Raw genomic sequence first — 230,686 nt, 5'->3', positions numbered from 1 at the left:
GGTGAGTTGGAAAAACTGACTTTTCAAATAAGTTAAGTTATTGATTATATTGTTGTTTTTATCATTGATGGCAATGACTTTCATCATTTTAATGATTTGCAAATAATAAGGTTTATTATTTAATTTTATTAACTTGAAAATGAATATTGATTGATAATTTTAATTCAGATACGACGATGTCAAAGCACTGATATCCAGAAATGTTATAGAAATAAATTTACCAAATATTTACAAAATACCAACCACGCATTCATCACATTGCCATGGCATCCACCGCCACATATTTGGCATGATGTTCATGAACCAAGTCCTGCACCATTGGCAAGCAACAGCCACAACAAGTACCAACTAACAGCTCATTTTGTAGAGCCTCTACGTCATCTATGCCTTGTAGCATGGCAGTTTTGATTTGGGTGTCTTTGATGTCATGGCAAATACAAACATACATGGCAAATTCCTTAGCGAATGCTGTTGCGATTGGTTATTTTGAGTTGATTGCATTTTAAGATAAATAAGAACGGTTATTCTTATTAATACATGATGTTATATTAGCAATAATTATTATTATTTTCAAGCGATAATTACCATTTTTAATCAAAAAGTTTGAAAATTTTGATGATGATGAAAAACCCCCAAATCTTAATATTTAGGGGTCAGTTCAATCATGTTTGGGTGTATTGGGGATTTGATGGCAGATTCATTCATCCACAAAAGACAGCCAGTGTTTATATTTGTCATTACGCCCTTGCACAACGTCAAAATACAAAGTCTGCAATTTTTCGGTCAATTCACCACGCCCCCCTTTGCCAATCACACGGTCGTCATATTCACAGATTGGCGTTACCTCAGCTGCCGTGCCTGTCATGAAAACCTCATCGGCAAGATAAAATTCATCACGAGTGATGCGACGCTCCACCACCTTAATACCCAAATCATGAGCAAAATCAATGATGGTACGGCGTGTGATGCCATCCAACGCCCCACCTGCCAAATCTGGGGTGTGCAATTCGCCATTTTTCACCAAGAATAGATTCTCACCTGAACCTTGGCACACATAGCCCAATGGGTCCATCAAAATGGCTTCATCATAACCTGCTTTGGTTGCCTCTTGGTTGGCAAGGATAGAAACAGGATAATTGGCAGCAGCTTTTGCCTTGCACATGGTAACATTGGGGTGATGATGTGTGTAACTTGATGTCTTGGCACGAATGCCATTTTTGATGCCATCTTCGCCTAAGTATGCTCCCCAATGCCATGCAGCAACGGCGGCATGAATGGTGTTGTCCTTGGCAGCGATGCCAAGTTTTTCTGAACCTACCCAAATAAGTGGACGGATATAGGCACTGGTAAGGTTATTTTCACGCACCACCTTTTTTTGGGCGTCCATCAGTTCATCATGACCATAACGCACATCAAGCTGAAAAATTTTAGCAGAATTTAACAGACGTTCGGTGTGTTCATGCAGGCGAAAAATGGCAGTACGTCCATCAGGGGTCTGATAGGCACGCACGCCCTCAAACACTGCCAAACCATAATGCAAGCTGTGAGTGAGTACATGAACTTTGGCATCGGGCTGGTTGATGAGTTCGCCATCTAGCCACATTTTACCATCTTGGGTTGCTAAATTCATAAGTTTTTCCTTAATAAAGCATGAATTTTAAATAATATTTTATAAATACGGTATTTTTAAAAAATAAAAGTAATCGTATGATTATAACACTGTTTGGGTATTTTGCAATCATTTTTTAGGATGTGGCACAAGCGATTGCTGTCTCTACCAGTGCAAATTGGCGGACGTCATTGAGCATGGTTGTGTCAAAGTTATGAATAAAGGCAAAGGACAGATGTTTACTAGGGTCGCAAAACGCCACCGAACCATTATAACCCATATGCCCATAAGCATGTGGTGTATCTTGTAAGCTAAATAAGCGATGAAAACCTGAACGCCACCGCATGTTGGCAGGCATGACCGCATCAAAACCATCCACACGCACCGCACGCATGTCGGCAAGCACGGCAGGCGTGATGAGTGTTTGTCCCTGCCACACACCATCATTGGCGTGCATGGCGTATATCACGGCTAAGGCATGGGCACTAGAAACCCCATTGGCGGCAGGAATGGACGCTTGCATGACTTTATCATGATGATAGTCTATACCATCACGCCCATTAGGCATGAGTGCATTTTTATAATTGCTAAGGTTCATTTTGGTGGTGTCAAAATAAAGCCTATTAATGTTGGCTGTGCTAAGCGTGGTTACATTCTCCGCCCATAAAGGGGCAATGTCAAGCCCTGCATATACTAAGAGCATCTCTTTGCTGTCAGGTTTTAAAGTTGGCTTGCGTTTGGTGATGGGTGTGCCATCAAAATAACGCACAGGTCTTGCAACTTGCCCCAGTTTATCAGCAGGTAATTTATAATACAGCTCTTTGTATAAACCTAGGGGTTTGGCAAGGTATTCATCTAAGGCATCTTGTAAGGACAATCCTGTTACACGCTCCACCAATCCACCCAAAATCCATCCTAGAACCAATGCAGCATAGGCACTGCCATAATCATGTTCGCCCTGCCCTTTGGGGGTGTCTGGTGACATTTGGGCAACTTTGGTGGTCATCGCCTGCCAATCGGTCAATTCATCTGTGTCATTGGTGAGTGTGGTAATATTAAACAGCCCTGAGGTGTGGGTTAGTACATGGCGTGGCGTGATATGTTCTTTGCCTCCTACCCCAAATTCTGTCCAATACGACTTAATAGGTGTGTCATAGTCTAGTAGCCCCTTTGAGACCAGCACCGCCATCAGCGTTGCCAACACTCCTTTGCCGATAGAGAAATTTACCGACAGCGTGTGAGCATGCCAATTTTGATGCGGTAGAGCTTGCCCTATGGCAGTGTTTACTACTGTTTTGCCTTTATGGATGATGACAAGTGAGCCGCCAGCAGGCTTGTCATCAAATTGTAATTTAGACAGCAGTTCGGGAAAATCTTGCCACATGATGTGTACCTTATGATAAAAATTGTAGAGTAATTTTGCAAGGGTGTTAGGAAAAGTTTAAAATGCGTGGATGGTTTGTCGTCATTGGGCATCCCACAAAATGTATTTTCATAAAATTGAAAACAAAAACAGAGCAAATGTTATCGCCCTGTTTTTGGTTGTTTATCATAAAAACGTAATTTTACCAAGCAAGTGCGGCTTTTCACTGCCAGCTGCATACAAAGCAAAAACTCGCCCATCACCGTCTTGACGTGCCACAAAGTCAATCTTAGATGGCAAGAAAATGGGGGCTTTAAATGATACATCTACTCGGTATGCTTTTGGTAAATCATAAAACTGAGCAATGCTTGCCGCCTTTGACCACATGCCATGAGCGATTGCCTTAGGAAAGCCAAATGCCCGAGCCGATAAGGGATGCAAATGGATTAGGTTAAAATCCCCCGACACAAATGCGTAACGTCGTCCGATGTCCTCTGGGATGTTAATGAGTTCTGCCCAATCGTTCTCATCAGGCTCTAAGCGTGGCACACTTTTAGGGGTAGATTTTACCTTAGGTTCATCGACGGGCTTTTTTTGACGAGACAAATAGGTTGATGTCCCCTGCCACACCAGTTCATCACCAACATGCACTTTGGTAATAAAATCAAAAGTTTGCCCCTTGTCATGAGCGGTCAGATTGTCAAGTTGCACACTCATCTTGACCGTTTCGGTATCAAAAATTGGACGATGCTGCGTAACGCTGTTTTCTAAATGCACAAGTCCAAGCATGGCAAAGGGGAAATCAGGCTTTGCCATCATGTTCATCTGTAATGTTTGCGAGAGTACCGCAAAATACGTTGGCGGTACACGCCCATCATCAATAAATCCACAGATTCGCCGATAATCTTGCAAGTTATTTTGGTCAATGGCAAGTGTATCCACAGCATATACCAAATCAGGCAGAGCCCCAGCTCGGTTATCGCCGTGTGGAATCAGACTTTTGATGACATTGGCGTAAGTGGTGTGCATTTTTGGCAATGCTTTAAAATGTTGTTCTGCCATATCATACCTTTATATAAAATAATTTACTAAATTTTAGATGGTTTCATAAATAGTTGTCATGAATAAAAATCATGCCCCAATCACGCTTTGACCACACACACGCACCACATTGCCATTTAGCCCTGATGCTTTTGGTGATAATAGCCATGAGATGGTCTCTGCCACGTCCACAGGTTCACCACCTTGGCTCATTGAGTTCATACGACGCCCAGCTTCACGAATGGCAAAGGGCATGGCGTGGGTCATTTTGGTCTCTATAAATCCAGGAGCGACAGCATTAATGCGACGTGCTGAACCCTCCAAATTTTTAGCAGTTGCTTCAACAAGACCGATAACCCCCGCTTTACTCATGGCGTAGTTGGTTTGTCCTAAATTACCAGCAATCCCTGAGATGCTAGACACACAGACAATACGAGCCGACTCTGATAAACCATCATTGGCAAACAGGTAAGCATTAATGGCACTTATGGCATTTAGATTGACGTTTAACACCAAATCCCATTTATCAGCACTCATGTTGGCTAAGGTTTTATCACGAGTAACGCCAGCGTTATGCACTACACCGTCCAACACGCCACACGCTTTTAAAATTTGTTCGCCAGCGTCCGTTTGGGTGATGTCAAGTGGCAAGGCATGACCACCCAAATTACCAGCAACTTTTTGTAAATCCGCCAAAGAAGCAGGCACGTCTAAGCAGTACAGCTCTGCCCCGTCTCGTGCTAAGACTTTGGCAACTGCCTCACCAATACCCTGACTTGCCCCTGTAACTAGGATTTTTTTGCCCTTTAAGGGCTTGTTCTCATCAAAGTCAACCAAAGACAACTCATCACCATTGTTCTTGATATACACCGCTTGTCCTGAGACATATGCTGACTTTGCTGACATAAAAAAACGTAAAGCGTGGTCTAGGTGTTTTTCAGCACCAATCTCAGTATATAGCACATTGGCGGTAATGCCTTTTTTAAATTCTTTGGCAAGTGATTTGATAAAACCTAACACCGCACGCTGTGCCAATGCAAAATCAATGTCCGTACCTGTGCAACAAGACGGACGAGCAATGATAACAATCCGACCAGACGGTTTGATGTGGCGAGCGATTTTATGGAAAAATTCATACACCGCTTTTAATCCATCCGCATCTTTGATGTTGGTTGCATCAAAAATCGCCACTTTAAAACGCACATTTTCATCTCTAAGGCGTTCATCCAGTCCATCAGAGGTGGTAATTTTAGCATCTAGTGCGTTTAAAGTCTCATTAATGCTTCGGTTAACATTACTGTCGCCTACTGTTCCTAATGCCACTTCACCACGCACCACAGGCTGACCCATTTCAAAGCGGTCAAGTTTTATGGGCGTGGGCAGACCCAAATTTTTTGCCACAGTTTTGCCCAAACCTGATTGCACCAATTCACCATAGCGGTCGCTCATATGAGTATCCTTTTTGTTTAAAATGGTTTAAAAATATCATCGTCATTCTAGCATAAAAATAATTGTTAGCACAAAATTTTCTTTATTATAAATGTAAGTTATAAATTTTATATAAATAACAAAAAATTAGTTAATAGAGTAAAAAATATTTTCCTTTTTGAACCAAATGATGATAATCTAGCATGATAAACAGATAAATGTTGCATCATTTTTAAAATCAACAATTACCAACTTGATTTAATTTTTACCCATCATTTACCCATTGTACCTTTTACCCATTTATATTTAAGGATAAGTCATGACCATCAAAAAAGTCGCCATTTTGGGGGGAAACCGCATTCCCTTTGCTCGCTCAAACGGTGCTTATGCAGATGCCAGTAATATTGACATGCTCTCATCGGCACTGGACGGTTTGGTTAGTCGCTTTGATTTGGCGGATAAAGAGATTGGTGAGGTGGTGGCAGGCACGGTCTTAAAGCACAGCCGTGATTTAAACCTAACTCGTGAAGCCCTGTTAAATACTCGCTTATCACCTACAACACCCACCTATGACATCTCGCAGGCGTGTGGTACAGGTTTACAAGCCACATTTGCCATTGCCAATAAAATTGCACTGGGCATTATTGATAGCGGTATCGCAGGCGGTACAGACACAACATCTGATGCACCCATTGCCTTAGGAGATGGCATTCGTAAACCCTTGCTTGCCATGAATAATGCCAAAACCACCAAAGCTCGCTTGACCGCCCTAACCCACATCAATCCTAAGGATTTGCTGGCATTTCCTGCCAATGGTGAACCACGCACCCGTTTGTCTATGGGCGAACATCAAGCCATCACCGCCTTAGAATGGAACATCAGCCGTGCCGACCAAGATGAGTTGGCATTTAACAGCCATCAAAATTTGGCTCGTGCATATGATGCAGGGTTTTTTGATGATTTGATGACCCCTTATAAAGGGTTAAGTCGTGATAATAATTTACGTGCAGACACCACACTTGATAAACTTAGCACCCTAAAACCTGCCTTTGGTAAGCGCAATGCCAACCCAACCATGACCGCAGGCAATTCAACGCCATTAACAGATGGGGCATCATGCGTACTTCTTGCTAATGATGACTGGGCAAAAAGACATGGATTAGAACCGCTTGCCTACATCACACATCAACAAACAGCAGCTGTGGACTTTATTGGCAAACATGGGCTGACCGAAGGATTACTGATGGCACCCGCTTATGCCGTACCAAAAATGCTTGCTCGTGCTGGACTGACTTTACAAGATTTTGATTTCTATGAAATCCATGAAGCCTTTGCCAGTCAAGTACTCTCCACACTCGCCGCTTGGGAAGATGAAAATTTTTGCAAAAACCGTTTGGGGTTGGATAAACCATTAGGCAGTATTGACCGCACTAAGCTCAATGTCAATGGGTCAAGTCTTGCCGCAGGACACCCCTTTGCTGCCACAGGTGGACGTATCTTAGCAACCACTGCCAAACTACTGGCTCAAAAAGGCTCAGGACGTGCCTTAATTTCTATTTGTGCCGCAGGTGGTCAAGGTGTAACCTGTATTTTAGAACGTTAATGACGATTTATTTTAAAACAAAAACCCCAATTTATTAGATTGGGGTTTTTGGTTAAAGTTGGCTAATGGTCATTTTTATGTGCCAAATACGCTTTATCGGGCAGACATTGCATTAGATGAACATTCATTCTCTGCCCAAATAGCTGTCCCAATCTTTCCATATGGGTTGCAATCCTTGTTCTGTGAGCTTGCGTACAACTGCTTTAGGGTGGCGGTCATCATCAATGCTAAATTGTTCTAATGTGTCATCTGCTGTTTGGTTATCTGCTGATGAGTATCCGCCCGGTTTGGTCTGTGAATAGGCACTCATTTGTGTTACCATCAAGGGTATCACATGGTCTCTAAATGTTGGCGACTCTCTGGTAGACAGCACAATGTCCACCTCAGGGGCAAACAGACGCAATGCACATAACACTTGAACAAGCTCTTTATCACTCATGGTACAATGTGGCGATATTCCTCCTGCACATGGTCGCAGGCGTGGCACGGCGACGCTAAACCGACTTTGCCAATGGGTTTTTTGTAGGTAGCGTAGATGTTCTGCCATCATGTAGCAGTCTGTGCGAAAATTGTCAGACAATCCCACCAACACCCCAAGCCCAATTTTATCAATCTTGGCTTGTCCGATTCTATCAGGTGCATCTAATCGCCAGTTGAAATTTCTTTTTTTTCCCTTTAAATGATGATAAGCATAGCTGGGCTTATGATAGGTCTCTTGATAGAGCATGACGCCATCTAGCCCCCATGATTTTAGCTGAGCGTAATCATCGGTTGATAACGGTTGCACTTCCATCAACAAAGATGACACATGCTCTCGCACTGTTTTGATGTGTGTTTTAAAATATGGCATGCCCACTTGACTGGGGTATTCACCTGTTACTAACAACACTTGACTAAACCCTAAGCGGTTAATGGTTTGGCATTCTGCCACAATCTCATCATGCGTGAGTGTTTTTCTAGCCATCGGATTGGACAACGAAAACCCACAATAGGTACACTCATTGGCACACAAGTTAGACAGATACATGGGGATAAATAGCCCCACGGTATTACCAAAGCGTTGACGGGTGATTTTTTGTGCCTTAACTGCCATTGCTTCTAGATATTGACTCGCCGCAGGTGATAATAACGCCATCAAATCATTCATGTCTGGCTTATCTTTGGTCAAGGCAATTTTGACATCATGGTCAGTTTTACCATAGATGGACAGGCAAATCTCGTCCCAATTAAGCGTGTCTAAATGGGTACTAAACGTCATCACGCCTCCAAAAATCCAGTCAAAGGGCTGGTTGGCATGGCAGTTTTGCTCACAGTGCCACGCTTGGCAAGGCGTGTCATCATGCCTACTTGAACCGCCCAAGCAAATGCCTTTGCCATCAGCACAGGGTTGCCTGCTGTTGCGATGGCGGTGTTAATCAATACCGCATCTGCCCCCATCTCCATTGCTTGGGTTGCCTGACTGGGTGAGCCAATGCCTGCATCGATGATGATGGGAACGTTGGCCTGTTCTATGATAATCTCTAACATGGCTTTGGTTTGTAGTCCTGCATTTGAGCCAATGGGTGCTGCAAGTGGCATCACCGCATGACAGCCCACATCTTCTAATCGCTTGCACAAAACAGGGTCAGCCCCACAATAGGGCAACACAACAAAACCCTCTTGAACCAATGTCTGTGCCGCTTTAACGGTCTCTATTGGGTCTGGCATCAGCCATTTGGGGTCGGGGTGGATTTCTAGCTTTACCCAATTTGTGCCAAGAGCTTCACGAGCAATGTGTGATGCAAAGATGGCTTCTTTGGCATTTTTTGCCCCAGACGTATTGGGCAGTAAAGACACCCCCAATTTTAATAAAGGGGCTAGGATATCATCATGTTTGTTTATCAAATCTATGCGTCGCATGGACAACGTAACCAGCTCACTGTTTGCCGCTGTGATTGCTGATGTCATCTGTTCTGGGGTGGCAAATTTGCCTGTACCCATCAGCAATCTTGTTGCAAATTGTTTGTTGGCAATGACCAGACCATCATCTTGTTGATTTTGCATCTCAATCTTTTGCATTTCAACCTCCTGCTATCGCACCAAATATGAGCATGGTGTCATTGGGCTTTATGATTTTTGACCAATCATCTTGTGATAAAATATGTTCATTGAGTGCCACGGCGACATTTTCGCTGTCTGTTATTTTAGTAACAATTTCCGCCACACTTGTTCCCATTTGACAATCAAAGGGCTTATCATTAAGGGTGAACTGTATCGTTTTTTTGTCAATCATCAATCATCTCCTGCTCCTACCATCTTTAATAGCTGACAAGTTGCCTTTTGCCAATCATCGGCTTGGGTGATGGCACTGACTACCGCAATGCTTGGCACGCCTGTCATCAGAACCTGTGGTACTTTATTGATGTCAATGCCTCCAATGGCGACTGTTGGATAATCGCCCAGCTGTTTGACTTGCTGTTCTAACGCAACCAAACCTTGTGGTGATGATGGCATGTCTTTGGTTTGGGTGGCAAATATATGCCCCAGTGCAATATAAGATGGAGAAATTCCAAGAGCGACATTCACCTCTGCCATATGATGCGTTGAAATGCCAAGTCTAAGACCTGCATCGGCAATGGCATCAAGGTTGGCACTTTGAATGTCCTCTTGTCCCAAATGCACGCCATACGCCCCATGATGAATGGCCAATTGCCAGTAATCATTAATAAACAGGCGAGCTTGATATTGTCTGCCAAGGGCAATGGCTTGCTTGACCGTTGTCGTTACTTGTGCTTTTTGAGTGGCAGACAGTGTGTCCCAATCGCCTGCTTTTAGCCGTAATTGAATGGTCTTAACACCCAAATCAAGCAGTCTTTTAATCCATATGATACCATCAACCACAGGGTATAACCCCATACGATATGGCACAGTGGCGAAGATGGGGTTGTAGATAACGTTGCTTTTAATGTTAACGCTGTCTGTAAGGTCATCAGACATCATGATAAAGCCTATGTGTTATGAATGATTTAAAGTTACTAAATATTTAGCAAATGCCTAAGAAACATACGGATTTAGGAGCGATAATCGGCATTAATACTGACATATTCATGCGATAAATCACAGGTGTATACTGTATCAGTATAATCGCCCTGCCCCAAATCAATACTGATGGTTATCTCAGGACGGCTCATCACCGCTTGCCCCTGTACTTCGGTGTAGCCCTCCGCCAGTCCGCCACGCTGACAAATGGCAATCTCATCAAGAGATACGCTCACGCATTTTTGATCAAATGGTACGCCAGCATAACCCACTGCCGCCAAAATCCTTCCCCAGTTTGGGTCGGATGCAAAAAATGCTGTCTTAACAAGAGACGAATGAGCCACTGCATAGGCAACTTTGGTACAATCGCCCATGGTCTTACCACCTGTTACTTTGACTGTGATAAATTTGGTTGCCCCTTCACCATCTTTTACGATAAGCCAAGCAATTTTTAGCATCACCTCTTTGATGGCTTGGTAAATGGCTTGATAATGAGTATGGTTTTCACTGTCTATCAAATCACCCGTCTTAGCTGTGGCAATGAGTGTACAGCAGTCATTGGTAGATGTATCACCATCAACAGTAATGCGGTTAAATGTTTGATTGGTCAAATCTACCAAGATTTTTTGTAGTAGCTTTGGACTAATATTGGCATCGGTTGCCACAAAGCCAAGCATGGTCGCCATGTTGGGACGTATCATGCCTGCCCCTTTACCAACACCTGTTACGGTATAAGTTGTGCCATCTATCGTGGTCTGCACACTATGCCCTTTGGGGGTTGTATCGGTTGTCATGATGCTATGGGCACAGCTTAGCCAGTTATCTGCCGTCAAATCCGCCAATGCCTTATCCAGCCCTGCAATAATCCGCTTATCTGGCAAGCTCTCACCAATCACCCCCGTAGAATATGGCAATACTTGACACACACTCACGCCTGTTTTATCTGCCAGTGCCTGACAAGTTGCCAATGCTCTGTTTATGCCATCCTGCCCTGTCCCTGCATTGGCATTACCTGTATTGATGAGTAAGTAGCGTGGCGTTTTTTTCTGAATATGTTTGCGTACGATTTGGACAGGAGCTGCCACAAAGTGGTTTTGCGTGGCAACAACTGCCACACTCGCCCCATCATCTATCTTAAATACTGTCAAATCACGACGATTCTCATAGCGTACATGAGCTTCACAAATGCCGATTTTTAGACCACGAATAGGCAATAATGGTACAAGACTGACATCACCAACTGGCATGGGTCTTTCCTTGTTTTAATATAAATTGTAGTTATTGTATCAAAATTTGTTTAAAAATAAAATCGTTGCATCAAAAACTATTTGTCCTTTGTAAATATTGTTTGTAATTATTAACTAATTTTGGGATTTATTGATTTTTACTATATTAAAATGGATTATGTTAAATAAATATAAAGACAAAATATTACCATTGTGATAACAATGAGAAAATAACTTTTGTTAAAATGGTTAGAGTTTATTTGTGTTGATGGTATTTTAAATAATGCCATCAATGACAAATACGCCCCCAGCATATCAACATGTCTTTACATTTTTACATTTTTTTATTTTAGGAATGCGTTATGAATGTTTCCACCCTACGCTCTATTGGTGTTGCCACCTTAATTGCCACAGGTTTGAGTGCTTGTCAAAGTACGCCTACCCCCATCATTGCTCGATCAGACAGTACATTTGAAACCACAGGACTGGGCAAAACCAAAGCCATTGCCCAAAACAACGCCCTAGCATCCGCTAAGGCTCAGTGCATTCACAAAACTCCCATCGTCATCAATGACACCACCACCTACAATGGTGTGATGGACGAACGCATGGGACGAATAATAGAACAAGGGGCAAAAGTGGTTGGTACGATTTTAAAGACAGGTTCGCCTAAGCTAAGTCGTGATGATGATTATGAGTATTTTATCAAATTTAAATGTCAGTGATTCAATGTTTTAACAAACCATTGGCATTGGATTAACTCTCCCAGTGCCAATGGTTTTTGTTAATTAATTTTATTTTTGTCATTTTAACTTAACTGATATTTACTTGAAATTTAGATATCTATTAATCGCCCTGCTTTTTTATATCATCATGCACTAACAATCCTGTTTGGCGAATTGTTGGGGTATTAACCGCTTTTAATAGTGCCTGCTTGGTACTGTATATCGCCACTTTGCTTCGGGCTCGTGTAATGGCGGTATAAATTAATTCTTTGGATAATAAACGCTCATTATCATCACAAAATACCACAGCGACTTTTTCAAATTCTGACCCCTGTGATTTGTGTACGGTCATTGCATAGACGGTAGTGGCAATATCACCATCTAATAAATTAATCGGCAATCCTTTAACGGTATCACCAAAATACACCGACAATTCATGACTTTGTCTGCCACTTTGCAAGCAAATACCAATATCACCATTAAACAATCCCAAATCATAGCGATTTTTTAATATCATCACAGGACGACCGTGATACCATGGCGATTTTGCTATGGGCAGTTTGAGATAATCACGATGTAATGATTCAATAAAATTATTCATCAATTCATCACCACAATTACCAATGTGTGATGCATTCAAGATACGATATTGGTTAAAACACTCATTTAATGCTTGTAGCTGTTTTTGTTTTTCATCATCGTCATATGTGGCAAAGTGTTTTTTTAATGTTTTGGTTAGGGCAAAAAAGCCATCACAGACCATATATTCATCAGCGATATTTTTATAAAATTGTTGCTGTAAAAATAATGATTGTGCCTTTAAAAATTCAATATCTGTCCATGACAAATGACTGTCCTGGCAAATGAGTGTGGTGAGTTTATCAAATTCTATATCATCTTTTTGGTTGATGAGTTCTGCCAAACGCCCAATGCCCGAATCCTTAGAAAAACGATTGGATTTGATCAAATGCGTGCGTGTCGCCATCAAACTTGGTATGCAACATAAATCCGCCAATACCGCTCCTGCATCTACCGCTGAAAGCTGATGAGCATCGCCCAATAAAATAACCCTAGCTCCACGCTTAATGGCACAAAGTAGATGGCGTGCCAGTTCTGTGCCAAGCATGGATGCTTCGTCCACGATGATGAGTTCATGGGGTAATGGGTTTGATGTATGATATCGGGGCATACCACTTATACCAATGCCAAGCAGGCGGTGAATGGTCATCGGTTCAGGTAAGATGATGTCAGTCTGACTGTCTTTTAATGCGTTTTGGAGCGACTCTGCCATACGCTGTGCGGCCTTGCCTGTGGGGGCAACCAGTGCCAAACTAAGCTCATTACCCATATCTAATAAGGCATGATGCAATGCCAACACAATCTGTGCAACCGTAAAAGTCTTGCCCGTTCCAGGGCCGCCTGTGATGATGCTAAATGGTTCGCTTGCCACCTGTCTGATGGCTTGTTGCTGTTCTAAATTGAGTGATGGGTTAATGGGTAAATTTAGAGTGTGGATGGGGCTGTTGCGAATCTCATGGATGGCGGATAAAAGTTCACGTTCTGCCCGATAACTGCGACCCAACCACAGATATAGCGTGGTATCATCATGATAAAACACCACCACTTTATCCAAGCGTTCATCATTACCATGAACAAAAAAAGGATTGGCATATAACAACTTGATAAATTTATCAAGGTCTTGATTGCATGTGATGCTTGTTAAATAATAAAAACGCAACAGATGAATCATCATCTCACTAAGCTGTCTTAGTGTCTGTTCATCTTGCTGATGATTGTGGTTTTTAGAGATGATGCTTTGTTGATGATATCGCTCTTTTAGGTTATTTTGGATATGGTGAATATAATGGTTCAAGGCTGTTTTATCATCTGATAATTCATCAATTTGACCAAAAATTTCATCAAAATTAAAATCCTGACCCACTTTATCCCAGATAATTACCATCACAGGACTTAATACGGACAATTGCCATGAACTTAATTTGTTACATTTGTCATGGATGATATTTTTATTATCATTATCCATATTATTATGCTTGTTTAATAATAATACCGTATGTCCGTCATGTAGTAAATGATTGATAACAAAATAAATCAAATAAAATATCGTCTCATCAGCACCACTGAACTTAAAATTATCAATATGCCCCATTTTTTGATACCATTGGGCGTTGTCTTGCATGCGTTTGGCAAGATAGGGGGCAATGTTATTTTGATATAAATTATTCATAGATTTTCTTTGTTTTTTATTGAAATTTATTTTAACGTGGTTAGGATATTGCTTTGGCTGATTTATTTAATCAGCCAAATCAGACATTCATCCAAATAATTCATCCAAAGCATAAATCAATGGTAATGGTACTTGCCAATTAATATGCCCTAATGTCACATCACGTCTATCTACACCTCGCAAAAAGATAAATTCTACCGCTCCTAGATATTGCTTTTCACGCCCAACATAATCTTTGATGCGTAATTTTAAAAGACGGTGTAATGCTACTTGATATACGCATGCTTGAAGCCAATAGCCTGCTTTATTCATGACAGAATCTAATTGCTCAGAACGATAATGCGATAAGTTATTACTGACAAAGTTGGATTTGTAATCAACAACATAAAACCTACCTTGATGTTCATAAAGCAAATCCATCTCACCATTTAGATATTTATAATAAATAGATGGATTTTGTTCATTTAAGAAAATTTCTTTATCGCTGTATGTTTTAAATACTCTATTAAGCTCATTAATACCAAATCCTTGGGTCAATCTTAAAGTAAAAGCCATTTCTTTGGCAAAGTGATTGGGCGTTAATTCACTCAAACTTATCCCCGATGATAAAAATGACACATGACCAATATCATAAATCCACTCTATCAATGCTTGATGATGATTTAATGTCATCTGATTATCCAATTCATTATTTGACTCATCCGATATATTGCCATACATGCTGTGATAAGCATGAGCAAAATTTGATTTGGTAATCTCACCATCAATTTGGCTACTGATATGGCTTTTATCATTGGGGTTTATTGATTGTAATAAATGATGCAAAAAAGTACCTGCACTTACCCCTTTTTCAAATAATGGGCGAATGTCATGTTCAGGATAAGAGATGACATCAATATCATCCACGGCAGTTGTTATATTTGGAATAATGACTTCATCATCCACGCCATTATCTTGTATCATTGATGGTTTATTAAAGGCATTCATTAATGCTGTGGCACTGGTTTTGGATGCACCATAAAAATATGTTTTGGTAAATACTCTTTGCCACGCCTGATAATTTATCGGCATCAATATCACATCATCGCCGTGATATTTATCGGTTATTAGCTGTTGTGATTGTGCCAAAGCGATGACGTCCACCTTATTTGTCAGGCGTTTTGGCAATACAATATTTTTATCCTCACAATCAAACCATAAAAATAATGGTCTTTGTTCTATATTTTTGATACTATATAAATCCTGTCCAACCACAAATACCTGTTCAGACGCTCTGGTCAATGCCACATATCCCAATCGTAAACACTCATCCAACAACTCTTGTTCTTGTTTCATTTTATAATAATCATTAATTATGAAAATGCCATTAATTTTATCTTTTTTGGGTGAAATGCGACGGTGATATTGTTCATCGCTATAAGCATAAAAAATATCATCATGCTTACCACTGCTGGCGGCTGCATCCAAATCCATCACATAAACAATGGGAAATTCCAACCCTTTGGATTTATGAATGGTCATAAGATTAATACCAGACTCGCTTGGTAATGTCATTTGTTGATAATCTTCATTATCATCATAACCTGTCATCTTATCCCTAAACCAATGAATGAGCTTTATTCCATTATTCTCTTGATGTGCATATTCTCGCCCTATCAATTCGGTCAGTTGCCACAAATCTGCCAAATATCGCTCGCCTGCCTTGGCGGACATTTGCCACAGATTATTATCATTTAATGGATGATGCAATAAAGCATGTGTCAAAGCACTGGCAATGCCATATGTTAAAAATCTCTGATGGCACTGTTTTAAATAAAAAACAACAGACTCTACCACACGCTCATCATTTAATAAATCGGTAAGCTCTATCAAATCATAACCAAATAATTTGGTAATAAACAATCGCCCTAATAGTTCTCTATCTTGGCTTATCATAGCAGTCATAAGAGCATATAAATCTTTTGCTGAATCTGTGGTAAACACATTAATCTCATTGGGTGATATTGATGGGATGTCCAATTTATCCAAATGTTTTTTTAACTGTGCTAAATTTTTTTTGGTTCTTGCCAATACTGCAATGTCATCAGGTTTGATTTTTTTATCATCAAGGCGATGTTCACCTTGCAACAAGCTGTTAATATGATGAGCGACGTATTGGTATTTGTCCAATTTTTTATCATCATCACCTTTATAGGGTAAATGCAATAATGCCAATGGCTTATTTCCCAAATAATCAGGCAATGCTGATTTATTTAACTTCTGCCATGATAATAAATTCTGTTCTTTATGGGCGGTGATGGTGTGATAATAAATATCATCCCCCAAATAAGCAGGATTGAATGTTTCATCTTTATCATCTTGATGGGAAAACCAATGATTTAAGCCATCAATTAACTCATTATTAGAGCGGCGGTTGGTTGTGAGTGTCAGCTGGCTGTTTAATAAAGGTGGCAATGTATCACTCTGCCCATGGTGTTTAATGCTGTTATAATTGGCAACATCTCCTCCACGAAAACGATAAATTGCCTGTTTTGGGTCGCCAACCAATAATAAAAATCCCGTGGCAGTTTTACCCTTGTCTCGCCTTTGTTTGAAATAATCCAAATAAACAAGCTCTATCAGGCGTTTTTGTAGTCCATTAATGTCTTGGGACTCATCAATGAGTGCCACAGGATAATGATGACGAATGTGTCTTGCCAATTCAGGGGAATGTTCTAAGGATTCGATGAGTCGCACCATTTGAAAGGTGAAAGTACTTTTATTTTGTCGCTCTAAGGTGTTTTTTAATAATACACGCACTTCTTTGGCGATGGTGTGATATAAATGGGATTGATAATATTCAGGGATTTGATGGATGGCATTGACTGTCTCGCTGATAATAAGTAATGTATCTAATGGTAGGTTTAAAAATGTTTGTTTATTTACTTCAAAACCTTTTTTAAAGTTCGTTTCCTTTTTGATGTCGCTTAATTTAGTCAAAAAATATTTATCTTCATCGCTGATATGATTGACAAAATCCAAACGATGAATTTTTATCATCTCAATAATGTTTTTTAGGCGTCCAAATTCCTTGATAACCTTACCGCTATTTTTAAATCCAAATGAGAGCATATAATCAAGTTCGTAAAATGGTTCAAATACTGACACAATCTCAAAGATAGACATTAATCGTTTATCCAGCACGGTCAAATATTCATCCACACTCATCATCATATCTATGGGAGCGTCATAAAAGTTTAGTGCCACAGCAACCGCTTTATAAGCCGAACTGATATCACTAAACACCGTCCTGTCAATGAGAGCATACAGAGGCGACTGGGCAACTTGCACATGTTCACGACGCAGGGCATCATGAATGAGGGCATAAATCAGCTCATCGCTGTTAGCACTAAGCTCGGTATTTATCTGATAACCAATTTGGTCAGAGAATTCTTTGAGCCATTTTTGAGCAAGGCTGTCTAGTGTCCCCACAAATAATTTATCTAATGTTGTCAGCAGTAGTGAACAGTGGCGAATGGTCAGTGTCAAGGCGTTGGGGTCGCTGTCTGTTATCAGCTGTTTTATCAAATACTCATTAATGGGGTCATCATGGTCAAAAATACCTGCCATGCCTGCCTGCTCTGTCATCTGCTTCCATATCTCATTGATGTTTTTACTCTGAGATTTATCGGCATTTCCAACATGATAAAACCAGTGAGGATGTGTTGATTTTTTCCCATTTAACCAAGAGATGTAGCGATAAAAATTACTGATACGTGCCTGTATTCGCTCTTGCATTTCGCTGGCGGATGCTCGTGTAAAGGTTGTGGCAATGATACGCTTGGGGGCGTATTTTTTCTCTATCAATAGACGCAAAATAATGCCTGTTAATGTCCATGTCTTGCCTGTGCCTGCGGATGCTTCTATCAAATAACCGTGGTCTAATGTGCAATCAATGGCGGGAATATGGGTTGGGGCTGTCATTTATTCTCCTTGTTGGGGTGCATCTGCTTTTGACAGTATTTTGATAAAATCCAATGATTGAATCTGTCATTTATGATAAAAAATCAAGGGCAGGTACGCTCTGATTTTATTCATCTCTCTTTTTTCAATGGCAATTAGTCAATGGCAATGAGCGAATCAAACATTAACTGATACAGTGGTAACGCCAATGGCAAATATGTCATCAGAGCTTTGTAAGGGTCGTCGCCTTGTAATACCAACTGCCAAATCTCATGGCGACTGTCATTATCATAGATGTTGTCATGGTTTTGTGTTCCCATCCATTTTCCAAACAGTTTGGATGTAGGTTTTGTATCACCTTTTTGACAATGAGCAAGGTATGCCAAACCATCTCGGTGCGTCATGACAATCAGTTTTTGCTTGGCAAGCTGTGCCAGTAGGATTAAGTTTAGCACATAGGCTTTGGCAACAGTTGTACCAATACCACTAAGGGCAAATTTTCTCCCTGCAAAATCAGTATCATGACCTGCTTTGCGGTATTGCCACAGACTACATTTGTCATCATCTGCCGTCATCTGCCATAACAGATGATGAACAAAAAATCTAAATAAATGTTCAGCTCGGGCGGTATTTGGTAAAATGGCTCGCCATGACGTATCATCTGTGGGTAGATTGGCGGTAATATCAATGCAAATGTCATCACAGACAAGCAACACACTTTGTTCACAAGTGAGACTTAAAGTGGTACTTAGGCGGTTATTTGCCAAAACATCGTTTAACGCTTTTAACGCTTTGGCATAACACTCATCCGATTTGAGATTGTCTAGCATGGCATTAAATTCACCAAGCTCATCTTTGAGCTGGGCAAAATACTCATCAGGCATAGATAATCGTAACTGTCCTGCTGGCAGTCGGTCGCCATAATACAAAGCCTGCATGGCAAAGATGGCATCATTGTGATGATGGTCATTTGTTTGGTTCATGGCATCTAGCAGATGGTAAAAGGATTCATGAGCTGTTTGCATCTCATCAAATAACCCAAAGCCTGCCCCACGAATGAACAGCTCATTGATATGATAATCCCCCAATGCGTCTAAGGTCAAAGGCTCATTTTGCCCATCAGGGTCATACGCTTTGTCAATTTTGACTTTATCGTGCAAGTAGGTTTTGCCCATATTTTTAAAAGGGCCGATAAGCTCTTCTGCCTGCATGTTCGTTGGCAAAGTTAATCCATAATGCTCATACATTGTTTTGATATGTTGGGCAAGTGCCTTATCATCTGGACAAACAAAGGATTGTTCCAGCCGTGTCGCCAAATCAAGCACTGCCGTATCATCCATAATAAGCGATGGTGGTTTTGGCGTGATTGTTTGGGCATCTAGCGTTTGGCGAATGTCTTGCCATAACTGCGGTGGGGGCAGAGCTTGTTTTTGGCGATATTTTAAAGCGGTCAATCTTGTGTTTAGATGTGCGTTTAATTGGCTTGCCAAATCATCATCACAATCTGTCTTATCATGACGATAATACACCGCCTTATCAAAAAATGTCGGTTCATGATAGCTGATGAGATAATCTTCAACCAAGGCAGGCATAAGCTCATTGATAAGCGTGGTCATCTCATCATTTGGCTTATCTGTTTTTGCCTGCATCGTTGTGCCCTCCTGCCATTCACCCATGCCATCATCTTGCCAATGGGCTTCGGTTTTTAAAAATTCAATCAACTCGCTAACAACAGAGGCAGGCAATAGCTTCGTTTTGCCATCACTGCTTAATCCTTTATAAAAAATCAAACAAGCATCTTTGGTACATAACAGGGCATCCAAAAATGCCCCGTTGTCATCATCTTCGTTATAACGGTCGCCCAAACGTCGTACCCCTGCACGCATTAAATCCAGTCGCACCGCCCTGTCTTGACGTGGAAAAGATGTCAAATTCATCTCTAACATGACCGTCAATCCAAAAGGAATGCTACGTACTGTGCCAAAGCGAGCAAAAGTAATGACCTCTGATGGCTCTGCACTGATCGCCTGTGCTTTAACCATCTCAGACAAACTCTCTATCACAAGTTTCATAGGCAGATAAATCTCATCGGTATTTACCATATTACCAACCTGCTCATCTGCCACACTCAGGTGGTGGTGATAATAACGATTGGCTCGTAGGCTGCTCATCATGGCATTTTTGGCATTAAAAATTGCCCGCATACCAACACTGTCATGCCAATGCCCAAAATAGCGGTTGATGACTTCATGTTCAATATGATTTAATAATCGCTCCACACCATCCACAGCGGTCAATTGATTGCGATTGTCGGAAAGTCCTGCATGTATGGCACTCAAAGCGTGGATGATACTCTGATCATTTAGACTAACACCCATAAGCGGTAAGCTTGCCTCACCGAACACGCCTGCACGCCACACAAAGGGATGTAAGGCACGGCTTGGGGTTTTGGTGGGGGTTAGTAGTCCCAATACCAAACGGTCTAAGGCATGGCTAAATGTATAACGATAATCGCTGTCATCAACGTGCAAGGTTTTTGAGCGATGTCGTTCATCAAACCCCCTTCTAAATCCAGCCCGCCTTAACAAATCCACCCCCCGCCTCATTTCATCAAAAGACAATCCAAAACTTTCATATAAAGCTGGGGTCAGTAGCCACTCATTAACTTCATCAGCATAAAAGCGACTGGTCGGTTCACCAAGCAGCGTATAAAACCCCATGATGGCCTTGATTAACTCATCAATACGCTTATCGGGCGTTCCTGTGATTTTGATGGGCAATGTCAGCCCATCTGCCCCCTTGCCATCGGGAAATACCGAACGAATCAAATCCTGAGCACTGGCAATGTCAGGCAACAGCACAACCACATCAGCAAGACCTCGCTGTGGGTTGTCATTTAAATACTTGGCTATCATAAGCCGAGACAGCTCCAATTGGCGTTTTAGACTGTGGCAGGCATGAATGGATAAACTGCCCATGTCCATTTTAGTATCTAGCCTAAGTGGGGTTTTGGGGCGAACTTTTTGCATGAGTGTGTCATCAAAGACATCATCCGCCCAATCATCACTTAACAAAGTTGTCATGACTTGTCCACCTGCTTGATGATGGGCATCTTTATCATGGTCTAGCATGAGAATGTCTGTTTTTAAACCTTGTAGCAGATTTGGCAATGTGTTATCATCGGACACAGATTCATCAAAATCATCCTGCCAACGCACCTGCCACTTGCCATGACTGTCGCCCCCTGACAGGTCGGCAAGCATGGCAAAGGTATCTCGGGACTCTTTGCCTAAGCGTGACAAAAGTCCATGCCCATAGTCTTTGAGATAAACCATGTGTGGACGGATGATTTTCTGAGTTTGTAACCACTGCCTATCTACAATATCCGCCCAAAACATCATGGATGGGTTAAAATGTAATAGCACCACATCCAGATACAAGGACAGTTGTTTTAAAAAATCCAGCTCCGCCCTAGGGATTTGTTGCACAGTAAACAGATACAAGGCTTTGGGCAGCTCTTGTATGGCACGCACAGACAGCGAATCATCACCGTCATGATGAGCAGTACTGTCTCGCTTGCCTGATAACACTTGCCAAAAACGCTCCTCTAACACCAACCGATAACGGTAGGTCTCACCAAAGAGCTGTTGCCACAGATAGCCCAGCAGTCGCTCCAAATCCAAATAGTGCTCCACCAACCATTTGGGTGTGTCATTATCATCTGTCTTATCGTCATCGTTTGGCTGTATTGCACCAAAGGCTTTATCTAATCGCTCTTTATCACTCATCATTTGCTTGACAGTATCCGCCAAAGATACACCATTTGCCCAATCACTAAGCCACTCGGGGCGGTGTGTCAAATAGCGTACATACAGACGTGATAACTCATCGCACGCCTGCCATAACCGATGCTCAGGCAAGTTTTTGGCATCATCATACAAAGGCTTGATTAAAAAATACAGTGGATGGGCTACATCATCCATCAGTGTGCCATCTTTTTTAAATTCACTCATCACAAAGCCAAAAATCCGCCAACGCATGATGGATGCTGACAGCACCGCCACCTCTGGTACAGACAGAGCGTCATCAAAATGTATCTGTGCATCCAACGCCAATACCGTTTTCATCATATCCCACTGATATTTTCCCCAAAACTGAGCGGTAAACAGCGTACTAATACCCACACGGCTCGCCACGGTTTTAGTCAGCCAGTCGCCTAAGACCATAGATGGCACGATGACGGTAAAAGGGGTAAAAATCAGATGGGCAAGCTCATCTGATGAGTTATTTTTTTTATAAAAATCAATGAGATGACCAACAAGGCGGTCTGTGTTGTTGGACTGAATAATATGAAACATGAATAAATCGGTCAGAATGATGGTCAAAAATTTGCTTAATTTTACCGTGATTTTGGTAAATTTTCCATGTTATAATAACCTGATTTGGTAACTGTCTAAAAATCTACCAAAACAATACCACAAATCATTGATTTTATTATATTTTATTAATATGACAAAAAGAGCCAATATAAAAAATACCCACACCAAACGCCATCATCATCTTAAAAAAGTCATGCTGGTCGTCTTGGCGGTTTTTGTTTTGATTTTTGTGGCATCTTTGGGCATGGGCTTTTACCAAAACAGTCAAGACATCAATCCCATACCTGTGGCAATACATGATTAGATTTGCCCATAAAAAGCAGGACAGACTGCCTTTAATTTTTCAAACCCTTTTAAATACTAAAAACAGAGTAAATTTATGTCATTTGTACATTTGGGTGTGCGTAGCGAATACGCCATTGTTGATTCCATCGTCAAAATCAAAGAACTCATCAAAGCTGCCGTGGATGATGGACAGACCGCCTTGGGGATTGCCGATTTTAAAAATACCTTTGCCTTGGTCAAATTTTATAAAGCCTGCCTTGGTGCTGGCATCAAGCCCTTGCTTGGCACAGAGGTCATCACAGGCGATGATTTTAGCCCAACTGCCGAACATGAGGGGTTTAGCGTCATACTCTATGCCATGAATAACGACGGCTACCAAAACATTCTACGCTTGGTCTCAGATAGCTACACCAACCGACCCATGGGTGAAAATGGCAAAGTTATGATAAGCACACCCATTGTTTTAAAGCAAGATTTATTTGACCCTACCAAAAATGCAGGCATCATCGCCATACTCACGCACCGCTCTGAGATAACATCCGCCTTGCGTGGCGGGATGAATGCGGTAGGCATCTGGCAACAAGCCTTTGGCGACCGTCTGTATTTGGCAGTCAAACGCACCCACGTTCATGATGATGACCTAAACCGTGATATTATCATGGCAGGGGCGAAATTTGGCGTACCCATCATCGCTCATAATGATGTGCGTTTTATGAATGCCAGCGTTCAAAGTCAAGGCAAAGAGGACACCATCAGTACTGACTTTGAGGCGCATGAAGCTCGTGTGTGTATCACCAGTGGCTATGTACTGGCAGATACCACACGCCCTCGCATTTATAGTGAGTTGCAGTATTTTAAAAGCCAAAATGAGATGAATGCCCTATTTGCCGACATCCCTAAGGTTATTGAAAATACCACTCTTTTGGCATCTCGTTGTAACGTAACACTCACCCTTGGCAAGAACTTTTTACCTGCCTTTCCCATACCCAAAGGCATGACCGAAGAGCAATTTTTTTGCAAAACAGCCAAAGATGGACTAAACAGACGACTAGACAAACTCTATCCACCCGAGCGCCGAGATGAGAGCTGGGATTTGGTGCGAGAACCTTATGATAAACGCCTTGAATTTGAAGTGGACATCATCTTAAAAATGGGATTTTTAGGGTACTTTCTCATCGTGATGGACTTTATCCGCTGGGCAAAAGAAAATGGCGTGCCTGTGGGGCCAGGACGTGGTTCGGGGGCAGGTTCGCTTGTGGCATACAGTCTTAATATCACCGATCTTGACCCTTTACGCTATGATTTGCTTTTTGAGAGATTTTTAAATCCTGAACGTGTCAGCATGCCTGACTTTGATGTGGATTTTTGTATTGAGGGGCGAGACCGTGTCATCGCTTATGTGGCTGATACTTATGGGCGAATGGCAGTCTCACAAATCATCACCTTTGGCACAATGGCAGCTCGGGCTGTGGTGCGAGATGTGGCACGAGTACAAGGCAAATCATACGGTCTTGCCGATAAAATATCCAAACTCATCCCCAAAACTCCTGGCATCTCACTTGATAACGCCATCAAAGAAGAGCCATTATTAAAAGATTTATTAACCAACCCTGACACCCCAGACCACGAACAAGCACTTGAAATTTGGGAGATGGCACAAAAACTTGAAGGCATCACTCGCAACGTCGGTAAACATGCAGGAGGGGTGCTTATCGCCCCAAATCGCATCAGTGATTTTAGTGCCATTTATGCCGATGATGAGGGACATATCGTCAGCCAGTACGACAAGGATGATGTAGAGGCTGTTGGACTGGTGAAGTTTGACTTTTTAGGACTTAGAAATCTGACCGTCATCAAATCCGCCATCAACAATATCGACGAACGCCTTGCCAAAGAAGGGCTTGACCCCATTGACTTGGATGAATTGCCCCTAGATGACCCAGCGGTGTATGAACATGTTCTACAAAACGGTAATACCACAGCCGTGTTTCAACTTGAAAGCTCGGGGATGAAAAAATACCTAAAACAGCTAAAACCATCCAATATTGAAGATGTCATTGCCATGTGTGCCTTGTACCGCCCTGGCCCTTTGGAGACAGGCATGGTATCTGACTTCATTGACCGCAAGCATGGCATTCAAGAGGTCGCCTATCCTGACCCCAAATATCAGCACGATTGGCTAAAACCTGCCTTAGAGTCAACCTATGGCGTCATCGTCTACCAAGAACAAGTCATGCAAATTGCCCAAACTTTGGCAGGTTATACCCTGGGTGGGGCAGACATGTTAAGGCGTGCCATGGGCAAGAAAAAACCCGAAGAAATGGCAGCACAGCGGTCGGTATTTGAAGAGGGGGCGATGGGGCTTGGCGTGGATGGTGAGCTTGCCATTAAGATTTTTGAGCTTGTGGAGAAATTTGCAGGCTATGGCTTTAATAAATCACACTCAGCAGCTTATGGTGTGCTTGCCTACCAAACTGCCTATCTAAAACACTACTTCCCTGCCGAGTTCATGGCGGCAGTACTGACATCGGAGATGAATGATACCGATACTGTGGTTTTTTTAATCAGTGATTGCAAAAACAACTTTGACCTAAACGTACTGCCACCATCGGTCAATCACAGCCAATTTCAATTTGTCGCTCATGACCCTAAAACCATCATCTATGGACTGGGGGCGGTCAAAGGCGTGGGCGAGGATGCGGTTGCCAGTATTGTTAAAGCCAGAAGCGAAGGGGCATTTAAAGACTTGTATGACTTTTGTAATCGTGTAGATACCAAAAAAGTTGGCAAACGTGCCTTAGAAGCACTCATTAATGCTGGTTGTTTTGATGATTTAGCAAGCGTGTTATCTCCCAACTTGCTTGATGTTCATGGCAAAAACTTATCCTACCAAATCCGTGGCGGACTTTGGGAGCAGCTCCCCCAAGCCATGGAAGTGGCTCACCAAAACCGACTTAATAATGAAACGGGGACATTTGACTTATTTGCCGAGGTAGATGAGGGTCTGTCGGTCGCCCCCCCTTTGCCTGATGTTATCTGGGGTGAACAAACACGCCTGCGAGGTGAAAAAGACACGTTGGGACTGTATCTGACAGGTCATCCCATGGATGCTTATCGTGATGAGTTATCCTGTTATACCAACGTTAAAAACCTAAGCGAGGTGTCTGAGACAAGCTATGGCAAATTTGCCTTGGTGGCAGGACTTGTAATAGATGTGGCAAATTTTGGCAATCGTGTCGCCATTACCTTAGACGATGGCAGTTGTCGCTTGGAGCTTAGCTGTTATATGGATAAATATCAACGCATTTTACCCCTAATTGAAAGCAACGTCAGCCTAAATGCCACACTAACTCAAAAATACGCCCATCTGACCAAAGAAGACAAAAACTTCAATCCCAAACGTCTAAATATGCAAACACTGGCAAAGATTGACAAAAAAGATTGGGAACAGTTAAATAACCTAAATGGCGTGATTCTCATCGCTCGCATCAGCGTCAATGAAAGTGATGGACGAGTGTTCGCTCGCTTACAAGGGGGGCAAAATATCATCGAATCACGCCTAAAATCCTTAAATGGCTTACACGTCAAACTACACAGCCACGACATCCAGCGGTTATCAGTACTGACCGATTTATTAAAAGAAAATGCCCCTCCAAATCCTGATGAAATCGCAGGATTTATAAAATCCAAAACAACCACCGAAGATGGGGGAGCTATTATTGACATGGGCGATGCCCCTGATGGTTGTTTGCCTGTGTCGCTATACTTATATGATGAATGCAGTATTTGCAAAGTACTGACGAACAACCGTTTTCGCCTATATCCATCTGACAACAACCTAAACCGTCTAAAAGATGCCTTTGGGTCAGATTTTATGATAAAATAAATCTCATTGAGTTAAATTTTGCCATGCCAAACGTATTTTTAAATCGCATTCATACCATCATGGTCAATACGACCTTACCTGCCAATATCGGCTCGGCAGCTCGTGCCATGCACACCATGGGACTGTCTCACTTGACAGTAGTCTCCCCTCGCCTGCCCATCGATGACAGCAGTTACGCCAACGCCGCAGGTGGCACATCCATCCTAGATAACGCCGTCATCATCGATACCATAAAGACCGCACTATCAACGCACGCCTTGATTATCATGGCATCAGCACGCACCCGCCATCTGCCAAAACCTCTCATCACCCCAAATGAATGTGCCTCACTTTGCCATGATTTTTTATCCAAAAACCCAAAAGCAACAGTAGCCTTGGTCTTTGGACGTGAAGATAGGGGGCTGACCAATGATGAGTTGGCATTGGCGGATTATCATCTACAAATCCCTGCCAATCCTACTTATCCTGTACTTAACGTGGCAAGTGCTGTGCAGGTCATCACAAGCACACTCTATGCCTACTTTGACCAACAAAATGACAACAAAACTAAAGACAGCACGCATTACAATCAGCATAATCTTAAACATAATCTCAACATTCATTACCGCACCCTATGGGATGAACCTGCCATCACACATGCTCAAAAGGCAGGGCTTAATAACGCCATCACAAACCTACTCATCAAGCTAAACCTTGCCCAAGATGGTGAACTAAAAGATTTGCCAAAACGCCTATCACGTCTGTCCTCTCGCCTGCAACTTGACCAAAAAGAATACGCCCTACTACAAGCGTTGCTGGCAAAGGTTGATAAAAATATTGATAAAAAATAAGAGATGATTTACCACTTTTGGGTGGTAGGTCAAGACATGATTTTATGGTAAAATTGGGTGATAAAATTAAATCTGCCAAACAATTTATCGTTTTATTTAACATTTATGGTTTATTATCATGTCAAATTCATGAAAGTACATTTAATATCAAGAGAATATCCATGGCAATCAGTGCAAGAAATCAGCTTAACGCCACCATCAAACACATTCAATCAGGGGCGGTTAATGATGTCATCAAACCTAGCCGTGGGTTCGTCTGTTACTGCCTTAATTAAGGCATCACACATTGTTCTTGGTGTCAAAAAGTAACGCCCAAACCCCACAACCACAGAACAAACAGGAGCATGTTATGACAACAACCATCAAATCAGCCATCAAACCCTTATTCATCGCCATGATGGTCATGGGGGCAACATCGGCTCATGCAGACATCACCGTGTATGCCGCCGCCAGCATGACCAACGCCGTCGAAGACATCAATAAGTTGTATGAAAAAAAATACAACAGCAAAGTAAAAACCTCGTTTGCCGCTTCATCTACCCTTGCCAAACAAATTGAGCAAGGTGCACCTGCTGACATTTATATCTCAGCAAACACCTCTTGGATGGATTATCTTGCCAAAAAAGATAAGATTGTTAGCAGCAGCTACAAAAACCTATTGGGCAACCGCTTGGTGATGATTACCCCCAAAAACAACCCCATCAAGACCAACATCAAAATAGACAAATCCTTTGACATCGGTAATGCTTTTACAGGCAAGCTATGCACTGGCAACACCGCCAGCGTGCCTGTGGGCAAATACGCCAAAGAAGCCCTAACCAACCTGGGTTGGTGGGACACCATCGGGCCACGTTTGGTAGAGACCGAAGATGTGCGTGCTGCACTAAACTTTGTGAACCGTGGTGAATGCCAGTTGGGCATTGTCTATGCCACAGATACCAAAGTGGTTAAAAATGTGCAAGTGATTAACACCTTCCCAATCACCACACACACGCCGATTGTCTACCCCATCAGCATGGTTAAGCAAAGTCGTGAAGCCCAGCAGTATTATAACTTTTTACAGACCAAAGAAGCCAAAGCGGTTTATCGCAAATATGGTTTTAGTGTCTTGTAATCAGTGTCTTGTCATCATTTTTATCAAGGTTTGGTACAATCATGAACCTAACACTGTCGCCTGATGAGATGGCAGTCATCAAACTGTCCTATCAAATCGCAAGCGTGAGCCTTTTGGTCAATCTGTTACCAGCAATTGCCATGGGTTGGCTGTTGGCTCGCAAAGATTTTTTTGGCAAGTCTTTGTTTGAAACCCTTGTGTTTTTGCCCTTAGTTCTGCCCCCTGTCGTACCGGGCTATATTTTGTTGGTCTTATTTGGCAATCAAGGGGTCATCGGACAATATTTATCACAGTTGGGGTTTGATTTGGCATTTAATTGGAAAGGGGCGGTACTGGCATCAGCAGTCATGGGCTTTCCCTTGATGGTGCAATCGGTACGCCTTGCCATTGAATTGGTGGATAAACGCCTTGAATTGACCGCCATGTCATTGGGGGCAAGCCGTTTACAGGCATTTTTTCAGATAACCTTGCCATTGGCAGGTGCTGGGATTGTGATTGGGGCGATTTTATCGTTTTGTCGCAGTTTGGGCGAATTTGGGGCAACCATCACCTTTGTGGGCAATATATCTGGGGAGACTCGCACCTTGCCATTGGCGATTTATAGCCTACTACAACAACCTGACAGTGATGCCCAAATCATGCGATTGTTAATGTTGTCAGTTGGGGTGGCGTTTTCGGCATTATGGTTGTCGCAGTGGTATGCCCGTTATCAAAAAAGAAGACTTGCACAATGACACAAACCGCCCAAACACCAACCGCACAAACATCAAAAAATAACTCTTTGATATTTGATTGTCAGTTTCAACTGGTGCTTGGCAGGCTGAATTTATCCGTTGATTTACAATCATCGCAGCCTGTCATGGGGCTGTTTGGGATTTCAGGCTCTGGCAAAACCAGCATTTTACACACCATCGCAGGGCTAAATGCCCCAAAAAATGGCAGTATCCGTATCAATGGGCAAACTTGGTTTGATGGCGAAAAAAAAATCAACATACCCATTCAGCAACGACGAGTGGGCTTGGTGTTCCAAGATGCTCAAATTTTCCCCCATAAATCGGTGATGAATAATTTGCTATTTGGCTATCACAACATTGATGATGACCAAAGACGCTTTCACCCCGATGAAATCATTGAGCTGTTAAAATTGGGGCATCTGACCCAGCGTATGCCCACCAAACTATCAGGCGGTGAAAAACAGCGAGTGGCACTTGGGCGGGCGTTGCTTTATTCGCCAAATTTGTTACTTTTAGATGAACCGTTATCCGCCTTAGACAGCATTCATAAACAAGAGATTTTGCCATTTTTTGAGCAGATTATCCGCACCACTCACATTCCCATGCTGTATGTCAGCCATGACAAATCAGAAATCCAGCAACTGACTGATGAGATTTATTATTTGTCCTAGAATATATTTCTGATTGGTGTTGTTAAATTAATACGCTGATGTTCTTGATGTTACTTGTTACTTTTGCAACAAAAATCTAAGTGGTTTTAATTGCTTTTTTTGCTTAATTTACAATCCATTGCATTTAAACAACAAAAAAGCCCAAATCTGTTGATTTGAACTTTTAAAAGTTGGAGCGGAAAACGAGATTCGAACTCGCGACCCCGACCTTGGCAAGGTCGTGCTCTACCAACTGAGCTATTCCCGCCTGTCAGCATTCGCTGTATGGATGCGTATTATATCGGATTTTGTCATAAAGTCAAGCATTTTTGCAAAAAAATTTAAAAACAAACAAAATCTCTTCTTTTTAATAACAATTCTCAATAACAACTTATAAACTCGCGAAATACCCAACCGATATATCGGTCGGTTCTAGCATGAAACACCAATACCCATGGACGTCCTTTATCATCATAATCATACTCTGAGACATAGACGGTCGTGCCGTTTTTGACTTGTCCGATGACCTTGCCGTTAGGCGTGGCACGAGCGTTTAGTGGCGTGCCTGTCGGGTTGGTAACTTTGCAGGTTTGGGCAAATGCAGTGGTTGGCATGGCAAGTGCCATACTTAGTCCAATGGCAGTTAGGGTGGAGGCTAGCAAGGGTTTGATTTTCATAACAATGCTCAAAAAAATAACAACACTCAAAAAGACGTTTATCAATCTTGTGAATGTATAACAAAACAGAGTATTTGTTAATGTAACACAAACACCCTGTCATTAACAACTAATTTCACAATAAAACAAGTTGATTAGTTACTCGCCATAACCTCTGCCACACGAATAACTTGTGTGCTATATCCCATCTCATTATCATACCACACATAAAGAGTGGCACGGTTGTCGCTGGCGATGGTTGCCTTTGCATCAAAAATCGCTACTTTTTTGGAGCCAACAAAGTCGGTAGATACCGCCTCTGAACTGTCTGAATAGTCAATTTGTGCTTGCCATTGCTCACTTTGGGATTTTTCCTTGATAAAGGCATTGAGCTCATCAGCAGAACCTACTGTTTTATCAAAGTTAAGGTTTAAAATTGCAAGTGAGACATTTGGAGTTGGCACACGAATGGCGTTGCCTGTGAGTTTGCCTTTTAGCTCAGGAATGGCTTTGGATACCGCAGAGGCAGCTCCTGTGGAAGTCATGACCATGTTTAGGGGGGCAGCACGACCACGGCGGTCAGATTTATGATGATTATCTACTAAGTTTTGATCATTGGTAAAGGCATGAACCGTTTCCATGTGTCCGTTTACAATGCCATAAGTGTCGTGTAGCACTTTTAGCGTTGGTGTGATGGCGTTGGTGGTGCAAGACGCTGCCGATACGATGGTATCGCCCCCGATGGTATCATGGTTTACACCATAGACCACATTTTTGATGTCGCCTTTGGCAGGGGCGGTGAGCAGTACTTTTTTGATGCCTTTGCTTGCCAAATGTTTGCCAAGCCCTGCCTCATCTTTCCATTTGCCTGTATTGTCAATCACGATGGCATTATTAATGCCGTAGGCGGTGTAGTCAATCTCGCTGGGGTCTGATGCGTGGATGAATTTGATAAAGCGACCATTAACGATGATGCCACTATTGGCATGGTCAATCTCAACCGAGCCATCAAACCAACCATGCACGCTATCACGTTCTAGCAAACTGCCACGCTTATCAAGGTCACCGTCTCCTGCTGGGCGTACCACGACAGCTTTTAATTGCAATCCCTTATCGGATGCAGGACGACTCATCAACAAGCGTGCCAAAATGCGTCCAATACGTCCAAATCCGTACAATACCACGTCTGTGGCAGATACCTCTGCACCATTGGCAAAGTCGCTTGCCTTTTTACCTGCTTTTAATGCCTGCCCCAAATCAATGGTGGTGTCGGTGGCACTGATGTCTTTGACAAAGGCAAGCGTATCTGCCACATCAAGGGATGCTTTGGCATGTTTGGTCAAAATATCCGATACCGATAAAGCCATACGCTCACCAAAAAACAGTACGGTAATGTTTTGAGTGGACAACTTAGCAAGAGCAACAAGCAACTCAGTCGCTTGAACTTCTTGGGTTTGGCGTTTTTTAAGATGTTCTTGATAAATGCTCATGGTGGCACCTTTTTATGAATGAATGAGAATTATGAATGAATAAGAATGTAGAGCGTGCCTGTTCTTGATGAAAATTTACAGTTTAGATGGTGTGTAAAAACAAATAGAAATTTCAAGGTTTTTATTTTTCTTGAAAATCGTGCAACCGACCTGCTGTTTAGACAGATATTTTTCATGATAAATACAAAAGGCAGGCACGCCTTAAAAGTCTCTAAATTTTAAAGGAATTTGTCTATTTTGACAAGTTTTATTTATTTTTAAAATCGGCATATTTTTATCATTTATCATCCAGCCATGCCAAAATTTGCCAATTCGCCTGTGGCAATCGCTTAGCACTTTGCAACAATGTCGTTTTGTCAAGCCATAACAGTGCCTGATTATCTAAGCCAATTTTTTTGTCTTTAAAATCAAGATATTGGCTATTGGTTAATACAATCTCATACACATACAGTTTCACCAACCTATCGCCATAATCATGACAAATCTGCCCAAGCTCATGTATGGTGTTGGCACAGATGTCCAATCCCAGCTCTTCGCCTACTTCACGGATTAGGGCAATTTGAGGGGTTTCATTTGGCTCAATTTTACCCCCAACAAATTCCAACTTATCCCCTTGATGTTGATGGGCATGACGCCTTGCTAACAAAAATTCATCGCCGTATCGCAACAGTGCCACTGATACAGGGGTGATTTTTGGTAATTGTTTGCATTTGGTAGTCATATTGATACCTTTTATCAGAAAAATGGTCAGTTTTGCCAAATTTTGTAATTTGTATTTGCAATCTTAGAAAAATTTGATATTATATCAACAAATGATAACTTTTATTGTTTGTAAAAATTTAGTGTTTAGATAAAATTATCATTTTAAGCTAATAGTTATTATCAGCCAGACGGCTCGGAAAAATATCCGCAACCCGTCCAATCATAAGGAAACTTGTCATGACCATGACCATCGCTCGTTATTTTAGCAACCGTGAATCCACTCGTCTGCCCACCCTGCATTCACAAAACTTATTCGCTTTGACCAAGGAAGTGCGAATTGAGCATCAAGGCGAGGAATATCGCTTACGTCTGACACGCAATAACCGCTTGATTTTAACCAAATAACCCATTTCAATCATAAATCTCCAAACCAAAAGGCACACCGCTAATCTCATTTAGGTGTGCCTTTTGGTTTTTCGTCTTTTGTCTGTGATTTGAAGATGACATGGCAGACGAATTAACTTGCCATACCCGATCTAAAACTTCCAACGATAAATCACATCAACCATATTTTCCGTGGTAGAGGTCGCCTGCACATAGACACGGCGAGTCAGTTGATAACGCATGGATAATTCGGTTTGGGCATTAAACACGCCCACACCATAGCGGATATATAAGTCAGGCGTGATATAACCTGTAACATTCACATTCGCATCACTTGAATTGCCCGATGCATCCACCGTCAGACTTTCAAGACCTAAGGCACTGCCAATTTGATTAGTCAATGAACGTGTGCCTGACAAGCCAAGACTTAACCCTGCTGCTGCCAGATTATTGGTAACCTGTGAACGAAAACCCTGTTCAGAGATTTGACTGTCTGCCGATGAATCCAGTCGCCCTGTGATGATGGCATTCATCGCTTGCTGCTCGGAGAGTCCTGCATTGTTAAACACACTAATATCCGGAGCGTTTGCTGTGCCCTTGATACGAACACCCACCGTTTGACTCTCCACCTCTTTTTCAGCCTCGATGGATAGGCGAGGATTTAGCATGTCGCCATTAAAGCGGATTTGGGCATAGTTTAATTCTAGATTTTGTCCAATACCATCAATCTTAGTGCGTTCAGACACTTGCACCACACCACGAGCTTGGGTTTTTCCTTGTCCGCTTTGAGTTAAATGTAATGCCCCTGCCAATGGTAATTTGGCACCAAAACCACGAAACACCACATCATCACCCAAATCCAATCCAATATCAGCATTAATGCTCCACGGAGCAGACACCTCCAATATCTGCTCAACATTACCCGACAAACGACGGTCAAGCACCGATACATCAGGCGACTGGGGAACAACATTACCCTGTGCCTCAGGCGGGCGAATGGTTGCCGATGGTATGACCACCACACCTTTAATGTCCACATAGCGAGACAAAGGTTTGACCATCACTTCAAGATCAGGACTGACCTGTGCCACAAGCATAGGAGGCGAGCTGATGGTCAGATTATTGGCAGAGATGTTCACTTTGGCTTGTAGTTCTTGTTGCCAATCCGCCTGTCCTGTCAGCACGCCTTGTCCTTGTCCACCAATAAAATCACCCACAAGTGTTGCTTGTGTGCCCGCTATCTGTGCCGATAGGTTAACATCCACCAAATCCAAAGGCACATCCATGACCGCCAAATGACCATTCATCAACTCAGCATTCCCATAAAACAGGGGCTGAGTTAATGTGCCATTCACCTTAGCTTGAAGTGTGGCAGTACCTGATAAGGCTTTTAGATTTGGCAAAAATGGACGCACCACCGCCAAATTAATGTTATCAATGACCACATCACCTAAGATGGGTTTGTCATCAACAAATGGATTCATCAGCACATCAGCATGACCCTCACCTATCGTTCCTGCCACATCGGTACGTAACCTTAGACCTGTGGGCGTATTTTGAGCGATGACCGAGATACGCTCATAAGGCATCTCTACATAGCCTTTATCATCACTGTTTAACCCCACTCGTCCATTATCTGAGTACAATAGTGCATTGATTTGAGGGTTGATATTGCCCTTTTTATGACTGATTTTAGCTTGACCATTTAACTTAGCATGCCAAAAAATATCGCTTGGCATAATGGGTGAAAATACAGACGTATCAAGGTCTTGGATGACCACATCCGCCTTTATTTCATTAGGCGTATAGACCAACGTGTCTTGTAGACATAAAGACCCTATACCGCCTGCACGAGTTTTACTGGTCTGCCAACAATGAGGGGCTATTTGTAAACTCTTATCTGGTCCCATCTTAAATTCTGTCGGCTGTCTTTGTGATAGCAGTCCAAAGTGAGTTTGCATATTCCCCTCACTGAGTACGCCTTCATAAGTCTTGGTCTGACTGTTAAAGCTGCCCACCACTTTGGCATGCGTCTGCACTTGATCACTTTTTGCTGTCAATGCCATTTCATGCTGATGCTGTGTGCCTTTAAAATTAAGACGTGCCAAACTTACCATCTGTCCCATGGCGATGACATTTGACACCTCGGCAAACAGATGACTGGGGGCATTACCCAAATTGACAATCTTGCCTACCACATTTGCCTTTTGGATGATGATATCAGCCGTACGCACGTCGTTGGCATTTAAATCCACATAAATGGTTGGCAACTCAGTACGGTCATCCACCAAAATCAAACCGCCTTTTATCGCCCCCCTAGCATCAGGCATGAGCTGACTTAGATTGGTAAGATTTAGTGCCATGGTGAGATTTTTTTCATTACCGTGCATGCTTGCGACATTATCACCCATACGAAGCTGAACTTTGTTCGCATCTAGTTTGCGAATAATTTGGCGTGTTTGCTTGGTGCTTTGCTCTAACTGACGCTGAAAATCGGTAATGTTTTGTAAATCAAAACTGTCAGAATTGGTTTTAAGACTGCTGATATAACCACTCAAATCCTCGGGCAAATCAAATTCTCCAAACAGTGAACCTGTGGCAACAACATTATTCCCTTGCATGGTGCCTGTCAATGACAAATCATTAATGGCAACACTCTGAATGTCCTTAGCCCATCGCCCTGTTGTACTAAATCCCCCTGTCAATGCACTGTCCATGTCCTGCACAAAATAACCGATGTTAAAAGCATTCATCTTTGCCGTCAAATCCCATGCCATTTGCCCAATGTCTATCACACCTGACGCTGAGAGCTCGCCTGCTTCTCCTGTGTGCTCCAAACGATGTACCACAAAGTTATCATTAGCACCACTGATATCCACCACAAGCTGACCATTTGGTATGTCATCATGGATTAGCTGACCGGCAAATTTGGCGGCGAGATTGTCAAGGCTTCCATCTTGATAACTGCCTGTGCTACTCATATCACCTGTAATGACAGCAAGCAAGCTCGTATTATCCACAACGGCGGATGTGTCTATCTCATCAAGACGAGCACTCACCTCCCAACCGATGCCCTCAGACAGAGTTAACATGCCCAAAGCCGACAGCTTACCTTTGGGGGTGTGATAGTCTAAGGTGTTGATATTAATCTTATTTAGGTCGCCATGAACATCAAGCAAGACATCACCTGCACCAATCTTAGGCAGAAAACTCTGAGCAAACTTACCCTTAAAATCAGCGGTAAAATGTTCAATTTCTGCATTCACCATCTGCACCGATGCCCCACCCTCGCCTGATACATTCACGGTATTGCCATCGGTCAGCGTCGCTGTCAAATCTGAACGAACAATATTAATCTCATGTGTCTGTTTGGTTGTGCCATGCGGTTCTTTTTGTGGTGTTGTGGTTGGTGCTGACCCTGTTTTGGTATTTTTTTCATCTTCACGCATTCGCCCTGTGGCTAGGATGGTTCCTTTAATCATTGAAAATGGGGTTTTGTCAGGAGCATCAAAATAGGCATTTGGCATAAAACCATCGGTTGCCAAATCAAACTGCCAGCTCAAAGGTGTGTTGGTCGTGGCAAGGTCAATACGCCCTGTCCCTGTCAAATGCCCAACGTCGCCTTGATAATGAAAATCAGTCAAATCAATCCGCTCACCCTGTTCAATCTTAGCACGAATGTCATAATCCCCAGCAGGGGCAACTGATAATCTCTTAATATTCGCCTTGCCTTCAATGTAGGTTTTTCCCTCTTCTAGGCGAATGCTTGCTGAGCCATAAGGACTGTTGATATTATCAATATTTGGTACACCTGTTCTCACAACATTTTGCCAATCGGCATGAATGTGCCACGGAGCATTAGGACTGTCTTGGCTTTGGACAAGGCTCGCCTGCACGCTCTCGCCATCTTTTTGAGTCAAGTCAAATTCTAAGCGAGTTTCATTGGTTGTCTTATCCAAAGAAGAATATTGAAATCCCAAAGTCCCATCTAACACTCTGGGCAGATAAGCCTGATAATCAGCATATTCAACAGGCATGAACTCACGCACTTGCACACCCTGACCATGCACCGCTACATCCATCATGAACTCATCTGACCACTCCATCTTACCATCAGCGGTCAGCTGTCCGCTTGGGGTGTCCGCTGTTAACATTTCAATGTCTATGCCACCATCACGCACCACACCCCGACCATAATAATGACCATTTGGCATGTCTTGACCCGACAAATTGGCATTCATGCGTATCTCAATGCGTTCAACCACGCCATCGGCGGTAATTATCCCATCTTTTATTGTAATATTTTGTTCATCAGCATAAGGCAAGACGGCATGGTCAATATATAATTTGGCACTAAATGGCGAGCCATCATCTAGCCCCTGAGCGATGAACTCACCATGAATGTCATGCTTGTTATATTTGCTTATCACCTTGCCATGCGTGCGTTTGAGTGTCCCTTCGGCTCTAAGATGCAAGGTATCAAAATGGGCTTTATCCAAAGCAGACACATTCACTTTTGCTGTGGCAGAGAGTGGATAGTCGCCCGTCAAATCAATTTTGGCATTGACATCACTCACATTCACGTCGTGATTGATGTTGATTTTTGCACCTTCAACCTGCACCTGACTGCCTGCCCATTTGCCATCTACCAAAGCAATATCATACAGATAAACAGGCTCTTTATAACCGCCCTTATCATCTGCTTGGGTATAGCTGACGGTGTTTGCGGTCGTATTTTGTAGGCGTAGACTGACAGGCAAATCAATGGTTGGGTAGTCAAATGGTTCATCTGTGGACGGCTTATGATTAATGATGTCCAGTCTATCAATGCTTGCCTGTGCCAAATGCACCTGACGGGCAAAGACCGCTCGCCAGCCTAATTTGACATAGGCTTGATTGACCTTAATTTGCACCTCTTCGCCTTGGGCAATAACGATGTCTGATACCCACACCCCCCCATGCAAACTGCCCTTGCCATAAGAGAGTTTAGTACCTGTCTCGGCTGCAATTTTCTCCAAAACAAACTTGGTACCTGTCTCGGTACTGATGGCATAAAACAACAATGCAAAAATCAGCATCAGCACGACAATGATGGCGATAAACAGACGAATAAGATATATCCGCCATTTAGATGTTGGCGGTGTGTTGGGCAAGATTGGTGTGTTTGACTGACGAGAATCCATATCCGCCTTATCATCAGGTTTAGGTTGTTGGTTGGTGGGTTTGTGGTCAGTCATGGCAAAGCGGTCGTTAGGTGATAAAGTCTATCAAAAATGGTGCATTAAACCATAATTTGAGTAATTTTTCAATGTCAAATAATGTCAAATTAAACATCAACAAAACCCATCATAAAGATAATCCGATTATTACTCATCAGTTTTGTAGAAAATCCATCAGATAATTAACCCATCAGATAATTAATAAATTTGCATGTTAAGCTAGGATAAAAACTCATGATTAAACCACTAAAAAGGCGTTCCGATAAAAAAATGCAATTTCACCGATTTATCTTTTTCTCCCACGCCCGTTGCCACATCTAATCGCACCTGTCCTACCGGGGAGGCATAACGCACACCCACGCCTGCTCCAACTTTGGTGTCATTTTTAAAATCCTTATCATAGGCATTGCCCACATCGGCAAATACACCCAATCTTAGCCCTTCTAGGACTTCATAGTTATACTCACCGCTTGCTACGGCTAAGGCTTGACCTCCTGTCAGATAACCTTTATCAGATAAAGGCGATAAGCTGTCATAGTTGTAGCCACGAATGCTTTGGTCGCCACCTGCAAAAAAGCGTAATTTATACGGTACAGCATTAAAGTCATCTGCCCACAAATAGCCCAAATTAAGACTGCCAATCAGCTGGTGCTGACGGTCTTTTCCATGGCTGTTATCACCAAAGCTATACACGCCACTTACCCCCGCTCTTAGTATTGCCATATCGGTATCGGTTAATAAGCCCTGTTTGCCAAGCTCTAATGAGTAGTGCTGACGATAACCTTTCATGGGATTTGCCAAATTATCCGCCACCATCTTATTCATGGCATAACCTAGCAGTAGTGCTTGTTGGGTAGGTTTACCATGTTCAAATTGCACTGGCAGATCCTGCCATGTCTCCCGTGGGGCGTTGGTTTTAAGCTCATCTAAACGATATTTTAGCGAATAGGTGCGATTCCAACCATTGTCTTTGACAAGATTACGGCTTAATCCTGTCTCTAAGGTTCTGCTGGACAAATCAAAATGCCCCACACCTTGATTAATTCTCTCCTCGTTATAGCCCAGTGATGCTTTGGCTTTATCATTTAAGGGGTGACCGATGGGGCGAGTAATGTAAGTATCTACACCTTTTTTGTTTTGTGATATCCGTACATCCGCTCCTGCTTGCATGCCATCACGGTTGAGTAAATTATGCTCAATCCTTGTGATAAATCTTGTGCCACTGTCTGACCCCCAACCCACACCGATTTGGGCATCTCGGGGCTTGTCCGACATCACAAAGACATACAGGGGTACTTTTTTATCTTCATAGACATCCTGCCCACGCTTTCGCCCTGCCAGCACAGGCGATTGCACATCCTGAGACAGCTCTGGCAGAGCATCGCCTGACTCATCGGGTAATATCATCTTTGCTACGCTACTGATCGCATCTGAGATACGCCCTAAGATACTGCGTGATTGCTTACTACTGTCTGTAACAAGCAGGCGGTCATCAGGAGCATTATAGAGTTGTTCGGCTTTTTGTTTGACCAAAGCAAGTTTATCACTAATAATCTCACTTGTACTAAAATCAATCGGCTCAATGGTTGCTGTAACACCATCACCCAAATCTATCGTCTCACTGCCATCGTTTGTTTGGGTGGTGATATTTTCAAAATTAATCCCCTCCTCTGGGGTCTGACTGGGCAGGACTGTCTCGGTGTTTACTGTATTAAAATAACCCGTGGCAAGCAAATTGTTGCTTAGGTTGCGTGTGGCGCTGCGATTGTAGGCATCACCCATCTCAAAGCTGACTAACTTGCGTAACAACTCAGGTTTGACAGGCAGTTTATCAGGGTCGGTCGTCATTTTCCCTGTATCGCCATCTATGGTAAAAAAAACCACATCATCAAAATGATACTGCTCACCTGTATCATAGACCAAATTCACATCCGCCACATTATCAGGCAATACCACATCCGCCGAATGATTCAGCCATCTGCCATCAAAATAACCATGCTCACCACTGACCTCATCAATAACCGCCTTGTTTGCTTCATATTTACCATGGTCAAAGACATCGCCTTGTTTTAGTGGGGCATTTTCTTGTGCCAGAAGATAAGCAGGGTCATCTGCCCCCAAACCACGCACCTCTAATACCCTATCATGGACAATAACAGGCTCTCCTAAGTCGTGTATGACCAAATTTATCTCGCCTGGCCCTGCTCGCTCTATGCTAAAATTCATGTCATAATAACCAACCGCTTGACCTGCGGTAATGACTGTCTGTCTAAGACGTGCCGCCGATGCCTCAAAATCTGCCACACTCTGGGCACTGATCTCTTTTAGAGCGGTTGTGATATTGGCAAATGGCTCAGATTTTAGGGTTTTGCGGTTTAATTTTTGGGCATTATCGGTCAGCTTGGCATTGTTTATCTTTTCTGCCGTCATCTTGGCTTGTGGTACTTTAAAGTCATCTGCACCATTTACCGCCATCTCCTGTTCCACATACTCTTTTACATATTCATCATCATGATAAACATTGACTTTAAGGCGTGTAACCGCCTCCACACCGTCATTAAACAAGCGATAATACAGGCGTTTGATTAGATTTGGCGGTTTAATCTCATCTACAATGGCATCAGGGCGTTGGGGCAGTGTACTTGCTTTATATTCGTACTCAGGCAGATAAGCGGCTGGGTCAAGCTCATTCTTTGGCGCCTTATCTTGCTTGGCAAGCATGCTCTCATAAGTGGGCAACTCGGTGATGGCGTGCTCATCTAGCCCAATGGGGGTCTTATTTGTATCAAGCGTGGCAATATCTGTCTCATCAATCTTGGCAAAACCACCCTCAAAATGATTGTCTATATGAGCGTTTTGTAATTTATTCTCAATCTGTGCTGTGGTTAGTATTTGGCTGGCAGCGATGTCATCAAAAAAAATGTCATCAGTCAAAGTAGCTGCCACACCATCGGTGCCTTTGGGCGTGTTTTGGTCAACCTCGTCCATAACCTGTGTCATGGTCATTGCCCCATTTACAGATGTTGGCAAATCAGGGTTATTGGTTAATGATGAAACCGACAGCGGACTGGCTGTTGCAGGCAATATCCCAATCCCCATCACGGTATGCAGGCATAAGAGTAAGGGTGTTTTTTTGTGCACAAATACAACTTTTTTCATGATAATTTTAAAAATTTTAAAAATCTCTGCTATTATAAACAACAACATTTCTATTATCAACACAAAGCATCATGGCATCCCAATTCTCTTTATTTAAAACTCGTCGTTTTAGTTCAATGTTTGCCACTCAGTTTTTAGGGGCATTTAATGACAACATATTCAAACAAGCACTCATCTTAGTACTCACCTACACCGCTGCTGCTAAAATGGGGGTTGCGGTCAGTCTACTAAACAACCTTGCCGCCTTGCTGTTCATTCTGCCTTATTTTTTATTTTCAGCATTGGCAGGGCAAATCGCTGATAAATATGAAAAATCATGGCTGACACGTAACATTAAACTGTTAGAAATCATCATCATGGTCTTAGCGGCTGTGGGTTTTGTTTTTGAGCTGTATCCACTGCTATTTGTGGCGTTGTTTTTAATGGGTACGCATTCTGCCTTTTTTGGCCCCATCAAATACGCTTATCTGCCTGAGGTCATGCACAAAGATGAATTGGTCGGGGCAAATGGGCTGTTTCAGACGGGTACCAGTCTTGCCATCTTAACTGGCATGATGATGGCAGGGTTCTTAACCCAGCTTGATAACTCGCTTGTGTGGATATCAGCAACCACCTTATTTATCGCCGTTTTGGGTTTTATTGCATCTGGTTTTGTGCCTGCTATTGCACCCCACGAACCCAACTTAGATATTGATTATCATATTTTTCGCACCAGTTTTGGCATCATCAAATATTTATACAGTTTGCCGTTATTATTTTTTATCATTTTGGGCAATAGCTGGTTTTGGTTTTATGGGGCGACTTTTTTAACCCAAACCCCTGAGTTTAGTAAAGTGATTTTGCATGGTAATGAATCTGTGGTGATTTTATTATTGACCCTATTTTCTGTTGGTACTGCCATTGGGTCGTTATTATGTAAAACACTCACCAAAAACCAAATCAGCCTAAAACTTTTGCCCATTGGCATCATCGGGCTTAGCTTATTTGCTGTGGATTTGTATTTGTCACTAAGTGGCATACATATCATCGCACCTGCCCATGGTACTTATACCATCAGTGAGATATTAAATCTAAATGGCACAATTCGGGTGTTTGCTGATTTGTTTTTATTGGGTCTATCAGGGGGTATTTATATCGTGCCATTATATGCCTTTATGCAGGCTTATGCCCCCATCAGTCATCGTTCACGTATTATTGGGGCAAATAATATCTTTAATGCGATATTTATGGTCGGCTCTGCCATCTTCTCCATCATCATTCTAACAGCATTAAAACTCTCCATTGCCCAACTGTTTTTAATCACAGGTATGATTAATGTCGTCTTTGGCATATTTTTATATTTAAAATTAACCCATCATAAAGACAGCATGACAATGGCAAAAGACGGTGGTAGGATTTAAAACAGCGAAAATCTCATCAGCCCCCACTCATCATCATCGCCATATCAATGGCACGCCTAAGACTACTGCTGCTCGCCTGCCCTGTCCCTGCCAGTGTCAATGCCGTGCCATGATCAACAGAGGTACGCACATAGGGCAGACCCAAAGTGATATTGACCGTATCACCAAAACCGTGCGATTTTAAGGGAGCAAGCCCTTGGTCATGATACATGGCAATCACCACATCCGCCGCCGCCAAATTCCGCTCGGTAAAGAGTGTATCGGCAGGCATGGCAAGACTGACATCCATGCCTTGTTTGGCAAATGTCTGCAAAACAGGGTTAATCACAGTCAGCTCTTCATCGCCCAAATGCCCATCTTCGCCTGCATGAGGATTTAGTCCGCATACCAAAATTTTGGGACAGGTAATGCCAAATTTGTGTACCATTTCATCATGGGTAATTTGTACCGTTTGGTAAATGGCGTAAGGGGTAATGGCATTTGCCACATCTTTTAGAGGAAGGTGCGTGGTTACCAAAGCAACTTTCATTTTGGCATTGGCAAGCATCATCACCACCTTATCCACGCCTGCCTTGCTCATAAAATATTCGGTATGACCGCTAAATTTATCGCCATTATCTAGGCATACACCTCCGTCTATCATCACAGACTTTTGCAAAGGAGCGGTAATGATAGCACGAATTTGGTGCGTACTGGCAAGCGTGTGAGCAATATCAAGCTGAGCTTGAACCATACTGGCATTGTTAGCATTTAGCACGCCTGCAACCACAGGACTGGCACAAGGCACATGAAGCAGACAGATGGGATGGGGGGCAGACAGGTTAAGTGTGTGAACATCATCCACCACTGCCATATTCGCCAATATGTCTTTTTTTACCACATTTTGCCTTGTTAGTTGTGCCACTCGCTCGGTAAAAGCATATTTGTCAGCACAAATGATAAGCGGTACGGATAAAGCATGGCTATGGTGAGCAAGCACATCAATAACAATGTCCATACCAATGCCAGCAGGTTCGCCTGTGGTGATGAGCAGGGGTTTTAAGAGGGTATTTTGCATGTTTTTGTCATGTGTGGATAAATGATTCGTCTATTTTAGCGATTAATTGATATTTTAAAAAGCACATTTTTGGGCTTTATGATAAAATTTAGCACCCATTTTAAAATACAATCACAATGACCGACCCAAATACCCCAAAAAACCCCAAAACTGCTGTTGATGAGCTACTAACTCTACAACCACCACACAATATGGACATTGAACGGGCTTTATTGGCATCACTTATGAGTGTTGATGATTCCTTTGAAAAGATTGATGGCATCATCAAAGCGGAGGATTTTTATGGTGAGCGTCATCGTCAGATTTTCAATGCCATCAATCACTTATCACGCATTCGTCAACCTTATGATACGCTGATGGTACATGACTTTTTAAACCAGCAAAACCTACTTGCCATGGCAGGCGGTGAGGAGTATCTTATGCAAATCAACCAAAGCCCTGCCACACTCTTTAACCTAATTCCTTATGCTAAGAGGGTGCGTGAATTTTCGGTTTATCGTCAACTCATCAAATCTGCCAATACCATGCTAAATTTGGCCTATCACCCCAAAAAGCAGAGCGTAAGCGAGATTTTGGATGTGGTTGAGGCGGATATTTTTCGTATCAATGAAGATTACTCTCATGGCACAGGCAAACAAGGCGTGCGACAAGTTGAGGACATTTTGCAAAGCATCACCGATCAACTGATTGAAATCAAAGGGCGTCAAGACGGACTCATTGGACTGCGAACGCCCTTTACAGAGCTGAACAACAAAACCCAAGGTTTACAACGTGGCGACCTTATCATTTTAGCAGCACGCCCCTCCATGGGTAAAACTACTTTTGCCATGAATCTGGCCCAAGAGGTGCTGGTGCAAGAGTTGCCTGTGGTCATGTTCTCCATGGAGATGCCCGCCGAATCCATCGTCATGCGAATGATGTCAGGGTTTAGTAGCATCAACCAAAGCAACCTACGTTCAGCAAGGATGACCGAAGAGGAATGGGCTCGTCTGTCTCAGGCGATGACATTTTATCAAAATACCCACCTATACATTGATGACCGCAACAACCTACCACCATCTGAGATCCGTTCTACTTGCCGACGTATTGCTAAAAACCATCCAGAGGGACTGGGGATGATTGTTGTGGATTATTTACAGCTCATGAAAGTCCCTGGTATGGAGAATAACCGTGTTCAAGAGATTGGCGAGATTAGCCGAAGTTTAAAAGCTCTGGCTCGTGAGATGAACTGCCCTGTCGTTGCTCTATCCCAGCTTAACCGTAGCCTAGAACAACGTACCGACAAACGCCCAATGATGGCGGATTTGCGTGAGTCAGGAGCAATTGAACAAGATGCCGATCTGATTATGTTCATCTATCGTGATGAGGTGTATTACAAAGACAAAGCGGACAACAAAAATTTGGCTGAGATTATCATTGGCAAGCAACGTAATGGCCCAATTGGTAAATTACCCCTAAAATTTGTGGGAGAATATACCCGCTTTGACAATCTGACCCCCAATGACCATGAAAATCAATGAGTTAATAACAAATAGACAGAACAGCCCATGCGACACACCCACATTAGTATCAACCAAACTGCCCTAACTCATAACCTAGCCGTCATCAAACGCCACGCCCCCCATGCCTCTGTCATGGCCATGGTCAAGGCGAATGCTTATGGGCATGGGTTGGCTCACTGTCTGCCTGCTCTTATGGATGCAGACGCTTTTGGTGTGGCAAGTTTTGATGAAGCCCTAAGAGTGCATGAAATTTGTGGGCATTTATCCAAACGCATCATTCTTATGGGGGGTGTGCTTGATAAGGATGAATGGTTTGATGCCCAAACACACGGTTTTGAATGTGTGATACACTGCCAAACACAGCTGGATTGGGCGTTATCACACCTTGTACCTATGGGCAGCCCCACAGGCACCATTTGGCTAAAATATAACACGGGCATGAACCGTTTGGGTTTTGGTGATGATGTACTAACCGCTGCCAAACTCTTAGATAACAAGGGTTATCGGTTGATTCTTATCAGTCATTTTGCCTGTGCTGATGACAAAGACCATCCTACCAATGCCCTACAAATCAAGCGATTTAATGATGTATTGACCATCTTAAAAGATAAGTACGGTAATGACATACAAGGCTCATTATGTAACTCAGCAGGCATCATCAATTTTCCTCATGCTCATCATGATTGGGTACGTACAGGGATTGCCTTATATGGAGCAAGTCCTGTGATGGGCAGTGATATTCATGAATTAAATTTGCTCCCTGCGATGAATTTTAGTACCCAAATATTTGCCATACATGAGTTAAATGCAGGCGAAACAGTCAGCTATGGCGGAGTGTGGATGGCAAATAAACCCACTCGCATTGGCGTGCTAAGTGTTGGCTATGGCGATGGCTATCCTCGCACACAAAACGATGCTAAGGTGTTGATTACCAAAGATGATGGTGCATATCTTGCTCCCATCGTTGGACGCATTGCCATGGATATGATGATGATAGATATCACAAACCTGCCTGTGGGCGTGGGCGATATGGTCATGCTATGGGGTGATGGTCTGCCAGCTGACAATGTGGCACGATGGGCAAATACCATCAGTTATGAGTTGTTTTGCAAAACAACCAACCGACCCCATCGCCGTATTATCGTATAGATATTTAGCAATGCTTTGCCATTGATTTCCTCCTCCTAAGGTTAGGGGATTTCTTTTACAAGACGGCCAAGCTAGACCACAAGAATATTCTTACTGGTAATAACCAGCCTGATTTGCTATCATAGATTAAGTTTTTTCCTGTTGTTCATTGTATGGGTTGCTTAAAATGTTGATTTTACAGCCATTAGGGTTCACTTTTGAATGGCATGATGATAAGTTTGAATTGGTTTATTCACTTAATATAATATGACAATTGAAAATATTGAAAGAATAATTGAGTTGCTACCAAAAAACATATTAGGCAGCAATAATAAAACACGTCATTTCTTTTATGGAAATGGCAATTCTTTAAACGATATCAAAAAGAATGTTGATGATGCCAATATCATATTTGATGATAAGAATGATGTATTGATTGTTGAAATAAATACAATCATCAACAAAGACGATTTATGGAAGTTGTATCAAAAATTTGAAGAATTATCTTCCATATTGAAAGTAGATTATGATGGATTTGAAGTCCTTATAGATGGTGAAGAAAATCAACAAGAATTTCTGCCTTTTGAGGATTTTTTTAAACCGCTATCTTATATTAAAACGCAGTTATCTAATAATGATTATATTTATCTATTATTCTTAGGTGGAAATAAGTTAGATGGGTATTTTTTTGAATGTCTGTCTTTGGTGGATGATGGTAATGCCAACACAGATGTGTTAGATAATGTATTAAGAATATTTAGACAGCCCATACAAGGGATTTTTAATCCAAAAATTTTTAATCAAGTCGGTTTTTCTGAAAAAAAAAATTGCCGATAAGCTTTCGTTTTAGATTGATAGAAGACAATACAACACCTAAGCAAATAGATGAAATTTACAATAAGTACAACATAGATGAGTCAGAAAATAATAGCTGGGTCTATGTTTTAAAGAAAATCGTGGAATCCAAAAGCGATGAGCTTTCTTGTAAATCAACAATGCAATATCAGGTTGTTTTAAGCCCCAAAGGAAAAGTAAAATGGGGTCATTTATTACCATTGTTGATAGAAAAAACACAGAAGAAACTGACATTGCTATGCCATTTGGTTCATTGTTAGATTACAATAAACTAAATGCTATTTTTATCAATGATATCAATGAATTAGAATTAATAGATAAAGCTTATCTATGCCTATAATATTAACCAGATGATTGCATTGTATCAAAAAGATTTGTTATAATCATATTTCATCTTTTTTATGTCTTTATGTGATGCAATGTGATGCCAAAACACAAAAGACAAAAACACACAGGGAGTTTTATGAACGTTCGCCATTTTTTGACTTTACTTGACTTATCCAAAGATGAACTTCGCACACTCATCAGCCGTGCCAGCGAGCTTCGCCAAATGCAACACAATGGCGAGATTTATCGTCCTTTTGTTGGTCGCACCCTTGCCATGATTTTTGAAAAATCCAGCACTCGTACCCGCATCTCCTTTGAGACAGGCATGGGGCAATTTGGTGGTCAAGCACTTTTTTTATCACCCAATGACACTCAGCTTGGGCGTGGCGAACCAATAGAAGATTCGGCGCGTGTGATTAGCTCCATGACCGACATCGTCATGATTCGTACATTTGCCCATGAGCGTGTGCAGAGCTTTGCCAAACATTCATCCGTGCCTGTCATCAACGCCTTGACCGATGATTATCACCCTTGCCAACTGCTTGCTGACATGCAGACCTTTTTTGAACACAGAGACGACATCAAAGGCAAAACCGTCACATGGGTTGGCGATGGCAATAATATGTGTCATTCATACATTTTGGCGTCCGAACAATTTGACTTTCATCTAAACATCGCCACGCCAAAGGGCTATGAGCCAAACAGTGAACTTACCGCCCGATACGCCCATCGCCTAACCTTGACAAATAACGTTGCCGATGCAATCAAAGATTCGCACCTTGTGGTTACAGACGTATGGGCAAGCATGGGACAAGAGAGCGAACAAAAACAACGTGAAGCCGATTTTACAGGCTTTCAAATCACACCCAAACTGCTGGACATCGCTGATAAAGAAGTGCTATTTATGCACTGCCTGCCTGCTCATCGTGGCGAAGAGATAAGCCATGACCTACTAGATGACCCCCGTTCGGTCGTGTGGGATGAAGCACAAAACCGCCTACATGCCCAAAAAGCACTCATGGAATTTTTGTTAAAAGATAAGATTAAATGAGTTTGGCGTGTGCGTCAATAAGACAACTCAAACAAACCCTATACTCAACGAGATTTTGATGATAGAATAAGCGATTTTAAAATACATTATTTATCATGAGTATTTTCTCCAAGCTAAAAAATCTAACCTACGCCATAGATGATGATTTAAGTGCGGTACTAGAACGAGACCCTGCTGCTCGCACCAAAATTGAGATTATCTTGACCTATCCTGGCATTCATGCGCGCACCCTGCACCGTGCATCTCACAGCCTTTGGCAAGCTGATTATAAATTTTTGGCAAGGGGGTTATCTCACTTGACACGCATGGCAACAGGCATTGAGATTCACCCTGCTGCCAAGATTGGTAAACGATTGTTCATTGACCATGGCATGGGGGTTGTCATCGGTGAGACAGCAGAGATTGGCGATGATGTTACTTTATATCATGGCGTTACCTTAGGTGGTGTGTCATGGGAGAAAGGCACAAAACGCCATCCCACACTTGGCAATCATGTCGTGGTTGGAGCAGGGGCGAAAATTTTGGGGGGTTTTAGCGTGGGTGATAACACCAAAATCGGCTCAAATGCGGTGGTTGTCAAATCCGTTCCTGCAAATGCTACCATGGTTGGCTCAGCGGCTCGCATGATTAATAAAAACACCAAAAACACCCAAACAGAACTTGACACCAACACACAAGCAAATAAGCCCAACGCCTCTGATGGTGATATCTACCCAGAATCTACCAATGATGGTTTTAATGCTTACGGACTAAGCCCCAATAATGCCGACCCTGTGGTAACAAGCATCGCCAAATTACTCGCTCATATTCAAGCCCAAGATAAGCACATTGATGCCTTACAAAACGCCATCTGTCGCCTTGACCCTGATTTTTGCAAATCCAACATTGACAACCTTTACAAAGATGATTTGACAATTTTAAGCGATGATGATACCAAATAACCCCCAAAACCCAACTTAGCCCATTTAAACAATAGGAAGAACTTATGGCATGGCAACAAATTCACCTACAACTGACCAAAGAGCAAGTTGAACTTGCCGAAGCACTGTTTTATGAAGCCCAAGCGGTCTCTATACTGCTAGAAGATGCAGGCGATGAACCACTATTTGAGCCCATGCCGGGCGAAGAGCCATTATGGGGCGATGTGGTGCTAACCGCCATTTTTGATACCAATACCGATGGCAGATGGGATGACACCAACTTTGAGAGTCTTGCCCATAACATCGCCGCCCAGGTGGGAGCAAGTCGTGTATGGCTGTCGGTGCTTGATGATAAGGATTGGACTTGCGAGTGGATGATTCATTACAAACCCATTCAATGTGCTGGCAATCTGTGGATAGTCCCCAAATGGCTAGACGCCCCCAACCCAAACGCCATCAATCTTATCCTAGACCCAGGGCTTGCCTTTGGTACAGGCTATCACGCCACAACACGATTGTGCCTTGATTGGCTTGCTGGGCAGGATTTGACCGATAAAATCATCATTGACTACGGCTGTGGTTCAGGCATCTTGGGGGTCGGTGCATTGCTGCTTGGGGCAAAACAGGTATTAGCGGTTGATATTGACCCTCAAGCACTGCTTGCTACGCACCAAAATGCCAAACTAAATGGCGTTGAAGATAAAATGTTGATATTTTTACCCGAAGAATTTAAAACCCATCAAAAAATGCACAACATTCTTGCTGACACCATTACCGCCAATATCTTAGCCAAACCACTCATTCATTTTGCACCGTTTTTTACCACTTTGTTAAAAAATAAAGGCAGTATTGTATTATCAGGGCTGATTGAAAATCAAGTAGATGATGTCATGATGGCGTATCAACCCTATTTTGACCTTGACATGCCTTACCATTATGAAAACAGCGAAGACCGCCATTGGTATCGTTTATCCGCTATTAAGCACAGCTGAGCGGATTAAAATTGTCAAGTACGTAACAATTTAGTAGCATAAAGAAAAGCAATCTGTACTGTTTTGGATAATATTATCAATAACATCACAAAACATTCTCTCACCTTGGTCTAAATTGGATTTAATAAAAACATGAGCAATCAAACCCAATGCCCCCATTGTCAAACAACTTACCCCATGCCCACCACCAAACTTGGCGACCCCGATGCTCGTGCCAAATGTGGCAAGTGTCAGCAAGTGTTTTTTTTAAATGCCAATTTGGTAAACAGCTCATCTGCTGCCCAAACCAAACAGCCAGATCCCACCCCACAAGCGACAGCCCATAAAACCCAAACCACAACAGACCCACAAGAAAAAATCACCCCAAAACGCACCAAACGTACCAAACGCACACTTACCGAAGACATGATTCATGATGATATGGACGGTGTTGAAGAGAATAAACCTAAAACTGTTTTGGGTGTGTCATTTGATAATGACGAACTGGAAAATTTTTTAAAAGATAACATCAATTTTGCTCCAACGACTGCCAAAAGCACCAAAGATGAATTGGCGGATGACGAAGGGGATGATTGGGCTCATGATTTACTCAATGATACAAAGCCTGTTAATACCGCCCAAACAAGCACCACCAATACCAAAGCCAAAACCAGCCCCATTGAAAATAATACCAGCCCCATTGAAAATAATGTTGACTTAACCACCATCATCCCTGTTGCCACCCCCAAACCCAAAAAACCAATCAAAAAAATTTGGTCAAAAAAACCAACCTCCCAACAGCTTGCCACCAAAAAATCTTTGGTATCACAGTTATTATGGCTTCTTGGGTGCTTATTACTCATCGGTTTGCTTGTGGTACAGTATGCCTTATTTAATGTAGATAAACTTGCTAAAAATCCTGAAACTGCCAACTTTATTTACACGGTCTGCAATATTATCTCTTGCAGTGTTCCATCAGCAAATTTAGATGCTTTATCAATCACATCATCTTTAAAAAACCAAAAAGACATCATCATTGACATTGCCAATAAAACCAACTCAGAACAGCTGTTTCCTTATTTATTGGTACAGCTTAAAGACAGTCAAGGTGTGGTCGTGGCGGACTTTGTGGCAGATACCAAAGACTATCTTAGCCAATCTCAAACCACCCTACTTGCCAACCAACACAAGCGAATCATGCTCTCAGTCTCAGAAAATTCTGCCCCCAAAGTAAGTACGGTAACAGTAACACCATTTTATCAATAAAACCAATTACAGGTAATCTATAACTTGTCAAATGATGGCAATTGTTTTACAATAATTCTAACACCCATTGTTAATGGTAGATACATTGTTAATGGTAGATAATAATAGGATTGATAAAATTTTAACCTGCCACTGTGATACAATGACAGGTTAAGTAGACATAGGAGCTGTTGTAATGACCCCCATGCACCCCAACCAAATAACCACTGTGCTACATGATGAAGTAACAAAAGCGGTTGAACATTATTTGGCTCACCTAAATGGCGAGAATACCGCCAACATGTACGAGATTTTTTTACATGAATTTGAAAAACCTTTATTGATGACGGTCATGAAACACACACGTAACAATCAATCCAAAGCTGCTCAAATGCTCGGACTCAATCGTGGCACGCTTCGCACTAAGCTAAAAACGCATGGTTTGTTATAATCACCTAATTTGTTGCACCCGTCATTTTGGCGGGTTTTCGTTTTGTTTTAACCACATTTATCACTCACCCTTTAACCCTGCAACCTAAAAGGTATTTTTATGAAAAAATTCGCCCTACTCTCCGTCTCTGACAAGACAGGCATTGTAGAATTTGCCCAAGAGTTATCCACCTTAGGCTTTGATATTTTATCCACAGGCGGTACATTTAAACTTTTGACCGATAATGGCATTTTTGCCACCGAAGTGTCTGCCCACACTGGCTTTGCCGAAATGATGGATGGACGAGTTAAAACCTTACACCCCAAGATTCACGGCGGTATCTTAGGTCGACGCAAGCTAGATAGCGATATCATGGCAGAACACGGTATTGATGCCATTGATATTGTTGCGGTCAATCTATATCCCTTTGGTAAGACCATTGCCAAAGATGATGTTACCATGAGCGATGCCATAGAAAATATTGACATTGGCGGCCCTGCAATGGTACGCTCATCTGCCAAAAACCACAAATACGTGGGGATCATCACAAGCCCTACCGACTACGCCATCGTCATAAACGAACTCAAAACCGATGGCAGGTTATCAGACAGTACTCGCTTTGATTTGGCAGTCAAAGCCTTTGAACATACCGCCAATTATGATGGCATGATAGCAAATTTTTTAGGGTCAAGGCTTTTGGATAAAGGCGAGACACTAAGCGATGATGCCACTGCCAAAACCCAATTTCCACGCACCTTTAATATTCAGCTTAACAAATCCCAAGAACTTCGCTATGGCGAAAACCCCCACCAACATGCCAGTTTTTATATAGAAAATGGGGCAACAGAAGCATCCATCGCCACTGCCAAACAGTTACAAGGCAAAGAGTTATCCTATAACAATATCGCCGATACTGATGCCGCCTTAGAATGCGTCAAATCCTTTGCCAAACCTGCCTGCGTGATTGTCAAACATGCCAATCCATGTGGCGTGGCGGTATCACTTGATGGCATTTTGGATGCTTATCATCTGGCCTACGCCACTGACCCTGAGTCTGCTTTTGGGGGCATCATCGCCTTTAACCGCAAACTTGATGTTGATACCGCCAAAGCCATCATTGACCGCCAATTTGTAGAGGTTATCATCGCCCCTAGTGTGGCAGATGGTGTACTTGATATCACCTCTACTAAGAAAAACATACGTGTGCTTACCTGTGGTGAATTGCCAAATATCAACGAACGCACCCCACAACTTGATTATAAACGTGTGGGTGGCGGACTACTTGTCCAAGAGCAGGATTTGGGTATGATTGACAAATCAAATCTTAACGTTGTTACTGATGTTGCCCCCACTGATACAGAGCTTGATGACTTGATTTTTGCATGGAAAGTTGCCAAATACGTCAAATCCAATGCCATCGTCTATGCCAAAAACCGCCAAACCATCGGTATTGGTGCAGGGCAAATGAGCCGTGTCAACTCTGCTCGCATTGCCGTTATCAAAGCTCAGCATGCAGGACTGCCTGTTGAAGGGGCGGTTATGGCATCGGACGCCTTTTTCCCATTTAGAGACGGTATTGATAACGCCGCCAAAGCTGGCATTAAATGTATCATCCAACCTGGCGGTTCTGTGCGTGATGATGAGGTCATCACCGCTGCCAATGAACATGGCATTGCCATGGTCTTTACTGGCATGAGACATTTTAGGCATTGATATTGACAGACAACCCAAATAAGCCCCGTCTTGGGGTTTATTTTTTACCTTCATTTTTTATAAGCCATCCTACCATACGAATGCTTGGCAAATGCCAATCATGGCGTATTGCCAACATTCGTACACCAAATACCACCATCAGCATGGCAAGTTCAGAGAGCCACGCCATCACACCCAACCGCCAAAGCCCCAAATATGTCAGCGACCCGATGATACAGGCAGTGATGTAAATCTCTTTTTGTAGTACCATCGGTAACTCTTGGCAAATCATATCTCGCATGATACCGCCTGCGATGCTGGTCATCACCGCCATCATCACAGCAATCGGTGGTGGTGCTCCTGTGGACAAAGCCACTGTCAATCCAATCACACTAAACGCCGACAATCCAATGGCATCAAAGAATTTTAATACGCCATTGATACGCACCGTAGGACAAAAAAATATTTGGCACAGGATGGATGTCAGTGTGATGGTAAATACATAATTTAAATCCATCATCCAAAACAGGGGATATCGGTCAAGCATGACATCACGAATCGTTCCACCACCTATGGCATTCACCATAGATACCAAAACACAACCAAACAAATCAAATCCTTTACTCATGGCAAGCATGGTGCCTGCCACCGCACAGGCAATAATCCCAATAAAATCAAATACATAAATCAAACTTGCCGTATCAATCAGCAAAGCCAACTCTATCATCGTTAAACCATCATCAAAAAATCGGACATGATGCCCGATTTATTTAAAATTTTAAAAATAAGTTAGGGCATGCCTATCTTTGGTAAAAGCCATATTCTATGAAAATGTTATAAGTAATGGGCATATCCCATATAAATCAATAAGTTATGACAACCCAATCTCACCAATAAAGGGTAAATGGCGGTATTTTTGTTCATAATCCAAACCATAGCCCACAATAAAACGGTCTTCAACCTCAAAACCCAAAAATCTCACGTCCATATCTATCTCACGGCGAGATGGCTTGCTAATTAGCGTACACAGTTCAATAGAATTTGGCTCACGGGTCTGTAAAATTTCCACAACTTTGGATAATGTACGCCCCGAATCAATGATGTCTTCAACAATCAACACATCTTTACCACGAATATCACCATCCAAATCTTTTAAAATCTTGACATCGCCACTAGATACCGTACCTTTGGCATAACTGGATGCTGTCATAAAATCAAACTCATGTGCTTTATCAATCGCTCGGCATAAATCCGCCATAAAAATCACCGAACCACGCAAAAGACCAATTAAAATCAGCTCTTTATCACTGCTTGCATAATGAGCGGTGATTTGTCTACCAAGCTCGCTCACTTTTTGGGCGATTTCATCACTACTAATCATGACGTTTAGATTTGCTATGGTCATAAAACTACCTTTTGGTTTTGTTGAAATTGATTTAAATTTGATGGTATATTGGTGCGTATGCACCCTACCACTCTTGATATTAAAAAGTGAAATAAAATATCACCCACTTATGGAAGTCATTATCTTATGGAAATCATCATCGCTGGCGAATATATCGCCCAAACAAAGGCTAAGGCGATTAAAAAAGACAGCACAAGCACCAATAGCCCAATATGCCATTCTTTTTTAATGATTGCCATACCGCCAATGATTAAATTAAGCTTTGGGATTAGCCAAATGGCTTTTGCTTGTGTGATTGACAGCATAAAAGCCGTATAAGGCACAATCTCAATGCCAAAACTCTCCCACATTCTGAGCAGTTTGTTTAACTCGTGTGGGTCATAACCGCCAAGCAGATAGATAAACATACCTTGAACGCCCACACACATCAGCAGTAATATGATAAACAGTGCTTTTATTATCATGCTCGGCTCACAATCAATCAATAACAGGATTTATCGTTGGAATTTTGTTGCTAAATTTAGGATTAAAGGTCTGCACCTGTGGAGCAGTTGGCAAACCAATATCAGCAAGTTTGTCCGCCATACCCACCTGAATGTTATCGCCCTCAAACAGTCTTTTATCGTCTGTCCGCTTGGTTTTTAGGCTTTCAAAATCAAACAGTTCTCGGTCAGCAAGCTGGCTTGGGGCGACATTTTGTAACGCCCTAAACATACTTGCCAAACGCTTTGGATGGGCGTTGTCCCATTCACGAAGCATGTCATTTATCATCGCCCGTTGTAGGTTTTCTTGTGAGCCACACAGACCGCAAGGGATAATGGGAAATTGTTTATAATTGGCATATTTGATGATGTCCTTTTCAGCAACATAGGCAAGCGGACGAATAAGCACATTTTGCTTATCATCAGATAATAGCTTAGGGGGCATGGCTTTTAGACTGCCACCATGAAATAAATTTAAAAAGAATGTTGCCAAAATGTCATCACGGTGATGACCGAGTGCAATCTTGGTTGCCCCAATTTGCTTGGCAAAGCCGTACAGCGAGCCCCGTCTTAGACGTGAACAAGCTGAACAGTAAGTCTTGCCCTCTGGCACGACTGATTTTACGATGCTATAAGTGTCCTTTTCTAGGATATAATGTGCAATGCCCTGCTTAGATAGGTATTCAGGCAGGATGTGTTCTGGAAAATTGGGCTGTTTTTGGTCAAGATTAACCGCCACGACATCAAAATCAATCGGAGCAATGCGTTTTAAAAACAGTAAAATATCAAGGAGCGTAAAGCTATCCTTACCGCCTGAGATACACACCATGACGACATCGCCATCTTCAATCATGTTAAAATCACGAATCGCCCATGATACTTCTTTACGCAGTTTCTTTTGTAGTTTTTTAAAGCGGGCAGATGCGATGCCATCATCAAATTCATGCTCATCATCGTCATTGGTATTGGTTTGTCGGTCGCTGTCAGCAGATAAGGCATGAATGCTTTGGGCATGGTTTTCTACATCGTTTAGGGTTTCATCGTTTAAGGTTTGGCTGTTGGTCATGGCTGTTCTCAAATTTTTGCTATTTGGTTTGGTGCGTCAATCATTTCATCATGATTTTGGTTTTAGCACATATTTTTTGGGTTGGTTTGATTGATTGGTTTGGGCGTTATTTATGGGTATGGCAACCAATTTACCATCAATCTTTTCATAGCGTACTTTTGGCTTGTCTGACTTAACAGGTTCATTATCATAAAATCTGTCTTTGCCTGTTTGTCTTTTATCAAATGACTTTTTGTCATTATTTTTAAAAGTGTCTTTTTTAAAGCTATCTTTTCTATCATCTTTTTTAAATCGTGAATTGTCTGATTTATCTTTAAATGATTTATCAAAAGATTTATCAAAAGACTTTTTAAATGCTCTGTCTTTTGAATGTTTTATCTCGCCTTTTTTATGATAACCGTTTATTTCATCTTGCCAATCGTCATTCACCGTATCAAACGCACTTTCAAATTCATACACTTTCATCATTTGATTTTTGTGCGTGATTTTAAAACTTTGATGAATGGGTTTTTTAAGATTAAAATCCACGCCAATGGTTTTATCAGTGATGGGGGTTACCTCATAGCGAGATTTAATCTCATCGTCTAACACAAATTTGGTAAAGTTATTGCTAAAATACAACACGCCATTTGGGGCAAGGCGATTCATGGCACGGCTTATCAGGGCGACATGGTCTCTTTGCACATCAAAAGTTCCTTGAAACTTTTTAGAATTTGAAAAGGTCGGCGGGTCAATAAATATTATCTCAAACTGCTCGGTGTTATTTTTTAACCAGTCAAACACATCGGTGGCGATGAACTGATATTTTGGCGTATTATCTGACGTCGTAGCAGTCAAATCAAGTCCGTTTAGGGCAAAATTTTGCTTACCCCAATTTAGATAATTGGCAGACAAATCCACACTCGTTACCGACTTTGCTCCGCCCATTGCTGAATGCACGCTGGCGGTACAAGTATAGGCAAATAGATTTAAGACGTGTTTGCCACGGCTGGCGTTTTTTATCATTTCACGAATATTACGGTGGTCAATAAATAATCCTGTATCCAAATAATCGGTAAAATTGACATAGAGATATGCCCCATGTTCATAAGCGACATACATTTTTTTGGATTTTTGATTATCTTCTTTAATATTTTTGGTATATTGGTCATTACCTGATTGTCTCATGCGTGTTTTGATAAAAATACTTTCACGTTGCACATTGAAAATCTTACGAATGGCAGACAAAACCAAATTAAACCGAGATTTGGCAACATCGGCGGGGATTTGTTTTGGTGGGGCGTATTCTTGCACATGAATCTTATCGCCATAAATATCAATTGCCACGTTATAATTGGGTAAATCAGCATCATAAATTCGCATGTTGCTAATATGATTTTTTTGGGCATGTTTTTTTAGGTTAATGATATTTTTTTGTAAGCGATTGATGAATTCTTGACTGTCAGGATGATTAATCTCTTTTTTATGAAAATTTACAATCAATTCATGCATCAGACAGTCGGTTTTGGTAAAATCTATCGCCCCATGACGAAAATAAACACTCAATGCCCCATTGTGGCATTTTAAGGTGTTTGGCTTACTGATGGGCAAGGTGTCAGCGTGTTCAATGTGGCTTGCCAACACCGCCATATCCGCACGCCCCACATGACGTAAACCATCCGCCATAATAAGCCCCAAGCCGTGATATAAAGGTTTGATAAAATCACTCTCACCCAACCGTTCACCATAAGGGGGATTGGTAATGACAAGAGGATAGGCAGTATTTATCTTCGTCAATACCTCTTTGGTGCTGGCAAGCGAACGCTGTTCTAGGCGGACGTGTTGAGCTATGGGAGCAAGGGCGGAGGCCATCAAGTTCTTGTGGCAGGCACGCACAGCATGAGCGTTGGCATCTAAGGCAAGGGCGATAAAATCACCTTTGATAAGCTCTTGTTCTAAGCGCGCAAGATTGGCATGAAAATTATTTAGGGCGGTGTTGGCAAGGGTTTGCCACAGATTGTCATCATGATATTGCCAATGATAAAAACCAAAATCACTCGCCTTTTTGTCAATACCCACAGGATAGGCAGTTTTCATGAGTAAGGCTTCGGTGATGAGTGTGCCAGAACCACACATGGGGTCAATGATGGCAGTATGTTCACCCTTGTGCCATTGACATTCATAGAGCAAAGCGGATGCAAGGTTTTCTTTTAAGGGAGCATCTGTATTTGCCACACGATAACCCCGCTTGTGCAAACTTGTGCCTGATAAATCCAAATACAGCTCGGCAAGTTCATTTGTGGCGTGGGCATAAATATGAAAATCTGGGGATTTGTCCACATTTGGTCGCTTGCCTAACTTTTCATTAAAGCAGTCAGCAACAGCATCTTTGATACGCAAAGTGGCAAATTGTTGGTTTACCGATAGGCGTTTATCGGTAGATAAGCGTATGGCAAAAGTGTTATCCACACCAAACATACTTGTCCAATCATAACGACTGGCAAACTCATACAAGGCCGTGGGTACATCTTCATCAATGACTTTGGTCTCAATCGTGCGAGTACTTTTTTGACCACCATTTTCACGCACCTGATTGATGGTTTGGGTCTTTTGGCGAAAATAATACTCACCAATTGGCAATAACACACGGCTTGCCACACGGCTATATAGGCAAATCTTATAAAAATCAGCAAGCGATACATTCACACGCACACGCCCCATTCGTACAATCTGCCCGACCAGAGCAAATAAGTCAAGCTCTACTAATAGAGCATTTTCAAGACCATCTGCACAGGTGATGATAACATCAAAAGCGGTGGAGGTAAAATCAGCAAAGGGTAGTTTTGGCATGGTGTGAACTTAGATTATAAAGGTTTAGGCTGTTTTGGGACGTAAGGGCTTTGAAAACCGAGTATTATAGCACAGTTTAACACGGATGCGGTAGTCAATATTGGTCTGTATGCCCATTTAAATCATTTGTATTTGGAGGGTGTTTGGCATGTAATTTTATTTTTAAATTCATCCAAACAAAGCCATAACTGCTTTTTATGGCACTTTTATGGTGCTGTCGTCATTTTTCTTAATATCTTTATCTGATGCTTGATTTATTAGCGCTAAGTGTTTTTGTGTGTCTTGATTTGGGCGATTAAATAATATCTCTTGATGAGGATAAGGCGTTTTAAACCCTGCTTTATCTAAGGCTTTTTTGATGCGTTCATTGATATTTTCTTTAATGATTGGAATGCGGGCAACCGATAATGGAGCAATCCAAAAACGCACAATAAGATAAATGGCATATTCACCCACCTCACTCACAGTTACCATAGGAGAGGGGTGTTTTAAAATCACCTCATCTTTGCTTAATGTTTGGATAATAATCTCTTTGGCATACGCCAAATCATCATATAAACCAATTCTTGCTTTAACATCAAATCTTATCATCTTTTTGGAGGTTAAGTTTATCACCTCTGATGATGACATGGTGGCATTAGGGATGATAATAATGATATTATCACGGTCTAAAATCTGCGTAGCTCTAAGTGAGATTTTAACCACTCGCCCCTCTATTTCACCGAGACGAACCCAGTCGCCAACTTGAAAAGACTGTTCTATCAAAATGGTAATACCAGCGATGAAGTTAGCAAGGGTACTTTGGGCAGCAAAACCCACCGCCAAACCAACAATACCCAAGCCTGCCACAAGTGAGACAATGTCAAAACCAAACTGAGCAAGTACACTTGCCAATGCAAAAACAATAATCAGCACCAAAATCAAGTTTTTAAGAAGTTGTTCAATGGATGCGTTGAGTTCATAATAGCGTAACACTTTGGTAACCATTTGTCCACTGGTTGCCCACATCACATAATAAAAACCCGCCCAAGTCGCCGCTTTTGCTGTTGCCTTAATGGTCTCTGCCTGTGTGCCAATCTGTGTCATCACCGCAAGCAAACTTGTCACAAACCACATATAACGAAGCACCGCACGAATAATCCAAACATGACGCTGTGATAAGTGTAATGGACGACGACCATGCTTTAACAAATAAACAAGAAGCCAATAAAAAAACCCAATAATCACCATCAAAATCAATATTTTAATACTGGTACTGGCAACAGCCATGCCCCGCTCTGCCCAGTTTAGGGTCTCATCTTCGAGCGAACCACCGAGCGACACATACACGCTTTGGTACAAATCATTTAGGATTTTTTCAAAAAAATGGGGCAGGTTCATAAGTTGATAATGGATGATGATAAGATAAGCAACAGCAATAGATAATAAACCACACCATGACAGATATGATAAAATTTATGGTAAAAATAACATGGTTTAAAATTACCGATTATAACACAAAGCCGATGGTATTAAAAAGCATTTTAGAAAAATATCCACCCAAAATCTTTTATTGTGTTATTAAAGCGATGAACACGCCCCACTTTTACCAAGCCCATCAGCACCAGTTAATATTTTAAACATCCAAAAAATCGGAGTTTAAAGTAATCTGTGATAAAAAATAATTTTATTATAAACGAACATCTCCAAATCGCACAAAAACAAATCCAACTTATCACTAAGATGGAGATGATTGGCATTAAACGGTGACATAACCGCTATTATTTTGGTTTTATCAATTAAATTTTTGTATTATAAATTTTGGTAAGCGATTAAATTGATAAGCAATTGCTGGTATTTGTGCAAGAAAGCATCAACTATCATCAATTTTACTGACCTTTACCAGAAAAAATTGATAAAATCCAACAAAAACACTTGCTTTTTTTGTTCAAAAAAGGCATAGTTATCATTTTCTCTTAGACAGATATAAAGGTGTGCATTATGGCAGAAAAATTAACCGTGGGCTTTGTGGGTTGGCGTGGCATGGTCGGTTCGGTGTTGATGAATCGCATGATTGAGGAGAATGATTTTAAACACATCAATCCTGTATTCTTCTCAACAAGTAACGCAGGTGGCAATGCTCCTGACTTTGATGGCAAGATAGACAATACTGGCACATTAAAAGATGCAAACGACATCAACGAACTTGCCAAATGCGATGCCATCATCACCTGCCAAGGGGGCGATTATACCAAAGCGGTACACCCTGCCTTGCGTAAAAGTGGCTGGATGGGTTATTGGATTGATGCAGCAAGCTCACTACGTATGGATGATAACGCCATTATCATTTTAGACCCTGTCAATCGTAACGTCATCGATGATGCTCTGGCACAGGGCAAAAAAGACTTTATTGGCGGTAATTGCACGGTATCGCTTATGCTCATGGCAATTGGGGAGTTGTTTCGCCGTGATTGGGTGGAATGGGTGTCTGCCATGACCTATCAAGCAGCATCAGGGGCTGGAGCAAATAACATGCGTGAGCTTATCTCTGGCATGGGTGTGCTTCATGACAGTGTCTCAGATAACCTATCTGACCCCGCCTCTGCTATTTTGGAGATTGACCGCACCATCGCAGACACTCAACGTTTAGATGATTTCCCCAAACAACACTTTGGGGCGGTGCTTGCAGGCAGTCTCATTCCTTATATTGACAGTCAGCTTGACAATGGTCAATCTCGTGAAGAATGGAAAGGTCAAGCCGAAACCAACAAAATTCTAGGCAAGAACAGCGGTGAGCTCATCAATATTGACGGCATTTGTGTGCGTATCGGAGCAATGCGTTGCCACAGTCAGGCCTTGACCATTAAACTCAAAAAAGACATTCCCCAAGATGAGATTGAACAGACTTTAATTAACAGCAAAAACCCTTGGCTTGATGTTGTTCCCAATAACAAATCTGACAGCATGGCACGCCTCACCCCCGTGGCAGTAACAGGTACATTGGGTGTGGCAATCGGTCGCCTGCGTAAAATGAATATGGGTGGTGAGTATCTGACCGCCTTTACCGTGGGTGACCAACTGCTTTGGGGTGCCGCTGAACCACTTCGACGCATGCTTGGCATCATTCAAGGCAGAATTTAACTCAGGTTTAATCAGGTCTAATCAATGGGTTTTGCTCTTTAAGCCAAACCCATTGCAGATTTGGGTTTTATTTTTGCAAAGATTGTAAACTTTTGCAAAAATCTTGCCATTTACCTACATTTTAATACCATATATTTGCAAATTATCAAAATAAACTGGCAATTTTTGCCATATTTTGTTATAAATACACCATAAAACCGTTTGTATAATGGTTCGTTTTTTATTCGTATTTGACAACCCTTGAAAGGATAACTATGTCTTGGCATAAAACTCACCGCACTACTGTCATTTATCAAACAGTACTTGCTTCGTTGTTTGGTATGGTAAGCCTAAATGCTTCTGCCATGAATTTGGGTCAAGCCAACATTACATCGGCACAACATGAACCCTTATCTGCCACGATAAATGTTACCAATATCAATGCAGCGAATTTCCACGCATCCATCGCCAGTAACGACATTTACCGTCAAATGGGTCTAAGTCCTGATGCTCAGATTTCGGTTAATTTTGTACCCACATCAAACAATGCAGGTCAAATCACCCTAACCTCCAATCAACCCATCAGCACCCCTTTTGCCGATGTTGTACTAAACCTAAACAACAATGGCGAGCAAATCATCAAACCACAGACCTTGCTCATGCCTTTACCTGCCGCTACCGCTTTTACCCTACCTGAAAACAAGCTAACGCAAGTGGTAACCGCCAAAACCAGACCCGAACTGCCCAAGACCAGTCCCACCATCAAAACACCTGATGATATTATGTTATCTGAAGAACCAATCACTCAGATGACTGACCAAGGCACGTCTGTGCTTGAACCGGTACCGACCGCCATCGGTGTCAGTGAAGGTAATATCATCGCCAAAGAAGAGTCGGTATTATCCCAAATTACCCCCGAAGGCACCAACAAACAAGTTGATATCCTGACCGAAGAGATTGTTCGTCGCGTCTATCCTGTTGGGCAAGTACCACCGACGCCCATGGCAACAACTTTTGATGAAGCACTTATCATCCAAGATGCCACAGAACAAAATATCACACAATCAGATGTCATAGCAGAACAACCAACATCAAAACCCAAACACACCCAAACAACAACACCATCCCAATCAGATCAGGTCATCTATGTCGTACAACGAGGCGACAGCTTGTGGAGTATTGCCAATATTATCGCACAAGAAAACAACATGAGCGTCAACGAGGTGATGAATGCCCTTCATAAAACCAACCCTGACGCTTTTAATAAAGGTAATATCAATCAACTCAAAACAAATGCTAACTTAACCCTACCCAATTATCAGGTCGTGCCATCACAAAAAGCGATTGCTCAGGCTATTGAAGCCAAACGTACCAGCAAAAACCAAACCGTAACTGCAAAACAAACAAATAAAAGTAGCACAAGGCAAACCAAAAATGACACGCCTAGACGTAGCAGTCAAATAACTGCCAAACCCGCTCAAAAAGCCCTACCAAAAGCTCAGATGACCTTAGTAACACCCACACAGCAAGGCAGTGCCACAGGCACTAACATCAAACCCACATCCAGCACTGTGGCAGGGACAGCTGACGGTAATTTGGCAGGCACTCTTAAAAATACACGTCAGCAAACCGCCACCAATGCCAAACGTGTCAATAGCTTAAATGAAGAGCTGTCATCTGCTGCTAGAAAAGTTCAATTACAAAACCAAAGATTGGCTGAACTTGAAAATCGTCTAAAAAATCTCAAAGACAAACAATAATTAACAAGGGTAACGTCCCAAGTCTACTTAGAATCAGATTTAACAAATTGGAGTTATTATGCAAACCATGATTATTGCCATTGGCGCTGTTGTTGTGATTGGTATTGTGGCATTTTTTGTATTAAAAAAATTACAAGCCCAGAAATTACAATTACCCACAAATCCACAACCCCACTTGCCCACACAGCAAGATTCTGTAACACCTGTGGCACCTACACCAAATACTGCCGATGAGCTTGCTACCGCCGATGCACACATACGCAATCAAAACTACCAAGAAGCGATGGCTGAACTCAAACGTGTATTGATGACCAATCCACGTCACAATGGTGCTTTGCTTAAACTACTACAAACTTATGGCATCACCAAACAGTTCGCCGCTTTTAATCAGCTCCATCAAAAAATTCATGAAATCGGTGATGATGAGACCATTCGTGAAGCTGATTTTTGTAAATCTCTGCTAGAAGAAGAGATGGCCAAAACAACAGCTTTAGCATCAAATCCACAGTCAACATCAAATCCACAGTCAACATCAAATCCACAGTCAACATCAAATCCACAGTCAACATCAAATCCACAGTCAACATTTGAATATTTGGATTTTGACTTGGCAGATGAACCCAAACCCACCGCCAAAGTAGAACCTACTGATGACCTTGACAGTGCATTTGAATTTGAAACACCACAACCTCCCAAATCAGCAACCAAACCCTCCGCTGATAGCAATGATTTTGACCTAAACTTTGATGTTTCTCCACAAAAGATGCAGTCTACTACCACGCCTGCTTTGGAAGAACCTGCCTTAGGATTTGATGACTTATCTTTTGATGAGCCATCTGGCATGCCATCGACCAACGAGTCAACGCTTGATTTTGATGATCAAGACCCAGATACAAATCTAGATACACACTCAGATAACATCTTAAACAACGAACCAAATAATAATCCAAATTCTGATGAATTAGATGAATTGGATGCACTTGATTTTAACTTTGACACACCCAGTCCTGCATCCACTTCAAGTACCAGTCCTGTCAGCTCTGAGGAATTGGATTTTGACTTTGACCTGACAGATGAACCCAAACCTACCGCCAAAGCAGAACCTACTGATGATTTAGCACTGGATGGCATTGACTTTGATATCAACCAACCATCCACATCTGCACAACCTGCCACACCATCGCAAGCTGATGTATCGGACTTTGGTGATTTTGACTTGTCATTTGATGTCCAACCCACACCACAGGCAAATGCTGATGACGGACTGGATTTTGATGGTCTTGATGCTGACTTTGACCTGACAGATGAACCCAAACCTACCGCCAAAGTAGAACCTGAATCTGTTGCCCCCAGTACCGATTTTGCTGATTTTGACCTAGAATTGGATGACACGCCAACGCCCGAGCAAATCTCTGATGATGCTAATGACAGTTTAGAATTTGACGGTCTTGACTTAGGATTAGACACCCCATCAACTCAGTCCACAGCATCAAAGTCAGTTGCACCAAAGCAAGATACCACAATGGCATTTGATGCCAAAGAATTGGCATTTGATACGATGCCTACCACCGAAATAAGCAATCTTGATTTTGGGGATTTGGATTTTGCCGAAACACCCGCCGCTACCACGCCAACAGCGACATCCGAAGATGCCAGCTCTGATTTGGCAGAACCTAACAGACCCACCCCAAAACCAGAGCCATCAACCCAACCTACAACCACTGCATCTTCTGCGCCAGAATCCGCCCAAACAACAAAGGTGCTATCTGAGCTAAGCTTTGTGGACAGTCTTGATAACACAGAAGTAACATTCAATCTTGCCAAACAATATCTTGACCTTGGCGAGTATGACAGTGCCAAACGCCTACTTGATGAAGTGATACAAACAGGCAGTACCACTCAGCAACAAAATGCTCGTGAATTACTGACTCAATTGGCATAAACCTGCCAAAACAATCCTATTACAATAAAGGCATGTCTTAGGTCATGCCTTTTTGCTTTTTTATAAAAAGCGTGCTATGATTCACCCAATCATTTTACACTCAGATCATCATGCCCTATCAATCAGACAATACTCACCTTATTTATGCTGGCGGTACTTTTGGCGGTCATGGCACACCTTTATCACCCTTGCCTGCTCATAAATTTCTACCTATTTTACAAGATTTATTAAATGAACGATCAGACAGCAGACCAGTCATTTTGGATAATGATTGCATCAAAGACAGTAGTGCTTTAACCCCTGCTGACTTTGTTTATTTTTATGAACTCATCAATACCGCCCACACACAAGGTGCCAGACGATTTGTACTCATCACAGGTACAGACACCCTAAGTTTTTTGGCAAGTTTTTTATTTCATGCCTTTGCTGGCAGTGATATGTCTTTGGTCATCACAGGCAGCATGAAACCGCTCCTTATCGCAGATGACTTTAATTATCAAATAGATACCACAAGCGATGCTTGGCACAACTTATCAGATGCCATCAATATTAGCCAAACTCAAAAAGGTGTTTTTGTTCAGTTCTACCATCAAACCTTTTGGGCGGATAATACCCAAAAAATAGACAGTCTCAACCCCAACGCATTTTATGGCACACTCATCAGTCATCAAATTTTGACATACCCCCCAATTCACACTCAATCTACCGATACTATCAGACATCACGCCAATAGTGTCAATATCAAAAGCATCTTTTTACTTCCCAATGATACAGACAATATCGCCCAAGAGTTGGTCAATATCAGAGGCAATACCACTGCTGTCATACTCATCGCCTTTGGGGCTGGCAATCTACCCAAAAGCGATGCCATCACTACCGAACTTGACCGATTGCATGAACAAAATATCCCTGTGGTATGTACCACCATGTGTCCTTTTCATGGCGTGAGTGCCACTTATGCCGCAGGCTCTTGGCAATATGCTCATCATGTGTGGTCAGGGGGGAAATTGAGCATTCCTGCCATCTATGGGCGATTATTGTGGTTGGCGGTAAATCATGCTTTGTATCGTGATAATTGGTGATTGACAGTGAGTTTACAAATATATGCCATTGGCATTGAGTTTATTGGCACGCATTATAAAGGCTGGCAACGTCAGCAGCGGGTAAGTAGCATTCAAGCCTGCCTTGAAAATGCCATCTCCAAAGTCGCCAATGAACCTGTGGAGGTTATCGCCGCAGGTCGCACTGATGCAGGGGTGCATGCAGGTAACATGGTCGCCCATTTTGTAACTACTGCCCATCGCACATCCCATCAGTGGCTTCGTGGTGTGAACACTCTACTGCCCGACGACATTGCCCTAACGTGGATTACCCCCATGCCAGATGATTTTCATGCACGCTTTGGTGCCATTGCTCGTCGTTATCGCTATATCACCCTAAACCAACCTTATCGCCCTGCCATTTTGCACCATCAAGTTACTCATTTTTATGAACCACTTGATATAGATGCTATGGTAAAAGCAAGTAAATTTTTACTTGGTACGCATGATTTTAGCAGTTTTCGCTCATCTATGTGCCAATCTAATAAACCCATCCGAGACGTCCATCACATTCACCTGTTTAAACATGGAGCATATCTTGTCTTAGATATTCAAGCGGATGGCTTTTTACATCATATGGTGCGTAATATTATGGGCATGCTTTTTGCTGTCGGTACAGACAGACTTAATACCGATAAGTTGCCTGCACTCATGAATGCCAAAGACCGCTCACTACTCCCACCCACAGCAGATGCCGATGGTCTATATTTTATCAATGCTTACTACCCTAAGAGGTTTCAAAGAATGCTACCAAAACAACCTTTAACCCCACTCTGGCTTGGTTTATTAGACTAACCCCATTGCTATTTTATGCAATTTGCACTATAATGCTACTTTTATCTTTATACTATTTGACTTATGGCAAAAAAAGACGACATCATCGAGTTTGAAGGCGAGGTCATTGACACGCTCCCAAATACCCTATTTAAAGTCCGCCTTGACAATGGACATGAAATTATCGCCCACATTTCAGGTAAAATGCGTAAACACTATATCCGTATTTTAACTGGCGATAAGGTTAAGGTTGAGATGACTCCTTACGATTTATCCAAAGGTCGCATTACCTATCGTGGCAAATAAACCCACCACGCTCATTTTACATGGTTTACACCAAACCAGTTTGATTGTTTATCCGCTTGCCAGATACATTCGGCGAGCGGGTTTTGTCGTGCATACACCTAACTATCACAGTTTAGGTCAAGATATTTTGGCACACGCCAAACGCCTAGATGATTATTTGCTTACCCATCACAACCCCAAAGAACCCATCAATCTTGTGGCTCACAGTTTGGGCGGATTGGTAGTTCGGCAGTTTTTACATGACCATCCTAATTGGCAAGTTCATCGTTGTGTGTCTCTTGGTACGCCCCATCAAGGCAGTGTCTGTGCTACATATGTCAGACGTACGCTGCCATTTTTGATTGGAAAGTCTTACATCGGAGCACTAGATGGTACTTGTCCAAATGTGCCTAAACATGTGGCATTTGGTGTGATTGCAGGGAATAAACCCCAAGGTTTGGGCTTGCCATTTTTAAATCATCACAATCGCCACTACCGCACTCAACATGGTCATGATGGTACAGTATTTTTATATGAGACCGAACTGCCATCCGCCACTGACCGCTTGATTTTACCTGTTACCCATACAGGCATGTTGACCAGCTCCGCTGTCGCCAGCCAAGTGGTACATTTTTTGGAATACGGTAAATTTAGACGGGCTTAGCCTATCTAGGGTGTGCTTTTGGCTTTTTAGCTTGCCTTTATCGGTTGCAATTTTAAAAGCTGAGCCACGCCACGCCCCACCGCCTGCCCTGTGGCAAAACATGCCGTCAAAAGATAACCACCCGTTGGAGCATCAAAATCCAACATTTCACCACAGACAAAGACAGCAGGGTTGGATTTGAGTTGCAAAGCATCGCTTAATGCTGACCGCCGAACACCACCTCCTGTACTGATGGCTTCATCCATCGGACGAAAACCATCAAACGTAATTGGCAGGCATTTGACAAAATCCGCCATACGTGCATGATTTACCCAATCTGCTTTGTCGGTACATTCACGAATTAAGGCGATTTTAATGTCATCTAAGCCAATTTTTCGTAAAATGTTATTCAAAGATTGCTTTTTATTTTTTAAAAATATTCGGGCGATGTCATCTGGGGACTTATCGGGTAACAAATCCAAATACACTTTTATCTTGTCATGACATGCACGCATGGCTTTGTTGTATTTATAAATCAGTCCACTCTCCATGCCATAATACGTGATGATGATATCACCCCAAGATGCAAGTTCGCCATCTGTCCACAGTCTCACCCTTTTTAAGGGCTTACCAAAAAATTTATCCATATAAGACGACCACACCCGTACCACACCAACATTGCTGGCATACAGTGGTGTCAGTTCATCATCAGACAGCCACGCCTGCCATGTTCCTGTTGCACCCAGTCTCTCATACGAACCGCCACCGCATGCCAGTATAATGACATCAAAGACCTGTTCAAATACCACCCCATCATGAACCAATTGTACAACATGACCATCAATCCCCAAACATTCATGGCGATAAAAAATCTGCACACCTCTTGTCATCAAGCGATACAACCACGCCCTTACAAATGCCGATGCTTTCATCTGCACAGGAAAAATCCGTCCACTTGAACCAACATAGGTCTTGATGCCCAGCCCAGCCATCCAATTCACTATCCACGCATTATCACAGGTCTGTAAAAAAGGTGTCAGCCAGTCAGATGGTGTATAACGACTGGTAAACACAGTCATCGGCTCAGCATGACTCACATTAAGTCCGCTCTTGCCTGCCCACAGGATTTTACGAGCTGCACTGGGCATTTGTTCGTAGACACAAATATCCACATCATAAGCAGACAAATGCTCTGCTGCCATCAGACCACTTGCTCCTGCCCCAATGATGGCAACCTTAGGTCTCATCCATTGGCATCCATGATAAATACAGGGGCAGGGTTTGATCAAAACGAGTACGATAACCACAAGGTTTGGTAATGATAAGCTCTTGGCAACACTCACCTCGTGCCAGATATTTAATCTCAAAATGCGTACGCACAGACGTCGGCTCTATCTGCCTTTTAATGTAAGGTAAGTGCCACACATTAGCCAATAATTGTTCAGCTTCGTCAATATAATCCCTGACATTGCTTGCCAAAATAATCTGTCCACCATCGCTCATTTTAGACAATAACAGCTCAAAAAATGGCATGTTTAAAAAACGCTGATTTTTGTTTTTAGGTTCAGGATTTGGGTACAAGATAAAGCAGGTTTGGATTTGTCTAGGATGAACTGCAAAAGCTGTCCAAGCAATGGCATCGGCATGAATGACACTAAGATTGGGCAGATTTGCCTTGCCAGCATGTTTGTCAAATGCTTCAAATTTTAGGGCGGTACGCTCTATGGCATATAAATGTTTATCAGGATTTTGACTGGCAAATAATAAGGCATGCTTGCCCTTGCCTGCTCCGATTTCAAGACAAATGGGCAGGTTGGTGATGGGCAAAAAATCCCTAGGTGGACACAAATGACCCAAATGAAAAGTTCGGGCAAAATGATGGGATAATGGGTGAGATAAAATAGACATGGTTGATTTACGATGGATAATAAGGGTTATTTTTATGCCCTTTGCAAAGTCAGCAACAACGGAAACTCGGCTTGTTCGGCATATTCTTGCACAGCAGCGATTTTCATCTCACCAATTTCTTTGGGTAAGGTTGCCACAATTGCCCATCCCTTGTGATGAACTTCCATCATCAAAGCCATGGCTTTATCAGTGCCATGAGCAAAGACTCGGACGAGCACAAATACCACAAAATCCATGGTGGTAAAGTTGTCATTATACATAACTACATGAAACAGTGGGATTTGTGCCTGCTCTGGTTCGGTGAGCACATCATTTTGGCTGTCAATATCGGACTCATATTGATTCATCATCACACCTTTTACACCTTTATTTTTAGCTTTATTTGTCTGTACCAATGGGGCGTTCACTCATACCCTCGTCTTCTTTTTGTGCGATGAATTCACCCACTTGCCAGTTATAGAGTTGTTCAATACGCTGTGTGCCTGTATTAATCTCCAATTTGATTTGTTTGGGGGTAAAATCTTTGGGCATGACAAATCGCCCACGAATTCGCTCTACGTCTTTAATTTCATAGATGGCAGGTTTTAAGGGGATTTGTACCATGCTGGTGGCATTTAACAAGGTCATCTTTGGGGTCATACTTATTGGCATCCCTGTTGATGATACCATCGCCACATCAAAACGATACTCATGGACATTATCCCCCAACGCAACAATCTCGCCACCCAGCACTTCAAGGGGGACACCGCCATCTTTGGCAAGTTTGTTTCTAAACAGTTCATTGACCTGTGTCAGCTGTAAATTTTGTGTGGTCAGCTCTTCATTTTTTTCACGCAAATTCTCTGAGTTGGACAGACCAATATCACGCTCTTTGAGTGCCAAATCCAGTTGCTGTTTTAGCGTGGCTTCATTCACTGTCATGCCTTGAAATTGCGTATCTACGCCTTGGTGAACTTGCAAAGTCATCCCTTTTCTAAGCCCTTGCTTGTGCCCAATTTTATAGCCAAAAATTGCCATGACCATCGCCACCAATGCCAAAGCAATGATGAATAACGCCAAAATCTGCTGTGCCGAACCACGTTGATGATACATGCTCCGCCCAAATGAGCGATAAGGGGCATTTTTAAAAAAAGTCATGATGGACAAAACCACAAGTTAAAGCATATAAAATTAAAGACAGTGCTTGGTGTTGTTAATTGGGCGTGTTTTGGGTGGATACTTGATGATACCAAATTTAAACACACTGGCGTGCATTATTATAGCAAAAATCACACGAAAGTTATTCTAAAATTTTTAAAAATTTTACAATTTATAAAATAAAATATATTTATTAATAAAATAAATCATAAAAATCAATCAACTACCCAAAATGGTGCATTGACGTTTTTATCGGTTTGCGGTATTGTAAATGTAAATTTTGATTGGTTTTAAACACCAATTGTATTCATGCGCCATGTTCATTCATGTATCATGCGATCACTTTTTCTATTAAAGCAATCTTAGGAGATTGTTTATGTTGTGGTTTTTCTTTTGTATTGCTCTGTTGGTGGCGGGCTATTTTGTGTATGGCAAAATGATTGAAAAAATCTTTGTCATCAACCCCAACAAAAATACACCCGCCTACACCAAAACAGATGGTGTGGATTATATCCCCATGTCCAAAAAACGCATTTGGCTCATCCAGTTGTTAAACATCGCAGGGACAGGCCCAATTTTTGGCCCAATTTTGGGAGCATTATATGGCCCTGTGGCAATGCTGTGGATTGTGTTTGGTTGTATCTTTGCAGGAGCAGTACACGATTATATGTGTGGCATGCTCTCGGTGAGAAATGGCGGAGCGAGCATGCCGTATCTGACGGGCAAATATCTGGGGCAACCTGTCAAGCATTTTATCAACTTACTTGCCGTTGTCCTGCTTGTGCTGGTTGGCGTGGTTTTTGTCGCCAGTCCTGCCGCCCTACTAAGCTCAATTACCATGGATACCCTTGGCAGTACTGCCACAGGAGCGATCAGCATCGCCAATGCTGAAAATGTGGCAATAGCCACCGAAACGGTCAAGAACACGGTCTTTGGCATGGAAAAAAGCACCATCGTGATACTGTGGACGGTGTTGATTTTTGCTTATTATGTCATCGCCACATTACTGCCCATTGACAAAATCATTGGGCGGGTTTATCCATTTTTTGGTGGATTGTTGCTCTTTATGTCACTTGGCATGACCTATGGACTGCTTAAAAATGAATTTGGCAGTGGCGGCGGCTATTTCTTTAACAGCATGGGCGGTTTGACGGTTGAGAGTTTTTTTATGAACTTACAGCCCAAAGGTGATTTACCCATTTGGCCTTTGCTGTTTTTGACCATCACTTGTGGGGCACTGTCAGGTTTTCATGCAACACAAACACCACTCATGGCTCGCTGTGCTGAACATGAGTCCGAGGGTCGCTTTATCTTCTATGGGGCGATGATTACCGAGGGTGTGATTGCTCTGATTTGGTGCGTGGTTGGTATGTCATTCTATCCTGACCTACTCGCTTTGCAAGATGCCATTAAAGCAGGTTCGCCATCTCAGGTTGTCTATGACAGCTCCATCGCCTATTTGGGTGTGATTGGCGGTGTTTTTGCTGTTTTGGGCGTGGTCATCTTGCCCATCACCTCAGGTGATACGGCGTTTCGGGCAGCACGGCTTATCATCGCTGAATTTTTGAACATGGAACAACGCACGCTTATAAAACGCTTATGGATTGCCATTCCGCTGTTTGTCATCGGCTTTATCATCTCAAAAGTGGACTTTCAAATCCTATGGCGGTATTTTAGTTGGGCAAACCAGACCGTGGCGGTGGTCATGCTGTGGACAGCGGCAGGCTATCTGTACCGTTATCGTAAGCTTCATTGGGTCTGTACCATTCCTGCCATTTTTATGAGTGCGGCGTGTTATACATTTTTAGCATATAACAAAATCGGCTTTGGGCTTGATTATACGCTGTCGGTATGGATTGGCATTGGGCTAACAGTAATAACCACAATGGCATTTTTTGTGTTTGTCAAGCGTGAAAGCGTAGCGGGTGACCCTGATGCGGTGGTGGTAGAAGAAAAAATCACCTCCACAGCGATAAAAGTTTGACGAACTGCCCAAAATACACAAACCACGTCCTAGGGCGTGGTTTTTTATGGATGAATTTTTAAAGTAGAACATGCCTGCCTAGGGCATCATCACGGTTCATTTAGTACTTTTGGTGCTTTTTGTTCTTTGACCAATTTTAATCGCTCACCCTCAAAGAGTTCCATATCAGGGGCAAGTGCTACCATAAATCTGTCAAAATAAAGCAGCTGCTTGGTTAATAACGTAAAATCCCTAGGAAAATGCACGCCATAACGCTTGCCAATCTCCACAAGTTCTAGCATGAGCAGGTTCAGATTATCCGTATCTTGGGGCGAGCCATGCACTTTGTCCATCATCGTGTTTAGGTCATCTGCCAGTTGCTCTGTCTTGATTTTATCATCGCTGTGGGTCATGCCAATATCAACCATCGCTTGTGCCATACCATGATAATCGCCAGCTTGCAAAGATTGCACCAATGAAAAACATGCCTGCAAACTGCTCGGTTTAATTCTCCCCATCAGCCCAAAATCCAAAAATCCAATCCGACCATCATCAAGATACATGAGATTGCCTGCATGCAAATCAGCATGAAACTCACCTGTCATCATCAGCGACAAAAACCACGTATCTAGCACGTCTGCCATCACCTGTTTGGGTGAGGTGTGTCCGCTTTGACTAAGACTGGCAAGCAAGCCCTCATCAACAAGCGACTTACCAACCAACAAATCCATGACCAACACACGTTTGGTAGATAAATCATGATGGACTTTGGGGGCGGTAATATGATGACGACCCGTTTCATCTAAGAACTTACGAAACTTATCAATATGACAAGCCTCCGCCAAAAAATCGGTCTCAGCACTCATGCGAATACGAATCTCATCAATGATGGGGGCAAGATTGGCAATTTTCATCATCGGTAAGGCCCGCTCCATCATCCAAAATGCACCATGTAGCACCCCCAAATCGGTCTGCATGATCGCCCCAACATTGGGTTTTTGGATTTTTAAGACGACACTTCGCCCATCTGTTAGTGTTGCCTGATGTACCTGTGCAATGCTTGCTGACGCCAGTGGCACAGGGTCAATGAACTTAAAAATATCATCAAGTTCACGCCCATCATAAGCCAACTCATCTGCCAACACTTCACGCATTGTGGCAAATGGCACAGGTGGGGTTGCATCCAGACAGTCGGCAAAAGCACGTACATACTCACGAGGAAATAATGATGGTGTGCTGGCGATGAATTGTCCAAGTTTGATATAAGTGACGCCCATCTGCATAAAAGCATCTTTTAGCAGATAAGCATCCATCTGCTCACCCTTAGCAACACGCAAGGCAGACAGCCCTGCCACACTGGCACTTTTATGCAGGCGAGATAAGACATTGGCTCCTGTATTTAAGGATTTTTTGGCAAATTGTAATGGTGATTTTTTCATGATTTTGTCATCTAAAAATAGTATCATTAAGGGTAACACAGTGAACAGCGTTTATTTATGCTAAATCGCATTTTTTGTAAAGACATGGTTTTACCTTGCCATAATAACAACTCATGGGCGATGGGGTTATGCCTACGACCCAAATAGTCTAAGGCAATCTGTGCTGACATTGAACCGATGATATTCACGGTACTCGCCAGCACGCCTGATGTTGCACAGTTTTGGGTGATGGTACTGTCATTTTGTTCTTGTCCAAACACGCATTCATAACAACCTGTGTGCTTATCAAATAATGCAATCTGCCCCACCTCACCGATGGCAGCATTGGACAAAAGTGGCAACCCAAGCGTGCGACATGCTTGATTAATCAAATAACGACTGGCAAAATTATCTGTACAATCAATCACCAAATCAGCATGATTTGCTTTAAATATCGCTGTGATGTTATCTGAGTTTAACCGAATGTCTTCATGGGTTATATTGACAAGCTCATTATGCACTGCCAAAGCACGGCTTGCCACCATCGCTTTGGACAAACCAATGTCTGATGCTACAAACAAAGTCTGACGCTGTAAATTACTGTCGCTTACCACATCAAAATCAATCAAGTGTATGCTACCCACGCCCGCTCGTGCCAAAATCTGCGAGACAGGGCAACCCAAACCACCCACCCCCACAATCAGCACACGGCTATTTTTTAGGCATAGCTGTGCATCCATGTCCCAGTCGTTAAGTAGAATCTGACGAGCATAACGCACAAGTTCATCATCGCTTAGGTCATGGACAGGCATTTTTATCATGTCCTGCTTATTCATTTTATCATTACTGCCATCATTCATCATAAATCCCCATCGTCATTCTATCATTACCCCCATAGTCTTTGATGGTGCGTATGTTCTTAAATCCAGCCCCAAAAAAGAACTTCTGTACGCTCGCCCCTTGATTGTGACCATGCTCCACTAAAAGCACTCCGCCAAGATTTAGGTGGTCAAGAGCACCTGTAACAATCAAACCAATATCTGCCAAACCATCATCATCTGCCACCAGTGCCGTCATAGGTTCAGCGGTCAAATGTCTTAAATGTTCATCAGTGCGTGCAATATAAGGCGGATTGGAGATGATGACATCAAAGCTACCCAATACACCATCATACCAGTTGCTATGGACACAGGTGCAGTTATTTACCATCAGTTCTTTGGCATTTATTTGGGCGATTTTTAAGGCATTGACAGAATAATCACTTAGCACCACATTAGCATCAGGCAGTGCTTTTGCAAGGCTAATGCCAATACAGCCAGACCCTGTTCCCAAATCCAACAGGCGTGCATTTTCTATGCCCTTATCATGCACAACTGCCAACGCCGTCTCTACCAAAATCTCAGTATCTGCTCGTGGTATGAGTGTGTGCTCATCAACCACAAATTCGTGCCCAAAAAACCCCTGCCTGCCGATGACATACGCCAAAGGCATACCTGTGCATAGCTTTGCCATGCCATCACTTAGCCTGTCATACTCATCATGACTAAGCAGATAATCATCATGTGTGATTAAAAAGGCTTTATCTTTGTCTAGCACCCACAACAGCAAAGACTCAAACCAATGATATGGCAGATGTGCGTGTGCAAGCTGATAAAATTGCGTTTTTAGCGTACCGATGGTTTGCATGTTTATTTATCAAATTTGGGTTATTTATGAAGTATGGATTCATCCAAACAGATGTGTTTATTGACAAGGTGAATCAAGTACAAAATCGGTAACCCAATCACAAATGTCATGGCAAAAAATGTCGGATAATCCGTTGCATCCACTATCGCCCCTGAATAACCGCCCAATATTTTTGGTGATAAGGTCATAAGTGATGAAAACAGAGCGTATTGCACTGCGGTAAAACGAATGGATGTCAGTGCTGACAAAAAGGCAATAAATACAGCACTTGCCAAACCTGCCGCCAAATTATCCGTAATGACAGCAAAATACATGACAAAGACGCTTGGCATATGAGCAAGTACGATGAATAAAAGATTTGTCGCACAAGCAAAAATCGCCCCCACCGTCATCGCTCGCATCACTCCCATTTGCTGAGCGACCCAGCCTCCAATAAAACCACCGCCAATACTGGCAATCACACCCACCACTTTAACGGCATTGGCGATTTGGATTTTACTAAAACCCAAATCCTGATAAAATATATTGGATATGTTTCCTGCCACAATGTCCGAGATGCGATACAAGCCAATGAGTGCCAGTAGCAACATCGCCTTTTTGCCATAGCGAGTAAAGAAATCGGTTATCGGAGCAATCCATGTTGCTTGTGCCATCTCTTGGCTGACCATATTTGATGACACCAAAGCATATCCAGTCCCACCCATGGCGATTGCACTGCTGATAAACTGCACACAGCCAAGCAAAAAAGTAACAATCACACTTTTAGACTCTGGCAATATTCCACCCATCAGCCGATAAGTCATGACAAAGGCAAGAACCGAGATAACAAACACCACGCACAGTCTTATATGATCTTCGGTTTTGGCAGTCATAGACCTAACTTGCCTGATGGGTTCACAGATAAGCAAGGTAGTTGCCACACCGATAAGCATGACAGTTGCCATGATAAGATAAGTTTTCTGCCATGCCACATACTGATACATGCCCTCTTGGGAGCCAAACAATTCTGCCAAATACAACGCCCCTGCCCCAGAGACAATCATACCAATGCGATAGCCTGCCACATAACTGGCTGACAGTGCTGTTTGCATCTGGCTTGGGGCGGACTCAATACGATAAGCATCGATGACAATGTCCTGCGTCGCCGCCGAAAAGCCCAGTAGCACCGCCCCCAGTGCCATCACCGATGGGGCGACTTTGGCAGGATCGGTCATCGCCATCATGACAATGGCCGTAATGATGAACACCTGAGACAAGAGCAACCACGAACGACGTTGACCGAGCATTTTCCCAAGCATAGGAAGGGGCAAAGTATCTACCAATGGCGACCAAATAAATTTAAACGAGTAGCCCAACGCCGCCCAGCTAAACATCGTTACCGTACTACGGTCAATGCCTGCTTCTCTTAGCCATAAGCCCAGACTGGAAAAAATCAGCAAAATAGGCACGCCTGCGGAAAACCCCAAAAATAGCATGGATAAAGCATGGCGATTTAAATAAGCCGTTTTAAACGTTGCAAAAGCAGATTGTTGCGTCATCATTTTATATGAGTAAAAAATAATTTGCCATTTTAGACCATTTTTGGTTATTTTACAAAAGGTTATTATCATATTTTACAATTGGCTAAAAACGCCTTTATCTACACGCTTGACATATGACACGCTTGACCAAATACGCCATGCCAAAACATACCAACAAAAATGGTATTGATTCAAATCAAATAATATCATTAAGATGAGTTGGTAAGATACGTTTGATAAACAAATCATCCATCCAACCTTTTAAAATTACCGCCAGTCTTAACCTGTTCTTAACTTATTGCCAATTGATTACATTTATGACAAAATAAAAATCCTTTTTAGTACATTAATCCATCATGAAACTTTTTAGCATTGCCATCAAACAAGAAAACGATACTTTTTATGCCCAAGCACCCGATTTGCCAAATGTTCATGTAACTGGCAACAGCATTGCCGACACCATTGACAAGATACGTGCTGCCCTAATTGGACACTTACAACAACTGGCAGATGACGGTAAAGCATTACCCCAACCCAAAAACATCAGCATTCATCTGACCAACCCCAAATTTGCAGGGCAGACATGGGCAATGATTAGTCTAAATTCCATGCTCTTTAACAGCGAACAAAAATCCTTTAACTTACACCTACCTAGGACTCTGCTCACCCAAATCCAAACACAAATCGGCTATGATGAACATGCCATCGAGGCTTTTATATTAAAAGCGATAAAACACGAACTTGACAAGTTGAACACCTAAAAATGACACAACCCAAACTCAAAGTAAATGCCGATATTCCCAATTGGCATTTACTTTTTCTTTTTAGGTATTTTCTTTTTTTGTGAGGACTTTTATAATGACAGCATTTTATCAACCAAACTAAGGGGGAGACATCATGGCGATAAATGTGGTCATCAACCAAAAACATTTACAAATTCAGCTCAAACAGTTAGAGACCGTTTGGCACACAGTCGTCAATGGCTACAACCTATCCCAAGCTGCCCAACTGCTCCACACCAGCCAATCTAGCTTGTCCAAACAAATCGCCTCCCTAGAAAATCAGCTCAAAACAGAGGTTTTTACTCGTCAGGGCAAACGCCTAACAGGACTTACCCCCATTGGCAAGTCGCTACTGCCTCATATTGAAGCGATTTTTGCAGAGATACGCACCATTGAAAATCTAAGTCTTGATTTTAATAACGCCCAAGAAGGCACATTAACCGTTGCCACAACACACACCCAAGCCCGTTATGTCTTACCTGCCGTTGTCAAGGATTTTTTGCAAAAATTCCCCAAAGTCAATTTGGTACTACAACAAGCTGACCCTGAGACCATCGCCCAAATGGTCATTCGTGGTCAGGCAGATATTGGCATTGCCACAGAAAGCCTGCTTAATAATGCTGTTTTACGTTGTCATCGCTATTATGACTGGTCGCATGTGGTCATCATCCCCAAAAACCATGAACTATCAAGGTTAGCAGGTGTGATGGATGGCGTGGATTTGCCAGAATTGGCAAGTTTTCCCATCATTACCTATCATGGTGGTTTTACAGGGCGTGGTACTATTGATAAGACATTTGAGCAAGCAGGATTACAACCTAAGATTGTGCTTGCTGCTTTGGATTCGGACGTGATTAGTACCTATGTATCAGCAGGTCTTGGCGTGGGTATCATTGCCCAAATGGCGTACGAACCTACCAACTATCCCAACCTTGTTGCCATCCCCATCAGCCACTTTGGGCGATTTACCAGCTGGATTGCGGTACGTGATGACAGCGACATTCGTAAGTTTGGCGATGAATTCATCAAACTGTGCCAAAGTCAATTTGACAGACTTTAAACCATCAATTTAAATCATGAATTTACCCAATAAAAACGCACCCTAATATGAGTGCGTTTTTTAATTTTAAAAAATTTTGATTTTAAAATTATTTTTTGCCTTTTTTAGCAGTTTTTTCGGTAGCATTGACCGCATCTTTTAAGCCTTTGCCTGCTTTAAAGCCAGGTACTTTGCTGGCAGCGATTTGTAGTGGTTCGCCAGTCTTTGGATTGCGACCTGTACGAGCAGCACGCTCTTTGACACTAAATGTACCAAAACCAACCAATACCACATCATCGCCACGCTCTAAGGCACCTTGAACGCTAGAAATAAAAGCGTTAACGGATTTGGCGGCTTGGTCTTTGGTAAGACCTGCTTCGCTGGCGATGGCATCTACCAGTTCTGATTTATTCATGATTTGTCCTCATGGTGTTAATGATAAAAATGTGAAATGAATTTACATTTGAATTTGCCCAATCATTTGTCATACTCACAAAGCTGGCAAAAGGCAAATTCTAAACCCACAGCACACGCTTGGGCTTGTTTTGAGTGCATTGTATAAGGGTATTGCCCATTTTACAAGGGGTATGACAAAATATTTTTATATTTTTTACAAAAATACCCCATCAAAGCCGTCATATTTACGATAAACACCTATTTTTATCTTTTTTTTGCCAAAAAATCACGCATTGGTTACATTAAGATGGTTTACTTTTTTTGGATATCATCTTATCATTAGCATTATTTTGTGAATTGATAACATCGTATGACCAACCAACCAACCCACAACACCAAATCTCATGACGCCAAACTTAACGACCCACAACCCACCTATCATACCAGTGATGATGATGGTTTATCTCGTGGACTTTTAAATATCCTATTGGTGTTTTTAGAGTCAGCCATCACCTTAGCCCTTCGCTTTGACCCCACACTACGCAAACTTGCCTATCCACTTGCCGAACGTGGCACTGTGGTATGTATTCGTACTTATATTCCTCATGTGCAGTTTTATGCCACATTTGGCTATCGTGGCGTACTATTAGATGACCGCCTACCCATTGGCAAAACCACGCCTGATATGACGGTTAATGCGTATAGTTTTCAGCTCATCAGTGCCATAACCACCCACAGCAGTAGCAGTATTGAATCTCTACAAATTCGTGGCAACCATCAAGATGTGCATGATTTTAAGGAATTTTTGATGCGTTTGGGCGTGGCTGGCGTCATCCAAAACTTACTTGGTAAAATCAAAGGAAAACCTGCCCCAGACCCTGAACAAAAGGCAAAAAAACAAGAAGACCATAAAGCCAAAATCGCCGAACAGTCTGCTCGTATTGATGAATTAACCCTACAAAACCACAAGCTAACCACCGCTTTGGCTGAACTACAAGGTAAACAAAAAAGCACTTTCATCGCCCTTGTTGTGGTTGGTATCATTGCACTGATTGCCATCATCATGAACTTTTTTTGAGCAATTGCCACTGACCTAAAAGGGCGAACTTCTCGCCTTTTTATCATTTATTTTTGGGTGTTTCTTAATTACTCACTTCATCCCAATCAGACATATAGAATATGATGGCAAACTTATCATGAATTTTATCAATGACAACAATAAATTACTTTGATAAAAAATAATCTTGACTAAATTACTAGGAATTATTATAATAGCCAAATATTATCTACCCACGCCCAGCTTAGTTATCAAAGTTAGGCTAGGCAATTTGGAAACCATATTATGCGATTGACAACTCGTGGACGCTATGCCGTAACTGCTCTGCTTGATTTAGCAGTACAAGAGAGTCGCCATCAAGGAGCGGTGTCTTTGTCTGATATTGCAAAGCGTCAATCCATCTCCATCTCTTATCTTGAACAACTTTTCTCAAAACTACGCAAAAAAGGTTTGGTAAGCAGTACTCGTGGGGCATCTGGCGGTTATCATCTTGCCAGACCCTTAGATGAGATTGATGTCATGAGTATCATTAGTGCCGTTGATGAGTCCATTAACGCCATGCAGTGTGGTGGTAAAGGTGATTGCCGAGATGGCGAGATGTGCCTTACACACGACTTATGGCACGATTTATCCAATCATATTGAAGCGTATTTAAGCAATGTTAGCCTAGCCCAGCTCCTAGAATCCAAGCACACAGGAGACATTGCTGACCGCCAACAAAAAATCGCCGACGAAAAAGGCGACGAATCCAATTCAATTCACACAATCCATACAATTAACTTAGGGGTCAATCCAGCATGAGCCAATCATCACTTATTTATTTAGATTATGCCGCCACCACACCAGTCGCCCAAGAGGTTGCTGACAAAATGGTCAAATACATGACTTTTGATGGGGTATTTGGTAATCCTGCCAGTCGTAGCCATGGTTTTGGTTGGCAAGCCGAGGAAGCGGTGGAAAATGCCCGCATGCAGATTGCTGAGACAGTCGGTGCTGACCCTCGTGAGATTGTCTTTACCAGTGGTGCAACCGAGTCGGACAACCTTGCCCTAAAAGGTGTGGCTCATTTTTATCATCAAAAAGGCAAACACATCATCACATCTAAAATTGAGCATAAAGCCATCCTAGATACTTGCCGTCAATTAGAAGAAGAGGGCTTTGAGGTTACTTATCTTATCCCCCAAGAAGCCACAGGCATCATTACACCCAAGCAGGTAGAAGAGGTCATTCGCCCCGATACAATTTTAGTCAGTCTCATGGCGGTAAATAATGAACTGGGCACGGTAACAGATATTGCCAGCATTGGTGAGATTACCCGTGCCAAGGGCGTGCTATTTCATGTAGACGCTGCCCAAGCCGTTGGCAAAATTAAGATTAACCTAGAAGAGCTAAAAGTGGATTTGATGAGTTTTTCAGGACACAAAATCTACGGTCCAAAAGGCATCGGTGCGTTGTATGTTCGCCGTAAGCCTCGTGTGCGTATCAAAGCCGAACAGCATGGCGGTGGGCATGAACGTGGTATGCGTTCTGGTACGCTTGCTACGCACCAAATTGTCGGCATGGGTGAAGCGTTTGCCTTATCAACCATCCGTTTTGATGAAGACCACGCCCACATCACTCGCCTACGTGATAAACTGTGGAATGGTTTGCAGGGCATTGAAGAGATTTATCTTAACGGCAGTTTTGAACAAGGCGTCCCAAACATCCTAAACGTCAGCTTTAACTTCATAGAAGGCGAAAGTCTGATGATGAGCCTAAAAGATTTGGCGGTATCATCTGGTTCAGCGTGTACCTCAGCTACCTTAGAGCCATCTTATGTCCTGCGTGCCATTGGGCGTCCCGATGAACTGGCTCATTCATCCATCCGTTTTAGTATTGGTCGCCATACCACCGATGAGGACATTGACCATGTTCTTGCCCAAATCACCGATGCGGTAAATAAACTGCGTGAGCTGTCGCCTCTTTGGGACATGTTTAAAGAAGGCGTGGATTTTAGCAAGGTTGAATGGCAGGAGCATTAATAGGGAGATGATATGAAACGTTTGGTATTAACCGCATTGTTGGCAGGTATTTTGGCAGGGTGTGCCACGCATGCCCCACCCAAGCCCCCACTTTGACCTATATGGGGTCAATAGCCCCATTGGATAAAGTGTAATTTTAATCAATGCGGTTTTGATAAACGACACAGTTACGAGAATAAATGATGATACATAAAACGATTGTCGTCTTAATTATGAGTTTATTTGCCAATATTGCATTGGCAGCTGAACTGCCTATCGGCATAACACAAGCACAGTTACCGATTTATGCACCCAATAATCCAGATTTATCATTATGGATTGTTGACGAAAGCGGCATGGAAGTTAGTAGTAGTAATTTTTTGTATTCTGACGGTGCTTATTGTTATTCGCTTGGTGCAGTGGGTGTTGGTATTTTGTTAAATGGTCAATGGCAATTTAACAAAGACAAAACTGGTATAAATATTACACTCTATACCAATGATAAGCCATTTTATATTATCAATGACGAATCTTTTGATGAATATCAGCAAGACCTAAATAATCGCCAAAGACGGTTGAAATTACCTGAAATATTCTTTTATAAAAAACAGGTTTATTTGGGTTTTTCAAATCAAGAAATACCTACCCAAATGGCATTATTTGATTATAATAAACACCATGATGAAATCATCATTCCCAACAATAGCAAATATTTATTTGTTGCCGAAAACCTAGACAGCAAAAAGACCATTGCCCGTTTTGATTTAAATGCTTTTAAGCATCCCAATATTACTTTGCTATATAATGACGGGCTTATGGGTGTTTCACGGCAAGAAATCAATGAATACTTTTTGGATAATCAGCTTACCTTTATTATTAAAAATGGTAAAGTAGGTTTAAAAGACAGTTATTCTGATGATGTTGATTTTTTTCAAGATTCTTATCATGTTGACTTAAACACAGTTAAAAATGATGATATAAATTTTAAAAGATTGCACCGTTATTGCTTAGGTCAGTCTGATGAATTTTACTTTGATGTGTTTGGAAACGAGCAAAGCAATTTAACAAAACCTACTTATATCAATTGGCATGGCAAAATCAACCCAACAGCTGATTGGTTAAAAATGCAAGATTAACCATTTTAAAAGCCAAGCAAATCATTGCTAGCAACGGAGACCATTATGGCATACTCAGACAAGGTCATTGACCATTACGAAAACCCCCGCAACGTGGGCAACCTAGACAAAAACGCCAAAAACGTTGGCACTGGCATGGTCGGAGCCCCCGCCTGTGGCGATGTCATGCGTTTACAAATTCAGGTAAGCGATGACGGCATTATTGAAGATGCCAAATTCAAAACCTATGGCTGTGGCTCAGCGATTGCATCAAGCTCACTTGTTACCGAATGGCTAAAAGGCAAAACCATTGATGAAGCTCGCACCATTAAAAACCTAGACATCGCCCAAGAGCTTGCCCTACCCCCTGTCAAGGTGCATTGCTCTGTACTTGCCGAAGATGCCATTAAGGCGGCGATTGAAGATTATCAATCAAAATCAGTCATTGCCTAATTTTTAGTAAATTTATCACATAGGAAAGACTTATGATTACTCTAACAAACAAAGCGGTAACACATGTCAAAGACTTTTTGGCAAATCGGGGCAGCGGCGTTGGCATTCGTGTGGGTGTACGAACGGCAGGGTGTTCAGGTCTTGCCTATGTGCTTGAATTTGTAGACGAGCCAAACGATACCGATGAGCGTTTTGATAATGATGGCGTGGGTGTGTTTGTAGACCCAAAAAGCCTTGTTTATTTGGACGGTCTGCAAATGGACTACGTAACCGAAGGGCTAAATTCTGGCTTTAAATTCACCAACCCCAACCAAACAGGCGAATGTGGTTGTGGCGAATCCTTTACGGTGTAACTCATGACTTTAATAACCAATAATTTTTTTGAATTGTTTGACTTGCCTGTGGCGTTTGGCATTGACAAATCCGCCCTAAAAGCGACCTTTTTGAACCTGCAAAAACAGCACCACCCCGACAATGCTGACAATATCGCCCAAGCCGAGCAAAACACCGCCTTGATTAACCACGCTTTTGACACCCTAAACCGTGATGACAGCCGTGCAATCTATTTGCTTGAATTATCAGGCGTGGCATTTGATTCAGACAAAACCATCGCTGATGAGCCGTTTTTGATGCAGATGATGAGCCATCGCATGGATTTGGAGGATGCCATAATGGATGGCGATAAGAGTGCAATCAGTCAAATTACAAATGGCGTCCATGCGTTAATGACTCAAACAGCAGATGAATTTAGCAGAGCATACCAAACAAAAGATTGGCAAAATGCTCAAATCATCGCCCAAAAATTGCGTTTTTTGGGTAAATTGCATGATGACATGACAACCGCCTTATCCAAATCATCAAGCCCAAATGATGGGCAAGATGACGATTTGTATGTATGATTGTTTATACCCATCATGAACAGTCATGAGCCATTATGAAAAATTATCATTCATCCTTATGGTTTATATGATTTATATGGTTTACAAGGATGAATACAATTTGCCCACAATGACATAACGACCGTCTGTGGATGCTGTGTTCGTCCCTACCATCAAAGCACATTTTAAAAATTTAAATAAATCACAAAATGCCAAAAATTTTAACAGCCATTTATCCCAAATTGACAAAATCATGTTAAAATTTTAGCCAACTTACCAACCATACTCATCAACCATAAAAATACCATGTCTTTACTTCAAATCAGCGAGCCCAACCAATCTGCCAAACCCCACGAACACCGCTACGCCTTAGGCATAGACTTAGGGACGACTCACTCACTTGTAGGTGTGGTACGTTCAGGACGGACAGACGTATTACCTTTTGGTGATAGCCCCCTATTGCCAAGCGTGGTGTATTATGGTAATAAGTCAGACAAACCCATCGTAGGCAAACACGCTTTAAGCTACAACGACCCCAAAAACACCATCATCTCCGCCAAACGTTTTATGGGGCGTTCACTTGCTGACATCAAATTTAGCCATCCTTATGAGCTTGTTGGACATGACAATGCCATGACTGCATTTGTTACCGCACAAGGTGAAAAATCACCAGTAGAAACATCTGCCCATATCTTAGCCAAACTCTATAATCATGCCAAAGCAAGCCTGCCTACTGACAGCATACAAGGGGCAGTGATTACTGTGCCTGCCTATTTTGATGAAGCCCAACGCCAAGCCACCAAAGATGCTGGGGCAAGTGTTGGATTAAATGTATTGCGACTTTTAAATGAACCGACCGCCGCCGCCATCGCCTATGGACTGGACAAATCCGCCAAAACAGGCACCTATCTCATCTATGACCTGGGTGGTGGAACTTTTGATGTGTCGGTATTATCCCTAAAAGATGGGGTATTTGAAGTTTTGTCCACAGGCGGAAACTCGGCTTTGGGTGGAGATGACATTGACCGATTGATTGCCAATTTCTTGATTAAATCAGCAGGGCATGACCCCAAAGATGTGGATAACGCCCAAAAAAGCACCCTTGCCAAACTTGCCAAAAGTTACAAGCAAAAACTCTCCGAACATCAAGCGGTGTCGGTAGATATTGACATTAATGGCATGCCATTTAGCACCCTGTTAAACCGTGAAACACTCACCCAAATTTGTGAACCTGTGATTCGTCGCAGTTTACAAATTTGTGAACAAGTATTATCCGATGCTCATCTTGACAAGCATGACCTCATTGATGTGGTGCTTGTGGGTGGCTCTACTCGCATGCCCATCGTCCAAAATGCCGTGCAAGCATTTTTTGATAAAAAACCCCTATGCTCCATCAATCCTGATGAAGTGGTTGCACTTGGGGCGACAAGGCTGGCTCATCAACTTATTCATAAACAAGATGATAATTTGCTTTTGCTTGATGTAACACCCTTATCGCTTGGGCTTGAAACCATGGGCGGATTGACCGAAGTCATCATTCCTCGAAACACCCCCATTCCTGTGGCACGTAAGCAGACTTTTACCACGCATACAGACGCCCAAACAGGGATGGTGATTCATGTGGTGCAAGGCGAACGTGAGACTGTGGCAGATTGTCGCACGCTTGCCAACTTTACGCTAACAGGCATTCCGCCCATGAAAGCAGGGCTTGCTCGTGTGGAGGTTACCTTTGCCATTGATGCCAACGGACAACTGAGTGTATCCGCCATGGAGATTGCCACCAAAGTCGCCAGTAAGATTGATGTCGTACCAAGTTATGGACTGAGTGAAGAACAACAAGAAGAGCTACTAAAAGCAGGATTTACCCACGCCAAAGCTGACAAAGAAAAACGCATGTTGATTGAGACCAAAGTAGAAGCTGAGCGTGAGGTTTTGGCATTACAATCGGCGTTGGTAGAATTTGGCGACTTACTCAATGACGACAACAAAACCAGTTTGACCGAAAAAATGTCTGTTGTAAAGTCCGCCATTGATGCTGCCCAAACTGCCGATGATAAGGCAATGCTGGATAAAGCGGTGAGTGAATTAAAACCTTTGTCAGATTATTTTGCATCCGTCATCATGAATCAAAATGTCAAACAAGCATTGGCAGGAACAAAGGCTAGCGACTGGAAATAGATTTTATTTTAGCATCCATAAATCGTAATGAACAATCCATAAACTGGATAAACAACAAAAAATCAATTTTAAAAGTAAAGTGAGTATCATGGTAACCATTACTGTACTTCCCCACCACGAAATTTGCCCAAATGGGGCAACCGTTGAACTAAATACAGGTGAGAACCTGCTTGAAGGTTTACATGAACACGGCATTGACATTGAACATGCTTGCGACTGTTCAAAGGCATGCACCACCTGCCATGTGGTTGTCCGTCAAGGTTTTGACAGCCTAGAAGAGATGGATGATATAGAAGCGGATTTACTTGACCGTGCATGGGGCTTAGAGCCAAACTCTCGCTTATCATGCCAATGTGTTGTTGCTGATGAAAATCTCACCGTTTACATTCCCAAACACACACTCAACCATGCCAAAGAAGGGCATCATTGATAAAATGTTTACCAACCATGAACAATTGACATAAAACCCCATGATTTTCACGCTTTTTTTTGATATAATCTAAATTTTTAATATGGAGCTATCATGGCCCTTGTATCTTTACGCCAACTTCTTGACCACGCAGGTGAACACGCTTATGGTTTGCCCGCCTTTAATGTAAACAACCTAGAACAGATGCGTGCCATCATGATGGCAGCGGATGAGACCGATTCGCCTGTTATTGTACAGGCATCAGCAGGAGCCAGAAAATACGCAGGAGCTTCGTTTTTGCGTCATCTGATTTTATCTGCCATTGAAGAGTGGCCACACATCCCTGTGGTCATGCATCAAGACCATGGTACTAGCCCTGCCATCTGCCAACGTTCCATCCAACTTGGATTTAGCTCTGTTATGATGGATGGTTCACTAAAAGAAGATGGTAAAACCCCTGCCGATTATGATTATAACGTACGTGTTACTCGTGAAGTCGTCAAAATGGCACATGCGTGTGGTGTGTCGGTAGAAGGTGAAATCGGCTGTTTGGGCAGTTTAGAGACTGGCATGGCAGGCGAGGAGGACGGTGTGGGAGCAGAGGGTGTGCTTGACCACAGCCAGCTTTTGACATCGGTTGAGGAAGCTCGCCAATTTGTATCGGATACAGGCGTGGATGCACTTGCTATTGCAGTCGGTACATCACATGGGGCATATAAATTCACCCGCCCACCAACAGGTGACATTTTGGCGATTGACCGCATCAAAGAAATCCACGAAGCTCTACCAAATACCCATCTTGTCATGCACGGCTCATCCAGTGTACCCCAAGAATGGCTAAAAATCATCAACGATAATGGCGGTAACATCGGTGAGACTTATGGTGTGCCTGTGGAACAGCTTGTTGAAGCCATCAAACATGGGGTTCGTAAGATTAACATTGACACTGATTTGCGTTTGGCAAGCACAGGGGCGATTCGTAAATTTTTAAACGACCATCCTGCTGAATTTGACCCACGCAAATACCTACAAGCCAGCATCAATGCCATGAAAGACATCTGTGTACAACGCTATGAGGCCTTTGGTTCGGCAGGACATGCCAGTAAAATTCGCCCAATCTCATTAGAGAAAATGGTAGAATACTACCAATAATTTGGGGTTCATCATACATAAGGGCAGAAGAAATTCGCCCTTATTTGTATTCATATTTATTTGTATTCATACAAAGGAAAAATCATGATTGGTATGATTACAGGGCAAGTTGCCCACTTATCTGCCCCTGTTGCTTGTATCATGACATCAGGCGGAGTTGGTTATGAAATACAAATGCCCATTGGGGGATTTTGTACATTATCGCCTGGCATGAATGTAACACTCTACACACAGTTGGTCGTGCGTGAAGATGCTCATCTGTTATTTGGCTTTACCGATAAGTCTGAGCGAGAAATTTTTAAAAAACTTATAAAAATCAATGGCGTAGGGTCAAAAATGGCACTTGCCATACTCTCCACCCTACCACCTAACGAGCTACATCAAGCAGTAGAATATGGCGATGAATCCGCCTTGACTTGTGTGGCAGGCATTGGCAAAAAAACCGCCCAACGGCTTATCATTGAATTAAAAGGCAAATTAGACGGCACATCAGATGACTTATTTACCCTAACCACCACCCAAGATGAGCCAACACACACCGCCAACCCCATGCACGCCATATATGAAACCGAAAGTGCATTGGTGAGCTTAGGCTATAAAGAAAAGGAAGCCCAATCCGCCATTAAGACCGCCAAACAGTCGCTGTCCGATGATGAGCTGACCACATCAAACCTATTAAAGGCAAGTTTAAAAATTTTGTCGGGATTTTAGTCGCCCACAAAAAACACCGTTATCACAACGGTGTTTATCAGTCATTCTGCAAAAATCCGCTCTATCTCTTTTTCAATATCTTGTTGCATTTTTTCATTATCGAGATTGGGGTTGCCAATCAGCATTTGCACAACCAACTTTTGTAGCTCGTCCATGTATTCAGGTGTCATTATGTTGGTTTTTTGAACAACGCTTTTGCCAATGGGCGTGCTTAGAAATTCATTATAAGCATCAATCTCTTCTTGGGTGTAGTATTTTTTGGCGACTTTGCGGTGTTATCACTTGACCTATAACTTGATTCACATATTTTTCAAATACCATGCCTACTTGTTTGGCTTGCTCAGGAGTTACGCCTTCCTTTTGAGCGATTTGGGCTTCAAAAAGCTGTGCTGTCTCTGTGCGTTCAAACTGCCTTGCATACCAAGATCAAAGGCTTTGTCCATCTCTGATAATTGCATGAATTTTATCAACGATTCATCAGATGGCACTTGGGCGGTGGCATTCATGGTAAGGTTAGAGATATGCCAAGTAGCATGGCGGTGAGTGATTTTTTCATGAGTTTCATGGGATTGTCCTTAGCTAAAAAATCTTATTTTAAATCAATCTCATTTATTTTTCAAATCCTAAGGCGTACCTACCTTTGGTATTTGCAATGAAAAACAGGAAGAATTACCCTATCTGCCATCAACAGAGCTTAGCGTTAACGTTATCCCTGAAACGACTTACATCTAAAAACTCGGTTGCCATTCCCATTGACTATTTTGGGCGGTTTACAAGCTAGATTGCGGTGCGTGATGACAGCGACATTCGCAAATTTGGACACGAGTTTATCAAACTTTGTCAAAAACGGTTCGCCTAATAATAAGAGCCTTTTGTGATAACAAAAGGCTCTTTGCGGGATTATTGAAGTAAGTTTGGCGATAAGTTTTCTTTTAACAACTCTGACAACTCAACTTCCAAAGTATCAGCTATCCTACCCATGACATCAATAGACACTGCACGCTCACCACGCTCAATCTCACTGATATAAGTGCGACTAACATCAGCGTTCAATGCCAATGCTTCTTGTGAAACATCTTTAAAACGGCGAATGGTTCGCATATTTTTTGCAAAAATCAACCGTTGTGGGTGTATATTGTTTGTCAAATTCATGGCTACAATTTTATAGATATTGAAAGTTTTATCAATAAACCATCATTTACTTTTTATCAATTATCGTTGACATATATTTAACCATCGGATAAAATATAAAGAGAAATTAAACAACTTTTAACCAAAATAGGAGTATCGCCATGCCTTACCGTTACGACCCTGATTTACAATTTTTGCAATATTGCTCTGACAGAGACCTCGATGACTTAGTTCGCATATTAATTTATAACAAAGACGGTTCGTTAAGACTGACAGAAGATTTGACCTACAAAGACATTTATAAAAAACACCAACCTAATCACAGTATGTACTGGCAAGAAATCGCTTGTGAAATTCAATGTTTCGGGGCAAATACGGTAGCAACCTTATTCCGTGGCGGAAAAGGCGTGCTTTATAGAGAAGTACTTTATGATGTTTGTAATAAATTAGATGTGTTCTACGACATGGATGACACAGTTGAAAATATAGAAAATGATATGATAACCGATATTCTTGGAAGTGCTTTCAAAAAAATGACACCCGAAGAACGAGTGGCATTTGCAAAAGAATTTGACATGACTAGTATTAGCGATTTTACTCCGCAAGCACTTGCCATGGCAACACAAATTGCCATCAAAAAAGGTGGGTTTTTATCCTACAAACTCACCTTGATAGTTGCCAACCAAATCGCCAGAGCCATTACAGGCAAAGGCTTACAGCTTGCGACAAACGCAACCATAGCAAAATCTTTGTCATTATTTGCAGGTCCTATTGGCTGGGCAATCACGACCAGCTGGACAGTGCTAGACATCGCAAGTCCTGCTACTCGTGTTACCATCCCTGCGGTCTTTGAGGTGGCTTTATTGCGTAAATTGGTCGGATTGACACGCTAACACAAAAATCCATAAAAAAGAAACTGCCATGTATGCAGTTTCTTTTTATTTTTAACCAAAATACCAGTCAATAACTCGCACCCCACTCACCACCATCACGCCCCGCTCATTCATCACAAAATCCACGTCCACCGCCCCATATCGCATGGCACACACCACGCCGATTTCAGACTGGCGGTAGGCAGGGCGTGGATCTTGGGCAATCAGCTCACCGATGAGTGTTTTGTCATCAGCTGTTAATAAATCCGATTTTATCAATATATCAAATTCATCGTTCACTTTATCATCAAAAATAACCATCCGACCAGTCGGTTTATCAAATCCTATCGCCCCATTCACACTGTCTGCATAGGGCAAATATGGCTTGATGTCCAGTATCGGTGTGCCGTCTACCATGTCCGCTCCTATGATGTGCAAAACCACTTGACCATGAACCATCTCCATCCCATCAAACTTCACTACTGACAACCCCATTGCAGATGGGCGATACATACTGCGTGTAGCAAAGACCCCTATTTTGTCATTACCGCCAAAACGTGGCGGGCGTACTTGTGGATGAAAATTTGTCTGCTTTTTGTTGTGATGAAACTGCCACAAAACCCACAGATGACTGTACCGCTCAATCCCAACAAAGGCATCGGGCACCCCATAAGGGGCGACAAAGTGGATTTGACTTTTGATGGCGACAAGATTCGGTTGGCGTGGCAAACCAAACTTTTGGGATAAGGGTGAGCAATGATGGCCAATGATAGGTAAAATATGAGTATTCATGGTATTTCTAAGTGGTTTATGCTAAAATGGCAAATGGTTATAAATTTAACCAAATTAAATATTGGTATAAAATATCGCTATTATACACAAAATTTGTTATCATATCATTTTTAATAATTGTTCCAAACAAGTGAAAATACCATGTCAAAATTCATCCACGAAACCGTAACTCATGTTCATCACTGGACAGACCATCTTTTTACCATCAAAACCACTCGTAGCGACAGTTTACGTTTTAGAAGTGGCGAATTTGCTATGATTGGACTAGAAGTAGATGGCAAACCACTGGTACGTGCCTACTCTATTGCCAGTCCTGCTTGGGCAGAAGAGCTTGAATTTTTTTCCATCAAAGTCCAAGATGGCCCTTTGACTTCACACTTGCAACACATCAAGGTTGGCGATACCCTACTTGTCTCCAAAAAACCCACAGGCACGCTTGTACTAGACGATTTGCTTCCTGCCAAACATCTGTACTTACTTGCCACAGGCACAGGGCTTGCTCCATTTTTATCACTGGTGCGTGAACCTGAAATGTACGAACGCTTTGAAAAAATCATCTTGGTGCATGGTGTGCGTCATACTGCTGAGTTAGCATATCAAGACTTTTTTGAAAATGAACTGCCCGGTGATGAGATTTTTGGTCAATGGGTGCGTGAGAAGCTCATCTACTACCCCACCGTTACTCGTGATGAATTCAAAAACCAAGGACGTGTTACCGACATCATCAAATCAGGCAAACTTTTTACTGACATTGGTCTTGCCCCCATGAACAAAGATGATGACCGTGTGATGATTTGCGGTAGCATGGCGATGAATGCTGACATGTCTGCCATTTTAGATGATTTTGGGCTGACTGTCTCGCCTCGCATGGGCGTACCTGCTGATTATGTGGTAGAACGGGCATTTGTGGGTTGATATTAATGACAAAACACACCGTTATGGCGTGTTTTTGAATTGCCAATCTCATCATCTACCTGCATTAAGATTTTGCCCTATGAGTCACTGACTGCCAGCCAATTGGGAATCGGGCGGTTGGTATATGCCAAAATATCCGCTTTGGCATACCGATAATAGTTGCGATAAGCACTTAGCGTATCATCGCTTTGATATTCATCAGGCATGACCTTTGGGGGTGCGATAAAGGGAGTATCGGTCATAATGGGACAATTTGCCAAAATATGGCGAAGTTTTTGGTCGGTCAGATGAACCCTGCCATAACGATGCGTATACTCATCACACAGTGCGGCAAAGAGTTGGTACAGCCAATCATAATGCGACTTTGACAAACGCACCCATAGCGAACATGGGTGATGTTGGTGCGTACATTTGTATAGCATTGCCTGTTCATCATCACTTAGTGTATTGCCAGTTAAGTGATGGGCGGTACAAAGCAGCTGAGCATATTCTAACACCATCTTGACCACGTGCTTATTGCCATGAAAGCTGGCACAGCGTATTGGGTCATGGTCAAGGTAGAATATGTTCAAAAATTGTCCTATTCATCATCAATGACTGTACGGATTTTATTTGCCAGTTCTGCCAACTCATCTTGGTCTGCCATGATGCTTTCATGCTTACTAAGTTCATGGATGTGGGTTGGAATTAGGTGCATGTGATAATGGAACACGCTTTGTCCTGCTTTGGCGTGGTTTATCTGCACTTGAACGATGCCATCCACACCCAGAGCTTTACGCTGAGCTGTGATGATTTTTTGGGCAGTTTTAAATACCGCACAAGCATATTCACAGGGCAAATCAGACAACTCTACCGCTTGACACTTTGGAATTATGAGTACATGACCCATGGCCTGTGGCATGATATCCATAAAAGCAAGGGTCTTATCATCTTCATAGACCTTGTGGCAGGATATCTCACCACGCAAGATTTTAGCGAAAATATTGGTGTTATCATAAGTCATAAGTTACTCCTTTGACAAAATACACAAATGGACGATACTTATATTTTAGCACAAATAGACCTTTTAAAACACCATAACTTCCAACAAAGACATACAATCCATTTTCAAGCATACAATGGCACATTACAGTTAATTAAAACCTTAGCAGAGACACATGAATAGTCCAACAAGACCCATATTTAGCAATCATTATAAAGTCTATATCAATCACACGGATGCTGGCGGTATCGTTTATCACGCCAATCATCTCACCTTTTTTGAAAATTGTCGTCGTGATTGGCTAACATCACTTGGCTTTGATGGGTATTTCTTTGATGCAGACGGAGCGGTAGATGAAACAAGTGGACAGCAAGGCAAGATACATTTTGTAGTCAATCATGCTGATGTCAAATACAAATCACCGCTGTTTGTTGATGATAACCTTATCGTTACCATTACTGATGTGGTCAAAAAATCTGCCAGTCTTATCATCACTCAGCATATTTACCGAGATAAAAATGACTTTAACCACGCCAAAGTCGCCACCATCGGTGTGATTAGTTTGGTGTGTGTTACCAACGGCAAGCAAGGCATTCGCCCTTGTCGTCTGCCCATGGCATTTGGTTGGTGATGTTTTAAAAGAGTGAGTTATTGATGAAAACCAAACCCAATGAACAGTAATGCCATATTGGCTTGGTTTCTTCATTTTTTCTAATCAAAGTCTAAAATCATGCACGCTATCAACAAATACCTTGGCATGTTCTGGCTTGACCCATTGGGTGATGCCATGCCCAAAATTTGCCACATAGCCAGTTTTATCATTGACATAGGCATCTGACAGCATGGCGTGTACTGCCTTTTTAATCTCAGCGGGTGAACCATAGAGTGTGGCAGGGTCAAGATTGCCCTGTATGGCTTTTTGGTGTTGTAGTTTTTTGTATTTAATGGTTAATGCCTTTTGAGCATTATTAAGTTCACGCCTTGCTCTATCTAATGGCATTGTCCAATCCAGACCCAAACAATCAGCTTGGCTGTCTGCTTGTGTATCAAGCCATAAACCACCGCCTTTGGTAAACATAACCACAGGCACATCAGGGAATTTGGCTTTGAGCTTGGCGATGATTTCACGGTTATAATGATGGCTAAATGTCATAAACTGACGATGAGCTAACGCCCCGCCCCAACTGTCAAAAATCTGCACAATCTGAGCCCCTGCTTGTATTTGGGCGTCCAAATAATCCACGATGGCATCGGAGATTTTGGTAAGTAAGGCGTGCAAAAACTCAGGACGTGCGTACATCATCTCTTTGGTATGGCGAAAATCACGGCTAGAACCACCCTCTACCATATAAGTGGCAAGCGTCCAAGGACTGCCACTAAACCCAAATAATGGCACTTGTCCATTTAGTTCTTTACGGATATTTGTTACCGCTTTTATCACATAGTCAAGCTGGCTATTTACGTCAATCTTTGGCAAGCGTTCAAGGTCGGTAAGTGTACGCACGGTGTATTTAAACTTAGGCCCTTCGCCTTCTTCAAAATACAACCCAAGTCCAAAGGCATCAGGAATGGTCAAAATATCACTAAATAAAATCGCCGCATCCAACTCAAAACGACGCAGTGGCTGTAAAGTAACTTCGGTCGCCATGTCGGTGTCCTTACACAGGCTCAAAAAATCGCCTGCCTTGGCACGCACCTCTTTATACTCTGGCAGATAGCGTCCTGCCTGTCGCATCATCCACACAGGAGTGGCATCCACAGGCTCAAAACGCAAGGCGCGCAATAAGCGGTTATTTTTTAGGGGGGCAAATTGTTGGGGCATCTTTATTCCACTGTTAGATTAAGTTAAGTTAAGTTAAGTTAAGTTAAGTTAAGTTAAAATCAATTAAATGATAAAACCGCCATATCATCACGATATACCATGATGGCTTTGTCATCATCGTTTAGGCTTAGGATTTGTAAGATTTCATCTGTGTGTTTTGGGTGATTTGTTTGGCTTGATTGCTGTCAAATCCGACTTGACCTACCACCAACCGCACTTTTTAAGCATTTACAATCTCCACCACATCACCCATGTCAAAATCACCTTGCACATCCATCACACCCACAGGCAACAGTGATTTATGCTGTTGGGTAATTGCCATCAAATTTATGTCACCATAAAATCAGTATGGAGCGTATTGTACCGCCACATCATAGTCATCGTCATCATAGTCATCGTCATCATCATCTGACAGACCCTCACGCTCAGCTTTACGTTTAGCTCGGTAGGCTTCTTTTTGAATCTCGGTATTATGACGAACCTCTTCTTCTAGACGAGCAAATCGTTCGGCTTGGGCTTTGGCAAATGTTTCATCGTCTGCTTCACGCTCTTGTTCTGCTTCAATCTCGTTCATAAGATGATATTTAATATCATCCACGCCTTGCCCACTGATGGTGGAGGTGAAAAATACCTCACCTTGCCAGTCCAGCTCTTTGATGATGTGGTTACAAACCTCATTAATCTCATCCTCTTCTAGCTGGTCAATTTTGTTTAATACTAAAATTTGGGGTAATTTGGACAATTCAGCTGAGAACTTTTGAAGCTCATTTAAAATAATTCGTGCATTCTTCACAGGATCAGACCCATCAATAGGTTTTACATCTACAATATGAAGCAGTCGTCTGGTGCGGGCAACGTGCTTTAAAAAGCGAATGCCAAGCCCTGCCCCATCTGATGCCCCCTCAATCAATCCTGGAATGTCTGCCATGACAAACGACTGATGTGTCCCCACATCTACCACACCCAAATTTGGCACAAGCGTGGTAAAGGGATAATCAGCCACTTTTGGACGAGCAGATGATACTTGACGGATAAAAGTGGATTTACCTGCATTTGGCAGACCAATCAACCCCACATCCGCCACGACTTTTAATTCTAATTTTAAATTTTTGCTCTCACCGACAAAACCAGGAATGGCCTTACGGGGTGCTTGGTTGGTAGAGGTCTTAAAACGAGTATTACCAAAACCCCCATCTCCACCTTTGGCAACAAGTATCACTTGCCCCACTTCGGTTAAATCACCAATCACAACATCAAGATCGGTATCAATGATGGTCGTTCCCACAGGTACGTTTAGATAAATATCATCCGCCCCTTTACCTGAGCGATTTTTAGAGCGACCATTTTCACCACGCTTGGCCTCAAATTTACGGGTATAGCGAAAATCTACAAGTGTGTTGGTATTATCATCAGCCATCACATAGACATCGCCACCTTTACCACCGTCCCCACCATCAGGGCCACCTTTTGGGACGAACTTTTCACGGCGAAAGCTCACTATTCCGTTACCGCCGTCGCCTGCTTTTACGCTGATTACAGCTTCATCAATAAAACGCATAATTTCTCAAAATATTTTTAAAAACTCTTTATTATATCATGACTTTATTATTTTAACGAGTGCCAATATGGGTAAATTGTAAATAACCATAATCTACAAATTTTTAATGCTCTAAAACAATTTGACCGTGATTATTTAGTTATGATTATGTTAAATAATTTATCAATAAAAAATCAAAAACCCCATAATTTATAAATTATGGGGTTTGTGGGCTGTTTTAACAAAAATTATTTGTAAGTTTATTTTGCAACAACAGACACATAACGGCGATTAAATTGACCTTTGGTCTCAAATTTTACCACGCCTTCGGTTAAGGCAAATAAAGTATGGTCTCTGCCCATACCCACGCCTTCACCAGCATGAAACTCTGTGCCACGCTGACGAACAATGATATTGCCCGGAATGACGTCTTGACCGCCAAAAATTTTTACACCAAGCATTTTTGGGTTAGAATCACGACCGTTACGAGTAGAACCTGCGGCTTTTTTGTGTGCCATGAGAATGTCTCCTATGAATACTTTTTATAATCTCATTATAAAGTATATGAATTAACCATTGATTGCGTTGATTTTAAGCTCGGTATACCATTGACGATGACCTTGCTCTTTATGGTAGTGCTTACGGCGACGGTGCTTAACAATACGCACCTTTTTGCCACGTCCATGACTGACCACTTCTGTCACCACGCTCGCACCAGCAACAACAGGCTGACCGATTTTCACATCAGAGCCATTAACAACCATCAACACCTCTTCAATGTTTAAAGTTGCACCCACTTCTGCTTTTAAAAGCTCAACTTTTAAAGTCTCACCAACGCTAACACGGTGTTGCTTACCGCCACTTTTGATAACTGCGTACATCGCATTCTCCAATAAACCTGTGTGCCGTGACCACCCCTTGATGGCACTTACTAACGAACACGACTAGGATAAAAATAAGGCGGTATTCTACTCCATCTAAGCCCACTTTGCAAGCATTATTTTACTGTCTGCCACATCTTTATTGCCTGTGCCATATAAGCGACATCGTGCACCCGCACAATGCTTACTCCCTTTTGAATTGCCAATAAGTGTGCCACTGTGCCTATTATGTCTCTGTCGCTTGGGCTGTGATTTTGAGTTAGGGTAAAGGCATCTAAAATCTCACCCAAAAACCGCTTACGAGATACACCAAAAAGCATGGGCAGGTCAAAATGGGTGATGATGCTGTCCAGACTGTGCATGAGTGCAACATGATGGGCATGATTTTTAGCAAAACCCATGCCGACATCTATCACGATATTTTCACGTCTGACCCCTGCATTTAGGGCGTTGTGGACAGTTGTATGAAGCTCGCTTATAACATCGCTTACCACATCATCATACACCGCCAAATCATTCATCGTATCAGGCTCACCTCGTGAGTGCATAATAACCACAGGGCAATCAAGACAAGCGACCACATCGCACGCCCCATCTTGGCGAAGACCACGCACATCATTGACCATGTCCGCCCCTGCTCTTATGCCCTGCTCCATGACAGCAGGATTGCTCGTGTCAAGTGATAGCCACACGTCATCGCCAAACTCTGCTCGCAAGGTTTGTACCACAGGGATAACTCTGTCAAGCTCGGTCTCGGTTGCCACGCTTGGGGCATTGGGGCGAGTGGACTCTCCGCCAATGTCAATAATATCCACACCCCAACGCATCATCTCATCGGCATGGCGTAGGGCATTATCTGGGGTGTTAAAGCGTCCGCCATCAGAAAATGAATCAGGCGTTACGTTAAGTACGCCCATGATTTTGGGGGCAGACAAGTCTAGGGCTTTATTGTGATACTTTAAACATTTTTTTAAATGGGGCATTTATTATCCTTACATTTAGAACAAATTTGTGAGCAGATGGTGATTTTAAGGTGTGTCTGTCTTTGACATTGACCACAAGCATTGACCATAAAAATTATCAAAAAACGCCATCGGTGGCAGATAGGATCTGTTTTTGGATGCCCAAACAAAAATTTTTTCATGATAAATGCAGGCGTGCCTTGAATTGTTCTATCCTACCACAATTTAAGAATCTCACATGTATCTTTTTTAAGGATTTTACTTGCAATATTTTGACCGACACGAAGGCGGAGAAAACGCCATTTTGGTACACCTTGACATTCGTGAGATGATTGACCCTGATGATTTAGAGGAATTTCGTCTGCTTGTGCATTCAGCAGGAGCAAATGAACTTGACATCATCACAGGCACTCGCAACAAACCACACGCCAAATACTTTGTCGGTACAGGTAAGGCAGAAGAGATAGCAGCAGCGGTTGCACATCTTGATGCTGATATCGTCATTTTTAACCACAACCTAACCCCAAGTCAAGAACGTAACCTAGAAGCCTTAATTAAATGCCGTGTACTAGACCGCACAGGATTGATTTTGGACATTTTTGCCCAACGTGCCAGAACGTACGAGGGTAAACTACAAGTAGAACTTGCCCAGCTGTCGCACCTTGCCACTCGTCTTGTGCGTGGTTGGACGCACCTAGAACGCCAAAAAGGCGGTATTGGACTTCGAGGGCCAGGCGAGACACAGTTAGAGACCGACAGACGACTTTTACAAATTCGTGTCAATCAACTCAAAAACAAACTGGATAAAGTCAAACAGACCCGCTCACAAGGACGTGCCAAACGCCAAAAATCCGACGTACCAACCATCTCCTTGGTCGGTTACACCAACGCAGGAAAATCCACACTTTTTAACCGTCTTGCCCATGATAGTGTCTATGCCGCCAACCAACTGTTCGCCACGCTAGACCCCACACTTCGCAGAGTCAAATGGACAGGCGTGGGTAATGTGGTGCTTGCTGATACGGTAGGCTTTGTGCGTCATCTGCCCCATGAGCTTGTGGAGAGCTTTCATGCCACGCTACAAGAGACCCTAGAAGCTGACCTGTTGCTACACGTCATTGACAGCAGTAGCCCCGACATGCACGAACAGATTGATGCGGTCAATGCGGTACTAGATGAGATTGGAGCAACAGCTCCTGTGCTGTTAGTGCATAATAAGATTGACCGTACCGATGAGTTGCCAGTCATCCACTATCAGGAACAAGGTGTGCCACATCGTGTCTATGTGTCTGCTCGTGAAAATTTGGGCACATCCGAACTTAGCCAAGCGGTACAAGAGCTTTTGGTGGGTACACTGTCTGATTTTACACTCACCCTGCCCCACAACGCAGGGCAATTTAAAAATACCCTACACAAGCTTGGGGTCATCACACACAGCGAATTTGATGACACAGGGCATGAAAGGTTAAGCATTCGTCTTGCCAAAGCCAAATTAAAAGAACTGCTTGGCAAATATCAGCTCAATGCTTTTCATGTATTAGCACCACATGAAGCGGTTCAATTTTTGCCATCATTAGAAACATTTGAAAAAGTAGACATCAAATCCGATGATGGCAATGGTGAAGATGATGAATTAGACCCATTTTGTTTATAGATGTTATGGGTGTGGGGCATATTTCATCAATAACCACTCAGCGAGTGGTAACATTTGCCCACACCTTATCAAGTCGTTTGGCTGAGACAGGCACCGCTGTTTTCATGGGCTGGGCAAATAACTGTATGCGATATTCTTCAACAAGCCAACGATATTTAGCGATTTTGGGGTCATGCACACGGTTTGCCAGTCGTTCCATATGTTCATCAAGCAGATATACCGCATCGGTGTCAGCGTCTAGGTTATTTGGCAGTCTGTCAAGGCGGATTCTTAGGGCATTTAGATAACGTGGGTATGCTTGCCACACCACAAAGTCAGTGCGATAAATAAAGTCGTGAAGCGACAAATCATCCAGCTGATCTTCAATGTCGTCAATACTCTCACCAAAAATCTCACGGTCAAGCATGAGCAGTTGCCCACGCACATGTTGCCATGTGGTATAAATCTCTTTTAGTACCTGCAACATCTCTTGTCCCACTGCCAAAAACTTTTCATGTATCAGCTCCTTGACCACCAAAAACTCGCCTGCACTTAGGGGTAATGTGTCTAGTAAATCTCCCATACGCTCATCACGCACAAAGCCTGCCACTTTTTCACGCACATGACCATAAAATCTTTTGGCGTATTTGTCAAAAGTAACTTGCAAGGTTGCATCCACCAGCGTGTTTTTTAATTTTTCCAAATCACCCAAAGGGGCGAACGCCATTTTAAAGGCTTTATCAATTTGGGATGTCAGCTGTTTTTGTTTTGCCCCAAGTGTCATTTTAATAAGCGACAGCACGCCTTTTTTATGCATGGCTAATGCTTCTGCCAAATCACCAAATTCCACCACAGACACCTTCGCTGTCTCATCAGGGCTTAGGGCGAAAAAGGCTTGTGTTACCATACCCTTATGATGGCGGGTCTTCATGAACTCAAAATGCTCAGGGAAGTTGTCATGAATGCCCTCAAACACAGTTGGTATCTGGGCATGCGTGCGGTATTTGGCTTGTAATTTTTCCAAATCTCGCCCTTTTTCAATCACTCGCCCCTTGTCATCAAGCACACAAATCAGGGGCTGCAAGTATTTATCAATCTCATGAATCCTAAAATCATCCGCCGCCACATGTACGCCCATTCTAAGCAGATGATGACAAAGTTGGTCAAGCAGTCCCACGCCATTACCCTTTGTCAATTTATCCATCAAGGCATTGGCGGTATCAGGGATGGGGACGATTTTTCGGCGAATGTCCTTTGGCAGGGTCTTTAACAGTCCTACAACCAACTCAAATCGCCAGCCTGCCACACCCCACAATAAATCCACACTGTCAAGCTGAGATAATGCTCCCACCCCCACTTTAACACTCACACCATCATCATCTGAACTTGGGTCAAACACATAAGACAAAGGGAATCGGGCTACTCCCACTTGCCAAAATTTGGGGAATTCTTGACCAACACTGACAGCATCAAGTATCACGTCGCTGTCTTTGAATTTTAAAAACTCATCATCGCCCATTTTACCAAGCCAGTCTTCAAATGCCTTGGCTGATGCAATGTGAGATGGGATTTTATCATCATAAAATTCATAAAGTCTCTGCTCATCTACGAGTAAATCTCGCCGTCTTAGCTTATCTTCGGTATCGCCTACGTCTTTGATTTTTTGGCGGTTATGGGTCAAAAACCCCAAGGCTTTGGGATAACGCTCGCCTGTTTGATTGTCCTGCACATCCCCCACCAGAGCATCACGGATGAATATCTCACGGCTTGCTGATGGGTCAATGGTTTCATAATTGACCAGCTGTTTATGCACAACAATAAGCCCAAACAAGCTAATTTGGGCATAGGCTTGCACTCGCCCTGCTTTTTTTGACCAATGCGGTTCAAAATAATGGTATTTTAAGAGATTTTTGCCCGCGGACAATATCCACTCAGGTTCAATCTTAGCAAGTGTACGCATATATACCTGTGAAGTTTCTACCACTTCAAAGGCAAGCACCCAATCTGCACCTTTTTTATGCAAGGTACTGGCAGGAAAAATGCGTGCCTTTTGGTTTTTGGTCATCAGATACTCGCCCACCACATCGGTCTTATGGGCGACAAAGGACAAAAGAGCGGTCAATAAAGCCCGATGAATGCTGGTATAATCTTCGCTAAGTGGCAGTTTGGTTTTGGCTTGTTTTTTAAGACTGGCTAAAATGGCACTGTTATCCGCCTTAGCTCTTTTACCACCCTTTAAGCCAATGCGTCCTTTTGGGGTGTCTTTTTTGTCATCAGTTTTGTTGTCAAGATTGTTGGCATCGGCAATCTGATAACCCAAATCCACCATCATCTGACTAAGCTGTTCATGCGTTTTTTGCCATTCTTTGATACGAGGAAAAGACAGATAATGTTTTTTGGCAAAATTCTTGCGTCCGTTGCCTGTTAGCCTATCGCCTCCGTGCATCTCATGAGCGTTAAACAACACATCAAACAATGCCAAATAGAACAAAAAGTCCGAGTTATCACGACGAAACAAGGCATGTTTTTGGTCAGCTTGCGACTGCTTGTCGGCAGGTCGCTCACGCACATCTTGCACAGCAAGAGCGGATACGATGACAAGCATTTTATCAAGACAGGCAAATTCATGCCCTGCAATGAGCATGCGGGCAAGGCGTGGGTCTATGGGCATGCGAGCCATTTTCTTGCCAATGTCGCTAAGATTGGATGAATGGCGTTTTTTGGCATTTTCTTTGTCCATCTGCCCCTTTAATGCCTTTTTAAAAGCGGTTTTGGTTGGCACATCAGACAACGCCCCAAGCTCATAGAGCAATTTGCGACCATCATTGATAAGGCGTAAATCAGGCGGTGTAATAAAGTCAAATTCTGCCACATCACCCAGCCCCAAATGCTCCATTTGCAAAATCACGCTTGCCAAATTGGTACGCAAAATCTCAGGTTCGGTAAAGGGTGGACGGCTGTCAAAATCCTCTTTTGAGTACAGGCGTATACACACACCATCCCCAATCCGCCCACAACGTCCTTGACGTTGGTTCGCCGCCGCTTGGCTTATCGCTTCAATGGGCAGGCGTTGAATGCGTGAGCGATGGCTGTAACGGCTCACACGAGCAAAGCCCAAATCTATCACATAGCGTATATTTGGCACGGTCAAGGCAGTTTCAGCAACGTTGGTTGAGATGATGATTCTACGACCGCCTGTGGGATTAAAAATTCGCTGTTGTTCGGCAAAACTTTGGCGAGCAAACAGGGGAAGAATCTGAGTGTGAGGCGGTGCGTGAGTTGTCAAAACCTCTTGTATTTCACGAATTTGGGCTTCGGTGCTGGCAAAAATCAAAATGTCCGACTGCATGGGGTGCCCTTTGATGCGTGCATCTTCAAAACACTCAGCAACAGCAGCGGTTAAAGCTCGTGGCAATTTGTCCTCTATCTCATCAAAGACATCATCGTCATGGCTTTTGATAACCTCATCTGTCAAAGGGCGATAACGTGTCTGCACAGGGTAGCTTCGTCCTTGCACGTTGATGATTGGCACATCGGCTTTTACCGCACTTTTAAAATACTCAGCAAATCGGACGGTGTCCAAAGTAGCAGAGGTGATGATGACCTTTAAGTCAGGGCGTTTTGGCAGTAAGCGTTTTAGATAACCTAAAATAAAGTCAATATTTAAACTACGCTCGTGTGCTTCATCAATGATGATGGTGTCATAGCGTGTCAAAAATTTATCACGCCCAAGCTCAGCAAGCAAAATGCCATCCGTCATGAGTTTAATCAGGCTGTTTTTACTGCCCTGTTCATTAAATCGCACCTTAAAACTCACCGTCTGCCCCAAAGGTTCACCAAGCTCATCTGCAATTCGCATGGCAACACTGCGAGCGGCAAGTCGTCTGGGCTGAGTATGCCCAATTTGCCCTGTCATGCCACGCCCTGCCAGCATGGCAAGTTTGGGCAGTTGGGTTGTCTTACCCGAACCTGTCTCGCCTGCCACGATGATGACCTGATGGGTCTGTATGGCACGGACAATCTCATCAGCACGAGCACTTACAGGTAAATCGGTATTTAATCGCCCTGCCAAATCTGATGGCATGCCATCCATGCGAGCCTGCACCGCCCTAGTGGAACGCTGTACGATGCTATCAAGCTGGGATTGTTTTTTGGCTTTAATGTCAGCAGGAAAATTACCTTGCAATTCACGCTCTAAGCGATGAACGATATGGCGGTCTTTGGCGAGTAATTGGGGTTTTTTTGTATTTTGTGTTGTCAGCATTGTTATATTGTCATAAAAATCAGATAAATGGGGATTTTACAAAGATTTACAAGTCATCCTTGTCATTAATGATTTTTACATCACTTATAAATTTAGGCACACTTTTTGGTGTGGTTTTTTTAAAAATCGGCTATAATAAGCCATTTTTGACAAAATTACATACGATGAGCCATCTTAATATTTTAGAGTTGATGTTAGATGCCAGTTTGCTTGTGCAACTGGTTATGGGATTGCTACTGCTGTTGTCATTGATTGGTTGGGTGATAATTTTTCGCCTATCTGCCAAACTGGGTAATACCAAACGCTTTGATGGTGAGTTTCAAGCATGGCTATGGTCAGGGGATGCCCTTACCAAACAGTATAAACTGGTCGCCCAAGAATCTGAACGCATTGGCTTAGAGCAGGTATTTTTTGTAGGTTATGCTGAGTTCTTAAAATCTCAAAAATCAGGAGCGATACGAGCGGACACGTTAGATAATGTTGAGCGTCAATTTAAAGTTACCATTGGCAAACAGCAAGCTGTGTTAGAGCAGGGTCTGGCAGGCTTAGCCAGCATCGCCTCAGTGTCGCCTTATATTGGACTGTTTGGGACGGTGTGGGGGATTATGACGGCTTTTATTGGATTGTCTGATGCTCAGAGTGTCAGCCTTGCTAGTGTTGCCCCAGGCATCGCCGAAGCCTTAATCGCCACTGCCATGGGACTATTTGCTGCCATTCCTGCCAGTCTTGCCTTTAACCATTTTAGTGCTAAGGCAGCAGCATTATATGAGTCTCGTGCGTTATTTTGTGAAGAGCTAACGGGGGTATTTGCCCATGAATATGCCATGATACAACGTGGTCAGATGGCGGTATCATGAAACATAACTACACACGTGCCAAAACACCCCTAAACAGCCAAATGAATGTCGTTCCCTATATTGATGTCATGCTTGTGCTACTCATCATTTTTATGGTAACCGCCCCCATGCTCAACACAGGGGTAGAGGTCAATCTGCCAAGCGAGAAAACCAACAACATTACCAAAAGCGAATTGACCCCCATCATCGTCTCACTGACCAAAGATGGCAAGCTGTTTGTCAGTTATGAAAAAGCCATTGACCAAGCAATAAGCCAGACCGAACTGTCCGCCCTGCTGACCAACATGGCACAAAAGCACATAAATAATAATGACAATCAGTTACAAGTGATGATTCATGCTGACAAGGACAACTCTTATGAAGCGGTCATGCACCTTATGGCACTGGCACAAAGGGCAGGGATTACCAAGGTTGGACTGCTTAGCCATGAAAACCGCCAACCAGCAAGCCACCAATGAATAAAGCCCAACATGAACCAAAGCAGACACCCAAGCTCAGATAATATTGGTATCAAAAATCCCAGCTCCCTGCCATCACTTGTAGGCAGTGTTGTGGTGCATGGACTGATTGTGGTGGGGGTGCTTTTTGCCCACACTCAACAAAAACCCTTGCCAAAAACACCCCCCTTAGAAGCAAGCCTAGTAACAGGGGATGACTTGATGGGGGCAGAGGATGCCATTGCCGAAGCATTTGCCAAATATCAAGCCCAGTCTTTGACCCAAAGCACTCAAAAAAGACAACGCAGTGCCCAACTAGAAGCCTATTATGACGAACTTACCGAGCGTGAACATGCCTACCAAATCCAAATGCAAGAATACGCCAAAAGCCTAGATACAAAGATACTCTCTCAGATGCAAATGCAACAGCAAGCAATGCAAGAGCAAAGGCGTGAACGTGAGCAAGCGGTGACAGAGTTAAAAGAACGAGAGCAAAGCAATGATGAAATTGCCAAAGAAAACAGCCAAATTTTCAATGAAGTTCGTGAACGCCAATTACAAAAATTATCAACACAAAATCGTCTCACCCAAAAGAGTCTAAGCGACGGTGAACAGCTTAATAATGACATGCCCACCACGCCCACCATAGGGCTTGGTGGTATCGTTGATAATGGCAATGGCGGTGGCATAAACAAACAAAACAACAACCGCAATGCCGTCATCATCGCCCTGCAAAATCACATTCGTTCATATTGGCGAGCCACTGGCAAAAACCAAACTCTGCAAGTTAGCCTAAAAGTAGACAGTCATGGCAATGTGCTTGGTATACAGGTGTCAGGAGGTGATGACTATCTGCACGAACAACTCAAAGATACCATTAGCCGAGCCAGTCCGCTTACGCCCATTATTGGTACCAATTATCGCCAGTTGAATTTTAATTTTAATATCAATTAAAATAGACGTCAAAAGTTGACAAACCAACAAAAGGCAGACGTGTCTCAATCAAACATTGTATTTAACATTGTATTTTTATTTTAAGGATGCCCCATGAAAGTCAAAACCCCCTTATCATCTCTCACCTTGGTCATTGCCTTAGTAGCAAACCCTGCCTTTGCTGTGGGCTATGGCTCTTTGAACAGCACAGACAAGGACAATGAACTTAACTTTGAAATTGACGTTGATGGTATTCAAAACCCCTACCAAATCGCTTTCATCCCTTTTGCAGGTGATGGTGTGGTCAGTAAAACCGTCATCAATAATCTAAACCATACCGAACTAAAAACCACCAGCCAAAACCTGCCCCAGCATGCCCACTCCTCTGCCCAAATCAGCCAGAACCTACCACACTGGCAAAATGCTGGCTTTAATTATGTCGTGGTCGGACACACCCAAAGTGTTAAAGCAGGTAAAATCGCCATCGTCTTTGAGGTTATTGAAGTTGCCACAGGGCGAGTTGTACAAGGTTTACAAACCCAATACAGCGATAACAACCTCAATGCTTTACGCCACACAGCTCATGTTATCAGTGATAAAATCTATGAAATCATCACAGGCGAACCGGGTGATTTTACAGGACGTATCGCCTACATTGAAGAAACAGGCGACCCACGTAATAAGACCTCTGCCCTAAAAGTCATGGATGCTGACGGACAAAATGTTCGTACCTTGTTTAGCACAAAAGGTTCTATTTTTAGTCCTGCTTGGTCACCTGACGGTCAGCGTATCGCCTACTCGGTACAAAAACCCAATGGACTGCCAGTCATCTACCTACAAAATGCCAATAGTGGCGGCAATGGAGAAATCATCACCCCATTTCGTGGCAATAATCTAGGAGCGTCATTCTCGCCTGATGGGTCAAGTATTTTATTCTCAGGCAGCCATGAAAATAATGACCCATCCATCTATGAACTACACATTGCATCAGGTCAGCTCAAACGCCTAACCAATATGATAGGGGCAGAAAACTCGCCACAGTACACCCCAGACGGACGTTCATTTATCTTTACCGCCGACAACGGCACACGCACACCACACCCATACCGTCATAACATGAACACAGGACAAACAGTAGCCATTGGTGGGGCAGGAGCAAGCCCCAAGATAAGTCCTGATGGCAGTAAAATCGCCTATGTCTTAGGTCTCCACCTTGTTATAACAGGCGTGGGTACAATTGACACAACAGGCATTGATGAATCCGCCAGTTTCTCACCCAATGGCAATCGCATCGTCTACGCCTCTTACAAGGGTGGACGTGGACAGATGACCATCCGCTCTTTAAAAACAGGGCAGGCTTTTACCTTACAAACCCAAGGCAGAGTACGTGAACCAACATGGTCACGTGGTGGTGCAAACTGATTTGAGATTACCCATTGCCATCAAAAAACGCACAACTTTACTTGTGCGTTTTGGCTTGATACTGCTTTTTGGTATGTTAAGTGCCTGCCAACACATTCAATGGACAGACAGCCCCCTACCCATCACCCTAAACCCCAACAGCCCAGAACACGCTCCAAATCTGCAACAAAAGCAATCATCCACTCATCCACACACCAAAAATCCTACCATCAACAATCACCCAACACCCAAACCACACACACCCAAACCACACACACCCAAACCACACACACCCAAAGAAGCCAAGCATGAAAGACCAATTTTTTTATTAGAAGATTGGTTTTGATATTTAGGCAATGCCTACATTCATGATATTTTTACAAAAAATCATGATTTGACCATTTTGCATGAACATATCCGCCCAAAAAAGACTTTACAAAATGAGCGTATGAGTGTAAACTTTAACCCCATTTATTAACAAAGCTATCGCCATGAAAAAATATCAATGTATCGTCTGTGGCTGGATTTATGATGAAGCTTTGGGTTGCCCAGAAGAGGGCTTACCCGCTGGCACACGTTGGGAGGACATTCCTAATGATTGGACATGTCCTGACTGCGGTGTTAGTAAAGAAGATTTTGAAATGGTTGAGATTTAATCATCCATGACCCATTTATCTGCATCCATCAATCAAGCACCACCACCAGACTGGGACAGATTCAACCAAAACTGGCAAGCGTCTGACCTGTCACCCTACTTTTATCAAAGTATGGTCAATGTTGGACGTGGCATCACCCTGTGCGTAGAAGCAGGGGGTAACCCCGACAATCCGCCCTTGCTGTTCATCACAGGCTTTGGCTCACAAATGCTATTTTGGTCAGATGCCTTTTTAAAAAGGTTTATGGATGCAGGATTTTTTGTCATCAGATTTGACAATCGTGATACAGGTCTTTCCACCAAAATCAAGCACCTAACCAAACTGCCCCACACCAACATTTTAAAAATGATTGTCAAAAATCAAATAGGTCTGTCCAATGCTCGTGAAAAAGTCGCCTACACCTTACCTGACATGGCAGATGATGTGGCAGGGCTTATTGATGCGATGAATCTGGGCAAAACACATTTGGTTGGAGCGAGCATGGGCGGTATGATTGCCCAAATCGTCTGTGCTAAGTACCCCCACCACACCCATAAACTGACCCTACTGTTTAGTAGCACCAACCATCCTTTTTTACTGCCACCCAAGCCCAAAGAGTTTTCTACCTTTTTTAAAAAAGCCCAAAGCAACAGCGAACGAGACATGCTCCGTCATGCGGTGTGGTTCATGACAGCGGTCGGCTCGCCTGGACATTTGGACATCAAAGGCACTCGCCATATTGCATCGGTGCGTTATCATCGTTGTCATCATCCGCTAGGCATGGCTCAGCAGATGAATGCCATTCTTGCCACAGGTTCTATTTTTAAGTATACTCGTCAGATAATCGCTCCCACGCTCATCATCCATGGTAACAAAGATGGGTTACTGCACCAAAGTCATGGCAAGCACATCGCCAAAATCATCCCAAACAGCCAATTTGTGGGCGTGGACGGTATGGCTCATGACCTGCCAGTATATTATCAACCATATTTGGCCAGTCTGATTATAAGGCATTTGTCATCACAGGTCTAAGCTCATCGGTTGCGTTTGGTTTTGTCCATGCTTTTTATCCCACTTTTTTGGAATTTTTGCCATGACCACTGTTTTTATCAATGAGCAAGCCTACCCCATTAATACCATCTATTGTATCGGACGCAGTTACGTGGAACACACCCACGAACTGGGCAACCAAATCCCAACCGAGCCTTTGGTATTTTTAAAGCCAAACAGCAGTATTGTAACAGGCGAGATACTCACGTTGCCCAACTTTTCAGACAATGTTCATCATGAGACCGAACTTGTGTTACTCATCGGCGAAAATAAACAAATCATCGCCTACACCGTTGGGCTTGATTTGACCGCCAGAGATGTGCAAGACACCTGCAAGGCAAAAGGTCTGCCATGGCTTAAAGCCAAAGGATTTAAAGGGGCTTGCTGGCTTGGGACATTCAAACCATTTAAAAAACGTCATTATCACCTGCTCTTAACAGTCAATGATGAAATCCGCCAAAATGACAGCACCGATAAGATGATGTATTCATTTGATTATCTTGTGGATTATTTGGACAATCTCTATAACATACAAGCAGGCGACATCATCATGACAGGCTCACCAAAGGGCGTGGGGAGATTAGAACATGGCGATGACTTATCGGTTGGGATTGATGATGACAGATATCCGCTTAGGGTAAAATAACCATCATCTTTGACAAACACCCTACACTATCTGGTGATATCTCGCTCACTTCTGGGCAGATAGTAAATATAAAAACTTAAAAATATCGTAACCAGCCCCACCCACAGCAGATACAAAGCAGGAGTAAGTGGCAAATGAAAGGTTACAAATGCCAATAGTGATGGCATACAGCCTGCCACTAACACATAAGTAACATTATAAGTCAAGGCAATGCTGGTGAGACGAATCTTAGTGGGGAATAGCCGAGTTAATACCGCAGGCAACGTGGCAATCAGTCCACCTGAAAAACCGAACAGAGCAAACCACAATAATGTTAAATCACTGCCACGCCCCAATTGAACAAAAAATAGCGATGTGTTGGCAATGAATAATATACCACCAAAAATCATCACCATGCCCACATTAACCCTATCCACCAAATAACCATAAAATGCACAGCCAATCATCATAAAAAATACCGCAATACCAGAGCCAAATGTCAAAATACTCTCCGATATCACAAAGCTGATATTAAGTAAGGTTGGCATCATCATGGCAATAACAATAAAAATACTCATCATAATCCACGACACAAGTACAGCAGGGATAAGGCTAGACAGGCGATTTTTGGTGATGATTTGAACCAAAGATGATTTTTGGATGGATTGGGGCTTATCATCACAGAAAATATTAGAATCTGCCAAATCTTGAATCTGAGTTGTGGTTAGCCCATCAAAGCTCATGGCACTTAATGTATGCTCCTCTGTGGCATGACGCTCTTTGGTCTGTGTGATAATGGGTGTCTCTTTGATGAATTGTAAAGATAGCAACAACAATACTGACAGCATGGCTCCAACCACAAAAGGGATTCGCCAGCCATAGCTGAGCATGTCTACATAAGTTAGGGTATTTGCTAGAAAATTTGACAACAGGCTCACCAAAAGCACCCCCACCAAAACACCCACCATAATAAAACTACATCCAAAACCCACACGTCTCATGGGCAGCTGTTCTGTAAGTAGCACCAAAGCAGATGGAATTTGACCGCCATAAGCCAATCCTTGACCAAAACGAGCCAGAATAAACAAAATCGGAGCCAATACCCCCACATGTTGATAGGTTGGTAACACAGCGATGATGAAAGTAAAAACAGTCAAGCCAAGCAAGCTCAAAAACAGCACCGCTTGCCTGCCATTAACATCACCATATTGCCCAAGCAAAAATCCACCAACAAGATGGGCGAGATACACCCCAAGACACATTCCTCCCACTTGCATTGAATGCAACCATTTTATCTCACGTCCTCCAAAGAAATTATCAATGATTGTCTCTTTTAGATAAAACACCAATACATAATCAAAAAATGCCAACATGGACACCAAGGCGACTGTGGCAATCAGACGAACATGATAAGATGATAAGGTGGTATAAAGCATTGTGAATAATTGTGAATATTTGTATATTATTTTGTATAATGTACTAAAAATTGCTTAAAATAGCAATCACTTTTATGTATTTGTTACAATTGGGGCGTGAGAACATTAAGGAGCATGACAATCACAACAGCCAATCTATTGGTAACCAACTCATCAATGACACACCGACATTCTTAGGGGCACTCATGTGCGGTTCTTTGTCAAAAATCACCTCTTTACCATGCTCTAAGGTTCGCCATTGTAATCGCCCATCAACCAAACGCACCTCATAGACTTGATGCAAAATCGCCAGATTCTCTTGATCATCTGCGTTATTTAGGGCATCGTGAAGCTGATGTGCCAATTTTTTATCATAAATCATCACACCAAGCTCGGTATTAATGTTCGCTGAACGTGGGTCAATATTATACGAACCGATAAACACTTTATGATCATCCACAGCAAAGGCTTTGGCATGCAAGCTGGTGCTGGTCATGTGTTTGGTACGCCACAGTTTATTTTCATCTTCACTCATGCCTTTGGCGGTTGATTTTAATTCATAAATTCTCACGCCTGCCGATAACAGTGCAAAACGCCAATGCCCATACCCTGCATGCACCGCTCCGACATCGGTGGCATCAAATGAGTTGGTCAGTATGCTCACCCTAACACCATCCTTGGCAAGAGCAGTTAAGGCATGCACACCGTCTTTGGTAGGGACAAAATATGATGAGATGATGCTCAAACGTTCTTTGGGGCGACCGAATTCATGGCGTAATTTATTCACCAAATATTCATCTTTGGCGTTTTTATTTTTAGTTTTGGGACTAAGTTTTAACGCATCGTCTGCCAAAAACTTCATATCAACCCAGCGAAATGGGACGTTCTTATTGAGTAAATCCTTACCAATGGTACTGCTTGCCACAGCACCACGATAAGTGCGTAAAGCCCGCTCATCTTTTGTAATATCTAAATCATCATCTTTATCAAATAGCGTCATCGATGACGAAGATGACCTCTGTTTGTCTGTTGATACCAGCGTTTCAATATCATAAGCAGTGGGTGATTGCCAATATTCATCAAAACTTTTGGTGATATCATCAACCACTTGACCGATCAGCAAAACATCCAAATCAGCAAAATGATTGTTGTGATGATTGTTTAGGTATTCGTTACCGATATTACGCCCACCGATGATACTAATGTGATTGTCAAATGTCATGCTTTTGTTGTGCATGCGTACATTGATACGTACAGGCGAAGTCAGATAATTTATGAACTTATGATGGCGATAAGTAAAGGGATTGATGACTCGCACAGCAATATTTGGGTGTTTGGCAAACAAGGCAAGGCGTTCATCAAGGCTGGGACTGCCATTAAAATCATCAAGCAATAAGCGAACAAGCACCCCTCTGTGTGCCGCTTGCCACAAATCTTTTAACATCAAAAGCCCAGCTTCATCGTCATGCCAGATATAGTATTGCACATCAATGGTATGCGTTGCCATGTTTGACAAAATACTGCGAGATGCAAAAGCATTGGCACCTGTGGCAATGGGATAATATCCCGATAGCGTGGGATGATATTCGGTCTGCTCATCAATGATGGTACTCAAAGATGGTGTGGACTGTATGAATGGGTCATTTGTTGGGGGGTTTACTCGTTTGCCCAAAAAACCTGTGTCTGTATCATTGTCATATTGATTTAAATCGGTCTGACTGTGGTCGCTTTGATTGTTCATACGTTTGGCAAGTAACGCCTCATGTGCCAAATGCACCCTTTTGGTCAGTTGGATACTCTCTGGCAAATGGGCAATGGTCGGTAATGACTGACAGGCACTCAAAATCATGCCCATTATAAACACCATCATCAACATACGAAAAGTCATCGCCATCACTCATGCTCACCAAAATTGACAAATTATAACAAATAATTAAGTCATGTTGAACCTTTGCCAAACATTTGTTGCAAGATAATTTGTTGCAAGATATCATCAATATCCAACAAAAAAACGCTCTAATTAGAGCGTTTTTATTTGGTCTCATTTAGAGTAGAGTCATCGGTCATTCTTGTAAATAACCAATCAAACGCAAGAATTCAATATACATCCACACCAACGTTGCTAATACGCTAATGCCATACACCCATTCAAATTCTTCATTGACACCATACATAACACCATCTTCAATATTTTTAAAATCAAGCAACAAGAAGAACGAAGCGATGAGCGTGGTAAATACACTAAAACCAATAGCAATCATGCCACCGTTAAACAAATGGGGGATAGAACTGCCAAACACCAGCGACATAATCCACTGAATGGCATAAACAATCATGATAGCGATAGAGGCAGATACCACCAATGAGCGGAATTTTTCGGTTACTTTGATGATGCCAGTACTGTACAAGGTTAGCATCACCGCTGCACTGACAAAAGTCGCTGACAAGGCAAGCAGTGGCACGCTTGGGGCTTTATAAAAGGCAAAAGCACTTGCCACACCAATGACAACCCCTTCTAGGGCAGCATAAGGTACTGACAGTGTTTTGGCAAGGTGTGGTTTAAAGGCAGTCGTCAAGCCAATGCCCATGGCAGCAAGCATTGCCACAATAAACAGCCCAACCAACACCCCTGATGATATACCACTCATCAGAGCAAAAAAGAACAGCCCAAAACCTGTGGTAGCAGAGATGCCAAGCAGTAGAGCGGTCTTTTTGACCACGCCATTAACGGTCATTGGTGCATCGCCTGCAAGCAGTTCGGTACGACTAATAATAGGGTTTGCCATGATTTTCCTTATAAGACAGAGATTTAAGATAGAGATTGAAAATTAACACGGTTAAACGTTTTATACTATATTTACCTTTAAAAATCAAGCATTTTGTTATCTTAGCAGATAAGAATGGTCATGTTTTGTGGTATGTTTGATGGATTTTTACTTGTAGTCTGCTTAAAGTTTGGTTATTATATGTGCTTTTGGGTGCTACATTAAAATACATCAGGACTGTTGCCATCATGACCGATACCGCCATTTCACTGACATCTGTCAAAAAAAGCCATTTTAAACGCATTGGGCTTATGGGGCGTGCTGGCAAAAAAAGCATTATCACAACATTAAATGAACTCATTCATCTGTTGACCCGGTGGGGGTTGGATATTGCCATTGATACCAATACCGCAAGCATTGATGGAATACACATTGGTGGGCGTGATGACCACATAAAAATCGTACCACGTGGACGCATGGGTGAGTATTGTGATTTGGTAATGGTTGTCGGTGGTGATGGTTCTATTTTACAGGCAAGTACTGTACTGGCGGGGACGGGCGTGCCTGTGCTGGGGGTTAATCGTGGGCGACTGGGATTCTTGGCGGACATCAATCCTGAACGCTTGGCGGTGGAGTTATCAGAGATTTTTGCTGGTGAATATCACATTGATGAGCGGTTTTTGTTAAAAATGCAGATATTGGGATCAGATGATAACGGTCATATGCAAGTTTTTCATGAAAGCTACGCCCTAAATGATGTGGTATTACATGCAGGCAAATCGGTGCATACCATTGATTTTAAACTACAAATTGATGACATTGATGTCTATCGTCAGCACGCTGATGGGCTTATTGTGGCGACCCCAACAGGCTCTACCGCCTATTCATTATCAGCAGGAGGGCCCATCATTCATCCCAATTTGGATGCCATTTGTTTAGCGCCCATGCATCCACATACGCTGTCTAGTCGCCCCATCGTGGTTGCAGGAACCAGTAAAATCACCATTAACATTCATAAAGATAACCGTACTCAGCCCATGGTCAGTTCTGATGGTGAGGCAAGTGTCCCTTTGGATAATAATCAAACCCTACTCATCACCAAGCACAATAAATCTCTCATTCTGCTACACCCCTTGGATGTGGATTTTTATCAAGCCTGTCGCACTAAGCTAAATTGGAGCTTATATACCGAAGAGTTTTCGTTAAAGGATGAGTAGCAAAAGGATGAAAGGAAAAAGCGGTCGCTCATCACTCATAAATTTACTCAACTCATAAATTTACTCATAATTTTGTGCCATCTCAAAGCCAGGCCGAGATTGGCAATACGCCAGCCAGTTATGAATATGAACCCACTCATCAAAGAGAACACCTGATTTTTTCATTTGGGCAATGCCAAAATGCAAATGAATGTCCACAGCACCAAATACGCCCTGCCCTGCCCCCGATAAATAACGCCGATTTGCCAAATGTTCGTTGAGTAGAGCCAATGCCTTATCCACGTTGGGGGAGATGAATGATTTCTCAACGCCTTTTTGTATGTTTTTGACAATGGGGCGGATAAAAAATGGCGACTTTTGTACGATTTTAGCAAACACCAATCGCATGACCAGATTTGGCATGAGTGAACTTTCAGTAAAATGCAACCAAAAAGCATAATCTTCCCACGCTTCATCGCTTGGAGAGAGTTTTGCTTGTGTGTCATAATGACGCAACAGATATTCAATGATAAAACCCGATTCAGCAAGTGTTTTGTCACAAGACTCATCTATTAAAATCGGTGCTTTACCCATTGGGTGAATGTCTGTTAGCTCTTTTGGGGCAAGGTGGCTTTTGGTGCGTTCGTGTTTGATGACACGAAAAGACGTGCCATACAAGGCATTTAATTCGCACAACAGCCATAAGATACGAAAAGAGCGAGAATCATTTAAGTGGTGTAGGGTGAGCATGAATGTTCCTGTTAAAAGATGACCAGATTGGATTTGCTGGTATTAGCTAATCGGTGCATGTTATGCAATCATCATTCTTATCTGTCAAATACTGCCATCATAGCAAATCCCCATCTAAAACACAAAACTAAAATACAAAAACAAGCGAACTGCCATAGATCGCCTGTTTTTCCTGTTTTTAAATCATCACGTGTTATTTTTTCATCTTTAACATGGCTTGATGATTTTCTTCCATTTTAGGTTTGACCTCCGAGACATAAATCCACACAAGGCTGACCCATACCACGCCAAACATAATCATAAACGCTGATGAACGCACGCCTGTGATGTCCACCGCTACCCCGAACATGATGGGTAGGATAAATCCACCCAACCCCCCTGCCAGACCAACCACACCAGAGACCGCCCCCATGTTTTCTTTGTATTCATCCGATAAATATTTAAATACAGAGGCCTTACCGATGGCAAAGGCAATACCCAAAAAGAAAATCAAGATGGTAAAAATGGTGGCATTTAGACCAATGTGAAACGCTCGCTCACCGTGTACCGTTTTGACCACAAGATCTGTTTGGGGGTATGATAAGATGAACAAAAACAAAAAAGATGCCCACAGTACCCACCATGTTACGGTATGGGCTGAGTATTTGTCCGACAGCCAACCACCAAGTGCACGCAGTACGCCCCCTGGCAAGCTAAAACATGCCGCCAAAAATGCTGCTGTTTGTAGGCTAAATTCATACTCATTAACATAATATTTGGTCATCCACAAAGCAAGGGCAACATAGCCACCAAAGACAATGGAATAATACTGACTATAACGCCACACATTGGGGTCTTTTAACACCGCCAATTGACTGGCAAAACTTACATTACTTGCCGAACGGTGAGCCTTATTATCAAAAGACATGAACCAAAAGCCAATGGCAGTAACAAGCATTATCCCTGCATATACCTTTGGCAAAAACTGCCAACCGCCATAAGCGATGATGGCAGGGCCTACCATTTTGGTGAGTGCCGAACCTGCATTACCTGCCCCAAACACACCCATGGCAAACCCTTGACGGTCTGCTTCAAACCACTTAGCGACATAAGCAATCCCAACCGAAAATGAGCCACCTGCCAGCCCTGCAAACAGACCCAGCACCAAAAACTGCCAATAGGCATTGGCATAACTCATCAAAAATATTGGTACAACACATGCCATCATCAAAGCGAAAAGCACAACCTTTCCGCCATATTTATCCGTCATCATGCCAAGTGGCAGACGAACAAGAGAACCTGTCAGCACAGGTGTGGCAGCAAGTAGCCCAAATTGGGTCTCAGATAAGTCTAGTGCTTTTTGGATTGGGATGCCAAGCACCGCAAACATCATCCAAATCATAAAGCAGACGGTAAATGCGATGGTTGATGAAGTTAGTACAAGCAGTTGTTTAGATTTTTGAGTTGCCATAATCTCCCCCCATGTTTTAGGGTTTTCTTTGGCATGGCAGTCGTGGTAAAATAACACGCCACACAGCCAGTGTGTTAAAATTTGTTACTGTCATGATAATCAAACTTTCTCAAAAAATAATTGATTACAATCAAGTTTTTATCAATAAGTTTTCTATATAATAGTCCAATACTTCTTTGGTAGTATGATAAAATTTGGTATTGACACTGATAAAATACCTATTTTTCAATGACTTACAAATGAAATACACCACCGCTTTGCTGACATGATGCACTTATTTTTTATTGACAAAATTTTTGGGAGTATGGTTTGTGCTGTTTGCCTTGTTAAAAAAATTCACACACCAAATCAGTCCAACCACGGTAGGGCATTCCATGACAAGGCGTGCAAGTGTGGCAGTGGCGTTTATTTTTTTGACAATTCTAAGTGTTTCTACATACAGTTTTTATCTTGTCAGTACCGCCGAAAAAGACGCACAAGCCATCAATGATGCAGACTCTATTCGTATGGCGACCTATCGCATCAACCATGAATTGGCACTGCTCACAAATCCGAAATTAGCTCACACACCAAGCCCCATCTTAGCAGATGACATGACCGCCCGCCTTGATAAATTAAGCCTATATCAAGCCAAAAACAGCAACAAAAATGACGATATTGACAAGGCACTCATCAAAATTCGTCATGATTGGGAGCACACGCTACTGCCAATTTTGATGCACAACGATGGTGTAAATTTTTATGAACACTCTTTGGCATTTTTAGACGATGTCAATGATTTGGTTGATGCCATTGGCAAACGTAACGAGTACCGTCAAGCACGTCAGCAGCACATCCAAATCATCTTGCTGCTGTTCATCATGTTTGTGATGCTAGTTGGCATGTACGAATTACACCGTAATGCCTTAATTCCTTTGAAAAATCTTACCAATACCGCGCGTCATTTTAGGCAAGGCAAATCGCTTAACATGCAGGCAAGCAAGATGGATATTAAGGGCTATCAAGAATTCAACGAGTTATCAGATGCTTTTTTTGTCATGCTTACACTCATTGATAACCATCAAAACGAACTTAAAAAACAGGTTGAACACCAAACCCATCATCTTACCCAAAGCAACAAAGCCCTATACAGTCTTTACCATTTTGCCGAGAAAATCGCCACCACACACCATCTAAACAGCGAAGAGCTTCATAAACTTATCCAAGATTTTGCTCGCCTACTGCCCAACACGGAGCTGTCTTTGTGCATTCATGGGGAGAATTTTGAAAATGATGTCATCATGAACCTATCAGAGCGTAAACACCATGACTTTTGCACCCCAGATGATTGTGAGCATTGCGAGCTAAAAATTGACATGCACACCCGCATCATCCCCATCAAAAGCACTGATACTCACTGGGGCGAGTTACTGGTGCGTGAACCCATAAACTCTATGACAAAAAACCGCATCACCCTACTTAATATCAACGAAGACAATAATCTGTCCGAACAAGACCTGCCGGGGGTTTTGGCACAACTTATCGCCCTAACTTTTATGTCAAACCAACGCCAAAAACAAGCCGAAGAATTGCTGTTGTCCGAAGAACGCAACACCTTTGCTCGTGAACTGCATGATTCCATCGCCCAGACATTATCACACCTAAAAATACAGTCTGCCATGTTAAAAACTCTGGGTGAACAAGAGAAAAAACTCCTTACCGATGAGCCAAACCTGCAAAACAAAGAAACACTATTAAAAATTCATCAAAAACAAGACAAGGTTCGCACCGACCTAAATGATGCCACAAACCACGCCTACGCACAGCTTCGAGACTTATTAAATACCTTTCGCTTAAAAGTGGATGGGGGAGATTTTAATGATGCCTTAAAGATAACGGTTAAGGAATTTGAGAGCAAAGGGGGTTTTAATATCAACTTTGACAATCAAATATTAACCTTAAACCTATCAGCATCTGAACAGGTAGATTTATTACAAATCACCCGAGAGGCACTCTCAAACATTCATAAGCATGCCCATGCCAAAAATGTCAATATCACACTCTACCAAGACAGCATCAGTTATGAGGCCATCTTGCGTATCAGTGATGATGGCATTGGCATTTGTCAAAGCGACAAACAAAAGCCTGAACATTATGGACTTAGCACCATGAGTGAGAGGGCATTGAATTTAGGTGGCACGATAAGCACCGAACCAATTCGCCCCACAGGTACCGAGGTATTTGTTCGCTTTTTGCCCCAATTTTTCTTAAAAAAACTCAAAAGCCCACGTCCCAAACCCAAACTCAAAGAATGGACAGCCGAACAAATCAGCACCGCCACTTATGAACTCACCTGTGAACTCAATGATGAATTTGGTCAGACATCTTGATGGCAGATGAAGTATAATAGAACAATTTGCCAAATTTATTTGGCAAATTTTTAAATTAACTGATTTAACTTTTTAAATTTAACAATTTTAACCCTCACCCAACCAAAGACATCATCATGAACCAAAAAATCTATACTGCCACAAGCCCCGCCCGCCTATTACTTGTTGATGACCATCCCATGTTACGGCGTGGCATGGCGGACTTGTTATCCTTAGAAATGGACATTCACGTAGCAGGCGAGGCCAACCATGGTATTGAAGCACTCAACTTTTTACAAGAGACGAGTGTGGATTTGATTGTCCTTGACTATAACATGCCAGTGATGAACGGAATTGAAACCCTAAAAGCCATCCGAGAACGTCAGATTGAAGGCAAGGTACTGTTGTTTACTGTCTCTGACAACATCAAAGACGTTCAAGATGCCCTAGCTTTGGGTGTGGACGGTTATCTGTTAAAGGACATGGAACCCGATGAGATTGTTGGTAATATTCGTCGCATCCTGCGTGGGGAGCTTGTTATTAGCCCTGCTCTTGCACCCATTTTGGCAGCCGCCATACGAAAGCCTGTCCAACCTGAAAGCAACCCTGATTTGACCGAGCGTGAATTACAGGTGCTCTATATGATACGAGATGGCATGAGTAACAAAATGATAGGTAACAAATTGGGCATTGCTGAATCTACTGTTAAAGTGCATGTCAAGCACATTTTGGCGAAAATCAGCTTACGCACTCGTGTGGAAGCTGCTGTGTGGGCGGTAGAAAATTTGGACAAATAATCCTAGTCACTAACCAACGCAAGCAATCTCTCAGCATCCATCAGACAGTATTGTGATTTGCGTTTACTGATAAGCCCTGCATCAATCAGCTCTTTTAGCGTGCGAGAGAGTGTCTCAGGACGCAGTCCAATTTGCCCTGCCAACTGTTTTTGGCTAAATGGCAACTCAAACGGCACACCCACAGGATAATGTGTCAAAAAGTAATAGCTGAGTTTGGATTTGGCTTGGACAAAAGCAAGCAGGTCGCTACTGATGAGATGATAGTACATACGCTTACTTATGGTGTTGCAAAACCACATGATAAGATTACCCAAATCAAAATCAGCAATACTCTCAAAATAAGCCTGCACAGGCAAAGTTGCCACAACGGTGGGGCATTTGGCAGTGGCGGTCAGCTGATGAATGCCACGCTCTTTGATGAGCAGTTTAGAATGGCGTGTGGCAATGTTAGTTTTAGAGATTTGCTCTGCCACATCATTCATCTGCCCTACTTGATGGATGCCCATACCAAAATCAGCACCATTGTCTGTCTCCAACCCCCACAGTACGCTTTCATTGATAAGCCCCATTTCATGATAATTGGCAATCAAGCACGCCTGCCCACTTGGCAGTTCACGATGACACATCACCTGCCCATCTAACAAAAAATACAGATTTTTTACCACGCTGTGCTGAATAAAAATCAGCTCACTCTTGGCGTATTCATGAATGACAACCTGATCAAGTAACTCATCTTTGACTGTCTCTCCTGCAACAGATTGGGGCAAAAGAGCAAATAAAGGATGAGTCCGTAAGGTATCAAGGTAGGCTTTTTTGGTGTGTTCAGCAGATTTTATCATCTTCTTAGCCATACAAAATAAATGATGCCATAATACTGTGCTGTATGTGCCATCCATATTCCCCAAAAGCACAGATAAAACCCATCACCTACCCCTTTTGGCTAGTATTTGGTTACTGACTTTTGGCGGTTATTGGTATGGCAATGCTTGATGAATGTGCTATTTTATGGCACATCAAACTTATTCACACCTTTGGAGCATGACATGTTGTCCGACTTATTGACATCCAACCGTTTTTGGGCTCAAAGTTTATCCGCTCGCAATCCTGACTATTTTCCAAGCCTTGCCCGCCAGCAGTCCCCTAACTATTTTTGGATTGGTTGCTCTGACAGTCGTGTTCCTGCCAATGAAGTGGTTGGACTCATGCCCGGAGAATTGTTCGTGCATCGCAATGTGGCGAACATGGTCGTCGCTACTGATATGAATTTATTGTCTGCTTTACAATACGCTGTGGACATGTTAAAGGTTGAACACATCATTGTTTGTGGTCATTATGGCTGTGGTGGGGTGCGTGCTGCCCTATCACACCAAGAATTTGGGCTGATTGATAACTGGTTACGCTCATTAAAAGGCATTTATTATCAGCATTTGGATAAATTTAACAATTTAGACATTGATGAGCAAATTGACCTTTTATGTCAGCTTAACGTCAAGCGTCAGGTAACCAATGTTTGCCACACCACCATCGTCCAAAACGCATGGCACAGAGGACAAAAACTGTCTGTGCATGGCTGGATTTATGGATTAAAAGATGGCTTGATTCATGATTTGGAGGTCAGCGTTCATGATTTTAGTCAGCTAAAAGAGGCTTTTGTGTATGAAGTATAATATGTATCTGCCTTTGGTATTTATATGGGCATGCTTTGGTGCTTTATTCATTTAGCCTAAGTTGCACCGACGTGATGGCGTTGTCATCATTGATAAACTTATCCTGATATAGACTTTGCAAAACAGGGCTATTTAACAGCTGATTGCTGGCGGTGATTAATACCTGCTCATCTCGTTGCTTTTGCTTTTGTGCAGGTGTGGCAAGATGGGCAAATTCACTTTGGTCAAGAAGTGGTGTCTCATCGTGTAAGTGGGCACTGCTAAAATCTTGACTAAATTTTTTGGCAAAGCCCTTAAAACTTGAAAAAATCTGCTTGTTATGCTCAGGCACATACAGCTGACAGTCGCCATCTATCTGCCCCACCATCATCGCATGACTTGCCATCGCCAATTCATCGGCATCGAGTTTATGTTCACGGCGTGCCACCGCCACCCAATAATCCCATTTCTCTGGTGTCCACTCGCCTGCCAACGCTACCTGCTGTGGCATGAGTTCATTTTTTAACTGCTCTTTGGTTATCTGCCCTGACGGCTTGATGTCGTTTGTTGATTGAGAATTGTTTACCGCTTGACCAATTTCTTGATTACCAATTTCTTGATTACCAATTTCTTGATTACCAATTTCTTGACCAATTTCTTGACTTTCTTGACTTTCTTGACTTTCTTGACTTTCTTGACTTTCTTGACTTTCTTGACTTTCTTGACTTTCTTGACTTTCTTGACTTTCTTGACTTTCTTGATATTCTACAACTTGTGTATTTTGTAAAATCGGAAAACTTTCATTTAAACTTTCATTTAAACTTTCATTTAATTCATTGTCTATTTGTTGAGATTGCTCGTTTGGTGTTGGTTTGGCATGATTTTTGTCAATCACTTCATCATCTGCCAACGGACGAAAGGCAAGAAGTCGCAAAATGCCCATCTCTAACGCCTGCATGGGTGTACTGGCAAGGCGAACACTGCTTCGTGCCTTGACACTGATTTCATAATAAAGCTGTATGACATCGGCAGGCAAGAGATTTGCAAGATGATAAAACGCCTGTTTTTGCTCATCGTTCATATCAAGGGGCATGTCAGGCAAAATCTGCACAAGTGCCATCGCATGAAAGCTGTCCACAAGACGGTCAAGTAAGGCGGTCGCATCCACCATCTGCTCACGCATGCGGGTAATATGGCGAGCAACACCCAATCTGTCATCATGATAAATATCACGCACCAAATCCAACACATCAAGACTGTCAACAAGCCCGAGCATGTCCATGACGGTATCCTCCCCAACCTGACCCCCACCAAAGGCGATGGCTTGGTCAGTCAAAGACAGAGCATCTCTTACCGAGCCTTTGGCAGACTGGGCAAGCTGCCATAGGGCGGTATCATCGTAGGCAATGTTTTCAGCGTGCAAAATTTTGGATAAATGGGCGTGGAGTAACGCTTGCGACATCGGACGCAGCACAAATTGTAAACAGCGAGAGACGATGGTGATGGGAAGTTTTTGGGGGTCAGTTGTTGCCAGAATAAACTTGACATGTTCAGGTGGTTCTTCTAGCGTTTTTAGTAGGGCATTAAACGAATGCGTGGAGAGCATATGCACCTCGTCAATCAAATATACCTTGTAACGCCCCTGAGTTGGGGCGTAAGGGACATTTTCTAACAAATCACGTGTGTCTTCCACCTTTGTGCGAGAGGCAGCATCAATCTCAATTAGGTCAATAAACCGCCCATGATCAACACTGACACAAGTATCACACACACCACAAGGAGTGCTGGTAATGCCTGTTTGGCAATTTAGGCATTTTGCCAAAATCCGTGCAATGGTCGTCTTACCCACACCCCGAGTACCTGTAAACAGATAAGCATGGTGCAATCGCCCTGCATCAATGGCATGTGATAAGGCTTGGGAGACATGAGTTTGTCCCAATAATTCGCTAAAATTTTTGGGGCGGTATTTGCGTGCTAAAACTTGGTATTCGGACATGACAGATGGGCAAAGCGGTATAAATTTATGCCATTATACCGCATTTTGTCTATTTAGAATACCGATTTTGGCTTTACTTGTGGCTGACCACACGTTTTAACCACGGTTGATTTTTCAAAAGTTGATTTTATTCAAAAGCCATTTGAATGCCCATCAAGCACTTGCCATCAGACTGGCATTACCTCCTGCTGCTGTGGTGTTGTAGCTTTGGCTGATCTCATGATAAAGGCGTGCCATATCAAAGCTATCTGTGGCATCAATCACACGGCGAATCGCCCCATCAAGCTCTGACAATCGCACTTTTTCATGAACAGCTAACTCGGACAACGCCACGATGATGGTGTTTTTATCCACATTTTCTTGCTCCATCACCTCTAACACCCCTGACAGCTCATTAGCATAAGAGGCAAGCTCATGCTCTGGTGTGATGTGTGCCTTAGTACCATTTAGGGCAAGCACAACAAGAGATGCCAACGCCTTATCCAATGCACCATTTGTCAAAGCAACCGAGTGCGGGGCATGCCATGATAAGGTATTAACCTCACCTGTTGGGCCTTTTAAGGTGGTTTGGGCGTGGTTTAATGCTCTTTGGCGGGCTGTCTTGATGGTGTCATCCAAATTAACACCAACCAACTGGGCGACATTCATAACAGAGGTCACAGTATCATCATAAGTTGTGGCAGGCTTATCAAGAGTTGGTACATTCCAACTGTCCAGACGGCTTAGACGTTGTAAATAAAAGCATCCACCAGCTTTTGGCCCTGTACCTGACAGACCATGACCACCAAAGGGTTGCACACCCACGACCGCCCCCACAATGTTGCGATTGATATAAACATTACCTGCCTGTATGCGACTGGCGACATGCTCTATCGTGCCATCAATGCGACTGTGAACGCCATGTGTTAAAGCATAACCCTTATTGTTAATGCTGTCTATGATATCATCAAGCTCATGGGTGCGATAGCGAACAACATGCAGTACAGGCCCAAAGACCTCTTTTTTAAGCTGTGATAGATCTTTTAGTTCAAATAAAATCGGCGCAACAAAAGTGCCATGCTCACCACCCACAACACGCACCTCATGATAATCACTGGTTTGTTTTAGGGCGTTGATGTGTTCTAGCAGATTTGTTTGAGCATCACCATCAATCACAGGCCCAACGTCTGTACTTAATAGACCCGGGTCAGATACGATAAGCTCATCCATCGCCCCTTTTATCATCTCAATCATATGTGTAGCAATGTCCTCTTGGATACATAAGATACGCAAGGCAGAACAGCGTTGACCTGCTGAGTCAAAGGCAGATGCCAGCACATCGGCACACACCTGCTCTGGTAAGGCAGTAGAGTCTACAATCATGGCATTCATACCCCCCGTCTCAGCAATGAGTACAGGATTGTCAGAGCGTTTAGCAAGCAGGGTATTAATACGCTTAGCAACGTCTGTTGAACCTGTAAAAATCACGCCATCAATACGCTCATCTGCCGTCAAAGCGCCCCCCACATCCCCTGCACCCAGCACCAGTTGCAAGACATCGGTATCAATGCCCACCTCATGCAACCACGACACCGCCAAATGAGCGATGATTGATGTTTGCTCGGCAGGTTTGGCAACAACCGTATTGCCTGCACACAAAGCAGACACCACCTCACCTACAAAAATTGCCAAAGGAAAGTTCCATGGACTGATTGCCACTACCGTACCCAGTGGTGTGTTTAAGTTTAGGCGTTCACACTCATCGGCATAATAACGACAAAAATCTACCGCTTCACGCACCTCAGCAATGGCGTTTGGTAAGGTTTTGCCTGCTTCACGCACCGCCATCATCATAAGTAGTGCCATGCGTTTGGGCTCTTCCATCAAATCAGCAAAGGCTCGTATCATATCGGCACGCTCTTTTGGTGAGACTTTCTGCCATTTTTTTTGGGCAGCGGTGGCAGCACCGATCACCTCCAAAGCACCATCTGGCTTCATAAAAGCAACTTGCCCAACCACATCTTCATGATTGGCAGGGTTTAACACGGCAAAGGCAGGGGCATGAGCAACACGGTGATGCGTCAAAGAGCTGACATTAAAGTCAATGCCACTTGCCATCGTCATGTTCTCTTGTAATTGTGCTAAAACATGTTCATTGGATAAATCCACGCCCCATGAATTTTTGCGTTCGCCATAGATATGACGTGGATTTGGTGTCAATGGGTTTGGCGTGATTTGGTTGAGATTAATCTCATCTAAGGGTGAGACAACCAGTTCATCAATGCTGACCTTCTCATCTACGATACGATTGACAAAGGATGAATTTGCTCCATTTTCTAGCAAGCGACGCACCAAATAAGCAAGCAAAGTCTTATGCGTACCCACAGGGGCATAGATGCGTACACGGCGACCGAGTTTGTCTCCGACTACCTGATCATATAAGGTTTCACCCATACCATGCAAGCACTGAAATTCAAAATCAAGCTCTTTGCCCATCTCATAGATGGTTGCCAGTGTTTGGGCGTTGTGTGTGGCAAATTGTGGGAAAATGACATCTTGGGCTAAAAACAGTTTTTTGGCACATGCCAGATAGGATACATCTGTATGGACTTTACGGGTAAAAACAGGATAACCGTCCATACCATCTACCTGAGCCCATTTAATCTCGCTGTCCCAATACGCACCTTTGACAAGACGAATCATGAGTTTTTGGTTGTGGCGACGAGCCAAATCAATGAGATAATCAATAACAAAAGGACAGCGTTTTTGATAGGCTTGCACCACAAAGCCAATGCCAGCAAAGCCCGCTAAATCAGGATCAGACACCAACGCTTCCATCAGTTCAAGCGACAACTCCAAGCGATGTGCTTCTTCGGCATCAATATTTAGCCCAATATCATACTCTTTGGCAAGCAAAAATAACGCCTTTAACTTAGGCAACAGCTCACTCATTACACGCTTGTGCTGTGAACGAAAATATCTGGGATGAATGGCAGAGAGTTTGACCGAGATGCCATTACCATCATAAACACCTGCACCTTTGGCATCTTTACCAATGGCGTGAATGGCATTGACGTAATCATTAAAATAACGGTCAGCATCCGCCTGTGTCATGGCAGCCTCGCCTAACATGTCAAAGCTAAAACGATAACCTAAGCGTTCACGTTCTTTGCCATTACTAAGGGCTTCATCTATCGTCTGCCCTGTTACAAATTGCTTACCCAAAAGTTTCATGGCATAATTGACACCGCCACGAATAAAAGGTTCACCACCTTTTTGTAGAACACGGGTCAAAGCTGAAGCCATTGAATCATCTGAGACATCCGTGGTAAGCTTACCTGTCAAAACCAGCCCCCAAGCGGCGGCATTGACAAACATGGATGGGCTATGACCAACATGACGTTTCCAATCGCCATCGGCAAGTTTATCACGAATGAGTTTGTCTCTGGTAACATTATCAGGAACACGCAGTAAGGCCTCAGCAAGGCACATCAGGGCAACACCCTCTTCGCTAGATAACGAAAACTCATGCATGAGTGCATCCACACCTGATGATTTGGAGCGGTCGGCACGCACCTGAGTGATAAGCGAGCGAGCGAGTGCATGAATGCTGTCTTTTTGGGCTTGGCTAAAATCAAGCGTACCTGCCAGATTTTGTACCGCCACCGCTTCATCCAAACGATAAGCAGCGGTAATGGCATCTTTTAATGGGGTCTGTGTGTGTGTAAAACGAAACATAAAATCTCCTTGATTGTTTTGTCAATGACACACAATTTTAACATAAATTTAAGCCATGTTAATAGAATTTTGCTCTTATGATGAAAATCTTTTGTGATAAAAAATGGTTTTGGGACAATGACGATAACATTCATCCCAAAACCACCCAATATCTCACAAAAGCTCTTTTGGGTCTTAACCCTTATGTCTCATGTGTGGAAATAAAATCACATCACGAATGCTTGGAGCATTGGCAAAAAGCATGACAAGGCGGTCAATACCAATACCCTCTCCTGCGGTAGGTGGCAAACCATATTCTAAGGCTTCAATAAAATCAGCATCATAATGCATCGCTTCATCATCGCCTGCATCTTTTTGGGCAACCTGCTCATGAAAACGCTCAGCTTGGTCAATGGGGTCATTGAGTTCGCTAAACCCATTGGCAAGCTCACGCCCCCCAATAAACATCTCAAAACGGTCTGTAACGTGCTGATTGTCATCATTACGGCGTGCCAATGGCGATGTTTCGGCAGGGTATTCGGTAACAAACGTCGGTTGGCGAAGTTTGGTCTCAACCGTCTCTTCAAAGACGATTGTTTGCAATTTACCCAAACCAAAAGATGGCTGTATCTCTTGTTTTAATTCATTTTTAATAAAATTTGCCAAAAATTCACGGTCATTAACATCATCTGTGGCAAAGGTTGGGTTATGCTCTAAAATGGCATCAAACATCGTGATTTTTTTGAAAGGACCTTTAAAGCTAAATACTTCATCGCCATAAGGCACATCGGTTGAGCCTAAAATATCGGTCGCCAATTTTTCAAGCATACGCTCAGTCAGACTCATCAAATCCTTATAATCAGCATAGGCCTGATAAAACTCAATCATCGTAAACTCAGGATTGTGACGTGTGGATATGCCCTCATTACGAAAATTACGGTTAATCTCAAACACACGGTCAAACCCACCCACAACGAGACGCTTTAAGTATAGCTCTGGGGCGATACGCAAAAACAAATCCATATCAAGGGCGTTATGGTGCGTAATAAATGGACGGGCAGATGCCCCCCCTGGAATCACATGCATCATCGGCGTTTCTACCTCCATAAAACGCTCATCCACCAAAAACGCACGAATGCCTGAGACGACTTTGGCACGAATCTCAAAGGTTTTGCGGGTCTCTTCGTTTACCATCAAGTCAAGATAACGCTGACGGTATTTGACCTCGGTATCGGTCAGACCATGAAACTTATCAGGCAAGGGGCGTAAAGATTTGGTCAGAAGTTCAAATTCTTCTAGATGCACATACAAATCACCCTTGCCTGAACGCCCAATATAACCACTTGCTCCCACAATATCGCCCAAATCCAAAGATTTAATTAACTCTAAGGTCTGACCAGGCAAGCCTTTTCTATCCACATACAACTGAATCCGCCCTGTCATGTCGCTAATCACGATAAACGAGCCACGATTAAGCATGACACGCCCCGCCACTTTGGCATAAGTTTTGTCGCCCGCCTGTGCCTTGGTCTCCAAAGTTGCCTTATCCACATTGGCAAATTGGTCTTGCAAATCTTGGGCGTAATCTTCACGCTTAAAAGTATTTGGATAAGCAGTTTTGCCATTGGCTTGGGCTTTTGTTTGCAATTCTTGCAATTTGGCAAGTCGTTGAGCAATTAAATCATTTTCGCTGATTTGAGTATCGGGAGTTTGGGGTTGGTTTGACATAATAAAAGCCTTAATATCAATTGAATTAAATAAAATAAAAATTAGCGTTTAAATAAGTTTTTTAACTTATCAGCAAAACTTTGTTTTTCATCTTCAAAAGAAATATCCAAATCTACTGACCAAACAATAAAATAGCCATATTGACCTTTTTTGACTTCACCGCCAACTTCACGACCTTTATCGGTTAAAAAGGTATTTTTGCCCTTTAATTCAATATAGCCATTTTCAGAAAGTAGTTTGGTAAATTCATTGCTATCAATACCAAATTTCTCAGCAAGTTTGGCGGTTGTGATTTTATCGTAATCTCTTGATTTGGAATGACTTTCGGTTTTTGGTTTTTCTTGATAAGTGGTAGATTTTTCAGTATCTGCTGACAATCTCACTTCTTCACTAATTCTAATAATGCGTTGCACTTCATCATAAGTATCGGCATATAAATGACCGTCATCATTTTTATTGATAAGCACGCCCATTTCATTATTATTCACTTGGCTAAATTCATACAAATTTAGACTAGTAATAATACACTCGTGTTCATTTAAGTAGCATTTGGCGTGTAAATTTTTACAAAAGCTGGTACGCACAAAGGTTAAATCTTTTAACCAATTAATTTCTTGTGGCGATAATTCACTTTTGCCATAAACGATGCGAATGTCAATTTTTAGGCGGTTTTTGTCTTTCAACAATTCCTTAATGCGTTCATTAAATTGCAAATAAGGACTGATTAAAACAAGTCTGTCGGTTGCCTTTTTAATCAATTCTTCCAAATGGTAAGTTGTACCACTGGTATTTAAAAATTTTGCCATAAATTATTCCTGTTTGTTTTTGGCTTGTTGTTCTGCCATTCTGTAAAAATTTGATTGACAATATCGGTTTTATTGCCATAAAACCAACTGGCAATTTCTTCATCAAGTTTTGAGTCAAACATAGCATCAATATCAATATTTACATTTGGATTTTCTTTAAGCATAAACCCAAAATTTAATTGGCGTTTTGTATTGATTTCATCATCAGTCCACACACAAAAACCCACCAAATTGACCTTTATTGACCGTGCCATAACAACCAAATGGCACATTATTGCTTGGGCATACGCCTTTGACAAGTGTGCCGTCCATCAGTAACACACCGCCCTGCTTGGCATTGACTACCGTCCGTACACACTTTTTCTTTGTCGGTAAATTCCACCACACAAAAATCAAATTATCCTAATCCTCGTGGGCTAATTTTTTCACCTTGTCTTTGGCATTTGGCAATCTCGCTAGGGGTTGCGGTTTTGCCTTGTGGGTGTTTGATGTCTTTGGCAGTTAAAGGTTTATTAGCCAATAGGGTTTGGTTTATTGGTTTTGGCGTCTCGTTATTTGTTTTATTATCCATTTTCAAGTGATTTTGGGTACAAGCCGATAGCAAACCAATCAACGAAAAGTAAAAGATTTTTTTAAGCATTTTGATTATCCAATATATGATAAAACCACATAGCTTTTATCTGATGCTATTTGATAAAATTTAACAAGATTGGCAAAATAATCTTGCAAACCTTCTTTAATATCATCAATTTCATTGTCATCGTCCCAAACATTTGGATAAATTTCGGCTTTTGATAATTCTTTAAAATCTACTTGTTTAATCAATTCTAAAAAATTAATTTTTTGTAATTCAACCGCTAATTGATTAACGGTTTCCACCTTATTATAATTGGTTGGAAAATCGCCATCTTCGGCAACTTCTGGGTTCAAACAATCTTCACCAAAAATCACATATTCTAGCACTTTATGGTTTATTTCATTATTTTTAATGGAATTTAAAATAAAATTTAAACCGTACCACATTTTATCCAAACTGCAAGTCGGATAATCATCACTTTCAAATTCTTCATCATTAAGATAATCATCAATTTTATCACTTGGTAAAGCAATCAAATCACAATACATACCCATAACAATTCTCCAAAAAAGTTAATTTACAAATTATTCGCCACTCAATTCTCGCCACTCACACTTGCCATCAAATCAGCTTGATGTTCACGCAACAGTGCCTCTAACAACTCATCCAAATCCCCCTCCATGATGGCATCTAATTTATACAAGGTCAGATTGATGCGGTGATCAGTCATTCGCCCTTGCGGAAAGTTATACGTACGGATGCGTTCGGAGCGGTCTCCTGAACCCACTAAATTTCGTCTCATGTCGCTTGTGGCATCAAGTTGGGCTTGGACTTTGGCTTGTTGGATTTTGGCAACAAGCATTTTCATCGCTTTGTCTTTGTTAGCATGCTGTGAGCGTTCTTGTTGGCACTCGGCAACCACGCCTGTGGGAATGTGCGTGATTCGTACGGCAGAATCGGTGGTATTGACGTGCTGACCGCCCGCCCCACTTGACCGATAAGTGTCAATGCGTAAATCGGCGGGGTTGATATCAACAGCATCATCAAGTTCAACTTCGGGCATAATCGCAACCGTACAAGCGGAGGTATGCACACGCCCCTGCGACTCTGTGGCTGGTACACGCTGAACCCGATGAGCGCCGCTTTCAAATTTGAGTCGTCCATACACCCCAACGCCCGACACTCGGCTAATGATTTCTTTATAACCCCCATGCTCGCCATCGCTTGCAGAGAGCACTTCCACTTGCCAACCTTGGCTTTGGGCGTATTTTTGGTACATACGAAATAAATCGCCACTAAATATCGCCGCCTCATCACCGCCTGTCCCTGCTCGGATTTCCAAAAAGGCAGTCGCTTTGTCGCTTGGGTCTTTGGGTAACATCATGACATTGAGCATTTCGGTCAATTCATTGATATTTGATTTTGCAATTTCAATCTCATCTTGTGCCAGCTCTTTCATATCAGGGTCGCCAAGCATTTCACTTGCGACCTCTAAGTCCTTTTCGGCTTGGCAAAACCTACCCCAAACCTCCACAAGTTCGGACAAATCACTATGCTCAACCGACAGTTCACGGAATTTTTTACTGTCAGATAGGGTCTCTGGGTCGGACAATAAGGCGGTAACCTCTTCAAATCTGTCCGTCATTTGGTCTAGGCGGTGGCGTAGGGATTCTTTCATGGTGATTATCTGATGATTAAATGTGATATTTTGCCATAAATTGGTAAATTTTGCCAATGTTTTTAACGTCTTGCTAGCCATACCCCACTTTCTATATGGTGTGTATAGGCAAATTGGTCAAATAAGGCAAAGCGTTTTATTTTGTGGGTGTGATTTAGTGATTGTAGGTTTTCAAATAAAGTATCTGGATTGCACGATATATAGATGATATTATCAAAATCTGCCAAAATTTTTAAGGTTTCATCATCAATCCCTGCTCGTGGTGGGTCTACAAAGACGGTATTAAAATCATAGGATTTAATATCAATATCACTCTTGGCTAATCGTCTAAATTCACGCTCACCATGATAAGCCTGACTAAATTCTTGGGCAGATAAACGAGCGATGGCGATATTGTTAATATTATTATAATCAATCGCCCATTTGGCGGCATTAACCGATGATTTTGCCATTTCAGTTGCCAGAACTTGATTAAAATATCCAGATAATGGCAAAGTAAAATTAGCATTACCACAATATAATTCTAACAAATCTTTTTTATCATGTTGGCTAATCTTATCCGCTACATCACAGGCGAAGTTTAGCATATGACGGCATACATGAGCATTGGGCTGACTAAATCCTCCCTCTATTTGCTGGTAATAAAATGCTTGCTTTTGCCCTCTGACATCAACATTCATTTTTTCAATGACAAAATCATCGGTAAGTACCAATTTTTGTCCACGGCTTCGCCCAATGAGTTTGATATTTAATTTGTCCGCCAATGCCTTTGCCAGTATTTGCCAATCATCATCCAGCTTTTTGTGATAAATGAGTGTCACAAGCATTTGTCCGTGTAAAGTATGCAAAAAATCAATTTGAAATAGTTTATCTTTTAATAAGCTGTTTTGTTTTAATTCATTTAATAAAACAGGCATCAGCTCGTTGATAGCACGACTGGCAATCGCAAAATCGGTAATTTTAATCACTTTTTTTGATTTACCGTCTCGCTCAAACATTGCATAAAACATATCATCCGCCCCATCTTTATCGGTATGCCAAATCCTAAATTCGGCACGCTGGCGAAAATGACTGATGGGTGATTCGTAAACTTCTAAGGCAGGTGGATTGAAGGGAGCAAATTGGGCGGTTATGCGGTCAATTTTGGCGGATAATTGAGCGTGATAATTATCGTGTGTAAAGGCAGTGTGTTTCATGATGGTATGATGGCAATAAAACCACCATTTTATAAAAATATTCGCCAAAAAGCAAATGGCAAGTTATAATGGTGTTTTTATACATGCACACAAGATAAAATAATCAAAATGCCCATCAAAAAAATTCTACTCATCGGTGCTGAATGCACTGGCAAATCCACGCTTGTCCACGCCCTAGCGGATAAATATAACACCACTTATACATCTGAATATCTGCGTACCTACCTAGAACAAAAACCAAAAAAGCACATCTGTACTTTTGATGATTTAACCCCCATCGCACAGGGACAAATGGACAGCGAAAAGCACGCCATCGCTACTGCCAATCATTATTGTTTTATAGACACATCGTTATTGTTATTACACATTTATAGTCAGCATTATTTTAATAAAACACCTGATATTATTTTGGATAATTTAAATGGGCGATATGATCTGATTTTAGTAACCGATGACATTGGTATCAGATGGATAGATGATGGCATGAGAGATTTACCCAATGGACGCAAACAAATGCGACAAATAATCATTAAAGAATTAGAAAACCGCCAATTAAATTATCACGCCATTTCAGGGAATTTGGATGATAGAATAAAACAGGTTGGAGAATTGTTAAAAACACTTTAACTGAGCGATAATACAAATAAAAAAGAGCGACAATCATCCGCCCTTTTAACCATCTTGTGTTATCATATCGTGCTGATGAATCATCAAACTTTTTTGACAATCACCGAACCGATAGAATACCCTGCCCCAAATGAACAAATCACCGCCAAATCACCACTGGCGATACCATCTTGACAGCGATGAAAGGCAATCATCGGACTTGCCGAACTGGTGTTACCAAACTCATCAATGACAATCGGGGCGATGGATTTATCCGCATCCTTACCCATCACGGTGCGTAAAATAAGGTCAATCATGTTAATGTTGGCTTGGTGTAGCCACAGTTTTTTGACTTTGTCGGTACTGATGTTATTTTCTGCCAAATGCGTGCTGATGATTTCAGACACTTTTGGGCAGACCTCACGAAAAACCTTACGCCCCTCTTGTAAGAAAAGTTTGTCGGTAACAGGCTCATTTAGGTCAGGGTACATGGACGTTTTGGCGTGCAAAAACTCACTTCTGTCCATAAAACCAAATTCGTTTTTGATGTTGGTTGAAAACTCTGTCCACAGCTTGCTATCTAGTATCTCATAGCCTGTTGGCGTGTCAGTTTCTTCGATGATGGTCGCTGCTGCCACATCACCAAAAATAAAGTGGCTATCACGATTACGCCAGTTAAGATGAGCGGAGGTAATCTCCACATTAACCACAGCAATACGTTTGCCCAACCCTGCCTTAATCAAGCCTACCGCTTGGGCGATACCAAAAGTTGCCGCACTACACGCCACATTGGTATCAAAGGCAAATCCCCCCATCATACCTACCGCACTTTGAATCTCAATGGCAATGGCAGGATAGACGCGTTGAAAATTAGAACAAGCACAGATGACCCCATCCAAATCCGCCCCCGTCAGTCCTGCACTGGCTAAGGCTTGATTAAGTGCGTCTACCCCCATCTGTGCCATGATAGACAGCTCTTCGCCCAATTTGCGAGTGGGGAAAATCGGTGCCATGACATCAGGGTCTAAAATGCCTTTTTTGTCAATGACATAGCGAGACTTAATGCCTGATGCTTTTTCAATAAATTCCACGGTAGAATGTTGCAAAGCAACTTTTTCGCCAGATTCAATGGCCTGGGCATTGACTTTGTTATAATTATCCACATAAGCATTAAATGCCGTTACTAGCTCTTCATTGCTAATCCTATCTTTGGGAATGTGTAGCCCTGTGGCGGTAATACAGATGGTCATAGACGCTCCATTTTTGAAAAATTTGGTTACATTTTAGCACACTTTTATCTAAAAAAATAGCATACATTTGTAAGCTATTTGCCATTGTTGCTTATCGGTCTTGTTGTATTATTTACCTGTTGTATTATTTACCTGTTAATATTATTTATAAGTGGCGTGGGGTTTGTGTTAATGCCTAAACCTACCTTAAATCAGCTTTTCATCATTTAAAAAGCCATTCTCACGTTTTTGATGATTTACCACACGCTGACAACTAATTTTTATCAAAAACTCATCATCTCTATCATTCTTTTGTCATTTATTTTATAATAAAGCCAATTTATCACAATGATTCATCATGCCACACCCATCTGCCATACCCATCAAACTCATCGTCATCGGACACACCAATGTTGGTAAAACATCACTCATGCGAACCCTGCTCCGAGATGGTGAATTTGGTGAGGTCAAAAATGCGTCCGCCACAACTCGCCATGTTGAAGCTGTTACACTCTACGCCAACGACAGCAAGCCTTTGATTATCCTACATGACACCCCAGGCTTAGAAGATGGCTCGGGCGTGATGGATTTTTTGCACGAACATACCGATGGGCGAGACGATGGTGTGGAGCGTTTAGAGTCTTTTTTAAAGGCGGTAGCAAACCGTGATTTCAGATTGGGCGATGATTATGGTCAAGAAGCCAAAGTCATCAATGCCCTACTTCGTGCCGATGTCGCCATTTATGTCGTGGACGTGCGTGAACCTGTGCTCTCCAAATATAAAGATGAGTTGGCGATTTTGGCAAGTTCGGGTGTGCCTGTGTTGCCTGTCTTTAACTTCATCAAAGATGAACGAGCAAACTTTGATGACTGGCGTGAAACCTTATCAAGACGAGCGTTGCATGCTTATCAGCCTTTTGATACCATCGCTTTTGATTTTAGCAGCGAGATGGCATTATGGGATAATCTGGGCACGCTCACTCACCACCCTGCCTTTGCCATTTTAAAGCACGAACGCACTAAACTGTGGCAAGACATGGCAGAGATGGGCAGTTTGATTATCGCTGATTTTCTCATTAATGTGGCAAGTTTTCACAAAAAAATTAATGAAGATGATGACCCTACGCCCACATTTACCACCATGCAACACGCCACTCGTCAAGCCTTTGATATCATGCAACAAAAGCTTTTGGCATTGTATAAATTTTATCATGTGCAGACCGAACATGGCGAACTTACCATCAAAGGCGCTAAGCAGGATATTTTTGACAGTGAACTACTTACCCGCTATGGCATTCGCACCGCCAGTGGTAGTATGGCAGGCATGATAGTTGGGGCAGGCATTGATGTGGCAACTCTTGGGGCAAGTTTGGGGCTGGGTACTGCCATTGGTAGCGTGCTTGGTGGATTATTGCCCAACAGTGGTAGCATCAAAGACAAAGTCATGGGTGTGAAGACCCTAACCATCAATGATGAGACGCTTGCCCTGCTTGCCATGCAAAGCCAAAACCTGCACCACACTCTACGCCATCTAGGGCACGCCAGTTTGGATATCGTCAGAACCTCCCATCATGACACGCTGATATGGCAAGCAAACAAACTGCCAACACCACTTAAAAAAGCTCGTGCCTATCCACATTATAGCAGTCTAGATGGGCGTTATGATGACAAAAAAGCCGTCCGCTCTGAGCTATCGGAGAAACTCGGCGATATCCTACTAAGCCATCTTGGTAACATGGAAAAGATGCCCCCATGATTTGATGTGGTTAAAAAGTATTTGTTTAATTTCTGGGTTATTCATTTTTAATCCAAAAAAACCGCTCAATTAATTCTTTCATGAATTTTGCCATGAGTGAAACAGCGTTGTCTGTGTTGTCATCTTGGATTTTATCGCCGTATTTTTTTGGTTCATGCGTGATGGCATCCATTTTCTTGTATCAATACGAAATTTGGCTCGTCCACTTTTGTAGCACAAACAAGGCATGGATTTGACCCCCATTTGGGTAGGGCTGAAAAATTAACCATCACCTTACCACAATCGCTTTTATGTCAGATTGACCAAAAAATTCTTGCCAACAAAAGCCATCACAAAAGCCGTTCTAATGATTTATATCACAAAAGCCGTTCTAATGATTTATATTGCAATAATCGGTAAATATTTTATAATACCAACACCGCCCAAAATATTTACCAAAAATCTGCCAAATACCAATACAGACAGGTTTTGGGTAAAATTTTTTTGCAAACAACCTAATTGTAAAATACAACAGTACAACAGAATGTGGAGCAGTCCCATGAAAACAACCAAAGCATTTATTGCAATTTTGATAAGCCTGTCTCTTATGAGTGCCACGCCTGCACTGGCAAAGGGTGGTAGGGGCGGTGGTAAAGCCACAAAATCCACCACAAGCTACAACACTGATGGTAGCTCATCTGGCGTTCGTACAGGTGGTAAGCGGGGCAATCAACCGTGTAGCGGTAAAAGGGGCGGTGTTAAATCGTGTACCACAGACGGCAAATTTATGTGCAATGACGGCACAATCAGCCGATCCAAAAAAGTCTGTCAATAACATTTGATTTTTAGAGCGAATACTGCCCATTTTTGATGACCTTTGGTAAGATTTTTTCCGCAATATTTTACGCAAATTTTCCGCAAAAAACTACAAAAATACGCTAAAATACTCAAAAATAATTCATAATCTTAACCTACTCAAAGGCTTACCATTCAATGCTTTCCCTGCAAAATCATTTAAAATCAAATGCTAAGAGAATATCTGTTGCCCCTATGATTGATTGGACGACAGCCGATTTTCGTTACTTTGCTCGTCTGTTTAACCGCCACATACATCTGTATACAGAAATGATAAGCACAAATGCCATTTTAAAGGGCGATGCTGATTATATTTTACGATATGACAACAGCGAACACCTTGTGGTCTTGCAACTTGGTGGGTCAAATCCAGCTCAAATGGCACAATGCGTCAAAATTGGCGATAAGATGGGTTATGATGAATTTAACATTAACGTTGGTTGCCCCTCCGACCGTGTACAACACAACAAAATCGGAGCGTGCCTGATGGCAGAACCCACTCTTGTGGGACAGATAGTACGTGCGATGAAAGAGATGACTGATAAACCCATTACTGTCAAGCATCGCATTGGCATTGATACTTTTGACAGTTATGAGTTCATGCGTGATTTTGTAGAAGTGGTGGCAAATGCTGGCTGCACTCATTTTATCGCCCACGCTCGTATTGCATGGCTAAACGGCTTATCCCCCAAAGAAAACCGAGAAATCCCTCCTCTACGCTACGATGACATTTATCGTCTAAAAGCAGAGCTTCCCCACTTGTTCATAGAAATCAATGGCGGTATTGATGATTTGACCGACATCAAAAAACACCTAAATCATGTTGATGGGGTCATGATAGGTAGGGCGTTTTATCACAATCCCATGCTCATGGGGGCATGTCATGAGTTATGGGGTGAACCCGTTCCAACACACCGTGAAATTTTACAAAATCTTTGCCTTTATCTTGAAAAAAGAGCAAGACAAGGGGCGAATTTGGCAACCTTGACACGGCATTATTTGGGATTGTTTCAAGGTTTGATGGGGGCAAGAAAATGGCGGCAAGAGCTAAGCGGTAAAGGGCATCTTAGTGTGGATGACATCAGACGAGCAGGTGAGAGTGTGCTTTGCCAAAATGGGCTGTGATGACAAGCACCAAATTTATCGGTCAGCGTTCATCCATAATGGTTTTATTTTAAAATCAGCTCCAACACCACTTTTGACCCCACAAAGCCAATGGCAAGCAGGATAAAGCCATAAATGGCAAAGTTGGATGCTTTTTTACCCCGCCAGCCAAAACAATAATGCCCCACAATAAACACCCCAAACACAAGCCACGACAGCACACTAAACACCAGTTTATGTGCCACGTGCTGAGCCATGACATCATAAGTGGCGATTAGCCCAAGTCCGATGGCAATACTTAAAATCACAAAACCCATGAGTATCATATCAAACAGCAAACTCTCCATGCTCTGCAAAGACGGCAGTTTGGCAACCCAAAAGCGGTGTATCGTCTGGTGCTTTAATTCACGAATTTGTAGACGCAAAATCACCGCTTGCACGCACGCCATCAGTAGCACGCAGTATGCTCCAAATGAGAGTAAAATATGTGTCTGCAATCCCACATTTATGTCAGTCATCGGCTGATAAGGCGCTTGTCCAAATTCACCAAAACTCATGCCAATAATGGCGGTTGGCACAGCAAGCACGCCCAGACTTAAAATGGGACGATACAGGCTAAATAATACAAAAAAGATAAGACAAAACAATCCTGTTAGACTAAGCACGTTAAAAATGTTAAAATTAAGTCCATAGAGCGTGATGATTTGTGGTGCAAGTATCACGCCATGCAAGATAATGGCAATGCTTAGAGCAGATAAAGTGGCGGTCTTAAAAATTGGCTTATTTTTAACCAAAGCATGATACAGATGAAGCCCTACTCCTGCATAAATCATCACACCAATCAGGTACAAAACGAACACAACCACCTCTTTATCATAAAATTGGTATAAAATATGCAATAATAATAGCATAATTTTTGAATTTAGCATAAAATAACCCAAATTTTTCTATCAATTCTATTAATTCTCTGGAAATCATCATGTTTGACACCTTAACCGAACGACTCTCTGGCACACTTCATAAACTGGCAGGTCAAAGCACACTGACCGAAGACAACATTAAAGATACTTTGCGTGAAGTACGCATGGCACTACTAGAAGCGGATGTAGCCTTGCCTGTAACTCGTGATTTTGTTGCCAAAGTCAAAGAACAAGCCCTCGGGCAAGAAGTACTAAAAGAACTCGCCCCAGGGCAGGCCTTTGTAAAAATCGTCTATGATGAGCTGACCGAGATGATGGGTTCGGCAAACCAAGGTTTGCAGATGACAGGCAAGCCCCCCGTGGTCTATCTGCTGGCAGGTTTACAAGGTGCAGGTAAGACCACCACCGCAGGTAAACTTGCCAAATTCCTACAAGACAAACAAAAGAAAAAAGTCATGCTTGTGTCGGCCGACGTGTATCGCCCTGCTGCCATCAATCAGCTTGAATTTGTTGCAGGGCAAGTAGGGGCAATGTTTGTACCATCTGATGTGAATGAAAACCCGATTGACATCGCTCATCGTGCCATTGAACAAGCCAAAATCCAATTTGCTGACATTCTCATCATTGACACCGCAGGTCGCCTTGCCATTGATGAGACGATGATGACCGAAATCAAAGAGCTGACCGCTGCTGTCAGCCCTACCGAGACATTGTTTGTTGTGGACTCAATGACAGGTCAAGATGCCGCCAATACCGCCAAAGCCTTTAATGATGCCTTGCCATTGACGGGTGTTATATTGACCAAAACAGATGGTGATGCTCGTGGCGGTGCTGCTTTGTCTGTGCGTGTGATTACTGGCAAACCCATTAAATTTTTGGGTCGTGGTGAAAAATTAGAAGCCTTAGAGTTGTTTCATCCTGAACGTATCGCTCAGCGTATTCTTGGCATGGGAGATGTATTGTCGTTGGTTGAAGAGGTTGAAAACAAAATTGACCGTGATAAAGCCGAACGTATGGCAAAAAAAATCCAAAAAGGCGGTGAATTTGATTTGGAAGATTTATTAACCCAGTTCCAGCAGATGAAAAACATGGGAGGAATGGCAGGATTTTTGGATAAAATGCCAGGCATGAGTGGAGCCAACATTCAAGATGCACTTGCCCAGGCCAAGCCTGAGGAGAGAGTCAAGGAAATGGAGGCATTAATTCATTCCATGACACCTTTTGAACGCCAAAACCCCGACAAAATCACCCCAAGCCGTAAACGTCGTATCGCCACAGGTTCAGGCAAACAAATCCAAGATGTTAATGCTCTGCTAAAACAGCACAAGCAAATGGCAAAAATGATGAAAATGATCAGTCGCCCCGATGGCATTGAAAAAATGATGAAAGCAGTGCAAGGGCTGACCCAAGGCATGTCTGGCGGTGGTGGCCCCTTGTTTGGTGGCAACAAACAGCAAGAATTTGCCAAAATGACAAATGACATCCATGAAATGGGGGTAGACCCCAGTACCATCAATTTGGGTATGAGTGAAGAGCAGGTTCGCCAAAAAATGAACCAATTACAAAATGCCAACAATGCGATGGGTGGTAAGTTTAAAAAGCGTTTTTAAGAGCATCAGATGACACATAAAAAACACCGTGGTCGGTGTTTTTTGTTGATAAAGGCAAAACTTGACAAACAACCTTAAATCGTCTGTAAAATCTTAGCCAGTTTCTGTCTTGGATTATCAGATTGGGTGATAGAACGTCCAATTACTAAATAATCCGAACCATTATCCAAGGCTTCTTTGGGTGTACAAATGCGTTTTTGGTCATCTTTGTCATCTTCTAACAAGCGAATGCCGGGGGTGATGAGTTTAAAATCTTGCCCAAATGTAGATTTTAAAAGAGAGGCTTCTTTGGCAGAGCAAACCACCCCATCAAGCCCTGCACGATGAGTTAGACCCGCCAATCGCATGACATGCTCATCTGGCGTGCCTTGCACTCCAAGCTCGCCGAGTGTGCTTTGCGTCATCGATGTTAGTACTGTTACCGCAATAAGCAGAGTATCATAACCACCATCATTAAGACGTGTCTTGCATAGCGTCATTGCATCAGAGCCGATGGATGCATGCACATTTACCATCCACACGCCCATATTGGCAGCCGCTAATACCGCCTGAGCCGTGGTGTTTGGGATATCATGAAATTTTAAATCCAAAAAAACCTGAAATCCACGCCCATGAAAGGCATCTATCACCTGTCTACCACAAGCAGTAAAAAGCTCTTTGCCCACTTTTAAGCGGCATAAATTTGGGTCTAAACTGTCTGCAAGTGCCAAAGCCGATGGCAGGTCATGCTTATCTACCGCAACGATGATGGGGGAGGTGCTTGAAGTGTTTGTTATATTTGCTTGCATGGTCTATCATCTTAATAAAGTAACAATCATAAAGAGTGAGTATCAGTTTCTATGGTCGTAATGGTCTTAGGAGAGGTGATTTTGGTTTCATTTGCCAAAACATGCGACTGGCGAGAATGCTCAATCACGACATTTGCTTCATCCAGCTTGGCTTGTAGTTCTGCTTTTTCCTTGTATAAACGGCGGATTTGTAGCTTATTTTGTAACACTCTAAATAGCAACACTGATAACAAAATACCGATGAACACACCCAAAGCAATGGTCAGAACAAGCAATAATCCCAAATTTGTGGTTGGTACTTGCGAAAAGAGTAAATTAACCGCAATCTCGCTATTATTGGCAAGCACCAATGCGATGGCATAACCAAAAAACAACACCAATAAGATAATGATAAATAAAGACATAAAACACCTATCTGTTATAAATATCCACACTCTCACGCAATGCTTTACCTGGCTTAAAATGCGGTACGGCTTTGGCCTTCACATACACATATTCACCCGTCTTGGGGTTACGAGCCTTGCGAGCATCACGATAATGTAAACAAAAACTACCAAAACCACGAATTTCTACTCGCTCATTCTTGACAATACTGTACGTCATCATATTCACAATCTCACGTACCGCTTCATCAACTACCAACTCTTCTAAATCATCACATTTAGATGCCACATTTGCAATCAAATCTGATTTTTTCATCACGCATTCACTGTTATGGTCAAGCTCATTTTCTTGTTTAACTTTTTGCATTTTTTCACCTTTTAAACCATGCCTTACTCAAATCCATCATAAAAAATTACCAATGAGTAAGGTTCAAGTTAAAATGTCATCATACCGCAATTTACCCAAAAATAAAATCAATTTTTTGTTACTTTTCAAATATTTAGTCTAAAAAAAGACCTTGAATTACTTCAAGGTCTTTGAATAAATCAGCACTTAGCCTCTTAGTTGGTCGGCAAAAATGTCGCCCAAAGTTTTTGGCTGATTTTCAGTGGTTGCATTTGACAGCTCTTTTAGTGCTTGACGCTCATCGGCTTCATCTTTGGCTTTGATGGACAAAGTGATGTTACGAGCCTTGCGGTCAGCACGAACGATTTTAGCTTCTATCTCATCGCCCACGTTCAATACTTTTGATGCATCTTCGGTACGCTCACGAGCAATATCAGCAGCAGCCAAATAGCCTTCTACATCATCAGCTAAGGTAATAACCGCACCTTTGGCATCCACTTCTTTGACAGTGCCTTTCACGATGGCACCACGTTCATTAGCAGATAGATATTCGTTAAATGTATCAGAGTTTAGCTGTTTGATACCTAGGCTGATACGGTTACCTTCGGCATCTACTTGTAGCACTTGGGCTTCTACGGTATCGCCTTTGGTATAGTTACGGATGGCCTCTTCACCAGACTCATTCCAAGAGATGTCAGACAGATGAACCAAACCATCAATACCGCCTTCTAAACCAATGAACAGACCAAAGTCAGTGATTGATTTGATGGTACCTGTGATTTTATCGCCTTTTGAATACTTCTTGTCAAACTCTTCCCATGGATTTGGCATGGTTTGCTTGATGCCCAAACTGATACGGCGACGTTCGCCATCAATTTCAAGCACCATGACATTCACCTCATCGCCCACTTGGACAACTTTTGATGGGTGAATATTTTTGTTAGTATGATCCATCTCAGAGACGTGTACCAAACCCTCAATACCCTCTGCAATCTCAGCAAAACAACCATAATCAGTTAGGTTAGTCACACGGGCTTTGGTGATGGTACCAACAGGATAAGTTTGCTCAACTTCGCTCCATGGGTCAGAACCAAGTTGTTTTAGACCCAAGCTAACACGATTACGCTCACGGTCAAACTTCAACACTTTAACTTTAAGTTCTTGACCGACTTCAACCGCCTCTGATGGGTGCTTGATGCGTTTCCATGCCATGTCAGTGATGTGTAGCAAGCCATCAATACCGCCCAAATCAACGAACGCACCATAATCAGTCAGGTTTTTGACGATGCCTTGAACTTCCATGCCTTCTTCTAGTTTGGCAAGCAGTTCATCACGCTCAGCACTATTTTCAGCTTCCATAACGGCACGGCGAGAGACCACAATATTATTACGAACTTTATCAATCTTGATGACTTTAAATTCTAGCTCTTTACCTTCTAGGTGAGTGGTCTCACGGATAGGACGCACATCAACCAATGAACCTGGTAGGAACGCACGCACAGAACCAATCTCAACAGTAAAGCCACCTTTAACCTTAGATGAGATAAGACCAGTAACAACCTCATCATTCTCATGAATCTGTTCAAGTGTACGCCAGCTTTCTTCACGTTTTGCTTTTTCACGAGAAAGCACTGTTTGACCCATGCCGTTATCAACTTTTTCAATAACCACATCCACAGTGTCGCCAACAGCAACTTCAAGCTCGCCCGCTTCGTTTAAAAACTCGCCACGCTCGATGATGCCTTCTGATTTTAGACCTGTGTCCACGGTAATCCAGTCGTTGTCAATTGCAACAACTTGACCTTGGATAACTGCACCAATTTCAACTTTTACTTCGTTTGCATTGCTTTGTTCAAACAGTTCAGCAAATGATACCATTATGTATACCTTAAAAATAGCCGTAGCCTGTCTAGCCAGTACGGTTCAAGTTAGGTGGCGTTGTTAAGAGATGCTAGTTTTGGCTTAACAAGCCACAAAAAAATCTTTACGATTATAACACAAAATCAGAAAAATAAACAGATTTATTTCACAAATTTAACGCATACACCCACTGCTCACCCTTTTGCCCCATAACGGTTCGTGCTTGCTTGATAAAGCCTGTTTTTTCATAGAGTCTTTGGGCGGAGACATTAGCATGATTTACCCCAAGCACAATCTCATCGCAAAGTGGGATATACGTTTTACAAAACTCTTGTAAGTATTTGAAATTCAGTGAATTTTTGGCATAGCCTTTGCCTTGACAGGCAGGATTTATGGACATAGAGCGAAGCAGGACGGCTTTGGGATTGTCGGTGTAGCGGTATTTATCCTGTCCAAAATCCAGCACAAAAAATCCCACCACCCGATGTAACTCATCATCCAAAATCACTGCCTTATAAGCATCCGCACGCTCATCATTAAGCCAATCTTGTGGCAAAGCAGTGAACTGCATTTGTTCATCATCTAGCACATAAGACAACTCATCTTGATGTGTGGTGCTAAGCGGGATAAGCGTGATCATAATTTATCCTGTGCAAACGTCAAAATCTCATCAAAAACGTCATCTGCTGATTTGTCGGAGCTGTCAATGACCAGAGCGTCCACAGCAGGGCGACTTGGAGCAACATTGCGATTCTCATCCCGTTCATCTCGGGCGATGATGTCCGCCAAAATCGCCTCATAATCTGCCACCTTGCCCGCTGTTTGTAGTTGTAAGAGTCGTCTGTTGGCACGAGCCTTACTGCTTGCGGTCAAAAATACCTTGACAGGGGCATTGGGGAAAATCACCGTTCCCATGTCTCGCCCATCCGCCACAAGCCCCCTTTTGTCTGTTGCCATATTTTTTTGCAAATCAAATAAAGCCGTCCGTACGCTTGGCAATACGGCCACTTTGGAGGCATATTTACCCACCGACTCGGTGCGAATGTCATCTGTTAGAGGTGTGCCATTCATCAAAATCTCCACTGTTTTTGTGGAAGTACTCGGATGAAAAGACAGATTTAAAGACCTGGTCAAATCAGCAATTTTTTGCTCATTTATTTTTTGCTCAGCAGTATTTTGTCCTTGGTCGTTTGTACCATCAAGTAAACCATGTTTAAACGCCATCAGTCCAACAATGCGATACAACGCACCGCTGTCTAACAGCTCAAAACCAAAATGTTCGGCAAGGCGATAAGCCACCGTGCCTTTACCTGCACCGCTTGGGCCGTCTATGGTGATGATTTTTGGGATTGTCATGGAGATTCTCTTTTAATATAAATAAATTTAGGTCAAATGATGATTTTGGTTGAGACAATTTGATATTTAATTTACCATTAATATGTTAAACAATATGTCAAACTTTATTTTGACAAATCTTTAATTTTTGTCTTTTCTTGTCCTCTCGTCTTTGTTTAAAAAATTGGCTTAACATGAGCGAACTTTCATGTGCCAACAGTCCGCCTTGGATGGCAATTAGATGATTGTAAAAAAGTTCTTTGGCAAGGTTTAACTGGCTGACCACCACCCCCGCTTTGGGTTCATACGCTCCAAACACCACACGACTGACACGAGCGTGAATGAGTGAACCAAAACACATGGTGCAAGGTTCAAGCGTTACATACAGTGTCGTATCAATCGGTAAGCGGTAATTTTGCAAGCCTTGACATGCTTGGCGAAGAGCAACAATCTCAGCGTGATGCGTAGGGTCATGCGTGCTGATTGGGCAATTAAAACCCTCGCCTAAAATCTGCCCATCATGTACCACCACTGCCCCCACAGGTATCTCACCACACCCTGCCCCATGTTTGGCAAGGATTAGGGCATGGGTCATCATAGCAACATCAGTCGGTGACCAAAATTTTAATGAGTCAAACTTTGGCAAAACAGCCATCCCATCAGAACACTCCATCATTGTGGCAAAGCCCAATCAATCGCTTTCTTGCCATGTCTGATAAGATAATCATTGGTTTTGGAAAATGGACGAGAACCAAAAAATCCGCCACGATTTGCTGATAAAGGAGATGGATGGTTGGCAGCCAATACCAAATGGCGAGAGGTGTCAATAAAACGCCCTTTTTTCTTGGCATAACTGCCCCATAAGATAAAAACCGTGCGGTCGGTTTGATGGTTAATAACATCAATCACTGCATCTGTAAATTCCTCCCAGCCCTTACCTTGATGAGAACCTGCACGCCCATCTTCTACCGTCAATGTGGCATTAAGCAAAAGCACGCCCTGATTTGCCCAGTGAGTCAAATCGCCATGCGTTGAGATAAAAATGCCCAAATCAGTTGCAAGCTCTTTTAAAATATTGCTAAGGCTTGGCGGTTTGGGAATGATTTTTGGCACGCTAAACGACAACCCCATCGCTTGCCCTGCTCCATGGTAGGGGTCTTGTCCGAGTATCACAACTTTAACAGAGGATAAGGGCGTGGTATTTAGGGCGTTAAAAATCAAAGACTTGGGCGGATAAATTGTCTTGCCCTGAATGTATTGATTTTGTAAAAAAGTACGCAAGTTATCCATGATGGGCGATAATAATATATCGGCTAAGGCAAACTTCCAATCATCGGGCAATTGCACTTTTTGTAAGGCGGTTAATTGGTCAGTGTTAAGACCGGTATTCATTTGCATATTTAACTTTTGCATATTTAAGAGATTAATAATGGATTAAAAATAGCATGACTGATTTTATTTTAATGGATTTGAAAATTAATTAAAAACAAATCCGTCATTAAATGCTGTGACTTTATCCATTTAAATGGCAAATATTTTAAATGGCAAATATTATTTAAATAAATAATCATTATTTGGTCTTATCCAGTTGTGATGGTTTGGCTTTTACCGTTAATGTTTTAGTCATTTTGTCATGCCAGCCTTGTTTTTTGTCATTGCCTTTTGCCATGATATAATTTGCCCCAAGCATTATCATCGCAGGCAATCCTGACATAACACTTGCCCCGATGACATAAAGTACAATCAAAAACAGCGTCCGCATAAAAACAAGCGTGCCAAAACTGGGTAATTTGCCTGTTTTTATATCCACAACACGAATGCCCATGACAAGTTTGCCAAACGATTGCCCACGCATGATGATAAGCAGTAGCTGAATGCCAAGCAACGCCAAAAACATAAGATTGCTTATCATGATTGTGGTGTTTGATACTTTATTTACCAAACTTTGGCTATATACTTGCAAGGCTTGATAGTCCTGAGCATGGCGTGCTATCTCATTGACATCCACAACCTGCATGAATGCCATGATGAGTGGCAACAGTGCCAAGATATACAGCCCCACGTTAATGACAAATGCCGAAAAGCGAGCCAAAATACTGGCATACTCTATCGTGCCATCATCTTTTGGCAGGCTTGCCATCCGCTCTTTGGTCGGACGGGCATTTGACTCAGTTCGGTTTGGCTCGTCATTCTGACTGGCGTTGGGGTCTTGTATGGGTTTACGCCCATAGAGTTCGGCAACAGATATCCGCTTTTGCTCAGGCTTGTCTTTAACAAAATCGACATTATCACCAAAGCCCCGCTGTTCGGGCTTGGCAGTTGGAGGTGTTGGGCTGGGCGGTGTTTGCACAGACGGCTGATAAGTATAGACCCCACCTGTCATCTGCCCCACTGGTAGCCATTCATTCATGCCTACATGCCACATCAGATCGGTCAAGGCAACCTCGCCCAATATAAGCATGCGGTTTAATTCGTCTAAGGTGTAAGGGCCTGCTTGAACGTTATTTCTTGCTAGGTAGATTTTCATGCGATGGTGTTAAGTTAGAATTTGGCTTATTCTACCACTTTTAGCCATCCATTAAAACCATAAAAATTGGTTCATATCGGCCAATAAATTTTTTGCCACAACAAAACAAATATTGGTATAATATCATGTTTATCCATTCGTTTTTATTTTAGTCATCTTATTTTAGTCATTTTTTAGTCATTTGGGGGACGGCATGCCAAATACCACGCCTGCAACAAAAACACACACCACGCCCCTACAAGAAGAGCTGTTTGAATCTGCTGAGTTGACCGACGAACCTAATGATGACCTAAATCTTCACGACGAAGAGGACAGTTACATCTATGGCGACGCTGATGCCAGCGATGAAGATACCATTGAAACCATGACGGTCTATGACCCAGATGCTGACCGTTTTGAAGACTTAGAAGAAAACTCAGGCGATAATGAAACAGTCGTCTGCCATGCCTACTCTCGTAAAACGGGCGAGCCTGTCGCCACATTGGGCATTGATGAGGTCAGTCGCCAACTGACCAACAACAGTCAATTCATTTGGCTTGGGCTGCATGACCCCAGTTTTGAGACCGTCAAGGAGGTTCAAGATGCCTTTGACTTGCACGAACTTGCCCTAGAAGACGCCTTTGCCGACCATCAACGCCCCAAAGTTGAAAATTATGGCAATGACACCATTTTTGTGGTTGTGCGTACTGCCAAACTTGAAGATAACTACATTCGCTATGGCACAACTGCGATTTTTATGGGCAAAAACTTCATCATCAGCGTAAGGCGTGGGGCATCCAACTCTTACACCCCCGTGCGTGAACACTGCCATCGCCGTCCTGAAAAACTTCGCCTAGGGCCAATTTTTGTTTTGCACGCCATTTTAGACTTCATTGTTGATAACTACTTGCCGATTACTGACCGTTTGGGCAACTATTTGCGTGAACAAGAACGTAACATTTTCTCGCATGAATTTAGCAAATCCACCCTAAAAAGTCTGTACGAACTCAAATCACAACTGGTGCATATGCGTGCGGTGATTCTGCCCGTCCAAGATGTGTGCAATTTTTTCATCAATCATCAAAAAAACGAGTTAGTCTCTGCCTTTCCTGCTGCCGCCAAACCCTATTTTCGTGATGTCAATGACCATCTGCTTCGTTCTATTGATGCGGTCAATGGACTAAACGAGATGCTGTCGGTTGCCATGGATACTTATATGGCGATGGTTACCATGGGGCAAAACGACGTGGTACGAAAACTTGCCGCATGGGCAGGCATCGCCGCCGTACCCACTGCTGTGGCTGGGGTGTATGGCATGAACTTTGACCACATGCCTGAACTTCATTGGAAATACGGTTATTTTATGGTAATTGGTACGGTCTTGGCGGTGTGCTTATTTTTATATCATAAGTTTAGAAAAGCAGGCTGGTTATAATATTTGACATACCACATGAAAATCCCCGACACCACACTTGAACGACTAAATTCATCTGCCGATTTGGTTACCATCATCAAAAAACACACCACCCTAAAACCTGCTGGGCGTGAGTTCAAAGGATGCTGTCCGTTTCATGGCGAAAAAACACCATCATTTTATGTCAATCCACAGACCAATCTGTACTACTGTTTTGGCTGTGGCGTCAAAGGCAATCCCATTACCTTTTTGCGTGAATTTGAACGCATGAGTTTTAAAGAAGCGGTGGATTATTTATCTGAACAAACAGGCATAGAATTGCCCAAAGACGACAACTTTGCTCAAAAAATCCGCTACACCAAAAACAAAACCCCAACCCCCAAAAACGCCCAAATATCCACAAAAACAAATCAAAACAAAACAGGTAATACAAACACCCACGCAACCCATCAATCATCCCATCATAACAATACTGGTGTATCATCTTATGGTACTCATCATGATTTTAATGGTGGTTTTGATGGTGGCTTTGATGAGAATTTTAGCACTGGCTTTAATAACAATCTTGATACAACTTTAAATGTTGGCTTTGATGATAACTTTACTGATGATAACAACCACATTTATCACCATAGCAATCATCAACACATGACTAACGCCCCCATCAATGACCCCCAAAATGGTGAAGGTGATTTGTACACCTTACTCTTTGCCATCGCTCAATTTTATCAAAACATGCTCCATCAACACCCTGTGGCAAAGGCTTATTTTGTCTCACGTGGTTTAAGTGATGAGACGATGACCACATTTGGTTTGGGCTATGCCCCGAGCGGTTGGCAACATTTGGAGCAGGCTTTTCCCCACGACATTGAAGGCTTACGCATTTTAGGGTTGATAAGAACATCCCAAAAGGGGCGAGATTTTGACCTGCTTCGAGACCGTGTGATTTTCCCCATCAAGGACAGACAGGGGCGAGTGGTTGGTTTTGCAGGACGGTCACTGGGCGATGAGATGCCCAAATACATCAATTCATCAGAATCACCTGTATTTAGTAAACAACACATTTTGTATGGGCTGTATGAAGCACGTCAAGCAAAAGCAACAAATTATCTTATGGTAGAAGGTTACATGGACGTCATCGCCTTGCACCAAGCAGGGATTGATGGGGCGGTCGCTCCCATGGGAACAGCGGCCAATGGCAAACAAATTGCAGAGCTGTTAAAATACAACGACACCCTAACACTGTGTTTTGATGGTGATGGGGCAGGACAACGGGCGGCGTGGCGAACTTTGGAGGTTGCCATGCCAGTACTGCCTGATGGCAAAACCTTACAATTTCTAACCCTACCCGATGGACATGACCCTGACACCTACATCAAGACCCATGGGACAGATGCCATGCGTGCACAAATCACGCATGCCCAGAGTATGGCAGACTACATTCATGGTGTGCTACAAAACCGTCATGATTTATCCCTACCTGAGAACAAGGCTCGTGCGGTCGCTGAGCTAAAAGAATTGACCGCCAAACTGCCCAAGGGGTCAAGTTTTAGATGGTGGCTAAATAACGATTTTTGGACAAGATTAAGCGGTAAAAATAAAAAAGCCACTCATGACACCGCCAACTATCACCAAGAGATGGATAGTAACACTCAGCTGTATCTGTGCTTACTCTACGCTCCCCACATCGTCAAAAACAATCTCCTAAGCACCCTACTGACCAGCTCTGGCGTGGCGGATGCACACAAGCCATATCTAAATCACCTAAAACGTCAAGAGTTGTCTGTGCCTGCCCTGCCCAACTGGCAAGACATTGATGCGGATTTGGCGGAGTTGGTGCGTACCATTGAGATGATTTTAAACATGGCGGACACAGGAGCAATCACCCAGTTTGACCTACATGACAAATCAGCCGCCGCCATTGATGGTAAAGCTCATCTTATCATGGCAAGCCTACCCAATGCCAAGCTACAACACCATCTTAGCAGGCTATGGCGTGATTTTTTTTATCTCAATCAGCACCATTATTTGGAACAAATGGCACTGCTATTTAACGAACTTATGTGCCAACGCCTCCAAAATGTACTGAAAAAACAAGGCGAAAATGCCAAAAATATCGTCTTATCCGAGATTTATAAACGTCGCCTACACACACTCATCGCATGGGACAGTCAGCACACCAAGGCAGATGTGGCAACATTGATAGAAAAAAGAGTCTAAACCCATCCCAAACCTCTAAGCCACGCCATGCCCACCGCCATGCCAATCATCCCAAAGACTGCCGTAAACCCCAAAATATTTGCTGCCAGTACATCATTACCGCCCATCGCCTTTGCCATCACATAGCTTGCGGCAGCTGCTGGGCCTGATACCATTAAAAATAACACACCAAATTGTAAAGGTTCTAAGGCAAATGCCACACCCACACCCACCGCCAAAAGTGGTGCAATGACAATACGCCCAATGCTTGCCTGCATGGACACACCAGACAGTCCCAACATGGATTTCACATCCAGCGTCGCCCCTGCACATATCAAGGCAAGCGGTAGGGCAATGTTTGCCATCAGCTCACCTGTTTTAGCAATCGGTGCAGGTGGTAAGGGCAAACCAAGTGCTTTATAAATAAAGGCAGACACCAATGCAATGATGAGTGGATTTTTAACAATCTTGATGAGAATGTCCCAACTTTGAACCGACAATCCTTTAATACTGCTCGTGCGTGATAAAGTGATGACCGCCAAAACATTACATAAAATGGTGATGACCCCCACATACACCGCCCCCACGCTTGTGCCTGCCACCCCATAAGCATTGGTTGCCACTGACAGCGAGATAATCGCCATGTTAGAGCGAAACACTCCCTGCACAAATACGCCCTTATCACGCGCCTGCTTGATGAATATTTTGGCATACGCTTCTGCCCCAAAAAACAGCACAAAAGTTGTAACAACCCCTGCCATGATGAGTGCCAACTGCTCATCATAATCCACATTATTTTTTATCACACTAAAAAACAGCAGACATGGCAGAGCAAAATTAAAGACAATGTTGGACGCTGTGTCAATAAAATGAGTGTTGATTTTGCCCATTTTTTGTAGATAAAAACCCAGCCCCATCAAGGCTAGGTTTGGAGAGACAATCATCAAGGCAAAGCTTATGGCATCTAACATCATATTCCTTAATCTGCCAACTTATGTAGCAAACCCAAACTTAATACCTGCTCAAAACCCAAACGAATACCACCAATGCCTGCAAATAAATCAATGGCTTTTAAGTGAATTTGAGGGTGATTTTGTCCAAACTCAAAAGATATTTGCTTCATATCACGCTCAATCATGTCACTGCTTGCGTTTTTTTAAGTTTCTTTATCGTCATCGCCAAAAGACTGACCGCCGCAGGGGTAACGCCACTGATGCGACTTGCCTGCCCAAGCGTTGTCGGGCGGATTTGGCTTAATTTTTGGACAATCTCATTGGATAAACCAGACACATTGGCATAATCAAAATCAAGCGGTAAGAGCGTATTTTCAAAACGCTTCATCTGCTCAATCTCATCATTTTGACGCTCAATATAACCTTGATATTTAACACTTATCTCAATCTGTTCACCCACCCTAGTACTCACTGTGCTGTCTGATACTTTGGCAATGTCGTCAAAGGTGATATTTGGGCGTTTTAATAAATCCAGTAACGAATTTTCTTTGGTCAAAATCTCACCTGTGTTTGCCATAAAATCTTGACCAATGGCATTATTTGGGGTCGCCCAAATGTCTTTTAGGCGGGCGGTTTCGCTGGCGATAGACTCCATTTTTTGACTAAATCTCGCCCAGCGTTCATCGTCCACCAACCCAAGCTCTCGTCCGATGGCGGTCAAGCGTGCATCAGCATTGTCCTCACGCAAAATCAGGCGATGCTCGGCACGGCTTGTGAACATACGGTACGGCTCTTTGGTGCCATGGGTAATCAAGTCATCAACAAGCACACCCAAATAAGCCTCGTGTCTTTGTGGTGTCCACGATGCCTTGCCAAGTGCCATGCGTCCTGCATTTAGCCCTGCCAATAACCCCTGTGCCGCCGCCTCTTCATAGCCTGTTGTGCCATTGATTTGCCCTGCAAAATACAAACCGTCAATGGGTTTGGTTTCTAGCGTAGGTTTGAGATTTTGTGGGTCAAAATAGTCGTATTCAATGGCATAACCTGGACGGGTAATGTGGGCGTTTTCAAGCCCTTTCATGCTATGGATGAATTCAAGCTGAACATCAAAAGGCAGACTTGTTGAGATGCCATTGGGATATAATTCATGGGTTGTTAGCCCCTCAGGTTCAATAAAAATCTGATGGCTGTCTTTGTCAGCAAAACGATGAATCTTATCTTCAATACTCGGGCAATAGCGTGGCCCAACCCCCTCAATCTTACCACTAAACATGGGGGAGCGGTCAAGATTGGCACGGATAATCTCATGCGTGCGTGCGTTGGTGTGGGTGATATAACAGTTGATTTGGCGTGGGTGCATGGCAACATCACCCATATAACTCATGACAGGCAAAGGTGTATCGCCTGACTGCACGGTCATCACGGAGAAATCCACCGTACGAGCATCAATGCGAGCAGGTGTGCCTGTTTTTAGGCGTCCAACAGGCAGTTTTAATTCACGCAAACGGTCAGCAAGACGAATGGACGGCATGTCGCCTGCTCTGCCACCACTTTGATGGTCTAAGCCCACATGAATCACCCCACCCAAAAACGTCCCCGATGTCAGCACCACCGCACGAGTATTTAGACGAATGCCTGTGGCTGTTACCACCGCCACCGCACGAGTATTTTCAACAATGATATCATCCACAGATTGCTGAAAAATTGTAAGGTTTGGCTGATTTTCAAGCGTGTGGCGAATGGCTGCCTTATATAAAATACGGTCAGCTTGGGCGCGTGTGGCTCGCACTGCTGCCCCTTTACGGCTGTTTAGCATCCGAAACTGAATGCCTGCCTTATCGGTTGCGAGTGCCATCGCCCCACCAAGCGCATCCACCTCACGCACCAAATGCGATTTGCCAATACCGCCAATGGCAGGATTACAGCTCATCTGTCCGAGCGTCTCAATGTTATGCGTGATAAGTAGGGTATCTGCCCCCATGCGAGCGGACGCAAGAGCGGCCTCTGTGCCTGCGTGCCCGCCACCGATGACGATGACATCAAATGTTTTGGTTAAAAAGCTCATAAGTATACATTCTTTAAAAAAGCCGATTATTTTAGCATAATTTTAATCATTAATCATATTAAACATTAAAAAGAGCGTATCAACGCCCTTATACTTTATCAGAATTTAATCAGATTTTATCCAAATACTTTAATTGCATCTCTTTTGGCATTTTGTCAATCAAAGATAACTTCATCTGCTTATCCACGCCATTTATCACCATGTCAATAAGTGGCACACCATCAAAAGGCAAATCATCCACTTTTTGGGCAAAGACCGCCAAATAATACGCCCCATTCACATCATTATCCATCATAACTCTATCATACACCGCACAAAAGGCGGATTCACTTGCTCCATTATTGGCAATCAGCCAATGAATCGCTCTCAAAGCGGTATTTGGCTTTTGGCAAAGGCTGATAATTTGCTCAGAAATGTTTGGCATGTTCATGAAAATACACCGCTTTCTTGTCGGATTTGTTCTAACATCTCTTGATTGACCAGCATGGATAATGAATTGTTAAGTTCACCCCCAAATTCACTGACCATCTTTATTAACGGCTGTATGTCTATGGGACAATTTGGCTCTGATATGGCCTGTATGATTCGCACCAAATAATAAGCCGATTGCACATCCATGTCTGCACAAATTCGCTTGTAAATAGCACAGATGGCATCTTGTTCAACATTTTCGTATTTTATCCAATATGCCAATGCGGTCAATGCTGTGTCAGGTGTTTGGCACAACTCTACAATTTGTTGACTGTTTTTATGAATAAAACCTTCATCAAGCATCACATCACCTTAGTGCTTATTATTTAGTGCTTATCATGGTTATCAATAAAAATCGGTTATCTAAAATAACCGATTGTCGCCATCAGACCTCTGGGCTATGCTCTTCAATGAGTGGTTTTAGCTCTCCTGATTGGTACATTTGTAAAATGATATCACTACCACCGATTAACTCACCATTAACCCAAAGCTGTGGAAAGGTTGGCCAATTGGCGATCAATGGCAGGGTTGAGCGAATTTCAGGATTCTCCAAAATATTCACAAAAGCAAAAGGACGACCGATTTGTGTTAACACTTCAATGGCACGCGCTGAAAATCCACATTGGGGAAACTGGGGCGTGCCTTTCATATACAGTAGGACAGCATGGTCTTTGATTTGGTTTTCAATTAAGGTTTTGGTTTCTGGGTTGATGTCGGTCATGGTTCGCTCCGATTTGAGAAATTTGGGTTATTATGGGGGCAAATGGCAATTTTTACAAGGTGTATTTATGTAAAAGTTCAGCACTTGTAAGTACAGTGGCAAATTCACCATGCAAATTGGCAAGACTGATTTCATGGACAAGCTGACTGTCAAATCGCTCGCCAGTTGCTCCCATTCTATCAAAAGTCGCTGTGCCATCGGATACCACAAAAGTGGTAAAGCCCAAATTAGCTGCCATGCGTGCGGTTGTGGATACACAGTGGTTGGTTGTCAGCCCAACAAGAACAAGCGTATCAATGCCCGCTTTGGTCAGTTGCTGCTGTAAATCTGTGCCAATAAAACCGCTATTGACATGCTTTGTAATGACAGTTTCATGAGCTTGGGGCTTAGTCAGTTCAATCCAATTAAAACCTTGATGTGTGGGGTGTAAGCGTGATTGGGGCGTGGTCGATGAATGACGAATGTGAAAAATGGGCAAATCTTGCTCTCGCCAATGGCTAAGTAGTTCAAAACAAACCTGCTCGCAATGTGGGTTATTGCGATGACCGCCCCAGTAGGCTTCATCATAAAAGCCTTGTTGTAAGTCAATGAGCAATAAAGCGGTATTTTTAGCAATCATTTAGACCCCATATTTATTTAGACCCCATATTTATTGTCAATGACAAAAATAAACCAAACAAGCACACCACTGTTTTTAATAGGCATGGTTTTTAATAAGCAGCACCGTCGCACTTGCCCAAATGCCCTCACCACGCCCTATCCAGCCCATTTTTTCGTTGGTGGTTGCCTTGATACTCACACAGTCTACACTGACACCCAACACGCCTGCAATGCACTCACGCATGGCAAAGTTGTGCGGTGATAGCTTCGGTAATTCACAAATGACCGTCATGTCAGCGTTACCAAGCGTGTAGCCTTGTGCTTGCACCAACGCATAAACATGTTTTAGCAAAACTTTGCTATCAGCACCTTGATAAGCATCATCTGTATCAGGAAAATGCTGTCCAATATCGCCCAAAGCCAACGCTCCCAAAAGGGCATCTGATAAAGCATGTAGCAGTACATCGCCATCTGAATGAGCCTTTATGCCATGGCTGTGGGGAATGGGTACACCGCCAAGCATCACAAAATCACCCTGTGTGAATGAATGCACATCTATGCCTTGACCGATTTTTATCATCATCAAGCCTTTTTGATTTATTGTGGACAAGGCTTGTAAAATGACTGGCAAGCCCTATATAATGGCACAATTTTACCACAATTTGATAAAAAGAGACAACCATGAACGCCTACCGTCTATCTGATATTGCCCAATTTTATGGCAAAGCCCCCAAAGACATTAAAGTCATCGTTGGCATGTCTGGCGGTGTGGACAGCTCGGTATCGGCTGTTTTGTTACAACAAGCAGGCTTTCATGTTGAAGGCTTGTTTATGAAAAACTGGGAAGAAGATGATGGCAGTGAATACTGCACCGCCATGACTGACCTTGCCGACGCCCAAGCGGTGGCGGATAAAATCGGTATTAAATTACACACCGCCAACTTTGCCATGGAATATTGGGACAATGTTTTTGAACATTTTTTGGCAGAATATCAAGCAGGACGCACGCCAAACCCTGATATTTTATGCAACAAAGAAATTAAATTTAAAGCCTTTTTGGATTATGCGTCTGGGCCACAATTTGGACTTGGGGCAGATTTTATCGCCACAGGACATTACGCACGCCGTGGTTTTGGTCAAGATGGCAGGGCCCAGTTGCTGCGTGGTTTGGACACCAATAAAGACCAAAGTTATTTTTTACACGCTGTGGGGGGCGACAAAATCGCTAAGACACTTTTTCCCATCGGTGAGCTTGAAAAGCCACAAGTGCGAGCCATTGCCCAAAAATATGACCTTATCACCGCCAGCAAAAAGGACTCCACAGGGATTTGCTTTATTGGCGAACGCAAGTTTAAAGATTTTTTACAACAGTATTTACCTGCCCAAAAAGGCGATATCTACACCGATGATGGCATAAAAATCGGCACACATGATGGCTTGATGTATTACACCATCGGACAGCGTGGCGGTATTGGCATCGGCGGTGTGGCAAATCGCCCTGAAGAGCCGTGGTTTGTGTTACACAAAGACCTGACAAATAACCGTCTCATCGTCGGACAGGGGCATGACCACGCCATGTTACAATCTGACGAACTCACCGCTTATAAACTGGATTGGGGAATTGCCCCCCCTGTTCAGATTTTTGGCAAGCAAGGTTTTAGATGCACCGCCAAAACCCGCTATCGCCAGAGTGACCAAGATTGTACGGTGTTTGCCCTTGATGAGACAGGCGATAAAGTCAAAGTGGTGTTTGATGAAGCTCAGCGTGCGGTAACACAAGGGCAATCGGTTGTGTTTTATGATGGCGACATTTGCTTAGGGGGTGGGGTGATTGATGGGACAAATGCAAAGATTGGGTAACAGACACCCAGTCTTTTTGCCTTATTTTATCTGATTTTATCTGCAAGCTAACCATACATCATAAGCGACAGCAATGCCACATACAAAAACACATACCGTCCTACCCACGCATTTTGACAAAAGGCGGTAAAGCAATTTAGGCGTTCACGAGTTTTGATTTTTGTATATTGTATGGCAAACAACACCGCCAAACCCATCGCCAACCCACAGGCAGACCACCATCCAAAAAAGTGATGCACCAGTGCCGTCATGATGACCAAAAATATACCATGTAATGCCATGACAAAATAAACATCCTTATCGCCAAACCACCGCTCAAATAAAATGGCGGTAGACTTAACTCCAATTTTAACATCATCATCACGGTCGCACATGGCGTACATCGTATCATACGCCACCGTCCAGCACATATAAGCAACAAAGACAAGCCAACCTACCACACCAACACCGCCTTGCCCATGTTCACTATTAACCGCCACAAATGCCATTGGCACCGCCCAACCAAACGCCATGGCCAGCACAACCTGTGGCAAGTGTGTATGGCGTTTTGTGAATGGATAAATAAAAGCAAGAGCCAGTGCTATCAGTGACCAATAAAACACCTGCACAGGCAAAAAAAACAACAAACATGCTGACAATCCAGACAGTCCCACAAAAGTTAAAACAGCCGTCTTTGCTGTCAATCGTCCATCTGCAAGTGGGCGATTTTTGGTGCGTTTCACCTGTGCATCCACCCTGCGGTCAGCAAAGTCATTGATGGCACAGCCTGCCGCTCGCATGATGAACGCCCCAAGCGTAAAAATGATGACATGCACCACGCTCGGCAATCGCTCTATGCTGGCATTTGCCAAAAACAACGCCCACAAGGTTGGATACAACAAAAGCTCCGTCCCCACAGGCTTATCAAAGCGGATGAGTTGTAACCATGCGATGAATTTGTCTTTAAAGGTATCAGTGGTTATGGTCATGATGTCAAATGGTGAATTTTTGGGTCATTTTATCACAAAATAACTTTTTATATAAAATTGAATGATACAAAATTGAAAAATGATTTATATGAAAATATGTGAAGAATATATGAAAAAATCGTCATACATTTTGCCCAAATCCCAATTATTTTTAAAATAAAAATGGCAAATCAGATTTTTTTTGTTAAAATAATCTCATCTTGCCCATCCCATTTTGACGGAAAAAACTCATGGCAGACAGCACCAAACATCCAACCCTGACGATAGACCCACACACGCATGTGGCAGATTTACCCTTTATTCATTATCAAGACAACACGCTTTTTATTGACAATGTCAGCACCAAAACCCTGACCCAAACCTATGGCACTCCGCTTTATGTATACAGCAAAAATGCCCTACTTGCCAATTACCGTACCTATGTGGCAAGTTTTGCCCCACTGTCAAATGTGCAAATTTGTTATGCGGTCAAATCCAATTCAAACCTTGCCGTACTTGCCACACTTGCTCATGCAGGGGCAGGCTTTGATATCGTATCGGTAGGTGAACTTGCCCGTGTGTTAAAAGCAGGCGGACAGGCACAAAAAGTTGTCTATTCAGGCGTGGGCAAAACCAAAAATGACATCATCACCGCCCTAAATGCAGGGATTGGGTGTTTTAATGTGGAGGCGATGAGTGAGATTGAGCTTATCAGTCAGATAGCAGGTCGCCTTGGTAAAACCGCCCCCATCGCCTTGCGTATCAATCCTGATGTAGATGCCAAAACCCATCCTTATATCTCAACAGGCTTAAAAGAGGACAAATTTGGCATCAGTCATGATAACGCCATAGACGCATATCATTTTGCCAACACTTTGCCAAATCTTGATATCATTGGCATAGATTGCCACATCGGTTCACAGCTTAGCAACACGCAACCTTTTGTGGATGCGTTGGATAAAATCATAGAACTCATTGACACATTGCACACACAGGGCATCACCTTAGACCATATAGACCTAGGTGGAGGTTTGGGCGTGCGTTATGTGGATGAGACCCCTGCCAGTGTGAGCGAATATGCCAATGCCCTACTGCCCAAACTGCTTGATTTACAAAAAAAATATGGACTGGGTCTACACCTAGAACCTGGCAGAAATATCTGTGCCAATGCAGGAATGCTCCTAACCAACGTGGACGTACTAAAACCCACTGAACACAAAAATTTCGCCATCGTAGACGCATCCATGTGTGAACTCATACGCCCTGCCCTATACGGCTCTGTCATGGCAGTCATTCCCACTGATTTATCCACCATCGCTGCCGCCAAAGTTTGGGACGTTGTCGGTTCGGTGTGCGAATCATCTGATTTTTTGGCAAAAAATCGCACCCTTGCCCTAAATGTAGACGATACCCTTGCCATCACAGGGGCAGGAGCGTATGGCTTTGTCATGGCAAGCAACTACAACACCCGCCCCAGACCTGCTGAGGTGATGTGTGATGACGGTTCTCATCGGGTTGTGCGTGAGCGTGAGAGCTTGGACGATTTGTGGCGTGGCGAGAGCGTTTAATAAAAACCGACCAGTTGGTATTTTTATGGTAGCAAAACCGTTTAAATCGCCATGATTTTAAATAAAATGGGAGTGCAGGGGTTGGCTCTGCACGCCTTGTGAAAAACAATACCATCAAGCCCACAAACCCGACCTTTTAACCCAACTTTTAACTCAGCCTTAACCCATTTAACCCCACTTTAACCCACCAACAAAATTAACACCATGTCCCAAATCCAAACCCTAGTCGATATGCTAAAAGCCTATCAAGCCCTGCCCCATCACACAAGCCCCATCTTAAAACAGGCACTTGGCGACGTGCAAGCATGGCAAAAGGCACGCATTAAACGCACCAATCATGCTCTATTTACTGATGACAAAACCACCCCACTTGCCAATTATCTCATTGAACGCATTTATGGCAATGATGATTTTGATGTGCTCGCTGACCAACTTTTAACCGCAGGGGTAAACGCCCTAAATGGCTCTGGCAGGCTTGAAAAACTCATCCCCAGCAATGCTCTAAAAGCAGGCGTGCAGGGCGTACGTTTGGCGATAGATGCCATCGCTCTTGATTTGGCATTGGCAAGCTCCTTGCTGGATGATTTTGGCACAGCTTACGCAAGCACAGGCATTAATGATGCACTCATGTACGATGTATACAAAAACGTCAATGCCAAAGATGAACGCATCACTCAGGTCTACGCCATCAAAGAGGTGTGTGAGCAGTCTTATCAATATTTTAATTCTTTCATCCTACAAAATGCTTTCAAACTTGCCAAAGGCATGGCATATGATAACGGCTATCAGCCATTATATGACTTTATTGGAGATGGACTGCTTGCCATAAAACCCTTAAAACGCATTGATGATTTTACCGTACCATTTGTGGCAAATGAACTTGCCATCATCCATGAAATTCACAGGTGAGTGATTGTCCATCTTGCAACAATTTTTAAAAACACGCCCATTATCATCCAAATTAGCGTATAATAACTGTGTTCTTATTTTAAATTCGGAAAAAAACAGCCATGACCAACCATAACTTTACCAACCCTAATATCCTACCCACAGGCAAACCCCAAGGACAATCCGCCATGCAAACCCCTGCCAACGGCGATGATGCTCAAATCAATGCCCAAACTAATGGGCAACACACCAACAATCACTACTCCAACAATGTGGGCGAAACCACTCATTTTGGCTATCAGACCATCAATGCTCATGAAAAAGAAGCCAAGGTCGGACAGGTATTTACATCGGTTGCAACAAAATACGACATCATGAATGACTTGATGAGTTTTGGCATTCATCGGCTTTGGAAGCGATTTGCCATCAAAATGAGTGGTGTGCGTGCAGGACAGCATGTCCTTGATATTGCAGGTGGTACGGGCGATTTGGCAAAAGTATTTAGTCGCAAAGTTGGTCGCTTGGGGCGTGTGGTCTTATCTGACATCAACCAATCCATGCTAGAAGTTGGTCGCACTCGTCTTATCAATGCAGGCTGTAATAACGTTGATTTTGTACTTGCCAATGCCGAAACCTTAGAACCCTTTGCCGATAACACATTTGATTTGGTCACCATCAGCTTTGGGCTTCGCAACGTTACCGATAAACAAAAAGCCCTAGAAGCCATGCACCGTGTGCTAAAACCAGGTGGCAGACTTTTGGTGTTAGAATTTAGCAAGCCTGTGTTTGAACCGTTATCAAAAGCTTATGATTTATATTCATTCACCGCCCTACCACTTATGGGTAAAGTAGTTGCAGGAGATGGTGAAAGCTATCAATACCTTGCCGAAAGCATTCGCATGCACCCTGATCAAGACACGCTAAAAACCATGATGACACAGGCGGATTTTATCAACTGTGATTATCATAATTTAACAGGCGGTATCGTGGCGGTGCATCGTGGTTTTAAGGCTCGCTGATTGTTTATAGATTGATTGTTTATAGACTGATTTTAAATCATAGGTAAAATCACACGCTCCGACATTTCACCTAAAAAGGCATTTTTAATCAACAAATTTGCCTTTGATCTAAACCCAATTTTGTCAAAACCATGCTCATCTCTTATAAAAATCGCCTGTTTGACCTGTATCGCATTTGTGCCAAATATCGCCTAGATACGCATATTGCTAACGTACCACAACTTAATGCACTGGCACGACTCATCAGAATGCACCCAGCAAGTCTTGGCAAATCACACAATCCTTTGGGGGTCAAACTTGCCTTAGAAGAGATGGGGACACTGTTCTTAAAACTTGGGCAACTGCTATCCACTCGCTCCGATTTGCTGCCCCCTGACATCATCGCCCAGTTATCGCTACTACAAGACAAAGTCGCCCCCTTTGACGTTCAGATTTTAAAAGATGAAATAGAAAACCCCAAAACAGGATTGGGCAAACCCATCACTGAGATTTTTAGTCGCTTTGATGATAAGCCACTTGCTGGGGCCAGTATCGCTCAGGTGCATACAGCCTGCCTGCCTGACGGTCGTGAGGTGGTTGTCAAAGTCGTCCGCCCTGACATTCGCCCTGTCATCATCGAAGATTTTGAGTTATTAAGGGAGCTTGCCAGTTATTTGTCAGCTCGCATGATGCAAGCTCGGGCGGTGAATGTTATAAGCATTGTGGAGGATTATCGTCAAATCATGCTAAATGAGCTTGATTTGACCTTGGAGGCTGCCAACGCCACTTGCATGCGAGACAACTTCAAAAACTCACCACTCATCTATGTCCCCGAAGTTTATATGGCAAGTAAATCGGTCATGGTCTCGGAGCGTATTTTTGGTGTGCCAATCTCACAAACTGATAAATTTGACGCATTAGGCTATGACCGTGCGTTACTTGCCAAAAATGGCTTGACGATATTTTTCACTCAGGTGTTTCGTGATAACTTTTTTCATGCTGACATGCACCCTGGTAACATCTTTGTGGAAACCATGCCTGATGGGCAAGCGGTCGCACAGCCCCGTTATCTTGGACTAGACTGTGCGATTATGGGACAGCTTGCCCCAGATGACCAGCTTATCGTCGCTCGCATGCTCCTGTCAGTCATGAATGGCAACTACACCACCCTTGTGGACATCATCAGTCATGCAGGCTGGATACCACCATCTACTAATAAGCACGCACTCATCGCTGATATGGCTCGCACAGTCAGCCCCATGGTGTCCAAACCCATGAGTGAGCTTGATTTTGCAGGAATATTATTTGAGATTTTAAACATCGCTCGCCGTCATCAGATGAGCATACCGCCACAGCTCATGTTGTTATTAAAAACGCTCATTCATGTTGAAGGACTCGGGCGTGAGTTATATCCTGCGCTTGACATTTGGTCGCTTGCCAAACCGATTTTGACCGATTGGGTAAAATCACAGCTTGACCCTGTGCGTCATTTGGATACATTTTATGACAAACTGCCCGAACATTTGCTCTTTGCCACCGACTTGCCCAAACTTGCTACCCAAAGCATGCAATCGCTTGCCATGATGGGCTCTCGTCAAGACAAGCAGCTTAGAGAAATCCAAGCCCTAAGAGCCGACTTTTTAAACCAAAAACGCCATGACCAGATGGCATTGGGGGGATTTTTTAGCTTCATCGCCATTGGGCTGACCGTGCCGATTTGGTGGGTGGGTGTGATATTTCATGTGCTGGCGTTGGCTTTTGTGCTGTGGCGGATATTGGCGTGATGAATGCACCTGCCTTTGGTAACGCCCACTTTGATAAAAAGCACCTTAATAAAAAGCACCTTATTTAAACTTCACAGGTAACTCTACATTAGAAAACTCTACATTAGGATAGTGATGCTCATGCTCCACATCACAGTCCTCGCCTACGGTATTACCTAGGTCATCTTTGGGTTTTTGGATATAACCTGTTCGCTCCTCTATGGGCAAATATTCATGCTCCCACACCATGACCGCCTGCATGCAGGTTTGGCGTTGTTCGTCCGTGAGACGGACACCATTATCCCATTTACCAATTTCAATGGCACTGCGAAATTTGGCGACAATATTGGGGGTGAGACTGTTTAAAATGTCTTGTTTGTTCATGATTTGCCTTTTTATCTGCTGATTATTACTTGTTAGTTGCTCTTTGCATCAAAACCTGTTCACCGCCATGACCTCTTTGGTCAGTTTTGTAAATATTTAGAATAAATTTTGTAAAAAGATAATGATTTTTTTATCACACTTATGTTACAATATAATTTTATTAAAGCAAACGGAAATATGGAAACGGTTTTATGCAAAACATTTACAATCTAAATACAGACGCCATCAATCGGCTGACAGGCATTGACCCTACCCTAAGCCCAGATTGGCAAGAGATTCTAGAAGAGATTATACCACAGCTTGACGAAGAGTCGCAAACCATCGTTAAAAACACCATTTTATCACCCAAGGGCATCACTTACAGCAAGAGTGCAGGGAAATTTTTCGCCCAAAAACCAAAGACGCTCGCTCAAATTTTACAATCATCTGCTTTACACAACAAACAGCTCATCAAAGCTGCCCATCTTTTGCAAGACATTTACCAAGCTACCCCCCCCCAAGCGATACACCACAATCCTATGATGCACTCTTGTTCATCGATGAGTTAGAGTCCGCCCTAAGCTATCTTGACAAAGTTCCGATAAGCTCCGAAAGACACGAACACAAACAACGTAACGCCATCAGAGCTGCCTCTTTGTATGAAATTGCTGATTGGATTGACACCATCACATTTAAAATGCCCAAAAATACCCGGCAAATTAATGAATATACTTTTAAGATTTTTATCAAAGAAGTTTTTATCAAATCACTCATTCAAGGACGAGATTTTCACTTTTTAGAAGCGGTGGATTTGGATTTATATGGCATTACCCATTTTCCAGCATTCATCCAAAAACAATCCGTTGAACGCAAGTTGCTCATTGTTGAGACCAAAAATATTTGGTTCATCATTTCTCCACCTGATACCCTAGGCAGTAACCCTTTTTCATTGCGACGATTTTTGACCGAAGAGGTGACGGGAGGATTTAGTTATTTTAACGCTTTGGCACTTCCCAAACTCTTATGTGATAATCCTGAGGTGCAAGCGGTCATGCTAAAATTCGTCAATCGCATTTTTAGCCTTGATCGCAATATCTCTGATGAACTTAAAAAATACGCCATTCATCTTAAAACAGTACTTAAAAAACAACTCGCCCCCATTTTGATGGACAGTACATTTGCAGCAGACGGTGGCAGTGCAGAAAAAATCATCGCCAGACGCATCATTACTTTTGAAGAGTTACTCACCAGTTCGGTATTACGACAACTGCCAACCATGATAAGCATTGCCAAAAGCTCTGAATTTGACCAAGAATTTTTATTTCATCGTTTAAATATTTTCTTTAATGAATTACTCACATTGATTAAAAATTTTAGAATGCACCCACTGGCTCGTCATGCTTTTGTTGCTCAGCACTTACAACTGCGTGTTTTGGCATTTGATGTATTGTTCCAAAAAAACAGAAAGGTGATTTTTGACCCTACCATCAACTCCCAAGAACTCAAAGAGAAACTCAGTCAGGCGATGATAGAAGTTCGTAACAGTTATGAAGAGGGGATGAATAACATGGCGGAGTTAGAAAAACTCATCGCCGATGTCAAAACCTATGATAACAAAAAATCATCTGGTAATTTTTTTGCCAAATTGGGTTTTGGCAAGCCCAAATACACCATAGAAGAGCTAAAAGAAGCCAAAAAAGACTTAAACGAAACGTTCTTTGTAGACATTATACGCCACGCCAAAAAATACAAACAGGCGATGGTGTATATGGAGTATGAAACTGACTTTGAGATTAATGAAGACTATCGCCACTATGCCATCGCCAACGAAAGTCAAAGTTTGGCACGCCTGCCCTATATCATTGCTCTGCCAGAGGACAGGGAGAGATTTTCACTAGAATCATTAAAAGATGATGTTTACTGGGAAATCTTTGACCAAATTTATAACGTCTGATCAACCAATCATGGGCAAACATAAGATTTGCTCATGATGAGTTTACAAAAAATTAAACCGTCCATCATCACCCATCGCCTGTGGTAACTCATCTGTCCCCACCCCCATGAGTGCCAAAGTTTCACGCTCTATGAGTCGTGTGATCGTATCTAGGGGCAAATCATTTTGTGCCATGCCAAACGGCTCTTCTAGCTGGGCACTTAGCTCATCTAACCCCAAAAACATATAGGCAAGCAGTCCCACCAAAAACGGCGTCCAACCTCCCAATACCGACTCAATGCCAAATGGCAACATCCAGCAAAAACAAAATACCGCCCGATGTAGTAGTACCGAGTAAACGAGCGGCAAAGGCGTGCTACTGATGCGGTCGCACCCTGCTTGGATGTTACCCATTTCAATGATGTGGCGTTGGATACTGGTATAGATGATGTCGCTGATTTGGTCTGATTTGACGGCATGAATTAGGCGGCGTTGCATTCGCTCTAACACCACTTGTGGAGCGTTGATGTGATGAAAGATGAGTGTATTTAATTCATCTTTGTCTTTATCGGAGATAATCAGATAATCAGAAAACCTATCCATCGGCAGTTTTTGGTGACGAAGTCGGTCTTTGAATAAGTTGACAAAAATCAGCATGTCCATCAGCAACGCTTGCCTGTCATCATCGCCCAAAAAATGGCTGTCCCGAGACAGATGGCGAGTATTGGCAATCAGGGCACCCCATAGTTTACGCCCCTCCCACCATCTGTCATAGCAAGCATTATTCCTAAATCCCAAAAAGACAGACAGCACCACACCAAATACTGTAAAGCCAACCGCAGGGACGTTTTTGACGGTGTAGAGTTGATAATGCGACAATCCCCACGCTATCATGGATACCGCCATCAGCAAAATAATCATCGGTAGCACTTTGGGCAGTATCGTGCCATGCCACATGAACAGAAGTTTTAGGCTATTGTGTTTATCACGGACTATCATAACTTAACAATCACAGTCGCCATACGTCCTGTGGCAGATTTTTTGGCATGGATTTGCTGGCGGTATGAATAATATTTGGGGTTAGCATAACTGCAAGGAACGGTGTCGTTTATGACCGTAATATTTAAATGGGACAGTTGTAATTTGGTTAATTTTACAATATCAATCAAGCATTTATCATCGTCTTTGTCCGTGATGATATTTTGATACAATTCATCAACTGTCAATGCCACTAAGGTTTTATCACTCACTTGGTTAATGATGTCATGGGCTAGGGTTTTGTTAATTTCATAATTATCATGGCTGATACACGCTCCGATGACGGCTTTGATGTTGGTTTTATTGGTAAACTTTTGATAAGTATTTTTAATAATGCCTTTGGTTAGCCCTTGCCAACCTGCATGAATGCAAGCAATTTGAGCATCATGATGGTTAGCGTGGTTAAAAAGAGCAATTGGCACACAGTCAGCGGTCATGATAGACAGCCCCACACCCATCTCATCGCTAATGAGTGCATCAGCATCTTGGGGCGACATGGCAAAGGCAGGATGCACCACGATATCGCTATGAATCTGATTTAACCAACAAATCTCATGAATTTGACCGCCGGTCATGTGATTTAATTCATCCATTAACGCCATGCGTTTCATCAGTACCTGCTCACCGTCATCACCAACGTGTCGCCCCATATTAAATGAGCCATACAAATCATCACCCCATTTGTCAAACTGACCTGCATGGGTTTGGATGATGAGTACATGGTCGTTTTGGTATAATATATCAAACATGACAATCTTTCTTTTTAGTCTTATTTATTTAATCTTGCAAAACTCTCATCATATCCGCCATGTCAGATGGCATATCACAGCTAAATGCCAGTGCTTTGCCTGTGGTTGGATGGATAAAACCGAGTTTGTGGGCGTGTAAGGCTTGATGGGGAAAGTCTATCACTGCTTGATAAATGGCAGGCATAAGCCCTGATTTGGGCAGAGTACCATAAACTTTATCACCAAGCAGGGCATGACCGATATGGGACAGATGTACACGGATTTGATGAGTACGCCCCGTCTCCAAGCGAACATGGAGCAAGCTATAATGCGTACCCAGTGGCGTGGCGGATAGGATGTGCGTGATGGCAGGTTTACCGCTGTCCGTTACCGTCATCTTAGTGCGATGAATGCGGTGTCGCCCTATCGGTGCGTCTATTGTGGCATGGCGTAAAATGTCATTTGGAGCACCTGTGGCGATGCACTGATATTCACGATAGACCGATTTGTCTTTTAATTGTTCGGTTAAATCAAGTTGGGCGGTTTTGCTGCGTGCAACGATGAGTAGCCCCGATGTGTCCTTATCAATACGATGCACCAATCCTGCTCGTGGCAGATGGGCATTATTAGGATAATGATATAATAAGGCATTAACTAGCGTGCCTGTGCGATTACCTACCCCTGGGTGAACAACCAAACCAACAGGCTTATTTATCACAATCACCTCATCATCGGCATAGACCACATCAAGGGTAATATCCTCGGGCAAATCTTCACCGTGATGGTCAAGCATGGCAGACAAAGTCAAAATATCACCCAACTTGACACGGTATTTGCTTTTTTGGGGCGTGTCATTGACAAGCAAACTCTCATCATCAATAAAACCCTGTATCTGCACTCGTGAAAAGCCGTCAAACACGTCGGTGGCGATTTTATCTAAACGTGTGCCAATCTCACGCTCACAAACGGTATGGCGTTGCATGAGTGGCTTTGATAAGCTTATTTTATCAAATTTATCATCAAATTCATCTAAGTGCGACCCAGACAAACCAGACAAGTCAAGTAAGTGGTCATTGCTAGCATGATGAAAAGAGTGTTTTTTCATGATTATATCAATTACTTTTTAAAATAAACATTTTAGCATTTTTTGTTAAAAATGGTTGATTTTATTTTGGTGTTGTTCATTCATAAAATTTTGTGGTAAACTATTTGCAATTTTTAAATTTCAAATTTTATTGCAAATTGGACAAAAGATGAACAAAACTGCCAAACTTACCTTGACCGCCGTCATGACCTGTGCCTTGTTGCTTAGTGGTTGTTCTACCCTAAAAGGCATTGGCAAAAAAGACAGCAATGTCATCGCCAGTGCCGAAAAATCAGAGACGGGCTATTATCAAGACGCCCAAACCGCCCTTGAAAAAAATCGCTACAATGAAGCCATGACCGCCCTAAATGGCTTACGCACTTTCTACCCAACAGGACAGTATGCCGAACAAGCCTTGCTTGATTTGATTTATGCCCAATATCGTGCCAATGACTTTGAGGCAGTCATCAAGAGCACCGCCGAATTTATCCGCTCTTATCCAACCAGTCGCCACGTAGATTATGCTCTATATGTCCAAGGCGTTACCAACATGGGAGGTGCCCCCAAAGCATCTCGCCTATTTAACCTTGACCAATCACAGCGTGATGTGTCTTATTTGCGTTTGGCATTTCAAGATTTTTCCAACCTCATCCAATACTTTCCAGACAGTGCTTATGCTCCTGACGCCGCTCAACGTATGAGGGCGATTTATAATGACTTTGCCGAACATGAACTGGTCGCTGCACGCTGGTATGTTAAGCGTGGGGCTTATGTTGCCGCTGCCAATCGTGCCAAATGGGTATTTCAATATTTTCCCCAATCGGGGGGCGTGCCAGAGGCCATTGCCATATTGGCTTACAGTAATGAGAAACTGGGGCTAACCGACACTGCCAATCAATACAAAACCCTACTCCAAATCAACTACCCCCAATACCTTGGGGCAAATGGACAGGTCAATATTGGCAATAACCAATCTTTTGCCAAAAAAGCCTTATCATCGGTAAGTTTTGGCAGATTTGGACGTGCCAAAGACGCATCAACCCATCAAAGCGGTCAATATGATGGCACAACACGCACACAAATCATCACCTCCGCCCAAGAGATTGCTCTGCCTGAGACCACCACCGAAGCAACCACTCCAAAGACTGGCAATACAGGCAATACACGCCACATTGGCTTAGGTTTACCAGATGATGAGGCTCAGGTAGGCAACATTAGCCAAACACCCAGATAGCATCACACTTCACTGTCAAAGTCCACCTTTTGGCGGTCAATTTTGCCAAATCATGATGCTTTAAATCACGGTGTTGGTAAGATTAACTTGATTTTTTGATTTTAATTTTTTGATTTTAGGAAAAGTTATGGCAATGCCCATTCGTGGCGGTATTTTAACCTGCAATATCGCTGACACCCAAACCCTACACAGCAGTTATCTGTCTTTTGTGACTCACGGCGGTATTTTTGTGCCGAGTACCAGACAGCACAATCTTGGCGAAGATGTGTTTGTGGCATTTACCTTGCCCGGCTCCGCCGAACGCTATCCGCTCAATGGCAAAATCGTATGGATTAATGAAAAAGGCACACTTAGCAAGCCTGCTGGTTTTGGCATGCAGTTTGGTACCGACCCCAACAGCCTAAAACTTAAAAATGAAATTGAGCGTCTGCTTGCTGGCGAAATAGAATCCACCAATCCAACTTATACCATGTGATTTTTTATCATTTTAAGAGGGATTATGACACGCATGCACCCTTTTTGGCAAATCATCAACACCATTCCCAACTTCCCTAAGGCTGACATTGATTTTTATGACATCACGCCTCTGTTATGGCACATTGATGAACTCATTAACGAACTCTTAAACGCCCTACCCGATGGCATGATTGATGAGGTAGAGTGCTTTGCTACGACCGAAGCCAGAGGATTTGTCATTGGCAGTTTCTTATCAGGACGCACAAGCAAACCGCTTTTGCTGATTCGTAAAGCAGGCAAACTACCGCCTCCCATTTATCGTCAAAGCTATGATTTAGAATATGGCACCGACATGCTAGAAATCAGAGCAGACACCCCCAAATCAAAAATACTGCTGGTTGATGACGTGCTTGCCACAGGGGGAACATTAAAGGCAAGCAAACTTTTGTGCAAAAAAGCAGGGCATGATGTGCTTGGAGCATTGGTACTGCTTGATTTGCCAAACTTACATGATGATATCGGCATGCAGGTCTATTCGGTCATGACCGATACACTCTGATGGTGATGAGGCAGCAGAGATTTACCATTATCTATTTACCATTATCATTGGGCGATGTGATTTGGTCAGTGATTAGACGTTAAGCCTTGTTGGCATTGGTGTGATTGCAACAAGTGAAATTTTGGAGACAAAAGGGAGATTTCACAGAAAATTTATCAAAATATGCCACCTAACTACCAAAGTTTGTTATAATTTACCCCCATTTATCACCACTTGACCGCCATGGACGTTATTTTGCAACTTTTTGATTTTGCTTTACATATTGATGAGCATTTGTCCGTATTTTTGGCGGATTATGGCTTGTGGATTTATGGCATTTTATTTTTGATTATCTTTGTAGAGACAGGCTTGGTTGTCATGCCCTTTTTGCCAGGGGACAGCTTATTGTTTGCCGTTGGGGCATTGACGGCATTTACAGGTGAGTTAAACCTTGCCTTGCTTATTGCCCTGCTCTTTATGGCGGCGGTGTTAGGCGATACGCTCAACTATCACATTGGCAAATACATCGGGCCAAAAGTTTTTGAGAAAAATTACCGCTTTATCAACAAAGAATATCTGTTCAAGACCCAAGCCTTTTTTGAAAACCACGGAGGTAAGACTGTCATCTTTGCCCGTTTTTTGCCCTTTGCTCGCACCTTTGCACCATTTGTAGCAGGTGCAGGAAGCATGAATTACAAGCGATTTATCAGTTATAATGTTATTGGTGGGTTTTTGTGGGTTGTTGCATTTGTACTTCTTGGTTATTTTTTTGGCAATCAGCCTGTCATTAAGGATAATTTTACTTATGTGATTTTTGGGATCATTGGATTTAGCGTATTGCCAATTATAATCGGTTTTATCAAACAAAAAATCTCTCAAAACCCATAAACACGACAACAAGGCATCATCATGACCACATTTAAAGATTTGCTTTCCAAAGACGCCCAAACCCAGCTCAAAGAGATGGGCGGCAAACTCTCCACAAACTCTAAAAGCGACAGCAACGGCAAACCTACCAGTGCCAACGTCATGGGCAAAAAAGAAGTCACCCAGCAAGTCAAACGCTTTGGCAGTGAACTCATCGATGATGATAAAGTACTGTTCATGCAAGCGATGAATGGTGTGCGCCCCCTAAAACACGAAAAGTCAGTCAATCACACCCAAAAAACCAACCCCAAAGACCCAACCACTCTCTTTCGCCGTGCCAATGCCCAAGGCGGTGATGAGAAAACCCAAACCAACTTATCTGACATGCAAGCCCTGCTAAATCCTGTGGCAAGTGAAGCATTTTTAAGCCATAAACACCCAACTTTACAAAACAAGGTATTTGAGCAACTAAAACAAGGCAAACTGCGTTGGTATGATGCACTAGATTTGCATGGGTCAAGCATTGATGAAGCCCGAGATGCCGTCCAAACCATCATCGCCAACGCCCTAAAACATGGCGAAACCGTGGTCAAAATCGTACACGGTAAAGGCACAGATGCCATTCTCAAAACTTGCGTCAATGGTTGGTTACGCCAAATCCCCGAGGTCATGGCTTTCGTCTCCGCTCCTGCCAACGATGGGGGCAATGGGGCGGTGTTGGTGCTGATTAAGAAAAAGAAACTGGGGTGATGACACCCTATTACCCCATCGCTCTCATCAAGATATTGTGATGATAATAATATTGTGATAATATGATACAATTTGAATAAATTTTGACAGCTTGGTATTTTTATGTCTCCCATCATCTCTGGTTTTGCTTTATTACTAACCTGTCTTGCTCTGCCCATCTTTGCTTACGCCAACGACACCATGGCATTAACAGATGAACCCATCTTGCAATTTGGCAATAGCACATGGCTAGATGATACCAGAGATGATGCCAAAAATTGGCTCAATCACACCGCACAACACGTAGATGGTTGGTTTGGGGTAAGCGATTTGGATGAGCCTGCCCATGCTTCCATCCGCCTTATGCTTGACACCCATTATAATGAATATGATGGCACAACTATCAAACCTCGCATTCGTGGACGCATCAAATTACCAACACTAGAAAATCGCCTAAGCGTGATGATTGGTGATGACAAGCTAGATTTGGAACATGGCGGTGGCATTCATAATGACGGACGTGCTATTACCTATGGTAATAATGCCTTTAACCGTCGCCAAAACCGTGAAGATAACACATCACTTGCTCTGCGTTGGTCAAAGTTTCAAAATGATATCGGTGTAGATACCGATGCTGATATTGGTCTGCGTTCTGATGATTTGTATCTAAAATTACACGCCCAAAAAAAGTGGAATCTTGACCATCGCATTCACGCCCGCTTTGAGCAAATGTATCGCTACGGCACCAAGAGCGAACATTATGCCCTATCCACGCTTGAATTTAGCCAGCCCCAATCCAAGCATCGCACACTCATCAATCGCACACACTTATCCTACACCCATAAAGACACCGAAGAGAGTGCATGGGGCAACAGTCTGTATCAACAGCATCATTTAGATGGCAAACATGGCACACGGACGTTTGGTTATGGCATATACGCAGGGGGCGATGTTGTGGATAAACGATTTGAGCTGGATGTTTATGGCCCTTATGCCAGCTATCGCCAACCCATATGGCGAAAATGGCTGTTTGTGCAGACAGACATCAGTTATTACAACAACAAAGACCGAGACCGAGACCATCATTTGGGGATATTTAACCGTTTGGAGATGGTTTTTTAGGTGAATGGATAACACAAAATTTACAACAATCCTACTTGTGTGCCCTTGTCATTTATGCCGTTTTCACGCATAATAAGCAACGTTTTTGCTGATAAAATGAGATTTTTGCCATGTTCTATGCTAAAAAACTGACCACATTAACTTTATCCATATTTGCCATCTGTGGTATGACCGCCTTTGCTCAAATTGATGTTCAAGCCACCAAATCAGGGACAAAAAACGCCTTTGACCCCACCTTATTAACCACCGATGACAGCGATAGCATCAGCCAAATTAACGCCAAAAAAGCCAACGATGACACCACCGTCATCAACAATCCCAACAAATCAAGTAAAAGCTACACCAAAGTAAACTTATCTGAATACGCCAAAACCGTCAATGAATCCACATGGTCGCCCAACATGAATGTCAATAGTGCCATGACGGTCAAGATTCAAGTACTGCTAGACCAAAATCATGCCTCTGTCGGAGCGATTGATGGCGGTTGGGGCAATCACAGTAAAAACGCCCTTGCCAACTTCCAACGCATGAAAAACCTGCCCGCCACTGGTAAGATGAATCAAGAAACATGGGACGCCCTAAGTATGGGGGCAGATGATGTGTTGGTTAGCTACACCATCACCGAAGATGACATGGGCAAATTTAGCAGCTTACCAAACAGCGTTGTTGCTCGCTCCAAGCTAAGTAGCTTAGGCTATGAAAGCATTCAAGAAAAACTTGCCGAACGCTTTCACATGCGTATTGACTACCTGACCAAAATCAACCCCAACAAAAAATTCATGACAGGTGAGAGCATTACCGTGGTCAATACCAAAGATGCTTTTGAATATGGTTTTGACAAAATTATCGCCAATACCACCACAAACACCGTTACCGCCTATCAAGGTGGTATACTCATGGCAAGTTACCCTGCCACAATTGGCAGCAGCAAAAAACCTGCCGAACAAGGCACATACACCCTAAACAGCAAGGTGAAAATGCCCCATTATCGTGCCACCGTTACCAAAGATGACACCAAACAGACCTTCATCCTGCCCCCCGGTGCCAACAGCCCTGTTGGTGTGGTGTGGATGAGTCTGGATAAAGCAGGTTATGGCATTCATGGCGTGAGTAATCCTGAGATACTCGGACAGCCTACCCCGATTGGCTCTATCGGTTTGTCCAACTGGGACGTGTTAGAGCTGTATGCCAACGTCCAAGAGGGCGTAACGGTTGAGATTAAATGACATCATTCATGTGTGATTTATAGGCTTTTACCACCAAATCCAAACCCCACCAAACCCATTCATTTTCACCATTAAAGGAAAACTCCATGTCCAAGCCGTCTTTTTCTGCCTTGACCGCCCTATCTCCCCTTGACGGTCGTTATGCGTCCAAATGCGATGCTCTGCGTCCATATCTGTCCGAATTTGGGCTCATTCACGCCCGTGTTACCGTTGAGATTCGCTGGTTGCAAGCTTTGGCAAAGCACCCTGATATTGGTGAAATCACGCCATTTAGCAAAGAGACCAATGACAAACTAGATGCCATAATTAGCAATTTTAGCGAAGAGGATGCCTTACGAATCAAAGAGATAGAACGCACCACCAACCATGATGTCAAGGCAGTAGAGTACTTTTTAAAAGAGAAAATTTGCGACATTGATGAGCTAAAAAATGCAGGTGAGTTCATCCACTTTGCTTGCACCTCCGAGGATATTAACAACCTATCGCACGCTCTCATGCTAAAATCAGGTCGTGATGTTCTAATAATATCCATGCAAACCATCATAGATGAGATTGCCAAACTTGCCGATAACCATGCCAGCACGCCCATGCTCTCTCGCACACATGGACAAACCGCAAGTCCTACCACGCTTGGCAAAGAGATGGCAAATGTCGCTTATCGCTTGCATCGCCAATTAAAGCAGTTTAAAAATGTAGAACTTCTTGGCAAAATCAACGGTGCTGTTGGTAACTACAACGCCCATTTGTCTGCTTATCCAACCCTTGACTGGATAAAGCATTCACAAAATTTTGTAGAGAGTTTGGATTTGACCTTCAACCCTTATACCACGCAGATTGAACCACATGACTATATGGCGGAGCTTTTTGACGCATTACGCCGTTTTAACACAATTTTGATTGACTTTAACCGTGATGTGTGGGGCTATATCTCGCTGGGTTATTTTAAGCAAAAGCTCAAAGATGGCGAAGTAGGCTCATCAACCATGCCTCACAAGGTAAATCCCATTGATTTTGAAAATTCAGAAGGCAACCTTGGTCTGGCAAATGCGGTATTGTCTCATCTTGGTGAAAAACTGCCCATCTCACGCTGGCAACGAGATTTGACCGATTCAACCGTTCTTCGTAACATGGGCGTAGGCTTTGCCCAAAGCCTTATTGCTTTTGAAGCATGTTTAAAAGGCATTGGCAAACTACAAATCAACGAACAACGCCTAAGCGATGACCTAGATCACGCCCAAGAAGTGCTGGCTGAACCCATTCAGACTGTGATGAGACGCTACAATATTGAAAAACCATACGAAAAATTAAAAGCCCTCACTCGTGGTCAGATGATGACTCGTGAGATGATGACAGACTTTGTAAACAGCGATGAACTGTCTGCTGTTCCTGCCAATGCACGTGAACGCCTGACCGAACTAACCCCTGCCACCTATATTGGTAATGCTGATAAGCAGGCGAAGGCATTGAAGGATTATTTGAAATAAAAGGATTGTTTGAAATAATTTTTTGTTTTGACAAAACAGATAGGCATGATATGATTTTATCATGCCCATTTATATTGTTTATCATAACAATCAAGGTCATCGTCATAAATGCCAACCTAATTATTGGTCTCGGTTTACTGCCCCCAAAAGCGATAAGCATCGCCCACATTGTCCACATCTATCACACCACGAACGATAAAATCTATCGTACATGGCAGGAGCATATGTTCTAGGGCGTGGACTCTGTTTTGTAACGTGGCAGGTGTGTCATTGGGGTGGATTTCTAGCACCGCCTGACTAAGAATTTGCCCTGCATCAAGCTTGGCTGTTACCAAATGTACCGAACAGCCATGATACCGCTCGCCTGATTGTAACACTCGTGCGTGCGTGTCCAACCCTTTATAACTGGGAAGTAAAGACGGATGCAAATTTATCATGGAGGCATTTAATCCATCTTTTACACCATTAATAAATAGTGGCGTTAAGATTTTCATAAACCCTGCCAGTACCACCAAATCCACACCCAACGGCTTTAATACATGAAGAGCAAGCTGTTCAAATTGGGCTCGTTTGTAGGTTTTACCCTGTTCGTTTTTATCAATGACAAAGGTAGCAATATTGGCATTTTTGGCACGGACTAAGGCATAAGCATCCGCCTTGTTGCTGATGACAGCGACTATCTTGATGGGCAACTTACCCGATTGCATATGCTCAATTAAAACTTGTAAGTTTGAGCCATTGCCAGAGACTAGGACGGCGATTTTTAATGTTTTCATATTAGCTAATACATTCAATGGGATATTTTATAATTTCACTATCCACCGTCAATACCGTTAAATGCTCGCACATGGCTTGGCTGATAATCATACGGTCAAAGGGGTCTTTATGATGAAATTCAAGGGTTTATAGGTTTAGAATATGCGTTTGGGTAATTGGCAGGATTTCATAATAATGATATTTTTTGATTTCTTTAATTAACTCATCAAGCGTTCTTGGTAAAAACAATTTACCCAATTGATATTTTATTTGCATCTCCCAAAATGTTGCCATGCTGATATAAAATACATCACTGGGATTTTGAAGTAAACTGGCAATATGCTTGGGCAATTTCTCAGGATAACAACCTGCCCAAATAAAAATATGCGTATCCAACAGATATTTATTCATCGCCATTCACTTATATAAAATATCGTCATCTGGAAACCAAAAGTCATCGCCCAAATAATCATCAAAATCATCACTCATTACCATAGCGTCCTTAAAAAACCCCAAACGCTTTTTAGCAATTTCTTGACGGCTCAATGGCATTTCTTGCTTATCTATTTTAACGATTTTATTTTGTAAAAATTCCAACAAAAAAGAATAGTCATCTGCTTTTAGATTTTCCAAAGCAGGTAATATCGCTTGCACTTTTGGCGATAATGCTGTGTTAGAAGTTTGCATAAAGTATCCTTTTTAAATTGGGTTTATCTTTAAGCAATAAACCCAATTTACCAATCATTTAAAAATAAATTTAACCTTTAAATATAAACCACCGCTTTATCAGTACGCTCTACAATTTGCCCAATTTGCCAAGCACGCTCACCTTGTGCATTCAAGAATGCCAAAGTTTCATCTTTTTTGTCATCAGAGACAACAATCACAAAACCTACGCCACAATTAAAGGTACGCACCATCTCACTTTGGGTGATGTTGCCTGCTTGTTGTAGCCAGTTAAAAACGGCAGGAAACTCCCAAGTGGCGAGATTAATCTCGGCAGATAAATCATCGGGCAACACACGGGGTAAGTTTTCAGTCAGACCGCCACCTGTGATGTGTGCCATGGCGTGAATGTTTGCATTGCCAAGCTGTTTTTGCAGGGCATGTACCGACTTGACATAAATGCAAGTGGGTTTCATCAGAGCATCCGCCAAAGTCTCGCCATCGCCCAGCGTGTGAGTATTAATGTCCACACCCGAAACATCAATCACTTTTCGCACCAGTGAATAACCGTTAGAGTGCACGCCAGAGCTTGCCAGAGCAATCAGCACATCACCTTTTTGGACGTTTGCCCCTGTGATGACTTCATCTTCTTCAACCACACCCACACAAAAACCCGCCAAATCATAATCATCTTTTTGATACATGCCAGGCATTTCGGCGGTCTCACCACCGATTAAAGCACAATTTGACAATTTACAACCATCGCCAATACCCTTAATGACCATCTCGGCAACATCCACATCAAGTTTACCTGTGGCATAATAATCCAAGAAAAATAATGGCTCAGCACCGCACACAAGTAAATCATTGACACACATTGCCACAAGGTCTTGACCGATGGTTTCATGGCGATTTAGGTCTAAGGCAAGTTTTAGTTTGGTGCCAACGCCGTCTGTACCAGAGACTAATAGGGGCGACTTGTAGCCTTGTGGAATGCGACACAATGCCCCAAATCCACCAAGCCCTCCCACCACCTCAGGACGTGTTGTGGCACGGGCGACAGATTTGATACGCCCAACAAGGGTCTCGCCTGCATCAATATCAACGCCTGCGTCTTTGTAGCTAAGTGATGTTTGGGTCGTCATAGTTGCACCTATAAAACATAGAAAGTTAAAAATCAGAGTGTATAAAAAGTATATAAAACTGGGCTAATTATACCAAATTTCTTATCCAACTTAATGAAAATTTGCAATTATTATAAAAAAATTAAAAACTGCCACTTTTTTGATGGCAAATGTTCTTAATTCAAAATTTTTTGCTTTGCCTTTTACTCATCATGGTGTATAATGGCGACCTATTGCAAGGCGGTCTACCATAACATCTACCAAAAAAGATTTGCAATGGTTTTAAAGATATTGTACAATACACTCACTTAATAAATTACTATACTTATTGAGTATTTTTAAGGGCTCATAGCTCAGTTGGTTAGAGCAGAGGACTCATAATCCTTTGGTCGCAGGTTCAAGTCCTGCTGGGCCTACCATATTAAAATGAATAAAATCAAGGTTTTAAGAGATTGAGACCTTGATTTTTTTGTGTTTAAAAATAACCAAAAATAAAATAATAACCATATAATAACCAACGTTCGTAATGTACTTCCCACTCCCCTTACCGCCAGAACAAGGAGTTTCCCACACTTGTCACACGTGATTAACGCGCGATACAACAGCATACATGACGGCATATAACAGCCAAATGCCATCAACCCAATTACCAAAACCGAAAAACTTGCCAAAAATCACCACGTTTATTTTGGGTTTTGTTCTCATGGATCATCTATTTTCAATAAAACTGGCAGATTTGAGATGGTCTATCATTAAGACGGTCTATCATATAGTCATTTGGTGGTTAAGTGCAATGTATGATGCGTTTTTGCTCACTGCCAACACGACCCTAATAAATGAACGATTTACCCCCTTTTTTTTGGTGGTAAATCGTTGTTTACTGATAAGTTTAGCTAAATCTTAGTTTATCAAAGGTCAATACCCCATTGTCCACACCTACCGAGATGGTATCACCTGCGATAAACTCGCCTAATAAGAGTTTTTGAGCAAGGGGGTTTTCAATCTCTTGAACAATGGCACGTTTAAGCGGTCTTGCTCCAAATACAGGGTCATAACCTACCGACACAAGCTCATTTATCGCATCATCTGATAAGACAAGCGAAAGCTCACGCTCTTTTAATCTGGCTCTTAGGCGGTCAAGCTGAATGCTGGCAATGCCTGCCATCTGCGACTGCCCAAGTGGATGAAAGACCACAATCTCATCAATACGGTTAATAAACTCAGGACGAAAATGAGCGTTCACTGACTCCATGACTGCTGATTTTATCTCTTCGTACTCATCGCCTGCCATGTCAAAGATTTTATGACTGCCAAGGTTTGATGTCATGATGATGACGGTATTCTTAAAGTTCACCACACGCCCCTGAGAATCGGTCAAACGCCCATCATCTAAGACTTGTAGTAGAACATTAAAGACATCAGGGTGAGCCTTTTCCACCTCATCAAATAAAACAACACTGTACGGTTTACGGCGAACCGCTTCGGTCAGCACGCCCCCCTCTTCATAACCGACATAACCGGGGGGAGCTCCCACCAAACGGCTAACACTGTGTTTTTCCATAAACTCGCTCATGTCAATACGTACCATCGCCGTCTCATCATCAAATAAGAAATTAGCAAGTGATTTGGTCAGCTCCGTTTTACCAACACCTGTTGGCCCTAAAAATAAGAATGAACCGCTTGGACGATTGGGGTCGGAGAGTCCTGCACGGCTGCGGCGAACAGCATTGGCAACCGATTTGACCGCTTCATCTTGACCGACCACACGTTCATGCAAAATTCTCTCCATGCCCAGCATTTTATCACGCTCGCCTTGCATCATCTTGGCGACAGGAATGCCCGTGGCGTGCGACACCACCTCGGCAATTTCATTATCTGTTACCTTATTTCTAAGCAATTTAGGCGTATCTGTATCATCATACTGTTCATCGGCAAGCTGTTTTTGCAAATTGGGGATAATCTCATGTTGCAATCGCCCCGCCTGCTCCCAGTTACTATCACGTTGGGCTTTTTCTAGGGCAATGCGTGCCTTGTCAAGCTCAATCTGAGCATGCTTAGTACCCTCTACCAGTGCCTTTTCAGCCCTCCAAATCTCCTCTAAATCATTATATTCTTTTTCCAATTCATCAATTTGGGTTTGTAGCTGCTTAACTTGTGCCTGACTTGCTGCATCGTCTTCTTTTTTAACAGTCTGTAACTGCATTTTTAGCTGGATGATGCGTCTGTCAAGTTTGTCAAGGCTTTCAGGTTTACTGTCAAGCTCCATTTTGATGCGAGATGCTGCCTCATCAATCAAATCAATCGCCTTATCAGGCAATTGGCGGTCGGTGATATAGCGGTGCGACATTTTGGCGGCGGCGATGATGGCAGCATCCATGATTCTAACCCCATGATGTAGCTCATAACGCTCTTTTAACCCACGCAAAATGGCGATGGTGTCCTCCACACTCGGTTCATCTACCAATACCTTTTGAAAACGTCTCTCCAAAGCAGGGTCTTTTTCAATGTACTGGCGGTATTCATCAAGCGTGGTCGCCCCCACACAACGCAACTCGCCACGAGCCAGTGCAGGTTTTAGCATGTTGCCAGCGTCCATTGCCCCACTGGTCTTGCCCGCCCCAACCATGGTATGCAATTCATCAATGAATAAAATGATGTTACCATCTTGTTTGGCAAGGTCATTTAGCACACCTTTTAAACGCTCTTCAAATTCTCCATGATATTTCGCCCCTGCAATGAGTGACCCCATATCAAGCGATAAAACTTCTTTATTTTTTAAACTCTCAGGCACTTCGCCATTGACGATACGCTGGGCAAGCCCTTCGACAATGGCGGTTTTACCCACGCCCGGTTCGCCTATCAAAACAGGATTGTTTTTGGTGCGTCTTGACAAAACTTGCACAGTACGACGAATCTCATCATCTCGCCCAATGACAGGGTCAAGTTTACCCTCTTTTGCTCTGTCGGTCAGATTGACGGTGTATTTTTCTAAGGCATCTCTGGTGTCTTCGGCATTTTGAGTTTTCACAGTGTCTCCTCCACGGATATGGTTAATAATGGCTTGTAGTTTTTGGGCGTCCACGCCTGCATCGGTCAGTACTTTTTTGGTGTCTGCTGTCTGACTTAGGGCAAAAAGCACCCATTCGCTTGGCACAAAGCTGTCGCCTGCATCAGTTGCAAATTTCTCAGCAAGATTTAGCACTTGCACCAAATCAGGTGCAAGATTTGCCTGCCCTGTTGGTGTGGACAAAGTTGCCAAATCACCGAGTTTTTTGGTGGTGTCATGATTGAGTTTGTTTATGTCCGCTCCTGCTTGGCTTAGCATGGCAACATTGCTCTCATCTTGGAGCATGACGGACAAAATATGTATGGCAAAAATTGCCGTATTGTTACGACCAACCGCCAAGGACTGGGCATTTTGTAGGGTTGTTTGTACTTTTCGGGTCAGTTTGTCAAAATTCATGGTTTACCTTTTATTGTCTGTTAAAATATTATCTGTTAAAATTGCGTTTGGAAGTTTTCCTGCTGGTCAAATATATGCTTGACAAATGCAAAATTTTCAATGATAAAAATCCAATGGGTCGTAAATTTTTTGTAAGCCATTGATTTTTATATAAATTTATAAATTTTCAAAAAGCGCTTGTAATTTTTATATCCACTCCCATATAGGTTTTATTATTTTAACTCATCCAAACATGAATTTGTATCTATTACTGTCAAGACAAACGATGAGTCTTGGTTGGGAAGTACATGAAGTACAACAAGACAAACCAATGATGTGTTGACCCAAGAAATAAATCAGGAGCATTTTATGACCCGTCTTACTTTACACACTGTTGACACCGCCCCAGAAAAAGCCAAAGAGCGTGTTGAAGCGGTACAAAAAGCCAATGGCTTTATCCCAAATCTCATCGGTGTGCTTGCCAACTCACCACAAGCCCTTGAAATGTATCAAGAGGTAAGTAAAATGAACAGCAAAAACTCTCTGACCGCCGAAGAGGTTGAAGTTGTTCAGATTACCGCCGCTGCACATAACGGCTGTGATTTTTGTGTGGCAGGACACACCAAGGTTGCCGAAGTTCGTCTCAAAATGTCGCCTGCGGTTGTAGAAGCCCTGCGTACTCGCACCAACATTGACGAAAACACCAAATACCAAGCCCTAGCCCAATTCACCATGCAACTCATTGACAAGCGTGGTCAGGTCTCTGATGATGAGTTAGCAGCCTTTAAATCAGCAGGTTATAACGACCAAAATGTTTTGGATGTCATCATGGGTGTGGCACTGTCTACTTTATGTAACTACGCCAATACCGTTGCCAAAACAGACATTAACCCAGAGTTGGCAGCTTTTGCTCCAAATCGTTAATGCTTAACCTTTGTGGTTATTTTTAACTCTTGCCAACAAAACACAAAACCCTTATAATAGTAAGGGTTTTGTGTTTTATCATAGGTTGTATTTGCCTTTGGTACGCTTTGGTTTTTATGGACAAACTGTTTAAAATCCGTTTAATTTCACCAAATCCAATTCAGTAATAAAGTACAATCAAAAAGCATGATCAACAGCAACTAACAAACGTCTGCTTTTCATATTGTATTTATTATTAAAATGCTTGTATTTATCATTAATACTTGTATAATAGCTCCGATTGGCGGTAACAGTTTACCAACATCAATCCAACCATTTAATTTTATCAAAATTTTATCACCCAAAGGAGACAAACCATGCGTACCGACATGTTCCAACAAATCCTAGATGACCTAAACAGCTCATCTGCCGACGTTGAGGCCTCTGCTCTTATCTCAACAGACGGCTTGATGATTGCCTCTGCCCTACCCTCTGGTATTGACGAAGATCGTGTGGGTGCCATGAGTGCCGCCCTACTGTCTTTGGGCGACCGTGCAGGCTCTGAACTGGCTCGTGGTAAGATTGACCGTCTGCTCGTACAAGGTGAAAAAGGCTATGTCATCATGACATCAGCAGGTGGTGAGGCGGTACTGACCATTCTTGCCAAACCAAACGCCAAACTGGGTCTGATATTTCTAGACATTAAACGAGCCTCTGAGGCATTGGCAAAACTCATCTAATCTTTACCCTTTTATTGATAAGCTATAAAGTATTGATAAGTTATTAAGGAGACTTGTTTTGAGCATTCAACTAGATGATATGGCAAAGCCCGCTGGCGATGCTACCGAATATAACCTAACCTTTTTTGATGGCACAACACGCACCGTCTATGATACAGGTGTAGAGCGTCCATACCCTGATGGCAGACTCATCGTCTCTCGCACGGATTTAAATGGCGTATTAACTCATGTCAATGATGCCTTTGTTGAGATTAGTGGCTATACCGAAGATGAACTGATTGGCAAACCCCAGCACATCTTACGCCATCCTGACATGCCAAAAGCAGCGTATGCTGATTTGTGGAAGACCGTCAAAGAGGGCAAAAAATGGCATGGCTACGTCAAAAACCTATGCAAAGATGGCTCACACTACTGGGTATATGCCACTGTCGTGCCAAACGTACGTCGTGGTCAGACTGTGGGTTATACCTCCGTACGCCGTAAGCCCAGCCGTAGTAAGATTGAAGAGACGGCAGCTCAATACCTTACCATGAAAGGAGCAGAATAATGGCTTATAATTTTTTAATTGCCCCTGATTTCTCACCAGAACGTTTTGCAGGTTGGCACATGTTTAATACCTTGCTACAAAAACGTTCAGGTCATGACCTACACCTTGTTACACCCGCCTCGCACGCCGAACAAGAAGACAGTTTGGCAAAAGATGATATCAAAGTCATCTATGCCAACCCTTTTGATGCTGCCAAACTCATCCGTGAAGATGGCTATCGTGCCATCGCTCGCCCCATTGGCAAATCTGATGAAATGACAATCATTTCATCAGCTGGTGGTAATATCAAGTGCCTAGATGACCTAAACGCAGGCACTAAGATTGCCATGGCAGATAACCGTGATGTCAAACTCATCGGTCTGCGTCTGCTTGAAGCGGTAGATTTGAGCGAAGATGATGTTGAATTTATCATCACCGAGACTTATCAAGCCGCTGCCAAACAAGTGGTAAAAGGCGAAGCGGATGTGGCGTTTTTTATCGCTGAAATTTATCACTCACTGTCAAAACTCACCAAATCACAACTAAACGTACTCATTGAAAGCAATATCGCCACCATCTCCCATGTCATTTTGGTCAAAGACGGCTTCACCCAAGCAGATGATATCGCCAAAGTCATTTTATCCTTAAAAGATGATGCTGATGGTCAAGCGGTGCTAAGTGAACTTGGCATGACAGACGGTTTTGAACCCATAGATGATGAAGATGCTGAATTCATGATTGACCTAATGGAAACCCTGCTTGACTAAGTAAGAGATAAGTGGGTTTGACACTTGACCCACTTGTTTTTATTCATCATCACAGACCAGTTTATGAACAGAATCCATCACGCTGATGACTACCATCACTTTCGTTATTATTCTCGTGCTGTCCTAAAAAATCCATCGGCAGGACAGTATCACAAAGAGCGAATCAATGTCGCCAAAAAATTAGACGAAAGCGAACCTCTACAAGGGGCATTATCGGATTATTTTTTTGGCTGTTGGTATGATGCACCCATGATGAACCCCGAGTTCATCCAAACCTTTAAACCACGTCTTAACACCCAAGCTTGGCAAATCATCAACGACTGCATAACACGTAAATATTATTTACAAAAAAATAACCTTCTGGCGACACGTTGGAGCGTACTTACCACACCCACACTTGATGTGCCCAGTCATAAACTGCGTGTCAGTAGTGATGATGCCACTTTGCTTGCCCAACGCCTGTTGGAGTCTATTTTGACAGCTCACAAAACCCAAAATCATGATGAGGTCATGCGTTTAGAAAATGAATTTTTTAACCATTGTTTGGCTTGTCATGACTTAGTGGCGTTCATGAAAGCATGGTTCAAACTTGGCAAACATAATTGGGTATTTGACATGCGATGGGTGGCTTGTCGCACTGAACTTGAAAGGTTGATACATTAGATTTTTCATACATAGATTATTTTAAGATTACTTTTTATACATAGATGATATGGCACATAGACGATATGATAGAGGGTGAACATTCTACTTATTTTTATGCGTCTGCAACCACTAAAATCTGGCTTTTGGAGATACTATGGCATTAAAAATATTATTGGCGGGTTTCTCAGGCCCTAGTGCTGGGGCATTAACCTTGCTATTACAACGTAACTATCCTAATGTGGAGTACTTAGTATTGGAACGCTGTTTTAGTGATGATTTGTGTCTGACCTTACCCACGCTTGGCAGAGATGCTGATGATGCCTTTGCTGCCATTATCAATCTAGATGGTGTGGGCATGTCGCTGTTTAATAACCAACACATCAAAAATTTGGTGGATTTTTTGGATTTTCGTGCATCCTTATTATTGACACGTGGTCATATCAAACAATGGCAAAATGCTGACTTTTTACCCCATGCAACCAACTTCTTTTTGAGCACCCCATATGCCAAACATGACATGGAAGTGGTGCTGTCGCAACTCATTGACGCCGCCACACGCCTACAAAAAAACCCTGCTGATGCTGCCAAAAATCGTGCCTTAATATATAGCAAATCTGTCAATCATCTACACGATAGTACCGATACCAAGCAAACAGAACTGACCAAACACACGCCCAGCGAAAATGGCAAATTCATCCAAAGTGTGATTAATACTTGTTTTAGTGGTGTCTGTCCCAATAATGTCATCTATGAATTGATTCATATTTTTGCCCAAGAACATCCTTTTAAAATCGTCATTGGCAACCAAATGGTCTATGTCTATCCTAAAAAAGCCATCGCCCTGACACAAAACCTTGACCGTCTGCTTGACTATTTTTCCATCGCAGGTAACTGTCAGGTACTAAGAACCAATATTACCAACATCGCCCTAAGCGATGCAGAATTTGATAGAATGCTACACAACATCAAAAATGAAGGTTATCGTCGTTATTCACTCAACAGTTTTTTATGGCAAATTTATTCAACCATCTTACCTACTCGCATTAATGCCCCCAGAAATACCTTAAAACTAAAAATTCGCTACATGCCCAACTTTGCAGGCATGAAAGACATCCCCGAATACGTCCATGCAATCGTATCATCATGCCTAATCGTCCCTAAAAACCTTGACCAACTTGACATGGTATTTGGTGAGTTGACCCAAAAAAACCCATCCATCCTGCACCGCATATTTTTGCTATCCATCCTGTCTGGGTCGGCAGATATTGAAGTGCTAAAAAACTCTTTTTATCTACAAACCCCCCTAGATAAACTGCTACATGAAAAGAATAAATACGACAAAGAATCCAAACCCAAGACAACTGCCAATAAAGGCGTAACCCAAGCTGTCAAAACAGGATTTTTTAGACGCCTGCTTAACAAATTATCATTTTAATACCAAACACAAAACGGAGAGTGCAATGAGTGCCATCAATGAAGTCCGTGAACAAACCTATAAACTCATCATCGCAGGCCCTGTGGGGGCAGGTAAAACAGCTGCCATTCAAGTGTTGTCTGACAAAGGTGTGGTAACGACCGATGAAGTTGCCTCCGATGACACCAAACTCATCAAAAAGACAACCACGGTTGCCATGGACTATGGGGTTATGATACTAGACAGCGGTGAACAGGTGCGACTCTATGGCACCCCAGGGCAAAGACGTTTTGACTTTATGTGGGAGATTTTAAGTGAAAATGCCTTGGGTCTTATCCTACTGCTAAACGCCGAGGAAAAAGACCCTGTGAATGACTTGGATTATTATCTTGATGCTTTCTCACCACTCATCAAAAGCAGTGCCTTAGTGGTCGGTGTTACCCATGCTGAAAATATGCCTTGGGATTTACATGAGACACTCTCAAAACGATTGATGGAACGTGGTGTTGGTGCTAACGTCATGATTGTTGATGCCCGTGACCGTGAACAAATGCGTCGTATGGTGCGTTCACTCATCTATATGATCGCCTCTTAGTTTTTATTTTCGGTAATCAATCATGCCAAATGACCACCAAAATCCCTATCTTACGCTAACACCATCTGGTGTCATGCATGCTTTTGCTTATGCCACACCCAATGACAAGCACAAAGCTCTACAAACGCTCGTCTCGCAGACTCATGTCATGTCTACCAAAGAGTGGTTAAATAAGTATTCACATGAATGGCTAGATGAGTTTGATGAAAAAGGTTGGATACAACACCTATCACAGAACTTACCTGCTCCTAATATGCCATTGGATAAATTCTTACCTTATGTCGTGGCAAGTCTGTCAGGTACTCGCAAAGCTGTCATTGGCTCTAATGAAGGTTTTTGTTTGGCTCGCATTGGTTACACAACCGATGAAGCGGATAGGCTGGCGGTGGCAGGGGCGGACTTTTTTGACTTTTTTGTACGTCAGCATGAGCGTGGACTTGCCATCGCTGGACAGGCTGTTTCACTCTTTGGTGATGTTGAACTGCTCATGCCAACCACAAGTTTTATGTTTTTGTGGATTGATAATACAGGCTATGTACTCATATTAGACGGTGAACCTTTAACCAACAATCGTGCCTTGGTAGAGCTTGTTTGGGCAATTAAAACATCGGGATTACGGTTTAATAAAAGCGATGATGATTTGACATAAACCAAGTAAAATATAAACCGCCAACCCATTTTAACCCCACCCAAGCACCACCCTTTTATCATGAAACGCCAAAAGCGTACTTCTATGCCCCACACTCACGATAATCGCTTGGGGTAGCTCGTCCCTTAGCGTGGTATAAAGGGCGGTCTCGGTCGGCTCATCTAGGGCGGACGTGGTTTCATCAAGAAATACCACAGACGGCCTAACGAGCAACGCACGCAAAAACGCCACTCGTTGTAACTCCCCTGGTGATAGATTAACCTGCCAATCGCTGTCCACATCTAGGGCGTGAATGTGCTTGCCCAGATGACAACGTGCCATGACCGCCTTTATCTTGTCATCGTTTGCCCGTATGTCAGGATAGCAAATGGCATCTCGTAACGTGCCTTGGGGCATATAGGGGCGTTGGGGCAAAAACAGCGTTTTGGCGGTAGGCATGACCGCTTGCCCTGTCGTACCAAAAGGATAAATCCCTGCCATCGCCTTTAACAGCGTGGTTTTGCCTGTGCCTGACGTGCCTTGTATCAGTAGAGCTTGCCCTGCGTGTAGCGTGATATTTATGCCATCAATCAACACCTTATCATCAAATGTTTTTATGCCAAAGTCTTTTAATATCAATACGTTATCATCATGTTTTACCGTTGATTTGTCAAGTGGCGTATTATCCAGCACATCAAGGCGAGTCAAAAAGCCATACAGACGGTTCAGCCGTGCTTGATACAACGTAAAGCTCTCATAAAACAGCCGAAAAAACGACAACGCTCGCATGAGACGGTTAAACGACTGCACCGTTTGGTGCATATCGCCCAATTTTATCTCGCCTGCAAAAAAACGTGGGGCTTGGAGCATGAGTGGCAATAGCTGAGCCACTTGGGTTACGCCTGTATTAAAGCCGTCCAATCCCAAAAGCCTACGAATTATCGCCCATCGGTTGTCAATAATCGCCCCAAATCGCCCTGCCAAATGGCGTTTTTCTTGGTGTTCGCCATCATAAAAGGCAATGCTCTCGGCATTGTCCGCCACTCGTATCAGCGAATAACGATAATCGCCATGCAAACGTTCTTTATCAAAATTAAGCCTGATGAGCGGTCGCCCAATCCACACCGACAAGGCAGTCGCCACGATGATAAAACCATAAATAAAAAATACCACACCCTTTGGCACACTCACGCCAAACACGCTCAAAATCCCCGACAGCCCCCACAATATAATCGTAAACTCAATGATAGACATCACCGCATTGATAACCCCACGCACCATCTCCACCGTGATTGTGATAAACTCCTTAGCGTCCTGCTCGATACGCTGGTCGATGTTATCAGGGGTACGCAGGTCGTGGGTGTGTTTTAGGCGGTAGTAGTTTTTGTGCGACAAATAGCGGTCAAGTAGCACGGCATTAAACCGCTCCCACCATTTAATCTCAAAGGCTTCGCCCACAAACCTATCCACCACGTCTTGTGCCACTTTAAACATCATCAAACTGGCATTTAGCAGAGCAAAAAACCAAAACGCCTGTGCGTCCATGTCTTGTAATGAGCTGTACAATTTATTATAAAACTGCGTATTTAGCACGCTGATTTTAACTTCCAAAAGCACAAAGAAAATCAAAAGCCCAATCATCACAAGGGCTTTTGCGGTGTTGGCACGGCTTAGGCAAGGCTTGGCAATGCGCCAAAATTTTTTGCCAAAGGGGGTAAATTTTAACGCCCACACCGCCACCGACAGCACCACCGCCACCCAAAAAAATGCCTTAAATAACCAAAATACCGCCGTGATAAGCTCGTATTGCCAATCCATAACTTGCCTTATTTTTAAAAATAAAAACCCTTTTTCAAAGCGAAAAAGGGCAGAGGGTGCGTGTTATCAATATTTAAAAGTCAAAGTCGCACGAATGTTGCGTGGCTCGCCATAAGAGACAAGCTGGGAGTTGGGCGTTGTGCCGATAAGATAGTCTTTGTCCGTCAAGTTTTTGACCGCCAAACCCACACCCCAATTTTTGGCTTCATAGCCTGCCTTAGCGTCAAGCACGGTATAGGCTGGCAAATCAATAAAATGCGTGGTTTCTACCCCACGGTTATTGACCGCTGTCCGCCACGCTCGTCTGTCGCCTTGATAACGCAAGCCACCACCGACATACCAGCCCAAACGGTCAGGGCTAAAATGATATTGCGTGGACACGGACGCAGAGTGTTCTGGGATTTGGCTGATACGCTGACCGACATTGGACGCACGGCTGTTTTCCACGATTTTGGCGGTTGGGATATAGCTGTACGAACCCGAGATATTCCATTGGTTATTCATCACAAACGCACTTTCAAACTCAAAACCTTTGGTGCGTTGCTTACCCACAAGCTCGCTATATCCTGTGCCAACCCCACTATCGTCATAAATCGTTTCGGCAACATTTTTGCGAGTGATGTCATAGGCGGACACATAGCCTTGCAAGCGTTTGTCAAAGCCTTGAAATTTTACGCCAATTTCGGCATTTTGACCTTTTTCGGGGTCTAGCACTTCGCCATTTTGTCCTGTGCTGGTGTTTTGTTGAAAGGACGTACCAAAGCTGACATAAGGGGCGAATTTGCCTTGATAATCATACATGGCGGACACACTGCCTGTAAATTCGCCGTCTGTGCGTTTGGCATTGGCTCCTGTCAGCACGTTATCCACGTCCGTTTTTGCCCAGTCGTGGCGGACGCTCGCCCCAAAAATCCAGTCATCATAACGCATACTGTCCTTGGCGTACAGCCCTGCGTATTGAGTAGTGGTAATATTTTGGCTAGGCGTACCTTCTGTAATGCTTGATACGTCATAGCTTGGATTGTTGATGTCAAAATTGGGATAAGCTCGGTCATTACGGCGATAATAGTCGCTTTTTTCACGCAATAGGTCAAGCCCTACTGTTACATCATGCTCAACGTTACCTGTATTAAAATAAGTCTCAAAGCGGTTGTCGCTGGTGAGCATGGTGTCTTTTTTGATTTGATTGTTAATTTGGCGACCGATATTGCCCGTGCTATAAAAATTGTTATGAGCGGTTGAAAGTACAGGCTTGCCGTCTGTGTCGGTTTTGTTAATGGCAAAAATGGACTTAAAGGTGAGCTTGTCATTGATATGATGAGCCAAATCATAGCCCAAACGCAAGGTTTTTTGTTCATAACCATAATCAGGCAAGCCAAAAAACGTACTGGACGAATACTGCTCGTGGGCATTGCGTACGGTTTGCTCGCCTGTGGTAAGGTCTATGGTGTTGTTGTGTGGCAAGCCTTGCTGACGGAGATATTCACGCCATTGATAACTGCCCAAAAGGGTCAAATCGGTGTCATTACCCAAATCAAACATATAGCTTGGAGCGATGTAGTTATCTTTGAAAAAGACGTGGTCGGTTGCATCATCACGGTCAGAAAACCGTCCATTTAGGCGAAATGCCCCTTTTTTGCTGTCGTTTGGGGCATAGTTTAGGTCATAGGCAAGCTCTTTGTTATTAAAACTGCCAACCGTGATTTTGCCTTTGGCAAAGGTCTCGCTGTCAGGGCGTTTTGAGGTGATATTGACAATCCCGCTTGGCAATGCCATGCCGTAGCCTGTAGTGGTCGTGCCTTTGACCACTTCAATGCTGTCCGCTCCTGCCACGTCCCACGCTCGCAGGTTTTTAGACGACATTTGCACACGCATACCGTCCACATACATCTGATTGGATGATACTTGCCCACGAATGATAAAGTCATCCCACCCGCGCCGACCCTGCACGCCTGATGACACGCCTGCCACATTTTCCAAAAGCTCGGCAACGGTGCTGGCTTGTTTTTGCTCTACCTGCTGTGGGGTTAGCACGCTCACTGATTGGGCGGTCTCATACAGGGGACTGTCGTCTTTTAGGGAATTGGGCGTGATGGCGACGTATTTGCCAGCGTCTTTGGAGATGGTGATGGTCTCATGCCCCAGCATGACGGTCGGCTCACCATCATCTGCCTGAGCATTGGTCGCGACAAACATGGCAATACTTAATAAAGACAAGGGAAATTTACACATGATACAAAATACCTAATAAAAATGATAATGAGTTGTATTATATATTATACTTGTAAATGAGTGTGTAATACTATTGCAAATATGATTTATTTTTTAAATTTATTAGTTTTATTTTTTAAATAAAACTATCTCATGCTTTATTCTCAGTGTTTTTAAAATACCCATAACAACCCCATCAAACCCATCGTAAAATTAGACCCGCACCTAACCATTTTTTAAAAATTTTTATATTTTCATTCTCATAACTATTGTCATCGCTCTGTAACTACTCTATAATAAAAGTCATCATATTGTTACACAAGGAATCTGTCATGGCGACCATCAGTGCCAAATTTCCCAAACTTATCGGCATGAGCACGCTTTGCTCGCTACTGTTTGCCTGTGGCGGCGATAAACCTGCCAGCCAAAGCGAGACCGCCCAAGCCCCGACGACTGCCGAGAGCAAATCGATTGCCATTACCGCCATCGTCGAACACCCTGCACTTGACGCTGTTCGTCAAGGCACGCTTGAAGCCCTAGCCAGCGAAGGCTTTAAAGAAGGCGAGAACCTAACGGTCAATTTCCAATCCGCCCAAGGCAACCCTGCCACCGCAGGACAAATCGCCAAGCAGTTCGTGGCGGACAACCCTGACGCCATCATCGCCATCGCCACCCATCTGCCCAAGCGGTCGTCAATGCCACCACAAGCATTCCCGTGGTATTCTCTGCCGTGACCGAACCTGTGGAAGCCAAACTGGTACCCAAACTAGACGGCTCTGGCACGAACGTAACAGGAGCATCGGACGTACTACCACTTGAACCGCAGATTGACCTTATCAAAGAGCTGATTCCTAGCGTCAAAAACATCGGGTTTGTGTATAGCCCAGGGAGAAGTGAACTCCACCGTGACTTTGCGTAACCTAAAAGCCATCGCCGAACCCCAAGGCATTACCATCGTTGAAGCCCCTGCCCAAAAATCATCAGACATCGCCATGAGCGCCCAAAGTTTGGTTGGCAAAGTGGACGTGATTTATACATCAACCGACAATAACGTCATCAATGCCTATGAAGCCCTTGCCAAAGTCGCCAAAGAAGGTAAAATCCCCCTTGTCTCATCTGACCCTAGCGTGGTCGAGCGTGGGGCGAGTGTTGCTCTTGGCGTGAACTATCATGGTCTGGGACTAGAAACAGGCAAAATCACCGCTCGTATCCTAAAAGGCGAAAAAGCAGGCGACATCGCTGTGTACAGTGCCAGCGAGCTTGACTTGATGGTCAGCAAGAAAAATGCCAGCGAGCAGGGTTTAACCGTACCACAATCCATTTTGGATAAAGCCAAAACAGTGGTAGAATAAGCACCTTTTAGATAATTATTTTATAAATACAAAATGCACGCCAAATCGTGGGCGTGTGTTTTGTTTTGATTGGAGCAGATATGTCATTGATTGCCTTTTTAGGGGCGTTAGAGAGCGGACTGATATATGCCATCATGGCACTTGGGGTACTCATATCATTTCGCATGTTGGATTTTCCTGATTTAACCGCTGATGGCAGTTTTCCCTTAGGCGGTGCGGTAGCAGCAATATCCATCATCTCAGGCTTTAACCCTTGGATTGCATGCCTGTTTGGTATGATGGCAGGTATGATGGCAGGCGTTGTTACCGCATGGCTTAATGTCAAGATTGGCATATTACACTTACTGGCGGGCATCTTGGTCATGACCGCCTTGTATTCGCTAAACTTACGTATCATGAACGCCCCCAACTTATCCTTGCTTGGTGAGACAACCGTTTTTACCCCATTTATAAATGGCAATAACGGCATGTGGGTGCGTGTATTTGTGGCAGGGGCGGTCGTGCTTTTGTTAAAACTACTGCTTGACTGGTTTTTTAGTACCGAAATGGGGCTTGCCATGCGTGCCACAGGCTCTAATCCAAAAATGGCACAAGCCCAAGGAATTAACACCTCCTTTGTCATCATTCTTGGTATGGCAATCAGCAATGGACTCATCGCCCTATCAGGTGCGTTATTTGTCCAAACCCAAGGCGGAGCGGACATCTCGGTAGGCATTGGTACGATTGTGATAGGTCTGGCAGCGGTCATTATCGGAGAGACCGTACTAAATGCCAAAAAAATCTTTTTTATCACACTCTCGGTTGTCATCGGTGCAATACTTTACAAACTGCTCATCCAAATCGCCCTATCTAGCCAAACTTTACGCCATATCGGTTTTGGCCCACAGGATTTAAACTTAGTAACCGCCCTGCTTGTGGCGATTGCTCTGATTTTACCCAAATTTCGCTCAAAAACCCTAGGTGTATTTGGCATGGGTAAAAAATCTGTCAAAGAAAGGGGGTCTTTATGATGACCGCACATAATCTACATCTGACCTTCAATGCTGGCACACCCATTGAAAATTTTGCTTTGCGTGGGCTGTCTTTGCATATCAATGATGGCGAATTTGTTACCGTCATCGGTACCAATGGGGCGGGAAAATCCACATTTTTAAACACCATCAGTGGTGCATTACGTCCTGACTTTGGCTCTATCATCATCAATAATACCGACGTTACCAAAAAACCTACGCACAAGCGTAGCCACTCGGTTGCTCGTGTTTTTCAAGATCCGATGGCAGGCACTTGCGAGGCTTTGACCATTGAGGAGAACATGGCACTTGCCTTTGGGCGTGGGGGCATTCGTGGACTTTTTCCTGCATTAAATGCCAAAAACCGTCAGCTGTTTCGTGAGAGACTTGCCCTCTTAAACCTAGGTCTGGAAAACCGCCTAACTGACCGTATGGGGCTACTCTCGGGTGGACAACGTCAAGCGGTCAGCCTGCTGATGGCAAGCCTGCAACCATCCAAAATCTTACTCCTAGACGAACATACCGCTGCTCTTGACCCCAAAACTGCCAGTTTTGTCCTAGAACTCACCGATAAGATTGTAAATGAGAATCGTCTAACCACACTCATGGTTACCCACTCAATGGCTTTGGCATTGACTCATGGCACTCGCACCATCATGTTGCATCAAGGAAAGGTGGTGCTGGACGTATCAGGTGATGAACGCCGTGGCATGACTGTCCAAAGTCTGCTTAACATGTTTGAAAAAACTCATGGCGAAAAAGTGGCAGATGACAGTTTGATATTAGGCTAAAAATGGGCAAGCACGCCCCAATTAAAATCAAAACCGAACCACTGATGGGCTCGGTTTTTTAACGTGGTTTTTACTCAGTGCAGATTAACGAGTGCGTGGACACACTTCATTATCAGTAAAGAAATAAGCAATTTCACGCTCGGCAGATGTCGTACTGTCAGAGCCGTGGGCAGCATTTTCATCAATACTGGTTGCAAAGTCAGCACGGATGGTGCCAGCTGTTGCCTCTTTTGGGTTGGTCGCCCCCAAAATATCACGGTGAGCAAGTACGGCATTTTCACCTTCTAGGACAGACACCACCACAGGGCCCGATGTCATGAACGCTACCAAATCATTAAAAAAACCACGCTCTTTATGCTCTGCATAAAAACCTTCGGCCTCTTCTTTGGATAAGTGCTTCATTTTGGTTGCAATGATTTTTAGGTCATTTTTCTCAAAGCGAGAGAAAATCTCACCGATGTGGTTAGCACCCACAGCATCTGGTTTGATGATAGAAAGTGTACGTTCAATAGCCATGATATATCCTTAAAATAAATAAATGGATGAATAAATGTTGGTAATTTTGCCATTTTATCGGTCAAAATCTTTTTTATTATAACCAAGTTTTACTAAAAATCCTAGGGACTGATAATAATTTTAGCAAAAAATCATGACAAATGTGACATATAAGTCATCATGCTTTGTTGCTTAGTTTTGGCAGAATAATTGGTTGTAGCAAACATTTATTCTACCAATGTTTTTTTATCTTTGGCCTCAAACATTAAGGTCGCCGCTTCAATAACAAATGCTTCACTCTCAGGCAATCGTGGGCGTTCATTCTCCTTCATGAGACTACGCTCTTCGGCCAAAGCATCCATGCTGGCTTGATAGGTTGACCAGTTGGTAAATGGCATCTCACCTGTGGCTTGACGGCGAGCATTTTCAGCAGCTAAGGTTTTTTGCTCAATAAGCTCACGCTTGGCACGGCGTTTGTCAATGCTTACATCGGCAGGTTTTTTGTCATCATCCATGGCACGAATGTCGTTTAGTGCTGTTAGGTATTTAAACTGCGGGTCTCTTTGTTGGCGTGCCTGCGATGATGCGATGATTGATGCCATCAAATCCTTAGAATATTTGCCATGTGCCATAAATGGCGTGGTTGTGATGGTGTCCCACTCTAAGGGGTTTTTGTATTCACGCTCACCAAATTCAATACCCTCATAAATGTTCACCAGTGGCACATCAGGGACAACACCCTTGTTTTGAGTACTGCCACCTGTAATGCGATAAAATTTACGCTGGGTGAGTGTCATGGACCCCAACGCCAAATCATCACGTTGTACCTGTGCTGAACCTTTGCCTGTGGTCGTACTGCCCACAATCAATCCACGCCCATAGTCCTGAATGGCCGCTGAGAAAATCTCTGACGCTGATGCTGAACCCAAATTGATGAGTACCGCCATATCACCTGCATAGAGTTGTTCTCCGCCATCTCTATCCACAAATACTTGTACATTGCCTTTATTATCACGGATTTGTACCAATGGCCCTTCTTTGATGAACAGTCCGAGCATTCTGGCAACCTCATCTAGTGAACCACCTGGGTTATTACGCAAATCCACAACCATGCCATCAATATTTTGCTCATTGAGTGCTTTGATGGCTTTTTCGGTGTCAAGACTGACCGAACGATACTCATCCGCCCCCACCCCACTGCGACGTGCGGTGAAGTTAAGATAGAAACTGGGAATCTCTAACACCCCCACACGCTTGATGCCCCCATCATAAGGCACCTCAATGACACGATGATGCACCCCTGAGTCTTCTTGTTTGATGACATCACGCACGATGGTAACCGTACGAGCAGAACTGTCGGGCGTGTTGGGTTGTTTGATGCGAATGGTAACAGATGTGCCTTTTGCTCCTCTAATAAGAGCCACAATCTCGCGGGTGCTATATCCGACCGTATCTACCATTGTTCCGCCATCTTGGGCAACCCCCAAAATCAAATCATTGGCTTGAACTTGCCCTGTTTTTTGGGCAGGCCCGCCGTCCACAAGGCTGACAATACGAACATAGTCAGGATTTTTACGGTCAGGGCGAATAGATACACCAATGCCCTCTAATTGTAAATTAGACTGGATTTGCATTTCATTGGCTTGGATGGGAGCAAAATAGTTACTGTGTGGGTCATAAGTTAAAGTTGCTGCATTTAAAATCGTCTCCATGATTTCATCATTTTTTAGGCGAGCAAGCTGTTCTTGTTGGCGGTTTAGGCGGTTTAATAAAATCTGTGTGGGTGTGCGTTCATCACCACGCACCAAATCTTGACCCCGAGCCAGTTCAGGGTTATCCAAAAATGCTTTATCCTTTGCCTTGTCATCTTCTTGACCAAGTGTCAATCCAATGAGTGCGTAAGTACTCTGCGTTTGCCAAAACTCTCGCTGTTCATGAGCATTCTTAAAGCGTGGGGCATCTTCACGGTCTAGCACGATGGTTTTGTCGGTATTTAGATTGACATTGGTCTTTAAAAACTCTTTGGCAAAATCATAATACTCATTTGAACGTGTGCGATAACGCTCAAAGACTTCAACGCCTGCTGACAAATCGCCACGTTTTAAGCGTTCGGCAAAATTATCAGCATATTTTTCATCAAACTCATCAATGTCCGACTGTAAAAACAGCGTGCGTGATGGGTCAAGCTGGTCATAGTACATGGTCAAAATTTTTGCCCCCATTTGCTTATCTAGGGGCTGTTCTAGATAATGGAATTTATCAAGCAATAAAGCCACTTGACGGGCAGTAACTTTTTGTTCAGCATTTAACTCAAATCCAGCCTTGTCCTGTGCCATTGCTACGCTTACATAGCTTTGGGCAAATAGACCGCCTGCGATGACCGTTGCTACCCCTGATAAAAAAAGTTGTTTTTTTGACATCATAGCCCTTCCAAATATGTTGTTACTGTTATTATAGCCATTACAGCTGACAAATAAAAATGAGTTATCATAACATATCTTTATTGCTTCTGTGTCTTTATTTTGTGATGATTTTTGGAGAAAGTTACACAGATTTTATGGCATTTTCACCATTTCGTGGCATAATACACTTTTAAATGTTAATAAGGTAATTTATGGCAACTGGTATCATTATGGCGGACGTGGATGGTTTGGTTTTGACCGATGATGATAAAGCATTGTTGGCAAATGATGCCTTGGGTGGGGTGATTTTATTTGGGCGTAACGTGGCAGACCCTAATCAAGTGCGAGCCTTGACCGATAGTATGCGTGCGGTCAATCCTAATCTTATCATCAGCACCGATCAAGAGGGCGGACGGGTAGCACGTTTTCGTGACGGCTTTACACCCTTGCCTGCAATGGGGCGATTGGGTGAGATTTATGATAGCAATCCAACCTTTGCTCTATCGCTTGCCTATGATATAGGGTATCTTATGGCGTGTGAGGTGCTTGCTGTGGGTGTGGACATTAGTTTTGCTCCTGTGCTTGATGTCAATGGGTGCAGTCTTGTGATTGGTGACCGTGCATTTTCTGCCAACCCTAGGGTTGTTACCGCCTTGTCATCACGCTTTATAGATGGCATGAATGATGCTGGCATGAAAGCCACAGGCAAGCACTTTCCCGGTCATGGTTCTATTGCACCTGATTCACATATTTGTACCGCGGTAGATACACGCTCACTTGATGAGATTTGGGGTTGTGATTTGATGAGTTTTAAAAACAACTTATCCAAGCTGTCTGCTTTGATGCCTGCCCATGTTATTTTTAGTCAAGTTGATGACAAACCTGCTGGTTTTTCAAAAGTGTGGCTACAAGAGATTTTACGAGACAAGCTGGGCTATGATGGCGTGTTGTTCTCAGATGATTTGTCCATGAGGGCCGCTCATGTGGCAGGAGATGTTAGCGCTCGGGTTCAATCTGCCATAGAAGCAGGGTGCGATATGGCTTTGGTATGTAACAACCGTGATGATGCTTTGCGTGCGGTGGATTTTGCCAAAGGCATGCCTGATGTGCCAAATCGCTTTGGCAATATGAAAAGCATGATACCTACATGGCAAGGTGGCTTATCTGCCACTTGCCAAACGTTTGCCTCTTACAATACCGCAAAAGATAATGTACTAAGCGTATTTTTTGGTAAATTCACCAAACAAGATGAAAAAGACCCAACCAATTATACATGATACCATCAAGGATGGGCATACTGTATCATAAAATGGATTTGGATGGATTGTAGACGGCTGTTTTTATCCAACATGATTTTACCAAAAAACTTGCCACCCCCAAAAGTCTGCCATCTCACCTTTGGGGTTTTATTTTAGCATTCATCAGCTTATCAGTCGCCTTGATAACCTTTTAGTTTCAATCTTGCCTTGTGTAGTAGCGGTTCGGTGTAGCCAGATGGTTCGGTTGCCCCTTTAAAGATAAGCTCGGCGGCGGTTTGAAAGGCAATGTTGTTATCAAAGTCAGATGACATTGGGCGATAGGCGGGGTCGGATGCGTTTTGTTCATCAACAACTTTTGCCATGCGTCTTAGGGCATCCCACACCTCATCGGCGGTTACAATGCCATGAACCAGCCAGTTGGCGACATGCTGAGAGGAGATACGCAAAGTGGCACGGTCTTCCATCAGTCCCACATCATTGATATCAGGTACTTTGGAGCAACCCACGCCCAAATCAACCCAACGCACCACATAACCTAAGATACCTTGGCAGTTGTTTTCAAGTTCACGGCGTTTTTGTTCTGCTGTCCAATTGGTATCGGTGGCAAGGGCAATGGTCAATAAATCATCAAGACTTGGTATGGCAAGGTGTGCCAATTCTTCTTGGCGTTTTGTAACATTGCATTTGTGATAATGGATGGCATGAATCACCGCCCCGCTTGGCGATGGCACCCATGCACAGCTTGCCCCAGCTTGTGGATGCTCAATTTTGGTGCGATACATATCGGCAAGCTCATCAGGCTTTGGCCACATGCCTTTACCAATTTGAGCCTTACCACGCAGTCCTGCATTAAGACCGATTAAGACATTGCGTTTTTCATAGGCATGAAACCAGATTTGCTCTTTAATCTCACCCTTACGCACAAATGCCCCTGCATGCATGGCGGTGTGAATCTCATCGCCTGTTCTGTCCATAAAGCCTGTGTTAATAAAAATCGTCCGCTCTGGTGCTTGGGCGATACAGTTTTTTAGGTTGGCAGAGGTTCTACGCTCTTCATCCATGATGCCCATTTTTAGGCTGTTTTTGGGCAAGCCAATGGCTTCTTCGGCACAAGAGAACAGCTCCACAGCAAACGCCACCTCTTGTGAACCATGCATTTTTGGCTTGACAATATACATTGAACCTGTACGAGAGTTACGCAAGCTATTTTCACCACGAATGTCAATGGCACAGAGCATGGGCGTGATAAGTGCGTCCATCATCCCTTCAAAAATCTCCTCGCCATTGACCAAGATGGCAGGATTTGTCATCAAATGCCCCACATTACGAAGCAGCATGAGTGAACGCCCATGCAGAGTTTGGATGTTGCCATTTAGGTCGGTATAAGTGCGGTCAGCATTTAGCGTACGGGTGATGGTTTTGCCATTTTTTTCTAAGGTCTCAGACAAATCGCCTTTCATAAGACCCAGCCAGTTGCGATAACCCTCAACTTTCTCCTCAGCGTCCACCGCGGCGACTGAGTCTTCTAAGTCTTGAATGGTGGTAACAGCAGATTCTAGCAGTACATCCTTAACCCCTGCTTTGTCATCTTTACCAATTGGGCTATTTGGGTCAATTTGGATAATGACATGCAAGCCGTTGTTTTTTAATATGATTTCGCTCGGATTGTCAGGCGTGCCATTATAGCCGACCACTTTATTTTCGGTTAAAGTGGTCCAAAATTTGCCCATATTGGCAGATAATTGACCGTCTTTTATGGCATAAGATGTGACATCAGCATGCAAGCCGTCCATCAAGGGGAAAGTTTCATCAAGGAAATTTTTGGCAAATGCCACCACTTTCGCCCCACGCACAGGGTTATACGCCTTGCCCTTTTCAGCGCCATCTGTTTCGGCGATGACATCAAAACCATACAACGCATCATAAAGCGAACCCCAGCGTGCATTGGCAGCATTTAGGCAATAGCGAGCATTACGCACAGGCACGACAAGCTGTGGCCCTGCCATGGTGGCAATCTCCTCATCGACATTTTCGGTGGTGATGGTAAAATCTGCAACCTCGGGTTCAAGATAGCCGATATCGCTTAAAAATTGCTTATACGCACCCAGCTCATAAACATGATTTTTGTGCCAATTGTCAATCTGGGCTTGCAATTTCTCACGATGGGCAAGCAAGGCTTTGTTTTTTGGGGTCAAGTCAAGCACAACTTGCTCAAAATTTCTCCAATAAGTATCACTGTCAAGTTTGGCGATAGGCAGGGCTTCATTTTCAATAAAATCAAATAAAATCTTGTCAATGGCAAGCGAGCCTTTGATGATGCGTTGGGTGGTCATAATTTTGTCCTTAAAATAATTTGAGATATTGGGGCATGCTCTGTACTTTATATGCCAAAATACCCTGAAACAATGTCTTGAAATTTTAAATAAAAACGGTGTTGTGCCTTAACAGCAAAACACCGTTTGTTTATTTGATGGGTATTAACCGCCAAATTGGTTCATGGTGTTTTTACTTGCATCACCTGCTTTTAGGGCATTTTCACCAGAGAAAATCTCTTTGTGGTCATCGCCAATGTCAGAGCCTGCCATGGCTTGGTGTTTCACGCAAGCGATACCATCACGAATCTCTTTACGCTGCACACCAGCGACATAAGCAAGCATGCCCTCATCACCAAAGTAGCCTTTGGCAAGCTCATGCGTTGATAGTGCTGCTGTGTGATAAGTGGGCAATGTGATGAGATGGTGAAAAACCCCTGCTTCACGGGCAGCGTCCGCTTGGAAAGTACGGATTTTTTCATCAGCCTCACAAGCAAGCTCACTGTCATCATATTGAGCATCCATGAGCTTATCACGGTCATAGCCTGATAAATCACGACCTTCATCCGCCCAGCGGTCATAGGCTTGCTGGCGAAAATTGATGGTCCAGTTAAACGATGGTGAATTGTTATATACCAGTTTGGCATCTGGTACTTGTTTTTTGATGTCATTGACAAAACTTGCAATGCCTGCCACATCTGGGGTTGGGGTCTCAATCCAAATCATGTCCGCACCGTTTTGTAGCGATGTGACACAATCTAACACCACACGCTCATGCTGCGTGCCTTCACGGAATTGATATAGTCCTGATGGCAGACGAGTTGGGCGGTGTAGCTTGCCGTTACGCTTGATAAGAATTTCATCTTCTTTGGCTTCACTGATGTCAATCTCGGTGGTCTGTAAATAGCTGATGTATTTACTCGCCAAATCACCCGCTTCACGGCTGACTGGGATTTTTTGGGTCAAATCAGCACCCTCTGAGTCGGTACGAGCCACAATCACGCCCTCATCTACGCCAAGCTCTAAGAAGGCATAACGCACGGCGTTAATTTTTGCCAAAAAATCTTCGTGTGGTACAGTTACTTTGCCTGCTTGATGTCCACATTGCTTAGCATCTGACACCTGATTTTCAATTTGAATGGCACAAGCACCCGCTTCAATCATTTGTTTGGTTAATAAATAGGTTGCTTCTTCGTTACCAAAACCTGCATCAATGTCAGCGATGATTGGCACAACATGGGTTTCAAAATTGTCAATTTTCGCTTCAATTTCTTTGACCTTTGCCTCATCGCCTGCTGTTTCAGCTTTTTGTAAGGCACGGAATAAGTCATTTAGCTCTTTGGCATCTGCTTGACGAAGAAAAGTGTAAATCTCTTCAATGAGTTTTGGCACGGCGGTTTTTTCATGCATGGATTGGTCAGGCAATGGGCCAAATTCAGAACGCAATGCGGCAACCATCCAACCTGATAGGTAGATGTAGCGTTTGCTGGTAGTGCCAAAGTATTTTTTGTTGGCAATCATCTTTTGCTGGGCGATAAATCCATGCCAACAGCCAAGGGATTGGGTGTATTTTGAGTTATCAGCATCATACTCTGCCATATCACGACGCATGATGCTTGCGGTGTATTTGGCGATATCAAGACCTGTTTTAAAACGGTTTTGGACAACCATACGAGCGGCATCTTCTGGACGGATGGCGTTCCAATGATTACCTAATTTGGCTTTAACAGAGCGAACATGTTCTAGGGCTGATTGGTAGGTCATGATAATTTTCCTTATAAGTTCATGATGGGTTCTGGGTTTAAGAGCATGGCAAAATTGCCAACCGATAAAAAAAACAATACAAAACCATCTGCACTGCTTGTTTTTCATGTGCCTAGCATACCTAAAAAATTGGCATTTATCCAATAGCCTGCTTAAATTATGACTATTTTTTAAAAAAATGATGTCATCTTTTTCATTACAAAAATTGATGATAATTGAGATAAGCATCGTGATAACCCTTTGAAAAGTAGGGTATTTTATCAAATGGGTGATACAGACTTAGCTCATGATGATGTTTTATTTCTTTATAAAAATTTTTTGAAAAATTTGCCAAATTGTAACAAAATGTCTCAAAAATTGCCCCAACTTATCCCCATATTTGTCATTTTATGCTAAAATTTGCCAAATTTTATACAAATTCATCATGATGACACCACCTGCTACCTTAGCCCCTTATCTCTACTCTCACGGTTCGCTTACCGCCTTGTTAGAACAGCGAGCAGGGCAAGCGGTGCGTGTGAGTGTGATGCGTGAAGGTCATCAGTTGATTGATTTTAGCACCAAAAAGTTATTGGGACTGCCCATCCATCGCCCTACCATCGCATGGGTGCGTGAAGTGCAATTGTTTGGCAATGATGACAAAGCGTGGGTGTGTGCCAAAAGTGTGTTTGCCTTGACAAGCCTTGTCGGCAATGCCAAACGTCTACGCCATTTAAAAAGCACGCCCATAGGCTATGTCATGTTTAAAAACAAAAGACACCTGCCTCATATCCGTACTTATTTTTTTGACAATCAACGCAAGCATTGGGGGCGAAATACGGTCTATGACTGGCATGGGAGAGCGGTGTTGGTGCAAGAGATTTTTTTGACCGATTTTAGATAAAGCAAAAACCGCCAAATGACCCCATGGCATTGAGCGGTTTTGCTTGGTTTTTTGTTGTTGTATCAGGGCTATATCAAAGTAATGATGCCAGTGATAATCGTGCTTGCCAAAATCACAAGCGACAAGCCCCAAATCCACATGAACGAATAGCGAATATGTTTGCCCATAGACAAATTGGCAAGCCCAAGACCCATCCATAATGCAGGGGATAATGGTGTAACAAACGTCCCCACGATACTGCCAATAAGCATGGCATAACCTGCCGATGTCGGTGCAACCCCTGCTTGGCTTGTGATTTGCTCCACCACTGGAAACAGCCCAAAATAATAAGCATCCGTACTAAGCACCAACTCCAATGGCACGCCCAGTATGCCAATGATGATGTGCAAATATGGTAACATGGCATTTGGTAGGATTTTGACCAAATCATTGGCAATGGCATCAAGCATGCCCGACCCCTTTAAAATCCCCAAAAATGTCCCTGCCGCCAAAATAATACTTGCCATCATAATCGCCCCGCCTGCGTGTGCATTAATGCGTTCAAGCTGTTCTTTGGGACTGCGATAATTGATAAGTAGCACCACCGACGTGGCAATCATGAATACATAACCTGAGGGAAGTTTACCCAAAAATAGCACCGCCATCGCCAGAATAAATATCACCACATTCACCCAAAACAGCTTTGGTTTAGCAAGATATGCCTCCTCTTCGGTCATTTGGGCAGGAGTGATGAGTTCACTCACATTAGGTAACACACCAAATTCTTTGATGATGCGTCTTTTTTCACGTAAACCCAAAAATACCGCCAGAGCCATAATATAAGCCAAAGCAATGAGTTGCACTCCAAACAATGGGCGATACAATTCATTGACATCCATTTCTAACACAGTTGCCACACGCCCCGTTGGGCCACCCCAAGGAAGCATATTAATCACACCAGCACTGGCCGCTAATAACAAAAACAGCATATAAGGGTTCATGTGTAATTTTTTATACAAGGGCAACAGTGCAGGCACAACAAGTAAAAACGTGGTTGCCCCTGCCCCATCTAACTGTGCTACTACCGAAACCAATACCGTACCCACGCTAACAGCGATGATATTACCACGAGTGAGTTTCACCAAAGCATTGATGAGCGGACGAAACAGCCCCACATCACTCATGATGCCAAAAAATAAAATGGCAAAAATGAACATGATGACAATCTGTATCACCGAACGTGTGCCATCGCTGTAAAACTCTTTGACTTGACCTAAGTCAAAGCCTGCCACCAATACCCCAATGAGTGGCACAATTACCATCGCAATCATAGGCGAGACCTTTTCAGTCAAAAGAAGTGCCACGATTATCACGATAATTGCAAGCCCAATAAAGGTTAGCATACGCATTCTCCATGAATGATAAAAATGGGTCAATCTATCACATTACGATGTATTTGTCTTGATTTTTTTGCTCTGTTTTTAAGATTGATAAATTTAACAAAAATCATCTTTGTCAATCACTGACAATCTGGGCGATATGCTAAGATTTACTTTTAAAAATCAAAAGCCATTTGACATTCATTTTTACCACAAAATACCCCTGCCAATTTGGATAAAATATGATACACTTAGCATGTTTTCATTTCATCTCCAACCTAAGGATTTTTTATGTTCAAAGATATCTCCTTGCACGCCATTGACCCAGAGATTGCCGCTGCCATTGATGCCGAGGGTGCACGTCAAGAAGACCACATTGAGCTGATTGCATCAGAAAACTACTGCTCACCTGCGGTCATGGCAGCCCAAGGCTCAAATCTGACCAACAAATATGCCGAGGGCTACCCTAATAAACGCTATTATGGCGGCTGTGAACATGTGGATGTGATTGAACAAATTGCCATTGACCGTGCCAAAGAATTGTTTGGGGCAGACTATGCCAACGTACAACCACACTCAGGCTCTAATGCCAACGCCGCCGTTTATCTTGCCCTGCTAGAAGCGGGCGATACTGTGCTTGGCATGAGCCTTGCCCATGGCGGACACCTAACCCATGGAGCAAGCGTGTCGTTCTCTGGCAAGACTTACAATGCTGTGCATTATGGGGTTAACGATGAGGGTTTGGTTGATTATGACGAAGTGGCTCGCCTAGCCCACAAGCACAAGCCTAAGATGATCATCGCTGGTTTTTCAGCATACAGTCAGGTCATGGATTGGCAAAAGTTTCGTGAGATTGCCGATGAGGTTGGTGCGTATCTTATGGTAGATATGGCACACGTTGCAGGGCTTGTGGCGGCAGGCGTGTACCCGAACCCCGTGCAGATTGCGGACGTAACAACAACCACCACACACAAAACCTTGCGTGGTCCTCGTTCAGGTCTTATCTTGGCTCGTGCCAACGAAGAGATTGAGAAAAAACTCAACTCAGCCGTCTTCCCTGGCACACAAGGCGGGCCACTCATGCACGCCATCGCTGCCAAAGCGGTATGCTTTAAAGAAGCGATGAGTAATGAGTATAAAGCATACCAACAACAAGTTGTCAATAATGCCAAAGCCATGGCAGAGACAATCATATCTCGTGGCTATGATGTGGTATCAGGTGGCACTAAAAATCATCTCATGCTCATCAGCCTAATCAAACAAGGCATCACAGGCAAAGAGGCGGACAAATGGCTTGGCGATGCTCACATTACTGTAAACAAAAACTCTGTGCCAAACGACCCAAAATCCCCCTTTGTAACAAGCGGTATCCGCATCGGTACGCCTGCCGTTACCACTCGTGGTTTCAAAGAAGCTGAATGCGTAGAACTTGCCAATTGGGTGTGTGACATCCTAGATGCCAAAGGCGATGAAGCGGTCATCAGCGATATCAAGGTTAAGGTAAGCGAAGTTTGCGAGCGTCTGCCAGTTTATCAAAAGTCAAAAACCAAAGAGCTCTTTGGCAAGATTGGTCAGATGATTGATGAACAAGCCGACAGCGAACTTGTTCACACCGCCAAAGATAAATTCAATGAGTTTTATGAAAAAGCGATGACCAAAATCAACCAAAAATAACCCCAACATAAAATCCGTCCTGTCCTGTAATGACATCATGGGCGGATTTTTTGATTATATCATTACAAAAATCCCATCATGACGATGGGATTTGGTATTTTTGGTACGATTGTTCAACCTTGAAGCACCCCAATATCCGCCACGCTCAAAAACAACATACGCACCTGACCAAGCAAGGATAAGCGGTTATTTTTTAGATTCTCATCATCGGCATTTACCATGACGTTGTCAAAAAAATTGGTCAATGGATCTGCCAAGGCGGTCAAAGCGGTCAATACCCCTTGATAATCAGCATTATCTTGTAAGGGTTTTACCGTCTCTTTGGCACTCAAAATCGCCTGATACAACGCCTTTTCTGCTGTTTCAGTCAAAAGATTTTCTTCTACATTCTCGCCCACATCATCAGCTTTGGCAAGAATGTTGGCAACACGTTTGTTATTCTCTGCCAGTACTTGTGCCTGTGGTAATGCACGAAACGCCTGCACTGCATGGATACGCTCATCAAAATCCAAGGGCATGTGTGGATTTATCGCTTGCACCGCTGCAATGGTATCTGCCGCCACCCCTTGTTCGGTATACATGGCACGATAACGTGAACTCACAAATGCCATCACAGCGTTAAAGGTTTCGCTCATGTTATTAATTTTATTGCCATAATTTTTGATGGCTTCACCCACAAGGCTTGCCAGATTTAGCGGTAATTTATTTTTAATCAAAATACGCAAAACACCAATACTTGCCCGTCTTAGGCTAAATGGGTCTTTTGAACCTGTTGGAGCTTCGTTAATTCCAAAAATCCCCACCAATGTATCTATGCGATCGGACAAGGCAAGAGCGATGCCAATTGGTGTTTTGGGCAATTCATCACCACTAAATTTGGGCAGATATTGTTCACCAATGGCTTCTGCCACCTCTGCTTTTTCACCTGATTTATAAGCATAATACGTCCCTGCAATGCCTTGCAACTCGGGAAACTCGCCCACCAATGTGGTCGCCAAATCTGCCTTTGCCAAAATCCCTGCTCGCACCACATCATCGGTTGATACCTGCCAGCCATGTGAGTGCAAATTTTCACTGATAAAGGCGGATAATTTGGCAATGCGTTCGCCCTTTTCCCAAATTGTACCAAGTTTATCTTGAAATACTCGGGTTTTTAGGGTTTCGGCAAAGTCAGTAAGCGGACGTTTTTGGTCTTGTAAAAAGAAAAACTCAGCATCTGACAGACGTGGACGCACCACTTTTTCATTGCCCAAAATCACCGCTTCTTTGTCTTTGCTGTCAATGTTGCTAATAAAGATAAAGTTGGGTTTTAGTTTGCCTTTATCATCTGTTAGACAAAAATATTTTTGATCAGCTTGCATGGTGCTAATAAGGGCTTCTTGGGGAACGGCTAAGAAACGCTCGGGGAAACTTGCTCGCAGGGCAACAGGATAATCCACAAGGGCGGTAACTTCATCAAGCAACTCATCAGGGACAATGGCGGTCGCACCAATCTCATCGGAGAGTTTTTGCACCTGGGCGACAATATCCGCTTGGCGTTTGGCAAAATCTGCCACCACAAATCGCTCGGTAAGCAGGCTTTCATAATGCTCGGCATGGTCAATCACAAAAAAATCAGGGGCGTGATAGCGATGACCACGAGACTGCCTGCCTGTGTCATGCCCTTGAATACGTGCAGGAATCACGGTATCGTCTGCCATGAGCACCACCCATTGCACAGGGCGGACAAACTCGTCCTTGCTCACCCCAGAACGCATACGTTTGGCAATCGGCAAATCATCGAGTGCCTTTTGGATGAGGTTTGGCATCAGGTCGGTAACTTTTTTTCCCTTAATAGTCAGCTCGTAAGCGATGTATTCACCTTTTTTATCGCTGATGGTGATTAAATCATCTGCTGTAAGATTTAGACCATTGGCGTTAAGCCCTTGCAAAAAACCCTGCCCTGCACGAGACAGATTACCATCGGCATCAAAACCTGCCTTGATATTTGGGCCTTTTTTGATTTCGGTACGGTCGGGCTGATAGTCGCTTATGCCTTTGATGAGTAGTGCCAAACGGCGTGGGGCAGAGAATGCCTTGATGTCATCAAAAGCAATGTTTTGCTCGCCCAATGCCGTTTTGACATGGTCGTATAGGGCATTTTGTAGGGTTTTTAGGGATTTTGGGGGCAACTCTTCTGTGCCAAGTTCAAATAGGATTGTACTCATTGTTTACCTTTAATATTCTTAATCTTTGTTTTATAAAATCAATCGGTTTAATCTTCTTTGACCAACCACTTCTCCAACGCTTCTGCCTTATGGGCATCATCTGCCAAAGGAAAGCCCAATTTGGCACGAGCTTGCATATAGCTGACCGCCACCCTGCGAGCCAGTGTTCGTACACGCAAGATAAAGCGTTGGCGTTCGGTAACGCTAATTGCCCCACGAGCGTCCAATAGATTAAAAGTATGGCTGGCTTTTAGTACCATCTCATAGGCAGGCAATGGCAGATTTACACCCACCAAGCGGTCGGCTTCATGCTCATAAAAGTCAAATAATTCAAAAAGTTTGCTAACATCTGCATGTTCAAAATTATAGGTAGATTGCTCCACTTCATTTTGATGGAACACATCGCCATAAGTCACACGCCCAAACTCGCCGTCCGTCCACACCAAATCATAGACGCTATCCACGCCTTGGATATACATGGCAAGGCGTTCCAAGCCATAAGTAATCTCGCCTGTTACAGGAAAGCATTCAATCCCACCCACCTGCTGAAAATAGGTAAACTGGGTAACTTCCATGCCGTTTAGCCACACCTCCCAGCCAAGCCCCCACGCCCCAAGCGTTGGACTCTCCCAGTTGTCTTCCACAAAACGCACGTCATGGGTTAGTGTATCAATACCCAACGCCTGCAAAGAGCCCAAATACAGCTCTTGAATGTTGGCAGGATTTGGCTTTAAGACCACTTGAAATTGGTAATAGTGTTGCAAGCGGTTAGGATTATCACCATAACGCCCATCGGTTGGGCGACGAGACGGCTGAACATAGGCAGCATTCCATTTTTCAGGCGTTAAAGCACGCAAAAAAGTGGCGGTGTGAAACGTCCCCGCCCCCATTTCCATGTCATAAGGTTGCAAGACCACACAGCCACGAGATGCCCAGTAGTTTTGTAGGGTTAGGATGATTTGTTGAAAGGTAAGTGCTTGTTTTGGTGTTTGTGTTGTCTGTGTCATCGGTCATCACTTTTAGGTGTGGTAAATGACTTATTTTAACACAATTAGACAGGATAAAAAACGGTTATGGTTTTAAGTTGTTAAGATTTTTGTTGATAAATGATAAATGACGGGCAGATAAGGGGTTGGGTGTGTTATTTTAAAAAAATAAAAACCCTTGATTTTTCAAGGGTTTGTAGTTGATACCAGTGGTCGGAATTGAGAACCTAACCTAAATTATTGATTTTACTAGGGGTCATTTTCAAAAATGACATTTAGGGTACAAAATAGGGTACAACTCTGTCAAGTTCACGCTTGTTTACTAAAATTATTTTACCACTTAATTTTCCCCATATCTAAAAATTTGCCATTTGTGCAACCTGCATTCTCTTACTATTCGCAAAAGTTACGCATTTCAAATGCGGAATTGGTCTCTCTCGCACTGCTCCGAAAAGTCAGTTAAAAAATATTATCTTTACTGTAAAGCAAATTCATCAAGCTAGGATTGATAAATAACTTCTCCTTACCTGCCTGCACTTCATTTAACACACCAATTTCAACCAATGTGGCAAGATAGTTACTTGCCGTTTGGCGTTTGGCAATGCCACGCTCTACTAAGTTTGTGATACGACAATATGGCTGTTCAAAAATCACGTCCACTAACTCACGGCTATACACCTTTGGGGCGTGCTGTTTGATACGCTCGGCGGTGTTGGCGTGTAACTCTTTAATGGCTAGAATTTTGGCGGTTGTCCATTGGCTGGTTTCGGTAATGGCGTTTAGAATGTAGCTTACCCATGTTTGCCAATCGCCATACTCTGTTACGCCCAAAAGCCCTTGATAATACCCTGTTTTATTGCTTAGGATATATCGGCTTAGATACAAAATAGGCAAATCCAAAAGCCCCTTTTCTATCAAAAATAAGATATTGATAATTCGCCCTGTTCGTCCGTTGCCGTCAAAATAGGGGTGTATGGCTTCAAATTGATAATGCAAAATCGCCAACTTTACTAAGGGGTCTAGGTCATCATCTACGTGTAAAAACTGCTCCCAATTATTTAGCAGGGCGATAATGGTGGCATGGTCATCAGGCGGGGTATAGATAACTTGCCCCATACTGTTTTGTAGCTGTACGTTGCCTGTTCTGATACCAAAAGATACGCCCTTGATGGTTTGGCATACGTCTAGGGCAGTTTGTGCGGTTAATGGGCGTGTTTTTATCGCTTGTATGCCTTGATACAAGGCGGTGCGGTATCTTAGGGCTTCTTTGGTGGCGTGGTCTGCTACAACATTATCATCATAGGCGTATTGAAATAGCTTATCGGTGGTAGTAACGATATTTTCAATCTCACTACTGCCTTGTGCTTCTAGTAGTGGAATGATGTTAATTAGCATGGTTTGGTTTGGGATTAGCTCCCCTACTTGTTTAAGCTGTGCTAGGCTTGCCCTTGCTTGTATAACCAACTTTAAAATGGCTTTGGTTTCCACGTCTTGCAAGGGTGGTAAGGGTGGTAAATCGTTGTAGGGTTTATCGGCTTGCCATGTCATCGGATTATCTCATGTTTAAAAAATACAAAAACGTAAACATGATAGCATAGTCATGTTTATGGTGTAAACATATCTTACCTATCATGTTTAAAAAATTGCATTTTATCAACATGACAAAATAACCTATTCTCGTACTGCTTGCAAAAGTTACGCATTTGAGCGGTCTTTCATACGCCATAGCCTTTTATCTCGCCTGCCTTAACCGATATAATCACGCTCTAACCAGTAGCGTGCATAACGTTTGCCATTGGCATTCTCTACCGTCTTTGACAAAATGGGTACGCCAAAATGCCGTCTAAGCTCGCCTATTCATTGTGCTAAGCAAAAGCACCCAAACAGATTAAGGGCGGTTATGGGCGTGATTGTTGCCCCTATCATTAGGTGGTTATAGATGTCTTGACGTTGGCTCATGCGAAATTCTCCCATGCACTTGGATTGGCAAGCCATCCATTGACTTCATCGTTTCGCCATACAGTAACACTGGCATTTAGTCTTTGGGGTTTGGGAAATTTGCCATTTTTGCATTTACGCCATAGGGTTGTCCGCCCAAAGGGTAGTAGGGGTAAGATGTCTTTGGCGGTGGATAGTCCGCCTTTTGATAGGGTTTGCATTACATACGCTCCGATTTAAAAGGATTGGAACGTATGATAGTCGGTGGGGAAAAATAGAAAAATCCCCAAACCACTAGGGATAAGGGGATAAACGTGCATTTAGTGCGTTTAGGGTAATTTATTTTTTAAAGGTTAGGGGTATTTCTGTCAGTGCTTTTTTGGGTTTTCGTCCGCCCTCGGTGGCGTGCGATGGCTTAATGTCTCTTAGCCAACTTTTCAAACTTTTATCATGCTCTGGCAAGTCTTTTGGGCTGACTTCAAGCAATATGGATTTGATGTATTGCACCATGTCATCTGTTCTGATTTGCTCTGTTGTGTCCATTTGCCAAATGCTTTTAGCAATCGCACACGCAAAATCTTTGGCTCTTTGCTTGTCATGGTTATACTTTTCAAGTCCTGTTAATTCGCCTGCCCCTTGATTGGCTTGCAACTCTGCAATCAGTTTGGCTTGTTCTGCCATGACGTCATCTTTGGCTTGTAGCTGTTTACTTTTTTCATCTATTTGCAATGCAATACTTTCTAGAAAATCTCTTGTTTTATCAATATTTTCTATTAGTATTGATAAATCTCTGTCTATTAGCGACAATAGGTCATTAATGCTAAATCTTATATCTTTTCTTTTATTTCAACAAAATTATGTGTTAAAGTTCTTTGCCTATCCATAATTTCAAAAAAATATTCTAGGTTTTCATGGATTGCCCCCATTTTTTCTTTTTCATCTAAAATTTTTATCAAATCCTGCTTGTCAAAATCCTTAGAAATTATAGCCATATCCCCATTTTTAGGTATAGTAGCAAAATATGTGCCATGATTTTTATTAAAAATATTATTAATTTTATTGATATTCCACAAAGGATTTGAAGCAACAACACTTTGTATGTTTATTAAGTGCCTTGAAGTCATATTATCAAAACTTGTTTCATCTCTTCCTGTGTGGTCTAGATAAACATAACCCATAAACTCTGTTAATTGGCTAAACTCGTATTTTTAAAAAATTCATGTTATTAATTTCATCAAAATCATCTGGACAATAACTTTGTTCTTTTACGGGTGTTATCCATATATCTCCATTGTAGTAAATAATAAGTTTAATCCTATCTTTTACACACAAATCAAATAAATTACTTTCTAAAAAAATTCGGTTTCCAGTTTGTTTCTTATAAATTTTACACTACTATCAATATCTAAATACTCGTGCAATGTTGCATTTACCATACTCTCATACCTTACCATACCTTTAATTAGATTGTTCCAATCTAAAATCATCTAAATTTGACTGACCAAATAAACCAACTTCAATCCGCCATTGATACGGATAAAATCCCAATCGCTCATAATATTGGGCTAACTGCTCATCTTTGGCGTCTATCATGGCGAACACTACACCGCTTTGGGTGCTGATGCCCTTAATGCGTTCTAGGGCGTTTTTAATGGCGTATTTTGATAGCCCTTGCCCTTGATAATTCTTGCTTACCCCAATCCGCCCAATGATGACAATGGGAATTTATTTGGGATAGCCTTTTATGGCGGTGTTGTCAAAATGGGCGTTGGATAGGATGTAAAACGCCTTGATAACGCTGTCATCTGCCAATACATGAACCCTTGTACGCCCTTTTTGTGGTGTTGGCCTGCCATTGTCTGCAAATAGCGGTTAATGTCATCTTACCCACAATCAAAGGCGGTGCGGTTGTGGTGCTTGTCTAATGGCTCAAACATGGCCATCCCCAAACAACAAGGCTCTTGCCTTTGGGCTTTGTGCTGGTGGGTTATCCAATAGGTTCATCAAATGCCGTGTTTCATCATCAGTTAGGCGGATTTCATCGCCATTTAAGCCGTGTTGGTCTAATACCTGCCAAATATCATCATAATCTTTGGTAAGCATTTCTTGCACCGTTAAACCCTGCTCATGGGCTTTGGCAATTATGGCTTGTTCTATGTGTGGTGGTAAATCAATAATCATGGTTAATCCTTAAAATAATTCGCTATGACTGCCTAACCTTGCCAATGACAAACATTCATCATCTTTTTGATAAATAAGCAATAAATCAGGCTTGATGTGGCATTCTCTAAACCCCTTGTAATTACCGATTAAATCATAGTCTTTGTATTTTGGCGGTAGGGGCTTGTTGTTTAGTAGCAAATAAAGCACTTCTATCAAGGCAGTATCAAGCTCGCCATGCTTTTTAAAGTCTCTTTTAAAGGCATTTGAGCGTTGTAGTTTAATCATTTAAATCCGCCATAAGCTCATCAAGCGTATCAAATTTCTTGCCTTGCCCTGCCACAAGCTCATCTATGGCTTGTTTGGTTTCGCTGTTTGGCATATAGGCAAATTCTAAGGCTTTTTCATAAACGCTATTGATACAAAACTGCTCAACGCTAATGCCCTGTACATTGGCGATACGCTCAATGATGTGGGCGGTGGTCGGTGGTAAATCAATAATCATGGTTAATCCTTAATGATGTTTTAACAACTCTTCGATGATTGCCTTGGTCGTTATCAATTTGCCAAATCTCGCTAACCTGCTCGCCTTTTTGTAGCAGTTCAAGCGATTTTTGATACATGGTGGTTAAGATAAAATGGCTCATGCTTACGCCCATTTGTTCGCTTGCCTGCTCAATCACGGCTTTGGCGTGGGGCGTGGTTCTTATGCTGATACGCTCGGTAGCTTGCATGGGGTTACCCTATTGTGTGTCTGTTGTGTGTACATTATAAATCTAATTTTACCAACAATCAAGCTCTAACCCTTGGTTTACAAGCCTTTGCCAAAAATGGTGTAACTGACACCATGTTTTACACCACTTTTTTGATGATTTACACCATTTTTTAGCTTATTTACACCATTTTTTTATCCCTAAGCCTTTATAGATAAAGGCTTATACACCATTTACACCATAATTTTTAAAAACTCAAAACTCAATTTTTTTACGCCTGCCAATTTGATAAGAAAAAACCCCAAATTGGGGCTTGTGGCGTTGCATTTATTGTAACTGCATGATTATCTTAGGCTTTATTGTTAGTGGGTGTTGCATACCAAATCCGCCCATTCATTTATCATCTGTATGCGATAGGGCAAATGCTCCGCCCCATTGTATGCCATGCTTACTTTATCGGCTTTGGCGTGGGCTAGCTGTAATTCTATGCACTCATGATTATATTGTAATTCATGTAACTTGGTGCTAGCAATGCCCCTAAATCCGTGTCCTGTCATTCGCCCTTGATAGCCCAAACGCTTTAATGCCTGTGTTAGAAAATTTTCGCTTACTGGGTGTTTGGTCTTGGTGTTAAAAAATACATAGTCATCATTTAACCCTACACAAAATCAAAATATGATTTTCGTGGTTATTATTAGCTTATCGTTACCGTTACTTAATGTGGCTATTAACGGTATTGACCGCCAACGCAAAACAGGAGCAAATCATGGCAAGTATCAATAAAGTCATCATCGTGGGTCGCTTAGGTCAAGACCCCGAAATCCGCCAATTTCAAAATGGCGGTCAAGTCGCTAATCTGTCCATTGCTACAAGTGAGCGTTGGACAGACAAGCAGACAGGCGAACAAAAAGAAGCCACCGAATGGCATCGTGTCAGTCTGTTTAACCGCCTAGCAGAAATCGCAGGGCAGTATCTGTATAAGGGCAGTTTGGTGTATATCGAAGGCAGTTTGCACACCAGAAAATACACCGACCAACAAGGCATAGAGCGTTATAGCACCGAAGTGCGAGCCAATCAAATGCAAATAACCAACAGCAGGGCAACCAAGGCTATCCACAACAGGGGCAGTGGCAGGGACAAGGCGGATATAACCAACCGCCACAAGGTCAATGGCAACAACCGCCAAATACTTCCCCACAAGGTTATCCACAAGGCGGACAGGGGCAATGGGGCAACCAACCCCAACAACCGCCCCAAAACGGCTTTACAGGCGATATTCCCAATGAGTTTGTTCGCAATAACCATGAGACGGTATATTGATGGCAAAAATGGGAGATGATAATGCTTTATGTTTATCCAAAATCAAGGGGTTATACAGTTAAAATATGTCATTTACCTTATCTTATCAGCCCTTGCATTAAGTATTATGTTGTTTTTTATGCGTTTTGGCAGACGGTGAATGTCATACAGTATCAGGGTTTTTATGGGCTTTTAAAAGATTTGTAAAGGAGCGAATGAATGACAACCATTGAAACAGACATTAATATCAGCGACTTGGAAAAGTCAAACAAACGTGGTCACGAATTGTTAAGATATGCTTATGATGTATTGCAGTATGACGGCATTAAGCTACTACATACCGCCATACACGCTGGTGTATCACACGTTAATCATATCATGGCAAGCAGTATGTTAGGTTACAAGCCTGCCACTTTGCGAAATTGGCACAGTCAAAACAATGGACCTATCCAAACACGCATGATTAACGGTAAGCCCTTTTGGATGGTCAAAGACATCAGGCAACTGTTAGGCGAGTAAAAAATTAGCCCAAGCATAAACTTAGGCTTTTTATTTGAACGTTGGTTATTATTTGGTTATTATTTTATTTTAAGTAAAAATAACCAAAACTGACAAACAATATAGAAAACAAAAAACCCTTGATTTTTCAAGGGTTTGTAGTTGGTACCAGTGGTCGGACTCGAACCGACACGCTTATTAGGCAACGGATTTTGAATCCGTCGTGTCTACCAATTTCACCACACTGGCATGAGTGGTTAGCTTGTTTGCTATGGGTGTGTATTATAGCTTATTTTAAAATTTCGTCAAGAGGTTTTTGTAATTTTTTTGATAACATCTAAAAAAAATAGGGCATAACAGACAAAACCCCTGCTAAAATCCCCACATCACTCTCTAATAGACATTTTTCCTGTTAACAGATAAGAGAAATAATACAGAGCAATGTGGGGATTTTTCTTGAAATCAAGTTAAGCATAATCTTGCAAGAAACTCTCAATAAACTTCTGTTTTCTTTTCTTGGCTAGCCTCTGATGACAACGTAAAGATTGTTTATAATCCTTCTAGCTTGTTGGTTGTGTCTGGGGTAGTGTTATGAGTTATTTGATTTTGCTGATAAACAAACAAGTAAGGCAAATTTCTTTTTAGACTGTGATAAGCACGTCCTAATCTTTTATGTGTATACCGGCTTTTACTCTCATCATTGGTGGTGCGTTCATTAAGATAATCTTTGTGCTTGTCATACCACTCATCTAGGGCTTTACCAAAGCACTGCTTATTACTGGTGGTTGAGCTCTTAACTAAGAGCAAGGGTTCTTGACTTGTGTTTAGGGTTTTTGGTTAAATAAGGCAAACTTATCTTTTACCGATTCGTTACAAATCATTGGTTTCATACGGATTGTTTTGACTGTTTGTCATGGCAGGTTTAACAACATTTACTTCATCAAGCCGTCTTTGTATGGTTCTCACTGATAAGTTGTACTTAATGGCAAGTTATTTGTGGGTTTGTTTGCCTTACGTGTATTCTTGCCAAATCTCATCATTGCTGATGTAAGTTTTATCAAGAAAATACCTAAAACAATCCTTGCACCATCTTTCTTGTTTACCCTGCTTTTTACTATTTTTCTTGGTGCTTGCAGAACCACAGTGGAGACATACTTTTTAACTTTCATAAAAAACCCATTCAAAGCTATATGGTATCAGACTTCAAATGGGGTGGGAGCAGGATTTTTGTCTGTTAGACCTAAAAGTTCTGATTTTTTCATTCCAATAAACCCAAACCCACAATGATTAATCTTTCAGACAACTTAATCCATCTTGATTATCAACATCAATGCCCATCTTTTTCAGATACTCTTCTGTGGTCGCCACTTGTAAGTTAGCCATATCCGACATAGTAAGTTTGGCACCGCTATGACTGGCTAGAAGAATAGGCTTTGGGGCTTGATTTTGGAGCATCTGACCGCTATTTTTTTGGATTGTTTTGCGTATCATTTTCAATCATAGATTTTTTAGAACCATCATCATAGACTGCATAGATAGAACCATAAATTAACGCATAGCCCTTTTTAAGGTGGTGTTCGCAACGAGCCAGCCTGGATTTTGATAAAATATCCACATCACTTTGCAAAAAATTTAAAAAATTTACCTCGCCTGCATCTAAGTCTTTTTTATCTTCCAGACTGCCCATTTGATAATGATCAAATCCCTCAAATATTAGTTTTTTAATTCTAAGTCTTACAAGTAGCGAATTATTAAAGCCATTTAAAATATTACTCTCATCTTTAATGGTAATAAAACCTCCTTGATGATGAAGTCTTGGTTTAATATCAAGGGCAACATCTTGCTCTAAATGATTATGTAGGTTATCTGCCATATTATTCTCCCAAAATAGTTTTACGAATTTCTGGAATGGAAATACCATAAATCAAACGAGGCTCACCCGTTCTTTTATCTAAAAAGAAGGTAGCTGGTACTGATGGATTGGTTTGTGAGTTGGCAAAGGTCTGTTCGTGGGCTTGCAATAATAACTGAAAATTCGCATCAATTGCCTGTTTTTCAGCATCTGTTGGGTTGTCGGCACCGATTGCCTCCCCAACCTTGCCTAGCGATTTGGTAAAGTCTGTTACAGTATCTTGTTTAAATTTGGTTATGTCTTTGGGGTTGGCAAAAAATTGTGGATTTAATTTAGCAAGCTCTACATCAGAAACACCAAAATCTTTACCAATTGATTGTAGTGTATCCCCTTTGTCAATTGTAAAATTTCTTGTATATGGGTTATAAGATAAAAGACCGCTTGGATCAACCAGTCCCCAACTCTCATTATCCACATAAGCATAAGTATTTAAACTTCCACCGTTTAAGCCGATAGGGTCTGATGTCAAATACCTACCAATCTTAGGGTCATAATACCGATGATAATTATAATGATATCCACTCTCTTGGTCAAAGTATTGCCCTGCAAATCTTAGGTTGAAAGTGAAGTCATCTTTACTGTCAATAGACTTGGTCTCCCCAAAGGTATCCAATTCTGCTTGCCATACAATATTTCTGTCTTTATCGCTAATGACTTTTAGTGTGCCTAGGTGGTCGGTATGGATTGAATAGACTTCTGCTTTGTCTAGTTTGCTTTTTTGGTTGTAGGTGTAGTCAAGGATAGCCACAGGCATAATGTCAAGATACACATACCTTCTGATGACTTTATCATCTTTGATTTCAGCAGAGAGTAAACCTTTATCCCAAAGATACTGAATATTGTCCTTAACAGCACCTTATATCGTTATAAGTGGTCTTGGTAATTCTTTGTCTTAGATGATTATAAGCATAAGTAGCGATGAGCTTGTCATTGTCCTTGATGGACTTGATTTGTCCATCAGGGGTGTAGGTTAAGGCTCTTTGGCTGATGATGTTGCCTTTGTGGTCTTTGGTGGTTATCATTACAGGGTTTCCTAGGTTGTCGTAGGTGTAATGGGTGGTTTTGATGATGTTGTTTTGGTTATCTTTGATAGTAATGGTGCTTAGTCTATCAGAATTTGGTTTATAAGTGTAGTGGGTGTGATGATGTTTGGTGCGATTGCCGTTACTATCATAAGTGTAGGCACTCGTCAGCTCATCAATATTTATGATATTGCCGTTGGTGTCAATGCTTACGATTTGACTAAGATTGTTTGGGTTGTTTGAATTTATGCCATAACTTAGCTTGGTGCTTGTGGTGTGGTCGTGTTTTTGGCTTAGTCTGTCTTTATGGTCATAGACATTGACTTGGTTTGTGTGGTTGGTATGGGTAAAGGAGACAAGTCCTTGGGTGGAGCTTGCTTTGATGTTGGAGAGTAGGAACCAAGAAACCTACTACCAAATAACCAGCAAAAATAAATATATAGAAAAAGATGTGATGACTTGTAAAAATATACAAAGATTATCTCTTAGACTTTTTTGCCTGTTTGCAATAAAAAATAAGCGGTTGCACCTATTAAACTGCCTATAATATAGCTTATTGCAGAATATAAGAAAAATTTTAGAAAAAATGGTTCACTAATATACTCAATAATACTTATTGGGAGAAACAATAAAAATATAAATGAATATACAGTAAACAAGACAATCATTATAGAAATATTTTTTTTCATAAACACTATTTTTTATAAAATTTATCTAGACACTTGCCCAAAAATTAATAATCATTTTTTCAGCCAGTAAAAATATTATAGAAAAATTAACCTTCAAAAAAAACCAATATTCCTATTGATAATATATTTATCTAAATTTGTTAAAAATATGACAAAGTAGCCAAATATCCATCCATAAATGCAAATTAGAATAACATCAATATATGATTTTATAAAATAATTCAAATCATATAGAAAGCCAAAGCTATGATTTTTATAAATAAAAAATTTCATTATATTTAACAACAAAGCAACCCATAATATCATTAACAAATCCAATAATAGATTCAATTTTTTCTTATACATAATCATACCCCCCCTACTAGTAAATTAAAGGTCTAACAGAATAGTAGTCATTTATTCTCTTTAGTTTTTCTGCCAACATAAAAGTAACCACATCGTGTTCGTAATGTTGTTTGCATTCCTGTTCAGTACAAACCTTAAAATCAGCACTACCAGCAGCGGGCAGATTTTTGAGCAATCTTTTATTTTTATCATAAGTACACTGGTTGGAGTGAGAGCTCCTAGTGGGTTTTGAGCGAACCTCCCAAGTTGCTCCTTTATGAAGTATTTTTACTGTACGACTATCACTTGGCTCCTCCCATACTGTATTTTTATTGTTTTTTCTATCATTCAGCTAATAACAGATATAAATTTAACTATGCAGACGCTAAGATCATATTATAAAATAAAATTATTAAATAAAAAAATAAAGAAAAATATATTTGTGGCATAATATACCGAAGATGACTATCACCCTCCTTTAGTTTATGTATATTAAAAATATAACCAAAAATTCCACCAAGAAAAAAACACATGAAAGAAAATATATAACCCCTACTCAAAAATTCAAAGTAATATTCAGAAATATTATAACCAAATATTTTCATAACAGCCATCGGAAATATAAAACTCAATATTAATAAAATGATAATATTTTTCATTGTTTTGCCTAATCAATAAATGGTTGGTCTAATAGAGTAATAGTCATCCATTCTACCTAGCTTTACTGCCAATGAATAAGGATCTACATCGTGTTCCTTGTGTTCTTTACAATCAAAAATAGGGAAACGACACTCCTTATAATCAGCAGTACCAGCAGCAGGTCTTTGAAATCTAATCAGATTGCGATCAATACCATAGGTACATTGATTGGTATGTCCGCCCTTGGTTGGTTTAGAGCGAACATCCCAAGTAACTCCTGTGTGAAATGTTTCTACCATAAGGTGCTTGGTTGCATAGATTGTGTTTTTATTATTTTTTAATATCATAATTCACCTACACATTCATAGAGAAGATGCTGCCATATTTACTACAATAAATATAAAAAATATTATTAAAGAAAATATTGTTTGTATAAACATCAAAGTATTTGAGCTGATTTTTTTATTTTTTATTTTTGCAATAAATTGTATTGAAATTCCTAAAAGAAAACCAAATAATACATATGATAAAGAATATCCATAAACATCTAAAAATTTTTCAAAAAAACTTTTAGATGTTTTTTCAAAAAAAATTACAATAATTATATTTATAACAACACTTAAAGAAAGTGTTAAAGCAATACTTTTTACCATAATTTTCCTCTAAAATTTAGTTGGTCTTACAGAATAATAATCTGAAATATATTTTGATTGGTTATAAGGGTGTTTTTTACCATAATACCTGTTATGCAATGTGACAGCAATATCATAAAATCTCATATCGTGTTCATAATGGGGCTTGCCTGTTTTCCAGCAATCCCAAGTATCACAAGCCTTATAATCAACCGTTCCAGCAGCTAGACGCTGAATTGTGATGAGCTTACCTTTATCATCATAAGTGCATTGGTTAGTATGTTTATTTTTTGTTGGCTTAGAACGCATCTCCCATTTAGCCCCAGGGTGATATACTTGAATAGTAGGAAAGGTACTAGGTCTCTCCCACAATCCATTTGGGTTTTTATAAGCCTCCTGTATTGTCGCAGGACACTTCCTGTCATTCAGCTCATCAAGCCAAGATAAGTCTCTTCTTTCCATTTCTAACCATTTATTAAAGACTTGCTCATCAGAATAACATTGAAGTCTGATTTCTCCAATATTATAACTTCCTCTGCCTATAACTTTTTCACCTTTTTTAGCAACACCCGCTTTTTCTAGCTCCTCCTGAACTTGTTGCAATGTTACAAGCCCCAACACATCAACATACTTCCAAGACTCGTGATTGGCATAGACATAGCTGTTTAATCCACCGCTTAGCCCCAAGGGGTCAGCAGTTAGATACCTGCCTGTCTCTGGATTATAGTATCTATGGGCATTATAATGATACCCTGTTTCGCTATCATAATATTGCCCTGCAAAGCGTAGGTTAAATCGAAAGTTGTCTTTGGTAGCAATGGTGGCTTTACCAAAGTCTTCATAATCTGCTTGCCAAACAATTTGATTATTTTGATCTGTGATTTTCTTGGGTGTGCCAAGTTGGTCTGTATGGACGGTATAGGCTTGTGCAGTCATCATTTTGCCCTTGTTATTATAAGTGTAGTCTATCACAGCAATTGGCGTAATGTCCATATAAATGTATCGGCGTGTGATATTGCCGTTTTTGATTTTGGCACTAACAAGCCCATTATGCCATAGGTACTGGGTGGTCTCTTTTTGTATTTGGTTTGTCTTATCATCTTTAAGGTAAACCGTTTTTTCAATGCGTTGTCTTAAATGATTATAATCATATTCTGCTACCAAATCACCATCTTGGTAAATCGCTTTGATTTGACTGTCAGACGTATAGCTAATGGTTTGAACACTTACCTTGTTATTTTTGTCAGTTTTGGTAATCTTGATTGGACTGCCCACTTGATTATACTCATAAGTGATTTGATAATCTGGGTGATTGATATGTATTAAGCGGTCGGTATTGGTTTGATAATTATAAGTGGTTATTACTCCATTATCATAGCGACTCAGGCGATTGTTATTGGCATCTAGGGTGTATGTAATGCTTGCTTACTATTATGAGCAAACTTCTTGTCATTTGGCTGAATTAGATTGCGAGTGGATAATGATTGAAAATCTTTTTTATTGTTGATTTTTCTAGTTAAAGACTGCCATAACCCTATGCTTGGCAACTGGTATTTGGCATTGATGATTTTGCCTGTATTGTCATAATCATAGTTTAGAGTAAGACCTTCTGGCAACCGTATTTGATTTAATCGCCCTTTGTCATCATAGGTGTATTGCATTGGATAATTTTTGTTATCCAAAGTAATGATTTCTGTTTGGGCTGTACCTGTTGGTAGATAGTCATAAGTAATATCATGACGGTCGGTATCAATAGTGGTTAATTGCCCATTGTCATTATAACGATAAACAATGGTTTGGCAACAGCTTTTGTCAATATTGTCGCAAGTCTGCAAAGATTTTGCTAATCCTTTATCGCTATAACCAATCGTTTGTGTTGCAATCTCACTTGTGATTATTTTTAGCTTGCCCTGTGTATCATAGGCTAATTTGTATTTGCCTGTGTTTGGGTCAGTAGCGTGGGTTAGCCTACCAAAATCATCATAAGTGCGATGATAGGTTGTACCTGTGGCAAGATAAATGGCAGTAGGCTTGCCCGTTCTGCCTTGTATGACATTGACCCTTTGTTCTGATTTTGCAATAAAATCATAAAGGACACTAATAGCATCGTCTGATGTATTTGGGCTTTTAACGACTATTGAATTAGGATTGTCCTTTACTTTATTGTGAGCAGGTAACTCTTCGGTAATTGGCTGTCCGTCTGCATTATAGCCTGTCTTGACATATTTGAGTGGTCTGCCAAATTCATTATAGACAATGTTTAGGATAATCTCTTGATTTGGCAATATGCTAGACCCCGTAACCTTAGTCGGCAGGCTTGGATAATCAGTATTTTCATAATAAAAACGCTGATAAAACACAAGATTTGGTGTGTTTG

214 protein-coding genes, 3 tRNA genes and 5 pseudogenes are annotated in these 230,686 nt (G+C 42.6%); 97 read left to right on the top strand and 125 right to left on the bottom strand.

From position 1 onward, the window contains the following. Nucleotides 1–253: 253 nt before the first annotated feature. The 5 genes from A7456_RS08090 to A7456_RS08070 all read right to left on the bottom strand — a co-directional run bounded on the left by A7456_RS08090 (nt 254) and on the right by A7456_RS08070 (nt 5,462). Complete coding sequence (locus tag A7456_RS08090; RefSeq protein ID WP_066887653.1) at nt 254–448, bottom strand: (2Fe-2S)-binding protein; 195 nt, start codon at nt 446–448, stop codon at nt 254–256. A 249-nt stretch (nt 449–697) separates the two neighbouring features. After that, nucleotides 698–1,630 (bottom strand): branched-chain amino acid transaminase, encoded by a 933-nt coding sequence (locus tag A7456_RS08085; protein WP_066887656.1) that lies wholly within the window; start codon nt 1,628–1,630, stop codon nt 698–700. Between the two features lie 115 nt (nt 1,631–1,745). Then, a complete protein-coding gene (locus tag A7456_RS08080; protein ID WP_227713231.1) occupies nt 1,746–2,993 on the bottom strand; it encodes a serine hydrolase domain-containing protein in 1,248 nt (415 codons plus the stop codon). Nucleotides 2,994–3,158: 165 nt separating this feature from the next. Then, a complete protein-coding gene (locus A7456_RS08075; protein ID WP_066887660.1) occupies nt 3,159–4,034 on the bottom strand; it encodes a MaoC/PaaZ C-terminal domain-containing protein in 876 nt (291 codons plus the stop codon). A 69-nt stretch (nt 4,035–4,103) separates the two neighbouring features. After that, a complete protein-coding gene (locus tag A7456_RS08070; RefSeq protein WP_067009424.1) occupies nt 4,104–5,462 on the bottom strand; it encodes a 3-oxoacyl-ACP reductase in 1,359 nt (452 codons plus the stop codon). A gap of 298 nt (nt 5,463–5,760) precedes the next feature. On the opposite strand from A7456_RS08070, the gene A7456_RS08065 reads away from it, so the two are divergent. Then, on the top strand, nt 5,761–7,044 hold the full coding sequence (locus tag A7456_RS08065; protein ID WP_067009423.1) for an acetyl-CoA C-acetyltransferase: 1,284 nt from the start codon (nt 5,761–5,763) through the stop codon (nt 7,042–7,044). Between the two features lie 124 nt (nt 7,045–7,168). Here A7456_RS08065 and thiH read toward each other — a convergent pair whose 3' ends face one another. The 5 genes from thiH to argJ all read right to left on the bottom strand — a co-directional run bounded on the left by thiH (nt 7,169) and on the right by argJ (nt 11,309). Further along, entirely contained in the window at nt 7,169–8,404 is a 1,236-nt protein-coding gene (gene thiH / locus A7456_RS08060) for a 2-iminoacetate synthase ThiH (RefSeq protein WP_198455372.1), read from the bottom strand. Further along, on the bottom strand, nt 8,302–9,102 hold the full coding sequence (locus tag A7456_RS08055; protein WP_082995507.1) for a thiazole synthase: 801 nt from the start codon (nt 9,100–9,102) through the stop codon (nt 8,302–8,304). The genes thiH and A7456_RS08055 overlap by 103 nt, the downstream gene beginning before the upstream one ends. Nucleotide 9,103: 1 nt before the next feature. Next, complete coding sequence (thiS, locus tag A7456_RS08050; RefSeq protein WP_066890895.1) at nt 9,104–9,316, bottom strand: sulfur carrier protein ThiS; 213 nt, start codon at nt 9,314–9,316, stop codon at nt 9,104–9,106. Then, nucleotides 9,316–10,023, bottom strand: coding sequence for a thiamine phosphate synthase (gene thiE / locus A7456_RS08045; protein WP_197940239.1), 708 nt, complete (start codon nt 10,021–10,023; stop codon nt 9,316–9,318). Before thiE ends, thiS begins: the two co-directional genes overlap by 1 nt. 71 nt (nt 10,024–10,094) lie before the next feature. Further along, nucleotides 10,095–11,309 carry a bifunctional glutamate N-acetyltransferase/amino-acid acetyltransferase ArgJ gene (gene argJ / locus A7456_RS08040; protein WP_067009417.1) on the bottom strand — a complete coding sequence of 405 codons (1,215 nt, stop codon included), beginning with the start codon at nt 11,307–11,309 and terminating at the stop codon, nt 10,095–10,097. A gap of 341 nt (nt 11,310–11,650) precedes the next feature. Here argJ and A7456_RS08035 point away from each other — a divergent pair, with 341 nt between their 5' ends. Next, nucleotides 11,651–12,013 carry a hypothetical protein gene (locus tag A7456_RS08035; protein ID WP_067009413.1) on the top strand — a complete coding sequence of 121 codons (363 nt, stop codon included), beginning with the start codon at nt 11,651–11,653 and terminating at the stop codon, nt 12,011–12,013. Nucleotides 12,014–12,134: 121 nt separating this feature from the next. Here the strand turns inward: A7456_RS08035 and recD are convergent, their stop codons facing one another. The 3 genes from recD to A7456_RS08020 all read right to left on the bottom strand — a co-directional run bounded on the left by recD (nt 12,135) and on the right by A7456_RS08020 (nt 22,588). Beyond that, on the bottom strand, nt 12,135–14,261 hold the full coding sequence (gene recD, locus A7456_RS08030; protein WP_067009410.1) for an exodeoxyribonuclease V subunit alpha: 2,127 nt from the start codon (nt 14,259–14,261) through the stop codon (nt 12,135–12,137). A gap of 87 nt (nt 14,262–14,348) precedes the next feature. Further along, nucleotides 14,349–18,224, bottom strand: coding sequence for a UvrD-helicase domain-containing protein (locus A7456_RS08025; protein WP_067009407.1), 3,876 nt, complete (start codon nt 18,222–18,224; stop codon nt 14,349–14,351). A gap of 134 nt (nt 18,225–18,358) precedes the next feature. Beyond that, nucleotides 18,359–22,588, bottom strand: coding sequence for an exodeoxyribonuclease V subunit gamma (locus A7456_RS08020; protein ID WP_158512514.1), 4,230 nt, complete (start codon nt 22,586–22,588; stop codon nt 18,359–18,361). A 124-nt stretch (nt 22,589–22,712) separates the two neighbouring features. Between A7456_RS08020 and A7456_RS11475 the strand changes: the two genes are divergently transcribed. The 6 genes from A7456_RS11475 to A7456_RS07990 all read left to right on the top strand — a co-directional run bounded on the left by A7456_RS11475 (nt 22,713) and on the right by A7456_RS07990 (nt 30,102). Next, the gene (locus A7456_RS11475) at nt 22,713–22,886 is read left to right on the top strand and encodes a hypothetical protein (protein WP_156623388.1); all 174 of its coding nucleotides are present in this window, start codon (nt 22,713–22,715) and stop codon (nt 22,884–22,886) included. Nucleotides 22,887–22,961: 75 nt separating this feature from the next. After that, complete coding sequence (dnaE, locus tag A7456_RS08015) at nt 22,962–26,753, top strand: DNA polymerase III subunit alpha (protein ID WP_067009402.1); 3,792 nt, start codon at nt 22,962–22,964, stop codon at nt 26,751–26,753. 23 nt (nt 26,754–26,776) lie between these two features. Further along, the gene (locus A7456_RS08010) at nt 26,777–27,583 is read left to right on the top strand and encodes an RNA methyltransferase (protein WP_067009399.1); all 807 of its coding nucleotides are present in this window, start codon (nt 26,777–26,779) and stop codon (nt 27,581–27,583) included. A gap of 349 nt (nt 27,584–27,932) precedes the next feature. Further along, nucleotides 27,933–28,697, top strand: coding sequence for a molybdate ABC transporter substrate-binding protein (modA, locus tag A7456_RS08000; protein ID WP_067009393.1), 765 nt, complete (start codon nt 27,933–27,935; stop codon nt 28,695–28,697). Between the two features lie 41 nt (nt 28,698–28,738). Then, complete coding sequence (modB, locus tag A7456_RS07995) at nt 28,739–29,431, top strand: molybdate ABC transporter permease subunit (protein WP_003665320.1); 693 nt, start codon at nt 28,739–28,741, stop codon at nt 29,429–29,431. Then, nucleotides 29,428–30,102: an ATP-binding cassette domain-containing protein gene (locus A7456_RS07990; RefSeq protein WP_067009390.1), complete on the top strand. Its 675-nt coding sequence runs from the start codon at nt 29,428–29,430 to the stop codon at nt 30,100–30,102. The genes modB and A7456_RS07990 overlap by 4 nt, the downstream gene beginning before the upstream one ends. Before the next feature lie 171 nt (nt 30,103–30,273). On the opposite strand, the gene A7456_RS07985 is transcribed toward A7456_RS07990, so the two are convergent. The 4 genes from A7456_RS07985 to A7456_RS07970 all read right to left on the bottom strand — a co-directional run bounded on the left by A7456_RS07985 (nt 30,274) and on the right by A7456_RS07970 (nt 32,948). Further along, a tRNA-Gly gene (locus tag A7456_RS07985) sits at nt 30,274–30,349 on the bottom strand. A gap of 112 nt (nt 30,350–30,461) precedes the next feature. Further along, the gene (locus tag A7456_RS07980) at nt 30,462–30,758 is read right to left on the bottom strand and encodes an SH3 domain-containing protein (RefSeq protein WP_067009387.1); all 297 of its coding nucleotides are present in this window, start codon (nt 30,756–30,758) and stop codon (nt 30,462–30,464) included. A gap of 134 nt (nt 30,759–30,892) precedes the next feature. Beyond that, nucleotides 30,893–32,227, bottom strand: a complete 1,335-nt coding sequence (locus A7456_RS07975) for a glyceraldehyde-3-phosphate dehydrogenase (protein WP_066890789.1) — start codon at nt 32,225–32,227, stop codon at nt 30,893–30,895. Nucleotides 32,228–32,504: 277 nt separating this feature from the next. Further along, nucleotides 32,505–32,948, bottom strand: a complete 444-nt coding sequence (locus tag A7456_RS07970) for an NUDIX domain-containing protein (RefSeq protein ID WP_066890786.1) — start codon at nt 32,946–32,948, stop codon at nt 32,505–32,507. A 224-nt stretch (nt 32,949–33,172) separates the two neighbouring features. Between A7456_RS07970 and hemP the strand changes: the two genes are divergently transcribed. Beyond that, a complete protein-coding gene (gene hemP, locus A7456_RS10990; RefSeq protein WP_227514671.1) occupies nt 33,173–33,334 on the top strand; it encodes a hemin uptake protein HemP in 162 nt (53 codons plus the stop codon). A gap of 131 nt (nt 33,335–33,465) precedes the next feature. On the opposite strand, the gene A7456_RS07965 is transcribed toward hemP, so the two are convergent. Continuing rightward, nucleotides 33,466–38,550 carry a translocation/assembly module TamB domain-containing protein gene (locus A7456_RS07965; RefSeq protein WP_067009384.1) on the bottom strand — a complete coding sequence of 1,695 codons (5,085 nt, stop codon included), beginning with the start codon at nt 38,548–38,550 and terminating at the stop codon, nt 33,466–33,468. Between the two features lie 228 nt (nt 38,551–38,778). Continuing rightward, entirely contained in the window at nt 38,779–41,691 is a 2,913-nt protein-coding gene (locus tag A7456_RS07960; RefSeq protein ID WP_158512513.1) for an autotransporter assembly complex protein TamA, read from the bottom strand. 71 nt (nt 41,692–41,762) lie between these two features. On the opposite strand from A7456_RS07960, the gene A7456_RS07955 reads away from it, so the two are divergent. Next, the gene (locus A7456_RS07955; RefSeq protein ID WP_067009379.1) at nt 41,763–43,091 is read left to right on the top strand and encodes an MFS transporter; all 1,329 of its coding nucleotides are present in this window, start codon (nt 41,763–41,765) and stop codon (nt 43,089–43,091) included. Between the two features lie 16 nt (nt 43,092–43,107). Here A7456_RS07955 and pdxA read toward each other — a convergent pair whose 3' ends face one another. Beyond that, nucleotides 43,108–44,148, bottom strand: a complete 1,041-nt coding sequence (gene pdxA, locus A7456_RS07950; protein ID WP_067009376.1) for a 4-hydroxythreonine-4-phosphate dehydrogenase PdxA — start codon at nt 44,146–44,148, stop codon at nt 43,108–43,110. A 116-nt stretch (nt 44,149–44,264) separates the two neighbouring features. Between pdxA and dnaB the strand changes: the two genes are divergently transcribed. The 10 genes from dnaB (at nt 44,265) to purH (ending at nt 54,290) form a co-directional block, all read left to right on the top strand. Continuing rightward, a complete protein-coding gene (dnaB, locus tag A7456_RS07945; protein ID WP_067009373.1) occupies nt 44,265–45,668 on the top strand; it encodes a replicative DNA helicase in 1,404 nt (467 codons plus the stop codon). Nucleotides 45,669–45,695: 27 nt separating this feature from the next. After that, a complete protein-coding gene (gene alr, locus A7456_RS07940) occupies nt 45,696–46,799 on the top strand; it encodes an alanine racemase (RefSeq protein ID WP_067009370.1) in 1,104 nt (367 codons plus the stop codon). 246 nt (nt 46,800–47,045) lie between these two features. Continuing rightward, nucleotides 47,046–47,615: a hypothetical protein gene (locus A7456_RS07935; RefSeq protein ID WP_067009367.1), complete on the top strand. Its 570-nt coding sequence runs from the start codon at nt 47,046–47,048 to the stop codon at nt 47,613–47,615. 199 nt (nt 47,616–47,814) lie between these two features. After that, entirely contained in the window at nt 47,815–47,973 is a 159-nt protein-coding gene (locus A7456_RS11470; RefSeq protein WP_158512512.1) for a hypothetical protein, read from the top strand. A 123-nt stretch (nt 47,974–48,096) separates the two neighbouring features. Continuing rightward, the gene (gene argF / locus A7456_RS07930) at nt 48,097–49,011 is read left to right on the top strand and encodes an ornithine carbamoyltransferase (protein WP_067009952.1); all 915 of its coding nucleotides are present in this window, start codon (nt 48,097–48,099) and stop codon (nt 49,009–49,011) included. 95 nt (nt 49,012–49,106) lie between these two features. Then, on the top strand, nt 49,107–49,952 hold the full coding sequence (cysE, locus tag A7456_RS07925; protein ID WP_066887577.1) for a serine O-acetyltransferase: 846 nt from the start codon (nt 49,107–49,109) through the stop codon (nt 49,950–49,952). A 44-nt stretch (nt 49,953–49,996) separates the two neighbouring features. Then, nucleotides 49,997–50,923: a 50S ribosomal protein L11 methyltransferase gene (prmA, locus tag A7456_RS07920; RefSeq protein WP_067009363.1), complete on the top strand. Its 927-nt coding sequence runs from the start codon at nt 49,997–49,999 to the stop codon at nt 50,921–50,923. Between the two features lie 132 nt (nt 50,924–51,055). Next, entirely contained in the window at nt 51,056–52,168 is a 1,113-nt protein-coding gene (locus A7456_RS07915; protein WP_067009360.1) for a DUF3426 domain-containing protein, read from the top strand. Between the two features lie 175 nt (nt 52,169–52,343). Further along, nucleotides 52,344–52,598, top strand: coding sequence for a DNA-binding transcriptional regulator Fis (gene fis / locus A7456_RS07910; protein ID WP_067009357.1), 255 nt, complete (start codon nt 52,344–52,346; stop codon nt 52,596–52,598). A gap of 99 nt (nt 52,599–52,697) precedes the next feature. Next, entirely contained in the window at nt 52,698–54,290 is a 1,593-nt protein-coding gene (purH, locus tag A7456_RS07905) for a bifunctional phosphoribosylaminoimidazolecarboxamide formyltransferase/IMP cyclohydrolase (protein ID WP_067009354.1), read from the top strand. Between the two features lie 37 nt (nt 54,291–54,327). Here purH and A7456_RS07900 read toward each other — a convergent pair whose 3' ends face one another. The 6 genes from A7456_RS07900 to A7456_RS07875 form a co-directional block, all read right to left on the bottom strand. Next, nucleotides 54,328–54,996 carry a trimeric intracellular cation channel family protein gene (locus tag A7456_RS07900; protein ID WP_067009351.1) on the bottom strand — a complete coding sequence of 223 codons (669 nt, stop codon included), beginning with the start codon at nt 54,994–54,996 and terminating at the stop codon, nt 54,328–54,330. A 144-nt stretch (nt 54,997–55,140) separates the two neighbouring features. Further along, the gene (gene hpt, locus A7456_RS07895; protein WP_062499153.1) at nt 55,141–55,674 is read right to left on the bottom strand and encodes a hypoxanthine phosphoribosyltransferase; all 534 of its coding nucleotides are present in this window, start codon (nt 55,672–55,674) and stop codon (nt 55,141–55,143) included. Between the two features lie 119 nt (nt 55,675–55,793). Then, nucleotides 55,794–56,138, bottom strand: a complete 345-nt coding sequence (locus A7456_RS07890; protein ID WP_067009348.1) for a hypothetical protein — start codon at nt 56,136–56,138, stop codon at nt 55,794–55,796. A gap of 13 nt (nt 56,139–56,151) precedes the next feature. Continuing rightward, complete coding sequence (ttcA, locus tag A7456_RS07885) at nt 56,152–57,084, bottom strand: tRNA 2-thiocytidine(32) synthetase TtcA (protein ID WP_406946787.1); 933 nt, start codon at nt 57,082–57,084, stop codon at nt 56,152–56,154. A gap of 186 nt (nt 57,085–57,270) precedes the next feature. After that, nucleotides 57,271–60,051, bottom strand: coding sequence for a bifunctional 23S rRNA (guanine(2069)-N(7))-methyltransferase RlmK/23S rRNA (guanine(2445)-N(2))-methyltransferase RlmL (gene rlmKL, locus A7456_RS07880; protein WP_067009342.1), 2,781 nt, complete (start codon nt 60,049–60,051; stop codon nt 57,271–57,273). Between the two features lie 195 nt (nt 60,052–60,246). After that, complete coding sequence (locus tag A7456_RS07875) at nt 60,247–61,431, bottom strand: mechanosensitive ion channel family protein (RefSeq protein ID WP_067009339.1); 1,185 nt, start codon at nt 61,429–61,431, stop codon at nt 60,247–60,249. Between the two features lie 600 nt (nt 61,432–62,031). Between A7456_RS07875 and asd the strand changes: the two genes are divergently transcribed. The 7 genes from asd (at nt 62,032) to A7456_RS07835 (ending at nt 69,675) form a co-directional block, all read left to right on the top strand. After that, on the top strand, nt 62,032–63,171 hold the full coding sequence (gene asd / locus A7456_RS07865) for an aspartate-semialdehyde dehydrogenase (RefSeq protein WP_067009333.1): 1,140 nt from the start codon (nt 62,032–62,034) through the stop codon (nt 63,169–63,171). A gap of 254 nt (nt 63,172–63,425) precedes the next feature. Continuing rightward, nucleotides 63,426–64,910, top strand: a complete 1,485-nt coding sequence (locus A7456_RS07860) for a type IV pilus assembly protein FimV (RefSeq protein ID WP_067009330.1) — start codon at nt 63,426–63,428, stop codon at nt 64,908–64,910. Between the two features lie 58 nt (nt 64,911–64,968). After that, nucleotides 64,969–66,852 (top strand): FimV/HubP family polar landmark protein, encoded by a 1,884-nt coding sequence (locus tag A7456_RS07855; protein WP_067009328.1) that lies wholly within the window; start codon nt 64,969–64,971, stop codon nt 66,850–66,852. 110 nt (nt 66,853–66,962) lie between these two features. Next, complete coding sequence (locus A7456_RS07850) at nt 66,963–67,934, top strand: asparaginase domain-containing protein (protein ID WP_145916105.1); 972 nt, start codon at nt 66,963–66,965, stop codon at nt 67,932–67,934. A gap of 6 nt (nt 67,935–67,940) precedes the next feature. Further along, nucleotides 67,941–68,747 carry a tRNA pseudouridine(38-40) synthase TruA gene (gene truA, locus A7456_RS07845; RefSeq protein WP_067009322.1) on the top strand — a complete coding sequence of 269 codons (807 nt, stop codon included), beginning with the start codon at nt 67,941–67,943 and terminating at the stop codon, nt 68,745–68,747. Nucleotides 68,748–68,810: 63 nt separating this feature from the next. After that, entirely contained in the window at nt 68,811–69,032 is a 222-nt protein-coding gene (gene infA / locus A7456_RS07840) for a translation initiation factor IF-1 (protein ID WP_029102801.1), read from the top strand. After that, nucleotides 69,022–69,675, top strand: coding sequence for an esterase/lipase family protein (locus A7456_RS07835; RefSeq protein WP_067009319.1), 654 nt, complete (start codon nt 69,022–69,024; stop codon nt 69,673–69,675). Before infA ends, A7456_RS07835 begins: the two co-directional genes overlap by 11 nt. A 26-nt stretch (nt 69,676–69,701) precedes the next feature. Here A7456_RS07835 and A7456_RS07830 read toward each other — a convergent pair whose 3' ends face one another. The 4 genes from A7456_RS07830 to A7456_RS07815 are packed head-to-tail and all read right to left on the bottom strand — an operon-like array spanning nt 69,702 to nt 72,699. After that, entirely contained in the window at nt 69,702–70,901 is a 1,200-nt protein-coding gene (locus A7456_RS07830; RefSeq protein ID WP_067009317.1) for a TIGR03862 family flavoprotein, read from the bottom strand. Continuing rightward, complete coding sequence (locus A7456_RS07825) at nt 70,891–71,562, bottom strand: class I SAM-dependent methyltransferase (RefSeq protein WP_082995506.1); 672 nt, start codon at nt 71,560–71,562, stop codon at nt 70,891–70,893. The genes A7456_RS07830 and A7456_RS07825 overlap by 11 nt, the downstream gene beginning before the upstream one ends. Before the next feature lie 32 nt (nt 71,563–71,594). Then, nucleotides 71,595–71,909 (bottom strand): ATP-dependent Clp protease adaptor ClpS, encoded by a 315-nt coding sequence (locus tag A7456_RS07820; protein ID WP_227713230.1) that lies wholly within the window; start codon nt 71,907–71,909, stop codon nt 71,595–71,597. 31 nt (nt 71,910–71,940) lie between these two features. Next, nucleotides 71,941–72,699 carry a hypothetical protein gene (locus tag A7456_RS07815; RefSeq protein ID WP_067009314.1) on the bottom strand — a complete coding sequence of 253 codons (759 nt, stop codon included), beginning with the start codon at nt 72,697–72,699 and terminating at the stop codon, nt 71,941–71,943. A gap of 376 nt (nt 72,700–73,075) precedes the next feature. Between A7456_RS07815 and A7456_RS07810 the strand changes: the two genes are divergently transcribed. After that, on the top strand, nt 73,076–74,683 hold the full coding sequence (locus A7456_RS07810) for a carbon starvation CstA family protein (protein WP_067009311.1): 1,608 nt from the start codon (nt 73,076–73,078) through the stop codon (nt 74,681–74,683). An 89-nt stretch (nt 74,684–74,772) separates the two neighbouring features. On the opposite strand, the gene A7456_RS07805 is transcribed toward A7456_RS07810, so the two are convergent. Genes A7456_RS07805 through A7456_RS07790 form a run of 4 tightly spaced genes read right to left on the bottom strand, consistent with a single transcriptional unit; the run spans nt 74,773 to nt 79,307 of the window. Continuing rightward, nucleotides 74,773–76,101, bottom strand: coding sequence for an ABC1 kinase family protein (locus A7456_RS07805; protein WP_067009946.1), 1,329 nt, complete (start codon nt 76,099–76,101; stop codon nt 74,773–74,775). A 26-nt stretch (nt 76,102–76,127) separates the two neighbouring features. Beyond that, nucleotides 76,128–76,901 carry a HesA/MoeB/ThiF family protein gene (locus A7456_RS07800; RefSeq protein ID WP_406946786.1) on the bottom strand — a complete coding sequence of 258 codons (774 nt, stop codon included), beginning with the start codon at nt 76,899–76,901 and terminating at the stop codon, nt 76,128–76,130. 31 nt (nt 76,902–76,932) lie between these two features. Then, nucleotides 76,933–77,766: a peptide chain release factor N(5)-glutamine methyltransferase gene (prmC, locus tag A7456_RS07795; RefSeq protein ID WP_066890708.1), complete on the bottom strand. Its 834-nt coding sequence runs from the start codon at nt 77,764–77,766 to the stop codon at nt 76,933–76,935. Nucleotides 77,767–77,786: 20 nt separating this feature from the next. After that, a complete protein-coding gene (locus A7456_RS07790; RefSeq protein ID WP_067009940.1) occupies nt 77,787–79,307 on the bottom strand; it encodes an AmpG family muropeptide MFS transporter in 1,521 nt (506 codons plus the stop codon). A gap of 335 nt (nt 79,308–79,642) precedes the next feature. Between A7456_RS07790 and A7456_RS07785 the strand changes: the two genes are divergently transcribed. Continuing rightward, on the top strand, nt 79,643–80,047 hold the full coding sequence (locus A7456_RS07785) for a type II toxin-antitoxin system HicB family antitoxin (RefSeq protein WP_067009308.1): 405 nt from the start codon (nt 79,643–79,645) through the stop codon (nt 80,045–80,047). Between the two features lie 136 nt (nt 80,048–80,183). Beyond that, nucleotides 80,184–81,128: a LysR substrate-binding domain-containing protein gene (locus A7456_RS07780; protein WP_067009305.1), complete on the top strand. Its 945-nt coding sequence runs from the start codon at nt 80,184–80,186 to the stop codon at nt 81,126–81,128. A gap of 88 nt (nt 81,129–81,216) precedes the next feature. On the opposite strand, the gene A7456_RS07775 is transcribed toward A7456_RS07780, so the two are convergent. Further along, nucleotides 81,217–81,522: an HU family DNA-binding protein gene (locus tag A7456_RS07775; protein WP_066887505.1), complete on the bottom strand. Its 306-nt coding sequence runs from the start codon at nt 81,520–81,522 to the stop codon at nt 81,217–81,219. A gap of 351 nt (nt 81,523–81,873) precedes the next feature. On the opposite strand from A7456_RS07775, the gene A7456_RS07770 reads away from it, so the two are divergent. From A7456_RS07770 to ruvA, 11 genes are all read left to right on the top strand, one after another. After that, a complete protein-coding gene (locus tag A7456_RS07770; protein ID WP_227713229.1) occupies nt 81,874–82,581 on the top strand; it encodes a hypothetical protein in 708 nt (235 codons plus the stop codon). A 264-nt stretch (nt 82,582–82,845) separates the two neighbouring features. Then, nucleotides 82,846–83,361 (top strand): Rrf2 family transcriptional regulator, encoded by a 516-nt coding sequence (locus A7456_RS07765; RefSeq protein ID WP_065255597.1) that lies wholly within the window; start codon nt 82,846–82,848, stop codon nt 83,359–83,361. Next, a complete protein-coding gene (locus tag A7456_RS07760; protein ID WP_067009302.1) occupies nt 83,358–84,581 on the top strand; it encodes an IscS subfamily cysteine desulfurase in 1,224 nt (407 codons plus the stop codon). The genes A7456_RS07765 and A7456_RS07760 overlap by 4 nt, the downstream gene beginning before the upstream one ends. 179 nt (nt 84,582–84,760) lie before the next feature. Further along, nucleotides 84,761–85,696, top strand: coding sequence for a hypothetical protein (locus A7456_RS07755; protein WP_067009299.1), 936 nt, complete (start codon nt 84,761–84,763; stop codon nt 85,694–85,696). Nucleotides 85,697–85,741: 45 nt separating this feature from the next. Beyond that, a complete protein-coding gene (iscU, locus tag A7456_RS07750; RefSeq protein WP_066887493.1) occupies nt 85,742–86,128 on the top strand; it encodes a Fe-S cluster assembly scaffold IscU in 387 nt (128 codons plus the stop codon). A 32-nt stretch (nt 86,129–86,160) separates the two neighbouring features. Further along, a complete protein-coding gene (gene iscA, locus A7456_RS07745; RefSeq protein ID WP_065255601.1) occupies nt 86,161–86,481 on the top strand; it encodes an iron-sulfur cluster assembly protein IscA in 321 nt (106 codons plus the stop codon). A gap of 3 nt (nt 86,482–86,484) precedes the next feature. Next, complete coding sequence (gene hscB, locus A7456_RS07740) at nt 86,485–87,027, top strand: Fe-S protein assembly co-chaperone HscB (RefSeq protein ID WP_067009296.1); 543 nt, start codon at nt 86,485–86,487, stop codon at nt 87,025–87,027. Between the two features lie 285 nt (nt 87,028–87,312). Next, nucleotides 87,313–89,184: a Fe-S protein assembly chaperone HscA gene (hscA, locus tag A7456_RS07735; protein WP_067009293.1), complete on the top strand. Its 1,872-nt coding sequence runs from the start codon at nt 87,313–87,315 to the stop codon at nt 89,182–89,184. Nucleotides 89,185–89,272: 88 nt separating this feature from the next. Further along, entirely contained in the window at nt 89,273–89,614 is a 342-nt protein-coding gene (gene fdx / locus A7456_RS07730; protein WP_066887483.1) for an ISC system 2Fe-2S type ferredoxin, read from the top strand. A gap of 93 nt (nt 89,615–89,707) precedes the next feature. Further along, nucleotides 89,708–90,745: a class II fructose-bisphosphate aldolase gene (fba, locus tag A7456_RS07725; protein ID WP_066887481.1), complete on the top strand. Its 1,038-nt coding sequence runs from the start codon at nt 89,708–89,710 to the stop codon at nt 90,743–90,745. 84 nt (nt 90,746–90,829) lie between these two features. Further along, nucleotides 90,830–91,456: a Holliday junction branch migration protein RuvA gene (gene ruvA / locus A7456_RS07720; protein ID WP_067009290.1), complete on the top strand. Its 627-nt coding sequence runs from the start codon at nt 90,830–90,832 to the stop codon at nt 91,454–91,456. A gap of 41 nt (nt 91,457–91,497) precedes the next feature. On the opposite strand, the pseudogene A7456_RS10985 reads toward ruvA, so the two are convergent. Further along, nucleotides 91,498–91,701: pseudogene (locus tag A7456_RS10985) on the bottom strand (DUF2059 domain-containing protein); the annotation flags it as partial. 102 nt (nt 91,702–91,803) lie between these two features. Continuing rightward, nucleotides 91,804–91,962: a hypothetical protein gene (locus tag A7456_RS11465; protein ID WP_158512510.1), complete on the bottom strand. Its 159-nt coding sequence runs from the start codon at nt 91,960–91,962 to the stop codon at nt 91,804–91,806. Between the two features lie 233 nt (nt 91,963–92,195). Between A7456_RS11465 and A7456_RS11980 the strand changes: the two are divergent. Further along, nucleotides 92,196–92,315: pseudogene (locus A7456_RS11980) on the top strand (CysB family transcriptional regulator); the annotation flags it as partial. A gap of 41 nt (nt 92,316–92,356) precedes the next feature. On the opposite strand, the gene A7456_RS07715 reads toward A7456_RS11980, so the two are convergent. Beyond that, nucleotides 92,357–92,557, bottom strand: a complete 201-nt coding sequence (locus A7456_RS07715) for a helix-turn-helix domain-containing protein (RefSeq protein ID WP_197940238.1) — start codon at nt 92,555–92,557, stop codon at nt 92,357–92,359. A 191-nt stretch (nt 92,558–92,748) separates the two neighbouring features. Here A7456_RS07715 and A7456_RS07710 point away from each other — a divergent pair, with 191 nt between their 5' ends. Continuing rightward, nucleotides 92,749–93,480, top strand: coding sequence for a DUF3944 domain-containing protein (locus A7456_RS07710; RefSeq protein ID WP_066887472.1), 732 nt, complete (start codon nt 92,749–92,751; stop codon nt 93,478–93,480). A 51-nt stretch (nt 93,481–93,531) separates the two neighbouring features. Here the strand turns inward: A7456_RS07710 and tsaA are convergent, their stop codons facing one another. Continuing rightward, on the bottom strand, nt 93,532–94,251 hold the full coding sequence (tsaA, locus tag A7456_RS07705) for a tRNA (N6-threonylcarbamoyladenosine(37)-N6)-methyltransferase TrmO (protein WP_067009288.1): 720 nt from the start codon (nt 94,249–94,251) through the stop codon (nt 93,532–93,534). Between the two features lie 141 nt (nt 94,252–94,392). On the opposite strand from tsaA, the gene A7456_RS07700 reads away from it, so the two are divergent. Continuing rightward, nucleotides 94,393–95,166 (top strand): ferredoxin--NADP reductase, encoded by a 774-nt coding sequence (locus A7456_RS07700; protein ID WP_067009285.1) that lies wholly within the window; start codon nt 94,393–94,395, stop codon nt 95,164–95,166. Nucleotides 95,167–95,243: 77 nt separating this feature from the next. On the opposite strand, the gene A7456_RS07695 is transcribed toward A7456_RS07700, so the two are convergent. Together A7456_RS07695 and A7456_RS07690 are read right to left on the bottom strand one after the other, a co-directional pair. Further along, a complete protein-coding gene (locus tag A7456_RS07695; protein ID WP_067009282.1) occupies nt 95,244–95,738 on the bottom strand; it encodes a pyrimidine dimer DNA glycosylase/endonuclease V in 495 nt (164 codons plus the stop codon). Between the two features lie 8 nt (nt 95,739–95,746). Then, nucleotides 95,747–96,169 carry an HIT family protein gene (locus A7456_RS07690; protein ID WP_067009279.1) on the bottom strand — a complete coding sequence of 141 codons (423 nt, stop codon included), beginning with the start codon at nt 96,167–96,169 and terminating at the stop codon, nt 95,747–95,749. Nucleotides 96,170–96,323: 154 nt separating this feature from the next. Here A7456_RS07690 and A7456_RS07685 point away from each other — a divergent pair, with 154 nt between their 5' ends. Next, nucleotides 96,324–96,779 carry a thioesterase family protein gene (locus A7456_RS07685; RefSeq protein WP_067009276.1) on the top strand — a complete coding sequence of 152 codons (456 nt, stop codon included), beginning with the start codon at nt 96,324–96,326 and terminating at the stop codon, nt 96,777–96,779. An 84-nt stretch (nt 96,780–96,863) separates the two neighbouring features. Here the strand turns inward: A7456_RS07685 and hemE are convergent, their stop codons facing one another. The 6 genes from hemE to folP form a co-directional block, all read right to left on the bottom strand. Next, complete coding sequence (hemE, locus tag A7456_RS07680; protein ID WP_066887454.1) at nt 96,864–97,970, bottom strand: uroporphyrinogen decarboxylase; 1,107 nt, start codon at nt 97,968–97,970, stop codon at nt 96,864–96,866. A gap of 220 nt (nt 97,971–98,190) precedes the next feature. Further along, complete coding sequence (locus tag A7456_RS10980; RefSeq protein WP_082995503.1) at nt 98,191–98,292, bottom strand: PUA domain-containing protein; 102 nt, start codon at nt 98,290–98,292, stop codon at nt 98,191–98,193. Nucleotides 98,293–98,313: 21 nt separating this feature from the next. Then, nucleotides 98,314–99,528, bottom strand: a complete 1,215-nt coding sequence (cgtA, locus tag A7456_RS07675; protein ID WP_067009273.1) for an Obg family GTPase CgtA — start codon at nt 99,526–99,528, stop codon at nt 98,314–98,316. 239 nt (nt 99,529–99,767) lie between these two features. Beyond that, entirely contained in the window at nt 99,768–100,025 is a 258-nt protein-coding gene (gene rpmA, locus A7456_RS07670; protein WP_066887445.1) for a 50S ribosomal protein L27, read from the bottom strand. A gap of 51 nt (nt 100,026–100,076) precedes the next feature. Continuing rightward, nucleotides 100,077–100,388: a 50S ribosomal protein L21 gene (rplU, locus tag A7456_RS07665; RefSeq protein ID WP_067009270.1), complete on the bottom strand. Its 312-nt coding sequence runs from the start codon at nt 100,386–100,388 to the stop codon at nt 100,077–100,079. Between the two features lie 116 nt (nt 100,389–100,504). Beyond that, nucleotides 100,505–101,371, bottom strand: coding sequence for a dihydropteroate synthase (gene folP, locus A7456_RS07660; protein WP_067009268.1), 867 nt, complete (start codon nt 101,369–101,371; stop codon nt 100,505–100,507). A gap of 241 nt (nt 101,372–101,612) precedes the next feature. On the opposite strand from folP, the gene hflX reads away from it, so the two are divergent. Continuing rightward, nucleotides 101,613–103,004: a ribosome rescue GTPase HflX gene (gene hflX, locus A7456_RS07655; RefSeq protein ID WP_067009265.1), complete on the top strand. Its 1,392-nt coding sequence runs from the start codon at nt 101,613–101,615 to the stop codon at nt 103,002–103,004. 37 nt (nt 103,005–103,041) lie between these two features. On the opposite strand, the gene hrpA is transcribed toward hflX, so the two are convergent. Further along, the gene (hrpA, locus tag A7456_RS07650; RefSeq protein ID WP_067009262.1) at nt 103,042–107,247 is read right to left on the bottom strand and encodes an ATP-dependent RNA helicase HrpA; all 4,206 of its coding nucleotides are present in this window, start codon (nt 107,245–107,247) and stop codon (nt 103,042–103,044) included. 164 nt (nt 107,248–107,411) lie between these two features. Between hrpA and A7456_RS07645 the strand changes: the two genes are divergently transcribed. From A7456_RS07645 to A7456_RS07610, 8 genes are all read left to right on the top strand, one after another. Next, nucleotides 107,412–108,104, top strand: a complete 693-nt coding sequence (locus A7456_RS07645) for a MotA/TolQ/ExbB proton channel family protein (protein WP_067009936.1) — start codon at nt 107,412–107,414, stop codon at nt 108,102–108,104. After that, a complete protein-coding gene (tolR, locus tag A7456_RS07640; protein WP_197940237.1) occupies nt 108,101–108,562 on the top strand; it encodes a protein TolR in 462 nt (153 codons plus the stop codon). Before A7456_RS07645 ends, tolR begins: the two co-directional genes overlap by 4 nt. 12 nt (nt 108,563–108,574) lie before the next feature. Beyond that, nucleotides 108,575–109,495 carry a hypothetical protein gene (locus A7456_RS07635; protein WP_067009259.1) on the top strand — a complete coding sequence of 307 codons (921 nt, stop codon included), beginning with the start codon at nt 108,575–108,577 and terminating at the stop codon, nt 109,493–109,495. Between the two features lie 93 nt (nt 109,496–109,588). Then, on the top strand, nt 109,589–110,896 hold the full coding sequence (locus tag A7456_RS07630) for a PD40 domain-containing protein (RefSeq protein WP_067009256.1): 1,308 nt from the start codon (nt 109,589–109,591) through the stop codon (nt 110,894–110,896). Beyond that, on the top strand, nt 110,862–111,221 hold the full coding sequence (locus tag A7456_RS07625; RefSeq protein ID WP_066890634.1) for a hypothetical protein: 360 nt from the start codon (nt 110,862–110,864) through the stop codon (nt 111,219–111,221). Before A7456_RS07630 ends, A7456_RS07625 begins: the two co-directional genes overlap by 35 nt. Nucleotides 111,222–111,366: 145 nt before the next feature. Next, nucleotides 111,367–111,531, top strand: coding sequence for a rubredoxin (locus A7456_RS07620; RefSeq protein WP_029102102.1), 165 nt, complete (start codon nt 111,367–111,369; stop codon nt 111,529–111,531). 6 nt (nt 111,532–111,537) lie between these two features. After that, nucleotides 111,538–112,542 carry an alpha/beta fold hydrolase gene (locus tag A7456_RS07615; protein WP_066887417.1) on the top strand — a complete coding sequence of 335 codons (1,005 nt, stop codon included), beginning with the start codon at nt 111,538–111,540 and terminating at the stop codon, nt 112,540–112,542. Nucleotides 112,543–112,603: 61 nt separating this feature from the next. Next, nucleotides 112,604–113,206 (top strand): fumarylacetoacetate hydrolase family protein, encoded by a 603-nt coding sequence (locus tag A7456_RS07610; protein ID WP_067009254.1) that lies wholly within the window; start codon nt 112,604–112,606, stop codon nt 113,204–113,206. Between the two features lie 26 nt (nt 113,207–113,232). On the opposite strand, the gene A7456_RS07605 is transcribed toward A7456_RS07610, so the two are convergent. From A7456_RS07605 to A7456_RS07595, 3 genes are all read right to left on the bottom strand, one after another. After that, nucleotides 113,233–114,621, bottom strand: coding sequence for an MFS transporter (locus A7456_RS07605; protein ID WP_066887410.1), 1,389 nt, complete (start codon nt 114,619–114,621; stop codon nt 113,233–113,235). A gap of 121 nt (nt 114,622–114,742) precedes the next feature. Beyond that, a complete protein-coding gene (locus A7456_RS07600) occupies nt 114,743–116,488 on the bottom strand; it encodes a phospholipase D family protein (protein WP_227713228.1) in 1,746 nt (581 codons plus the stop codon). 175 nt (nt 116,489–116,663) lie between these two features. Continuing rightward, nucleotides 116,664–117,386 (bottom strand): Bax inhibitor-1/YccA family protein, encoded by a 723-nt coding sequence (locus tag A7456_RS07595; protein WP_067009250.1) that lies wholly within the window; start codon nt 117,384–117,386, stop codon nt 116,664–116,666. Between the two features lie 227 nt (nt 117,387–117,613). Here A7456_RS07595 and A7456_RS07590 point away from each other — a divergent pair, with 227 nt between their 5' ends. Beyond that, a complete protein-coding gene (locus A7456_RS07590; protein ID WP_082995544.1) occupies nt 117,614–118,582 on the top strand; it encodes an NAD(+) kinase in 969 nt (322 codons plus the stop codon). A 60-nt stretch (nt 118,583–118,642) separates the two neighbouring features. Here the strand turns inward: A7456_RS07590 and A7456_RS07585 are convergent, their stop codons facing one another. Beyond that, nucleotides 118,643–119,311 carry a glutathione S-transferase gene (locus A7456_RS07585; RefSeq protein WP_067009248.1) on the bottom strand — a complete coding sequence of 223 codons (669 nt, stop codon included), beginning with the start codon at nt 119,309–119,311 and terminating at the stop codon, nt 118,643–118,645. A gap of 193 nt (nt 119,312–119,504) precedes the next feature. Then, entirely contained in the window at nt 119,505–120,761 is a 1,257-nt protein-coding gene (locus A7456_RS07580; protein WP_062500183.1) for an MFS transporter, read from the bottom strand. Between the two features lie 296 nt (nt 120,762–121,057). Here A7456_RS07580 and A7456_RS07575 point away from each other — a divergent pair, with 296 nt between their 5' ends. Both A7456_RS07575 and narL read left to right on the top strand, forming a co-directional pair. Beyond that, nucleotides 121,058–123,130, top strand: coding sequence for a histidine kinase (locus tag A7456_RS07575; RefSeq protein WP_145916103.1), 2,073 nt, complete (start codon nt 121,058–121,060; stop codon nt 123,128–123,130). 116 nt (nt 123,131–123,246) lie between these two features. Beyond that, nucleotides 123,247–123,906, top strand: coding sequence for a two-component system response regulator NarL (gene narL, locus A7456_RS07570; protein ID WP_067009242.1), 660 nt, complete (start codon nt 123,247–123,249; stop codon nt 123,904–123,906). A 2-nt stretch (nt 123,907–123,908) separates the two neighbouring features. On the opposite strand, the gene A7456_RS07565 is transcribed toward narL, so the two are convergent. Next, nucleotides 123,909–124,745, bottom strand: a complete 837-nt coding sequence (locus A7456_RS07565) for a Crp/Fnr family transcriptional regulator (RefSeq protein WP_067009239.1) — start codon at nt 124,743–124,745, stop codon at nt 123,909–123,911. 150 nt (nt 124,746–124,895) lie between these two features. On the opposite strand from A7456_RS07565, the gene can reads away from it, so the two are divergent. After that, nucleotides 124,896–125,573 carry a carbonate dehydratase gene (can, locus tag A7456_RS07560; RefSeq protein ID WP_228141034.1) on the top strand — a complete coding sequence of 226 codons (678 nt, stop codon included), beginning with the start codon at nt 124,896–124,898 and terminating at the stop codon, nt 125,571–125,573. A gap of 43 nt (nt 125,574–125,616) precedes the next feature. On the opposite strand, the gene dnaX is transcribed toward can, so the two are convergent. The 10 genes from dnaX to trmA form a co-directional block, all read right to left on the bottom strand. After that, on the bottom strand, nt 125,617–127,548 hold the full coding sequence (dnaX, locus tag A7456_RS07555) for a DNA polymerase III subunit gamma/tau (protein WP_067009236.1): 1,932 nt from the start codon (nt 127,546–127,548) through the stop codon (nt 125,617–125,619). Nucleotides 127,549–127,701: 153 nt separating this feature from the next. Next, nucleotides 127,702–131,265, bottom strand: a complete 3,564-nt coding sequence (gene putA / locus A7456_RS07550; protein WP_067009234.1) for a bifunctional proline dehydrogenase/L-glutamate gamma-semialdehyde dehydrogenase PutA — start codon at nt 131,263–131,265, stop codon at nt 127,702–127,704. Between the two features lie 174 nt (nt 131,266–131,439). Beyond that, nucleotides 131,440–132,972 carry a lysine--tRNA ligase gene (lysS, locus tag A7456_RS07545; protein WP_067009231.1) on the bottom strand — a complete coding sequence of 511 codons (1,533 nt, stop codon included), beginning with the start codon at nt 132,970–132,972 and terminating at the stop codon, nt 131,440–131,442. A 41-nt stretch (nt 132,973–133,013) separates the two neighbouring features. Then, on the bottom strand, nt 133,014–133,778 hold the full coding sequence (locus A7456_RS07540) for a phospholipase D family protein (protein WP_067009228.1): 765 nt from the start codon (nt 133,776–133,778) through the stop codon (nt 133,014–133,016). Further along, nucleotides 133,763–133,993 (bottom strand): hypothetical protein, encoded by a 231-nt coding sequence (locus A7456_RS07535; protein ID WP_145916102.1) that lies wholly within the window; start codon nt 133,991–133,993, stop codon nt 133,763–133,765. Before A7456_RS07535 ends, A7456_RS07540 begins: the two co-directional genes overlap by 16 nt. Further along, nucleotides 133,983–134,165 carry a hypothetical protein gene (locus tag A7456_RS11205; protein WP_145916101.1) on the bottom strand — a complete coding sequence of 61 codons (183 nt, stop codon included), beginning with the start codon at nt 134,163–134,165 and terminating at the stop codon, nt 133,983–133,985. The genes A7456_RS07535 and A7456_RS11205 overlap by 11 nt, the downstream gene beginning before the upstream one ends. 10 nt (nt 134,166–134,175) lie before the next feature. Continuing rightward, entirely contained in the window at nt 134,176–134,349 is a 174-nt protein-coding gene (locus tag A7456_RS11460) for a hypothetical protein (RefSeq protein ID WP_158512509.1), read from the bottom strand. A 74-nt stretch (nt 134,350–134,423) separates the two neighbouring features. Beyond that, the gene (locus tag A7456_RS07525; protein ID WP_067009219.1) at nt 134,424–134,909 is read right to left on the bottom strand and encodes a DUF1877 family protein; all 486 of its coding nucleotides are present in this window, start codon (nt 134,907–134,909) and stop codon (nt 134,424–134,426) included. Between the two features lie 41 nt (nt 134,910–134,950). Then, nucleotides 134,951–136,033, bottom strand: coding sequence for a peptide chain release factor 1 (gene prfA / locus A7456_RS07520; RefSeq protein ID WP_067009926.1), 1,083 nt, complete (start codon nt 136,031–136,033; stop codon nt 134,951–134,953). A 62-nt stretch (nt 136,034–136,095) separates the two neighbouring features. Next, nucleotides 136,096–137,229, bottom strand: coding sequence for a tRNA (uridine(54)-C5)-methyltransferase TrmA (trmA, locus tag A7456_RS07515; protein WP_067009216.1), 1,134 nt, complete (start codon nt 137,227–137,229; stop codon nt 136,096–136,098). 108 nt (nt 137,230–137,337) lie between these two features. Between trmA and A7456_RS07510 the strand changes: the two genes are divergently transcribed. Next, complete coding sequence (locus tag A7456_RS07510) at nt 137,338–137,856, top strand: AAA family ATPase (protein ID WP_067009214.1); 519 nt, start codon at nt 137,338–137,340, stop codon at nt 137,854–137,856. A gap of 83 nt (nt 137,857–137,939) precedes the next feature. On the opposite strand, the gene A7456_RS07505 is transcribed toward A7456_RS07510, so the two are convergent. Then, nucleotides 137,940–139,085 (bottom strand): beta-ketoacyl-ACP synthase III, encoded by a 1,146-nt coding sequence (locus A7456_RS07505; protein ID WP_067009211.1) that lies wholly within the window; start codon nt 139,083–139,085, stop codon nt 137,940–137,942. Nucleotides 139,086–139,422: 337 nt separating this feature from the next. Here A7456_RS07505 and A7456_RS07500 point away from each other — a divergent pair, with 337 nt between their 5' ends. Beyond that, nucleotides 139,423–140,820 (top strand): DUF3482 domain-containing protein, encoded by a 1,398-nt coding sequence (locus A7456_RS07500; RefSeq protein WP_067009208.1) that lies wholly within the window; start codon nt 139,423–139,425, stop codon nt 140,818–140,820. Nucleotides 140,821–140,857: 37 nt separating this feature from the next. Here the strand turns inward: A7456_RS07500 and A7456_RS11940 are convergent, their stop codons facing one another. Further along, the gene (locus tag A7456_RS11940; RefSeq protein WP_265091061.1) at nt 140,858–140,992 is read right to left on the bottom strand and encodes a hypothetical protein; all 135 of its coding nucleotides are present in this window, start codon (nt 140,990–140,992) and stop codon (nt 140,858–140,860) included. A 366-nt stretch (nt 140,993–141,358) separates the two neighbouring features. Here A7456_RS11940 and A7456_RS07495 point away from each other — a divergent pair, with 366 nt between their 5' ends. Together A7456_RS07495 and dusA are read left to right on the top strand one after the other, a co-directional pair. After that, a complete protein-coding gene (locus A7456_RS07495; protein WP_067009205.1) occupies nt 141,359–141,634 on the top strand; it encodes a hypothetical protein in 276 nt (91 codons plus the stop codon). A gap of 158 nt (nt 141,635–141,792) precedes the next feature. Further along, a complete protein-coding gene (gene dusA / locus A7456_RS07490) occupies nt 141,793–142,779 on the top strand; it encodes a tRNA dihydrouridine(20/20a) synthase DusA (protein ID WP_067009202.1) in 987 nt (328 codons plus the stop codon). Between the two features lie 44 nt (nt 142,780–142,823). Here dusA and A7456_RS07485 read toward each other — a convergent pair whose 3' ends face one another. Next, nucleotides 142,824–143,618: a cytochrome C assembly family protein gene (locus tag A7456_RS07485; protein WP_197940338.1), complete on the bottom strand. Its 795-nt coding sequence runs from the start codon at nt 143,616–143,618 to the stop codon at nt 142,824–142,826. Nucleotides 143,619–143,737: 119 nt separating this feature from the next. Here A7456_RS07485 and ffh point away from each other — a divergent pair, with 119 nt between their 5' ends. Continuing rightward, nucleotides 143,738–145,288: a signal recognition particle protein gene (gene ffh / locus A7456_RS07480; RefSeq protein WP_066887357.1), complete on the top strand. Its 1,551-nt coding sequence runs from the start codon at nt 143,738–143,740 to the stop codon at nt 145,286–145,288. Nucleotides 145,289–145,362: 74 nt separating this feature from the next. Here the strand turns inward: ffh and pyrF are convergent, their stop codons facing one another. The 9 genes from pyrF to A7456_RS07435 all read right to left on the bottom strand — a co-directional run bounded on the left by pyrF (nt 145,363) and on the right by A7456_RS07435 (nt 152,527). After that, entirely contained in the window at nt 145,363–146,076 is a 714-nt protein-coding gene (pyrF, locus tag A7456_RS07475; protein WP_067009199.1) for an orotidine-5'-phosphate decarboxylase, read from the bottom strand. 26 nt (nt 146,077–146,102) lie between these two features. Next, the gene (locus A7456_RS07470; protein WP_066887351.1) at nt 146,103–146,480 is read right to left on the bottom strand and encodes a LapA family protein; all 378 of its coding nucleotides are present in this window, start codon (nt 146,478–146,480) and stop codon (nt 146,103–146,105) included. A gap of 7 nt (nt 146,481–146,487) precedes the next feature. Next, complete coding sequence (locus A7456_RS07465; protein WP_197940235.1) at nt 146,488–146,826, bottom strand: integration host factor subunit beta; 339 nt, start codon at nt 146,824–146,826, stop codon at nt 146,488–146,490. A gap of 186 nt (nt 146,827–147,012) precedes the next feature. Beyond that, the gene (gene rpsA, locus A7456_RS07460; RefSeq protein ID WP_169816059.1) at nt 147,013–148,686 is read right to left on the bottom strand and encodes a 30S ribosomal protein S1; all 1,674 of its coding nucleotides are present in this window, start codon (nt 148,684–148,686) and stop codon (nt 147,013–147,015) included. Between the two features lie 145 nt (nt 148,687–148,831). Continuing rightward, nucleotides 148,832–149,305 (bottom strand): GNAT family N-acetyltransferase, encoded by a 474-nt coding sequence (locus A7456_RS07455; RefSeq protein WP_067009196.1) that lies wholly within the window; start codon nt 149,303–149,305, stop codon nt 148,832–148,834. After that, entirely contained in the window at nt 149,302–150,021 is a 720-nt protein-coding gene (cmk, locus tag A7456_RS07450) for a (d)CMP kinase (protein WP_067009193.1), read from the bottom strand. Before cmk ends, A7456_RS07455 begins: the two co-directional genes overlap by 4 nt. A 97-nt stretch (nt 150,022–150,118) precedes the next feature. Beyond that, on the bottom strand, nt 150,119–150,655 hold the full coding sequence (tadA, locus tag A7456_RS07445; protein ID WP_067009923.1) for a tRNA adenosine(34) deaminase TadA: 537 nt from the start codon (nt 150,653–150,655) through the stop codon (nt 150,119–150,121). Between the two features lie 17 nt (nt 150,656–150,672). Beyond that, complete coding sequence (gene ung, locus A7456_RS07440) at nt 150,673–151,392, bottom strand: uracil-DNA glycosylase (RefSeq protein ID WP_145916114.1); 720 nt, start codon at nt 151,390–151,392, stop codon at nt 150,673–150,675. Nucleotides 151,393–151,570: 178 nt separating this feature from the next. Next, complete coding sequence (locus A7456_RS07435; protein ID WP_067009187.1) at nt 151,571–152,527, bottom strand: RDD family protein; 957 nt, start codon at nt 152,525–152,527, stop codon at nt 151,571–151,573. Between the two features lie 193 nt (nt 152,528–152,720). Between A7456_RS07435 and corA the strand changes: the two genes are divergently transcribed. Both corA and A7456_RS07425 read left to right on the top strand, forming a co-directional pair. Continuing rightward, nucleotides 152,721–153,941 carry a magnesium/cobalt transporter CorA gene (gene corA, locus A7456_RS07430; protein ID WP_082995501.1) on the top strand — a complete coding sequence of 407 codons (1,221 nt, stop codon included), beginning with the start codon at nt 152,721–152,723 and terminating at the stop codon, nt 153,939–153,941. Between the two features lie 15 nt (nt 153,942–153,956). Beyond that, nucleotides 153,957–156,140 carry a DNA primase gene (locus tag A7456_RS07425; protein WP_067009185.1) on the top strand — a complete coding sequence of 728 codons (2,184 nt, stop codon included), beginning with the start codon at nt 153,957–153,959 and terminating at the stop codon, nt 156,138–156,140. Here A7456_RS07425 and A7456_RS07420 read toward each other — a convergent pair. The 8 genes from A7456_RS07420 to ispF all read right to left on the bottom strand — a co-directional run bounded on the left by A7456_RS07420 (nt 156,137) and on the right by ispF (nt 161,512). Further along, entirely contained in the window at nt 156,137–157,090 is a 954-nt protein-coding gene (locus A7456_RS07420) for an AEC family transporter (protein WP_065256308.1), read from the bottom strand. The genes A7456_RS07425 and A7456_RS07420 overlap by 4 nt on opposite strands. A gap of 8 nt (nt 157,091–157,098) precedes the next feature. Then, complete coding sequence (locus tag A7456_RS11455; protein WP_158512508.1) at nt 157,099–157,257, bottom strand: DNA cytosine methyltransferase; 159 nt, start codon at nt 157,255–157,257, stop codon at nt 157,099–157,101. Then, nucleotides 157,254–159,137, bottom strand: a complete 1,884-nt coding sequence (mnmG, locus tag A7456_RS07415) for a tRNA uridine-5-carboxymethylaminomethyl(34) synthesis enzyme MnmG (protein ID WP_067009182.1) — start codon at nt 159,135–159,137, stop codon at nt 157,254–157,256. The genes A7456_RS11455 and mnmG overlap by 4 nt, the downstream gene beginning before the upstream one ends. Before the next feature lie 109 nt (nt 159,138–159,246). Continuing rightward, the gene (locus A7456_RS07410; RefSeq protein WP_067009179.1) at nt 159,247–159,567 is read right to left on the bottom strand and encodes a hypothetical protein; all 321 of its coding nucleotides are present in this window, start codon (nt 159,565–159,567) and stop codon (nt 159,247–159,249) included. Then, nucleotides 159,564–159,911 (bottom strand): hypothetical protein, encoded by a 348-nt coding sequence (locus A7456_RS07405; protein ID WP_065256311.1) that lies wholly within the window; start codon nt 159,909–159,911, stop codon nt 159,564–159,566. The genes A7456_RS07410 and A7456_RS07405 overlap by 4 nt, the downstream gene beginning before the upstream one ends. Before the next feature lie 82 nt (nt 159,912–159,993). Further along, the gene (grxD, locus tag A7456_RS07400; protein WP_003660650.1) at nt 159,994–160,329 is read right to left on the bottom strand and encodes a Grx4 family monothiol glutaredoxin; all 336 of its coding nucleotides are present in this window, start codon (nt 160,327–160,329) and stop codon (nt 159,994–159,996) included. Between the two features lie 52 nt (nt 160,330–160,381). After that, nucleotides 160,382–160,948: a cysteine hydrolase family protein gene (locus A7456_RS07395; RefSeq protein WP_063454037.1), complete on the bottom strand. Its 567-nt coding sequence runs from the start codon at nt 160,946–160,948 to the stop codon at nt 160,382–160,384. Between the two features lie 75 nt (nt 160,949–161,023). Next, entirely contained in the window at nt 161,024–161,512 is a 489-nt protein-coding gene (gene ispF, locus A7456_RS07390) for a 2-C-methyl-D-erythritol 2,4-cyclodiphosphate synthase (RefSeq protein WP_067009176.1), read from the bottom strand. Between the two features lie 98 nt (nt 161,513–161,610). Here ispF and mnmA point away from each other — a divergent pair, with 98 nt between their 5' ends. Next, nucleotides 161,611–162,789, top strand: coding sequence for a tRNA 2-thiouridine(34) synthase MnmA (gene mnmA / locus A7456_RS07385; protein WP_067009173.1), 1,179 nt, complete (start codon nt 161,611–161,613; stop codon nt 162,787–162,789). Nucleotides 162,790–162,836: 47 nt separating this feature from the next. Here the strand turns inward: mnmA and ubiA are convergent, their stop codons facing one another. Further along, nucleotides 162,837–163,757, bottom strand: a complete 921-nt coding sequence (gene ubiA / locus A7456_RS07380; RefSeq protein WP_067009171.1) for a 4-hydroxybenzoate octaprenyltransferase — start codon at nt 163,755–163,757, stop codon at nt 162,837–162,839. Nucleotides 163,758–163,987: 230 nt separating this feature from the next. On the opposite strand from ubiA, the gene lysA reads away from it, so the two are divergent. The 4 genes from lysA (at nt 163,988) to A7456_RS07360 (ending at nt 168,974) form a co-directional block, all read left to right on the top strand. Then, complete coding sequence (gene lysA / locus A7456_RS07375) at nt 163,988–165,304, top strand: diaminopimelate decarboxylase (RefSeq protein WP_067009168.1); 1,317 nt, start codon at nt 163,988–163,990, stop codon at nt 165,302–165,304. 204 nt (nt 165,305–165,508) lie between these two features. Further along, nucleotides 165,509–166,213, top strand: a complete 705-nt coding sequence (locus A7456_RS07370) for an FFLEELY motif protein (protein ID WP_067009165.1) — start codon at nt 165,509–165,511, stop codon at nt 166,211–166,213. A 101-nt stretch (nt 166,214–166,314) separates the two neighbouring features. Next, nucleotides 166,315–167,211, top strand: a complete 897-nt coding sequence (ubiE, locus tag A7456_RS07365; protein WP_066887306.1) for a bifunctional demethylmenaquinone methyltransferase/2-methoxy-6-polyprenyl-1,4-benzoquinol methylase UbiE — start codon at nt 166,315–166,317, stop codon at nt 167,209–167,211. Between the two features lie 131 nt (nt 167,212–167,342). Continuing rightward, nucleotides 167,343–168,974 carry an AarF/UbiB family protein gene (locus A7456_RS07360; protein ID WP_067009163.1) on the top strand — a complete coding sequence of 544 codons (1,632 nt, stop codon included), beginning with the start codon at nt 167,343–167,345 and terminating at the stop codon, nt 168,972–168,974. A gap of 60 nt (nt 168,975–169,034) precedes the next feature. Here the strand turns inward: A7456_RS07360 and A7456_RS07355 are convergent, their stop codons facing one another. Next, nucleotides 169,035–169,337, bottom strand: coding sequence for a YeaC family protein (locus A7456_RS07355; RefSeq protein ID WP_066887300.1), 303 nt, complete (start codon nt 169,335–169,337; stop codon nt 169,035–169,037). Nucleotides 169,338–169,528: 191 nt separating this feature from the next. On the opposite strand from A7456_RS07355, the gene A7456_RS07350 reads away from it, so the two are divergent. After that, nucleotides 169,529–169,885 (top strand): hypothetical protein, encoded by a 357-nt coding sequence (locus A7456_RS07350; RefSeq protein ID WP_066887297.1) that lies wholly within the window; start codon nt 169,529–169,531, stop codon nt 169,883–169,885. Beyond that, nucleotides 169,867–171,270: a hypothetical protein gene (locus tag A7456_RS07345; RefSeq protein WP_067009160.1), complete on the top strand. Its 1,404-nt coding sequence runs from the start codon at nt 169,867–169,869 to the stop codon at nt 171,268–171,270. The genes A7456_RS07350 and A7456_RS07345 overlap by 19 nt, the downstream gene beginning before the upstream one ends. Before the next feature lie 42 nt (nt 171,271–171,312). Here A7456_RS07345 and A7456_RS07340 read toward each other — a convergent pair whose 3' ends face one another. Genes A7456_RS07340 through A7456_RS07330 form a run of 3 tightly spaced genes read right to left on the bottom strand, consistent with a single transcriptional unit; the run spans nt 171,313 to nt 174,120 of the window. Then, nucleotides 171,313–172,248 (bottom strand): bestrophin family protein, encoded by a 936-nt coding sequence (locus A7456_RS07340; RefSeq protein ID WP_067009157.1) that lies wholly within the window; start codon nt 172,246–172,248, stop codon nt 171,313–171,315. Next, entirely contained in the window at nt 172,245–173,036 is a 792-nt protein-coding gene (locus tag A7456_RS07335; protein ID WP_067009154.1) for a polyphenol oxidase family protein, read from the bottom strand. Before A7456_RS07335 ends, A7456_RS07340 begins: the two co-directional genes overlap by 4 nt. Nucleotides 173,037–173,064: 28 nt before the next feature. Continuing rightward, nucleotides 173,065–174,120 carry an RluA family pseudouridine synthase gene (locus tag A7456_RS07330; RefSeq protein WP_082995499.1) on the bottom strand — a complete coding sequence of 352 codons (1,056 nt, stop codon included), beginning with the start codon at nt 174,118–174,120 and terminating at the stop codon, nt 173,065–173,067. Nucleotides 174,121–174,268: 148 nt separating this feature from the next. On the opposite strand from A7456_RS07330, the gene A7456_RS07325 reads away from it, so the two are divergent. From A7456_RS07325 to purB, 8 genes are all read left to right on the top strand, one after another. Continuing rightward, entirely contained in the window at nt 174,269–175,333 is a 1,065-nt protein-coding gene (locus A7456_RS07325) for an outer membrane protein assembly factor BamD (protein WP_067009151.1), read from the top strand. Nucleotides 175,334–175,460: 127 nt separating this feature from the next. Then, nucleotides 175,461–175,808, top strand: coding sequence for a PilZ domain-containing protein (locus A7456_RS07320; RefSeq protein WP_066887281.1), 348 nt, complete (start codon nt 175,461–175,463; stop codon nt 175,806–175,808). 24 nt (nt 175,809–175,832) lie between these two features. After that, entirely contained in the window at nt 175,833–176,348 is a 516-nt protein-coding gene (locus A7456_RS07315) for an adenine phosphoribosyltransferase (RefSeq protein WP_067009148.1), read from the top strand. Nucleotides 176,349–176,582: 234 nt separating this feature from the next. After that, complete coding sequence (locus A7456_RS07310) at nt 176,583–177,215, top strand: DedA family protein (RefSeq protein WP_067009916.1); 633 nt, start codon at nt 176,583–176,585, stop codon at nt 177,213–177,215. Nucleotides 177,216–177,236: 21 nt separating this feature from the next. Then, the gene (locus A7456_RS07305; protein ID WP_067009145.1) at nt 177,237–177,944 is read left to right on the top strand and encodes a Smr/MutS family protein; all 708 of its coding nucleotides are present in this window, start codon (nt 177,237–177,239) and stop codon (nt 177,942–177,944) included. Nucleotides 177,945–178,046: 102 nt separating this feature from the next. After that, nucleotides 178,047–179,045: a hypothetical protein gene (locus tag A7456_RS07300; protein WP_067009142.1), complete on the top strand. Its 999-nt coding sequence runs from the start codon at nt 178,047–178,049 to the stop codon at nt 179,043–179,045. Nucleotides 179,046–179,155: 110 nt separating this feature from the next. Further along, nucleotides 179,156–180,271, top strand: a complete 1,116-nt coding sequence (locus A7456_RS07295; protein ID WP_067009139.1) for a L,D-transpeptidase family protein — start codon at nt 179,156–179,158, stop codon at nt 180,269–180,271. Between the two features lie 86 nt (nt 180,272–180,357). Next, a complete protein-coding gene (gene purB, locus A7456_RS07290; protein WP_067009136.1) occupies nt 180,358–181,755 on the top strand; it encodes an adenylosuccinate lyase in 1,398 nt (465 codons plus the stop codon). Nucleotides 181,756–181,889: 134 nt separating this feature from the next. Here purB and purN read toward each other — a convergent pair whose 3' ends face one another. The 4 genes from purN to purM all read right to left on the bottom strand — a co-directional run bounded on the left by purN (nt 181,890) and on the right by purM (nt 184,322). Then, nucleotides 181,890–182,531, bottom strand: a complete 642-nt coding sequence (gene purN / locus A7456_RS07285; protein ID WP_067009134.1) for a phosphoribosylglycinamide formyltransferase — start codon at nt 182,529–182,531, stop codon at nt 181,890–181,892. A 127-nt stretch (nt 182,532–182,658) separates the two neighbouring features. Continuing rightward, nucleotides 182,659–182,922, bottom strand: coding sequence for a type II toxin-antitoxin system VapC family toxin (locus tag A7456_RS07280; RefSeq protein ID WP_082995498.1), 264 nt, complete (start codon nt 182,920–182,922; stop codon nt 182,659–182,661). 6 nt (nt 182,923–182,928) lie between these two features. Then, nucleotides 182,929–183,198, bottom strand: a complete 270-nt coding sequence (locus tag A7456_RS07275) for a hypothetical protein (protein ID WP_066887257.1) — start codon at nt 183,196–183,198, stop codon at nt 182,929–182,931. 77 nt (nt 183,199–183,275) lie between these two features. Then, complete coding sequence (purM, locus tag A7456_RS07270; protein ID WP_066890516.1) at nt 183,276–184,322, bottom strand: phosphoribosylformylglycinamidine cyclo-ligase; 1,047 nt, start codon at nt 184,320–184,322, stop codon at nt 183,276–183,278. Between the two features lie 321 nt (nt 184,323–184,643). Here purM and A7456_RS07265 point away from each other — a divergent pair. Further along, nucleotides 184,644–184,720: transfer RNA gene (locus A7456_RS07265), tRNA-Ile, on the top strand. Between the two features lie 470 nt (nt 184,721–185,190). On the opposite strand, the gene clpB is transcribed toward A7456_RS07265, so the two are convergent. After that, nucleotides 185,191–187,764 carry an ATP-dependent chaperone ClpB gene (gene clpB, locus A7456_RS07255; RefSeq protein WP_067009128.1) on the bottom strand — a complete coding sequence of 858 codons (2,574 nt, stop codon included), beginning with the start codon at nt 187,762–187,764 and terminating at the stop codon, nt 185,191–185,193. A 348-nt stretch (nt 187,765–188,112) separates the two neighbouring features. On the opposite strand from clpB, the gene A7456_RS07250 reads away from it, so the two are divergent. The 8 genes from A7456_RS07250 to A7456_RS07215 all read left to right on the top strand — a co-directional run bounded on the left by A7456_RS07250 (nt 188,113) and on the right by A7456_RS07215 (nt 193,982). Beyond that, the gene (locus A7456_RS07250; RefSeq protein WP_067009126.1) at nt 188,113–188,667 is read left to right on the top strand and encodes a carboxymuconolactone decarboxylase family protein; all 555 of its coding nucleotides are present in this window, start codon (nt 188,113–188,115) and stop codon (nt 188,665–188,667) included. A 356-nt stretch (nt 188,668–189,023) separates the two neighbouring features. Continuing rightward, a complete protein-coding gene (locus A7456_RS07245) occupies nt 189,024–189,386 on the top strand; it encodes a roadblock/LC7 domain-containing protein (protein ID WP_062499263.1) in 363 nt (120 codons plus the stop codon). 58 nt (nt 189,387–189,444) lie between these two features. Further along, nucleotides 189,445–189,933, top strand: coding sequence for a PAS domain-containing protein (locus A7456_RS07240; protein ID WP_228141033.1), 489 nt, complete (start codon nt 189,445–189,447; stop codon nt 189,931–189,933). Continuing rightward, entirely contained in the window at nt 189,933–190,679 is a 747-nt protein-coding gene (locus A7456_RS07235; protein WP_065255514.1) for a phosphate/phosphite/phosphonate ABC transporter substrate-binding protein, read from the top strand. The genes A7456_RS07240 and A7456_RS07235 overlap by 1 nt, the downstream gene beginning before the upstream one ends. Before the next feature lie 63 nt (nt 190,680–190,742). Beyond that, a complete protein-coding gene (locus A7456_RS07230) occupies nt 190,743–191,342 on the top strand; it encodes a hypothetical protein (RefSeq protein WP_067009124.1) in 600 nt (199 codons plus the stop codon). Between the two features lie 136 nt (nt 191,343–191,478). Then, on the top strand, nt 191,479–192,759 hold the full coding sequence (locus A7456_RS07225; RefSeq protein ID WP_067009121.1) for a hypothetical protein: 1,281 nt from the start codon (nt 191,479–191,481) through the stop codon (nt 192,757–192,759). Nucleotides 192,760–192,784: 25 nt separating this feature from the next. Beyond that, on the top strand, nt 192,785–193,333 hold the full coding sequence (locus A7456_RS07220) for a GTP-binding protein (protein WP_062499259.1): 549 nt from the start codon (nt 192,785–192,787) through the stop codon (nt 193,331–193,333). A 22-nt stretch (nt 193,334–193,355) separates the two neighbouring features. Beyond that, nucleotides 193,356–193,982: a hypothetical protein gene (locus A7456_RS07215; protein WP_062499258.1), complete on the top strand. Its 627-nt coding sequence runs from the start codon at nt 193,356–193,358 to the stop codon at nt 193,980–193,982. A 30-nt stretch (nt 193,983–194,012) separates the two neighbouring features. Here the strand turns inward: A7456_RS07215 and A7456_RS07210 are convergent, their stop codons facing one another. Then, nucleotides 194,013–195,779: an ABC transporter ATP-binding protein/permease gene (locus A7456_RS07210; protein WP_067009118.1), complete on the bottom strand. Its 1,767-nt coding sequence runs from the start codon at nt 195,777–195,779 to the stop codon at nt 194,013–194,015. Between the two features lie 66 nt (nt 195,780–195,845). Continuing rightward, entirely contained in the window at nt 195,846–198,011 is a 2,166-nt protein-coding gene (locus A7456_RS07205) for a TonB-dependent siderophore receptor (RefSeq protein WP_062499256.1), read from the bottom strand. Between the two features lie 350 nt (nt 198,012–198,361). On the opposite strand from A7456_RS07205, the pseudogene A7456_RS07200 reads away from it, so the two are divergent. The 3 genes and pseudogenes from A7456_RS07200 to A7456_RS07190 all read left to right on the top strand — a co-directional run bounded on the left by A7456_RS07200 (nt 198,362) and on the right by A7456_RS07190 (nt 201,143). Continuing rightward, a pseudogene (locus A7456_RS07200) lies at nt 198,362–199,342 on the top strand (ABC transporter substrate-binding protein). Between the two features lie 80 nt (nt 199,343–199,422). Then, nucleotides 199,423–200,352, top strand: a complete 930-nt coding sequence (locus tag A7456_RS07195; protein ID WP_066887233.1) for an ABC transporter permease — start codon at nt 199,423–199,425, stop codon at nt 200,350–200,352. Beyond that, a complete protein-coding gene (locus A7456_RS07190) occupies nt 200,349–201,143 on the top strand; it encodes an ABC transporter ATP-binding protein (protein WP_066890501.1) in 795 nt (264 codons plus the stop codon). The genes A7456_RS07195 and A7456_RS07190 overlap by 4 nt, the downstream gene beginning before the upstream one ends. Before the next feature lie 84 nt (nt 201,144–201,227). Here A7456_RS07190 and ndk read toward each other — a convergent pair whose 3' ends face one another. Both ndk and A7456_RS07180 read right to left on the bottom strand, forming a co-directional pair. Continuing rightward, nucleotides 201,228–201,659 carry a nucleoside-diphosphate kinase gene (gene ndk, locus A7456_RS07185; RefSeq protein ID WP_066887227.1) on the bottom strand — a complete coding sequence of 144 codons (432 nt, stop codon included), beginning with the start codon at nt 201,657–201,659 and terminating at the stop codon, nt 201,228–201,230. 206 nt (nt 201,660–201,865) lie between these two features. Continuing rightward, a complete protein-coding gene (locus A7456_RS07180) occupies nt 201,866–204,058 on the bottom strand; it encodes a carboxy terminal-processing peptidase (RefSeq protein WP_067009913.1) in 2,193 nt (730 codons plus the stop codon). A 194-nt stretch (nt 204,059–204,252) separates the two neighbouring features. Between A7456_RS07180 and nagZ the strand changes: the two genes are divergently transcribed. Continuing rightward, nucleotides 204,253–205,317: a beta-N-acetylhexosaminidase gene (gene nagZ / locus A7456_RS07175; RefSeq protein WP_067009115.1), complete on the top strand. Its 1,065-nt coding sequence runs from the start codon at nt 204,253–204,255 to the stop codon at nt 205,315–205,317. Nucleotides 205,318–205,469: 152 nt separating this feature from the next. On the opposite strand, the gene A7456_RS07170 is transcribed toward nagZ, so the two are convergent. Together A7456_RS07170 and A7456_RS07165 are read right to left on the bottom strand one after the other, a co-directional pair. After that, a complete protein-coding gene (locus A7456_RS07170) occupies nt 205,470–207,632 on the bottom strand; it encodes a malate synthase G (RefSeq protein WP_067009112.1) in 2,163 nt (720 codons plus the stop codon). A 144-nt stretch (nt 207,633–207,776) separates the two neighbouring features. Next, entirely contained in the window at nt 207,777–209,378 is a 1,602-nt protein-coding gene (locus tag A7456_RS07165) for an isocitrate lyase (RefSeq protein WP_065274021.1), read from the bottom strand. A 421-nt stretch (nt 209,379–209,799) separates the two neighbouring features. Here A7456_RS07165 and A7456_RS07160 point away from each other — a divergent pair, with 421 nt between their 5' ends. After that, nucleotides 209,800–210,258 (top strand): chorismate--pyruvate lyase family protein, encoded by a 459-nt coding sequence (locus tag A7456_RS07160; protein ID WP_082995497.1) that lies wholly within the window; start codon nt 209,800–209,802, stop codon nt 210,256–210,258. Nucleotides 210,259–210,326: 68 nt separating this feature from the next. Here A7456_RS07160 and A7456_RS07155 read toward each other — a convergent pair whose 3' ends face one another. After that, nucleotides 210,327–211,640 (bottom strand): CitMHS family transporter, encoded by a 1,314-nt coding sequence (locus A7456_RS07155; protein ID WP_067009110.1) that lies wholly within the window; start codon nt 211,638–211,640, stop codon nt 210,327–210,329. Between the two features lie 267 nt (nt 211,641–211,907). On the opposite strand from A7456_RS07155, the gene glyA reads away from it, so the two are divergent. Then, nucleotides 211,908–213,290: a serine hydroxymethyltransferase gene (gene glyA / locus A7456_RS07150; RefSeq protein ID WP_067009107.1), complete on the top strand. Its 1,383-nt coding sequence runs from the start codon at nt 211,908–211,910 to the stop codon at nt 213,288–213,290. A gap of 113 nt (nt 213,291–213,403) precedes the next feature. Here glyA and glyS read toward each other — a convergent pair whose 3' ends face one another. The 13 genes and pseudogenes from glyS to A7456_RS07095 form a co-directional block, all read right to left on the bottom strand. Next, nucleotides 213,404–215,497 (bottom strand): glycine--tRNA ligase subunit beta, encoded by a 2,094-nt coding sequence (gene glyS / locus A7456_RS07145; RefSeq protein WP_067009104.1) that lies wholly within the window; start codon nt 215,495–215,497, stop codon nt 213,404–213,406. A 47-nt stretch (nt 215,498–215,544) separates the two neighbouring features. Further along, complete coding sequence (gene glyQ / locus A7456_RS07140; protein WP_067009102.1) at nt 215,545–216,504, bottom strand: glycine--tRNA ligase subunit alpha; 960 nt, start codon at nt 216,502–216,504, stop codon at nt 215,545–215,547. A gap of 438 nt (nt 216,505–216,942) precedes the next feature. Continuing rightward, the gene (gene fic / locus A7456_RS07135; protein WP_067009101.1) at nt 216,943–218,031 is read right to left on the bottom strand and encodes a protein adenylyltransferase Fic; all 1,089 of its coding nucleotides are present in this window, start codon (nt 218,029–218,031) and stop codon (nt 216,943–216,945) included. A gap of 407 nt (nt 218,032–218,438) precedes the next feature. Then, the gene (locus tag A7456_RS07130; protein WP_067009100.1) at nt 218,439–218,642 is read right to left on the bottom strand and encodes a helix-turn-helix transcriptional regulator; all 204 of its coding nucleotides are present in this window, start codon (nt 218,640–218,642) and stop codon (nt 218,439–218,441) included. Between the two features lie 118 nt (nt 218,643–218,760). Continuing rightward, nucleotides 218,761–219,150: a hypothetical protein gene (locus A7456_RS07125; protein WP_067009099.1), complete on the bottom strand. Its 390-nt coding sequence runs from the start codon at nt 219,148–219,150 to the stop codon at nt 218,761–218,763. A gap of 98 nt (nt 219,151–219,248) precedes the next feature. Continuing rightward, the gene (locus A7456_RS07120) at nt 219,249–219,599 is read right to left on the bottom strand and encodes a hypothetical protein (RefSeq protein WP_067009098.1); all 351 of its coding nucleotides are present in this window, start codon (nt 219,597–219,599) and stop codon (nt 219,249–219,251) included. Nucleotides 219,600–219,879: 280 nt separating this feature from the next. After that, the gene (locus A7456_RS11935) at nt 219,880–220,014 is read right to left on the bottom strand and encodes a hypothetical protein (RefSeq protein ID WP_265091058.1); all 135 of its coding nucleotides are present in this window, start codon (nt 220,012–220,014) and stop codon (nt 219,880–219,882) included. A gap of 6 nt (nt 220,015–220,020) precedes the next feature. Further along, nucleotides 220,021–220,074 (bottom strand): annotated as a pseudogene (locus tag A7456_RS12060) (hypothetical protein); the annotation flags it as partial. 276 nt (nt 220,075–220,350) lie between these two features. After that, nucleotides 220,351–220,602, bottom strand: a complete 252-nt coding sequence (locus tag A7456_RS07115; RefSeq protein ID WP_067009097.1) for a type II toxin-antitoxin system TacA family antitoxin — start codon at nt 220,600–220,602, stop codon at nt 220,351–220,353. Between the two features lie 9 nt (nt 220,603–220,611). After that, nucleotides 220,612–220,869, bottom strand: coding sequence for a type II toxin-antitoxin system RelE/ParE family toxin (locus A7456_RS07110; RefSeq protein ID WP_067009096.1), 258 nt, complete (start codon nt 220,867–220,869; stop codon nt 220,612–220,614). After that, nucleotides 220,862–221,086: a hypothetical protein gene (locus A7456_RS07105; protein ID WP_067009095.1), complete on the bottom strand. Its 225-nt coding sequence runs from the start codon at nt 221,084–221,086 to the stop codon at nt 220,862–220,864. The genes A7456_RS07110 and A7456_RS07105 overlap by 8 nt, the downstream gene beginning before the upstream one ends. Next, entirely contained in the window at nt 221,076–221,315 is a 240-nt protein-coding gene (locus tag A7456_RS07100; RefSeq protein WP_067009092.1) for a type II toxin-antitoxin system TacA family antitoxin, read from the bottom strand. The genes A7456_RS07105 and A7456_RS07100 overlap by 11 nt, the downstream gene beginning before the upstream one ends. A 341-nt stretch (nt 221,316–221,656) precedes the next feature. Next, nucleotides 221,657–221,935: pseudogene (locus A7456_RS07095) on the bottom strand (tyrosine-type recombinase/integrase); the annotation flags it as partial. A gap of 125 nt (nt 221,936–222,060) precedes the next feature. Here A7456_RS07095 and ssb point away from each other — a divergent pair. After that, nucleotides 222,061–222,633, top strand: a complete 573-nt coding sequence (gene ssb / locus A7456_RS10965; protein ID WP_145916098.1) for a single-stranded DNA-binding protein — start codon at nt 222,061–222,063, stop codon at nt 222,631–222,633. Between the two features lie 179 nt (nt 222,634–222,812). Next, nucleotides 222,813–223,112, top strand: coding sequence for a hypothetical protein (locus A7456_RS07085; protein WP_067009086.1), 300 nt, complete (start codon nt 222,813–222,815; stop codon nt 223,110–223,112). Between the two features lie 142 nt (nt 223,113–223,254). Here A7456_RS07085 and A7456_RS07080 read toward each other — a convergent pair. The 11 genes from A7456_RS07080 to A7456_RS07025 form a co-directional block, all read right to left on the bottom strand. Further along, nucleotides 223,255–223,340 (bottom strand) — tRNA-Leu (locus tag A7456_RS07080). Nucleotides 223,341–223,640: 300 nt separating this feature from the next. Then, nucleotides 223,641–223,898, bottom strand: a complete 258-nt coding sequence (locus tag A7456_RS07075; protein ID WP_067009083.1) for a hypothetical protein — start codon at nt 223,896–223,898, stop codon at nt 223,641–223,643. A gap of 155 nt (nt 223,899–224,053) precedes the next feature. Further along, the gene (locus A7456_RS07070) at nt 224,054–224,260 is read right to left on the bottom strand and encodes a hypothetical protein (RefSeq protein WP_067006669.1); all 207 of its coding nucleotides are present in this window, start codon (nt 224,258–224,260) and stop codon (nt 224,054–224,056) included. Between the two features lie 118 nt (nt 224,261–224,378). After that, entirely contained in the window at nt 224,379–224,582 is a 204-nt protein-coding gene (locus A7456_RS07065; RefSeq protein WP_067009080.1) for a hypothetical protein, read from the bottom strand. Next, nucleotides 224,554–224,964, bottom strand: a complete 411-nt coding sequence (locus A7456_RS07060) for a hypothetical protein (protein ID WP_067009077.1) — start codon at nt 224,962–224,964, stop codon at nt 224,554–224,556. The genes A7456_RS07065 and A7456_RS07060 overlap by 29 nt, the downstream gene beginning before the upstream one ends. Nucleotide 224,965: 1 nt before the next feature. Continuing rightward, nucleotides 224,966–225,772 carry an RHS repeat-associated core domain-containing protein gene (locus A7456_RS11930; RefSeq protein ID WP_145916097.1) on the bottom strand — a complete coding sequence of 269 codons (807 nt, stop codon included), beginning with the start codon at nt 225,770–225,772 and terminating at the stop codon, nt 224,966–224,968. A gap of 76 nt (nt 225,773–225,848) precedes the next feature. Beyond that, the gene (locus tag A7456_RS11450) at nt 225,849–226,025 is read right to left on the bottom strand and encodes a hypothetical protein (protein ID WP_158512507.1); all 177 of its coding nucleotides are present in this window, start codon (nt 226,023–226,025) and stop codon (nt 225,849–225,851) included. Between the two features lie 1,684 nt (nt 226,026–227,709). Then, complete coding sequence (locus tag A7456_RS07040) at nt 227,710–228,024, bottom strand: hypothetical protein (RefSeq protein WP_067009065.1); 315 nt, start codon at nt 228,022–228,024, stop codon at nt 227,710–227,712. Nucleotides 228,025–228,039: 15 nt separating this feature from the next. Beyond that, nucleotides 228,040–228,330, bottom strand: a complete 291-nt coding sequence (locus A7456_RS07035; protein ID WP_067009062.1) for a hypothetical protein — start codon at nt 228,328–228,330, stop codon at nt 228,040–228,042. 9 nt (nt 228,331–228,339) lie between these two features. Next, nucleotides 228,340–229,584 carry an RHS repeat-associated core domain-containing protein gene (locus tag A7456_RS07030; RefSeq protein WP_067009059.1) on the bottom strand — a complete coding sequence of 415 codons (1,245 nt, stop codon included), beginning with the start codon at nt 229,582–229,584 and terminating at the stop codon, nt 228,340–228,342. Between the two features lie 128 nt (nt 229,585–229,712). Beyond that, on the bottom strand, nt 229,713–230,686 hold a 974-nt coding region (locus tag A7456_RS07025; RefSeq protein ID WP_145916096.1), incomplete at its 5' end, for an RHS repeat domain-containing protein.

Source organism: Moraxella nonliquefaciens, assembly GCF_001679005.1.
Lineage (GTDB): Bacteria > Pseudomonadota > Gammaproteobacteria > Pseudomonadales > Moraxellaceae > Moraxella > Moraxella nonliquefaciens.
This window is presented reverse-complemented; position numbering and strand designations above follow the sequence as displayed.

Bases quoted from the DNA above. Each gene is read 5' to 3' on its own strand.
- A7456_RS07360 (WP_067009163.1), top strand. From the start codon at position 167,343: ATGCTCATCTCTTATAAAAATCGCCTGTTTGACCTGTATCGCATTTGT.
- A7456_RS07645 (WP_067009936.1), top strand. From the start codon at position 107,412: ATGAGCCATCTTAATATTTTAGAGTTGATGTTAGATGCCAGTTTGCTT.
- A7456_RS07315 (WP_067009148.1), top strand. From the start codon at position 175,833: ATGACACGCATGCACCCTTTTTGGCAAATCATCAACACCATTCCCAAC.
- A7456_RS11465 (WP_158512510.1), bottom strand. From the start codon at position 91,962: ATGAATGCCACCGCCCAAGTGCCATCTGATGAATCGTTGATAAAATTC.
- A7456_RS07600 (WP_227713228.1), bottom strand. From the start codon at position 116,488: ATGACTTTTCGTATGTTGATGATGGTGTTTATAATGGGCATGATTTTG.
- dnaX (WP_067009236.1), bottom strand. From the start codon at position 127,548: ATGTCCGAATACCAAGTTTTAGCACGCAAATACCGCCCCAAAAATTTT.
- A7456_RS07635 (WP_067009259.1), top strand. From the start codon at position 108,575: ATGAACCAAAGCAGACACCCAAGCTCAGATAATATTGGTATCAAAAAT.
- A7456_RS08090 (WP_066887653.1), bottom strand. From the start codon at position 448: ATGTATGTTTGTATTTGCCATGACATCAAAGACACCCAAATCAAAACT.
- A7456_RS11470 (WP_158512512.1), top strand. From the start codon at position 47,815: ATGGGGTCATTTATTACCATTGTTGATAGAAAAAACACAGAAGAAACT.
- A7456_RS07700 (WP_067009285.1), top strand. From the start codon at position 94,393: ATGTCAAAATTCATCCACGAAACCGTAACTCATGTTCATCACTGGACA.
- A7456_RS07335 (WP_067009154.1), bottom strand. From the start codon at position 173,036: ATGTTTGATATATTATACCAAAACGACCATGTACTCATCATCCAAACC.
- A7456_RS07105 (WP_067009095.1), bottom strand. From the start codon at position 221,086: ATGATTATTGATTTACCACCGACCACCGCCCACATCATTGAGCGTATC.
- A7456_RS08085 (WP_066887656.1), bottom strand. From the start codon at position 1,630: ATGAATTTAGCAACCCAAGATGGTAAAATGTGGCTAGATGGCGAACTC.
- A7456_RS07225 (WP_067009121.1), top strand. From the start codon at position 191,479: ATGGCATTAAAAATATTATTGGCGGGTTTCTCAGGCCCTAGTGCTGGG.
- dnaE (WP_067009402.1), top strand. From the start codon at position 22,962: ATGTCATTTGTACATTTGGGTGTGCGTAGCGAATACGCCATTGTTGAT.
- hscA (WP_067009293.1), top strand. From the start codon at position 87,313: ATGTCTTTACTTCAAATCAGCGAGCCCAACCAATCTGCCAAACCCCAC.
- A7456_RS07465 (WP_197940235.1), bottom strand. From the start codon at position 146,826: ATGCAAAAAGTTAAACAAGAAAATGAGCTTGACCATAACAGTGAATGC.
- tsaA (WP_067009288.1), bottom strand. From the start codon at position 94,251: ATGAATACTCATATTTTACCTATCATTGGCCATCATTGCTCACCCTTA.
- A7456_RS07245 (WP_062499263.1), top strand. From the start codon at position 189,024: ATGCGTACCGACATGTTCCAACAAATCCTAGATGACCTAAACAGCTCA.
- A7456_RS07325 (WP_067009151.1), top strand. From the start codon at position 174,269: ATGAACAAAACTGCCAAACTTACCTTGACCGCCGTCATGACCTGTGCC.
- A7456_RS07715 (WP_197940238.1), bottom strand. From the start codon at position 92,557: ATGCGAACCATTCGCCGTTTTAAAGATGTTTCACAAGAAGCATTGGCA.
- A7456_RS07500 (WP_067009208.1), top strand. From the start codon at position 139,423: ATGCCACACCCATCTGCCATACCCATCAAACTCATCGTCATCGGACAC.
- A7456_RS07320 (WP_066887281.1), top strand. From the start codon at position 175,461: ATGGCAATGCCCATTCGTGGCGGTATTTTAACCTGCAATATCGCTGAC.
- A7456_RS07065 (WP_067009080.1), bottom strand. From the start codon at position 224,582: ATGATACGCAAAACAATCCAAAAAAATAGCGGTCAGATGCTCCAAAAT.
- A7456_RS07230 (WP_067009124.1), top strand. From the start codon at position 190,743: ATGAACAGAATCCATCACGCTGATGACTACCATCACTTTCGTTATTAT.
- fis (WP_067009357.1), top strand. From the start codon at position 52,344: ATGACCCCCATGCACCCCAACCAAATAACCACTGTGCTACATGATGAA.
- A7456_RS07630 (WP_067009256.1), top strand. From the start codon at position 109,589: ATGAAAGTCAAAACCCCCTTATCATCTCTCACCTTGGTCATTGCCTTA.
- thiS (WP_066890895.1), bottom strand. From the start codon at position 9,316: ATGATTGACAAAAAAACGATACAGTTCACCCTTAATGATAAGCCCTTT.
- A7456_RS11460 (WP_158512509.1), bottom strand. From the start codon at position 134,349: ATGGATAATAAAACAAATAACGAGACGCCAAAACCAATAAACCAAACC.
- fic (WP_067009101.1), bottom strand. From the start codon at position 218,031: ATGACATGGCAAGCCGATAAACCCTACAACGATTTACCACCCTTACCA.
- A7456_RS07810 (WP_067009311.1), top strand. From the start codon at position 73,076: ATGTTGTGGTTTTTCTTTTGTATTGCTCTGTTGGTGGCGGGCTATTTT.
- A7456_RS07855 (WP_067009328.1), top strand. From the start codon at position 64,969: ATGCAAACCATGATTATTGCCATTGGCGCTGTTGTTGTGATTGGTATT.
- A7456_RS11935 (WP_265091058.1), bottom strand. From the start codon at position 220,014: ATGATAGACGCCAAAGATGAGCAGTTAGCCCAATATTATGAGCGATTG.
- A7456_RS07830 (WP_067009317.1), bottom strand. From the start codon at position 70,901: ATGAGACCTAAGGTTGCCATCATTGGGGCAGGAGCAAGTGGTCTGATG.
- A7456_RS07580 (WP_062500183.1), bottom strand. From the start codon at position 120,761: ATGGCAACTCAAAAATCTAAACAACTGCTTGTACTAACTTCATCAACC.
- A7456_RS07330 (WP_082995499.1), bottom strand. From the start codon at position 174,120: ATGAAAAAACACTCTTTTCATCATGCTAGCAATGACCACTTACTTGAC.
- corA (WP_082995501.1), top strand. From the start codon at position 152,721: ATGCCAAATACCACGCCTGCAACAAAAACACACACCACGCCCCTACAA.
- A7456_RS07965 (WP_067009384.1), bottom strand. From the start codon at position 38,550: ATGACTGACCACAAACCCACCAACCAACAACCTAAACCTGATGATAAG.
- A7456_RS07850 (WP_145916105.1), top strand. From the start codon at position 66,963: ATGCCCTATCAATCAGACAATACTCACCTTATTTATGCTGGCGGTACT.
- A7456_RS07770 (WP_227713229.1), top strand. From the start codon at position 81,874: ATGACCAACCAACCAACCCACAACACCAAATCTCATGACGCCAAACTT.
- A7456_RS07160 (WP_082995497.1), top strand. From the start codon at position 209,800: ATGATGACACCACCTGCTACCTTAGCCCCTTATCTCTACTCTCACGGT.
- A7456_RS07805 (WP_067009946.1), bottom strand. From the start codon at position 76,101: ATGAAAAAATCACCATTACAATTTGCCAAAAAATCCTTAAATACAGGA.
- A7456_RS07280 (WP_082995498.1), bottom strand. From the start codon at position 182,922: ATGAATAAATATCTGTTGGATACGCATATTTTTATTTGGGCAGGTTGT.
- can (WP_228141034.1), top strand. From the start codon at position 124,896: ATGAATGTGCTATTTTATGGCACATCAAACTTATTCACACCTTTGGAG.
- A7456_RS07525 (WP_067009219.1), bottom strand. From the start codon at position 134,909: ATGGGTATGTATTGTGATTTGATTGCTTTACCAAGTGATAAAATTGAT.
- purM (WP_066890516.1), bottom strand. From the start codon at position 184,322: ATGACGACCCAAACATCACTTAGCTACAAAGACGCAGGCGTTGATATT.
- trmA (WP_067009216.1), bottom strand. From the start codon at position 137,229: ATGAAACACACTGCCTTTACACACGATAATTATCACGCTCAATTATCC.
- narL (WP_067009242.1), top strand. From the start codon at position 123,247: ATGAACCAAAAAATCTATACTGCCACAAGCCCCGCCCGCCTATTACTT.
- A7456_RS08080 (WP_227713231.1), bottom strand. From the start codon at position 2,993: ATGTGGCAAGATTTTCCCGAACTGCTGTCTAAATTACAATTTGATGAC.
- ssb (WP_145916098.1), top strand. From the start codon at position 222,061: ATGGCAAGTATCAATAAAGTCATCATCGTGGGTCGCTTAGGTCAAGAC.
- A7456_RS07235 (WP_065255514.1), top strand. From the start codon at position 189,933: ATGGCTTATAATTTTTTAATTGCCCCTGATTTCTCACCAGAACGTTTT.
- cmk (WP_067009193.1), bottom strand. From the start codon at position 150,021: ATGACAATCCCAAAAATCATCACCATAGACGGCCCAAGCGGTGCAGGT.
- A7456_RS07060 (WP_067009077.1), bottom strand. From the start codon at position 224,964: ATGGCAGATAACCTACATAATCATTTAGAGCAAGATGTTGCCCTTGAT.
- A7456_RS07040 (WP_067009065.1), bottom strand. From the start codon at position 228,024: ATGATATTAAAAAATAATAAAAACACAATCTATGCAACCAAGCACCTT.
- alr (WP_067009370.1), top strand. From the start codon at position 45,696: ATGCGACACACCCACATTAGTATCAACCAAACTGCCCTAACTCATAAC.
- A7456_RS07180 (WP_067009913.1), bottom strand. From the start codon at position 204,058: ATGTCAAAAAAACAACTTTTTTTATCAGGGGTAGCAACGGTCATCGCA.
- grxD (WP_003660650.1), bottom strand. From the start codon at position 160,329: ATGACCGACATCAACCCAGAAACCAAAACCTTAATTGAAAACCAAATC.
- A7456_RS07540 (WP_067009228.1), bottom strand. From the start codon at position 133,778: ATGGCAAAATTTTTAAATACCAGTGGTACAACTTACCATTTGGAAGAA.
- A7456_RS07155 (WP_067009110.1), bottom strand. From the start codon at position 211,640: ATGCTAACCTTTATTGGGCTTGCAATTATCGTGATAATCGTGGCACTT.
- A7456_RS07505 (WP_067009211.1), bottom strand. From the start codon at position 139,085: ATGACCATCTGTATTACCGCCACAGGGCTACACATTCCCAAAGATAGG.
- A7456_RS07495 (WP_067009205.1), top strand. From the start codon at position 141,359: ATGAAAACAACCAAAGCATTTATTGCAATTTTGATAAGCCTGTCTCTT.
- ubiE (WP_066887306.1), top strand. From the start codon at position 166,315: ATGACCAACCATAACTTTACCAACCCTAATATCCTACCCACAGGCAAA.
- recD (WP_067009410.1), bottom strand. From the start codon at position 14,261: ATGAATAATTTATATCAAAATAACATTGCCCCCTATCTTGCCAAACGC.
- glyQ (WP_067009102.1), bottom strand. From the start codon at position 216,504: ATGACACAGACAACACAAACACCAAAACAAGCACTTACCTTTCAACAA.
- mnmA (WP_067009173.1), top strand. From the start codon at position 161,611: ATGAACGCCTACCGTCTATCTGATATTGCCCAATTTTATGGCAAAGCC.
- infA (WP_029102801.1), top strand. From the start codon at position 68,811: ATGGCAAAAAAAGACGACATCATCGAGTTTGAAGGCGAGGTCATTGAC.
- A7456_RS07590 (WP_082995544.1), top strand. From the start codon at position 117,614: ATGACCGATACCGCCATTTCACTGACATCTGTCAAAAAAAGCCATTTT.
- A7456_RS08055 (WP_082995507.1), bottom strand. From the start codon at position 9,102: ATGCAAAAGATTGAGATGCAAAATCAACAAGATGATGGTCTGGTCATT.
- A7456_RS07860 (WP_067009330.1), top strand. From the start codon at position 63,426: ATGTCTTGGCATAAAACTCACCGCACTACTGTCATTTATCAAACAGTA.
- ispF (WP_067009176.1), bottom strand. From the start codon at position 161,512: ATGATGATAAAAATCGGTCAAGGCATAGATGTGCATTCATTCACACAG.
- A7456_RS07115 (WP_067009097.1), bottom strand. From the start codon at position 220,602: ATGATTATTGATTTACCACCACACATAGAACAAGCCATAATTGCCAAA.
- A7456_RS07820 (WP_227713230.1), bottom strand. From the start codon at position 71,909: ATGAATCAATATGAGTCCGATATTGACAGCCAAAATGATGTGCTCACC.
- A7456_RS07875 (WP_067009339.1), bottom strand. From the start codon at position 61,431: ATGAACCTGCCCCATTTTTTTGAAAAAATCCTAAATGATTTGTACCAA.
- clpB (WP_067009128.1), bottom strand. From the start codon at position 187,764: ATGAATTTTGACAAACTGACCCGAAAAGTACAAACAACCCTACAAAAT.
- dnaB (WP_067009373.1), top strand. From the start codon at position 44,265: ATGACCGACCCAAATACCCCAAAAAACCCCAAAACTGCTGTTGATGAG.
- rpmA (WP_066887445.1), bottom strand. From the start codon at position 100,025: ATGGCACACAAAAAAGCCGCAGGTTCTACTCGTAACGGTCGTGATTCT.
- A7456_RS07585 (WP_067009248.1), bottom strand. From the start codon at position 119,311: ATGCTCACCCTACACCACTTAAATGATTCTCGCTCTTTTCGTATCTTA.
- A7456_RS07755 (WP_067009299.1), top strand. From the start codon at position 84,761: ATGATGATACATAAAACGATTGTCGTCTTAATTATGAGTTTATTTGCC.
- A7456_RS07970 (WP_066890786.1), bottom strand. From the start codon at position 32,948: ATGACTACCAAATGCAAACAATTACCAAAAATCACCCCTGTATCAGTG.
- A7456_RS07395 (WP_063454037.1), bottom strand. From the start codon at position 160,948: ATGATTGCTAAAAATACCGCTTTATTGCTCATTGACTTACAACAAGGC.
- prfA (WP_067009926.1), bottom strand. From the start codon at position 136,033: ATGAAAGAATCCCTACGCCACCGCCTAGACCAAATGACGGACAGATTT.
- A7456_RS07300 (WP_067009142.1), top strand. From the start codon at position 178,047: ATGTCTCCCATCATCTCTGGTTTTGCTTTATTACTAACCTGTCTTGCT.
- A7456_RS11475 (WP_156623388.1), top strand. From the start codon at position 22,713: ATGACAAAAAGAGCCAATATAAAAAATACCCACACCAAACGCCATCAT.
- mnmG (WP_067009182.1), bottom strand. From the start codon at position 159,137: ATGAGCTTTTTAACCAAAACATTTGATGTCATCGTCATCGGTGGCGGG.
- prmA (WP_067009363.1), top strand. From the start codon at position 49,997: ATGGCATGGCAACAAATTCACCTACAACTGACCAAAGAGCAAGTTGAA.
- A7456_RS07420 (WP_065256308.1), bottom strand. From the start codon at position 157,090: ATGTTAGATGCCATAAGCTTTGCCTTGATGATTGTCTCTCCAAACCTA.
- ruvA (WP_067009290.1), top strand. From the start codon at position 90,830: ATGATTGGTATGATTACAGGGCAAGTTGCCCACTTATCTGCCCCTGTT.
- A7456_RS07130 (WP_067009100.1), bottom strand. From the start codon at position 218,642: ATGCAAACCCTATCAAAAGGCGGACTATCCACCGCCAAAGACATCTTA.
- lysA (WP_067009168.1), top strand. From the start codon at position 163,988: ATGGCAGACAGCACCAAACATCCAACCCTGACGATAGACCCACACACG.
- A7456_RS07195 (WP_066887233.1), top strand. From the start codon at position 199,423: ATGTCATTGATTGCCTTTTTAGGGGCGTTAGAGAGCGGACTGATATAT.
- A7456_RS07980 (WP_067009387.1), bottom strand. From the start codon at position 30,758: ATGAAAATCAAACCCTTGCTAGCCTCCACCCTAACTGCCATTGGACTA.
- purH (WP_067009354.1), top strand. From the start codon at position 52,698: ATGAAAAAATTCGCCCTACTCTCCGTCTCTGACAAGACAGGCATTGTA.
- A7456_RS07250 (WP_067009126.1), top strand. From the start codon at position 188,113: ATGACCCGTCTTACTTTACACACTGTTGACACCGCCCCAGAAAAAGCC.
- rlmKL (WP_067009342.1), bottom strand. From the start codon at position 60,051: ATGCCAAAACTACCCTTTGCTGATTTTACCTCCACCGCTTTTGATGTT.
- A7456_RS07605 (WP_066887410.1), bottom strand. From the start codon at position 114,621: ATGCTTTATACCACCTTATCATCTTATCATGTTCGTCTGATTGCCACA.
- A7456_RS07170 (WP_067009112.1), bottom strand. From the start codon at position 207,632: ATGACCACCCAACGCATCATCAAAGGCTCGCTTGCCATTGACAAGATT.
- dusA (WP_067009202.1), top strand. From the start codon at position 141,793: ATGCTTTCCCTGCAAAATCATTTAAAATCAAATGCTAAGAGAATATCT.
- argF (WP_067009952.1), top strand. From the start codon at position 48,097: ATGAACGTTCGCCATTTTTTGACTTTACTTGACTTATCCAAAGATGAA.
- A7456_RS07435 (WP_067009187.1), bottom strand. From the start codon at position 152,527: ATGAAAATCTACCTAGCAAGAAATAACGTTCAAGCAGGCCCTTACACC.
- asd (WP_067009333.1), top strand. From the start codon at position 62,032: ATGGCAGAAAAATTAACCGTGGGCTTTGTGGGTTGGCGTGGCATGGTC.
- A7456_RS07800 (WP_406946786.1), bottom strand. From the start codon at position 76,901: ATGATAAAAATGCCTGTCCATGACCTAAGCGATGATGAACTTGTGCGT.
- A7456_RS07340 (WP_067009157.1), bottom strand. From the start codon at position 172,248: ATGATAGTCCGTGATAAACACAATAGCCTAAAACTTCTGTTCATGTGG.
- A7456_RS07690 (WP_067009279.1), bottom strand. From the start codon at position 96,169: ATGACTTATGATAACACCAATATTTTCGCTAAAATCTTGCGTGGTGAG.
- A7456_RS07510 (WP_067009214.1), top strand. From the start codon at position 137,338: ATGCCCATCAAAAAAATTCTACTCATCGGTGCTGAATGCACTGGCAAA.
- A7456_RS07595 (WP_067009250.1), bottom strand. From the start codon at position 117,386: ATGGCAAACCCTATTATTAGTCGTACCGAACTGCTTGCAGGCGATGCA.
- A7456_RS07295 (WP_067009139.1), top strand. From the start codon at position 179,156: ATGTTCTATGCTAAAAAACTGACCACATTAACTTTATCCATATTTGCC.
- A7456_RS07780 (WP_067009305.1), top strand. From the start codon at position 80,184: ATGGCGATAAATGTGGTCATCAACCAAAAACATTTACAAATTCAGCTC.
- A7456_RS07975 (WP_066890789.1), bottom strand. From the start codon at position 32,227: ATGAGCATTTATCAAGAACATCTTAAAAAACGCCAAACCCAAGAAGTT.
- A7456_RS07785 (WP_067009308.1), top strand. From the start codon at position 79,643: ATGAAACTTTTTAGCATTGCCATCAAACAAGAAAACGATACTTTTTAT.
- A7456_RS07405 (WP_065256311.1), bottom strand. From the start codon at position 159,911: ATGCTTGATGAAGGTTTTATTCATAAAAACAGTCAACAAATTGTAGAG.
- A7456_RS07890 (WP_067009348.1), bottom strand. From the start codon at position 56,138: ATGATAATAAAAGCACTGTTTATCATATTACTGCTGATGTGTGTGGGC.
- A7456_RS07960 (WP_158512513.1), bottom strand. From the start codon at position 41,691: ATGAAAAAAGTTGTATTTGTGCACAAAAAAACACCCTTACTCTTATGC.
- prmC (WP_066890708.1), bottom strand. From the start codon at position 77,766: ATGCAAACCATCGGTACGCTAAAAACGCAATTTTATCAGCTTGCACAC.
- A7456_RS07305 (WP_067009145.1), top strand. From the start codon at position 177,237: ATGACCACATTTAAAGATTTGCTTTCCAAAGACGCCCAAACCCAGCTC.
- modB (WP_003665320.1), top strand. From the start codon at position 28,739: ATGAACCTAACACTGTCGCCTGATGAGATGGCAGTCATCAAACTGTCC.
- iscA (WP_065255601.1), top strand. From the start codon at position 86,161: ATGATTACTCTAACAAACAAAGCGGTAACACATGTCAAAGACTTTTTG.
- A7456_RS07710 (WP_066887472.1), top strand. From the start codon at position 92,749: ATGCCTTACCGTTACGACCCTGATTTACAATTTTTGCAATATTGCTCT.
- purB (WP_067009136.1), top strand. From the start codon at position 180,358: ATGTCCAAGCCGTCTTTTTCTGCCTTGACCGCCCTATCTCCCCTTGAC.
- A7456_RS07190 (WP_066890501.1), top strand. From the start codon at position 200,349: ATGATGACCGCACATAATCTACATCTGACCTTCAATGCTGGCACACCC.
- A7456_RS07205 (WP_062499256.1), bottom strand. From the start codon at position 198,011: ATGTGTAAATTTCCCTTGTCTTTATTAAGTATTGCCATGTTTGTCGCG.
- cysE (WP_066887577.1), top strand. From the start codon at position 49,107: ATGAGTATTTTCTCCAAGCTAAAAAATCTAACCTACGCCATAGATGAT.
- A7456_RS07685 (WP_067009276.1), top strand. From the start codon at position 96,324: ATGAATAGTCCAACAAGACCCATATTTAGCAATCATTATAAAGTCTAT.
- A7456_RS11450 (WP_158512507.1), bottom strand. From the start codon at position 226,025: ATGATAACCACCAAAGACCACAAAGGCAACATCATCAGCCAAAGAGCC.
- A7456_RS07990 (WP_067009390.1), top strand. From the start codon at position 29,428: ATGACACAAACCGCCCAAACACCAACCGCACAAACATCAAAAAATAAC.
- A7456_RS07615 (WP_066887417.1), top strand. From the start codon at position 111,538: ATGACCCATTTATCTGCATCCATCAATCAAGCACCACCACCAGACTGG.
- A7456_RS07035 (WP_067009062.1), bottom strand. From the start codon at position 228,330: ATGGTAAAAAGTATTGCTTTAACACTTTCTTTAAGTGTTGTTATAAAT.
- A7456_RS07765 (WP_065255597.1), top strand. From the start codon at position 82,846: ATGCGATTGACAACTCGTGGACGCTATGCCGTAACTGCTCTGCTTGAT.
- A7456_RS08075 (WP_066887660.1), bottom strand. From the start codon at position 4,034: ATGGCAGAACAACATTTTAAAGCATTGCCAAAAATGCACACCACTTAC.
- ndk (WP_066887227.1), bottom strand. From the start codon at position 201,659: ATGGCTATTGAACGTACACTTTCTATCATCAAACCAGATGCTGTGGGT.
- A7456_RS07110 (WP_067009096.1), bottom strand. From the start codon at position 220,869: ATGATTAAACTACAACGCTCAAATGCCTTTAAAAGAGACTTTAAAAAG.
- A7456_RS11455 (WP_158512508.1), bottom strand. From the start codon at position 157,257: ATGATTGAGCGTGATATGAAGCAAATATCTTTTGAGTTTGGACAAAAT.
- A7456_RS10980 (WP_082995503.1), bottom strand. From the start codon at position 98,292: ATGGCAATTACCCAACAGCATAAATCACTGTTGCCTGTGGGTGTGATG.
- A7456_RS07760 (WP_067009302.1), top strand. From the start codon at position 83,358: ATGAGCCAATCATCACTTATTTATTTAGATTATGCCGCCACCACACCA.
- A7456_RS07275 (WP_066887257.1), bottom strand. From the start codon at position 183,198: ATGCAAACTTCTAACACAGCATTATCGCCAAAAGTGCAAGCGATATTA.
- purN (WP_067009134.1), bottom strand. From the start codon at position 182,531: ATGAAAACATTAAAAATCGCCGTCCTAGTCTCTGGCAATGGCTCAAAC.
- lysS (WP_067009231.1), bottom strand. From the start codon at position 132,972: ATGTCAAACCAACCCCAAACTCCCGATACTCAAATCAGCGAAAATGAT.
- A7456_RS07100 (WP_067009092.1), bottom strand. From the start codon at position 221,315: ATGCAAGCTACCGAGCGTATCAGCATAAGAACCACGCCCCACGCCAAA.
- A7456_RS07935 (WP_067009367.1), top strand. From the start codon at position 47,046: ATGACAATTGAAAATATTGAAAGAATAATTGAGTTGCTACCAAAAAAC.
- thiE (WP_197940239.1), bottom strand. From the start codon at position 10,023: ATGATGTCTGATGACCTTACAGACAGCGTTAACATTAAAAGCAACGTT.
- A7456_RS07470 (WP_066887351.1), bottom strand. From the start codon at position 146,480: ATGTCTTTATTTATCATTATCTTATTGGTGTTGTTTTTTGGTTATGCC.
- nagZ (WP_067009115.1), top strand. From the start codon at position 204,253: ATGGCAACTGGTATCATTATGGCGGACGTGGATGGTTTGGTTTTGACC.
- fba (WP_066887481.1), top strand. From the start codon at position 89,708: ATGGCCCTTGTATCTTTACGCCAACTTCTTGACCACGCAGGTGAACAC.
- hrpA (WP_067009262.1), bottom strand. From the start codon at position 107,247: ATGCTGACAACACAAAATACAAAAAAACCCCAATTACTCGCCAAAGAC.
- modA (WP_067009393.1), top strand. From the start codon at position 27,933: ATGACAACAACCATCAAATCAGCCATCAAACCCTTATTCATCGCCATG.
- A7456_RS07350 (WP_066887297.1), top strand. From the start codon at position 169,529: ATGCAAAACATTTACAATCTAAATACAGACGCCATCAATCGGCTGACA.
- A7456_RS07790 (WP_067009940.1), bottom strand. From the start codon at position 79,307: ATGATGACGCAACAATCTGCTTTTGCAACGTTTAAAACGGCTTATTTA.
- A7456_RS07915 (WP_067009360.1), top strand. From the start codon at position 51,056: ATGAGCAATCAAACCCAATGCCCCCATTGTCAAACAACTTACCCCATG.
- ffh (WP_066887357.1), top strand. From the start codon at position 143,738: ATGTTTGACACCTTAACCGAACGACTCTCTGGCACACTTCATAAACTG.
- A7456_RS07955 (WP_067009379.1), top strand. From the start codon at position 41,763: ATGGCATCCCAATTCTCTTTATTTAAAACTCGTCGTTTTAGTTCAATG.
- pdxA (WP_067009376.1), bottom strand. From the start codon at position 44,148: ATGCAAAATACCCTCTTAAAACCCCTGCTCATCACCACAGGCGAACCT.
- hpt (WP_062499153.1), bottom strand. From the start codon at position 55,674: ATGACCATAGCAAATCTAAACGTCATGATTAGTAGTGATGAAATCGCC.
- glyA (WP_067009107.1), top strand. From the start codon at position 211,908: ATGTTCAAAGATATCTCCTTGCACGCCATTGACCCAGAGATTGCCGCT.
- A7456_RS08065 (WP_067009423.1), top strand. From the start codon at position 5,761: ATGACCATCAAAAAAGTCGCCATTTTGGGGGGAAACCGCATTCCCTTT.
- A7456_RS08010 (WP_067009399.1), top strand. From the start codon at position 26,777: ATGCCAAACGTATTTTTAAATCGCATTCATACCATCATGGTCAATACG.
- A7456_RS08070 (WP_067009424.1), bottom strand. From the start codon at position 5,462: ATGAGCGACCGCTATGGTGAATTGGTGCAATCAGGTTTGGGCAAAACT.
- A7456_RS07425 (WP_067009185.1), top strand. From the start codon at position 153,957: ATGAAAATCCCCGACACCACACTTGAACGACTAAATTCATCTGCCGAT.
- A7456_RS07900 (WP_067009351.1), bottom strand. From the start codon at position 54,996: ATGATAGAGTTGGCTTTGCTGATTGATACGGCAAGTTTGATTTATGTA.
- rplU (WP_067009270.1), bottom strand. From the start codon at position 100,388: ATGTACGCAGTTATCAAAAGTGGCGGTAAGCAACACCGTGTTAGCGTT.
- A7456_RS07070 (WP_067006669.1), bottom strand. From the start codon at position 224,260: ATGAAAGTTAAAAAGTATGTCTCCACTGTGGTTCTGCAAGCACCAAGA.
- A7456_RS07565 (WP_067009239.1), bottom strand. From the start codon at position 124,745: ATGATAAAATCTGCTGAACACACCAAAAAAGCCTACCTTGATACCTTA.
- A7456_RS08035 (WP_067009413.1), top strand. From the start codon at position 11,651: ATGAATGTTTCCACCCTACGCTCTATTGGTGTTGCCACCTTAATTGCC.
- A7456_RS07210 (WP_067009118.1), bottom strand. From the start codon at position 195,779: ATGGATTGGCAATACGAGCTTATCACGGCGGTATTTTGGTTATTTAAG.
- A7456_RS07220 (WP_062499259.1), top strand. From the start codon at position 192,785: ATGAGTGCCATCAATGAAGTCCGTGAACAAACCTATAAACTCATCATC.
- A7456_RS07620 (WP_029102102.1), top strand. From the start codon at position 111,367: ATGAAAAAATATCAATGTATCGTCTGTGGCTGGATTTATGATGAAGCT.
- A7456_RS07370 (WP_067009165.1), top strand. From the start codon at position 165,509: ATGTCCCAAATCCAAACCCTAGTCGATATGCTAAAAGCCTATCAAGCC.
- hemE (WP_066887454.1), bottom strand. From the start codon at position 97,970: ATGCCCCAACAATTTGCCCCCCTAAAAAATAACCGCTTATTGCGCGCC.
- A7456_RS07355 (WP_066887300.1), bottom strand. From the start codon at position 169,337: ATGAACAAACAAGACATTTTAAACAGTCTCACCCCCAATATTGTCGCC.
- A7456_RS07825 (WP_082995506.1), bottom strand. From the start codon at position 71,562: ATGTCTATTTTATCTCACCCATTATCCCATCATTTTGCCCGAACTTTT.
- argJ (WP_067009417.1), bottom strand. From the start codon at position 11,309: ATGCCAGTTGGTGATGTCAGTCTTGTACCATTATTGCCTATTCGTGGT.
- iscU (WP_066887493.1), top strand. From the start codon at position 85,742: ATGGCATACTCAGACAAGGTCATTGACCATTACGAAAACCCCCGCAAC.
- A7456_RS07410 (WP_067009179.1), bottom strand. From the start codon at position 159,567: ATGAACATGCCAAACATTTCTGAGCAAATTATCAGCCTTTGCCAAAAG.
- A7456_RS07610 (WP_067009254.1), top strand. From the start codon at position 112,604: ATGACCACTGTTTTTATCAATGAGCAAGCCTACCCCATTAATACCATC.
- hemP (WP_227514671.1), top strand. From the start codon at position 33,173: ATGACCATCGCTCGTTATTTTAGCAACCGTGAATCCACTCGTCTGCCC.
- A7456_RS08025 (WP_067009407.1), bottom strand. From the start codon at position 18,224: ATGACAGCCCCAACCCATATTCCCGCCATTGATTGCACATTAGACCAC.
- glyS (WP_067009104.1), bottom strand. From the start codon at position 215,497: ATGAGTACAATCCTATTTGAACTTGGCACAGAAGAGTTGCCCCCAAAA.
- cgtA (WP_067009273.1), bottom strand. From the start codon at position 99,528: ATGCGTTTTATTGATGAAGCTGTAATCAGCGTAAAAGCAGGCGACGGC.
- A7456_RS11940 (WP_265091061.1), bottom strand. From the start codon at position 140,992: ATGGATGCCATCACGCATGAACCAAAAAAATACGGCGATAAAATCCAA.
- A7456_RS07120 (WP_067009098.1), bottom strand. From the start codon at position 219,599: ATGGGTTATGTTTATCTAGACCACACAGGAAGAGATGAAACAAGTTTT.
- A7456_RS07215 (WP_062499258.1), top strand. From the start codon at position 193,356: ATGCCAAATGACCACCAAAATCCCTATCTTACGCTAACACCATCTGGT.
- A7456_RS07775 (WP_066887505.1), bottom strand. From the start codon at position 81,522: ATGAATAAATCAGAACTGGTAGATGCCATCGCCAGCGAAGCAGGTCTT.
- ung (WP_145916114.1), bottom strand. From the start codon at position 151,392: ATGAATACCGGTCTTAACACTGACCAATTAACCGCCTTACAAAAAGTG.
- putA (WP_067009234.1), bottom strand. From the start codon at position 131,265: ATGTTTCGTTTTACACACACACAGACCCCATTAAAAGATGCCATTACC.
- ubiA (WP_067009171.1), bottom strand. From the start codon at position 163,757: ATGACCATAACCACTGATACCTTTAAAGACAAATTCATCGCATGGTTA.
- fdx (WP_066887483.1), top strand. From the start codon at position 89,273: ATGGTAACCATTACTGTACTTCCCCACCACGAAATTTGCCCAAATGGG.
- hscB (WP_067009296.1), top strand. From the start codon at position 86,485: ATGACTTTAATAACCAATAATTTTTTTGAATTGTTTGACTTGCCTGTG.
- tolR (WP_197940237.1), top strand. From the start codon at position 108,101: ATGAAACATAACTACACACGTGCCAAAACACCCCTAAACAGCCAAATG.
- A7456_RS07085 (WP_067009086.1), top strand. From the start codon at position 222,813: ATGACAACCATTGAAACAGACATTAATATCAGCGACTTGGAAAAGTCA.
- folP (WP_067009268.1), bottom strand. From the start codon at position 101,371: ATGCCCCATTTAAAAAAATGTTTAAAGTATCACAATAAAGCCCTAGAC.
- pyrF (WP_067009199.1), bottom strand. From the start codon at position 146,076: ATGCAAGCAAATATAACAAACACTTCAAGCACCTCCCCCATCATCGTT.
- A7456_RS07815 (WP_067009314.1), bottom strand. From the start codon at position 72,699: ATGACTTTTTTTAAAAATGCCCCTTATCGCTCATTTGGGCGGAGCATG.
- A7456_RS07455 (WP_067009196.1), bottom strand. From the start codon at position 149,305: ATGATCACGCTTATCCCGCTTAGCACCACACATCAAGATGAGTTGTCT.
- tadA (WP_067009923.1), bottom strand. From the start codon at position 150,655: ATGGCTGTTTTGCCAAAGTTTGACTCATTAAAATTTTGGTCACCGACT.